This is a genomic window from Enterovibrio gelatinilyticus (assembly GCF_028683095.1).
Classification (GTDB): domain Bacteria; phylum Pseudomonadota; class Gammaproteobacteria; order Enterobacterales; family Vibrionaceae; genus Enterovibrio; species Enterovibrio gelatinilyticus.
In genome coordinates this window covers 1-230,686 of the sequence record NZ_JAJUBC010000003.1, presented here as the reverse complement: position 1 = coordinate 230,686, position 230,686 = coordinate 1, and the positions used below count along the sequence as shown (strand labels likewise).

The following is a 230,686-nucleotide window of genomic DNA, read 5'->3' as shown; positions in this document are numbered from 1 at the left end:
GCAAGAGGAGAAGTTGTCTTCAATCTATGTTGAGTACGGTAGCGAAGATCAGTTCACATGGATTCCGGAAGGAAGTCAGTTTCTTGTTGAAACGCTAAGGGCAAAAGGAATTGAAGTTGGAGAGCATGACCATGGTAGTGGACATGTCGTCACTTTTGTTCAGGCCGAACACATCATCGACTTTTTCGGCAATGCGTTTTAATTATCAAAGACAATGAAAGAGAGATGTTTGTTACTCATTTCTCTTTCATTTGTCGGCCCTACGATTTAGGTTGTCTGGATAATTTCAGGCTTCTCCATTCTTCATACTCAATTAATTAAATTTGCTATCAATAAACCGAAGCCCTCGAACCGTTTGCTCGCCGACTTTATCGATATGACCACCTTCAAAAATATGGCTAGATACAGGAACACCTAAGGCAGTAAACGTCGCTATCATTGCTTTGAAGTTCTCTAGAATCGGTTCGCCAACAGACTCGCCCTCGTCAGTGCCGATTTCGGTGTAGATGGGCAATGTTTCTTTACGTTGGCTATTGAGGAATTGCGCTCTGTCTCTTGCTGTGGCTGACAGGTTGAATTGCTCAAGCGCTAACATGGCTTCGTTTATGTTTCGAGTGATGTAAGTAGGAGGGTTATCGCTATCTGGTGCGATAACACGAAGAATGGTGAGGTAGGCATGAATAAACCATTCACATTCTTCACCTTTGGCAAATAAATCGAATTGATGTCTGAAGAAATCAGCATGCTCTTGATAGCCATGATCTCGCATCATCATCCCGCCCGGGCTTAATGCTGCACATGCCTGATACAGATCTGGGCGCATCATGATTGTATTGAGTGCGCCAAATCCTCCCATGGAATGTCCGCAAATGGCGCGTTTTCCTTTTATCGCTCGGTAGCGGTTTTCTGTTATATCGATTACCTCTTGCGTCAGGTAGTCAAAGAAATTGCCTGAAATCGGAGAGTTAAGGTACCACGATCCCAATATCGAAGATGTGCCATCCACAGCGACAATGATCATCTCTCCCATTTCTCCCGCTCCTACCAAGCGGTTCATGGTCTGCTCAATGCCGGGATTATTTGCGCTAGGGGCAAACCAAGCTTCAGGATTGCTATCCATGCCATGAAGCAGATAGACGATAGGATATTCACGCTGCGGGCTGTCTGCATATGACTGCGGGAGGTAGACGATGATATTACGTAACACGTTTTCGTTTGAAGTATTACCGACTAGCGTTACGGCTTCAAAGGAGAATCGTTCCACAACACCTTGATACGTGTTTTCGCGTTTTTGCTTAAGGGTGGAGTCGCTGGTCATTGTCTCGGTCTTAATGAGGAAATTACCTCATTTGAGCACAGCGCCTGCAGATATCGAGCATTAGATAATATTGATGCGACTCAGGTAGCACCGAGTTGAATGTTTGTGTCTACGCCATTATGAATAAACATAACCATGGGTGTTTCGTTTACTTTGTGTTCAGAAAGCACAGGTAGTCTGAAGGTAGACAAAATAATGAAAGGAAATGCTAATGATCAATTCACTGGGAGCCGTTGCAGCGGGAACGATGTTGTTTGCTGGAGCAACAACAGAATGGATAAATACGGAAAGTACCTCTGTGTTTAGCTCGAAGGTGGCATATGAGGCGATATCTCCATCCTCCTATCCTTCGCGTCTTTCGAATTTTCAGGCAGATACCGAAAGCTGGATTGGCCTGTCATGCAAGGGGGAGAGCACGCGTGTGTATTTTGGTTTAACCAATATGCCAAAAATGTTAAAGCATAATGATCCCTTGATCGCGAAGGTAAGATTTAACGATGAAGTTAGAGATATCTCTATTCGTCAGCCTTCAAGCCAACTCTATTTGAACCCGACAGCGAGCGACCAGGCTTATCTGTTGGAAGGCATTCAATCTTCCGATACCTTGTCTCTTGAACTTACTTGGTCAAATATCGGCAGTGTTCAGTTTGACTATAGTTTGGATGGTGCAAAATCATCGATATCGACGATGAAAGCGCAGTGTAAAGAGGCGTAAAAACATGATGCTGAGGAAGGGCGGCTATCTCAATATATGAGGTTGTTAGCGGTCAAAAAATCCCCTTTCGGGGATTTTTCGCTTGTTCTCGAAGTCTCTAAGCACACGCTAATGATTTTAGGTTCATCGAGTTGATGAACAATCTTGGGTCGGCAAGCTTGTTCAGCATAGCGGGGGTAGGTAGACAGTCATCATCAATGTAATCGATATAATCTGCCGCTGAATCAAAAATCAAGATATCCCACGCTAAACGATCTAGCCCGTATAGGCCGCGATGGATCATATCGGCGGAGAAGACCAACAGATCACCCGCAGCCAGTGGAATTTTGATCCCGCCCGAGATCTCGTCATTGCTTACCTTACCGTTTTCTTCTTGGCGAACATTGTGTTCTTCTTCGTTGTCCCAACGTTTGTGTGTACCGGGAATGATCTCCATGCCGGGTTCGTCAAACAGTGGTACCCGCAGGTGCGTGACTTGAGTGTCCTTTATGATTCGTTTTTGGTCTTCAAGGTCATAGTCATACTGACAGTCGCGGTGCCAGAAGTCTTTTTGTTCCGGATTCACTGGGTTGAAGAACAATTGCGTGTTCATGAATACAGGGTTTTCCGGTATAACCGCATTGACCACATTCATGATTTTCTTGGAACTGATGAACTCAAAAAGTTGGGCTCTGTCTTCATCGGGCAGATATTCACTGCCAGTGATCAACGATGAATTGAACGCTTCTTCTCGATAAAATCTTCTGTTGTCGTCTTTCCACAGTTCGTGGAATTTGAGAATGACTTTTCTTAGTGAAGCAATTTGAGCTTCATCGAAATAATTTCTGAGAACAAAGTAACCGTGTTCGTTGTAACGGTTACTTAATTGTTGGCTGTTTTCTGACACTGACTACCTTCACACGTACTTTGCCGTAACTGACCACGGCGATCTTGGGCGCATGATGCCAGAGAGCCGTGGTTCTACCAAGTGAAATGCAGCACGTGGTGGCATATTACGGCTAGAGTATGTGTTGCACCTCCAGCTCATAATAGAGTCAGATATGCTGGGCAACTTTTTGCCAATCGAGCAACTTATTGCCTAGTGTCGAGTAATTATTTGCTACGCGTATCGAATTAAGTATCTAACTTACTGTTTTTATAGAAATCATTTATTGGCATTTCTTTTGCTTTTTTTCTGGCGAAATAGGTACAGTTAATACCTATGGGATTTTCGTGATTACAAGGCAAAAGCTCATGGCTCCCTCCGGTTTTTTCTGAATTGAAAATATTGATTTGAATCGCACCGATTAGATGATTTTGACTCGCGAAATTAATATTTTGCGTCTCAACAAGCACAACTGTTGAGTTGTGTTAAAGCAGCAATCAATGTGGTGTTATTTTCTTATGTAAAACAAAGCTGCGCTGTCTAGTTTCTTTGATGGTGTTGGTTATTAACTCAGTTTGCGAGAATAGAAGTGCAAAGGAATCAACACACAATAAGTAATGGAAAACTAGATATTGTTGTAAAATGCTCTCAATATCCTATTGATGAGCTTCTCTCGTTTGCTTCTCGTGAGAACCCTAAAAGAGGCTATCTGTTTGTCTCAAAAGTACTAGGGAAGCACTGGGCGGTAAAACCAAGCAGGATGAGAAAAACATACGATTCATTGTCGACACTTATTGGCAGTGATGTGTCTACATTTGTGGTTGGTATGTCGGAAACTGCCACTGGATTAGGTGCTGGTGTTGCGGATAGTCTAGCAAGAAGTCAAACCAATGATGTGTATTATCAACATACTACACGGCATCAGCTAAACGACACAGTTTGGTTGAAAGTGGAAGAATCGCATAGTCATGCCACGAGTCACCTTTTATATCAGCCGGAAAAGTCATTACTCGATAAGGTAAAACAGTGCCAAAGACTATTGCTTGTTGATGATGAAATTTCAACGGGTAAAACGCTGAAAAGACTTGGCGACGCACTTTTAGACAAGGGCTGCTGCATTGAAGAAGTCGTGATTGTATCTTTAGTAAATTGGCTGGATGTTGAACATAAAGAGCAATTCACCGAATGGCCTGTCAACGTAAGATTTGTTTCCTTACTGGAAGGAAGCTTTGCTTTCGAAGAAAGACCCAATTTGGACTTATCACTTCCAAGGAATACCGATAAAGATTTTTCGTTAATGAACTCTCGAAGAGATCTTGGAAGACTACCCATCAAAATGCCATATGCGGGAGAGATACCTTCATTAAACGTTGAGGGCCCAATAACCATCATTGGAGATGGTGAGCATTTGTATTTCCCATTCTTAGTTGCAGAGAAAGCGGAAAGTGATGGTAGGGATGTTGTTTTTCAATCTACTTCACGATCTCCCATCATGCTTGGCGACGCAATAAAGTCAAAATTATCGTTTAGAGTTGATCATAGAGAAGTAGAGCACTATATCTACAACCTTGAGAGTGAAGGGCGAACATCCTTACATTTTATTGAAGATGAACGTCTCAGGCAACAGCATCAACTTGCTCGTCACTATCCTGTAAGCCAATATTGTGAAAGTGAATGATGAATATTGTTGTATTTACAGATCTTGATGATTGTTTTCTTTCTACAAAAAGAAAGTTCCATAAGGACACGCCACTCACTACAGCTGCCTTTGATGCAAATGGGAACCCGCGCTCTTTCGCTTCCAATAAGCAATTGCAGATGCTGAATATATTGAGTGCGTCAGGTGCTGAGATTATCCCTGTTACAGGTAGAAGCCATGATGTGTTTAATCGAGTCTCCTTAGATATACTGAGTAAATCTTGGAAAGTTGTGTCCCACGGAGCATATATTTTAGATGCGAATGGAAATGCAGATAAGCATTGGTTGGAGCATCAGTCTGCATGTTACGACCTTGATGGTACGGCATTAGAGATAAAACACCTTAATGACGTTATATCTACATTGATATACGAATCATCATTTCCAGCCAGAAGTTATATTGTTTCTGAAGAGGGTATTCTCTGTTATCTATGCGTTAAATGTGAGGAGGATACGAACTATAGTGAGATATTTAGTCATATAATTAAGCTTGTATCATCGAGTGCGGTTGACTTCAGGCTTCATGTCAACGGGAGAAATCTCGCACTTCTACCGCCATATACGGATAAGGCCGCCGCTGTGAAGTTTATCAAAGAGCGCTATTTTGATGAAGAGAGCCTCTTTATTAGTGTTGGTGATAGCCTTACTGATCTTCCTTTTATGCAAACCGCAGACTTTTCAATATCTCCAACAAACAGCCAAATTTTCGACTATTTTGCTGGAGAGAAATTGATATGAAGACCTTACCAATTGTTGGGAGTTACCAAAGAGAAGATTGTCAGTTTCTTCTAGAGCTGGTTGAAGCAAAGTATCTGTCTATTGAGGAAAAAGAGAAAGCTATTCAGTCAGGCACTGTCCACTATTCGGATGTTCTCAATAAAGAGGCAGCCCCATCAGAGGACTATCAGGCTTTGTTTTACCAATTTGTAGAGGACTACAAATATAAGTTTTCAAAGCATGTAATGGAGTTAGCCTCAACGCTGGATAAAAATCGTCGCGGTGACATAACGTTGCTTTCTTTGGCGAGAGCAGGTACGCCTATTGGCGTTTTATTAAAAAGAGCGCTTGAGGAGCATTATAATAGGAAGGTTCAACACTTCAGTGTAAGTATCATTCGGGACCGAGGTCTGGATCTAAACGCACTGGATTATTTAGTCGAAGACCTAAACGTTAACCAAGAGTCTATTGCATTTATTGATGGTTGGACAGCTAAAGGCGTGATTACTCGTGAACTGTATCAGTCTATAAACACCTACAATGCGGAAAATAATACTCGAATACCTAATGAATTGTACGTGATATCTGATTGTGGAGGGTGGGCTGACTACTCAGCAACAGCTGAAGACTATCCCATTCCATCATCCATGCTTAATTCTACCGTATCAGGACTGATATCCAGAAGCATATGGCAGCCGCGTGAATCCAATAAGTTTCATGGGTGTTCAAAATATAAAGAGCTTAGCGAAGTTGATTGCTCTAACTGGTTTGTCGATCAGATTTCATCATTATTTCCATATGTCAAAATTAAAGAGGTCGGGGAAATATTTCAACCGACAAGTCAACAGCTGCGTTCTTCCCAGCAATCGTCAATGAAGCGTTTCATTGATGACATCATGTGCCGATATGGAATTAGTGATGTCAATCACATAAAACCTGGTGTCGCAGAGGCGACGAGAGTGATGCTTCGGCGAGTGCCTGAACTGCTTATCATACGCTCTATGAAAAGTGAAAAAGTCCAACATTTGATCACTCTTGCGAAAGAAAAAAATGTGAATATATCTGTAGAGACTTCATTATTATTTGAAGCTTGCGCTCTCATTAAGCAGTTGAAGAAGTAAGAAATAACGATGAAAAAAATAAACTATTTTTCGCTCGGAGCTACGTTGTATACCCCTTGTACACATGCTCGACTGAGTGAAATTATGCAACATGGGCTAGGCTCGAAAAGCATGGTGTTTTGTACTGAGGACGCGGTAGCTGAATATGATTTGCAAGAAAGTCTGGCTAATCTTAGACTTGCGCTGTCGAATACTGATGATGTGAGTTTTTATAGATTTGTTAGGCCGCGAAACTCAGATATTTTTTCCGAGATTTTGAGCTTTGAGGGTATAGACAAAATAGAAGGATTTGTTCTTCCGAAGTATGACCTCAAAACTGCTGATGATTATCACCAAGTCATTACTTCTCACCCTGGTGTGATGGTCATGCCAACCCTAGAGTCCAGTGATATACTGGATCCTTCAAATTTGTCAAAGATTAGAAAGAAACTCGATAAAATAAAGGAGAATGTCATTTGCCTAAGGATAGGCGGTAATGATTTATTTAACCTGCTTGGTTTAAAGCGTATGCAGTATCAAACGATTTATGAATCCCCGCTTCGTGCTGTTATTGAACAAATTGTCATTGCTTTTAGGCCTTATGGATACGAGATTTCGGCACCAGTTTTTGACTTCATTAATGACATCGAAACACTAAAATCTGAGCTTTATATGGATTTGAATTTTGGTTTGTTTTGCAAAACGGCAATCCATCCGCGCCAGGTCGAAATTATCGAGAGTTTTTACCAAGAATATTCGTCTGTGTATATTAAACAGGCTGAATCAATATTGTCTGAGCAATCATCCGCTGTTTATCAATTGAATGGACAGATGATGGAGAAATCCTGTCATTTTAATTGGGCTCAGCGCACCAAAAATTTGGCCAGCTCATTTTGAGTCTAATTATCTGAAATATTTATTGCTAGAGAACGTTGGCAGAACTTAATAATGATAAAAAAATTTCATACTGAAAATGATAGTCGCACGCAGCCTACTCCTTCTGAATTGGATGAATCTTCAACTCGAGACCAGAGCACAGCTAAAGTGAAACGATTTTGTGATGTGGCCCCAACAAAGGATATGGGGACAGTCCAAAAAAATGACGAAGCCAAAGAATCGATTTCTAAACGTTCTCCTTCCGTCATATTTAGCAATCGAGTTAAGTCAATACAAAGTGATGTTCTTAGTGCAACAGATGATTTCCAACGACAGGTTGATGAAATCTGTGCAAGAGACTTCATCGAACTTACTTTGAAAAATAAAGACTACTTACTTGTTCAAAATGTATACAGCCAAATTAACTTCAGTGATGCTGCATATCAAATTGAGTATGGAAATGATATTTCAAAAGGGTTTCAAACCATTCAAGGGCATCTATCTGACTATGCAAAAATAGGTAAGGTTGATCGCATTTTAGAGCTTGGGACAGTGATAATAGATTTAGCGAAAAGCATCGATATTAACATATTTAATCCCAATAAAATCGGTACTAAAATATCCAATATGTTTGGGAGTCGACACCAGAAAACAACTAAGATAAAGCATGATTTCGACCATGCTAGCGATTTGATAGATGCTCGGGTTAACCGCGTATTTGATAATCTTAGTGAAGCAAGGAAGTTGCTAAGGGATTTTGATGCTTGGTCTAACCAACTCCGCTCACTCCATCAAGATCTACAAATAAATTTGATAGCCTTGAAGCTAAGAATTAATGATGTTGAAGTTGGCAGTAGTCAAGAACACGTTGATATGAATGGGCTTCCTGATAGTTTTCAAAGTAATAACGGTGTGTTTTTGGAAAGGTGGCATAGAAAAGTGAACACCTTGTTAGCCTTGAATCAATCAATATTGTTGACTTTCCCTCAGATAGACCTCTATCGATCAAACTTGCTCTCCAGTTTCGAGCGACTCGAAGAAATTAAAGTCAATGTTATCCAAGTATGGAAGCAACAGTTTTTAACTGTTATTGCTGTCGATGAATCGAACGATGCCATCATGTATTACGAACTAAGTGACATACAAAATCAGCTGGTTAGAAATATTCAGGAGTTAAAGTAAATGACATTCAAGCCAAAGACGTTCACACCAAAAAGCGCTGTTCAGCCTCAGGTTGTAACGAGTACACCTGTCACCATCGATGCCGATTCATCGCTAGTAGTAGATACGTCTCTTACTTCTTCTGATTTACCCTCTATAGATAGTCGTGCGCAATTGGCCGTCGAAAACTATAAACAAGAGATCTCTGAAGCTAAACTTGACAGCGATACGATTTGTAGAGACATAGTGAGTCAGCTGAATAAAATAGATGTTTATTCTTCGGACAACATTTCTGACTTGGGTCAGTCTTCTGCTGTAAAAATTAATGAATATTCTGACTCCATGCTTTCACATGTCAGAACCAATGATCTGGAGGACATGGGTAATAACCTGAACCAAGTCATTGGGCTAGCGAAAAATGTAGATGTCTCGGCGCTGATTGGCAAAAAAGGGATGTTTGGCAAAATCGTTTCAAAAATTCGAAATACTAAAGAATCTATCCTGGCTCAATTTAACTCCGTCACCACGCAACTCGACCGTGTTGTAAATGAAATAAACGCTCAACAGTCAAAATTGAAAGAACGCTCTTCTCAACTTGACACTGTATATAACCACAATGTTGATCAATTTCGATCTCTGACACTGTCCATTGTGTACGGTGAAGCCCGTTCAATGTTAATGCAAGACAAAATTGAGAGTTTAGCCAAAAATCAACAAGAGGCATCTTCTGCTCTTCTTGCGCAAGAGTTGAGTGATTTACAAACCACAAAAGGTCGGTTAGAAAAGCGAGTTCATGACTTAAAATCTTTACAGTTATTGTCTTTGCAAACTGCGCCAATGATTCGAATGGTACAGAATAACAATCTAACACTTGTTGAGAAATTCGATAATATCAAGATGTTGACGATCCCGTCATGGAAAAAGCAATTTACACTTGCTATTTCGTTGTTGGAGCAAAAGAAATCAGTAGAATTGGCAAATAAAATTGATGATGCTACCAATGATCTCATTAAAAAGAATGCAGATCTTCTTAAGCAAAACACACTTCAAACCGCCCAAGCGAATCAACGCTCTACGATTGATATTGAAACGTTAGAACACGTTCAAAATACATTGATTACGACACTTGAAGATGTTGTATCCATTGAACAGGAAGGTGCTCGTAACCGTCTTGAAGCGGATGCAAAAATGGTCAACATGAAGAGTGAGCTCACTAATTTTCTGAAACAAGGACGAGGTAATAACTAATGGCAATTAATTTGGAAAAAGGAAATACAATCAATCTAAATAAATCCGAGCCCACGTTAAAAAACTTACGTTTGGGATTAGGTTGGGATCTTATTGCCAATGATCCACCTGTAGATATTGATTGCAGTGTGTTCATTTGTAAACACGATGCTCAACAACAGCCAAAGCTTATTTCAGATCAGCACTTTGTTTTTTATAACAACCTCCAATGCCCTGAAGGTGCCATTGTTCATTTGGGAGACAATCGCACAGGTGCTGGTGATGGTGATGATGAAACGATCAAGATAGACCTTTCTAAGGTTAATCCAAGTGCAACTGAGTTGTCAGTGTTTGTCACAATGCATAATGACAGTCGTGGTTTCTCACATGTGCAAACGAGCTATATCCGTTTATACAACGAAGCGAGTGGTAACCTCATCGCTGAATATAAACTGGGTAAAGAATTCTCTAACGAAACTTCCGTACAGGTTGGATCACTAGTTAAAAATGGCAATGAATGGACATTTCACGCAGTAGGTGCAGGCTATCAACTGGGTCTTGGTGATATCGTTGCAGGTTACCAATAAGGAGATATAAGGTGTCTATTAATCTTTCAAAAAACTCAACTATATCATTGACTAAAGAAGTCCCTTCGCTTTCTCAAATTACTGTAGGCCTCGGTTGGGATGTTGCCAAACCGAAAGGCTTCTTTGGTTCGATTTTTGGTTCTGGTTCAATTGATCTCGACGCATCATGTATTCTTATGGACGAGAATCAAAAAGTGATTGATGAAGTTTGGTTCAGCAAACTTAAATCATCATGTAAAGGGGTTCATCACCAAGGGGACAATCGAACTGGCGAAGGCGATGGTGATGATGAGCAAATTCGAATTTCTTTATCGAAGCTTAATAAATCAGTGAAGTATATCGCGATCACTGTAAATAGCTTTACGGGTCAATCTTTCGAGAAAGTAGACAATTCATTTTGTCGCATTATTGACCAGTCTTCTAAAGAAGTTTGTCGATTTACGCTTTCAGAACAAGGTAATCATACCGGTATATTTATCGGTTTGCTCAGTTTGAAAAACAAGGAATGGAGTTTTAGCTCTAAAGGAATACCAATGAGCGGCAAGACAGTTAAAGATATGGCTAATCTTTTGCCTGCACATATCTAACGATTCATTCTTATGACGATTAAGCGCAGTGTATGTCGCTGCGCAATCGCTAAAGATAAGAATCAATTCTCTAGCACTAGAGATGTTTGACCCTCAAGACTAAATACCGTTTAGCTTGGGGGTTGAACAACACATTTCTTGGTACACGTGTCTACGCTCGTTTTTTGCTTATTTCAAATAGAGGTCGTATCCCTAACAATCAGTTGTGATACACAGAGCACATGATAATCAATCTCTTTATAGCTCTGCCTTGTTCGCCAACCTCCTAGCTGCCGCGCGATGCTTCACCATCAACTCTTGTGTATCGACACCAATGAGTTCTCCGTCTTTCACTCGCCATTCTCCATTCACCATGACTCTGTCTGCGCGGTTTGCGCCGCACAAAACAAGTGCTGCTAATGGGTCATGGCTACCTGAAAATTGGATCTCATCGAGTTTGAACATGGCGATGTCTGCCAGCATGCCTTTGGACAGAGTACCTATATCACTGCGCCCGATGTTTTTAGCAGAGCCTTGGGTTGCCCAACGGAAAGCATCGAGATGACTTACGCTAGAGGAACCGTATCGTAGGCGCTGAATATAAGTCGCCATGCGAAGTTCATTAACAAGGTTTGAACCGTCATTGGAGGCGGAGCCATCCACACCAAGCCCAACCGATGATCCCGCTGCTTCGAGTTCCAAGTTCCGACAAATACCCGAAGCCAGCATCATGTTTGAACTTGGGCAATGGCAAATGCCAATACCTGCCTTACCCAATCGTTCGATCTCTTCATCATTAAAGTGAATACCATGTGCGAGCCATGTTCGGTTGTGAAGCCAGCCGACATCTTCGAGGTAATCAACAGGTCGGAGACCGAATTTCTCTAAGCAAAAGTCCTCTTCGTCGATGGTTTCACAAAGGTGGGTGTGAAGCATGACATCGTGTTGTTTAGCGACACGTGCGGTTTCTTTCATCAAGTCAGTGGTGACTGAAAATGGTGAACAAGGGGCGAGGGCAATTTGCGTCATACCGCCGAATTCGGGCTGGTGGTATTCGCGAATTAGGCGAAGGCTGTCATCAATAATAGTTTGCTCGGTTTGAATGGTGTGTCGAGGTGGCAGGCCACCTTGATCTTCGCCTAAACTCATCGATCCGCGGGTTAGCACCGTTCTTAGGCCTAGAGCTCGGGTCGCTTCCACTTGAATGTCGATGGCATGCTCCAGCCCAACGGGAATCAAATAGTGATGATCAGAGGCTGTTGTACAGCCGGAAAGTAATAATTCCGCGCTCGCGAGTTGCGTGCCCAAACGCATCATCTCTTCATCAAGCCCCGCCCACACTGGGTACAAAGCTTTGAGCCAATGAAACAGCTCTTTGTCCAGTGCATCAGGATAGGCGCGGGTAAGGGTCTGGTAGAAGTGGTGATGCGCATTGATCAATCCGGGTAACACGACATGTTCTGAGGCATCCACAATCTGATCGACTTTGACGGATGGTAGGGCGTTCTTAGCGACCAGTTCAACGATGGTATTACCTTCAATAACCACACCACCAGAAGCGTCTTCGTTTGTGCCTGTCCAAATTGCGAGGGGAGATTTAAGCCAGATTGTCGCCATGTGTGAATATCCTTTGTCGGTGAAGTCAGTGTGATTGAAAACAGAGTCTTTGACGAAAATCGCCCCGAATGAACGGGGCGATAACGTGCTAGGTGAGGGTTATTGTGTCGGTTTGGAATCCTCATCGAGCGGCGCGTCTTTTGGCGCGGTAGCGCTAACCATTACTGGCTCGGCAGTGTCTTCGTTCAATGGCTGAGTGTGTTCGCTGTTCATTTCTTCCTCTTCGGCTTCACGCTCAGCGGTCACATCTTCTCTTGATTTAGGAAGAACGAGATTCAGCATTACAGCGACAATCGTCCCTGTGGTGATACCTGAATGAAGAAGTTGCGCGATATCGTGGTGAAGGTGCTGAAGCAACGAAGGTTTGATGGTGACGGCTAAACCTGCAGCGAGTGAGACACAAATCACCAAGGCGTTGCGACGCGTATCGGCTGCTTTCACTAGCATGCGGATACCCGCATAAGCGATCATCCCGAACATAACAAAACCAACGCCACCCAATACAGGTTTCGGCACAGACACAGCCAACGCGCCGAATTTAGGGAATAAGCCAGCAAGGATGAGCAATGCGCCAGTGGTGCCAACCACAAACCGACTTGCTACCCCAGTAATGCCCACGATGCCGACGTTCTGGCTGAACGATGCCAATGGCATGGCGCCAAATAAAGAGCCGACGGCACTGCCGATACCATCACCTAACAGTCCACGCTTTAGATCTTTACCGGAAATGGTGCGATGACAGTTACTGGCAAGGGCAAGGAAATCTCCCGTCGCTTCTGCAATCACGACGATGTACGCAAGGCACATGCCTATGATGGCGGGCCAAGAGAAACTGAGACCAAACTTAAAGGGCTCTGGAGCGGCAAACCAGCTTGAATTGTGGAGCTGATCGAGGTTGACCATACCCATACTGAGTGCGACAAGGTAACCACCCGCCAAACCAATCACGATGGCTGATGCTGCCACTCCGCCTTTGGCATAGGTCGAAACTAAAAGGACTACCAATAGCGAAATTGCAGCAAGAAATAGCTTCGGTAGTGTGGCGAATTGATCGCTGCCTGAGGGGGCATCACCGATCCAGTTCATGGCGACGGGTAATATCGTCAAGCCAATCAAGGTAACCACAACGCCACTGACAACAGGAGGGAAGAGTTTTCGGATCTGCTCCATGAAGAAAGCTGAAACAATGACTAGGCAGGCACCCACGAGGGCTGCGCCCATTATACCGGAGACCCCATCCGCTTTGCCTATCCCGATAGCTATCCCCAAAAAGGCGAAACTTGACCCCATAACTACGGGCAAACGAATACCCACTGGGCCTACTCCAAGGCATTGAACAATAGTAAAGGCACCAGAAACGAATAGTGCTGCGTTAATCAGTGTAACGACATCACCGGCAGGCAATCCGATGGCGCTGCCGACGATGAGAGGGACAGCAATAATGCCCCCAATGGAAGCAAGCATATGTTGTAGTGCCAGCAAGAATGTTGAGCCTGCTGGTGGCCTGTCGTTTAACTCGTAAAGCAATTTCATAGTATTTTCCTCTTACTGTCTCGTTCCCTTCGACAGCGATGATAGTGAAATTCCGTTTACCCTTGATACTGATTGAAAGGTTGTCCAATCCTAAAATAGAAAGAAGGGACCTCTGCGGGTCCCTATATTTTGTTATCCAAGAATGATGAGTTTGAACACAAAGAGAATGCTCAATGCATACATGGCGATGGAAATATCTGAGAATTTTCCGGTGCCTGCTTTGAGTACGGTGTAAGTGATGAAACCTAATGCGATGCCATTTGAGATTGAAAAAGTCAGTGGCATCATGAGCGCGGTGACGGCAGCAGGGACGGAATCAGTAAAGTCATCCCAGTTGACGTTCTTGATGCTGCTCATCATGAGAAATGCGACATAAATCAGTGCGCCAGCCGTGGCGTATGCAGGGATCATCCCCGCCAATGGCGCGAGGAAAATAGCGGCCAGAAACAGCAAGCTCACCACAACCGCAGACAACCCCGTTCGTGCGCCAGCAGACACACCCGATGCACTTTCAACATAACTGGTGACAGGTGGGCAACCAAAGCAAGCGCCGATGACACTCGACAGACTATCTGCCTTTAGCGCTTTTGGTAGCCCATCTATTTTTCCGGTTTCTTTGTTGACTAAGTTTGCGCGTTCAGCCACGCCCATTAATGTGCCCGCGGTATCGAACATGTTCACGAAAAGGAAAGCGAGAATGATACTGATCATGCCGACATTGAACGCGCCAGCGATGTCCATGGCCATAAAGGTGGGGGCAATACTCGGCGGTGCGGAAAAGATACCATTGTATTCGAAAAGACCGAGAGCAAGGCCAATGAGCGTCACGCTGAATATGCCAATGAGCACGGAGCCAAAGACTTTCTTTACAGACAACACGGAAATAATGAAGAAGCAGACTGCGGCAAGAATGGCAGGGGGCTGCGTGAAATCACCCAATGTCACCAGTGTGGCATTACTACCCACAACGATGCCGGCACTTTTCAGCCCAATGATGCCAAGAAATAGTCCGACCCCCGCAGTCATGCCATAACGCAAACTGGTGGGAATACTTTCGATGACCCATTCACGGACACGTGACACGCTGAGACCCACAAAGATCACACCGGAAATAAACACGGCACCGAGTGCGACTTGCCAGCTATAGCCCATTTCGCCAACGACAGTGAAAGCAAAAAATGCGTTCAACCCCATCCCTGGCGCAAGACCAACAGGCCAGTTCGCAAATAGTCCCATCATCAAAGTACCGATGGCTGCGCCTATGCAGGTAGCGACAAAGAGCGCGCCGGGATCCATACCTGACGCGGACATGATGTTTGGGTTCACGAAAATGATATATGCCATGGTGGCAAAGGTGGTGATCCCGCCAATAAACTCGTTCTTTACTGATGTGCCGTGTTGGCTGAGTTTGAAGAACCGCTCCAGAAAGCCACTCTTTACTGATGTTTGTTCAACAGTGCTATTCTTGTCCATCGTTTCCATCCTGTTGTTTCCATCCAATTGCACTAGGCATTACGGCGAGGTTTCTATGTCGCTGAAGTCCTATTCGTATTTACGTTCTTGCGGCAGTCGCAACTGACGCTTTTATTGCGTTGTTTTCCTTTGTTGGTGGAGTGTCAGCTTCCTCGGTAAGTCGAAAAACTGTAGGGAGAGACCAATAAAGGAACATGAAAGTGGGCACTTGGGTCGTTAATACCGAATCGAATAACGATGTCATCAAGAAAAGGGATTTCACTAAGGGTGACCCCCATGCTGTGAAAGTAATTGGCTGTATTGAATTGAAGTTGATACTTGCCTTTCAACAACTCATCGCCCTCAAGCAGAGGCTCATTGGTTCTACCATCTTGATTCGTGATGGTGGTGATGACATGTTCGAGGCCGTGACCCGATACTCTATAGAGTGTGACCTCAATTTCTGATCCTGGTTTTCCGTTGCTCGTGTCGAGTACGTGTGTTGTCAGCTTTCCCATATTGGTTTTGTCCCTTTATGAACCATAATTCCTTTATGTGTTGATTTGGTTTGAATGAGATGTCTCCAACTTTTTTGCCAATTGATCTGCCAATTGATTGGAAGCGTTAACGACATCTCTAACAACTCTTTTACTAAAATGTGCACATCTATAAATTGAAATGTACACAATAGTTAAGTCTTGTAAAGGTCAAAAATTACGCAGTGTTAATTGTGAGAAATACAGAAGAAAGCGCTTATAGCATGGGTTTGGCGAGAAAAATTGACGATAAATCGCACTGTTCTCAATTTGCAGAAACATGATGGCGGCAACATTTTGTTAACTTGTTCTTGTAAATTGTATACAAAATGTAATACTAAAAATGTGCTTATGCCAAGTAAGGCATCACGTATAGGTTATACAAAATAATTTCTAATTGACTTCGCGCTAAGGTCTTTCGTTCGATCAGCATCATTTTTCGATGCTCTTTCTAACTGCAAACAGCAGTGAGTGAGGGGTATAGGTTGTTGATTGATAGTTGATATTGGCTTGAAGTTGGTATGTTGATAGGAAAGGCGATGAGTAGTGACTACCCTCGGGATCTAAAAGGTTATGGCGCTTACCCACCTCACCCTCGATGGCCGGGAGAGGCTCGGATTGCAGTGTCATTTGTACTCAACTACGAAGAAGGCGGTGAGCGCTGTGTTTTGCATGGCGACAGAGAGTCGGAAGCCTTTCTATCTGAAATACCCTCAGCTCAACCTCTAGCGGGCGTTCGCCACATCAGTATGGAATCGATGTATGAATATGGTTCGAGGGCGGGCGTGTGGCGTGTACTGCGGTTGTTTAGACAGCATGAAATTCCATTGACCGTTTTTGCAGTTGGTATGGCCGCAGAGCGACATCCTGATGTGATTAGAACGATGGCTGATGAAGGCCACGAAATATGCAGCCACGGTTATCGCTGGATTGATTATCAATATGTACGCGAAGAAGATGAACGCGCAGACATGACTAAAGCCATTGACGCGATTGAGAACATTGTTGGCGAACGGCCGGTAGGTTGGTACACAGGAAGAACCAGTCCAAATACACGTCGACTGGTGGCAGAAGAGGGTGGTTTTCTTTATGACTCTGACGCTTATGACGATGATCTTCCGTATTGGCATGAAGACGGCACACCGCCTGGCAAGCCGCAACTTGTTATCCCGTATTCACTGGACGCGAACGATATGCGTTTTTCAACCGTTCAAGGTTTTAATTCGGGCGAACAGTTTTTCCAATACCTGAAAGACAGTTTTGATGTGTTGTATGAAGAAGGACAAGACGCCCCAAAAATGATGTCTATCGGGTTACATTGCCGTTTGATTGGTCGACCAGGAAGATTGGCGGCATTGAAGCGTTTTGTTGAGTACGTGAAGCAACACGATAGTGTATGGATTACGCGTCGTGTTGATATTGCAGAGCATTGGCACAAACATCATCCACACCCATCGATGACCAAGGAGTAGGTAGCGCAATGGCATTATTTTCTACGTGTCGCCCAAGCGAGCAAACCCAAGAACAATTTGTTGATACGTTCGGTGGTGTTTTCGAACACAGCTCTTGGGTTGCTGAACAGGCTTACGGTGACGGGCTAGATAGCACATTTGATGAAGTAGATACCCTTCATACAAGAATGGCAGGAGTGCTAAACAACGCAGATGATGCATCAAAAATGCAGGTGATTTTGGCTCACCCAGATTTGGCAGGACGCGCCGCACAAGCAGGAGAACTGACTGCTGAATCTACTAATGAGCAGGCAAGTGCGGGTATTAGCCAATGCTCCGCCGAAGAGTTTGCACGGTTTACAGATTTTAACCAACGTTACAAAGAGAAGTTTGCGTTCCCTTTCATCATGGCGGTAAAGGGTGCTAATCGATACGCAATCTTGGAAGCATTTGAGCGTCGTTTAGATAACGACCTCACGACGGAATTCGACACGGCGATTGCTGAAATTAACAAAATCGCCTTGTTCAGGCTACGTGATTTGTAGCTCTCTGGTCGCCGTTTTCTTTCACTAGAATTAACGGCGTTTACAGCGTCTCGCAAATTGAAGCTCGCCGGAAACCTGTTCTTGGTTTCTCGCCACAGTGAAAGGGAAAAAGACGCGACCTTTTGTATTCAAGGACGTTTGTTTGATGCAACGCTTTGGATATATACGATAAAGGAAGCAATGAAATGGATAATCGTCCTGATTTCACCAAGCTCGTCAATCTCGCTAGTCACCGACTAGGCGCACAGGCAATCTTTGCCACAGACGACTTTTTTGCCGATAAGCAACGTCTTTTGGATGATGGCCCTGCGCAATGGAAAGAAGATGTCTATGACGACAATGGGAAGTGGATGGATGGCTGGGAATCGCGACGCAAGCGCGAAGAAGGTCATGACTACTGTGTTGTTAGACTCGGCTTAACAGGTAAGATCCTTGGGGTCGATATTGATACTTCTCATTTTACTGGTAACTATCCGCCCTCTGCTTCGTTAGAGGCTTGTTACTGTCCTGATGGTGATCCTGAACGCGATCAGCAGTGGACTGAAGTTTTGCCGTCATTGAGCCTCAATGGCGATAGCCATCATTTTGCTGAAATTTCTTCTTCAAATGTATTCACACATGTTCGTTTCCACATTTATCCCGATGGTGGTGTCGCACGCTTACGTGTATACGGGTATCCCGAGATCGATTGGGAGCGAGTGCATCCCGAAACTGAGTTGGATTTAGTTGCTGTTGAGAATGGCGGAAGGGCGCTAGCGTGTAACGATCAACACTTTGGTCATATGAGCAACCTCATCATGCCGGGACGTGGTGTGAACATGGGTGATGGCTGGGAAACCGCCCGTCGCCGTGTGCCTGGAAATGATTGGGTCATCTTGTCCCTTGGTCATGCTGGTATCATTGATCGCATCGAGATCGATACAGCTCACTTCAAAGGTAATTACCCAGACAGTATTTCCATTCAAGCGGCGGTCGTGAATGGAGGAACCGATGAACAAATCGCCACCCAAAGCTTGTTCTGGCGCGAATTGCTGCCAAGCCAGAAGTTATCGGCCGACAACATTCACGAATTCATTGATCAGCTCAATGCACTTGGTGCTGTTTCTCATGTCAGAGTGAATATTTTCCCAGACGGCGGTATTAGTCGTGTGCGCTTAATTGGTCGTAAATCGGGTTGATAAGAATACTTGTTGCAGATTGTCATAGGGATTGAGAAGGGATAAGAAGGGAATGAATAAAGAGACTGCTGCTGAAAATGCCATCAAGTTAATACCTGAACCGCTAACTAGAGAAGCGTTTGCACCTTTTGGTGATGTTATTGAAGCAGAGGATCGCGAATTCTTCATGATCAACAATGGTTCAACACGCCGCTTCCATAAACTCGCCACTACGCAAGTTGATGAAGGGAGTGGTGTGATCATCAATATTTTCGAAGCAACACCTCTTTCCTTTCCACTCTCAATCAAGATGCTCGAACGCCATCCTAAAGGTTCGCAAGCCTTTATGCCGTTGCTCGGAAACGATTATCTCGTCGTTGTCGCACCGGTAGAAGAAAAGCCGGATCCTCTTAAAATTAAAGCGTTCTATGCAAAAGGTACGCAAGGGGTGAATTATCACTCTGGCGTATGGCATCACCCCGTATTGGCGCTAACACCAAAAGATCAATTCTTGGTGGTCGACCGTGAAGGTGAGGGGTGTAACTGTGACGAGTTTTTCTTTTCAGGACAAACACATGTGATATTGGCACCTGATTTGTAATATGAACTGACCAGAGCAATGAAAACCTGCTTTGTTTAAGGTGAGCACCAATATCAGAGAAAGAAATAGGATGACGTCGGCGAACACATACTCTTAACGTGATTTGTTCACAAGGCAGAAAATGTGGCGTTCACTGAGGCGAGCGACGTTGTTCAGAAAGGAGGAAATAATGGATCCTTATATCACGGAATGGCTGAATCTGGCGGTGCGCTGGATGCATATGATCACTGGCGTTGCATGGATTGGCGCGTCGTTTTATTTTGTGTGGCTTGAGAACAACCTGAATAGACAAAACCCACGTGATGGATTGTCGGGAGATCTGTGGGCGATTCATGGCGGGGGCATTTATCACCTCGAGAAATACAAACTCGCCCCAGAAAAGATGCCAGAAACCTTACACTGGTTTAAATGGGAAGCGTATTTCACGTGGATCACTGGCATGACGCTGCTCTTCATCGTGTTTTATGCAAATGCTGATATCTACTTGGTGAAACCCGGATCGGAGTTTGGCGCCAGCACGACAGTAATGATTGGCATTGCGTCACTGGTGGCTGGGTGGTTTATCTATGACCTTTTGTGTGATTCGCCATTAGGCAAAAAGCCGATGCTATTAGGCATGGCACTTTTTGCTGGCTTAGTGTTTGCGGCGTGGGCGTTAAGTTTGGTGTTCAGTGGTCGTGGCGCTTACATTCATGTTGGTGCAATTATTGGTACTATCATGGTGGGCAATGTATTTAGGGTGATCATGCCGGGGCAACGTGCGCTGGTGAAGGCGATCGAAGAAAACAGAGAACCGGATGCAAGTCTGCCTGCTAAGGCGTTATTGCGTTCACGTCACAACAATTATCTTACCCTTCCTGTGCTGTTTATCATGATCAGCAATCATTTCCCAAGCACCTATGGTCACGAATTTAACTGGGCAGTGTTAGCCGGCGTTTCGTTACTCAGTGTTTTGGTTCGGCATTATTTTAACACCCGCCATGGTAGCCAAAAATATGCATGGACATTACCGGCTGCGGCGCTAGGTATGATCTGTTTAGCTTATGTGTCTGCACCATCGAATTCGACACCATCGGCAGATTTGCATGCACATACCGAGAGCATGCCTGCAGATCCAGCGACGTTGTCACCCACGATGCAGGTGTTCGTGCAGGTGGATACCATTATCAAAGCACGCTGTACGGCTTGTCATTCTCAATCACCCTCTCATCCGGCGTTTGCTGTCGCTCCCGCAGGCGTTATGCTCGATACACCTGAACAGATACAACGTGAGGCAATGAGAATAGTGGCTCAGTCTGTTGATACAACGATTATGCCGCTAGGGAATTTGACTCAAATGACACAAGAAGAACGTGATGTGTTAGGGCAATGGGCGAAGGCTGGCGCTGCAATACAATAATGTAAAAAAACATTTTTGTAGAACCTCGGAGTTATTGCCTGAATAGGTGTTCTTCGGGGTTTTATCTTTTGTAAATCATGCACTTTTGGTAATTATTCTCGATGTGTGTCTGGTTGCACTTTTGAGGTGTCTCACGAAATCATATTTGAGACGAATATCAGTGGAATTTATTTAACATTTGGCAAGATTTGGTAACGATTTTTGGTTATACTCGCAGCCGAAAAAACAGCCAATGGTTGTTGACCTTATATAAATAACATTATTTTGCGCTAACCCCTTAAGGAGCATCTTGTGGAAACCATTCTTGTCGTCGCATTCGTCTTTGCTGCATTCTTGATCGTAAAGAAAGAACGCGCTTCACGTGCATAAATAGAAAGCCTGCTGTTAAACACACTTTTTGAGCCTATTTTATCAGCATCTTTTTATCTGCTTGCAAAGCAGCAGTGATATTTCAATGACATAAGCATGAATTTACAGCTGCTAGTGTCTCCGAGATGCCACTCACGAACACAGTAAGAGATATACCGAATTGAAATAAAAAAGCAGAGCCGTCAGGTTCTGCTTTTTTATTTGGGGTTGCCCCTTAGGTTTTCAGGTTGCTTGGGTATAACCCGTACCTATTCGCAGACTAATATTTCGCTGTCTGTCTGATTTTCCAAGTAAGCACGCATAGCCGCAGCGACCTCATCGTTCATACCAAATATGTCGTACAAACCGACCACCGATTCGCCTTCTTCTAGGCTGCTAAAAATCATCCCTGTTGCAACAGGTTTTCCCGATTGCATTGCGACATGCAGTGAGACATTAATACCATCAGGTGTTGGAATATCGGTGAGTGACAACTGGGATAAAAACTCAAGCAATGATCCGCTTTCTGATTCCGGCCATTTCTGGGCTAATGTTCGCGCATATCTCACCATCAGAGGGTGGCAATCTACTGTGTAGAAAGTGTAATCATTGCTGTTACCCATATTGGTGCGTTGTTCAATAATGGTGGGAGTTTTCTCTGACGCTTTGTAGAGACTTAAGCCCTGAATGCTTTCTGGTGTGGGGAACTGAGCGTTTTTGACGTGGCTCGCCATCCAAAATTGTTTTTTGTGAAAATGGGAAAGAATAGCAGCGTCGCTCATGTTTGCTCCTGTGCCAGATTGGCCTCTTGCAGTTGAGCCTCGATAATAGCTTTATAGCGCTAAATAACAATCCTCAATAGGGAAAATGAGGAAACAAACTTGGGGTTTGGTCGTTTTTTGCGCGAGTATAACAGTAGGCATTCCCAGAATATTCAGTAAAATAGGAAGTTACGGCGTCCAATTTGGTTGAAATTAGGTTCCCCTTTTATGTCAGGACAGCGTCTTCAAACACAGTTTTCTAAGGTCTATGCGCATTTCGGTGGCAAAGACAGTGATACGAACCTCCAAGATATGGCTGAAATCTTCAGTTGTACTCGTCGCAATGCCCGCATGGTTCTGAGCAAAATGGCGGAGCATGGATGGTTAAGCTGGGAGCCAGCAGTAGGGCGTGGCAAGCAGAGCCAACTCATTTTCCATCGCAGTGATTCCGACTTGCAAATGAAGCGTGTTCGGCAGTGGGTGAAAGATGGAAAGCTTGATGCTGCACTCGAGGATCTAGGCAACGATGCGTCCAAATTGGCGCAATTGATACAAGAGCAATTAGGGGTGTCGACACAAGAAGGGAAGCAAATCATTCGTCTTCCTTATTACCGCGCTTTTCCTTGCTTGAATCCTGCCAAACCACTAAGACGCTCTGAACAGCATTTGATCACCCAGATATTTAATGGATTAACACGTTTTAATGAATCAACGGAGCAAGTCGAAGCGGATCTCGCTCATCATTGGGAGGCGCTATCTGATACCCATTGGCGCTTTTATCTTAGACCGGCGGTGCGATTCCATGATGGGAATCTGCTACATACCGATGATGTCATTTGGTCGCTACAAGTACTTAGCAGTAATGTGTTTTTTTCTCACATTGATTCGATTCAAGCTCCTGCTGAAAACGTCATTGATTTCCAATTAAAACGCCCTGATAGGCGCTTGCCAGACACACTTGCGGTACCTATGGCTTCCATACAGTCGAGAAAGGCGGCGGAGGCAAAGAACGGTGAGTTATTTCCTGTTGGCACTGGGCCATATCGCGTGGTGGAAAACAATAGTCATCAGTTGGTGTTAAAAGCCAATGATCATTACTTTGGTTTTCGCGCATTAACAGATGAAATTGAAATTTGGGTGCTAGATAGTGCCGCCATGTGTTACTTACAGCCTACAGCCAAACTTGATCCCACGGCGTTAGATTCACGACAAGGTATTTTACAAAGTGGAACTAAAGAGCGCTTGGCGTTGGATGAAGGGTGTAATTACCTTCTATTAAATCGCAACAATGGTATTGCCAAGGATCCGCGTTGGGCGGCATATCTCAGTGATCGTCTTTCTTCATTACGACTATTGCCGCACTTGGCAGAAAGTGGCATTGGTGAGTATCGTTTGACTAATGCTTACGGATTACTGCCGGGTTGGATTCATACTAATGTTTCTCATTTGGACGTATCTGCGCCAGAGAAAAAGGGACTCAGGCTTGCTCATCAATCCGACAATCCATTATTTCCTTTGATGGCGAAAGCACTTAAATCACTTCTCGCAATAGATGGGATTACGTTGGAAATTGATGTCGTTCCATACGAAGATATCATGTCCCCTAAACATGCAAAGAAAGTCGATATTTGGCTATGTGGCATGAGTTTAGGTAACAAACGGAGCGATGCCATTTTGCCTTGGTTATTGAGTTTCTCCCATCTTTCCACCGCGATGCCCTCGGCTGAATTTAGCGAAATCACTAACAAAATGACCGAATGGCGATCTGGTGATGCAACGCATTTCGATGCAGAAGTCATCGGAAAAATGCTGGTGGAATCAGCGCAAATCATCCCTTTATTTCATATTTGGCTAGGCGTCGTTGATGGGCGTGAACTCGAAGATGTGTCATCTAACAAAGTGGGCTGGTTTGATTTTAAATCCGTTTGGAAGAAGCCTGCACTTTAGTATATTTCCTAGTATCAGTATCAGTATCAGTATCAGTATCAGTATCAGTGCTAGATATTCGTGCTCATGAGGTGACTAGCAAGCTTAAGCCGCGTGCGATTCAGAACATCGCGAAAGCGGCATACAGCAGCGCGGGTAGCGTAATAACGGTGAGGAAGTTTCCAAACAATACCATTGAAGCCACTTTGTCTGGACCCACGTGAAAGCGTTCTGCAAACAAGAAATTCATCACCGCGGGTGGCAGCATAGCAAACAGTAGCATCATACGAAGATGTTCAGGTGGGAGTGGCACGAAAAAGTAAATAACCGCAAAACTGGCGGCGCCTGTCGCCAGGCTTAACGCTGTGCTCAGTAAACCAACGCCCAATCCTGACCATTGAATCGCCGTTAATTGCACTCCCAATGAAATCAACATGACCGGGACGGCCGCGCTTCCAATTAGCACCATTCCGTCGTTTAGCGGCTTCCAGACCTCGATGCCACTAAAATTAAAAATCAACGCGAGTAGGGCGGCAATTAATATGGGCATTTTGAAAATCTGATAGAATCGGTACTCACTGTTGCTAAGCAGTGCCAATCCCACAGTAATGTGGAGCATCATAGAGACAACAAACAGTAAGATTGCTGGCGCCTCTGCACTGGCACCAAAGGCATAACCAAACAAAGGGATCGCCAGGTTACCGCTGTTACGGAACATTTGCGGTGGTGCCCAGGTTTTATAGGATATATTAAGGAGTTTGCTCACAGGTATCATCAAGATCCCGGGCAGCAGTACAGCAATAACCGCGGCAATAAACAGCGCATTTTGTTCACCGCCCATCGGCATGACGGAAAGTGTTGTAAAGACTAAACAGGGCACCATTAAATCGATATTGATTCGGTTGATATGACGCATATCTGGTCGAAAGCCTTTCCCCACGAAAAAACCTGCCACGACTACGGCAAAAACTGGAAACAAAATACTGACAACTTTTTCGAGCATCCATGCCCCTTAGAGAAGAGAAATAGTGAGAAATTAGCGCGTCGAAGGCGGCGCAGATAGCCTTGTTTGGTAAAGTTTCCACATCATCCAGACAAAAAGCAATGTGCTGGTACATGCCAGAGAAATCCAAACGCCCGTGGTACCAACCAGTTTTGTCATGACAAATAGCATTGCCGCCATTATCACCAGTTTACCCCCGGTTAACCAGTTAGCAATCGTCGCTTGGTTGATGGACTGAAAATAAATAGCCCCAACGAGCAGTAAGGCTTCCGTTGGCAAGCCCCAGAAGTATAGATACATCCCTTCTTTAGTTACTTCAGCGAGATCTGGGCTATCACCAGCAAATGCATAGATCACGGCCTCTGGGAATACATAAACGAGTAATAATCCTGCCACGGACACCAGTAACGCAGCGCCAAACGCGATATTCCTACTTTCAATGACCCTGTCCATTCTTCGCGCACCAAGATTGAAACTCGTAATTGGCTGCATACCCAATGCGATTCCTTCAAACGCGAGGTAGAAGAAAGCTTCTGTGTAACTGACGACGGCATAAGCGGCGACGTGGATAGTGCTCCCCAACGACAGGAAAGCCATGTTGTGTAGTGTTAGAACAACAGAAAGATATAGGTACATGAGTAAACCAGGAATACCTAGCTGCAAGATGTCGGAGACGGTTTTTGTTTTAATAACAATGGATTGCCACGTAATGCGAAGGCGAGTAGACGGTTGGAAAAAATGAAAAAGACAAAGTGACGCCGTCACTAACTGGGAAAGCATAGTCGCAATGGCTGCGCCTTTTAATTCCCAAGGAATAAGAACAATGAACACCCAATCTAAAAAGATGTTGAGTACACCGCCCAAAATCATAATCGCCGTGACGCGATTGGGCTGCCCATCATTTCTTAGCAAAATTGAAAATGCCATAGACACGAGCGCAAAGGTTCCCATGCCGAAATACCATTTCAGATAGGTGATGGCCATCTCGGCCACATGCCCTTGAGCACCGAGTGCATACACAATGTCCGTTGAAAACAGAAGGCCGAGAAAAGAAACAACCACACTGACAAGCAGCGACAGTGAAAAAGCGTTGCCAACGACTTGTTGTGCTAATTTGGCATTTCCGCTTCCTAGGTGAATAGAAACCAAAGATGCAGCGCCCATCCCTATCATGTTGCCCAGCGCATAGAGAATAGAACCAATCGGGTAGGCTAACATGATTGCTGCCAGTCCACTTTCACCCACAAAATGACCAATGAACATACCATCAACGGCGACATAAATGCCGGTGACCATCATGGCGGCAATCGTGGGAAGCGAATAACGAAGAAACAGATTGATAACTGGCGCATCGCGCAGGAGAGTATCGTTGGCGTTTACATCGGTGGTCATGGCGTTTCCGGCGTGAAAAGATGAAAGCAATTAATGGAGAATGCGTTAACAACGGGTGGGTAGAATACCTAAATAACTTCTACAACGGATATGTCGCCGTTAACAAAAGGTATTTATGAAGTGGCAACCCATCTCGCTGCCGATGAAGCGGATGATAAATTCGATGTCGTCCACCCGTGATTGAACACACTACCTCAATATCGCCGGCAAGAGAGTGCTCTGCGTCGACAAGTTTAACGCCCTGGGCGGCAAAATCGGCTTGATGAATAGGTTGATGACCCAACCACCAGTGGGGTACTGCTTTACTCGCAACAGAACGGTCAATCCAGTGGTCTGCGATGACAATGATACGCCTTTCTTTGTCATTGGGTGCTTCAAGGTGATCAAGCGTCCATTTCATATCGTTAACAATTGCTCTACGGCAGGCTAGATTTGCGCTGATGAGACGATGCGCGACGATATAGATTTGGTGCTCTGGTGTATCGACGAGAAACACTAATTGTTTAATTGTATTAGATTCTTCGACTGATCGACAGGTGGTGTCAATGTCTAGCTTGTCGTAAGAGTGCATAATACGACGCGCCAATGCCTTGCCGAGATGGCTCTCTTTCATCCCGCGATTATGAATCGTTGGATAATGGTGTTCACAGAAACTGAGACAGTCTAATTGAAAGTCTCTCAAGCTTTGTGAAATAAGTTCATCCAGCAAAAAAGCCTACTCCAAAAACAAGCTTCACGACAAAGGGTTACCTAAAGTATGGCAAAAAATAAAAATTTGCACTAATTCGGGTGTCTAAATGTGGTGAAGCGTTCAAAAGTGAGGCTATCTGCGCTTGAGAGCAGGTCGAAATACAATTCTTTTAAGGGTTTTCCAGCGAACGGCGAGTAATGAAATCGCCAACAAAAAATAGATAGTTGGCTCAATTAACTCTGACTTTGATGACCAGTAAAAATGGATTGGTGCTAGGACAAGCGCCAAATAGACGTAATGGTGCAGTTTTTGCCATTTTGCCCCCATTTTGCGTTGTATGTGAGCTGTCGACGTGACCGTTAGGGCAAAGAGAATAACCCAGCAAACCGCCCCTACGGCGAGGTAAGGTCGACTAAGTATTTCACTTCCTAAAAGTGCAAAGCTGAAGGTTAAATCGAGGGCGAGATACGTAAACAGGTGTAGCGTCGCCCAAAAGAAACTATACAGCCCGACAACGCGTCGGCAGCGGACCAAGAGACCTTGCTTGGCATATCTGGCAATAGGACTCACGAACATGGTGACGATCAAAGTATTGAGCGCAGCGATACCGGTGTAATGCGTAATGCCATCAACAGGATCTGCACCAAACTTATTGTTTAACACCAGCCAAATCAGGTTGGCGAAAAATAACAAACTGACAATATGAATGAGCGCTTTAACCCAAACTATGTGCTTTACTGCCAGAGGCTTCAATAGTTTGACCTCAAATCCATCCCTTTATAAAGGCTTGCGACTTCGTCTTGGTATCCGTTGAACATGGTGCTAGGTTGACGACGAGAGCTAAAGATCGAACCTTCGCCTATAAATCGCTCAGAACCTTGGCTCCAACGCGGGTGATCAACTTGAGGGTTCACGTTGGCGTAGAATCCGTATTCATGACGTGCTAACAAATTCCAAGTTGTAGCAGGTTGCGACTCAAGTAGATGAATCTTCACAATCGATTTGATGCTTTTAAATCCGTATTTCCAAGGTACGACTAGCCGAACTGGGGCACCATTTTGAGGTGCAAGCGTTTGCCCGTAGAGACCGACACTAAGCAGTGTTAGGTCGTTCATGGCTTCATCTAGCCGCAAACCTTCAACGTAAGGGTAATCAATGCCGCCGCCAACAAACTGTGATGCTTGACCGGGCATTTGTTTGGGGTCATAGAGAGTTTCGAACGCCACGTATTTTGCGCTACCGAGTGGGTCTGCTGCCCTAATTAGATCACCCAAGGAAAAGCCAATCCAAGGGATATTCATTGACCATGCTTCAACACAGCGCATGCGGTATAGGCGCTCTTCAAGAGTAAAACGTTTGAGGAGGTCGTCATAGGTCAACGAGATTGGATTATTGACTAGCCCCGTGACTTCTAATTTCCAAGGGTCAACGCTAAAAGATTGGCTGTTTTCGACAGGATCGTTTTTGCCCGTACCAAACTCATAGAAGTTGTTATAGGTAAGCACTTTCTTTTCTGGTGTGAGAGGCAGATCTGCTCCATAAATACTCGGTTTTGCCGTCAATGCAGAACGTTCGAAAATCACATCAGCTTTCTTTTCGTCATCACCACCAAAAATATCAAAGATGTTGGCTTGGCTTTGCGCTGCAAAGGGCAATGTCGCCGTCACGATACCGAGCTTCTTCAATATGTCTCTACGAGAGTGGTAAACGGACTCTGGAGTCAGTTCATGCTCTTTAATTTCGGATTTCTTGGGCACTCGAATCAGCATTGTTGATCTCCATTGGTCAGCATTAATTTGGTGCTATATAACGAACGATAAAATTATCACTTGCTACAAAGACCTATATAACGACATTTTTCTTTCATAAGTTTACGTACTACGAAGAAAAAGGTGGCGCGGATGATAGCAGTTGTGACGGAAGGCAAAGGGTGTGAAGGTTGTCGGCGGTTTCACGGTTGAAGTGTTTGTTTTATAACCAGTAAAGCATTTTTCTCAATAGCCGCTGATAATATGCTGATAAGTGTTAATATCCCACGAGCGTTATGAATTTAGTTGCCTTTTGGTTTGAGTAAGGCACATGAAATGGACATTTAAAATGAAACGTTATCTCTTTGGGCTTGCACTATTGTTGCCAGCAATGTCAGCGTCGTCACAGGGGTTTTCTGCTGGGGTATTTTTAGGTACACCAATGTCTGGTGTGACAGTGTCACAAGATGCTATGCGCATTTCTTTGGGGATTGAAGAGAAAGGCGCTGCTGTTGATGGAATGTGGGATATTGGCCCTTGGTTGGCTCGGCCTGAATATTTGCCGCTTTCTTTGTATGGCTTTGGTGGATTTCAATGGATTGATGATTCTACGCATAAATGGGGGCCAAGAGTGGGTGTTGGCGCCGCGACACCTATGGGGCGAGGGAATATTGAACTTTACGGAGAAGCGGGTACTACATGGTATTGGCAGGACGATTCAGCGTTGAAACTTGAAGGCTCGCTAGGTTTGCGTATCTATTTCTAACTGGGATACCGCCACTTTTTTCAAACTGTGCCTTACATTATGCCTCAAAGTGCCTAGAAACTGCTTTTTACTTGATGTTTCAGTGTCGAGATAAAATCGACATTTGTTTGGCTTTTAAGCGAGGTCAGTTGCAAGTGCAGTGGGGATGACGTGATATGTTACTGCCGTTCTCATTCAACACTGCAGGTTAGTAAAAGGGTGACTTAGCAACTGATTGTTCGGTGTGGGTATATAATTGATATATCTATCGTTGAGCGATGAGCACTCATCCTTTCCAGCTATATAGCTGCACAGACTTAGAGATTTTTGTTTCATGAATTCGATGCTTCGACCCTTTTTGTATTTATGTGCAGCCATCCTACCGATGACGCTTCATGCGAACCAGTATGATTGGCCAGAGGAAAACACCCGCCTAATTGGCGAGAATACGATTCACGTTATTAAACAGGGCGAGCATCTAGAGTTAATCGCAAAGCAATATAACGTCGGTTTTTTAGCGTTACTTTCCGCTAACCCTGGCATTGACCCTTATCTTCCTGATGCTGGTACTTTTGTCACTATCCCTCAAAAGCTCATTTTGCCAGATGTGGACTACGAAGGCGTGGTGATTAACCTTGCGGAATTACGCTTGTATTACTTTGAGCCAGAGATAGGGAAAGTGAATGTTTTTCCTATTGGCATTGGTCGGATAGGGCGTGACACGCCGATCATGAAAACCAAGATCAGCCAGAAACGTGAAAACCCTACATGGACACCACCAGAAAGTATTCGCAAAGAGTACCTTGAGACAAAGAACATTGTTTTACCAGAGGTTGTCCTTGCTGGGCCAGAAAACCCTTTAGGCACGCATGCTTTAAGGTTGGCTTATGGAACTGGCACGTATTTAATTCATGGAACCAATAAGGATTTTGGTATCGGGCTACGTGTCAGTTCAGGTTGTATTCGAATGAGACCAGAAGATATTGTTTGGCTATTCGATGAAGTGAAGGTGGGAGATAAAGTTCGCGTGATCAATGAACCCGTCAAAACAAGCTACGAGCCTGATGGTGCCGTTTACGTAGAAGCGCATCGACCATTATCACTAGACGAAACGCAAGCGGGAACGCGAATGTTAACGCTGCCTGATACGCGAACGTCGCTCTGGCTCAAAAGTAATCAAATGAATGAGAGTCGATATAGAGCCGCACTCGCCGTGCAGTCAGGAATGCCAATTGAGTTAGGAAGCGAAGCGGCATCCGAAGATGCCGCTGAATTATAGAGAGACTTATAAAGCGGCTTACTTGGTGTAAGACTGCGCCATGTTGTCAATACGTTCATTCGCACGTGCTGCTTCGTCATAAGACAGAGCGGTTGCAGCAGCTACATCAGCGACGTCACCTTGTAGAGAAGAAACTTGGTTTGAAAGAGAATCTACTTTAGATGACAGATCTGCAACACTTTGCTCAAGCGCTGAGTTGTTTGAACAACCAGCTAGAACTGCGCTGGATGCAATCGCTGCTAACGCTAGAAGACGAATTTTCATAGTTAAAACCTCATTGTTTTTGTTGGGTTGCCTTTTTTACTGCTTTTTACCTGTTGAATAACTGGTTGCAGTATAAACATAGACTGCGATTCACTATTCTGCCGCCAGATGACATTTGATGTACGCCTCAATGTTGATACTGCCTAAAAATCTAAGTCACACGTCAGCATAAATACTTAGAATTTTAGCAATTTCTAATGGCTATCGTGGCCGTGTTTCATTTTTGATTCAACCATTGCCTTCGTAATAGGAATAAATTGTGTGACCTCTGTACCATTCGAGAAGTGCAATGTTAACGGAAGACGTTCGCCATCTTTTAATGGGGTAGAGAGATCGAACAACATGATATGAAAACCGCCGGGCTCTAGAGTTGCTTTATCGTGGCTGGGCACTTCAATGCTATCAACTTGTCGCATTTTCATCATGCCTCCATCCATGACATGGTTATGAAGTTCGACGGTTCTTGCCGCGGGTGTTTCTGCGCGGATCAAACTGACTGTTTCGGAGCCTGTGTTCTTGATGACCATAAATGCAGCGCTGTTCGGGGCTCTTGGCGGTGTCGCTCGCGCATAAGGATCTGTGAGTTCAATAGCAGCATTGACTGAGAACGAGAATACTCCAGCGAGTAATGAACATATCAGGGGGGCAGGTCTCATCGACACTCCTTTTTCAAACATTCGGTTTTCGGAAAAATACACATCAGGCACACGGGCTCAGCGAGTCACTCATAAAGAGCACGGAAAATGTGTTTGATACTAACGCTTAGCACTCGGGCCTAAACGTTCGATAGCATCAGACACCATGTTGGGGTTTAGCGTGTGTGGCACCTTTTCAATGAGCTCACCATCTGGTTTTAGGAAATAGAAATAGGAACTGTGGTCAACGGCATACTCCATTGCAGAGTCTTCTAACTCTGTAATTTGGTAAAGCACGCCATATTTCTTAGCGAGTGCATCAATGGCTTCCACACTCCCACTGGTGCCTTCAAGCATTGGGTGGAAATAGCCTGCATATTCTTTCGCTACATCTGCGTCATCCCTTTTCGGGTCGAGAGTAACGAAAATTGGGCGCACGCCTGCTAATGTTTCTTCGGGCAATGACTTTAAAGCAGCCGAAAGAATAGCGAGCGACGTTGGGCAAACGTCTGGACAATGTGCATAGCCAAAATAGAGAACGCGTAGCCTTTCATCTGTGGTGTCAAAAAGTTGAACGGTTTGGTCACCACTTTGTAATTTGCCAAGCTCCACGACAATGTCAGGTGTTTGGTTTTGTTCGAGCATATACCGAGCGCCCAATCCCGCAATCAATGCTAGCGCCAGTATGATGATTTTGGTTTTCATCGCTTCATCCTTATTTCTACGGGCAAAATGGTGTCGTTGTCCGGACTACTGATTGTGCCTCGCCATGTCATTTCTTCGTCCATGCAAATAGGCAGCATCACGTTGCCGGTGAATTGATTATTCTTAGACCGCATCAATTTGAGCTTATATACACCCATGTTCATTTCTACACCTTCTAAGGCAAGAAGCAGATGCGCAGCGTTGCTATCTGAAAAAGTCACATCCAATTGTGATGGCACTAAGGGTTTAACGCTATCAGTAGATAAGATCGCGTTGGCAGATTGAAAGTTACACGCCGTGGTGCCAAGCGTGCAATGGTCCTCGTTAATTATGGTTTTGCTCGACGTTGAAAAAATAAAAAGGTCAGCAAAAACGTAGCCGATAGCGAGAAAAACGATGACAAAAATAATATCGACGAATCGACGACCGATAACAAAGCTGGTTTTCATGATGAGCATTTTTGAGGAATAGACATGAAAAAGTGTATCACTTTATCCTGTCGGGCTATGTGAGTAAGGTCTTGAAATCAGTGATAAGAAAAGGGGTTGCCTGCGCAACCCCTTAACGTTGAATTGTGCTTGCTGCGTTGATAGCAAACCGTAACTCTATGATAATTAGTCTTCGAGTTTTTGAGATATTTTCTCTAAGCCAAGAACCAGACCAAAACCTACAACCATCATGACTAGAGCGATGGGTAGTAGCGACGGTTGACCTGTCACAGACTCAAATGCCATTGGTGATAACGCTTTCTCGATCAGTGGTACTTGCTCACCTGAAGAGTTAGTTCTGAAGCTGATGACTTCTTTCCAAGGCCAAACTTTTCCTAAGGCACCAATCAGCAAACCCGTCAGAAAGGCGATAGTGAAACCGCGATAACAGCGCAACAACCATGACAATACATGAGAGAAGCTAAGAAGGCCGACTAAGCAGCCTAGCGCAAATAAAGCAAGAATAGGAATCTGCAGACTCTTTACGGCATCCAATACGGGGCCGTACATCCCAAGAAGAAGCAAAATAAAGCTGCCGGAGATACCTGGCAAGATCATCGCACAGATAGCGATGGAACCGGCAATGAAAACCGTCAGCATATTGAATTCCATTGATACCGGATTCGCAACGGTGATGCTGTAGGCAAATACCGCGCCGACAATTGCAAAGAGGATCTCTTTGACTGACCAACGCTCGACTTGCTTAATCATATGAATTGCGGATGCTACGATTAGGCCAAAAAAGAATGACCAGATAACGATTGGGTGCTCTGTTAGCGCGTACGAAACTGCTTTTGCTAAGGTCAAGATTGCGGTAAGAATACCGGCTAGCAATGAAGAAAGAAATGTACCGTTTACGTGCTTCCAAACAGCGGCAAAGCCTTCTTTACGCCATAGGGAGAACAGGGAGGGGTTGACGCGACGAATGCTCTCCAAAAGAGTGTCATAAATACCAGTAATGAACGCGATTGTACCGCCTGAAACGCCGGGAACGACGTCTGCAGCTCCCATCGCCATTCCTTTGAAAAAGGTTAGTATATTCTGTTTCATGAATTGCTTCTGTTGATGCGGGTGAAAAATTATGCCCAATTATAGCGACTTGAATATAAAGGGCTATGAATTACTTTGTTGTGATTTCATTGATGTTAATGGTTAATGGTTAATGGTTAATGGTTAATGGTTAAGGACCCAGCTATATGCCGCCGCTAACTTTTTCTTTCCGTCACCTTGAATAGGGTCTCCATGAATAGGAAGGATATGATCAAATGGCCATGTCAGAATTTCTTGAAGTGAGCGCCTGAGGAGCTTGATGTCGGTGACACGATACTTTTCGTAAAAAGGAACGCGAACATGGGTGTGGCACCCACTTGATTTGCCCACGAGTTGGCGCAAAACAGAACCTCCGCTTAAAAGTATTATGCTTTCCCCAATGACAAGTGTTTGGCTTTCGGGGTCACAAAACACGACGTCCTCTCGCTGATTGTTACCGCGTAACACTGTTTGATAGAGTTGGTTTCGCCAAAGAGGTGAAGACTTAGACGTTAGCTCTCCATCAAATCCAATATCTGAACGTTTTGCGGCAAGATCTGGGGCGGAATAGAAATACGCATCAGAATACGTTAGCCACCAATCTGATAAAGGCTGATGCATGGTGTGGTTAGCAGTTGTCACACAGCGCACAATGCCAAGCGCATCAATTTGGGATTTGAGTGATTCCGTTAATTCGCAGGGATTATGCACCAATAGCCCACCATCGGCTAGGCGAATAACCGTCATACGTTGTCCAATATCAACGCCGAAACAACGGAAGCTATCGTCGTAATACCATAGGTGGTTGGCTTTCCATTCGATCATTGAATTCATCCTTGAATATTACTTTTTGCGTTGGCTAACTAATCGCTTCCATGTAGTGCGCTCTGGCTTGTTCGATAACTTTGGGGCGTAGAGTTCATACCCAAGCATCTTGATGTTACTTGGGTATAGGTATCAAAGATGCTCTTGTGGGAACAGCAAATAATTTAAGTGTTGAGAAGCAATATTCTTTGTTTATCTTGATTGGCGCAAAATGATTGTTCGAAGAATCAGAACAACTTGTTCCTCCTAGCCTAGTTTTTCTTAGCGTAACTCCACACTAGAATAACGCTAACTAAGGAGAAAGTTATGAATATCAGAACAGTACTGCGCGTTATTCGATCTCACGCATCAAAAGATGGAGACGGCGTTAAAATTAGTCGTGTGCATGGGTTTAACGACGCTAAGTTCAGCCCTTTCTTGATGATCGATGAATTGAAAAGCGACAATCCGGATGATTACATCGGTGGTTTCCCTCCACATCCTCATCGTGGTATTGAAACGCTGACCTACATGTTGAAAGGGCATTTTCAGCATAAAGACCATATGGGTAATGTAGGGGAACTGAGTAGCGGCGGCGCTCAGTGGATGTCTGCAGGCAAAGGCGTTATTCATAGTGAAATGCCTATCATGAATGATGGGGAGCTGCATGGCTTCCAAATTTGGATCAACTTACCAGCGGCTAAGAAGATGAATCCAGCGCAATATCATGATTTTCAAGCACCCGAAATCAATGAGTACGGAACGAAGAAGAATCTGCTTCGTGTAATTTCTGGTCGAGCAACTGAGGACGGTGCTGAGATAGTTGGGCCTTTGCAATCGACGGGTGTCGAAACATTTATTGCAGATTGGCGAGCGGATGCAGGTGAAGCACGCAACCTCACGGTGCCAACAGACTATCAGGTCAACATGTATGTCTATAAAGGAACGGTTGATATTGCAAATCAACTGGTCAATCAAGGGCACATGGTTCAGCTTTCGCCGGGCGACTTACTTGGCTTAACGGCTTCAGAAGATGCTGGTGTGTTGATTCTGTCAGGTCTACCTATTGATGAGCCTGTTGTGCACTATGGACCGTTTGTCATGAACTCAATGGATGAGATTAATCAAGCGGTTCGTGACTATCAGAATGGCGTATTAACAGACTAAGCATGAGATTGACGAAGCCGGAGAAGGGGCAGCAGTGTTGCCCCTTTTATCATTGTAACGTTTGTCGCGTCCTGAGATAAGTTGAAAAATTATTGGTGCGCACCTTCGTGTATATAATTGGATTATTCATCTGACTTCACGAACTCTGGTATCAATGTGAATAAAACGTTGAATATTCGCTGACCTTTTGTACTATTTTCTTTGGTTAAAGAAAACGTTTAGGTACATGGTTTGCTCCCAGTAATTGCACACGCGATTGAAACAGTTCTGTTAGTCACAGGATTAGTGATGCTGGTGCGTTGTGCTTTTCAATATGCTTATCGAACGCATAAGTGGCATCGCCTAAATGTTGTTCTCTTTAATATTCAAAGCCTTTCCAGTGAAGAAATGAAGTGGTGGTATGCTGCAATGATCAGCCTGTTGCTGGGTGGGTCCCTAAAATTCTTCTCATTTATTGCTTTTAGTTACCCTCAATTCCCTTAAAAACGTCGCTCACGCTAACTTAAATTGACCGCAATGGAAGGCTTGGAACTCTGCATCGTCAGCATGCTGGATAGATACGGTCTTTTGGCAGTACCTGCGCAGTGCCAAGCGATTGCAACAAAACTGTGATGTGTGTTCTCTAGACTCAGAGTTTGTTACACTCTTGTTTTGTGAAATGCATAAAGGAAATCATGCCTAACTTCACGCCCATAACGCTTGCTATCGCGCACATCAATGATACTCACTCCCATTTCGAACCGACGCCTATGTCACTGGCAATACCCGGTCTCGATGAGCGTATCTACGCGAATGTTGGCGGATTCGCTCGTATTTCTTCAGTTGTTAAAGCATTTAAAGAAGAAGCTAAGTCAACAACCGATGGTTTCTTGTTTCTTCATGCCGGGGATTGTTTTCAAGGCACCTTGTATTACAGCCTATTTAAAGGCGAAGCCAATGCCACAATGCTCAATTTACTTCGCCCGGATGCAATGGCTTTAGGCAACCACGAGCTAGATCTTGGCAATGCTTCCGTGTCGCGCTTTCTCGACCAAATCAATTTCCCGTTACTTGCCGGAAATTGGGATGTCAGCAATGAATGTGATCAAAAGCTTTGTCCTGTGAAGGGAAAGCGCCAGTTGCTTCCTTTTGATCCATTACACAAAATTGCTAGCGTGATGTTGAAGCAATTTGGTGACCAACACGTTGCCCTGTTCAGTGTTGCTCTCGACAAGATGGCCGATATCGCCATGCCTGATGCGGATACGCCATTTGTGAATGCGAAACAGACCATTCTCGATACCGTCGCACATATCAAGGAACATCTTGGGACGAATCACATCATATTACTGAGTCATCTTGGATATGAACAAGACCTAAAAATGGCCGAAGAAGTTGACGGGCTTTCTGTTATTGTCGGCGGGCATAGTCATGTGCTGCAAGGGGATTTTAGTAACCTTGGCTTAGGAGACATGGGGCCATACGGGCGGTTAATTCAGAATACGCTGGTGGTTCAAGCGGGCTGTCATGCATTTGCTCTGGGCAAGTTGCACGTCACGTTAGATGCGCAAGGCAAAGTGTCAGAATACAGTGGCAGTAACTATCTGATGCTTGGTCGCAGTTTATCGATGGATGCGTCTTGGGATCAGAGTCTACCTGCCGAAGCTTTTACACAAGCGAAAGAGTATTTAGCCCAGCAAGCGAATGTACTTCATTGCCGTGGTGATGAAACTATCAAATCCGTACTGAATGAGCGCTATAAGCCGGCGGTAGAAAAACTAAAGAGTGACGTTGTCACTAAATTGCCTGCGCGTTTGCGCCATATTCGGGTTCCTGATGAGAAAGGCGGGAGCGAAATTGCACCTCTAGTGTGTGAAGGCTTTCTGCATGCGGCTCGAAACCGGGGGCATCAGGTGGATTTTGCCATTCACAATGCTGGTGGAGTACGTGTTAGTTTAGAGCAAGGTAAACTTACGGCTGCGGAGGTGGCAGGGCGGCTATTACCATTTGCTATTGATCTTATGTTGTATAAGCCGACTGGACTTCAAGTGATGCAAGCACTCGAAGGTGCCATCGATAATGCAACAAATAACAATGTTGAAGGCACTGGTGATGGAAGTTTTCCTTACACGGCGGGACTCAAGTATCGCTATGAGTGCGAGAAACCGAAAGGTTCGCGAATGACACTTCTTCAATATCGCGATGAAAAAGGCACGTGGCTGCCTATTGAACCTGGAAGCATCTATACCGTCGTTTCATCCGCTTATACCTCACAAGGCAAAGAGGGTTATGATTCGTTGAAACATCTCGCAGAACCTCCGTATTCAATTGACGTCACCTTGTCAGAAAGTTTTATAGAGTACGCGAGAACGCAAGAATCCCTTGTGATTATGCCTACCACTTGCGCGAGCTATGTTCCCTGTCCGGCTTGTACATCAGAATAACCTACCATCTATTCAGTTGACTTAGCGGCTATCCACGCCGCTATGTTCTGCTCGCATCCATTTGAATCCCGCATCTTCAGGTTGTTTTGATATAAATCACAAATGTGCCTAAAAATTGCATAGTTTGGGAAACATGGCGAGTTTTTGCCGTCTATGAAATGAAGGCGCAGAAACTTAATGCGAAGGACTCAATACTTATGCTCACAATTCATTCAAGTAAATCACTGAGTTGTCGATATAAGGACTAAGGCAGAGATACAACAAAAAGGAATGACATCATGATAGAGAAACGTGATTGGCTAGACTTTGGATTGATCGCTTTTTGGATAAGTGCATGGCTATCGTTAGTCTATTTTGTGCCAGTAGTCAGTGGTTGATGGCGCCTTGCTCTCACCACGCTAGACATCGCGTTATCGCAGGATATATCACGTAATATCTGGCTAGTATCAACCGTGCATGGTCACTGAAGCGGATAACAGTCATTCACTGTTAGCCTGAGCTACTTTCCTTCTAAATTGCACGTTTTGGATGTTGTTTGCTTAAGTAAAAACTTGACCACTATGGGTTGTAAATATATGGGAAGTTGTAGTGCGCCAATAAGGGGTAAATACAGCGGCCCCAGAAAAGCACCAGCGACAGAGTAGGTCAGCAACACATTTCTATTCCCCGACGTAATCGCAGCCACATAAGCCTGCTCTTTCCCCTTACGCCAGTAAAACGCCAAACCAATAATAAAAAACAAGACACAAATGCCCAATGCCAAAAGTAACATGCTGATGGCAAAATCCCGGTCATTGTTCCAAAGAAAGCGAAATTGTCCAGATAGACCAAATGGAAAACTAAACACCAATATGATGGTGAACTGAGCGAGTTTGCCGTGGATACGAGTTAGGTGGCTTCGTGAAACGTTCTTGTGAATGAAGTACGCCATTGCCATTGGACCAAAGATGAAAATAACCATCCTCAAACAGTAGCTTTGTAAATCAAGCGAGAATTCGTCTCCACTGAATATAGCAAGATTAACGTAGAGGATGACGGGCATCATCAAGGTACTGGTTATCGTGAAAGCCATGGCAGTTAATGGTTCGAATCCCATTGAGCGAACAATCGCTGGTGTCGCAAACAGACTACCCGTGGCACAAACGGCCGTCACGGCCAAGAGCAGTTCGGTGCTAGCGCCAAATGCTATCGCAGCACTAGAGACGACCAGCGTGGTAACGCCCCCGTGAATCAGTGAATACCCCCACCCAGAGAGATTGAAAAACGCTTTAACCAGAGAGCGTTGGTCGATACCTATTAGTGTAAATAGCATCAAAGTAAACAATACATAAGGAAGGTAGGGCAATGACGCCGCAGAGTAGGTGGGTAGCGCAAAACCAACGAGTGCCGCCGTCAAAAGCAGAAGTGATGAGTGTTTACTAAGGAATGTGAGCACAATAGTCTCGGAGTTGTTGTTAAAGAGGGATGTTATCAGAATGAAAATGCAATGATAAATAAAATTAGTTAATCCGTAGCTGGATGGTTTCATTAGCACTAGAAAGCCTAATCCCTTTATATAGCGCGATCTGTACAGGTGTAAGTAATCGTATTCATTAGTAAAACTAATTCGAGTTAGCAAATAATGTCATTTCATAAATGACCAATTCCTGATTACTATTTGTTTCGAAAAGACAATCACATAGTGAGGCAATAATGACGCAGTTTGTAGATTTTGGCCCGGCCATGACTTCTGTTGAAAAAGTGCAAAAAAACTATGCGGTTACTTTCAAAGGATTGATTGCCCATGCGAAGGACGTACTGCGCAAACACGATGTTAACAAAGCGATTAGTTCAACTAATGAATTGCCAGAGCACATTAAGCGCGATATCGGGCTAATCCGTTAATTTTCACTGCAACTTTTTAAGATATTCAGTTCGGTTGATAAAACGCTGGTGATGAACCGGCGTTTTTTGTTTATAGATACAGTGATTTTCATAGCCAACGGTTATTCTGTCTTGGCTAAATCACTGGTGCAATCCCCGCCTTATACTCCTCCATAGACACCGTCATTTCACATCCATCTTATGTCCTGAAATCATTAGACAAGATTGCCTCACTTCGTCAGTATGTTTGTCATACCGTAAATAATAAGAGAAGTACTAAATGGGATTATTTAGCTGGCTGTTTGGTGACAATGAAAAAACAAGTAAGCAAGTTGAACCGACTGAGTATAAGGGATTTTTAATCTATCCAGAGCCTAGGTCTGAAGGTGGTCAGTTCAGAATCTGTGGTCGTATTAGCAAAGAACTCGACGGTGAGATCAAAACACACAATTTTATTCGATCTGACCTGCTACCAAGCGAAGCGGGTGCAACTGACCTTATGATCAAAAAGTCTCAACTATTTATCGATCAAATGGGCGAAAGAATGTTTAGCTAAGTGACCGAGATCAACGCAAATTGCGTCACTTCAGGTAAAAAAGTACACCAAGTGTTCGTATTCAGGCCGAATGGTTCATTTGATCATGAGAGTTCGTAGCCAAATTTACATTTAATCAGTAGTTTAACATTAGCGTTACTGCGGAGGTATGACCTCTGTCCACAAATAAATAACGTTATTTTATTACTAAAAGTCATTAAGATTTAATCTGTTTTACGCTTGCTAATGATTTATTTTGTATTTTTACTACAAATCGCTTGATTAAGCCTTTTCAGTTCGTTACAAACAAATCACTTACATTGCCAATAGTCAGGGACTTACTATGCAAATTGGTGTTCCAAAAGAAATACTTGCGCACGAAACGCGAGTGGCTGCCACCCCAAAAACGGTTGAGCAGTTGATTAAAATGGGCTTCGAGGTTGTTGTAGAAAACAATGCTGGTTTACTAGCAAGTTTTGACAACGCTGCTTTCGAGCAGGCAGGAGCAACAGTGACTGATGCCGATACAGTTTGGCAATCAGACATCATCTTTAAAGTTAACGCGCCTGTGAAAAATGCAGATGACAGTGTTGACGAAATAGCACGTATCAAAGAAGGGGCCACCCTTGTTAGCTTCATCTGGCCAGCCCAGAATGAAGAACTGATGCAGCAACTCACCTCTAAGAAAATCAACGTTCTTGCAATGGATGCAGTGCCACGTATCTCTCGGGCACAAGCTTTAGATGCGTTGAGTTCAATGGCTAACATCGCTGGTTATCGTGCTGTTGTAGAGGCCGCCCATGAGTTTGGTCGTTTCTTTACGGGGCAAATTACCGCTGCAGGTAAAGTACCACCAGCAAAAGTATTTGTTGCAGGTGCTGGTGTTGCGGGTCTAGCTGCTATTGGCGCAGCAGGTAGCCTTGGCGCTATCGTTCGTGCTTTCGATGTTCGCCCTGAAGTGAAAGAACAAGTGGAAAGTATGGGTGCCCAGTTCCTTGAAGTTGCTTTCGAAGAACAAGCTGGCAGCGGCGATGGTTATGCGAAGGAAATGTCAGATGACTTCAATCGTAAAGCCGCCGAACTATATGCAGAACAAGCGAAAGATGTAGACATCATCATTACTACAGCGCTTATTCCTGGCCGACCAGCACCGAAACTGATCACTAAAGAAATGGTGGATTCAATGAGTGCTGGTAGCGTGATTGTCGATCTCGCTGCAGCAAACGGTGGTAACTGTGAATATACCGAAGCAGATAAAGTTGTTGTCACTGAAAACGGCGTGAAAATCGTCGGTTATACCGATATGGTCAGCCGTCTACCCACTCAGTCTTCCCAACTTTACGGCACAAACCTTGTCAACCTGATGAAGCTTCTGTGCAAAGAGAAAGACGGTAACATTGATATTGATTTCGAAGACGTCGTGCTTCGCGGTGTAACCGTTGTTAAGGAAGGCGAAATTACTTGGCCTGCACCACCGATTCAAGTATCTGCTCAACCTCAGGCGAAAGTTGAAGCTGCACCAGCGGAAAAAGCAGTGAAAGTGGAAGAGCCGACATCTCCAGTCAAAAAACTGGTTGGTTTAGTGGCTGCACTCGGTGCATTTGGTTGGGTTGCATCTGTCGCGCCACCAGCATTTTTGTCGCATTTCACCGTGTTTGTACTTGCTTGTGTTGTTGGCTACTACGTTGTTTGGAATGTCACCCATGCTCTGCATACACCACTGATGTCTGTGACCAACGCAATCTCCGGCATCATTGTTGTGGGTGCGTTACTTCAAATCGGTCAAGGCAATGGTGTGGTTTCTTTCCTCGCATTTATTGCGGTTCTCATTGCAAGCATCAACATTTTTGGCGGATTCACCGTCACCAAGCGCATGCTTGAAATGTTCCGTAAAGATTAATAGGAGTAGCAAGGAATGTCTGCAGGACTAGCACAAGCGGCATATATTGTTGCTGCACTATTTTTTATCTTGAGTTTGGCTGGATTGTCCAAGCAAGAGTCAGCGAGAGCCGGTAACTATTACGGTATCGCGGGTATGACGATTGCTTTGATCGCAACCATCTTTGGCCCATACTCACAAGGCATAACTTGGATTATCATTGCGATGATCATTGGTGGTGCCATCGGTATTTACTACGCCAAGAAAGTTGAAATGACTGAAATGCCAGAACTCGTTGCTGTGCTTCACAGCTTCGTAGGTATGGCAGCGGTTCTCGTTGGTTTCAATAGCTTTCTGGCACCGCCAGAATACAGCGGCGAATTTGCGCACACTGAGCACGTTATCCATATGGTGGAAGTGTTCCTTGGCGTCTTCATTGGTGCGGTAACCTTCACGGGTTCTATTGTTGCCTTTGGTAAGCTTCGCGGAATTATTTCTTCTTCGGCACTAAACCTTCCGCACAAACATAAATTGAATCTAGCCGCGATCGTGGTATCGACGCTGTTGATGTTCTATTTTGTGAAGTCTGATGGCAGTCTGTTTGCTCTGATTATCATGACCTTAATCGCGTTCGCGTTCGGCTACCACTTGGTTGCGTCGATTGGCGGTGCGGATATGCCGGTTGTGGTTTCAATGCTGAACTCTTACTCAGGTTGGGCAGCGGCAGCAGCAGGTTTCATGTTGGCAAACGACCTTCTGATCGTCACGGGCGCATTGGTTGGTTCTTCGGGTGCGATTCTTTCTTATATCATGTGTAAAGCCATGAACCGTTCTTTCATCAGCGTTATCGCTGGTGGCTTCGGTCAGACAGTTTCTACTGCGACCGACGTTGAATATGGCGAGCACAGAGAGATTTCGGCAGAAGAAGTCGCGGAAATGTTGAAAGACTCTCGTTCAGTGATTATCACACCGGGATACGGTATGGCGGTAGCTCAAGCTCAATACCCTGTACATGACATCACTGCCAAGCTTCGCGCGAAGGGTATCAATGTTCGTTTTGGTATTCACCCTGTCGCAGGACGTCTTCCAGGCCATATGAACGTGTTATTGGCGGAAGCGAAAGTACCTTATGACATCGTGTTGGAGATGGATGAAATCAATGAGGATTTCCCTGAAACAGATACGGTATTGGTCATCGGTGCGAACGACACAGTGAACCCTGCGGCAATGGAAGATCCTAATAGCCCAATCGCAGGTATGCCGGTTCTTGAAGTGTGGAATGCGAAAAACGTAATCGTATTCAAACGCTCAATGAACACAGGTTATGCGGGTGTTCAAAACCCATTGTTCTTTAAAGAGAACACAGCGATGCTGTTTGGTGATGCGAAAGAAAGCGTTGAGGCTATCGCCAAAGCGATTTGATTTTGACACTCAAACTTTGTTGTTGAATCCTTATTAAGGCCAGCTTTGCTGGCCTTTTCTTATTTTGTAACACTCTGACAAAGTACTGACAATTAGTCATATTTTGATGATATTCTCTCGCCATGCGTACGTTTTTTCTTATCATTTTAGCCTTAGTCAGTCCTCAGGCATTGGCGAATGGCTCATTCTCTGAACAGCTCAGTGCTTTTAGGTTGTCACTCTTATCTGAGCCGCCTATGGCGACGTATGCGCTAAATTCCATACACAGTGAATATCCGAAACCACTGCTTGTCCCAGATAGCTTGCTACCGCAATCAGCTCACTATCCGTTGAAAGACCTAAAAAGGCTTTATCAGTCGTCCGAGAAGTGTAAAGGTGCATGGCCTGTCAGCCCCTTGGTAACCGATCCTTTAGTGTTCACTCGTGCGCTATGTTTCAACACCCGATTGCCGCCTGTATGGTTTTCTCGCTCAAATCTCATCCATCCTGGTGGAGGGAGCTACGCAAACAAATATGTCGATAAATTCCCAGAGCGTAGAGATGAGTTGCTGAGGTTTTTCCATATTCAAGAGCGCTTATTAGCGCCGCCAGATAGGTTACTCGGTAGACTTCAACGAATGCCAGAGTCAGGTATCATGGCGCTTAATGGTGGTGCGGAATCAATATTGTCTGGAGAAGAACTCTGGGTGAGAACGGGTGGGCAGTATCAGGTCTATGGTTCAGAAGTATGGCTTCCGCTTCTTGAGCAACACGATCTAGTCGCCTCACCGACGAGCGACAACGGTTACTGCTTATCCCGAATTGGCAATGTTTGTTGGAACCAAGAGCAGGCCCCGTCTTATTGGTCGCAATTGGTATTTGCGCTGGCAGTCATTAACCTATTTTGGATTGCCGTTTGGGTATTTAACCGATGGACGGTTCAGCGTCGGTTGATGCAAGAACGCATGTTGGTGCTTCAAATCCTCACGCATGAACTGCGTACACCTATTGCTAGCTTATCGATGACAGTGGAAGGTTTCCGCCGTAAATTCGATAGCCTTCCAGAACCTTTGTATGACGAATTCCGCCGTTTGTGTGAAGACTCAATGCGCTTGAAGCAATTGGCCGAGGCGAGCAAGGATTACTTGCAATCAAACCAACAGCAGTTGGTGAGAGAGGAAATACCATCGCTTGCAGAGTGGCTTGGCTACCTTTGTGAAGAACGTGACGTTGAATTGCTTGTCAAAGAAGATGGTGCAATTGCGGTTAACATTTATTGGTTGACGACGTCGCTAGACAACCTTATAAGCAACGCAAAGAAATATGGTATTGCACCTGTTAAGGTGGTTGCCGAAATTAACAACGGTTTACTAAAGATCCAAGTTCAAGATCAGGGAAAGTTGACCGGAAAAGATTGGAAGACGATTCGTAAACCGTTTGTCAGTGCTCAAGGCTTAGGGCTTGGTCTGACAATCGTTGAATCAATGATTGAAAGGATGGGGGGCAAGTTGATACTTGTTGGTCCTCCAACCACATTTATTTTGGAGATACCTTGTGACCCAAACGACTCTATTGCTCGTTGAGGATGACGCAAACTTGGCAGATGGCCTTTTAGCCAGCCTAGAGCAAAACGGATACAAATGCTTATACGCCGATAGAGCGAGTAAAGTAGAAGCATTGTGGGCTGATGCAGATCTAGTGGTGTTAGACAGACAGTTACCAGACGGGGACTCGATGACGTGGCTTCCTAACTGGAAGAAGATCAAAGATGTACCAGTTATCATGCTGACAGCGATGGTGTCTGTTCGTGATCGTGTTGGTGGTCTTGATTCTGGCGCGACAGATTATATGACTAAACCATTCGCCGAAGCGGAATTGCTCGCGCGCGTTCGCGTTCACTTGCGTAAGCCTGCGTCTGAGGAAGAGCAGGACGCCGATGACATTGTGGTGAGTTCTCTACGAATTAACTTGGCCACTCGTGGCGTTATTTACTGTGAAAGCGAAGTCATACTGACACGTACGGAGTTTGATCTTCTCGCCTTTTTAGCGAGAAACGCAGGTCGCGTGTTTACCCGCGACGAACTGTTGGATCAAGTCTGGGGTTACAACCACTACCCAACTACGCGCACGGTGGATACCCATGTCCTTCAACTACGTCAAAAGCTCCCTGAGATTGAAATTGAAACACTGAGAGGCGTTGGTTACAGGATGAAAAGCCACTGATGACTCGAGCGGTGCTTCAATCCATAACCTTGACGATAGCTATGTTACTGCCAACATATACGTTGGCGGCTTGGTTCAATGGCACTGATGCGTTGACATCGGCTCACCAACGTTTATTGGAAGGAAACACCGCTCAGAGTTTTGATGCAATGGTTGAAGCTTGGCAACAAGACAAGACAAAAACTGAGCATGATCATCTCACTGAGCTATTGTCTTTGGCCATCAGCGAGGATTGCGGAAGAAGCTTAAGCAGCCTTTCGCTGCCAAACTGGTTGCAAAGCATTGTCATACGACGAGAAACCGTGCAAACGCCAAACCGAGTTTATTACCAATTCTCTGTTTATGGCAGTTCCCAAACGGGTATATCCAAATTGTCTTTTGCTGAGTGGCCTGACAAGTCGCTGATTCTTTCCGAATTGAGGGGAGACGATGGAAATCAATTCAAACTCGATTTTGATACGGTTTCGGGCATCGTTCATGCTGGACTTTACAAGCTTGAGTTAACCTCAAACGAAGGTGAAAGTTGGTCCTCTTGGGTATTGATTGGTGAGCCCGATGCGACACAAAAAATCAGTTGGATGGACAGCCGAAGCTGGCGTATAGCTCCAACTACCGACTTGAAAAGCACTTGTCCTCGACCTTTTCTATCAATGAACTTGTATCAGCAATCTGATGTGGATGAAGCGCCAATATGGTCTGAAGAAAAAGACAAAAACCTTCCAACATCGTTACCTATTATCGATGTACCAAATGGGCAGTATTGGTTTTCCATCGCGCTGATCGAAAGAAGGTGGCAAGGTGCGATTTTATTTGAAGATGTACAACGCATCGCTAGAGCCATTGATTTGCCAGACGTTGATCTAAATGATTTATCAATAGAGAACCCAGAAAAATAAGTAAACAGACCCCAATAGTGCTGCTTTCCTTCTAAAACCTCCTCCAATCTCTCTCATGCTAATGAGTAGTGTCACATCTTTACTACTTGTCTTCATTACGAGTCATTCAGTCGTCTATCATTATTTTAGTAAGTAAACAGAGAGATAACGTGTGAAAGCGCGGATGTGAGTCTCCATTTCATTGGCACTTAGACATGGAATTCAGGGTTATGAAGAAAAGCTTAGTCGCGGCAAGTTTGGCTTTGGTGTCTGCATCGTCCTTTGCAGCAAACTACAGCATTGATACACGAATAGATGCAATGGGAGGAGCGGGCACCGCTGCTTCTAGTTATTTAACTGCGGGTTTTCATAACCCAGCATTGGTGGCATTGGAGCCTGATGCAGCATTTGGCATATTGCTACCGGTGATAGGTATTCAGTACCGAGATCCTGATGAATTGGTTGATGGGCTTGAAGACTTTGGCGGTGTGTTTGATCAGTTTGAAAATGACCCCGCTAACTCTGATAATCGAACCGCAGCGGCTAATGCTCTCGGCAACTTGGAAAATAAGCTGGCGTATTTAAGTGGTGGTTTTGGTGGGGCAATTGCCGTTCCTACTTCAACTATTTCGGGTAACTTCTTTGTGAAAGGTTATACCGAAGCAATAGTAATGCCGGAGGTTGACGCTGCCGACGTTGCAAATATTAATGATACTTCACTAATTCCAGGCACTAACTATACGCTTGGCTCGAAAGGGCGAGTACTTGCTTTTGGTGTGGTCGATGTAGGTTTGGCGCTGGCGGGTAACATTGAATTTGCTGGGCAACGAATAGCACTCGGCGTGACGCCTAAATCACAGAAATATTACACCTATCATTATGAAGTGGCAGTCGACAATTTTGACGTGGATGATTGGGACTCTGACGCCAACCGCACAGAAGAAAGTGCATTTAATATCGATCTGGGTGCAGCGTGGCAAAGTGGACCATTTCGTTTAGGCTTCGCCGCTAAGAATCTGATTGAAAAAGATATTAAGACTGTTGTTTACACTCGAGATTACACGTATACCATTGGTCCTCTGTATACAGTCGGTGGGGCATTTGTGACTCATCTTCTTACGGTAGCTGTTGATATCGATTTGAACGAGCAGAAACGATTTTCTGCAACCAGTGGGCCTGCGATAAAAGACAATACCCAACTTATTCGATTAGGCGCAGAGTTTGATGCTTGGGGATGGGCGCAAGTTCGAGGTGGCTACATTGAAGACCTTGAAGATACACTGGACGGAACGTTGACGATGGGGTTGGGCTTATCACCATTCAATACCGTTCACTTCGATTTGGCCGCCCAGTTTAGTGATAACAACAGTTACGGTGGCTCCGCTCAGTTATCTTTCACCTTCTAAGGTGACATTGACGAGAGTGGGCAGTAGAATACGCGACTTCTTAACGTAAGAATTTGGGGTCGCGTATGAGTAGTATGCCAACATTGACGCATGCAGAGCAGCAAGTCGCAGCAGATCGAATTCACGCACTGATGGCGCAAGGCATGAGTAGCGGTGAAGCCATTATGAAAGTGGCAAATGAAATTCGTGAACGCGAAGCATCAAAAAAAGATGATTAATGTGAAAGCGGCCTATAATTGGCCGTTTTCTTTTTTGTTCCTAGCGTTAATCTATGAAGGTTAAAATCACTTAGATATTATCAGGTGATTAACTGCTCATAATTAACGTTTTAGGTATCGCTTTGAACAACCGTTTGTTGCTAGCTAAATCTTTCGCAAGAGCCCGCCATGAAGGACAAAGATATGGCGAATTCCCCTATTATGTTCATCTTGATGATGTTGAGCGATTGGCACAGCCCTTTGGCATAGATGCGATGATCGTTGCTCAACTGCATGATGTACTCGAAGACACAACAACCAGTGTTGATGAGCTGGTGCATGACTTCGGAGAATCCATTGCTTTATCGGTCAGTTACGTTACCGATCCATTGCAGGGCGATCGGAAAACCAAGAAAAAGCAGCTTCACCAGAGATTGATTCAGCTGGATGAAACTGAAGGTTCAGCCCGTTTGGCACTCATAGTAAAGGCCTGTGATAGGTTAGCTAACGTGAAAGCTTGTCGCCTTTTTCATCGAGGTAAATATGCGATGTATCAATCTGAACATGCCGACTTTCGTAAAGCGACATATCGATATGGGTTATGTGAAATGATTTGGTGGGAACTCGATATGTTAATCGAAGTGGGTGATAAGATTGGTCGTTATTGAGCAATAAGAACGTAAGAAGCTCGAATGAATAAACGCGCCATCAGGGCGCGTTTATTGTTTATAGCCATAACACTTATAGTGTCTACGATGACTTACTCGTCATCATAAATAGTGGGGATTGGCTGGCGTTTATGCTGAGTGACCGTGTAGATGTGTACCAATCTATTTGTTACGCGATCAGGTACAGGTTTACCCTCTAAGAAATCGTCGATTTCATCATATGTCAGTTCCAAAGCATCCTCGTCCGCTTTCTGAGGATCAAGCTCTTCTAAGTCTGCGGTCGGTGTTTTAACAACAAGTATTTCAGGAGCGCCTAAGTGATCCGCGAGTTGACGAACTTGGCGTTTGCTCAAACCAAAGAGTGGGGCAAGATCGCAGGCACCATCGCCAAACTTTGTATAAAACCCAGTAATATTTTCTGCCGAGTGGTCAGTACCTAATACCAGTCCACCGACCAATCCAGCGATCTCATATTGAGCGACCATACGAGCACGCGCTTTGACATTGCCTTTGACGAAATCAAGTTTAGCGCTATCTGTCGGCGTTAGTCCTGTGCCTTCTAATGCGCTTAAGGTAGCGGAATGGATGCCATCAACGCCGTCTTTGATGTTTACACTAACGGAATGTGATGGAGCGATAAAACTCAACGCGAGTTGTGCTTCATCTTCGTCTTTTTGAACACCATAAGGTAGGCGAACTGCAATGAATTGGTAATCTTCGGTGCCTGTTTCTTGGTTTAATTGATCTACCGCCAACTGTGCAAGACGACCACAAGTCGAAGAATCAACACCACCACTAATCCCCAGCACCAATGAACGCGTTCTTGAATCAATAAGACGCTTCTTTATGAAGTTGATACGGCGTTGTGCTTCAAAAGCAGGGTCGATTGTTGGTAGTACTCGCATCTCTGCGCGGATCGCTTGTTCCATGTCGTGGGGTTCCTCGTAAACACGTTTCTTCTATTCTGCAATATCTTGTGAGCAAAATCATGAACATTCAGCGAGATAAAGCGCCATTGAATGAAAATTAGCCTCAGAATAGGGTATTTAGTCAGATTTATCCGGGGAGAGGCGGCAATAGTGTGAGTCTGTAGATAAATTGCTCATTTAAGTTGGCTGAGTAGAGAAAATGATTGAACCTTAAGGCTCGATTAAGTATCAATAGATAACCCCTTGTCTAAACAGAATAATACTGAGAAACATGGATAGACCTCAACGAATCGCCATTTTTGGCAGTGCGTTTAATCCGCCCAGCCTAGGGCATCTAAGCGTCCTGCAGCGCCTCTCTCATTTTGACCTTGTTCTTCTTGTCCCCAGTTTCTCGCACGCTTGGGGAAAGAAAATGGCTGATTTCACTAAACGTTGCCAATGGGTTGAAGGATTTATTGCCGATGTTGACTGTCGCAATCTTGTACTTTGTAAAGATGAAGAAAAACTTGGGCAAAGCGGTGCGGTGACTACATGGGCGCTGATGGAGCATATTCAGAACCAATATCCCACTTCAGAACTCACGTTTGTACTGGGGCCAGATAATTTTTTAAGCTTTAGTAAGTTTCACCGTTCTGAAGATATTGTGAGCCGTTGGAGCGTGCTTGCTTGCCCTGAAGTTGTTCCTGTCAGGAGTACCGATATTCGAAATAAGCTAGAAAGTGGCTTAAGTATAGATAGTTTAACAACGACATCAGTCGCGGCAACGATTGAATATAAAGACTTTTTTGATTGATAGTTGTTTCGAGGTAGGCAATTGGCCTCGATTCAATAAGTATGTAAAACGACAATAATAAATCGTCTCGATTTGGAGGTGCACCTTGTGTCTCCGTTATCATCAATTGATAGGGTAATGTGTTCCCATTGATTACAAAAATTAAAATAATAAGCGTCGTGCTAGGAAGTTTAGTGACAGTGTCACTATCTTATGCTGCCATAGATGAATCGCGTTTGAATTTACGAACGCCTTACACGATTCAAGATGGCGGGGCATATCAAATCAACTTTTCACAATCCCATGAAGCCAGCGTTATTGAATGGTCCATTGAAGATACGGTATTACCTTCAATTTGGGATGGGTGGAAATACGGATTTGATGTTCCGCAGTATTTAACAACTACCAGTGGAAACTCGTACTACGGATTTGGTGTTTGGAAGCCAGACGAGTATCAAGGTTTTTCACTGGAAGAAAGCTCAACAGAGGATTGGATTCTTAACCATGGTTTAAACTTCAGTTTTAGTACGGATTCCAATATCAGTGATGCTCGGTATCGGTTAGACATGCGCTGGCATGAAGATACTAATACCGAGATTTTATTGCAGATGCAGGTACCTATTCAGTAGTAAATCTCAGCAGCAAATCTCAGTAGTTACCCGTCCAGCACAAGGTTCAATTCAATGGTTAGGGCAATTTGCCCTAACTCACACCTGCGACGTGCTCAAGCAACTGTCCCACCTCTGATTCTGACAAACCGACGTCGGCGGCAATCTTAGCAAAGGAGCGTCCTGATTTATGAAGGCGAACCCATTCACGAACACGAAGCTGAATCGCGATGTCGTCATCTGAAATTCCGAGCGCTCGTTTTAATTCATCACGCTGTGTGTCGTTCAATGCATGGCCATTATTCAATGCATCAAGTGAGCCCAGCAATTGGCGGAACACATTTGACTTGTTGTCTGTTGGTGTCACGATAGATAAGTAGTCTCGTGCACAACGAAGTAATCTGCCGTGAGGGCTATCCCACTGTTGTTGATCGCGCTTTTGATATTGGACTAACTGTTCAACAATGCCTTTCATTAAAGACGATGACTCAACAAAACCTGCTTGAGTAGGTAAAGAGGCAATAGAACGGACTGAGAAATTTAAGGTTGATACTTCCGAGCCTTTAAGAACGGTCATGGCATTGAGGCATTCCATTGGCAACCAAAAACCTTGGTTAGTGCAGAGAGGAAGCTCATGCTTTCCAAGTCGGATTAGCGCTGAACCTTTATGCACAAAAACGTAACTTGCAAAAGGCTGCTTTTTACGAGCACCAATGATCATGGTTTTTGCGTGGTAGTGATTAAACTCGATGGCTTGCTTCATTGTGTATTTCTCTTGAACTGACGCGCACATAGTCTTTTGTTTTGTTATCTAGATCAAGCAGTGCGAATCTTATCGGGCGATTAACGTACAATTTGATACGATTTGATGAATAGTAAGGGAGGTAAGACCTCCAACCTGTGCTGAATGACGACCTAAACAATGTTCGTAAACTCATATCAGCGTAGAATGTCGCGGTTTTTCAACGGAGAAAGTAGAGTCTCGTGCCTCAAACAAATGATCCATTCTTAGAAATTCGCCCTTATCGTGACGATGAAGTCCCTGGTGCTATTGAGCGCTTGGTTAATGATGAAGAATTTATTTCGGCGATCTTAAAGTATCGTTTCCCTAAACTATCTGGAGTCGTGGGCTGGTTGGTCAAACCGTTACTGAAACACTACCTCCGTTCTAAGTGGAATAAAGTCAAAACCGTACGTGATGTACAAATGAACGTTGCTAGCTACATGCAGTCGATGGTCAAAAATACATCTGAAGGGTTTACAATAAGTGGCTTGGAAAAATTAGATCCGAAACAGAGCTACTTGTTTGTATCAAACCATCGTGACATAGCTATGGATCCGGCGATGGTAAACTGGTGTTTGCACGTTAATGGCTTTGATACCCTAAGAATCGCGATTGGTGACAATCTCCTCAAAAAGCCTTGCGCAACAGAACTGATGAAGCTGAACAAGAGTTTTATCGTGAAACGTTCTGCGAAAGGTCCAAGAGAAATGATGAAAGCATTAGGCCAACTTTCTGCGTACATTAAACATTCAATTGATGAGAATCAGTCGGTGTGGATTGCACAAAAAGAAGGGCGAGCCAAAGATGGCAACGACAAAACCGATCCTGCGATTCTAAAAATGTTTCATGTAGAAGGCCGTCGTCAAAAAATCGCTTTTGCTGACTACATTGCTTCGTTGCGTATCGTTCCTATTACCATCTCTTATGAGAATGATCCCTGTGACGCGGCAAAAGCTAACGAGCTTTACCGTAAGCAAGAAGATGGTGGATATGAGAAGGGCGAATTCGAAGATATCGAGAGCATAGTGCAGGGTATCGTTGGCCAAAAAAGACGTATTCACGTCGCCTTTGGGGATGTGATTGGCAACGATTTCGAAACGCCAGACGCATTAGCCGCTGAAATCGACCGTCAAATCTATCAAAATTATCATCTGTTCCCGTCTAATTATATTGCGGCAGGAAAAGATCATTCGTCGATCACTGATAGTGATCGTCAATTGTTTGATAGCAAAATATCGGCGCTACCGGACGGTGTCGCGAAAATCGTGAGATCCATGTATGCAATGCCAACAGACAAAAAAGCGGGCATATAACAGGAACGCAGTCTTTGCACGTTATTGCCGTATTTGTTCGGTGACACGTGAAGATAATGAGTAAATGAAATATAAAAAGGAGTGACAGTGTCACTCCTTTTTTGATCTCTATCTACCAAATCACAGAATCATGCGGGTTAAAGAAAGCGTGATACTAAATGTTCGATAAATACTTAATAGCGATTGTCCTTACCTATATTGATATTTTCAGAGAGAAAATCAACGAAGTGCCTGACCTTCGGTGCCAAAAACTCTCTTCTTGGATAAACCACATATACGGGTAAATTCATGGTCGGCTTCCACGTTGGCATGAGTACTTTCAACTGACCACTCTCGATTTCATCCCCGAGCAAATACGTGGCGATATAGGCAATTCCAACCCCAGACTTTGCCGCTTCCAATACCGCAGGCGCATTATTGATTCGATAAGAACCACGGATCGTTACGGACTGTTCGCTGCCATCTCGTTGAAATGGCCATTGGTCATAGGTGCGTTGAACACTTTGATAAGTAATGCAGTTATGCTCTCGCAGATCGGCGGGGTGCGATGGCTCGCCATGTGCTTCGAGATAAGAAGGCGATGCAACGATGTGAAACTGACAATCCCCGAGCTTCCTTGCCACCATACCTTCCGGTGGGTGTTCATGAATCGCTAGCCAACAGTCAAACCCATCTTCAACCAAATTTGGGCGGTGATCAAAAAGATGCACCTCTAACTCAAGTGCAGGGTAAATCTCCTGAAACGAAGAGAGTAGACGAGTGATCTGCTGGTTGCCAAAAGACTGAGCAATGCCAACTTTTAGTCTCCCCGATATTTCGTTTCGATAGCCAGCGACCATGGCTTCTGCATCTTGCATGGTTTCTACAATTTGTCGTCCAAACGCGGCATATTGTTTGCCAGCTTCAGTCAAAGATACTGAACGCGTATTGCGCTGCACGAGTTGAACGCCGAGTCGCTCTTCAAGATACCGAATTTGCTTACTCACCTGAGATTTGGATATACCCAAAAACTCAGCTGCGCGAGTGAAGTGCTGTTCGTGCGCTACGGTAGCAAGGACAACCATTTGTTGAAGATGATCTAACATGCATATTTTCTTCATTGATGAGAAGAGGATAGCGTATCACAACTATGTGCTTATGGTTGAGTGACGTTGTCACAATTTGTTTTTCATCAATCGTATCGATAGCTTGCCTACAAAAAAACAGTGAATGCTGCCGTTGTTAGTATTCAACAGTCAAAACCCCATAAAGCAGTGGGGCAGTTGTATGCACACACTGCTGCAAGCTGTCTGCTTGTGTACATCTCTACTCACCACACATCAAACGCCGTAAACAGGCTACGAGATCATCTCACTGGCAGAGACCCACATAAAATCACCATGAGATCATGATTTGGAAGTAAATTACGTTTTTATTTCTTTGTATTTTTATTGCGCCATTTAATTATAACTCGTTGATAATAAACGGATGATTTTTGTTTGTTTTTCATGGGAAACAATAATCAAGCATGTTAGTGTGTGCTCACATACATTTGTAACAAAAGCACGGATCATCGTGATCTTATTAACCAAAATACTGAAGACAGAGAATGGTTCTCACGACATATCGATTTGGTTAATAGTTTTGATTGATACGAATTGTTTCTATCAATGGGGATAAGTTCGTTAGAATTAAGCAAAATAATTAGGGTGTAATTGCAATGCTTGATGTTTTCATTCGTTTTTTGGTTTTAGGTTGTATGAGCTTTGGCGGGCCTGTTGCGCATATTGGTTACTTTCAGCGAGAGTTTGTTGATAAGCGTAAATGGATTGAAGAAGAGAAGTTCACCATGGCATTGAGCTTGTGCCAATTTCTACCAGGGCCGGCGAGTAGCCAATTGGGTATGTTCATCGGTTACCATCGAGCAGGGTACTTGGGCGCGATTGCAGCGTTTGTCGGTTTTACTTTCCCTTCTTTTCTTTTATTGACGCTTGCAGCGATATATAGCGCGAAACTTGGTGATTCCACTTGGTTGTCGATATTGATTTCGGCAGCCAAACTGCTTGCTGTTGTTGTGGTTGCCGATGCGATTTGGACAATGGCGAAGAAATTTATCACTAACGCATCAACGCTAGCGGTATGTGTGTGTTCATCTGGTTGGATTCTCTGGCAAGCAGGTTTACTTGCACAGTTGTTGCCTATCGTTGTTGCTGGTGTGTTGGGTTGGATATTTATTCGCAAACCACATTCTCAAGAGACCAGTGTGAACAAAGACCAAAGCCTGACTCAGACTTTCGTTCTATTCGGTGTGTTCGTTGCCTTGTTGGTTTTGCCGTCTCTCACCAGCACACCTCTGATTAGTATGTTTAATCACTTTTACCAAGCAGGCAGCTTTGTATTTGGCGGGGGTCACGTGGTTCTACCATTGCTTCAGCCTCTGATTGGAGATGCGGTTTCTGGTGATGCTCTGGTTGAGGGTTATGCAGCTGCACAGCTAGTACCTGGCCCTATGTTTACCATTGCAAGTTATATTGGCGCGTCAATGGACGGTATTCATCCTGTTGTGGGAAGTCTCATCGCCACGTTAGCGATCTTCTTACCAGGCGCGTTGCTACTGTTTGCTGCATTGCCTGTATGGCAAAACGTCATGAACCATAATAAATTCGCAGGTTCAGTGGTACTTATTAATGCTGCAGTAGTTGGTTTATTGGTGGCAGCGTTCTATCAGCCGGTATGGATGTCCGCGGTACATGGTATTTCAGATATTATTGCTGTGGTCGTTGGATTTGTTGTGCTGCGTAAGTTCAACCTTTCTGTATTCTGGTTACTTGCAGGTATGTTGGCTTATGTTGTCCTAAATAACATGCTTTGAGCGTAAGGACGTCTTCGAAAAAACCTGCCATGTGCAGGTTTTTTTGGTTTTTAACTATCGTGACCATAGTTGTTATGTTTGAAGGTATAAAGACGAGCTTTGGTTATCGGAGAGGGTAAATTGAGTATTGGAAATCAGTGTAGACCAGCGAGGAAACCAAGCGCCTGTTTCACTCTGATACAAAGCAAACAATCTAACTTAAACGCACTATAACTTTAAATGCTTGCCTCAAATTACGCTCAGTTAGGGAGTAAACATCCAACGTGTTTCTCCAGACATTTAAGTATCACCCACTCAATGACGTGTGAATGAGTGATACCTATAGGAAGGTTTTATAGTGGGCTTTCTGGGCGCGTTTAGAATTGCCAGCGTTCAGTTTTACCCGCTTCAGATGAGTGTTGGGCGAGTTCTAGCGCGTAGATGACTTTGACGGCGTCATAGGTATCAACTGGCGGTGGTGTACCATTAAGAATAGCGCTGGCTAACCCTGCAAAGAGTTCGGAATAGCAGCCATATTCTAATTCAATGTCCTTTTCGGTGACGTTGTCACCAATTTCTAGCTTGCCTTGGTGTTGCTGGCGGCCAAATTCTGAATAAGTGGCTGTGACACCGTCACGCAATTGCTGTTCTTGAACATCTAAGCCAGCACAAGTGAACGTCGCTTTATCACCTTGCACGACAAACCTTGCTCCATTGCCAGAACGAAATGGGCTGGAACTTAAGATGATTTCCTTGTCTGGGTAATGGAATGTTATTCGGAAGTAATCGGTGGTTTGAGATTGGTCTCTCATTGATTTGCAGCAAGCTGTAATGGATATAGGTTCGCCAAACAAGAAGAGGGCTTGATCAACGAGGTGAGACCCTAAGTCATACAGAATTCCCGACCCTTCGCCGGGTTGTTCGCGCCAACGTTGTCTGACTTCTGGGCGAAACCGATCGAAATTTGATTCAAAGACTCGTACGTTGCCGAGTTTTCCTGATTCGATGAGTTCTTTTGCGGTAAGAAAATCGCCGTCCCATCGTCGGTTTTGATAAGGGCACAGTACTTTTCCGCGATGATTCGCAATGCGAAGGAGATCGAGTCCCTGGCCACTATTCACCACAAACGGCTTTTCTAGTAGTACATGACAGTCAGCTTCTAGCGCTTGTTTGGCGAATTCATAGTGGGTGTGATTGGGGCTGGTTATCACAACGAGGTCAAGTTCAGCATCTCTAAGCATTTCTTCAATGTTTGAGTAGTAACTTGCGTTAGGCAGTTTCTCTTTCACTAACGTTTGGTTTGAAGATACCACCGCGACTGGCTCAAAATCAGGCAGCACAGAGAGAAATGGTAGGTGGAAAGTTTGTGCAGAAAAGCCAAAGCCAACAATACCCGTACGAATCATTATGTGATCCTTGTAGTTCGTAAATACGCATAGACAAGTAAAGTCTAACCGAAATCGTGCTGCAACAAAGCACCGCGAGCGCGAGATTGGTTTTTTATAGCGTAGTATTGTTAAGCCGCGAAGTCGTTGCAAAAATGCGCCTAGCATCAACTAAGAACTGTTTTATTCGGACGAACGCGTTGATTATTATGATGACGAATCCATGCAAACAATGACGCCCCTTAATTGGGGCGTCAGCTAAGCGTCGTGATAACAAAAGGCATTAAGCCAAAATAACCGGGTAGTGATGTTGTGGATGCGGCATGACGTCCACTGGCCAACCGTATACAGATTCGATATTGTCGGCATTGAGCACCGAATCAGGCGTGCCATCAGCCTCAATGTTACCCTTGTTTAGCATGATGATGCGGTCACCGTACTGTGCAGCCAGATTAAGATCGTGGATCACGGCGATCACGGTTGATCCCTCTTTTGCCATGCGTTTAGCAAGCCGTAACGTTTTGTGCTGGTGGCCAATGTCTAACGCTGAAGTCGGTTCGTCCAACATGAGCACGGTGTTTCTTTCTGCCTTAGATATTTGTGTTAGCACGCGTGCGAGGTGAACACGCTGCTTCTCACCACCAGATAAACTCGGATATAAACGTTCTGAAAGGTGCAAAACATCGGTTTGTGTCATGTTGTAGGTGGCTATCTCTTGAATCTCATGGTTAGACGCACTTAACGCGAGACCACCTAGTTCCACAACTTCTCTCACGGTAAAACCAAACGTTAGGCTGCTCGATTGAGGAAGTATGCCAACAGATTGTGCTAACAATTCTGGTTTCCACTCATGTGCTCGTTTTCCATAGAGGGAAAGTTCCCCATCACATTTCCATTCGCGACTCAGCAATTTGAGAAGGCTACTTTTGCCTGTGCCGTTTGGTCCGAGAATGATCGTGAGTTCGCTGGGGTTAAAACTAAGATTCACCTTATCTAAGAGAACCTTGTTGCCCATTGTGAGTGATGCACCGCGGATATCGATACTCATTAGGCTAATCGTCCTCGTTGTTTCAGCAGTAAGGCTAGAAAGAATGGAGCGCCAATCGCCGCCGTGACGATGCCCACGGGAATTTCCAGCGGGGCAACGATGGTTCGCGCTATCATGTCTGACACGAGCAAGATAAGGCCACCCAACACAAGTGAAACTGGCAATAGCGAGCGGTGGTCAGGGCCAGTAAGCATGCGTGCAATATGGGGAACAACCAATCCAATAAAGCCAATCATCCCTGAAAGTGCAACGGTAACGCCAACCCCAGCCGCTGTGAGCAAGATCAACTGACGTTTGAGTGACTGAACATCAATGCCTAAGTGGCGAGCTTCCGCTTCACCTAGAAGCAGAGCATTGAGTTTTTTGGCATTTCTTTGGTAGAAAAATGCCAGCAAGAAAAGGGAGATGTAGGCGAATGAAATGGAGTCCCATGAAGCACCAGCCAAAGAGCCCATTGTCCACAATGAAAGATCACGTAATGCTTGATCGTCTGCAAAGTAGTTAAGCAGACCCATGCCAGCGCCAGCAATTGCACCAAGGGCAACCCCGGCTAAAAGCATAATTGTGACTGACGTGCCATTACTGTTTGTACCCATATAGTAAATGGCAAAGGTCGCAAGGGCACCGCCAAGAAACGCGAAAAGGGGAACGGTTCCGAGGGTAAGAAGAGCCGTGTGACCAATCATCCCGCCAAACAACACAATCGCAATAGCCGCACCTAATGACGCACCGGCGGATACGCCGATAATGCCAGGGTCAGCAAGCGGGTTTCTGAATAGCCCTTGCATGACAGCACCACAAATGGCAAGAATGCCACCGACTGCGATAGCCAGCAACGTTCTAGGCAACCTGACTTGTTGGATAATGACGCCGACGTAATCGGGAAGGTCACTTTGTATTATTGCATTTGGGATCAAGGCTTTTAAGCTGTCTGAGAAACTGATATCCATCGGGCCTAAGGTGATGGAACTGACCATTGCAACGTAAAGCAGTGTAGATGCGATGAGTAGCATCCATTTCATTGGTACACGACGTGTGTTTATCTCGTTCATTTTTTCTAGTTACTTCGCTGCGGGTTCGATATCGTCGTTAAAACGGGTATTGATAGAGGTCGCAAGATCTAAGCTCGCCAACCCGAAACCACCAAGGATTGCGTGACCTTGAATCGGAATCACTTTGTTATTTTGGAAAGCGGGGGTTGCTGCCAACAAAGGTTGTTGCTTTAACATGCCTTTTAAACCGCCAATTTGGCTCAACGTGCGATCTGATACCAGAATATAGTCGGGCTGCATTGTGACGATTGCTTCTGCTGACAGTTGTTTGTAACTCGTGCTTTCTTTGGCTGCAGGGTTAACGCCACCGGCTAATTCGATGACGGTGTTTACAGTCGTTTCATCGCCAGCGACTGTCATTGGACGACCATCAGAAAGCATCATGAAAAGCACTGAAGGGGCGGTGTCTGGCTGTTGTGATTCTAGTGTTTTGATTTGCTGACTCACGTTGGCTTTGATGGTTTCACCTTGATCCAACGTGTTGGTTAGCTCAGCAATGGTATCAACGCGCTCGTTGAAGGCTTCGACCGAATTGCCGGTTGGCAGAGTTTCAACGTTAACACCCGCTTGTTTAAGCAGTTGCAATGTCGTGTCTGGACCCATATCAGGAGAGCCAAGCAGATGGGTAGGGCTTAATGCCAACAAACCTTCTGCAGCAAGCTGTCTGTGGTATCCCAACACGGGAATCTCTCTGTCATTGAGGTAATGGCGACTGGTCAGATCGATAGCGATAACTTGTTTATCCGCACCTAGGGCAAAAAGGAGCTCGGTGACGGTTGAGCCCGCACTGATAATGCGAGTTTCATCAGCATTAGCGAAAGGACTCAGTAGTAACGACAAGGTAAGAGAGAGCGCTTTTATTGATTTAGTCGTGTTCATTCTTCTTCCATCACAATGTTAGTAGCAGTAATTTGGTTTTGTTGCATGAAGGCGAGGACTTTTAACATGTCTTCCACTGCTGCGGATTTGTCAGCAGCAATGACAACCGTCTTGTTAGGGTTGGCTTCAATGGTTTCTAAAAGGGTTTGCGTAAAAGAAGGCCAATTGTCGATTGGCTGTCCTTGAATCGCCCATGCAGGGGAATCTGCAAGGATATTGATGGCAATCATCTGCTGTTCTGGTGACGCCAGTACCCCTGAGTCTTGTGTTTGGGGAATCGCGATTTCCATGCTTTTGAATTCGACATTTGCCGTGAGCAGAAGAAACACCATCACAATAAAAATGATATCCAGCAGCGGGGTAAGATCAGGCGTAAATGTGCTGATTTCGCTGTCTGAACGAGAACGGATCATGCCGCACCGTCCTGGACGTTTGGACATGAAACAACTGGATTTGCACAAGGTGCGCATTGGGTTGTTTTCGCTCTGCACATTTCACTTTCGTCGAAAGACACGCCAGCAAGGTGCAAGTTGAAGTGATTCAACACGTACTCGATCTTTGTGAGTGTGCGATCCGCCCAAAGCGTGAAGACTTGAGACGAAGCAATAGCGGGTAGAGCGATCAACAAACCAGCGGCTGTGGTAGACATCGCTAGTCCCAATCCATCGGCTAACTCAGCGGGAGAGATCCCACCTTGTGTGGCAGACAAACCTTTGAACATCTCAATCAAACCTAGAACTGTACCCAATAAACCGATAAGTGGGCTAAGAACACCAATGATGTTGAGTAACTTAAGTCCCGATGTGAATTGGCGACGTTTCTTTTGCAGCCAGATGCTTACTGCTTCTTCACGAAGTGTTTTGGTAAACTGACGATGGCTGATCAACATACAAAGCCCTTGAGATAAGGTGCTTTTTTCATGTTGATGAATCTCCACGTAGTGGTCGAGTTCTTCATCGTTAGTCAGCGATAAGGTATAGATCTGCTTCTGAAGGCTTTTACTGTGAGTTTTCGTATTTAAAGCCATGAACAACAGGCGCTCAACGATCAACATAAGCGTGAGCGCTGAAAGCAGCGTTAAAGGCCAAGTCATGATGCCAAGTTGAGCGTGAATGGATGAGAAAAATTGTAGATCCAACATAATTAATCCAGATTAAAACGAACAGGAATTCTGACGCGGTGCGCGAGAGCCACACCATCTTGTTTGTAGCCGTTAAAGCGCCACTTTTTGACAGCGTCTAAGGCGGCGGTATCAAGTTCCTTGAAGCCGGAACTCTTCAAAATATTTTGAACAGTTTGATTGCCATCTTTATCTAACCAAACTTCAATTAAAACATTGCCTTCCATACCTCTGCGTTTAGCGATACGTGGATACTTAGGCTGGCTTGGACGCACTTTAAAAGCAGGGCGTTCAACGAGTACTGGCGCACTGTCTTTGGCTTGATTCATTTGCGCATCCGCCACGTTATCTTGTGGATCGCTGTCTGCGTTTTCTTCAGGCTTTATGGGGGTTGGCAGTATTTTGTCTACCGGCTTTTTCTTAAACGGTTCTATTTCAGTTTTCTTCTTTTCAACGGGTTTTGGCTTTGGCTCTTCAACATGCTTAGGCTTTTCTTTTTTAGGCTGAGGCTGCTCAACCTTCTTAGGTTTTGGTAATGGTTTTTCGGCCTTGGCTTCTACGATGGGTTTCTTTTCGGGAGGCAAGGGCTTAGGAGTCGGTTCGACCAAAGGTGGCGTCTCCTGAATCTCAGGAGCGAGCGGTTCTTTATCTTCGACTATCTCTTCCGACAGGGCCTTTGGCTGAGGCGTCGCCGCGGCCACAAGCTGAATAGCTACACGATGACCGGTTTGGACATCACTCATCGAAAATTCGGGTGTGGGTGGCTGTTGTGCATACAAAGCCAAACTGTGTAATGCAACTGAAACGACACCACAAACAACGTACCGTCGAGCGTTCACACTTTTCTCCTACAACGTGAAAACGGCTGAAACTGAGTGCATTATGCATGAAATAAAAATGAGATCAATTATCAGTTGCATTATCGTTTGATATGCATAAGATAGAAAACGAATTGAAAACAGGCCGTTGTGTGGCGCTGTTGTCTGTAGAAGGTCGTTTCAGGCGATGAAGTTTGATTTACACAATGTAGAACTCGTGGGACAGCAAACGCCTGACCCATTACGTTTTGCATTTCAGCGAAAAAAAGGCCCACATGCTGGTGGCATGATGCACGCCGTTAAAGGGGAGGAAATTCAGACCTCTCTTGAAAACGCACACTCATTAAAACCACAGAGTGCGCTCGCACCACGTTGTCTGTACATCCATATTCCTTTTTGTCGCGTTCGTTGCACTTACTGCAATTTTTTCCAATACGCGTCAAGCAAGTCTTTGATTGAAAGCTACGTTGAAGCACTCCGTGAAGAGATCCGTTGGAAGGCATCTCAAATTTGGACGCAAGCCGCACCATTCCAAGCGGTGTATATCGGCGGCGGAACGCCAACGGATTTGTCGGCAGAGCAAATTCGTACCATCGTGTCTGACATTCGCAGCCAATTTCCGCTCACACCAGATTGCGAAATCACGCTAGAAGGGCGTATTAACCGATTTGGCCCTGAGAAGTTTGAAGCTGCGTTAGAGGGCGGTGTTAATCGTTTCTCATTTGGTGTTCAAAGCTTTAACACTGCAGTGCGTAAGAGTGCAAAACGTTTTGATGAGCGTGAAGAAGTGCTCAAAACCATCCAGAACTTGGTTTCCTATAATGCAGCACCGATCGTTCTTGATCTGCTTTACGGATTGCCTCATCAGACACTTGATATATGGCAGCAAGATCTTGAGGACTACCTAGAGTCAGGCGCGCATGGTGTGGACTTGTATCAGCTTATTGAGATGCAAGGCTTACCAATGGCGAAGATGGTTGAGCAGGGCAAACTGCCACATCCCGCTGACACGCAGATGAAAGCGACCATGTTTGAAATGGGCGTGAAATTCATGGCCAAACATCATCAAAAGCGTCTGAGTGTCAATCACTGGGCGTCTGATAATCGTGAACGCAGCATCTATAACTCGTTGGCAAAGACCACTGCAGAAATCATGCCTTTAGGTGCGGGTGCGGGCGGTAATGTTAATGGCTGTCAGATGATGCAAACCCGAGATATGGACACTTATATCTCTGCGATCACAGATAGGCGTTACCCTGTCACTATGATGACGATGGCGCCTGCTAACCGCGCTGTTTCTGCGGAAGTAAAATGTGGCTTTGATGCGGGTGTGCTAGCGCAGCATAAGCTGGATCGGGTGGCTGGTGCAGGGACCTTTGCAGCCCTTACGCCTTTGTTTGAAACCTGGGAGAGCAACGGCCTGGTCTATCTTGAAAGAAGCGGAAGCGATATTGAAGGTCGTGGTTATTTGACATTGACTGTCGCGGGGCAATTCTGGGGGGTGACATTGGCTCAAAACCTTATTGAAGTGCTTCAAGGAACATCCGGTCAAACACCACCTAAGACTGAGGGCGGTATGCCGTCAGCAATGCCTTCTGGCATGGTGCCAGGCAAGAAAATGCCCGTATCTATGGCATCGTGATATGGCATCGTAATTTGCATTATCGCGCATGATGTTAAGTGCAAGATGTACTGAACAAAGAATTGAATAGTAAAGCGGCCTCTGCCGCTTCATAGGAGTAGTACCACAATGCAACAAGCGATTATCGTCACGTCAGAGACCAAGCAACGCGTCGCTGACTACCTTTCTCAAGATGTTCACACGCCAGTATCCAATATGGTGGAAAGTTTGAACCTGACGGAAGGCGAAATCACTCTGGCATTGCCAGAAGAGATGATTGCACGCGCAGAAGGTTCATTGGCTCAAAGCATTTTGGAAGTGATGCCTAGCTGGGGAAAAGTGACGACCATCGTTCACTCTGGCGGTTCGGTGTTTGAGTTCAAAGCCGCGTTTCCTAAAGGAAAGTTCGCCCACGGTTACTACAACCTAATGGGGCGCGAAGGTCAGTTACACGGTCACCTTCGCCTTGAGCTAGTGTCTGACATCGTATTCGTGAGCAAACCATTCCGCGGCACAGAAAGTCACTACATCGGTTTCTTCGACTGCACTGGTCACTGTGTATTTAAGATTTACTTGGGTCGAGACAAAAAGCGTCAACTATTCCCTGAGCAAATCGAACTGTTTAATGCCATGAAACAGGAGTTGGCAAAATGATTGATAAGGCAGAGCGTCTACAAAATCGCCTTGGTCCGGAAATTCAAGAATTTCGTGATGCGCGTAAAACCCTTCAGCTAGGTACCGTTGATAAAGACGGCAAGCCGCACACAAGTTATGCGCCATTCGCATTTTCTGAGCAGGGTTACTACATCCTTGTCAGTGATTTAGCGACTCACGGTCAAAACCTGAAAGTGAGTAAAGCGGTTTCCATCATGATGATTGAAGACGAGAGCGAAGCGCGTTCTATTTTTGCCCGCCGTCGTTTGTCGTTTGATACCAATGCGGAGCTGATTGAGCGTGAATCTGCGGTTTGGCAGCAGGGCATCGAGGTGATGCAAGCGCGACTAGGCGAGATGATCGACAACCTAAGTCAATTGGGTGATTTCCGCTTATACCGCCTTAACCCAGTTATCGGCCGTTACGTGAAAGGCTTCGGACAAGCATTTGATGTGACAGGCGAAGATATGCTTTCTGTCGTGCACCTAAACGAAGGCCATGTTCAGAAAATGAAAGAGAAAATGTAATTTTCTCGATAAAGGCTCTGTGTCTGCAGAGCCTTCAAACACCAGCGTAACCCATAAAAATAATAATTCTATCGTGCTGAATTCAGCGTGAGCGGCCTTTTATTGCCTAAAAAAGAGTGAAGATCATGACAATCAAGAAGAACAAGCTGGCGCTTCTCGTGGGACTACTATGCGCCGGAAGTGCAGCCGCACAGGATGTGTACACTTTTGATGAAGTCGTTGTATCCGCAACACGTAGCGAACAGAGCATCAGTGATGTTGCTGTTTCAGTAGATGTTGTTGATAGCAAAAAAATTGAAGAAAACCTCGCCCAAGATTTGGAGCAGGCCGTTGCTAACGAACCCGGCGTCTCAATGCCAGGAACAGGGCGTTTCGGTAATTCAGGATTCAATATCCGTGGTTTGAGTGAAAATTACGTAAAAACCATGGTTGATGGCGTTGAACAACCAGTGTCGTTCGACCCAGGCGCAGATGTTATGCGCAAATACAATAACAACGTTGAAACGGATACGTTGCAGCGTATCGAAATCAACAAAGGGCCGTCTTCAAGCCTTTATGGTAGTGATGCGTTAGCGGGCGCAGTGATTATTCGCACCAAGAACCCCGAAGACCTATTGGTACCAGAAGGTGATGATACCTATGCCAGTGTTAAAACAGGTTACTACAGTGCTGACGAGAGCTATAAGGCGACGGCAACCATTGCGAACCGCACAGGCGACCTTGATACGCTATTGATCTTTACGCATCGTGATGGTCATGAAACCAAGACACACAGCAGCGGTTCAGATATTGAAGGCCGTGAGCGTGGCCAAGCAGACCCGTTTGACATCAATTCTGATAACCTTCTATTGAAAGCTTTTTATCAGATCAATGATGATCATCGCGTCGGTTTGACTGGCGAAATTTTCAATCGTGAGGCCGATGGCCTGATCAGTTCGAACGAAGGCTATGAAATCATGCCGGGTTTTGTATATACGCGTAACAGCGCGAACGATGAAGATAAGCGTAGACGTGTGACGTTTGAGCATGATTGGCAAGCAAACACCACGGCTTTCGACAGATTGAAGTGGCAAGTTACCGCACTGGAAAGTGAAAGCCTACACAACACTTTTGATGAAACACCCGAGCCGCCAACATCGTTTGGTCACGGTTACCGCCAGCGAGTGCGCAATGGCGAAGACAAGAGCACACAATTTGATGCGCAGTTCGATAAAGCATTCGACTTAGCAACGAGCTACCACGAGATCAGCTACGGCGTTAACTATATTACTAATGAGTTTAACCTCGACTATCGTGATATGTATTTAGAAGGCTCGAAAGCGGGTACACAAGCCGACAAGGCGGGTGATGTACCGAATGCTGAATCCGTTAAGTGGGGTATTTTTGTTCAAGACCAAGCGTTTCTGCTTGAAGAGCGTTTAGTACTGAATGCAGGCCTTCGTTATGACAGTTTTTCTGCAGAGCCGAAAGGCACTACCGAATATGCCAACTCAGAAAGTGACGCTGTCACTGCTAAGTTGGGGGCGGTATATCATTGGACAGAACGTCTAAGCAGCTATGCGAATGTGAGCCAAGGCTTCAAATCACCGACGTTACAAGATCTGTACTACTTCTATGAAACCGATGCGGCCTATGGTGCGGTTTATGAAGCAAACCCAGACTTGAAGCCAGAAGAGAGTGTTGGCTATGAAACGGGTCTGCGTATAACTCAAGATTTCGGCCGATTTGATTTCGCGGTGTACTACAACGATTACAAGAACTTCATCGAAAGCACCAAACTGGCTGATAACAACGGTGAAGGTAAAGAACTGTGGTCTAAGCAAAACATCAGCAAAGCCGAAATTTACGGTGCTGAGTTCAAAGCGCAATTGGCGTTGGATGTACTCTTGAACGCGCCAACTGGCATGTATTCCGACTTCAGTGTTGCGTACACCAAGGGTAAGGACAAAGAAAACGGTGAAGCGCTGGATACTGTCTCTCCGTTATCTGCATACTTTGCGCTGGGTTATGCCAATGTAGAAGGCACGTATGGCGGTAAAGTCGCGGTGAAGGCCGTTGCTGGTAAGTCTGATTCCGATTGGAGCAACGCGAACATTGATACCGATAATGTGTCAGCGCCGGGTTACGCTGTCACGGATATCACGGCTTATTACCGTCCAGTCTCTGATTTGACCGTTAGAGCAGGTCTTTTCAATGCCTTTGACAAAAAGTATTGGGAATACACGGATTTGATTGGCGCAGAGTCTGATACAGAAGGACTTGATCGTCGTACTCAATCTGGACGTAATTGGGGTATAGAAGCCGAATACGTTTTCTAACGAAACACGTAGAGTAATACGATAAAACACCCCGGCATTGCTGGGGTGTTTTCGGTTACACTTACACGTAAATCACAAAACAATAACGAAAATGAAAAGTTTGGAGACACAGTGAGTAATGCAGTTTTAACAACGCTTTCAACGCGGTGGTTAATCGATCAGGCAAAGAAGCATAAAAAGCAGCTGATATTTGCCAATTTTATTGCGGTGTGTGCCACATTGATCAGTGTGCCAATCCCGCTATTTATGCCTCTAATGGTCGATGAAGTACTGCTGAACAAGCCAGCTCATGGTGTTGAATTCTTCAACCACTTGTTGCCTGAGTCGCTACAGCAACCGGCGAGCTATATTGTGATGGTATTGTTGTTCGTGGTTGTCATGCGTATTGCAAGCCAAGCGCTAAACATCTGGCAGAGCCGTCAATTTACCTTGGTGTCTAAATCAATTACCTGCTTTATCCGTCAGCAGTTGCTGGATAAGCTCGGCCGCGTCAGCATGAAAGAGTTTGAAGAGCGCGGCAGTGGCGGTGTGAGCTCTCATCTTGTCACAGACATAGAGACGATCGATTCGTTTATCGGGAACAGTTTGAGCCGATTTGTGGTTGGCGTGCTTACCGTGTTCGGCACGGCTGTGATTCTTTTGTGGCTCGATTGGGCACTTGGCCTGTTCATTCTTTTGGTTAACCCGCTAGTTATTTTCCTGTCACGAAAAATGGGACAGCGCGTTAAACACCTAAAAAAAGCAGAGAACCAATCATTTGAACGTTTTCAGCAGCGTTTGGTAGAAACGTTAGATGGTATTTATCAACTGCGTGCCGCTAACCGTGAACGCGCTTATCTTGATGTTCTGAAGGGTGACGCCGAATCTATTCGTCATGATGCCGATAAATACGCTTGGCAATCGGAAGCGGCAAGCCGTGTGTCGTTCTTAATGTTCTTGATTGGCTTTGAGCTATTCCGCGCCGCTGCAATGCTTATGGTGCTATTTAGCGACTTAACGATTGGTCAAATTTTTGCGGTATTCGGTTACCTCTGGTTCATGCTTGGCCCAATTCAAGAGCTATTGGGCATTCAGTACGCATGGTTTAGTGCATCCGCTGCGATGAAGCGACTCAACGGTTTACTCGCCTTAGATGAAGAACCGAAAAGTGTATCTAAGCAAGATCCTTTGCTTGAACTTGATACCTTTGGTGTCGAATGTCGCGATCTCACGTTTGGCTACAACAGCGAAAAAACCGTATTGAACGGGCTTTCTCTGACGATACCTGCAGGTAAGCGTGTGGCGCTAGTTGGTGCTTCTGGCGGCGGCAAGTCGACCTTGATTCAACTTCTTTTGGGTCTTTACCGTAAAAACGATGGTGACATCATCGTTAATGGGCAGAGTGTTGAAGACATCGGCTATGAGACACTTCGTCAGCATACCGCTGTGGTGTTGCAGCAACCCGTCATTTTCAATGATACCTTGCGTGAAAATTTGACGTTAGGGCGTACCGATTTTTCCGATGAACAACTCTGGAAATCGTTGGAAATCGCTCAGCTGAGTGACGTGGTTGAACGCTTAGATGATGGACTGTCATCTCAACTTGGTCGCCAGGGTCTTAAGTTGTCGGGAGGACAACGTCAGCGCCTCGCGATTGCACGCATGATTTTGACTAATCCTAAGCTTGTCATATTGGATGAGGCGACGTCTGCATTGGATACAGCAACAGAAGCAGCATTGCATGATGCCTTGAACAACTTCTTACAAGGACGAACAACTCTCATTGTTGCTCACCGTTTGTCGGCAGTGAAGCAAGCGGACCTCATCTACGTACTTGAAGATGGCAAGGTGGCTCAATGTGGTAATCACCAAGACCTTGTTAATGAAGATGGTGTGTATCAAACCTTATATGGCAACTTACAAGTGGGTTGAGTTACTTCTGTATATACAATTAATAGCCCCGCGAAAGCGGGGTTTTTTATGTACTGTACAAAGAAATCATCACATTCGTAGCAAGAAAACGGAACAAAGATTCTGATTCATTTGCGCATCTGCTGCCAAGGCGATTCCGTGTGGTTCTTAAATCTAAAGTGGAAAGAGCGTGAGGTATGTTCCACGCTTAGAGGAGAGAGTTCAAAACGATCCCTTCATTACACGCAGTGAGAATCAATGAAAGTTATCTTGAAGTCAGATGTGACCTGCCCAAATTGCGGTCACGTGAAAACAGAGCTTATGCCCATAGGTGAATCAAAACAGCACTATGAATGCGAGAACTGTCATGAAGTATTGTTGGTGGCAGAGGGGGGCTGTTGCGTATTTTGCTCATATGGAAGTGTGAGCTGTCCGCCCGTTCAGGTAAATGGTACCTGCACGGACAAATTACATTGATTGGTGAGCGCTAGATTATTTACCTGCATCCTCTACAACCGTCTTTGTATTTATGGTTTAAATGCACCGAGTTTCATCTGCTTAACTTACGTATACCGTGCTAATCTTTCTCACTCTGGCATTCGTCATTGTGTATCATCAAGCGACACTTATCTCCCTAATCGGACAAACGTACGTTTGAATTATAATCACAAAAACCTTGGGTAATAGGCTCTGCAAGGCTTATCGCTCATAAGCTTTTGTTTGAATTCTTGAATAAGTGCAGGTACACACAACCATCTGATAGCAATAAGTATTCATCTCACTTGTAGACATTGCACTGACAAATTAAGTCGTCCTATAAGGGAAACTTATGGATGGAAAAGTTTGTGTGATGCAGTCAGCGCGACAATTTCGTCATTGTCTTAAAAATGATTCAGAAATAGACCCCGGTATGAAATTACACTCACGGCGAGAAAGGAGTTTATACCCAAGGAGAAAGTCATGAGTGTACACACATGGTATTGCCGTAGTTGCGAAGCTGAAACTGGCCACGAGGTGCGTGAAAAAGCACACCACGATCCAGCTATTCGTGCTTTAACGGCACCACCGCAAGATGAGCGTTTTGCAGAAGCATCAGAATGTACTTGTACTGTATGTGGTCAAGTGGAGTGGGTAGATGCGTCTGATATATTGAAGTTAGGTGTTCATGACTTTGGTGATTAAGGATGTACAAAAAAAGAGTGATAGATAGCTCTTTTTTATACCTCTTAACGCACTATAACTTATAATTTGTGTACCACTAAATATACCTACAATGATAAATCTAACACATGCAAATCATTTGGTTCAGCAATCAAAGAAGTATCTTTAGAGACAGATATGCTGGTGGCGATTGTGCTCATCAATTATCTCGATAAGGTGCTTTTTCTATGTAACAACATAGTGACTTCAGTTCATCTAAGGTTAAACGACTCAGGATTTTACTCAAAAGCACTAGAGCCAAATGGCGTGACGTAATACCATTGCGGAAAACAAAATAAAGATCAAAGGAAGAGATTTACCATGCCATTAATTGCTTGCCCTGTATGTGAAAAACAAGTTTCCAAGCGTGCGCTTTCATGCCCAGGATGCGGAGAACCGGATCCTGCGCGTTATCACTCTCGTAACACATGGCTAGGCCGCTTATTTTGGTTAGCGGTGTGGGTAGGAATTGGTGCGTTGGTTTGGATTAAGGTCGTACCTTTAGTCATGGACCTGTTCAAGCAATAGTCACTTATTGGGTGGGCAGGGCGACGCTCTGTCCACCTCAAAATCACAAGTATATTGCGTTATGGGTATCAGTGTTTCCTTCGTTCTTGTTGAAGGTGCTCCAATTAGAGAGTCGAAGGTGGGATAGCAATACGCCTGGTGAGCTTTCCCCAATCGCGATATTAAAAAACAAAGAGGCCGTCTCTTCGTCTCCTCCAAAGCACTGCTGAATGGCTGAAACAACAGTGTTCCTATCTGTACCTTCCGCAACTTGCTGTCTTACCCAACTGTATTCCAATGAACATTCGTTGATGATTGTTTTTCTGCCAAGCGTAAATGGTGTCATGATGCCTCCTATGCCAAGCATCTTGAGATTGTTTAGGTGAAGACCCAATTTTCACTTATGTTTCAGAAATATGACTCGTTCAATTACGCCATTAAATAGCAAACACAATACTCTGTACCTGACAAACGTCGCAAATGTAAGCAATCATCATCCTGTTTGTTTGGCGTTTTGATATCCGTATCAATGTATGTCACGCAATAACTGCACAGGATGCAGCCACGTTCCAAACGGGATCAAAAAAGTGCTGAGTAAAACGCAATTTTTCGCATTAGATCGATATCATCTCGCATAATGGTGGTACTTTTCGAATGTTTATAACTGTGCTGATATGACTATGAAATGGATTCTGACGAACTGGGTTCAGAAAAAGAAATACGAAAAGTTCTTTGACCGTGTAGAAGCTGATTTTTTTGGCAACGACAAGTACCAAGCCTACCTAGAAGAGAAGATACTAGGGACTTTACGCGACAGTGGTGATATCAAACCTAAACGGGCGGCAAAGATTATACTATCTTGTATTCGCCAAGCGTTGCTCGACAAGTATCTGACTGAGAACAGATATATCCGCTTCTTGATCGATAATAAAGCCGAATTCTTTGTTCAAAATGCCGACAGCACGGATGTAGTTGAAGGGTACGAGCAGATCATCAATAACTTCATCCATAACAAACAGCAAGAATGCTCAGATTACATACTGTCACATCTTCCCAAGTACTATCGAAAGTTTGCCGATCATATCGATGTCAACACCGACTATCCAGTGACGAAACAAGGTGAAAAGGACATGCTGGACGACATCATCATGCTGCTTAGTCACCACGAGCGCCTCAATTAGACCCCCGCCAATACTGTGTTAAAACACGCCAGTGTATATCATCAAACATACCCAAAGACGAACATCACACTATCTGCATCTAAAGTGACTTGTTAAGCACGTTGTCAGTCCTACCAATGTTTTAGCAAACGAACGTAGCCTTGTGTCTTTTTACTTTCATTCATGGCGCAGTGTGTCCTAGTAAAAGGCGACCATAAGCAAATGAGCAGGAGATTGACAGAATGACTTGTCGTCTTCCTAATAATGACTAAAATAACTGTATGTATAACCAGTAGTAACCATTATGCCTGCAATTCGATACCAACTTAATCGTCAATACGTTGTACTCGAGAGTAACAACCTGCCTACTGATCCCATGTTAATCCCAGCTTTTCTCAAAGACGGCAGCCTGATTTACTATCCATTTGGTGGATTTATGACTCGCCAAACACTGAATCATGAGCAAACCGTTCATCTAACTGACATCAACGGCTTTTTATCAGGCACCAATATCACATCGTCTTGGCGAGATGTAAGCAAGGAAACTTTGCTAGGCGCATTCATAAAAGGGGCTTACTTTGTTGTACTTAATCATGGACAGCCGATCATCACATCTAAACGCCCTCATTAACCTCCATAAGAATGCATCCAACGTTTTTGTGCTGCTAAAATCCATGTCATGATGAGGGTTTGGAGAGGCCAAAAACAAAGACCTTAAAGCAATGGCGCTTCTGAATTTTAGAGTGTGGTGCAATGACTTCGTCTTCGAGAAACGGTAGACCTATCGACACTAACCATTCATTCGACTATCTTTATATGCCTAATTTAATGGTCAAAGACTTCGGCATTAAACTAAAAATGAAATGGCTAAAATGGCCAAATACCTGATTGATGTTCAACCATCAATGCATGTTCTATATGCGACCACCAAAAGAAATGTTGCCTTCATCCGGTTTCTAAGCCTTAACCTTTTCATCAAAACTGTTTAAATATACAGTTCGCAATAGAGTACTTGAGGGAAACAGCAGTCATGAGAGATTCATTACGCAAAAAAGTCATCGACGTGTGCAACAAGAAAATCAACGCAAAAGGTGAGGGCGTCGGTGTGTCGTTCTATGCTTTCTTTGCGAATAAGAATGATGACCCTGAACTCTTAATGGAAGCTGCAACTTGGTGGATTCAAACCCATAGACTCGATCATTTTGTCAAAGCCAAACACATTATTGACCTTGTACAGAACGAGGCTTAACGCATTTTGAACAACAGGAAGGCAAACTAATGTCTGTAATTAGCCACATCACATTGGGAACCAATGATTATGAAAGGGCATCGGCGTTCTATGACGCGGTTTTACAGCCCCTGGGGTTAACACGCGTTCCAAAGCCGCCAGGAAAACCACCTCTTTATGCTAAAGATGATCAAATGCCGTTTCTCTATATCTATAAACCCATAGATGGAAGACCTGCCACTTGGGGAAACGGTACACACGTGGCGTTTAAAGCTGAAACACGAGAAGCCGTTGATGAGTTTTACGTGGAAGCACTAGCGAATGGCGGCGCCGATGAAGGTGCACCTGGTCTGCGCGATCATTTTGGGCCTAACTACTACGCAGCGTACGTCAGAGACCCTGATGGCAATAAGCTACAAGCCGTTTGTTATGGTGAATCAGACAGCTAGCTGCCGCCATGATATCTAAAGCTCATGACATAGAAGCTAAGAAAAGCAAAACAATCAAATAGGGCGCTAATACAATTTCGCGCCCTATATCTATCTATACCCAATCAAACTGGAGATGCTCGATTTCAGAGGTCATCAGTGCTTTCAGTTCAAGGCAAATTCTTGCAGGAATAGTCATTCTATTTCACAGGAATTTAACGATGAAGTGGACGCACTGAGGGCCTCCCTTCGGGCGAGTTTACTGACGCCATGCTCGGTGTTATCCCTTTTTGATGGAGACCACTACATCGGCAAAGGGATGCCTAGATCATAACGTCAGTAAACCTCGCTGAATCCTGCATCTTCAGGTTGTTTGGGTATATACCTATTGTTAGTTGGAGATAACAGAGAGGAGCTCTTTGTTCACGACGAGATTTCGTACACCATGAGCGTGATCTTCATCAAACGCATTCCCTTCACACCATTCAGCAACAGACGTTGCGTTCACTTTGGCAACCTTAGGTCTTACGCTCCAAGTCACTTGGAATGGCGACCCTTCTTCATTGTAACTTGGGCCCGTTGTTGAACCCGCATACTGAATAGGCTTACCCGTATTTTTCGGAATGTTGATAGCCTGATGTACGCCGTCTTTCTTCTCGTGTTCGTTTAGCTCTTCAAAATCCAACGCTGCGCTATCATTTACCACCACGTAAACTTGAGTTTCTACGCGAAGCTGTGGGTTTTTATTCGCATCGTTAAAGCATGAGCCCAAGGTTGCACCTGGTTCTACTTGTGCGGTGGTATGAACATAGTGCACTTCAATCGTATCACCAGGTTTAACATCACCGTGTTTGCTCGGGCAGATTTCACCTTTTACTGGTGCCAATTCAGCCGCACTCAACTTACCTGCATATTGGAAGCCACTCTGATAACCGTGGCCATCGCCGTTACCCGCATACTTGGTAAATTCGCCACCTTTATGTTCGGCATTTTTGTGGAAATGGATATTGCATAGATTCATCTGTGTATATGCCGGCGCAGCATTAAACGATAACGTGTTGCTACCTGCAGTTGAATCAATGTCACGTGGAGATTGAGGACCAAAGCCTTCGCCTTCAGTATTCTCTGCCAGCTCTTGACGCTGTTCCGCAATCACCTTGTCAGATACGGTCTCATGGCCGCTTTTTGCCATCGCACCAAAAGAGGCGGAGACGGCGAATGCGATGATGCACAATTTGGTAGTTTTCACTGGTTCATTCCCTTGGTTGTTGAGGTTTCATGGTACATCGCATCATGTCGCTAAGTTGAACGCGAATACCATCACTAGAGGGTATCTAATTTCTCGTACAACTTTCGCCAATTCACCAAGCAAATCCCGGATTCTAAGGCGGTGTCTCTGAATTGCGTCACATTGATGTATTGCTTCTTATTCGACTGTGATGCGCGCAGAAGATACGGTGTGATGAAAGAGAGCGTTAATGTAGGGATATGAGTTTGCCTGTGCTTATTGATTGCTCTGTCAATCAGAACAGTGACTTCAACAATTAGTTAATGGAAACCATCCACAAAAGACGAAAAGTGCGCTGATATAGAATTGCTACCTATGGAGAATCAACCGCAAGCCTCTATCCCAACGCCAAATTCTGCTCAAGCCTCAGCTCTGATCCTCCAACTTTCCAATGGGGATTTGAGGGGGTTGTTTGCTCGAAAAGCAAAGATTTGTATGTAAAGACAAAGTGAACGATTATCAGCACTGAATTCGAAAAAACAAAGCAAGTGAATATCTAAAGAAAGTTGCCACATAAAATGCCCGCTATTGCGGGCTTTTTATTCATCCTGAAACCTAGTTGAGACGTGCGATTTAGGAGACATTTTAACTTTGCTAAAAAGTGACATTACTACTTTGCCCTTACACCATCAGTGCGCATTATCTATCTTATGTTAAATAAGATATGCAGTAGATTGAAATGTACGCCACTCAGCTCTCTAACTACCCTTATTCTTCATTAATATCAGTCTATTGAACGTAATTGGCTATTTACCATAGGGACTACCTGGATAAATGCAACTGGGGGTTGTCGTACTTTCAGGGATAAGATTGCAGAGTACTTCATTAGTCTTTTATGAGCCGAATTCTCTTCACCCAAAGATTCAAAGGGTTATTTCATTGAAGCTACGTTTAACAATTTTTATGAATAAACGGTTCAATACCAAGCTCTACGTAAAACACTAAGGATCTTCTCTTTGGCATCATTTAACCTCTACCTGTAAGATAGAGGTTAAATAACTAATAGTTAATTTGCTCTAACCTTTCCGTGAGCCTCTAGCTCGATAAATTTAGATATGTTCTTCGGAGCTTTAGCTTTGAATAATTTATAAAATCGTTCATCATGCGTTGATATAATTATTTGCTTATTAAACATAATTGCTAAGTTTCTAAAAAGATCAATCGTAGATAAAACATTTATAGAATCCATTGATTGGACAGGATCATCAATCAAAATGCAGTCCACATCCTTCCCTTTATAAACCTCAGCGTTTAATGCCCTTGCCAAAAATATACTTAAGCTTAGTACACTAATTTGTGCTGAACTAAGATAGATATTGGGAGAAATTAGTGAATCACTACCATCATTAGTAAGGTAAACGTTCAATTTTGGCTTATTAATATCACTAAAAGTACATTCAAAAACTACTTTTTTGAATCCTGGATGAGGATCAATCTTCGAATAGATCTGATTAACTAGGTCAGAATAAAAGTAAGAATCTATTCTTTTCTTTAATAAGTGGTGGATTGAAGCTATATCTTCATTTAAAACTGATGCAATGTGATCTATTTTTTCTAATTTTTCCTGTTTTTTGTCTATCTTTTTTTCTATATTAACAGATTTTAAGTAGGTACAGTAAGAATCTAATAGTTCGAGTATGCCAGTTAGTTTAGAAGATATTGATTTGAATTTTTTGCTTTCATTCTCGATTTTTTCGTATTTTATGGATAATAAATCGTCCCATTCTTTTTCATCTAATGTATAAAGTTTTTTCACCTCACCATCTGACAATATCGAATTAATACCCTGAACCGACGCCTCTTCTTTCTGAACTGACGAGTTAATCATACTTAAATTGTCTTCAAATGTTCTTAAAGCTTCATCACTAGACATTCTTAAGTAAGATACAATTGATTGGGAAAGCTTCGTAAGTTCGGATTCCATCGCTTCAATATGAATTCTTATTTTATTTAAAGATACATTAAGATAATTTATTTTTTCTTCAAATTTTAACACGATAGAATTTTTATCAAGAGTGTTTATTTCACTCTCATTAACTTGAATAATATTAATTAGGAATTTTTCAAACTCCTCCACTTGGTCAAGATCTTTTAAAGTAGCACTATTATTGGTAATGTTAGCTTTTATACTAGCTGAGTCTTCATTATTTTTTATAATAGAGTGATTTGATTCATTAATGATTTTTTCTAATTTTACTTGAGATTTAAGTAAGAGAGAAACCTCATTTTCAATGTCTTTTAAAAGATCTTGTTTAGACTTTCCTTTAGTGTCAGAAATTTTGACATTAATTTGAGTCTCAATCTCATCTAATTTTTTTGAAATATCAGAAATTAAAGAGTTTAAGTTACTTGATTTTAGTTCAAGCTCTTCTAATCCAGGTTGGAGTAATGATATGCGCTCTAATGTCAAAAGGACATAACGATTTTTTATTTCATTAATCCAAGAGTTAGTGGATTCTTTCTTGGTTTTTAATTCCAATCTTTTTCTATATATAGGATCGATATAGTCTTTTAAATATTCGTTGTTCTCTATTTTCTCACAAAGATCTTCGTGATTATCAAAAGGAGTAAAACATAAAGGACAATTTAATACTTGTGCATTGGATGCCTTGCTAAGATATGTCAATCCATATGCTTGTAGTCTTTTCAACTCACTTTCATTTTCTCTAACATTAACTACTTCATGCTTGTATTTATTCTCCTCTAATTCAATTAGTCTTAATGTATTCTTCAGTTCAGATACTTCCCTGTAATCTTCTCTACTAATTAAATTTAGACTCTCCAGTTCTAATTCCCATGCACCATTATCAAATGGAACATTTCTAAGTTTTGAAATACTAACTTTAAGCTTGTCAATATCATTTTTCAACAATGAAGATTCTTGTTTCTTCATTTCTAAATCATTGATAATGACCGTTCTTTCAGTTTTTATTTTACTGAATTCATGAAATAGCTTATCTAAGTTATTTTTCTTGTTATTTAAAGCGTCAGTATAGGAAAAAATACTTCCCAGTTGTTCTTTCGAGTTTTCTATCAGTATATTTAAATTACTAGTGGACGAAGCAATTTCTAAAAGTTTTTGCTTTTGAGTACTGTTTTCATTAAACAGTGATGTGATTTTTTCTTTTGATTCTATATATGAACTGATTTTTTCATTAAAATTCTTTGTTATGTGGAGAGATTGTGTTTTTCCTTCTAGATTACGTTTTTCATTGGTTAAATTTTTATTTTTTACTTGAAATAGATTGTAATGTTGTTTTAGTTCAACTGTGTTCTCTTTCTCTTTAATTAGTTTCTTTATATTATTGAGTGATTCCTTATAAGTGAGAGCAAATTTTGCGATTTCTCGCTTGAGATGCTCTTGTTCTTGAGACTTTACTTCTATTTCATTTTCAAGTAGATACAACTTGTTTCTCAGTAAGAGTTCAACCTGATCTTTAATATTGTCATGCTCTATTCCATCAAAGCTTGGCAGATCAATGCCTAGATTAACAAGTTGACTTTTGTAACTTTCGAATTTAATTTTTACAATCGAATCGGTTTCCGTTTCGATTGATATATTAATAAGCGAATCCAAGCTCTTTTTTAGTTCTTTCCTTGTTGCATCAAGGTCTGTGATCGCATGATAAAGTTCAATTCGGCTAAGTTCTAAATTTTTAATTTCATCAGACTGGTATTCAATAAACTCCACATATCTTTGTTCTGGTCTCGACTCTCTAATATAACTATCTATTGCTTCTTGTGATAAAATAATTTTCTCAAAGAACTTTCGATCATCAGGCGTTTTACTTGGGTCGAAAGTGTAATCTCTAGCAACTTTATCTGAACTAATAGAGGTGCTAAATTTCTCAATCGTTGTATCTACTGTTATTTTTGTATCGAGAGCTAGAGGGTTATTGGTACTTCTCAGTATCATCTTACTACTAAAATCGTTACCTGAGTCATGAACTTGGTCAGTTGATAGCTTATTATTCATGGTTTTTACTGAAGGAACTCTAATAAATCTATGAATGTTATTCGTTATTGCGTAATCAACAGCATCATAAAAGGTCGTTTTACCATAACCATTTGGTGCATGAATAGCAACTAACTTTGCTGGCTCTTCGCCTATCATAAAATCGAACGTACTATCTTCTTTGTTCAGATATCCTTTAAAAGCTTGCATTTCAACCTTTTTAATTTTCATTATTATTTCCTAATAATATAGTTGAAATAAAGTGATTTCGTTCATTCTTTGTAAAGCTTGAATAAGATTTAGATATTATTTTTTCTGAAATATCGCTAAGAGATAAATGTTCGTCATCATCAACCTTTTTTGTTCTGTCGATATCAAAACCAAGCAGCTTAGTGTTGAGTGATTTTATAATATCAATATTGTCATTAACTTTTTCAATTATCATTTTTCGAACAAATATCTTATTACCTTCTATGGTACTCTTAAGTTCTTGACTAACATTTTCTTTAACGACATAAATTAGATATGTATTCCACCTTGAAAACTCACTAGGTAAATCACACAGAAAATCTGTACCTACTATCTGAGTTAAGTCAAACCAACCAGAAGCCAATTCGTTATTTGTTGAAATAAACTTAACAAATGCATATATTATATTATCTTTATCCAGTTCAAATCCATATAGACACAACCCATTGTCATCTTTAAGTATCGATGGAAACTCCTGTACACTATAAAAACTATTTTCTTTCATATTAGTTCTCATTTTTTAAGTAGTAACTATAGTTATCTTTAATTTTCGCTTTAATCTCTTGTCTATGAGTAACTATGTTATAAATTTCCAAGCTATCTTGATCATCGTAAATGCATTTGCTATTAAGTGCGTGTAAGTCGATTAGTGTTTTTTTCAAATTTTCGTTATCTTGCACTTCATCAATCTCAAAATATGAACCAACACTATTTACCTCATCAATATATAAAGTAGATATTTTTTCTGGTTGGAATATTACCCTTTGCGATGGTGAGTTTGTTTTTACTATAAAAAAACCATTTTCATTATGATCGACATACTTATTATTAATTATGCTTAAAATGTGTTTTTGCCATGTCTTATCACTATCTATATAAATAACTCTTCTATGTCGCAAAATGTTAACTAAATATTCTCGGTCAAATTTTTCAGGCTCATCTATTAGAATGGACACTATTATTAATTCAAAGAAAGTTGCCCAGTATTTGGGGTCATTCATTTCAAAATTAACGTAAAAGTCACATTTTAATAAAGATTCAAGCTCTTCTTTAACTTTTACAGGACTAATATCGACTGAGGTTACCCCATCCTTACCTATTTTTATAAGTAACTTTCGAATATTATTTAAAAGATTTGGGTTATCCCAGCCGTCGCCAAAACTGAACGTGAATTTTTCTAATGATTCAAAAGAATTTAATTCAACAGATAGCACAACCGATACATTTTTACTTTTATCGGTGTTATTGTATTCAATAATGTCATCAAAATTATGTATGCTGATGGCATTTACACAGCCATCGTACTGGTCTGAAGACCCTGAGTATCTAGTTTCTATAGCTCTTAGGTGAATTTCTTCTGAGTCACTAAAGACTCCTCCTCCAGACATTCCAACAATTTTTTTATAATCAATGTTAATTGATGGTCTTAATTTAACATGATGCGTATATTTAGCATCGTATTTATATGAATGGTTCATATAACCATCTAGCTCAAAGCCATTATTTCTGGTCAAATTAGGATAACCACAAAACCTAACCATTTCACCTTGAGTAATTTCTTTTCTAGATATATGTACTTTAGAATCATGTCTTTCTACTGTTTGTAGTATCACTATATCTAGATTCTTATCCTTATGAAGTAAGATATCCTTAATTTTAATTTCTTTTTCATCATAAGTACTTACGACTATCTTATCTAAAGAAAGTAAATTACTATTTGGGTCTTCGGCATCTTCAGCTATTACATGTTTGGCTGTGTATACATAAGAATACTCATCAGTTAACGGATTTACAATAATACCAGTTCCACCGTTAACCTTGACTGTATTCTGAACAAATTGATCTTTACTCATAGTGTTACACTATTAATCCCTTTAGCAACAAAATCATATTCAGCATAATCTTCATCAACAAAAATTTGTTTTATTAAATGTGGATGATTGAATAGGAAATGAGGTATATGGTCTGTACACTCAATGATTCTTGCGAATACTTCTTTATCTGGATGACCATGCCTACTACCATCAGTAGTAATAATGTAAGAGTTGCAATCAATGAGATTTAGCATTTTTTTGCTAGTGTTATTTTTACTGCCATGATGAGATAGTTTCACATAGTCGACTTTGACCTTGTTATTTTTTGAGTATCCGTGTGATTTCAAGCCTCTAACTACTTCAGCAGCATGGGCGTCCCCAAGAAACATAATAGTTTTATCTTTATATTTAAAGTTAAAAGCTATTGAAGCACCATTACTGGGAGAGGGATCAGAAGTTGTAGACTTTCCATTCATTAATAAGCTAAGATTAGTGTTATTACGACTAGATGATGTTAGATTGCTTGGATACTTCTCTTCCCACTTTCTATTTCTACTTTTTAATTTTTTTATTGAAGGAGACAGTATTTCAAAATCACAACCGAACCTGGTAAGTTTATTGCCTAGTTTTTGGCTGGAATGGACAATTTGTTCATGTTTAATATTTTTTAGTTTTAGAAATCTTTCTAATGTTATCCCATCCAATATACTTGTGACTGATGATAACGAGGTCGCCACTCTATGTTTATCATCCTGTTCAGCGATTGATAGCTTTTCTGTTAATAGGTTACCTGAGTTAAACCATACTTCGCTAGTCAGCTCAGAGAGGTAACCTTCCTCTTCGAAAGCAGAAATAATACCACAGATATGATCTTGATCTTCATGGGTTATTATTAAGAGATCTACTTTCTCACCACGAGATTTTATCATCTCGAGATGCTCTTTCAGTTCTCCAGGTCGAATCCCTTGCTGGAATGTCTCTTCAGGTCCACCGTCGATCAGAATGTTTCGATTGCTTCCGTCAAAGAACCCTGAAATCACTATAGAATCACCGAAAGATGCTTTTAAAACAGTAAGTTGTACAGACATATGGCTAAACCCATCTACATATCATTTACTATGGTTGACATTCGGCAACCACTTATAATTTTCCAGTAAAGCACCTTATATTCATATACTTACATTAAATGATGCCAGTTTGTCAATCGGGTTACAACTAGTTTTATACAATTGATACTGAAACTGATAAGCATGAGGAATATATTTCGTTTAATTTGGAAGTTTCCAGCCACGAATGTAATCAAATTATATAACATAAAATTATACGATAGGTTCATGAAGTGGAAATGTTAAAAGTGGTCTTATTATTGTTAATAACAATGCCTTTTTGAGTGTTTTGAGTAACTTCATGAAGTGAAATTGGGCTTGTCATAGCGTTACGCTATAATTGGTGGTGCTTTTAGCCTTCACCAAACACATGAAGTAGTTCTCACCGCATAGAAGTTAAATAAGATATGCAGTAGATTGAAATGTACGCCACTCAGCTCTCTAACTACCCTTATTCTTCATTAATATCAGTCTATTGAACGTAATTGGCTATTTACCATAAAGTACATAATTCCCAGTCCAACAAGATACCTGCCACGAAACATGGTTTCCTGTGGCTTCCTTATTGGTCTGGGAATTATTTTAAGAGCGGAAGATTCAAAGAGCCCCGGAGACTGATCTTGTTTGAGCAACTAACGTCAATCTCCAATGTTCTAACAACATACTCATTCTTTGCGACACTTTATTTTGAAATCTAAAAGATTTTACCTTCACTCAGGTTCACTGACTCTATTGAATCAACCTGTCTTCATGCGAGTACAGAGACTATGTTTTCCTGTTTTTGATACACCCTAATAGCCCATAAATGATGATGCTTAGTGTGTATCAAATAACTAAAGGAGAAAAAGTAGTGAATAGAATCGCACATATCATTTTGTGTTCCGCTATGTTCGCTTTGCCTAATGTTGTTTCGGCTCAAAGCTATGATCCATACTTGCCATCAAACAGCGTTGTCGTAGACGCTTACATAGGTGGCGATGAGCTAACTGAAGCAAATAACGGAGCGATAAAGGTTGTAGAATACAACGAAACCGTCATTAATTTTAATTATGCTTTTGATACCAACTCTCACATATTCACCGCACCAGTCGCTGGCCTCTATAGCATTGATGCACAATATGCACAGCGAACCTGTGGCTTTAAGTACTTGCTTCGTATAGGTATTTCTTTACCAAACGCTCAACCTCCGGGTAGTAATGCCTCTATCGGCCCGGTGACGTTTGCCAACAATGATACGGGTTGTGCGATTCCTGGCATTGCAGCTGTTGATGCCATCATGACACTAGAAAAAGGTGAGACGATTTTTATTCAAGGCCGCTATCAACGCGCACCCTATGATGTATCACCTTGGAACTACCAAAATCGATATCAAAATCGCCTTGTGATCACGTACCTAGGATGCAACTTCTGTAGCTCGCCTCCCGCTAGTTAACGATTTTGTGGCTAATAATACGCTTGAACAGGGACGCCATTGCGTCCCTTTTTACATGTGGCTCGACATTAACCGATTTTCAACGCCCTACTCGCTAAAGATCAAACCGAGAATGTTGGAAAGTTTGAGCTTCAAACAAAGAAGCAGCCAGAAACCGATTCTATCCAACACAACGTTGATTTGAATTGTGGAAACTCTCAGCCTGTTTGATATATTTAGCGAATACTAATAACGGATAGCAAGATACCAGTATGTCATCAGATTATTACGGCACCAGTGCCAGCTACGCTCGCCAAGAAAGCGGATACCGTGAAAAAGCGTTGAAGCTTTACCCTTGGGTTTGTGGACGTTGTGCACGCGAGTTTGTTTACTCGAATTTGCGTGAACTCACTGTTCACCACATTGACCACGACCACACAAACAATCCACCGGATGGTAGCAACTGGGAGTTGTTGTGCCTATTTTGTCATGACCACGAGCATTCAAAGTACACAGACCATGACCAATATGGTACTGAGATTAAAGCGGGTGATGATGATCATCAAGCGGCGACACATAACCCGTTCGCCAACTTGAAAGACTTGATGAAGAAGTAACAAAAGAGTGTAACGTCCTGCGAAGTGTCGGAGGGCGTTTGTTTTGCAGGGTTTATTTGTCATTGGCTCTTCAGGTTCTTCGCAAAAAAGACCCGTTGAATAACGGGCCAATAGCAGGGATTTCAAAGGATCAATGTCAAAAAAGGCTTACCACATTAAACGAACGCCGGCTGTTACGTAGTCGGTTTCTGTGGCTTGCAAAAATACCGGGTTCAAATCGAACTCCGAACGACCTATCTCACTGTATAACGCGATGTGATCACCATAATCATGGTAAATACCTAAAACAGTGCCTTTCGCGGTATGTCCTTTGGTCGCTGCGGTGTCATCAATCGTTGTTTCTCCGTAGCTTAAACGCAGCTTTGTATTAGGTGTTACTTTGGCTGTCGTTTGTAACCAATAGCCGCTGCTTTCACGTTCACGACCCGCATCATCCAAAGAATCAAAGTCTAACTGCAAGGCAGAGCCTAGCCCTTCACCTTGAAAACCTGATGCAAAAAAGCCAAACGCCCCTAGTTTTAAATCAATGCCCGCGGAATACCCTGAGGCTTCAACATCGCTGCCAGCTGAACACTTGGACCCGCCAATCTGACAATTTTCAGCCTTCTGATAGATCGAATCTGCGTAGAGTGTATAACTCCCCCCATTAAAAGTGTCGCTGTATGACAACTCGCCCTCAATACGGGGAGATGTCGTTTTAGAAGCAACAGGTTTATTCGCAACGCTTGCTAGTACCGATTGAATTTTACTTGGGTCATAGAGCGCGAGTGAGACTTTAAATGGGGAGTCAAAGGGCGAGTTGTAGCGAATACCGCTATTAAAGTTGGCGTATAGGTATCCGGAATGCAGAGACCCTGCGCCAAGTGCCCCGCCGTCATTCGCGATGTCGTAAGCGAAAAAGCCGCCCGCTAAAACCGAAGCATCGGCAAGCACTGGGCGTCCATTGAATATGCTGTATTGCTTACCTATAACGACTTGACCAAAGTCTCCATCAAACGAGGCGTAAATCTCACGAGGATCGATTGATTGAGATGCAGTCGAACCGATATTACCGAGGTTTTTTTGGTTTCCTTGACCAGAGTGAGGGTTTATCCGTAGACCTAACCTGGCATTGGCTTTGATGCCTTCAAATTCTGGAACCCCAAAATTGAAACCGATCATGTTTGGTGAGTCACCAGACGTTATTCTAAATGCATCATTCCCTTCGGCATCACCGCGTGTTGAACTTGCATTGAGAATGACCCAACCATCAACACCAAATGTATATCCGTTGTCCTCCAACACCATTATTTCAGCCTGAGCACAGGACGAAATGAAAATTCCGGCCGCTATGAAATATTGACAATTTTTCAAAAAACACTCCTTGGTTTTATGTGTATGTACCTCCTTGCTCATTGCAACCTACATACCATTTTGTATATTCTCTCCAATATTATTTATCTCTATAAATATCATGAAGATAACGGGAGTGTTTTTTATTTAGAGAATCCAATAAATATAAAATAAAACAGTGTGTGCATTTACATGCGATATATTGTCTCGCGCCGACACATAATGTCTCAGATTTTATCGTATAGTTTTTCGCATTGTTTTTATATAAAAAACGCCCTTTCGGGCGTTAGAGTCACTCAGGGTTTATATTTCCTTTCGCTTCATGGATTCGGATATATATTCAGCTTGCCTGATGGCGAGAGCCACAATGGTTAATGTAGGATTCTCTGTTCCGCTTGTTGTAAACTGGCTTCCATCTGAGATGAATAAATTATCAATATCATGAGTTTGACCCCATAAATTAACAACGCCATCTTGCGGCCTTTCGCTCATTCGGTTGGTGCCCATATTATGGCTGGCAGGATAAGCGGGTAAATTCGAGACTTTTATTGCCCCAACAGATTCGAATAGTTCCTTGGACGTTTTATATGCATGATTTCGCATGCGCGTATCATTAATATGATCGACTTTATGAACAACCGGAATTGGAAGCCCGTATTGATCTTTCTCTGTTGGGTGTAATGTGATGTTATTGGATTCAACAGGCATGTCTTCACCACATATCCAGAACCCGGCCATTTTCTCGTAGTTTCGCAATGAGTCAGCCACTTCTCTACCCCAACCACTGACACCCGGATTTAAAAATGCCGACATGAAAGGAAGACCTAGATGCAGAATTTCTAACTCGTAACCTGCATAGTGTCCGCGAGAAGGATCATTGTCTTCCCACTCTTTAACAATGCCAGGAACAACCGTACTTTTGTACATGTGTACGGGCTTTTCAAATTCAGCATAAACACCGCCTGTGGTATGCGTCATATAGTTTTGCCCAACTTGACCCGATGAGTTGGCCAAGCCATCAGGGAACAGGTCTGACGCTGAATTGAGCAACATCCTTGGTGACTCAATAGAGTTTGCAGCAACCGCAACAACCCGGGCTTTTTGAAATTGTTGATTGCCATCTTTATCAACATAAAGAACGCCTGTGACTTTTCCATGTTTATCATGTTCAATCTTCATGACCATAGATTCAGCACGAACTTCACAATGTCCTGTTGCTTCAGCTTGCGGGATCTCGGTATACATGGTGGACCATTTAGCCCCGATTTTGCAGCCCTGCATACAGAACCCATTCACCTGACATGAAGGTCTTCCATCACGTGCTTCGGTATTGATTGCAAGGGTCGCTTGTTCACAATGCGCCCCGATCTTATTTGCTCCCGCTTCAACGACTTTGTAGTGGCTACTCTTTCCATGGAATGGCATTCCCGTAGATTCGGTTCCGCAAACACCCATTTTCTTTTCAGCAAGAACATAGTAAGGCTCAAGCTCTTTAAGCGTAATCGGCCAATCAAGCACGTTTGCGCCGGGCACAACGCCGTTAGTCGTTTTCATTTTGAACTCATGTTCTTGAAAACGCATCGCAACGCCAGCCCAGTGCATGGTTGATCCACCCACGCCTTTCACTATCCATGCAGGGAGGTTAGGGAAATCTTTAGCGAGGCGAGAAGGCCCCTCAGAGTTGCGTTTATCCAACCAGGAAATCTTGCCAAACATTCCCCATTCGTCATTGTCGATGTCAGCGAATGTAAAACGTTTACCCGCTTCAAGAACGACGGAGCGTACGCCTTTTTTCGCCAATTCGTTTGCTAGCGTTCCGCCACCTGCGCCTGAACCTATAATAACGACTAAACTATCATCATTTAAATCGAATTTATTAGTCATTTCTACATCCTTATATATATTTGTATTAAATCCAATCTATATCGGCATATCCACGGTTTATATAACCACCGTGCTCCCACGCAGATCCGCCATACCCAAACCAAGGCCAAAGATCAGGGCTATTATAGAGCCCCATCATTAATATGCCTTTTATCTTCTGGAAAAACGCAGAGTTTTCATAATTACGAAGAACAGTCACCCTATCCTTCTCATTATCTATATTGATGTAATTTGAATTAAAAGCTTGATTGGATCTTTTATCTAACTCTGCCACACCTTCAATGAGTAATTTTTTCAAATCAGCATCGGTGTTTGCGCTTTCACCTAAAGGAAGAAGTAATCTCGTGTAGTATTTATCTTCTAAGTCGTCGTGAGGGTAGATGTCACGAGACATGACCATTAATGTTTTACTTGCATGATTACCAATAACAGTGCTCGCCCAGGCTGACGGAGACACTAATACGCCTCCAACGCCCATGGCAAGTACGCTGACACTAGCGAGTGCAGCTGTGCTATTGGTAATAAATTTCCTTCGACTCATTGCGGTATTATCTAAATGCTCGCTCTTTTTGGATGGTTTTTTATTACTCATAGAGCCTCCTTGTTTACCTAATAATTATATTGAGTTCCTGCGATATCGTTGTTGCTAATTGCTTCAGTCGCTCCTCATCACTGATTGACGCACTTGGTTTTAGCTGTGCCACAGAGGTATGTTTGGTAAGTTCGATTTTTTTATCGATGCCACAATGTGCGTAGAATGCGTTTGTCACTTGCCAACGCTCCTGCAAATTCCCACTGCACAAAATCACGGCATGAACCAGTACGGCAAATTCGTTTTTGTTTTCTGCAGATTTCACCCGACGCCAACGTTGTGCCGTGCCCGCTAACTTCTGGTCTCCGACAACGAGGTTATAGTCTCCATCGCAGAATGAACCCGGAATTGGTGCGCAATGGGCACTTATCCCCATTTTGGCCAACGCGTTGATGATCGGTAAACACAAGGCCAGATAGGTATCCTTAATACTTCCTTTATCTTTGTGACGTTTGAATACCAAGGTCACGTTCAACGAACCTGGCGATTGTGGGACAAGGTCACCGCCAGTTTGACGAACAAAAACAGGCCAACCCATACCGGACATGGCATCGACTGCGTGACGAAACCCTTCCTTTTGGCTGAGTGACCTCGGCACCACGATGGACGGCTGACACCGCCATATTTTGTAGCCCGATGTCAGTTCATTGTTCGCCACTTTCTCAAACAGCAGCGACTCCTCATGAAGTCCTCGCTCTGGTGAGATAACGCTCAGTGATACGTCTGATGAGAAAGACATCCCGACCCCTGCTCGATATGCTCACACAGCGACGTTAGAAATTCCGCTGCAGGCCCACCATCCACCGCACGATGATCAAACGTCAGTGATAACCCTAGAATTGAACGTGTTTCAACGTCACCTTGTTCGTTGATCTCATTTCGTTTCACCGTCTGACCAATGCCCAATATCGCGATTTGCGGAATGTTGATAATCGGAGTGAAATACTGGACGCGAGATAAGCCAAGGTTGCTCACCGTGAATGTCCCTTTCGTCATTTCTGCTATTGAGAGTTTTCCCTTTCTCGCTTTTGTGATTAACGCTTTGCGTGCTTCCCTTTTTTCCTGAAGCGACAGGGTTTGTGCGTCAAAGATGGTTGGCGCGACCAGCAAGTTGCCTGGAAGCGCTATGGCAACGCTCAAATGAATCGCACTGCTCAATACAATCTCTTGCCCCTCAACCCGGCCATTCATTTCTGGGTGTTTTTTCAACACACCCACAACGCAATCACACAGCAAGTCTTCAACAGAGACGTTTATCCCTTCGTCGCTCAATAACGCCTTGTAAGCAAGTAGGTCAGTAACGTCACAACTAGCATGGTGAGTAAGCTGCGCTGCCTCATCTAAGCTACGGCGCATGTTGTCCGCAATCATGCCGCGCATCCCTTTTAGGGCGATAACGTTATCACTCATATCATCAAACCCCTGATATCAAACCAATCTTGTCGCCCTTGCTGACCGTTTCATCGGCCAATTTGAGGATCTCTAGCACCCCAGAAGACGGCGAGTGGATTTCATGTTGGATTTTCTGAACCATCACTTCCGCTATAACATCGTCCTTTTCTACGTTTGCTCCATTGCTCACAAACCATGTAGTCATGACGCCTTCATCTTCTTCTTCCCATAAATCTGCTGCGATAATGATTTCCGTATTCATTATTTATCCCTCATCTTTTTGTATGCGCTAATGATCTTGTCTGCGTTTGGCAAAGCCCACTGCTCCATGGGTCTCGAGAAAGGAATAGGAATATCTGGGTAGGCGACACGCTGTGGGCTCGCCTTCATTTGAACGCCACTTTCCGCCACAGAAGCGATGATCTCACCGGACATGCCGTAGCTGTGATAGTCCTCATCGACCACGATAAGTCGTCCGGTTTTTGCTACCGATGCAAGAACAGTATCTCTGTCCAGTGGTACCAGAGAGCGCAGGTCAACGACTTCCGCGCTCACCCCTTCCGCTGCAAGCAGTTCAGCGGCTTTTAAGCCGTGATGAACACCAGAGGTAATACCAACGATGGTGAGATCCGTGCCCTCTTTGACGACATTGGCTTTGCCTATCTCGACGACGTAATCCTCTTCTGGCACATGGACGATGGCTGCTGGCTCAGTGCCTAACCAACCCATCCCCTGTAAAGATTTATGGAACATAAATACAACCGGATTTTGATCTCGAATCGCCGCAATCATGAGCCCTTTTGCGTCATAAGCATTCGACGGTGCAACTACTTTCATTCCCGGTAAGTGGGCGAATGTTCCGTGTAAGCATTGCGAGTGTTGACCGCCATCGCTATAACCACCCCCAGTCGATGTCATCAACACCATAGGCACTGGAATGTTACCGCCCGAGAAATAGGTATTCTTTGCCATCAAGTTGTAGATCGCATCCATGCACACACCGAAGAAATCAACGAACATCAATTCGACAATCGGGCGCATGCCATCAGATGCAGCACCCACACCCGCACCAACAAATGCCGTTTCTGAAATCGGCGTATCACGGATACGCGTTGACCCAAACTCGTCAAACAAGCCACGTGTATTGCCAAACACCCCGCCTAAGCGACCAATGTCTTCGCCCATCACAAACACACGTTCATCAATGCGCATCTCTTGCGCAATACCTTCTGCCATTGCGCGTGCGATCGTCAGCTTCCGTTCTTTCTGTTTTACTTCGCTCATTTAAAGCTCCTTTATTTTTTCGTTGTCGCGAATACGGCAAACACCTTGTGTTGATTAGACAAATACCTTATCCATCGCCTCTGCTGGGTTTGGATATTCGCTGTCACGGGCAAACTGAATGGCTTTATCCACACGCGCCTGTGTTTTCGCAATCAGTGCATCGTCTTCACTGCGCGTCCAATTGAATGCACCCACTAATTGGGTTTTCATCTTAGGAATTGGATCTTTGGCGATCAGTGCTTCTTTCTCTCCACTAGGACGATAGTCCTCAGCATCGCCCATGAAGTGACCAGCAAGTCGATAGGTTTCAATTTCGATTAATGAAGGTCCTCCTCCGTTACGCGCATTTTCAATGGCTGCGCCAGCGGCAGAGAAAATTGCATTAGGATCATTGTCCGAAACGCGATAGCCAGGCATGCCGTAGGCGGCAGCTCTTACGTCGTTATGCGTGACGGCAGTTGAATCGCTTTTCGAGACAGAAATACCCCAAGCGTTGTCTTCAATGATGAAGATGACGGGCAATCGCCAAACGGAGGCAAGGTTCAGCGCTTCATGAAATGCGCCTTGATTCACCGCACCTTCGCCAAGATAGGAAACGGCAACACCAGCCTTATTTTGTAACTGACGGGAAAGCGCCGCCCCTACTGCTGGCCCCATGCCTTCCGCTATGATGCCGGAGCACGAAAAATTGACTGCCTCATCGAAGATGTGCATGTGCCCACCTCTGCCGCCACTGAGGCCTGTTTTCTTACCAAAAATCTCAGCGGTCATTTTGTCCAAGTCCACACCCTTGGCTATCGCAACGTGATGAGGCCTGTGTGTTGATGTGACGATATCTTCTTTTTGAAGATGGGCGCAGACACCGACAGCGCAAGGCTCTTGCCCATTAGAAAGATGCATTTCCCCAGGAATGGGGCCATTTGCCATATTGAACGCAGGGGATTTTCCTTCCATGTATATCGCTTCAATGCGTTCTTCAAAATAGCGGCTAACAAGCATGTGTTCATACATCCAGATTTGTTGCTCTTTGCTTGGTGTCATAAAACTTCTCCGTTAGTGATAACAGCATTCACGTTGCGATCGATGAGATCGTGTGATTTGGTCATGGCTAGATATGGCAAGTTTTAGGCCAGTTTTTATTTCGTTGATTTATATGATTTTTTATTTTCTGACAGGGGGATTTAAGAAGATTTGAAACAGTGTGATTCAACAGATGTGACAGTGTGTAGCATCAGTTACGTGGGCGATATTAATGTTGCGAAATCTTGAAAAAAGTATTGTCTGTCACTTGATATATCCGTTGAGATCGCTATTAAATGTAGTAGCGATACGGGTCAATTTATATACGTAAAGGACGGGTATATGAGTAGTTATCCTCAACAAAACAAAGAGATATCCCAACATGTGCCGACGATAATCTCCCCGATCAGCAGCTCTTGGCAGCGATGTAAACAACTCTACAAACTTGACCCTTCCCATATCCCAAGCGTTGAAAGGCTAAGCAAACCTGAAATTAAAGAAGACAAAGAACGGTTTGATGAAATGCTGGTTGATTCGATTCCACTGTTAAATAACCTTCGCCATACTGCGCTAGATTCGGGTTACTGCATTCTCGTCACTAATGCTCAAGGCGTGGTAATCGATCGATATATTGATTCTGATGTCTCGCGAGAATTATCAACGGAGTGCCTCCAACATGGTTCGGTGTGGAGTGAGTCACTGGTCGGTACAAATGGTGTCGGCACGTGTTTAGAAACCCAAAAATCGTTAACGGTATTTGCTGAAGAGCACTTTGGGCATCCACTGAAACATTTGACGTGCTCAGCAGCCCCTTTGATAGCCCCTGACGGCAGCATTTTCGGTGTTCTTGATGTGTCCTCTTTCGCTCGGGGGAACAAAGAGGTTCAGGGGTTTGCCCTTAATTTGGTGTGTGAAACAGCCAATAAAATAGAAGCGCTTCTTTTCAGGAAGCAGTATGACCAACACTACTTAGTTGCACTCTCTTCAAGCGCCATTTCAAACGATCTAGACACCACCTGTTTCGTCGCGATTAATACATCGGGTATTATATTGGCGGCGACAACACCGTCGCTCACAATGATGGGGGTAAGAAAACGAGAAGAAGTGATTGGCCAGTCGTTTGAGCACCTATTCGGTATCAGTCTTGATAGCGTTTCATCCGCACGCGGTGCGTCCATACCGGCACCTTCGACGCACCATCAAGCCCCCCTTTGGGTGGCACGCGTTGTTTCCCCCGCGGTTGAACGTTTATTTTCTGCTAAGCGAGCACCGTCAAGGTTAAAACCTACCGACGCTAACTCACCCATCATGAACATTGCCGGGCCTGATCAAACGCTGATCCAGCAGGCTGCGATCTGTTTAAGAACCGTTAACCGCAGTATCAACATTTTACTTCAAGGAGAGACGGGCACAGGCAAGGAGGTATGGGCTCAAGCGATTCATGAAAGCAGTGATCGCAAGAACAAACCCTTTGTTACTTTAAACTGCGCCTCTATTCCTGAATCCCTGATAGAAAGTGAACTCTTTGGATATTCTTCGGGCACATTCACTGGTGGGCTGAAAGGCGGAAAAATGGGCAAGATTCTCGCCAGTGATGGAGGAACAATTTTCCTTGATGAGATCGGGGATATGCCATTGGCGCTTCAGGCACGATTACTCAGAGTGATTGCTGAAAATGAAATCACGCCACTGGGCCAAATTGAACCAATCAAGGTTAACCTTCATGTTATATGTGCAACACACAGAAACCTCAAAGAGCTTGTAAAAAACGGCGAGTTCAGAGAAGACTTATATTACCGCATCAGTGGTGTGAATATTAAGCTTCCAGCGCTACGCAACAGGATGGATCAAAGCGATATCATTGACCGAATCCTCAAAAAGTTGTGTGACGATGAAGGTATTGAATCGCCATATACGGTCAGTAAAAGAGCCCTTGCTAGACTTGAATCTTACCGTTGGCCTGGAAACATTAGACAGTTAAAGAACGTGCTACAGTTTGCGATTTGTATGTGTGATGGAAAAGAAATTGATTTGGGCGATCTCCCAGAAGAGGTTATGCCATCAGCACCCTCAAGTAACGAAAATACTACAGCGCCCAACAATCATGTGCTTTCTGTTGATCCTGCTTTGTCCGCGGATGAATCTCTTGAAAAAGAGCACATAATGAAGATCCTTGAAGAAAACCGATGGATAGTGACGCGAGCGGCGAAAGCAATGAATGTCAGCCGTTCCACGTTGCACAGAAAGCTAAAGAAATATGATTTATTACTCGCTGAAGATGAATAGCAGATGTCGCCGTCTCATGTCAGACACTTCAACATGCGAATGACGACCCTTCCCCCACAATCCCGCGTAACAATGTGCAATGACGCGTAACGATCATGGTGAGAAGAATCTTTATCCCTCTTCTATTGCGAACCTAATCTACTGCGAATCTTAATTGCTGTCTCGTGCTAGCTGCTCATTGCCCATATTTCGCCAACAGCTTGTCTAGCGTCCCATCCTTTTTCATAGATACGATTAACGCGTTGAACCGTTGCAGGGTTAACTCATCTGCGCGCCGAAGTCCCAATGCATAACCATGGTTGAGTTCTACATTAAGCACATTTTCAGCATCTACCGTCGCCAGTTTTATACCCTTCCTTTTCTGAAACCAAGATGCCGATAAATTAGAGACAACCGCGGCATCCACTTCACCTAGAACCAAAGCCTCTAGACGCGATTGTTCATCGACAAACCGTGTCGCAATACCAATCGAATGCTGTCTCAGTGCATGGGATGCGACACTTCCACTCGATACGGCAACCGTTCGGTTAGTTAGGTCTTCAAGGGTTGAAATAGCGCTGTCAGAAGGGTTTGATACGATGAAGTACTCCATGTGATAAAAAGGTTCAGTCACTCTCATGTATTTGGAGCGCTCAGCGACCTTCTTAACCACACCCGCGTAAAGATCGCAGGTGGTCTTTTTGGCGTGCCTTTTCGATATAATCCAAGCGATGGAAGTTGAAACATCTAATTGGTCAGCGAGAGCGTTGGAAATATCAATCTGGAATCCTTTAGGTTGGTTTCCTTTGAGTGAAAACGGTGGCATTTCAGGGTGTGCACACACCTCCAATTCCTTTGAATCCACAATGTGTGCGATATCCCCAGCCAATAATTCCGTATTGAATATCGAGAAGAACAAGAAAGGCAACACGTTACCCACTGAAAAAAATCGCATTTCTTCCTCCTATTTTTTTAACGATGACAACGAGGAGATGTACACAACCAGCTCCCAACGCTGCTCAACGGATAACGATTTCTTCCATGGCGGCATCACCAATGCCCCCTTTCGTTTACCATTACTGATAGTCTTGAATAAGTAGTCTGCATCAAGATCTCGCCCCTGAAGTGGCCTTGCTTTCCCGCCACTCCCTTCATACCCATGACAATAAACACAGGATTGATTAAAGCGTTTCTCCCCGTTCTGTTTTGATAGGTTTTCTGTTCCAAAAACGCGTTTTTTTACTGCATTGATGTCTTCAGAAGAACTGCTCTTTACTTCGGGCTTTTCGGCCGTATTTGCCGGGGGTGCTACCGCATACGATTCACCCGCAATCAACAAAAGAAATATAACGTAGTGTTTCTTTATCAATGGCATTTCAAGTTCCTAGTTTTGGGTTAAAACGAACAACATTCACTGGCGTTCAATAAAACGAGAGCAATAGGGTTGCTTCATATGCTTTATTAATCACCGAGTGTGAAGGCCACTAAAACCGCTCCGCCAGGTAAACCCGAAACATCAGGAAACGCACTGGCCATAAACCCAGGGGCGTGAGAACCAAAGCCAGTGGATGCCAAAATATATTGCTTACCATTTACTGCATAGCTAACGATGCCGCCTCGCAGCCCTGAACCTGAATTAAAGTTCCAAACTTCGTCGCCATTTTCCGCATTGTATGCGTGTATCACGCCTTTCGGATCGCCATTAAAAACAAGATCACCGCCCGTGGTAAGTACGCTCGCCAGTCCCGGTAAGGGATAATCGACACTCCACTTAAGTTTGCCTGTGATGGGATCTCTTGCATCTAAGCGTGCTGACGCCACTCCACCTGGGGGAGGAACCGCGACCAACTTGCTCACACCAAGATACAACCCCGCCATTCCGACGTTTTCATGTTCTTGAGGGGCAGGAACAACAATGTTGCACACCTCCATCGCATTGGTGTACCAGAGGCCTGTTTTTGGGTTGTAAGCGCCATGGTTCCAACTCCTTGCCCCGAGCAGGTAAGGACAAATCGTGGTTTCTTCCCCTTCAGGCATATCGATTCGCCCAATCAATTCACCCGTTTTTGGATTAATGCCTTCAGCGAAGTTAATGTTCCTCGCGAGTGGCCATACGTTGTCGAGTTCGCCCGTTTTCTTATCGATAACAAAAACAAAGCCACTTTTATTTAGGTGTACGAGAACGTCCTTGCCGTTATGTTTTAAGCTGACGGCTTCATATGTGGCGTCGTAATCCCAAACATCATGAGGGATCTCTTGCAAAGCCCATTTTATCTCACCCGTTTTCGGATCAAGCGAGAGTAAACTGGCGCTATGCTTGTTGTCCCCTTGACGCTCTGCGCCATAGAAATCAGGAGCAGCATTGGCTGTGCCGATAAAAATTGAATCTGATTTTTCATCGTAGGTACCCGGTAACCATGCACCGCTTCCACCAACTTCTCCTGAATCTCCGGGCCAACTCTCTGGGTTATCTTTATCAAGGATTTCAAAGGTCCATGCTTTCTCTCCCGTTAGGGCATTAACCGCAAATATCTTTCCTTGTGTTGGTTGATCCCCTCCCGTGGTACCGCCATATAAGATGTCACCAGCAAGTTGTGGTGGCGATGAGAATAAGCAGCCGTAGCAACTTCTAAGATCCGTTATTTGTGTTGACCATTTTTCCTTACCGGTTTCTTGGTCGAGCGCGATAAAACGACCATCAAGTGTTCCGATATAGACATTGCCATGCCCGACGGTCACCCCTCGACTCGCAGCCACATAAAACACTTCGTTCACCACATCATCAAGTTCAGGTTGATAATGCCAACGCGTTTTTCCCGTATCCGCGTCTAATGCAAACACGTTGTTGTTTGGTCCAATGTAGTAAGCCACACCATCAATAACGATTGGGGTTGCTTGCAATCCATGTTCGATATCGCCAGGTTGATGCATCCAAGCAACTTTTAGTTTGTGGATGTTATCGACATTAATTTGCTTTAACGGACTGTATCTCCAAGCATTAGATGTTCGGTGGTATTGCGGCCAATCATTGGGGTTTTCTGCTCCGTCGCCAGTCTCGGCATAAACAAACGAGATGAATAGAGTTAGTGAGAGGATCTGTATCACCAATATTGAAATAATGTTCTTTATTGAAATCACGTTTCTGCCTCCATTGCATAGTCAATTAACTAATTGCAATAAGTGCGCCAAAGGCCATTAAAGGCTTAATCTATTGTTATTTAATGTATAAATATTAAGTATTAAAATATTCGCAAGAAACAATGTGTATCAATAACTGGCACACTATGTATCACAAAATGAGCACGTCATTCTGAAAGCAATGAGGTGTTTTCACGACAAACCGTGACATACCGGAAGAGATTAGAAGGCAGAGAGTGGAGATGAACGCCGTATAGGGTTTAAATAAATTAACGTTAACGCATCATTCGTTTTAAGCGACTGTCGTAATAAAAATCACGCTCATCGATAATTTTGATAGTACGGCTTTCAGGGTGCATGGGGTTGATGAGGAAGTTGTATTCACTAGCAATAATAGCGGAAGGAAGCTGGAGCACTGGCGTACTCATGCCTTGTAACCATTCGGTACCGTAACGTCGCGAAACATCTGCGTCAGGCACTGCATCCCAGCCCACTGGAAGCTCTTTCTCGCTAACACGTACCAACGCTATATCATCAGGAATGTAGATGGTCATCATGACCAGCTGTGGCATTTGCACTGGGCTTTCATGCACAAAACGTTCAAGTGCTGATAGTGAACGAGAGCCCGCGGTATAGACAATCGGCTGCCCTTTCTGGTGCCAACGACCCGAACCAAACATGCCACCTGTGCCTGTCAAATCTGCATAGCGTTTTACGGAAAGGCGGAACACTTCCATTATGCGGTCATGCCATGCATGAGACGGTTCAAAATGGTTTCAACATATTGAATGCCGGTGTTGGTATCCAGGTAATCAACGGCGGCTTTCCCACCAAACGCCACTTGGGGTGTTTTCAGCCAATCTAATGCCACAGGACGGCTCCCATAATAATCGACGGCCAAGTCTACTACACGACGGATTGCTAAGGTTTTCTCTGATTGAGAGGGCGTGAGTAAGTCAGTATCACTTTTACGCTGCAAACTGCGAGGACTTAAACCAATCAGCCCCACCCACTCGCCACTGCTCATGGCCATGTCTTTCATCACTTTGCGCGCATGCTTCACTGACAAACCGTGTCGGATGATATCTAACTCGGTATCTTGGTTTATCACTTGCCCTTTTTTTACTAGGCCAAGCGAAACTAGCTGTTCTGCATACATACACACCTCCACATACCAATGGTTAAATTATGAGCGCCATTTGTCGTATTGTAAAGCGTCATTTGTCGCACTAGACTCTATCAGCGATTCAATATTCTCGCCACATGCGCCTATGTGGGACAGCATCTATATATCACATCAATATATCCCGCATCATAAGGCGTGCCTTACAGTGGCAGACGGGATCGTTTCTTCACTTGCCCAAATGCAAAACTGGACTCAATAGCTGCAATGTTCGGTAAAGGCGTTAACTCTCGTCGTATAAATCGCTCATAGGTTTTGAGTGACTCGCTGACCACGTGCAGCAAATAATCATGGGTGCCCGTCATAAGGTAACACTCCAACACCTCATCCATATGATTGATCAAAGATTCAAACTGTCGCATGTTCTCTTCGGTCGGCTTTTCAAGCTTCACAGACACAAACACATTAATGGCGAGGCCACACATGTCTTGATCTACATGCGCGTGATATCCCGTGATGATCCCTTTTTTTTCCAATGCGCGAACGCGACGTAAACAAGGCGATGGAGAGAGTGAAATGCGGTCAGACAACTCTTGGTTGGTTAACCTCCCTTCAATTTGCAGTTCATCGAGGATCTTCTTATCGATGTTGTCGAGTGCGTTTTGGTGATGTGCCATATCATGCCTTTTATCGGTCGAGCTGTTCAGGGTCCTTTCTATAAAAGTAGTGGAAATAGCGTGGATTGTTTTGATATTGGCAATATCTGTCAATAATGGCTGTATATAAAGCAGATTTAGCAAGTTTGTGCCCCTTTCCCTTTGCTAACTTCAAAGTAATCCATTAAGTATTGCTTTAACGTTAAGGGAATTTGCCATGAACAAAGCCACACAATTGAGTCCGCTTCGTAAAACAACACGCCATGAAGATGCAGTTTCGTTGGCGACCGAACAAGCTGAACATTTTGGGATTGATACACACTCTGAGTTTGGGCAGTCACTTATCGCACTGGCGACAACACTATATACCGCTAACCATCACACACACGATTTATGGGCGATCACCTTGGATGGTTTATCTGACCTTGATAAAAACGACCGCATCGCTTGGTTCAATGCAAAACGCTTTTTGTCTTTCCAATTAGCGAAGATCCTCGATAACCTTCAAAATCCAATGCGCGCGACCTATAAAACCATCGCGACAAAGAACGGGCACTTTGCCTCCAAAGGCGCTTACCCCATCTTCGACAATGTCGCTGCCATTTTCTCAGCAAGCCCAGTAATAACGAGAACTGCAACTTATCTCTTCGCTTGTACCGAATGGGTGGAAGATGCCTTCAATGGACGCGAACCTTTGCATGATATTTACTCGCGCTTGCTAAACCCCACGTCAATCAGTTTGGCAAACCATATCGTGGATATTGAAGCGGGCGACATGGCAGATCAGTATTTGGCGTGGAACTTCAATTCAGGCATGGCCGCAATTGATGGGTTACTGAGTCACTTGCTGGGACGCGAAGACATTGTGTTGGCATCACGTAATATCTATGGCGGATCTTATCAACTGCTCCAAGATTGGTATCGTAAATCCTCAAACTTGGATATTGCTGTGGAATGGGTCGATGGCTATGAAGCGGAGGATTTTGCAAAAGCGATGGATGCCGCCGCCAATACATATGCAGACCGCATTAAAGCGGGAAGAAAAATCTATGTCTACCTAGAAAGCCCCTGTAACCCGCACGGTTTCGTGTTAGACGTTGCTGGCATTAGCCGAGCAACCCATGAACGAGATTGGACACTCATCGCAGATACCACGGTTGGCACCCCTTTCTTACACCCAGTACTAAAAAGAACAGATCCCATGGAACGCCCTGACTTTGTGATTCACTCTTACACCAAAGAACTCGCGGGCTCTGGCACTACAACGGCGGGGGTTGTTATCGGTCGCAACGAAGACATGTTTATGCCAAAAGGTGACGCGGTAACTACAATCTCTCCCAATGGTAATGCGCGCACCGTTAATTGGGATGAAACGCTATTCTGGAATGTGTATTACATCAAAGGCGCATTTCTAGATGCCGATAAAGCTTTTGAAGTACTCAACGGCATGAAGACATACGAATTACGCGTGATGCAAAAAACGATCAACACTCTCGCATTGGCGCGTATTCTTAACTTACATCCTGATATCAATGTGTCATGTCCAGCACTTCCAACTAGCCCAAATTACGCATTGATGAAGAACAATATGCGACTTGGTCTGCCTGCGGCTTTGTTCACCATTGATATGGAAGGGTCGACAAACCGCACGCCGATTGATCCGGATGTATTTAAGCAGTTCTTCGACATGCTCGAGCCCGCTATTGGAATGCAAGTGAGTTTGGGGCAAACCAATACCGTGGCATTGTGTCCTGCTATGACGACGCATTCTGAACTATCAAAAGACGCACTAAACCGTGCGGGGATAAAGCCGACTACTTTGCGTATTGCGGTTGGATTAGAAGACCCACGTATGTTTATTGCTCACATGCAGCGGACAGCAGAAATAACCATCGACCTAAAACACCATGACTTTTCTTCTCAGTTTCCATCTCCTGAAGAAATCGATGACATATACAGGAAAACCTATCTGGATGTGCAACAGCAATTTGTCGAGGATCTTCCTTCATATCGCACGTTGATGCAGTAAGCTAAGAAGCTAAGAAGCTAAGAAGCTAAGAACAGCGAGAGCCAAGCAGAAACATCAAGTAAATCATCACTTGTCGAGTGATGATTTACTTGAGCGAAAAATGGTGCCATCGCGATCTAGATAGCACAACGTCGCTTGATACTGAGGATAAAATTCCAGTCTTTCTGGGGTTGAAGTACGCAATGTGGCGACTTGGGCGCTCAATTGTTCATTCGGCTCACAATTGAAAACACCAAAACGATGAACCTCTCGAACACCACCTTCAAGTTGAGAACTTCTTAAAATCTCAATCTTCATCGCTAATCTTTGTTGGTTAAAGCCCGAAGATTGATTCGCTAACAGCTTACCAAATGACGTTTGTAACAACTTAATTTGGCTAGCGATGAGGACTTGTCCATCCGACGCTTCCAATGAGTTCTGCGCTTTGACCATCTCCAAGGCTACAGATGGCAACGCTTGAAGATAGCTATACAGATCAGATTCATTAGATAGCGTGTGATGACGAACTGAGAGCGCAACCACAACACATGCAATAGCGATTGCCATCATGGATATCAGCGACCCAGAGTTGAATTTGTCTCGTAAAGCCATGATCTGAACACACTACCTATCGACTAATTATGCTTGAAACCATAAAGAAACTGGATTTATATCCTGAGACAAGTGAATGCTTATACAACAGCAAAACCCGAAGTTTAAAATATAAAAATACGCACATCAGTTTATATGCAATTAACAAAGATCGGACCACTTCGCCTGTCTCATTAATTGGAATAACTAAACTAATCTGTCATTAATACTTTTCTAGTTTCAGTGCTAATTTTACATTATTTATATAGTGTCTCTTTTATAATACAGGCTGCACAATTTTGGTGATAAAAAATTCCCTTTTAATTTCAGGCATAAAGTCTAACTAACCCCGCAAAACTTTACACATCTTGACATTCAAGCCCGAAGGCCAGTAATGACGGGCTATAGAGAGAACGTGGGAAATATAAAATATGTTAACGAGTACATGTTGGTGCATATTCTGCCCAATACCGTGCACACAAACAAAATTCGCGTTAATAATTAAATCATTAATTGGAAAGTAGAAAAGTGTGAGCGCTATATAGGCTTGGGAAAAAGCCAAAAATCGAGAATCAAAATATATTGCAAATATGTTTATACGTGAAATAATCCGCACCGTATTACTTTTTAACAAGTATGCAACACACTTGCTGGCGGATAAAACCAGATAGCAATATAAAATAAGAAAAGGACTCGGTAATGAAACGTATAATGACGACGGCTGGACTTTCGTTGTTTGCGAGCTCAGCCTCTGCGGCAGGGATCGACGACGCAATCAACGAAATCGTAGCACCAATTGTAAACCCATTCGTGGGTATGATTTTCTCAACCATCCCCCTCCCATTCACTGATACTCAAGCACCTTGGATCGTTCTTTGGCTTGTTGTCGCTGCAATCATCTTCACCCTCTACCTCGGCTTTATCAACTTTCGTGGCTTTGCACACGCCATTCGCCTTGTAAAAGGTGATTACACAGACCCTAACGAACCCGGTGAAGTATCCCACTTTCAGGCTCTTGCCACCGCTCTTTCCGGTACCGTTGGTCTTGGTAATATCGCAGGTGTTGCTGTTGCTATCTCTATCGGTGGTGCAGGCGCAACATTCTGGATGATCCTTGCTGGCTTGCTTGGTATGTCAACCAAGTTTGTAGAGTGTGCTCTCGGTGTAAAATATCGTACAACTCACCCAGATGGCTCTGTGTCAGGTGGCCCGATGTACTACCTAAGCAAAGGACTTACCAACCGTGGTAACCCAGCGCTTGGTCGTACACTTGCTGTTCTGTTCTCAGTATGTGCTGTCGGCGGTGCTTTGGGTGGCGGTAACATGTTCCAAGCAAACCAAGCATTTAAGCAAGTGGTTGGTGTGACTGGCGGCGACATGTCTTTCTTCGCTGATAAAGGCTGGTTGTTTGGTTTGATCATGGCCGTTATCGTTGGTGTGGTTATCATCGGTGGTATCAAGTCAATCGCGAAAGTAACCGAAAAAGTGGTTCCTTTGATGGCGGTTGTCTATGTGGGTGCTGCTTTGATCATCATCCTTCTGAACCTGAACCATGTTGGTGATGCATTTGCTGCTATCTTCAACGGTGCGTTTACAGGTGAAGGTGTTGCCGGTGGTATCATTGGCGCAATGATTCAAGGTTTCAAACGAGCGGCATTCTCGAATGAAGCAGGTGTTGGTTCGGCGGCAATTGCTCACGCAGCAGTAAAAACCAAAGAGCACATGTCTGAAGGTTTCGTATCTCTGCTTGAACCATTCATCGATACCGTTGTTATCTGTACGATGACTGCACTGGTTATCATCATTACAGGTCAATTACACGAAGGTCAGACACTAACGGGTGTTGAACTGACTTCTGCAGCATTTGGTAGCGCTATCTCTTGGTTCCCGCTTATCCTAGCAATTGCAGTTGTTCTCTTTGCTTTCTCAACCATGATCTCTTGGTCTTACTACGGTTTGAAAGCTTGGACTTATCTGTTCGGTGAAAGCAAGCGTGCTGAAATGATTTTCAAAATCATGTTCTGCTGCTTTGTGGTTATCGGTGCTTCTATGAACCTCGGTCCAGTTATCGACTTCTCTGATGCAATGATCTTCGCAATGGCACTGATCAACATCATCGGTCTTTACCGTTTGGTTCCAGAAATCAAAGTTGACATGCAAGACTACCTTGCGCGTTTGGATAGCGGTGCGATTGCACGCTACAACGGTTAATTTATCATTGAGTCATCAATGTATGATGTCTAAGTGAAAAAGAGATGCCAAATGGCATCTCTTTTTTTATGTCTGTTTCGAACATCGAAAAATCCAAACGAAGCGAATTAGCCACCTGCCAGCTTAACGGTATGACCTTTCTTCTCAAGGTACGCTTTAATCTGATCGCGCTTATCACCTTGGATTTCAACAACGCCATCTTTCACTGAGCCACCACAGCCACATACTTTCTTTAGATCTGCCGCTACCAGCTTCAGCTCGGTGTCTGTCATATCTAATCCAGTAACCAGACATACGCCTTTGCCCTTTCGGCCTTTAGTTTGACGCTGTATACGTACAATACCGTCGCCCTTTTCGCGTTGAGGCGCAGCTGCTTCTTCTTTAATTCGTCCGGTTTCTGTTGAATACACCAAACGGCTGTTATCGTTTTTCATAATCCACTCTTTGACGCGTCACAATGATGCGTATGGTATCAAATGTCGTTGGCGTGAACACGCATGTCGTTTATCAATCAACGAGATAATGAATGATAATCAATGTATTGCTTAATTTTTGGCAAAGGTCCCTTGAGAAGTTGACCACGAACGAAGATATACCAAAGCCCTGGTTGCTTCTCGTCGCTCATGATTTGGATGCCTTTGTAATTCTCGGAGGCGCGAGATTGCGTCGTATTGAAGGACTGACGTTCGAACTCGGCGGGTGAACGAAAAATGCGCGTATCACACCACCAATCAATACACTGCCTAACGCCAAGCATGCTGCCTGAAACCGTTCGCCCACCAACTAAGGATGTGTAGATATCGTCTGCACATTCGATTGAATGTCCACGATGCGAGTATCGCTTTTTCATTCGCTTCCTGTATCTAGTAGCGTTTGCTGTGATGGCAAAGATTCTAATAAATACAGATGAATTTGACGACTCTAATTGCCCATAACATCAAAAAATAGTTACTGGCAAACGTAACCATAACGCTTTCGTAATGAACAGGCTAAGATTTGGTTACGACTTTTTTATCAACAAACTGTTTGAGGGCAGGAAGCGAGCCTTTCAGAAGGTTACCTTTGATGATCATATACCACGCTTTATCATCATCGTCAGAATCGTTCATGATCTGAATACCTTTGTACTCTTCTATTTTCTTGTCGGTTGAATCAACAAAATCCTGTTTATCAAATTCATCTGGCATGCGAAGAATGTTGGTGTCACACCACCAATCGATCGATTGCTTTACACCCAACAATGTACCGAGCACTTGTTTCCCGCCGATGCGAGCACTGTACTCTTCCTTTTTTTCATCATTCAATTCGACGTTATAACCACGATGGTATAGGCGCTTTCTCACCAACAACCCCCTGCGTATTATTAAAATAACAAATGTAATATTTTTGAGTTTCATTATGTAAATTAGACCAGGTTAACAGTTACTGCCAAATCTAATAGATTGGTTTGGCTAGAAAATCAGACGGCTGATGAATGATTTATGTGATGACAAGCTGTATTTAGGGATGCGATTAATGGAATAATAGGGACAACACATACAAGTTATAGTGCATTAAAATGAAGAAAATAGAACCAATTTCAGATCCAATCTCTATTAAGCAGAGCTTATCCACCTTCAAACAAGGTGATATTGATTTGGAACGTTGGAAATTGCTGACTATGGGTCAGTACAGCCATAATTCGTTGCTGAGTTTTCAAAATGATTGGCAAACGTTCTTAGCCTATTGCAAAGAAGTCAACGTATCGCCATTGCCTGCGGCGGTAACAGCAGTGAGGCGCTTCATTGAACATTCAGCAAAAACAAGAAAGGCGTCTAGCATTAAGCGCTATGTCATTACCATTTCACTGTTGCATCGCGTACATAGCCTGCCTGATCCAACGCGACATAGAGAAGTTCGCTTTACACTCAATCGCCTTTACTCTGAAAAAGCGGATGATGCAGCTCAAGCAAATGCATTCCACCTTTCTCACCTCAATGCACTGCAACGTCAACTTGGAAATAGCGACCGATTGAAAGACATTCGTGATCTGCTTATTTGGACACTCTGCTTTGAAGGTATGCTTAAACGCAGTGAACTAGCAGCGCTGTCTTTCCATTCTGCCATCAAAGAACAGGAAGTTTATCTGCTTGTGGTCGACGATCAACGTATCGAGCTCAGTCCTGAAGCCAGTGAACTTATTGACCGTTGGCTACTGGTATCCGGAATTATTGATGGTCCTCTTCTGCGCCGCATCAATAAGCATCAACAGTTGGGCGATGCCCCAATGGATCACTCTTCTATTTACCGCGTATTTCGACGTGCCGCGACAGAACTGGGCATGGATGGAACATTAACCTTTTCAGGCCAGTCGCCTAGAGTGGGTGCGAGCGTCGATTTATCTGAGTCAGGAAAATCAATCAAAGAGATACAGCAACAAGGCCGATGGAAGAGCCCCGCGATGCCTGCTCAGTATGTAGGTAATAAGCAGGCCAAAGACGAGGCGATGGATAAGTTCAAACGCAAGATAGACAAAGATTAAGCTTGGGAAACACCGGCTTGAATGCAACTTGCTAGGTAGTCAGAAAAGGTATGGCCGTTGTGTTCTACCAATTTCGGAAACATCGAAATTGGTGTCATACCCGGGAAGGTATTGATTTCATTAAGTAATACCTCTCCTTCTGGCGTGAGGAAGAAGTCAATGCGTGACAGATCCTTCAGTTTCAGATGCACAAAGGCTTTTTCAGCGTATTCACGCATCTTAGCGATTTGCTCTTCCGTCAGATCACCAGGTTCTAACGTGGTTAAACTGTGGCTCGTCGTGCTGTACTTTTCATCGTAGGTATAGAAAGTGTCAGTTGGGCATTGAATTTCACCCGGTGTCGTCACCATAACGTCACCATTATAGTGATAGGCTGCGATTTCAAGCTCTCGAGGTCGAACCGCTTTTTCTATCAACACTTGGTTTGAGAAGGTAAACGCCTCCGTCACTACGTTTTTGATTTCGCTTTTTTCTGTCACTTTGAAGCAACCTACAGAAGAGCCCTGACACGCAGCCTTAACAAAGATAGATCCCCACAGGTCAAAGGCTTCTTCAGCCTTAGTAATACTGTCAGCATTGTTATCAGTTAGGAACACATAAGGCGTATTGGGAATGCCAATCGCATCAAACCAAAGCTTTGACGTGATTTTATTAAAGCACACCATGCTCGCTGATGGGTCACACCCCATATAAGGAAGACCAGCAAGTTCCAGTAACGACTGAACGTCACCGGTTTCACCAGGATAACCGTGAATACAAGGCACGACGTAATCAATCGCAATCAGATCATTACCCATGGTAAGGGTTTTATCCAAATTCAGTCGACAAGCTTGCCCTTCGCTTCCCTTCCAACCTTCATCTTTAGTCATTTCGACGCGAACAACGGATACTGAAGGCAGTAATTTAAGTTGTGATTCTAAATAATTCGCTGAAACCAGAGACACTTCGTGCTCGGCACTTCCGCCGCCACACAGCAACAATACTTGAGTTGGGTTCATGACCATTCCTACTTCGCCCTGATATACGTTTCAGGGATAACATAATAAATTGCACAATCCGGTGCATCGCATGGAAGGTGAGACGCCTATAGTAGACAATCACATGCCCCCTTTCATCCAATCAAAATCAAATTTCTGTGTATTTATGTGTGATCGCGCAAAAACTCATCGTCCATGCATGCATTGCGTACAGTTTGATATGGGTCTTGCTCTGCTACATAAGAAAAAAGAGAGCCTATGCTCTCTTTTCTTCACTATTCAACAGCCTAATTCAACGGTTTCATCTCGGGGTTAGCCGATGATTTTATCGACGCCACTGAGCGAATGAATGGTCCAAATTGCTTGATATCTTTGGGTAATGCCTTCAGCGCCTTTTGCGCTTCGGTCTTAGAATCAAAGTCACCGTACAGCAATGTATACCATGGCAAGCCATCAACCATTTTCTTGTTTGACCAAACAGGCTTATCCGATGGCAGTTTGTTCATGTATTCGTTGAAGCCTTTGTTGTGACTCAACGCAATCACTTGAATGGTGTACTTCTGTCCAGCCACTGCAGTTTTCTTGGTAGGCAGCGGTTTCGCTGGCTTTTTAGCTGCGGGTTTTGACGCTTTATGCGCCATGACGGGTTTATCAGCCATCGTCTTTTTAGCCGCAGGCTTAGGCATCGGCTTGGTTGCGTTCATCTCAGAACTGCTTGCAGGAGCAGACTGCGCAGAGGGAAAAACGGCTTCCTCGGTAGACTGAGTTAAAATTTGAGTCGTACTCGTTCCACCAGCACAGCCGGCAAGCGCAAAGGTAAATGCAACAGAAAGGATTTTCTTCATGAATATTCTACTTTTAGGAGCCACTGACTTCTATTCTGAACGCTGCTCCCCATTCATTCAACTTAAACGATGCGGACTCTAATAAGTATCTGCCACGCGTCACACATCATTTTGTAGAAATGATCGATAAATCAGAAAATTGCCATTTCATGAATGTCTTTTCGCTGCGGATCACAAGGACAATCATGAGACGGGATGCTAAAAAAGAAACACGATAAGATATGCCATCACTGCTTGATGCCTCGGGAGATATAAATGTCCGGTCTAGATATGCTTTTCAAACCAAAATCAATTGCTGTTATTGGGGCGTCAGACACGCCAGGCCGAGCGGGTAATGTGATCATTCGTAATCTTCAGTCTGGTGGTTTTAATGGCCCCATCATGCCAGTCACGCCAAAATATCAAGCCGTTGCGGGGATTCTTGCCTATCCAACCATTGATTCTCTTCCTCTTGTTCCGGATATGGCCGTGCTATGTACACAAGCAAACCGTAACAGTGAACTGATTCGTCAATTGGGTGAGAAAGGCGTTAAAGTCGCCATCATTCTCGCAGCAGGCATGAAGAAATATGAAGGAACTGACGGACGCACAGAGTTCGATATCATGCGCGACATCGCATCACAGTACGACATGCGGGTTATTGGCCCAAATAGCCTTGGATTAATTCTGCCTTGGCTTAATCTCAATGCTTCATTCTCTCCTATCCCAGCCAACCGCGGAAATATCGCCTTCGTTTCGCAATCTGCCGCCGTCTGTACCACCATTTTGGATTGGGCCAGAAACCGTCGTATCGGTTTCTCAACCTTCATCTCACTGGGTGAAGCCAGTGACATTGATTTCCCTGAATTACTTGATTACCTCAGTCGTGAAAGCAAAACCGATGCGATTTTGCTTTATATCGATAATATCCAAGATGCGCGTGCATTCATTTCTGCCGCACGAGCAGCATCTCGTAACCGCCGAGTGCTTGTATTAAAGAGTGGTAGAACGCCGGAAGGTGCTGCTGCCCTGCCGCATTTGTCAGAAAGCTTACCAGGGCTTGATGGGGCTTATGATGCTGCCATTCGTCGTTCCGGTATGCTTCGTGTAAACACGACTCACGAATTATTTGCCGCCGTAGAAACGCTTTCTCACTCTGTACCGCTACGTGGTGAGCGTCTCGCGATTATCTCCAATGGAGGAGGCCCTGCTGTTATGGCCGTTGATACCTTAATGGAAATGGGCGGGAAACTCGCTGTCTTGAGCGAAGAAACCATCGAAAAGCTAAGTAAGATATTGCCGGTGAGTTGGTCACAAGGAAACCCGCTCGATATTGTTGGAGATGCCGATATCGAGCGCTACAAAAAGGCCACTGAAATTTTATTAGAAAGCGATGAGGCTGACGCGCTCTTAATCTTGCACTCTCCTTCAGTCACTGCGCCTGGATTAAAAACCGCGAAGGCATTAGCGGATATGCTAAAAAACAACCCTCGCGCAAAACGCTTCAATATTTTAACTAACTGGCAAGGTGAAAGTGATGACGCCACCGTTGCGCGCTTAGCTTTTGCCCATGCCGGCTTCCCTGCTTATCGCACCCCAGAGAGTGCAGTCACTGCCTTCATGCACTTGGTTGAATACCGCCGAAACCAAAAACAATTAATGGAAACCCCAACCTCAATCGGTCAGATAGATTATGACGTTGAAGCGGGTCGCGCTTTCATTCAACAGGCATTAGACAGCCAAATTACATCATTAACCACTCACGAAGCACGCCCGTTTCTGTCGAAGTACGGTATCAATGTGATGTCGACATGGTTGGCGGCTGATGCAGCGGAAGCGGCACAAATCACGGAGCAAGTCGGCTACCCTGTTGCGGTTAAGCTCCGCTCTCCCGACATTCCACATAAATCTGATGTGAATGGCGTGATGCTAGACCTCAACAACGCCACAGAAGTCGCCAATGCCGCGCAGCTTATGCTTAATCGCGTATCTTTGTCTTACCCAACTGCGCGTATCGAGGGGTTACAAATTCAAGCCATGGCAAACCGTGCAGGGTCGCAAGAACTGCGAGTGTGTGTTCGCCATGATCCAGTGTTTGGCCCTGTGATATTGCTGGGTGAAGGTGGCAGTGAATGGAACGTCAACCGAGATGCGGCAGTGGCCATCCCCCCATTGAACATGGCGCTGGCACGGTATCTAGTGATTGGTGCATTAAAAACGGGCAAGTTAAGACAAAGAGGACACCCGTATAACATCGATATCAATGCACTTTGCCATTTTTTAGTGACACTGTCACAGGTGGTCATTGATTACCCAGAGATAACGGGGCTCGATATTCATCCGTTACTTGTCACTGGCGATAGCTTCACCGTGTTGGATGCGTCTATCACCCTTTGTGCCTACGAGGGTGACGCCAATTCTCGCCTCGCCATACGCCCCTATCCAAAAGAGTTAGAGCAAAAAGCCACGCTAAAAGACGGACGTGAAATATTACTGCGCCCAATCCTTCCTGAAGATGAACCCAATCATAAGTCCTTTGTGGAACGTGTCTCTGTTGAAGATCTCTACAAACGTTTCTTTTCGGACGTGGGTGAGTTAAATCATGAAGCGCTCGCCAATTTAACCCAAATTGACTACGACCGAGAGATGGCCTTCGTGGCAGTTTATCGTGAAGCAGAAGGCACTGAAGACATTCTTGGTGTCGTGCGTGCGTTAGCAAACCCTGACCATAGCGACGCGGAATTTGCCGTTCTGGTGCGGTCCGATCTGAAAGGCATGGGCTTAGGTCGAATTCTCATGGATAAAGTCATTGAATACGGTCGTCAAAGTGGCCTGAAACGCCTGAATGGTATGACGATGCCTTCTAATTCAGGAATGATTGCGCTAGCACAGAAAGTTGGGTTTAGTATTGATGTCCAAATTCAAGATGGCATTGTTGATATGGATATGACGCTATAAATTCTACGTGAATCGCTCGTTCAAGTTGAGGTTCACGAACAGGTAAAAACCGCAAAAAGAGGCTAATTCAGGCTCTTTTTGCGGTTTTTGTACTAACAAATGCTTTTCGAGGATTAAGACACCCCGTCTTTTTCCTACACTGTGTCCGCCACCAAGGTGTAATCAACAACAATAATATCTTCAATGTGCGGGCCAAAGACTTCTTTCAATGCGTCATGCTCTGGATCGACCAAATAGCGTTGACGTGCCGCTTCGTCTTGCAACGTCATCAATATAATGTGCGTAAAACCTTGGTGCTTGCCTTCAGGGCTATCATTCTCACCCCATTCGACCGAGACGACCCCTTCAACACGCTCAGTCATTGATTTGAATTCTTCTCGTATCTCGCCAAAATCAGCTTCATTCGATTCAGGCTTAAACTTCACTAGCAGTATATGTCTGATCATCGCGCGTCCCACTTCACAATCGTTATCCAGTCTGTCTAATCTACGTTTTGCTTGGAAACAGGTTGAATCATTTTTAGTACTTTTGGACAATGCCTGATCAGCCAGCTTTTCGCATTCCCCATTCGATTTCGTTTCCACGCCATCACCCAATCAAGCTTATAGGGTTCGCTGCCTTCAATCACTCTCAATCGGCCTTTGGCTATGTCCTCTTCAACCCACCATGAAGGCATGGTACCAATGCCATAACCATCAAGAATAGCGTGGTATTTCTCCGTCATAGAGGTGACGGTCAGCCTAGGCTGCTCATCCAAGATATTGTAGGTAATGGATTTTGCGCTTCTTGCAGTGTCTGCAACCGAGATACTGCGATATAAGCGACGAGTTTCTACATCATAAGGACGAGCATGATTGTGGATTGGGTGATCAGGTGAAGCCACCCAATATCCATCTGAAACCCCTAATTCCATCATCTTGACATCCAGTGGAATAGATTGAGGTTTCGGGCTGATCAGAATATCTACGCGATCTTCACTCAGCGCTTCCCATGCGCCCGCCAATATTTCCTCTTGGAGACGCACACGAGTATTGGATTCACGCCCTATTTGCTCCACCAGCGGAAAAAATGCCCGTGCGGTGAGTAATCCATCAAACGCGATAGTGATGTCTAACTCCCAACCATGGGCAAGAGATTTGGCATCCGACACCATTTCATCCGCGGCATTCATGAGAATTCGACCGCGCTCTAGAAGCAGCCTCCCTGCATCGGTAAATGAGGCTTTATGACCCGAGCGATCGAAAATTACCAAATCCAAATCTTGTTCAAGTTTTTGAACCTGATAGCTCAATGACGAAGGAGCTCGGTTAAGAGAGTCGGCTGCTGCTGCAAAACTCCCTTTACGCTCTATCGCATCAAGTATTTGCAACGCTTCGAAAGATAACATGCCGATAATCGTTCCTTTTATGTAATCACGTCCAGTTTTACGCGTGGAGCATGTGTGTGTGGGATTCTTGGCAGCGGGGCTTTCACTGCGTTTCCATGGCTTATCAATCGACCATGCCCAAACAGCGCCACTTATGTCTACCCTAACAGTAGAAGACCCGACGAATCGGTTTAATTGTTCTTTATATCTAAGCAACCTGATATGTAGGATTCAGCAACTAGATTCGAGTGACTTAGGTATACGTCATGCGATTATCGATTCGCATTGCCTAAATCTGGCACAATCAATTGATAGAGAACAGAAATTTCTTTCCAATCGTAAAATTCGTGATGAATACATCGTCAATGCGCCTTCATCTGTCTTAACCTTAGGAATGAGGTGGCTATGAAGTTAGATCGTATAGAAATATCTGGTTTTCGCGGTATCCGACGCCTTTCGCTCAGTCTTGATGAGGTGTCAGTACTGATTGGTGAAAATGCATGGGGTAAAAGCTCTTTGCTGGATGCCTTATCCCATGCTTTACCTTCATCGGGGCAACCCTATACCTTCACACGTACAGATTTCCATATCGACCATACGCTTGGCAACGCGCAAACCAACCAGATTCAAATCATTCTGCGGTGGACTGAGAGCTTTTCCGGTGAACATAGAGCACGGCGATATCGACAATTTAGTCAGGTTTGGAATAAAACCAACGACGAAGGCATGCGCCAACTCGATTATCACATTAACGCCATACACGATGATGGAAAAATCACGGTTTCTCGAAACTTCCTTGATGAAACCGGCGGGATTATCGTTGTCGCTAATCATGAGTATCTAGCCCTTCAATTAGCGCAACTTCACCCCGTTATTCGTGTACAGGATGCGAGGCGATTACGCGATCAGGAATTAGATCTCAATGGCAGTAAGACGCGTCTTGAAAAGCGACTAGAAAATACCGTTAAACGTTTACAACAGCGCCCAGGGCACGTGAACAAAGGAGAAGTTCGCAGTGGCATCAAAGCCATGCGCACCTTGCTTGATCACTATTTTGCCTTCGACAATCACAACCGCTCACCCGCTGACATAGAACCCGCAAGGCATCTCAATATGCGCGCCAACTACATTCATCCGCTTGAGTTGGTGGCGCGTAATACCTCGAACCAAAGCCGATTGATCCTTATGGGTTTACTCAGTGCCTTTGTTCGTGCCAGAGGGCCAAAACAGCTTAGGCCTAACGCTCGTCCCATTATCATTTTTGAAGATCCAGAAAGCCGGCTTCACCCTACGCTACTCAACCAAGCATGGCGTTTGATCGCTTTAATGCCAATGCAGAAGATCATCACCACCAACAGCGGTGATTTGCTGTCTGCCGTCCCGCTCACCAGCATTCGAAGACTGGAACGAGGCTCGACGCAAACGGAGGCATTTCAAGTACCCAAAGACCGACTAAGCAAAGATGAGGAGCGACGCGTTTCTTTTCATGTTCGCTTTCATCGACCCAGTGCATTGTTTGCGCGTTGCTGGCTATTGGTTGAGGGCGAAACGGAGGTTTGGCTGTTTAGCGAACTGGCGAGAATCCAAGGCTACGATCTTTCCGCGGAAGGTGTTCAGCTCATTGAGTTTGCGCAAAGTGGGCTTAAGCCGCTGATCAAGCTCGCTCAGGTTCTGGGCATTGAGTGGCATCTTATTGCTGATGGCGACATGGCAGGTCAAAAATACGCTTATGCTGCCCGCAAAATGCTTAATGGTGACCAAGAAAAACATCGTCTAACCGTGCTACCAGACCGCGATATAGAGCACTACCTCTTCCATCATGGCTACGAACCTTTGTTTCGTGAAATGGCAAACATCGAAGGAAACACCCATATTGCCCCGAAGAAGGTCATTACCAAAGCCTTAAAGAAATACGCCAAGCCTGACGCGGCATTGGCGATCATTGCCTATACCGAAGAGCATTTGGATGAAGACATTCCGCTCTTGCTGCGCTGGACATTGCAGCGAGTCATCAGCATGGCACGAGGTGCAGGTTAACAAGATTAGATTATCGGAAGATAAGAGGAAAAAAGCAGGTTCACTCCTGCTTTTCAAAGAAGATGGAAAGTCTGCCTACTTCCACACCAAACTTCTTCATGGACGTTAAGTTAAAGGCACGCTTCTCATCTTGTCGGAATAACCAATCATCAAGCGTCAATACATACGTGCTGTCACCCACCTCAACGTTTAAGTCATACACCCAATTCAATGCATTGCCTTCTTCGCTCCCCGTCGCTATACCCACAACATCACCTGCAGTGCCTTGATAGCTACCATCGTCGAGACGAGTGATAGTCCATACGCGATTTTGAACTTCTCCATCATCGAACACGAAATCTTCATCCAGCGTGATCACGTTACCTTCAACGGTTCCTACAATAACGACTTCAAAGCGGCGTGTTTGTTGTCCGGTATAATCTTGAACCATACCCCATGCTTTTACATCACCCTCGAAGTACTCGAACAAATTGAATGAGGGAGTTGTCGATTTGTAATCATCAATTGAGCTTGAACAGCCAACAAGGACCCAGATAAACACCCCAATGGTCATGAGTTTTTTCACGCTTACTCTCTCCCTATCAATGCCAAACGAAGTGATGGATACGCAGTCTGAGGCGAAAGCCAGATATCAGAAAACGCACGAGCCAATGACATATCCTCTAACGTGGCGAATGGTTCTATATTTCCTTGTAACGGCTGATACAAAAATTGGCCGCCCTTGCCGTTCAACATATAAATAAGGCGATCACCCTCTTTCACATTAGGCCAAGCCCTTTCCATTTTCGGCAACCATTCATCAATTTGAGCCGTGCTAAACCCAAGGTGCTCCCATTGCTCTACTGTTGCATCCAGCAAGTCGTCCGCATCAATGTCTCTGCTGTAAGTGATGACCAAAGCAAGAGGAAGAGAATCATCTTCAGTGAATTTACCTGACGGTGTGCGAAGCTCACTGTCATAAACTTTCCAAAACCCCCACGTTAACGTAGCGGAGCCGACAGTCTTCCACCATGCCCAATCGTCTAACGACGCAATGGTTAATATGGCAGGTGCCGTCCCTTTATTTGTCACAGGAGATATCGCCGTTGACACCAAAGCGCTTGTGGCATTCTCAACGCTGGGTTGTGCTGAGATTTGTGCGCTGACAGAAAAAGACATCGCAGCACATGCACCGAACAGGATGTACTTCAGATATGCGCTCGACAGAAACGAAAAGGCTATTTTTTGATTGTTGCTGTATTTGAATGCCACCATGTTTTCCCCTTCAGATGGAAGAACTTAAGCAAGGACAAGAACACCATGCTGTAGATAGCCCACGCCGCAGCAATGACCATCGCATTGCTCCAGTAAGGAAGACCAAACTGCACAGCATCAAAGCGTTCGCCAGCAAGATAACTCGCAGCCCCTCCAAGTGAACCGACAGCAATCAACAGTCCAACGTTCTTATCCAACAGCCAATCCCTAAGTAACCAAACATATGCCCCAAAACCTGCCCACAGCAAACACAACCATAGAGGAAGAAATGCTGTATCAAAATTCAATATTTGGTTACGCATCAATACGGTATCGCCCGCAATACCGATCAATGCAAAAAGAGGGATCGCGATGATCACACCGCGATCAATAAACATAGCGCCGATCAATGCCAACACAAGAAAGGGAAGAAGGCTGTTTTGCCCAACCACGGCTGCAAACCAAAACAGGTTGAAAGCCAGTGAAACCAAAATGACTCGCATTGCCTTCCCCTTCTTAACGTTTTAGTGATAAATACATGGCCACGTTTATTGGCAGTTCTCAGCTAGTCACGCCATTCTGGTCGGCTAAGAACCAGTTGCACGGTGCTGATGGTTCTCTCACGAAATCCGCCTTCGCAATAGCAGAAGTAATAACGCCACAAACGCGAGAAACGTTCGTCATAACCCAACTCTGCTAATTCAGCCTGCTTTTCGTTAAAGCGTTCATGCCAGTCTTGTAACGTACGCGCATAATCCAAGCCAATGTCTTTTAAATCACGGACAACCAAGTCGCTTTCACGCGTGAAGTGATCAAGCAACACATTCACAGAAGGCAAAAAGCCGCCGGGGAAAATGTGTTTTTGAATGAAATCGACATTGCTGCTGTAATAGTCATAGCGTTGGTCAGCAATGGTAATCGCCTGAATCGCCATCAAGCCATTGGGTTTGAGCAGTGACTGGCATTTTTTGATGTAGGTAGTCAGGAATTCCTTACCCACTGCTTCAATCATTTCAATAGAAACAAGCTTGTCGTATTGCCCGTCAAGGTCGCGATAATCTTCTTTCAGCAAGGTGATCCTGTCTGACAGCCCTTCTTGCTCAACACGGCTTTTCGCCCACTCGTATTGTTCGTTTGAAATCGTGGTCGTCGTGACTTTGCACCCGTAGTGTTTCGCTGCGTGTATTGCCATCCCTCCCCAGCCTGTACCAATCTCGACAAGGTGGTCAGAAGGTTGCAAGTTAAGCTGACGGCAAAGCCTATCCATTTTCTCAAATTGTGCGGTTTCTAACGTGTCGGTTTCATTTTCATAAATCGCCGCCGAGTAGAGCATTTCCTGATCGAGGAAGCGCTCATACAAGTCGTTGCCCAAATCGTAGTGCGCAGAAATATTAGTACGCGAATTTTCCTTGGTATTGCGGTTCTTCCAATGCGCGACTTTCTGAGCGACTGTCGCAATCCATCCCACTTTGCTTTCCAATCGATCCAATGCTGGGAGGTTTCGGCACACTGCACGAATCACGTTGGTCAAGTCTGGAGAATCCCACCAGCCATCGACATAGGCCTCGGATGCCGCAATGCTCCCGCCGCTCAATACACGGCGATAAAAGCCTGGGTGACGAACAATAATTTCTGCATGCAATTCGGCGTTCATGTCGCCCAGTTGCTGAGTTTGACCGTCATAATCTACCAACGTCAGTGCGACACCTTCTATGTGCCCAAATGTTTTAAGCAACATACTGCGTGCAAATGTGTCTTTTCGGGTAATGGGCCACGTGGTTGCATTGATTTCATTAGAATACATAGTCACTCCTTTGCCTGAGCAGGATGAGAATAAAATGGCGCACCTTTGATCCAAAGCTTGAGCGCTTGCCAATAGATTGAGGCGACGACTTTTACTGTCATCAAGGGCGTTTTAACGATGAGCTTGGAAAGTTCCGATGAGGAAAACGGCTTCTTCGACATGGCCAATGTGGCGTCAAATTCACGATCATCTCGATGCGTTTCAAGATGAATGAACGCCGTTTTTGTCAACGGACGCAACTTCCAAACATACTTCTGTTCCACAGGGTTAAAGGGAGATACGTGAAACGCTTTTTCGTTCTCCCACCTTTTGCCAGCGGGAATCGCGTAGTAGTGACGCTGATTCCAAGGTGTATTGCTCACTTCAGCGAGCATGTAGCGCCACTGACCGTGTTCGTCATACACGTAGTAAAAATTGACTGGGCTAAAATACATGCCGAAATATCGCAAATGGCACAGGGCCAGCACTTTCCCGCAGTATCGCTCTCCCGTAAGTTCAAAGACTTTATCTTGAACCGCTTGCTTCGTATCGTGACGCCCTTGCATGTAGTCAGGGCGGTGAAACGTCGCAACGCCCCACTTTCTTAGTGAAAAACCTCTCACAGTTTGAGCAAGCTTTTCCACTTCATCTAAATCAATCAATGGCATGAACATCGGGTACGTAAACCGATGGTCTACTGGCGTAAAGCGTCGATGGCGCACGCTGCCAACATACAAGCCACTGAGGGACTCCGTGCTCATGAAGCACTCCTAAGCGGGATAGGCATTGAATGAATACTCTTGACTACATCCAGTGCACTTCTCACACCATCTTCATGGAAGCCGTTGTACCAGTAAGCACCACAGAACCAACTGTTGTTATTTCCAGAGATCAGCGAGCGTCTTTGTTGCGCATCGATGCACTTCTGGTCAAACACAGGGTGAGCGTAAACAAACTGACGCAGAATCTTTTTTGGGTCGATGCTGTCTGACTGATTCAAGGTGACACAAAACGTTTCAGGCGAATTGATCCCCTGCAAAATGTTCATGTTGTAAGTCAAAGCAGCAGGTCGGTCTTCGCGGCCAGTCCCCTCACCAAGGTGGTAGTTCCAACTTGCCCATGCGGCTTTGCGACGCGGAAGCAATCGCGTATCAGTGTGCAAAACAACGTCGTTGTCTTGATAATCAATGCTTCCCAATATGAGCTGTTCATCTTGCGTGGGCCGTTTCAACAACGCTAAGGCTTGGTCGCTGTGACATGCAAAGATCACATGGTCAAACACCTCTTCGCTATGCTCAGTCGCTACCACAACATGATGCGCGAAACGTTCAACATGTTTGATACGGGCATTTAGAGTAATGCGGTCTTCAAAAGCCGGGACCATTTTGCGGACATACTCTCTAGAACCGCCAGGGATCACATACCATTGTGGACGGTTAGTGACGTCCAACAAGCCATGATTTTGAAAGAAGCGAAGGAAAAATTTGAGTGGGAAAGCCCGCATGTCTGACAAGGTTGATGACCAAATCGCCGCGCCCATTGGCAGAATATAATTCTGGCAGAAATACTCGCTGAACTGTCGACGGGTTAGAAAGTCTCCGAGCGTCTGTTCAACCAATGGATCACCATGTGTCGCGATGCTATACGCTTCGCGAGCTTCTTTATTAAAGCGCAGAATTTCAGAGATGAACTTATAGAACTTTGGGTTCAGAAAATTACGTTTTTGTGCAAACAAAGAACCGACACTATGACCGTTGTATTCCAAGCCGTTATCTTCATTTCGAACGCTAAAACTCATCTCTGATTCTTGTGCGTCCATACCAATGTCTTTCATGAGGTTTTGAAAGTTAGGATAGGTACGGTCGTTGAAAACAATAAAACCTGTATCGATGGCATATTTACCACTCTCGACTTCAACATCCACTGTCGCAGTGTGTCCACCGATGTAATCATTAGCTTCAAACAACGTAATGTCGTGCTCTTTGTGTAAGTAGTGCGCACACGTTAAGCCTGAAATGCCAGAACCGATAATTGCAATTTTCATAGTGCATTCCTTGTCATTTTTCTTACTAGCGCTAATTGAAATGCCATTGGCAAAGAGGAAATCAGTTTGAGCAAAAAACTAAACTTTTTCGGGAAGTGAACTTCTACCTTCTTTTTCTCTAGTCCTTCACGAATCGCCAACGACGCTTCTTCTGGGGTAATAAGCATGGGCATCGGGAAGTCGTTTTTGTCGGTGAGCGGCGTTTTAACAAAACCCGGAGAAACAAGTGACACTGTCACTCCTTTTGATTCTAAATCAACAGAAAGAGAACGCGCCAGATACGACACCGCCGCCTTTGATGCGCCATAGGCTTCGGCTCGTGGTAAACCGACATAGGCCGCCGTTGAACCCATTAACGCCAAATGCGTTTGCCCCGTAAAAGTAGACTGCAGCGCTTGAATGCAGTTGAGCAATCCAAAAAAATTTATATTGAAAACGCGCTTAAACATGCTGACATCAATCTCGCCATGATCGACATATTCACACGTGCCAGCATTGAGGATAATTAGGTCACAAGGTGCGTCTATTGCCCCCAAGACACGCTGCGTTTCTTCTTCGTTGGTGGCGTCGAAGCTCAAAATGGTGACAGTGTCACGATTATCAGCCCAACGAGAGAGCTGGTCGATGTTTCGTCCACAGGCAACAACGTGCCAGCCTGAGCTTTCATAGTCTTTTGCCAGTTGTAAGCCAATGCCTGACGTTGCACCGGTAATCAATACACGTTTCATTGACCTAGCCTTTTCTTGATCATTTTCACCGCAGAACCAAGTACTGGTAATGCTTCGTACAACATTTCGCCCAGATCAAAATAATCTCGATGAATGACGACGCGACCTTCTTTGAGCACTAAACGTGTACAACCATTGACGACACGCTCTGCCCCTCCAGACAATTTCGGGTGAGAAAGACTCATGGTCCAGCTTATGAAAGCAACGTCTCCATTAATTGCCTGTTCATGAATATCAAAACGACAATCATTAACGTTGCTGTACATCACTTCAAAGTATCGAGACAAATTGTCATAGCCCTCGATACGATGAGCGGGATCTTCAAAGACTACATCTTCGCTATAAATCGTATTCAATGACGATAGGTTGTCTTTACTGAGCGATGTATAGATCGATATAAATCGCTCTAACGTGTCATGTTGTGGCGTGGCACCCGTTTGCATCATGATTCAGCCCTTTTCGTATTCTGTTGGGACTTAGCAATTTCAAACATTGAAATTGCCGTCTCGCGCGCGGCCTTGTGATCAACAATTGGACGCGGATAAGCTAAATCAATTCCTTGCTTCTCTGCCCACCGATGAGGTTCGTGTAGTGCACTGTCAGGAACTGATTCTAATTCTTTCAACCATCTACGGATAAAACGCACATTAGGATCAAACCGTTTGCTCTGTGCTGTGGGATTAAATACGCGAAAATAAGGCTGTGCATCGGTGCCTACAGATGCAGACCATTGCCAGCCACCGTTGTTGGCGCCAAAGTCACCATCAATGAGTTTGCTCATGAAGTACTTTTCACCCCAACGCCAATCAAGGTGCAAATCTTTTACGAGGAAGCTGGCCACAATCATTCTCAATCGATTGTGCATCCAGCCAGTTTCATTTAACTGACGCATCGCAGCATCGACAATTGGAAAGCCTGTTCGGCCTTGCTTCCAGCGTTCAAACTGCAATTCATCTTGATTCCATGTAATCGAATCAGTCCATGTTTGAAAGCTACGGCCTTTACTTATTTCGGGATAGGAGGCCACGATGTGCTGATAAAACTCCCGCCATATCAGCTCAGATAGCCACACACTCGCTCCGCTACTATTCATGTCTAAGCAGTCAGGGCATTCAGTAAGTAACCGTGCTAAACATTGTCGAGGCGAAATCGCGCCAATCGCTAAATACGGTGATAACTGGCTGGTGGCAGGAACAGCCGGGAAATCACGCGAGTTCTCATACTGGTCAACGCGATAACGGCAAAAATCTCTGAGTCGCTGAATAATAGCGTTATCGTCAGCAGGCCAACCCACAGAATCTCTTTGAGGGTATGCGAATTCAATGTTACCCATCTGCTTAAACAAGGCGTTAACTAACGCATTCGTCGCGACAGGTGATGGTGTACTCACCGGCGTAATGTTTCCTCGGCGATAATGCTCAAGCCACGCTTTTTTAAAAGGCGTAAACACGCGGTAAATCGTCCCTGCACCCGTCATGATGCTGCCCGGTGCAAATACGCATTTATAGTCATACATGTTCATTATGGTGCTGGTTAGGCTGAGCAAGCCCGCAATGGCGTTATCACGGTTCACTTCATCGACTTCGTAATCACGAATACAGTAAATTTCAGATATTTGATATTGCTGACACAGTTCAGCCAGCGACGGATTAATATCACTAAACGTCGGCACGCGTTTAAACAAAAGGGGAATATTGAGCTTCTGAAGATCCTGCCTTAACACCTGCAAACGACGACGAATGAGATCTGCTTGCATCGGTGACATACCGTGGGATTCCCACTGCAATGGCGTTTCATAATATACCGCTATCACAGGCTCTCCGCTTTCACACGCCTTTGAAAGTGCAATATTGTCTTTCACCCGCAAATCACGTCTAAACCAAACTAACTTCATCGTCTACGCTCCCACGTTGTCAGTTGATGGCACAGCAACTGATCCAATCAGATCAGGATGAATGAGACGGCATTGCCCCACCAATTCAGTAATATGCGGCCCATTCTCAAGCACACCTTCGATTTCTCGACGAAGCGGCGCAGAGAAAGATTGATCGGAATAAATCACTAATTTTTCAACCGCTTGCTCTGACAATGTCCTAGACAACAGCAACAATCCCGACTCCATGCCATCAATAATTGTGACGTTGTAACCCTCACCTTGTAATTTCAATGCTTCTACATACACAAGACATGTGTTGTCGCCAAGCAAAGAGACCAACCAACAAGCCTTCTTAGTGTTAACTTTGTGGTTGTTGTGAAAGCGGTGAACGAGCACATTGCCCAACTGCGTTAGCCAAAAGTCCCTACATAGCTTTGACACGTCACTATTTTGATTTTCAAACGCTTCACTCAATGGTTTCAGAACTGTCGCACTGAGCGTTTTGATCGGGTAGTTTCTCGTCAGGTCTGCTAATAGGCGATGTACGGCTTTTGAATCAAAGCGAGTTATGGCATCTTTAAGCGCAACCAACTCGGGAACGCGCTGCGAGAAACTTGCTTTAGCAATCTCTTCTTTCCCTAATAATGCTTTCACTTGACTCACTGCGACGCCCTTCTCCAACCAAGAAAGAATTTCTTTGATCAGCGAGACATCCTGTTCCGTATACAGTCGATGCCCTTTTGGCGTGCGCTGAGGATTCAATAACCCATAACGTCTTTGCCATGCTCTCAACGTCACAGTGTTAACACCTGTACGCTCAGAAACATCACCAATCGACAGGTTTGCCTGACTAGAGTCCATAACGTAGCCTCAACGTTTCAGGGTATGGATTGAGGTAGCTTTGTTGACGTAAATAGTCGTCTGGATGCTGCTGAAGGTGGTGGTTGATCAGTGTCAATGGCACAAGCAACGGCATGATTCCCTTGCGGTAAGAGTGAATAAGCTCCGCCAATTCTTCCTTCTGTATTTTGTCCAAATCGCGTTTAAAATATCCCTGCAAATGCATCAATACGTTTGTGTTGTTCTTTCGGCTGGCACGATTTGCAATGGCTTGCATAAATCTAGTGCGATATTCGAAGTAGAACTCTTCAATGTCATATTCAGCGATGCGAGCAACGAATTTACCCAGCGACTTATAGTCTGTCGGGCTGTGGGCCATCAACACTAACTTGTAACGGGAATGAAATTCGACAATCGCACGACGAGTGATACCGTCAGCCATACAATCGTAGAAGTCTCTAAGAGTGAAAATGCGAAATACGAAGTTTTCACGAAGCACGGGGTCATGCAGTCTGCCATCTTCTTCAATAGGCAGCCAAGGCATGCGAGATATCAACTGTTGGGTGTACAAACCTACGCCGTTCTTTTCTGCCGCAACGTATCCATTTTCTTGATATACCTTGACGCGCTCCATGCCACAGGTTGGAGATTTCGCGCAAACCACGTACCCACACAGATCCATACTGGCAAGATGATCAACTTTCTTTCGGCTGAACGCCTCCATTTTATCGGTATAGTCGGCATCAGGGTTTTTCGTTTCTACAAGACGAACACCTATTTCATCACCTCGATCAAGGAGTCGGATGGTCGGGCGCGGCACAGACATCCCAATACCAACTTCGGGGCAAACAGGAACAAACTCGAGATAAGGAGATAGCTCTTCACATATGAAGTGATTGCGTTTATGGCCGCTATCAAATCGAACCTTGTCTCCGATGACGCATGCGCTAACACCTAATTTGATTTTCATGAATCCGTCCTTGTTGTACACGTTTTATTATTTGTACAACAGCGGCAGAAAAAAGGATCACGAATTGTACAAAAATATTTTTTTGTACAACAAAAACAAAAGGTGCATCACATTATCAATGCAATGCACCTTGAGTACGGAGTACGGTAAATTATTGATTAGGCGTGGCTTCTTGCTCTTGCGTGATGGCAATATCGATCTGTACTTCAAACGCTTTCAAGCGCTTGTAGATGGACATAAGCTCAACAATCGTGCTCCACGAATGCACAAGAAATTGGAAAGAATCTTCAACTTTACCGAACGCTCGAAGGATTTGCTGCAACACACCAAGGGTAATAGCACCTGAAACAATGGTCGGCCCCATAAAAATATACGGCATGATGACCGTGTACTGAATGTATGACCACTTAGCAACATCGAAATACAGATAGTGACGATAAAGGTTGAAGTAATTTCGACGGACATTTAGAAAGAGTTCTTTAACCGTTTCTGGTTCAGCACGAGATTCGTGGTCTTCCCCTAATACCAACTCTTTTCGATAAGCGGCTTCTACTTTCTGGTTTTTAAACTCCAAACCTGGCAGTTTAATCCCCACCACAGCAAGCAGCACAGTACCCAGTATGGCGGACAAAATCGCCAAATAAACCAACGAGTGTTCTACTGGTCCAATCCAAGGCAGCTCTGTGACGTTTTCACTTAATGTCCAAAGGATTGGCAAGAAAGCCACCAGCGTCATTATCGAGCGCATAAAAGACACGCCCAACCCTTCCATAATGCGTGCAAAACGCATTGTATCTTCCTGAACACGTTGAGATGCGCCTTCGATGTGATGAATTTTACTCCAATTGGACATGTAGTAATCATTCATTGCTGTACGCCAGCGAAAGACATAGTGACGAACAAAAAACTCTAAAATAACAGCGATAATAATGTACAGAGATACAATATTGAAAAACTCAAGACAGGCCGCGAGAAACTCATCAAATTGAACTGCGTTTGGCGTTGTCAGTGCTTTCTGTACGAGGTTGTAGAAAGAACCAAACCATTCATTAACTTCAACATCAATTTCGACTTTATACCAAGTGACATACAGGATTAGCGCGGTGCCAAGAATAGACCAATGAAACCAACGTCTATCGAGAAAAAAAGATTTAAACATGAACACACATCCTTAATTTTTTGTGCTTTTGGCTCTGAGAGCCTAATCGCCTAGCAAGCTCAAACTCGGTGTACGGCTCTAAATAATGTTTCTGGCCTGACAGAGCAAAACGGAAAGCAGGAATTCAACATTAAATAGACCCTGTTTCCTTTCCGATATTTCAAGTCTAGTCTCATAAACCTGCTTTCACTCAAAGATAACAACATGAATTTATTGACTAATCTATCAAAAGAAAGGTGAATTTCAATAGGATTTCTGTTTCGCAGGGTGTTAACTGTGACAATTCAACGGAGAAAGAGGCCAATTTAGTCGTGAACAACTCTCTTAGTTAGCCTCTAAATCTCGTTTAACGTGATGTAATTGGCCTCACCGCAATGGGTAACTCACCATCTAGCGCGTCATTGTCGAGGTCATTTTTGAACACATGAAATGGCGCTGGGTCACCAAAATAGGAACCTTGAAGCATTTCGACTCCAGAACGAATCAAATACTCCGCTTGTACTTTAGTTTCAATTCCCTCTGCAACCACATGCAACTTAGACTCTCGAGCAAATGCGAGTATCGAGTCCAAAATAGTATTTTTGAAATCTTCTAATCCGATTCCATCAACAAACATTCGGTCAATTTTTATGGTGTCAATATTGAGGATATGTAGGTATGAAAATGCGCCATAACCCGTACCACAGTCATCTAATTTTATTGAAATACCATGCTCTGTGAGCGCTTCAATACAAACAGCAGCTTTATTGAGATCACTGAATTTCGTCCGCTCTGTAATCTCAAGCGACAGCAGGTGGGGATCGAGTTCATGCAGTGACATTTTATCGAGTAACTTAGTTGCAGTATCTGATTTTTCTAAGTAACTGGGAGAAACATTAACACTCACAAAAAAGTGCTTCGGCAATGACAGCTTTTTCATGTCATCCAGAACATTATCGATTAATTGATCCGTAATTTTATCGATTGAACCGTTCTGCTCAGCAAGAGGAATAAATGTATCTGGAGGAATGTATTCACCATTGCTCGCCAACCATCGAACAAGAACTTCCGCGCCAACAATACGATACCCTCCCTCAACCGGTTGAACGATCGGCTGATAAAATGGTATCAGAGCATTGGATTCGATCGCTTCATTGAGCAGGCCGCTCAATCCTTTTCTATCGGACTGGTTAAGCTCTACACCAACTGCAATCAGCGCACCGATCAACACCACCAAAATTGAGAACAAGTTTACGAGGTCGCCAACTAAATACTCTACGCCTTCTTCATTAATGAACAATCTCACGCCGATATTTTGCCCTAAATTACCATCGTAAACTTCATGGTATGGCTGTTCATTACGCTGATAGAGTGTGATGTCTTTGTCGTTAACATGAACGACCATGAAAAGGCACTTTTCGCAGTTGGAAAGGAAGTTTTTCGGCTGTTGAAACACAAATCGTAGAATGCCATTTTTGCCATGAAGCCGCATTTCTTCAAATTGACTTTCACTCAATATCAACGAGACATGAGCAAAATTAATTATACTTTCAGGCTCTGACGCCATTAATGCTCGGCCCGCTTTTTCATTATTATATATTGAACAAGACCTGCCATCGTTAAGATGAAGATCGACATATTCAATAAAGATATTATTACTCCTTACCTGACTCATCAGTTCAATATCATCATTATCACAACGATAAAGTAACGTGTCTGATAAAGAATGCATTTGATCGAAGCTCTGTCGATAAAGCTCGGTGTATAGCTGAGAGAGAACTGCAACGTCTTCATGTATTTTTTTCTGTACAAGCCAGTTTGAAACCACGACCTGCGAAAAATAAGAAAAGAGGACCGATATAAAAATGATAATTAGCGCTTTTGCGTGCTTCTTAAGCCATTCCACTGAGGCTTCCGTTTTATCCCTGAACGATGAGTCTAATAATAGGACATTTACGATAAAGAAATATGCAAAAATACCGAGACGAAGCATCAATTTTTGTATCGAGGCACCCATAACGCTTAGATAGTCATCGTACTTACTTGTGTTAGAATCACCAATAATCAGCTTTTCGCAATCAAATGACTTAGTTCGAAAACACAATGACTTCTATCCCAACTTCTCCTCCCGTCATTCTCACCATTGCGGGTTCAGACAGCTCCGCTGGTGCGGGCATTCAAGCTGATCTAAAAACTATCTCGGCCAATAATGGCTATGCATGTACCGTGATTACTGCTGTGACATCTCAAAACACGCAGGGCGTATATGATGTGTTTTCTCTGCCCCCACCACTTGTTGCGTCACAAATAAATGCCATTTTCTCTGATTTTAACGTTGCGGCAGTCAAAGTAGGCATGCTCGCGAACATCGAGATTACTCGCGTTGTAGTGGAACAACTATTGGCTCATAAGGCCAAAAACATTGTCGTTGACCCTGTGATGCTGTCAACCAGTGGGCGTGAACTTCTAAGTCATGAGGCGGTTTCCTATTGTAAGGAGCACCTCTACCCTATTAGCACTGTACTCACCCCCAACTTACCTGAATTGGAAGCATTAACTGAGTTAACAGGGACTAAGAGTTTAACAAAGACAACACAAAAGGCGCGACAGCAACTAGGTTGTGAATGGTTGCTGATTAAAGGTGGGCATAGTGACGATCCAACCCACTCAACCGATTATCTTATTGGTGCTGATAGTGCGAGAAGCTTTTCCTCTCCACGCATTCAGTCTCGCAATACGCACGGTACTGGCTGCACCTTGTCGTCAGCGATCGCGACTTTTCTCGCCCAAGGGCATTCAGTGGAAGCGTCCGTAGATAAAGCAAAACAATATTTGTCTAACGCGATTGTTAACGCACGTCATCAAAAATTGGGCAAAGGGCACGGCCCATTAGGGCACTTTTACTGTCTCAAATCACGTTGAAGATGCTGGATTTTAGAGACTTTCTCTCCTCCTCACATTGCGAATTGCAGGTTATGACTTAAACTTGTTTTAGAGACATTTGACGCACAAGTGAGGTTATCCTTTGTCATCAGAAATCAGTCAATCTGACCGCACTTCCGAACAGTCCACTTCTTCCCCTCGATTGACTTCTTTGGCAGCAATAGCTCTCATCTGTACCTTTATTCTGATTTCAACATTCACCCTTTATCACAGCGCGCAATCGCGTCAACTTGAATTGCAAAATCACATGTTGAACATTGAGACAAACCGTGTTCAACGAGCCATTGAGGTAAACTTACAAAAAGAAGCGTATTTCCTTGTATGGCTCGCCAATAGTTTGCAAAACAAAGGCGAAATTAGCGAGAGTACTTGGCGTCGGAGTACCATCGGTATTAGTTCATCTTTTCCCTTTTTTGCCGGTGTCTATTGGCTGGATCTCGAGCATACCCCCCAGTGGTCTGCGCCTGACAACTTCACGCCCTACCCTGAAAATGCTGATTGGAATATTTCACCGTCTGTTCCTCTCAACACTATTCCGGTTCTCTCGAAGCTCTCTACGTCGAACATACAACCTGGAGTGAATGGCAAGCTCACGATAGAAATGCTACATCCGGTATCATTTGATTCGAGAGTGTCTGGCTATCTCGGCGCAAGCTATAACATCAAGTTGATGCTCGAAGCTATCTCTCAAGAGTTTCTTCGACCCGAACAACATTTGATTCTGAGTAGTGACTCATCGACATTCTTTGGCCAACTCCCAGAAGAACATGGTGCGCTGATCAACAGTGTGGATATCAATGCCCTAAACGGCCAATGGCAACTGACCATTTGGCAACGCTCCAGTTCGGACCAGGCCTATTTTTCTCTACCTATGTTAATTTTTATTTCTGGCATTGTGGTGACCGTACTCGTGGCGATGTCATTGTATTTATTAGAAGTGAACATTATCGGGCGTCGCGCCGAGTCCAACATGGTGAGTAAGTTAAAAGAAGAAATAACCCAGCGAAGAGAAGCGGAAGACCAACTCAAGTTCACAGCAAACCACGACCCTCAAACGCACCTTCCCAACCGCTTTGCGATGGAACAATATCTAGAGAGAAACCTTCGCTCAGACCAAGAAATGGTATTGATGTGTATCGCGCTCGACAAGTTTCAAGAAGTGAATGATATGTATGGGCACCTCGTTGCGGACCAGTTGCTGTTTGAAGCGGCTAAACGCTTTAAAACCGTACTTCCCCCCCATGCAATCTTGGCAAGAATTACCAATGATCACTTCATGATAGCGTGTGCAGGAACGTCACAGTTAGAAGCTGAAATGCAAGCCAATCAATTGCGTATGTGCTTTGAAGAAGAGTTTTATATTGAAGACAACGACATTCTCACGACCTGCGCCATTGGTATCGCTTACCGTTATGACAATCAACTTCGCGCAGAAGATATGTTACGCCATGCAGATACCGCAGCGAACAAGGCGAAAGCTCTAGGGAATCGCAAAGTGGTTGCCTACAACCAAACCATGCAAGAACAACTCAATCAGAAAAAAGATCTAGAGCGCGCAATACGCCAAGCTATCAATAACGACGAGTTGAAGCTGCACTTCCAACCACAAGTCGACCTAAGAACGCGACAAATTGTCGGTGTGGAAGCACTGGTTCGTTGGGAGTCACAAAATGGTGCCGCCATCAGCACTGACATCATCATTAAAACAGCAGAGGAAACCGGCTTGATGCAGCGTTTAGGGCATTGGGTTGTCGACACTGCTTTGAAAGAATTTTCTCGCATGCTAGATGAGCGATGCGCGCCAAAATGTATCGCCATCAATGTATCAGGCCATGAATTCCAAGATGGTTACTTAGCTGACTATGTGATTCGATCGGTGAACCGCTATGACATTCCAGCGTCACGTGTACAAATTGAATTGACCGAACAGGTGTTCATTGAAAACCTTGAGCGTAACCAACATATTCTAAACCGGCTTACCGCTTCCGGTATCAGCCTCGCCATTGATGATTTTGGTACCGGCTATTCGTCACTGGCTTATCTTAAACACTTCCCCGTCAATACAGTGAAAATAGACCGCGGTTTCATCAAAGATTTACCACAATCTAAAGATGATCTCGTGATTTGCCAAGCGGTTGTGAGCATGGCGAACCTGCTTCAATTGAAAGTGGTTGCTGAGGGCGTGGAGACAATCGATCAACAAGAGCTACTGCGCAATATTGGCTGTAACTTTGCACAAGGCCACTATTATTATCCGCCAATGTCATCAGATGCGTTGATGGTGGTACTCAAAGAACAAAGAGCCGGGCGTCTCTACCCGGCGTCTTAATCAATGCATAATGCAAAGCATTCTGGTTAGTGAGTTGCGGTTTTCCAGACATCAGGCTGGATTGACACAACCGCATCGCCAATCGAAAACCACACTTGGCCGTCTTCAATCGTTGCTTGAATCGTCATGGTACGAGATGACGCAGCGGCGGCGGCATCCAACACTTCATCCATGATATTAATGACAGTCAAGTTTTTGAATGGGTGTAACTTATTAAGCTGCTGCGATTTCCACACGTTAGCCGCATGGTCGTCATAGGTAAACAGCACGACTTCTTTTGCCAATGAGCACGCTTTCTTCAAACGTTTTTCGTCTGGTAACCCAAGCTCAACCCAAAGTTCGATTTCATCACTATAGTTTTTGATCCACAACTCTGGCTCTGATTCGTCACACAGCCCTTTTGTAAACTGCAAACGCTCATCCGCATATAAAGTCCACGCAAGAAGGCGAAGCATCATACGTTTTTCGGTTTCGGATGGGTGCTGCGCCAACGTCACGGAGTGATCGAGGTAAACACCTCTTGTCATGTCCGCGACATTGATTGACGCTTTATACACCGTTGCTTTAAGTGCCATGGTATTTCCTAGATTATTGTCTGTCGTTAAATAAGACCAAGATAAGGTCGCTTTCTTTGCAAAGACGCTCCTTGTCTCTTTTGGCAAGCCGCTTTATTTTCCACTCAAGCGACATAGCCTTTTGCTTTGCTCCCACCTCATGAGACCAAGCAAGCGTGAGAGGCTGTTTGCCTCTCAAATATTTTGCAGTTTTCGTGCCATTTTGTTGATGTTCATCAAACCGACGCTGAACATCAGTCGTCACACCGCAATACAACGCATTTTCGCGTGTACGAATGAGATAGACATACCATGACGTTTGGGTCTGGGGTTGTGTATCCTCATGGCCTGTTTGAATATCAACAGGTGTTGATGAACATTTAGCACTAGACACCAAAGCTACTCTGCGTCAGCGTTAAGCAACTCATTAACCAAGGCTTTAAGTTCTTCTACTTCGCGCTCTAACGCTTCAACACGAGTCGCAAGAGAAGACGTTTCACCTGGTGTTTGGTCAAAAACAGGCTGCGCTTCCGTCTCCGGTGTGTCAGAGCCAAATAAATGCACATAGCGGCTCTCTCGTTTACCCGGCTCTCGAGGAAGCTGTGCCACATAGCCCTTTTCAACCAAGGCGATCAGTGCAGATTCCACATCCTTCACATCAGAAAATTCACAAAGACGGTTTGTACGTGTGCGAAGTTCACCCGGCGTTTGAGGGCCTCGAAGCAACAGGACGCAAATAATGCCCTTTTGCTGCGTAGTAAACTGCAAGCTACCGAATTCCGTGTTGCAAAACCGATGTTGGTATTTGGTTACTCGGCTTCCGAAGCCTTCCACATCACTCACCATGCGTTTGGTTTTCAGTTGCTCAATGGTATCTAGCACCTCAGCCTCAGTCAGTGAATAAACAGGATCGCGATTACTCTTCTGATTAGATGCAGTAGTTAAACTGTTCAGCGTTAGCGGATAAAGCTCTGGTGTTGTCACTTCTTTCTCAAGCAAACAACCGATAACACGCGCTTCGTGGGGAGTAAGTTCAATCGCCATGGTAATGCCTCTGAATAATCCTTATTGCCCGAGGTTATAGCAATCAACTGTGGTGGCATCAATCACTTATATTGATAAACGCGTAAAAGACACAAACGACTGATAGATCTTTAGCCTAAATGGTGTTTTCGCGAGATAATTAGCACTTATTTATTCGTCTTGGCATATCCAGGAAGCGGGCCTTCCGTACCGAAAACACCGCACACTAACACACTCAACCACGATTCACTGAAACGCCTTCGCCGTTAACTTCTCATCATGAATTGGGGGCTCATTCACCATCATTTACAGAATGAATCGCTGTAAATTTGTCGCAGCCATGTGATTTCGCCTGAATCGCAAAAATTTTTGTCGCACCATGAGTCAATATTCAGATAAGATCCTTTCAACGATCTCGTTAAGTAGTATTTGTCTCTTTCACTCGCGAAGGTCGAGAAGAGACTAAAGGAGTAGTAAATGGGTCTGTTTGGTAAAAGTGCTGCGTCTATGCCAGCAATGTCGTTAGTGGCAAAACAGTGCCGCGTCGTCGGCGAGTTTGATTTGGAAGGTGACATTCAATTTGATGGGCAGGGTGAAGGTACCATTATTCGTGCTCGCAATGTTGTTATCTCTTCTACAGGTCACTTTAAAGGCGACATTTACGCAGAGCACGTTACGATCAATGGATTTGTCGAAGGAACTTGTGCTGCGCGCGAAGTGAACATTCTAGGTAATGGCAAAATGAAAGGCCAGATCCAGAGCGAGCAACTCACCATCGCAAAAGGTGGCGTGTTATTGGGTGAAAATAAGCTCAAAGAAGAACCGTCACTAAAGGTTGTGACTGAAGAAAAGGCCGCAACAACTAAAGCGACTTCAGAGTCGAAAAAATCACACGCATCTGCTTAGTCGACGCTCAGAAGGTAGATATTGCTTTATTCGTCAACACTCGGCGAACATAGTGGCTATCTTCTGTTGACTTCATGCTTCAGCAAGCTAGGATGCGCAATAATATGCGTTATCAGGAATTAATGAGATGTCTGAACAAGCTAACCAAGCTGTAGAAACCGTGAAGCTTGAAGATCTGTCTGCAGAACTTCAACAAGTGATTAAATTTGAGCAAGTACCTGTAGAACTGTACACCATGCTGGCGTCTGTTCACGAAGCCTCTGAAGACGTGGTTCGTGAATCATGGGACACACTACCTGCGAGTGCTCAAAACATTCTGGATAACTTCGAACAGTTCCATGCTCTTGTTAGCCTTAGCCAAAGCTATGCCGGCATTGATTTCATGACCGAAACTCAGGACATGAAATTTGATGATATGACTGACGAGCAAACACAAGATTACAAAGCAGGTCTATTGGACAAACTGCTTCATAACTGTGTAAAAGACCTCGCTAAGCAACTTAAGCAAGCTCGTTTGAAGCCTGCGATGAAGCGCGAATTCCGCGAAATCTTCGCTAAGTAATATCACGTTTAGTGCGAGATATAGCAACAAAAAAGGAGGTGACACTGTCACCTCCTTTTTATTTTCTATTTACCAGCTTTGCTTGGTACTTTCGACGCTCAAGTCCGGTATAGAACCTTCACCACGTGATATCCAAATTTAGTTTTCACTAAGTGCGGTGTCAGCAACTCACCTGTAAAACAAATCTTGTCAAACTGCGGCACCATTTGACCCTTTCTAAACTCACCAAGATCTCCACCTTTCTTACCTGACGGGCAAGTACTGTGCTTCTTTGCAAGGTCAGAAAATTTCTTGCCTTTCTCTAGTTGCTGAATAATATCTTCAGCTTGTTCTTTGTGCTTCACCAAAATGTGAAGTGCATGTGCAGTGCTGGCCATAACGCACCCCTATTCTACTGCTGTTTCGATATGGGCGCTGATTATACCCATATCACACTCAGTGTCACACGTCGCGTTTCGGTGGCAGGTCAGCTAATGGCAACCAATTCACCTCAACACCCGCTTGCGAAAACATATCAGCGCTGACTTTGATTTTTTCACCCCAACGAGAAAGGAAGTCTTCACTTTGCTCAGGACAAAATACTTTGGTGATACCCGTTTGGATGATTTTGGCAGCACAGTTAGGACAAGGGAAATGTGTTACCCAGATTTCACATTCAGCCAGATCTCGTTTAGCGAAAAGAATGGCATTCTCTTCCGCATGAAGCGTTTTTAATAACTTCATTTCGCGATCGTCGGTATCAGCACTGTCTGAAATGCCATGAGGGTAACCATTGAAACCCACAGAAACGATACGATTACCCTTGGTAATCACCGCTCCCACCTGTGTTGAAGGGTCTTTACTCCAAGAGCCTACAAGCTCTGCCATTTGATAGAAACGTACTGCCCACTTAGAGATCATCGTATTTCCAATATGTTACCCATGTTGATGGGGCTATTTTGCAAAACTGCCGCCAATAGCTCAATACAAAAAAGCGACCCAAGTGGGTCGCTCTATCGTTTTTTCGTGATTTATACTAAAACGCTGCGCTGTTAATGAATAAATGGGTGAAAATAGAAGCTATATAACCCAGCATGATAACAGGGGCCCATTTTAAGTGACCAAAAAATGTATACATGCCTCTCGCCTGCCCCATCAATGCAACACCCGCAGCTGACCCTAATGATAACAAACTGCCGCCCACACCCGCTGTCAGTGTTACCAACAACCAATTGCCCAAAGACATGTCGGGTTGCATGGTAAGTACTGCAAACATCACCGGTATATTATCGACCACCGCGGAGAGCAGCCCTACTATCGTATTGGCCCAGATGGGATCCCACTGCAAATACATCACATTGGATACCAAGCTTAAATAACCAATCAAGCTCAAGCCACCAACACACATAACAACGCCGTAGAAAAACAGTAATGTGTCCCACTCAGCGTGTGATACACGTCTGAACACATCAAAAGGTACAACTGACCCCAAGCGTTTAAGTGCAGCTTCATCTTGTTTGGCCTGAGCCACAGCGCGTTTCCTTGCCAATGAACGAGGAAGCGTTTTGCGAAGATAGAAACCAAAGAACTGCAAATAGGCCAAGCCCATCATCATGCCGATCACTGGTGGGAAATGAATCAAACCATGGAAACCAACCGCCGTAATAATAGTTAACAAAAACAGTACGACGATGCGTCGAGCACCGCGTTTAATCTCAACAAATTCCTGCACAACGTTCGGTTGCTCTTTCGGAACGAACATCGACATGATAACGGCAGGCACAATATAGTTGACCACAGAGGGAACAAATAAGGCGCCAAATTCAGAAAACGAAACAATGCCCGCCTGCCATACCATTAAGGTTGTAATATCACCAAATGGGCTAAATGCCCCACCAGCGTTGGCTGCGACGACGATGTTTACACACGCCAGGTTAATAAACCGAGGATTGTCCGCACCAATTTTCATCACAACCGTACACATCAAGAGCGCGGTAGTGAGATTGTCTGCAATCGGGGATATGAAAAACGACAAAATACCGGTGATCCAAAAGAGTTGTCGAAGATCGTATCCCTTACCTAAAATCCAAGCCTTAAGCCCGTCAAAGAGCCGGCGCTCTTCCATCGCAGCAATGTAGGTCATGGCCACGAGCAAGAACAACATAAGTTCAGCATATTCGAGTAGATTGTGTTCAATAGCCGTTTTAGCAATCTCGATGTTGCCGGCATTTGAATACGCGAAACCCAGTAGTAACCAAATCAAACCAGCCGCTAACAAGACAGGTTTGGATTTTCGAAGATGCAGTTGTTCTTCCAGCATCACGAGAGTGTATGCAGCTGCAAATATAATGAGGGAAATATAGCCAACGGCCGAGTTTGTTAAGTCGATAAAACCAGCATCACTGCCAGATGCGAGCGCATTGCTAGAGAATAGCAACATGAGCCCTAGAAAAAGCTTCATCCTTGTGCCTCCGAGCGAACCAAAAAATTCTAATGCAGGGGCATTCAAATGCGCTGAGTCCGTATCTCAGTATCGTTAGCGCAAAGCCCCAATATGCCAATCTCTTTATAGTTATATGGGTTACCCATCATTCGTAACGTGGGCTCAGAGATTGGTGAATGACGGGGATCATATATGCAGAGAGAGAATATTTCAGGGTAAATTACGTGCTTTTTGGCTTGCCCCACAAACATGCTTATATTTTCGCCAATACCGGAAGGGGTATTTGTAAATGAGAGCGGGATCGTCCATTTGAAAGCGAAAAAGTGATATTGGCCTAACTATGATGCTCATGAAAAGAAACGAAGTCGTCAGTTTACAGTGTAAAATTCTTATTGTTCGTCATACGGAGATCAAAGTTTCTCACAAAAAGCAGACTGAACCAGTAGAATTGGATTGTGACATATCTTTCACTAGCATATAACTTAAAGGCGGCATATTTATTAACATATAAGTCCGTGAATATTGATAAATTCTGCCAACCAAATTACTGGGTGAAATTTAGGCGATTCACATTTTTGTTATCTTATTCATATAGTTAACAGTAAATGTGCAAATAAATGCATTACGCGCAATATCACAAGTCATCTCATGCCGTATTTTAGTGCCTGATTTGACATGAAATTTTCTATATAACAATGGATTAACACGTGACGGAAAAATTGGTGCATTTTACCAATGGTCACTCATCAAGGAGAACGTGATGGATATTTCAAAACTATTTGTATCGGCGTGCTGTGCCGCGACACTTTTTTCTGCCCCCTTTGCCGTATCTGCGGAAACAGCGAAAGTTGCGGTTTCGCAGATCGTTGAACACCCAGCACTTGATGCAACACGCCAAGGTTTACTCGATGGACTAAAAGAGAAAGGCTATATCGATGGTGAAAACCTCGAATTCTCTTACCAAACGGCACAAGGCAATCCTGCCATCGCAGTTCAGATCGCTCGCCAATATGTTGGTGAAAGTCCTGACGTACTTGTCGGTATCGCGACGCCTTCCGCACAAGCACTCGTTGCAGCAACGAAATCCATTCCTGTGGTATTCACTGCGGTAACCGATCCTGTTGGCGCAAAACTTATTAAAGACATGAGCAAGCCAAGTGCAAACGTCACAGGCCTTTCTGACTTGTCTCCTGTTGCTCAACACGTTGCTTTGGCGAAAGAACTACTGCCGAACATGAAAACGATTGGGGTTGTTTACAACCCAGGCGAATCTAATGCCGTTGCGCTGGTCGAACTGCTTCAAGAAGCCGCGAAAAATGAAGGTTTAACTGTCATCGAAGGTACCGCGCTAAGAAGTGCCGACGTTCAATCTGCTGCACAAATTGTCGCGTCAAAAGCGGATGTCATCTACGCCCCAACAGACAATACGGTTGCAAGTGCGATTGACGGCCTTATCGGCGCAGCAAACCAAGCGAAGAAACCCGTTATTGGTGGTGCAACATCGTACATTCCAAATGGCGCAATTGCCGCACTGGGTTTTGACTACTACCAAATTGGCGTGCAAACCGCCGACTACGTAGCAGCTCTGCTTGATGGCAAAGAAGTGTCAGCACTACCTGCAAAAGTTGCTGTTGGTTCTGATCTGGTGATTAACCAGAAAGCGGCACAAAAGCTTGGCATTACTGTGCCTCAGGCTCTGCTTGATCGTGCAACATCTGTAGAAAAGTAATCGGTAGGAGTCGTACAACATGACCTCAATTGCCTTTTTTGGCACGCTGGAAGTAGGTCTGGTTTATGGCCTAGTTGCACTAGGCGTATATCTTACCTTTCGGGTTCTCGATTTTCCTGACCTGACTGTAGATGGCAGCTTCCCTATGGGAGCTGCTGTTGCAGCCACTCTCATCATCGCGGGTGTTAACCCTTGGATTGCCACGTTTGCTGCCATATTAGCAGGAGCGTCAACCGGGCTAATCACCGCATTTTTGACAGTGAAATGCGGCATTCTGAACCTGCTTGCCAGTATCCTCACCATGATTGCTGCGTTTTCGATCAACATTCGCATTATGGGTCGTCCCAATATTGCGCTGCTGGGCGTTGATACTATCTTAACGCCATTTGAAAACATGGGAATTGACCCCGTTTACGCTCGTCCACTCGTTGTATTTGTTCTGGTGGTATTAAGCGCTCTCTTTATCATCCGCTTGCTCGCGAGTGATTTTGGTTTAGGTTTACGGGCAACAGGTGTCAACGCTCGCATGGTAAAAGCACAAGGCGGCAGCACCGCCTTTTACACCTACGTGGGCCTTGCCCTTTCCAATGGCTTTGTTGGCTTTTCTGGTGCGCTGTTTGCGCAAACAAACAGTTTCGCTGACGTTACCTCTGGTGTGGGTACCATCGTTGTTGGTCTTGCCTCGGTGATCTTAGGTCAAACCTTAATTCCTGGCCGCAAAGTATGGGTTGCCGTTGTCGCTGTTATTTTGGGTTCTGTTCTCTATCGTCTAGCAGTCGCCTTTGCTCTAAGCTCCGGCATGTTTGGCTTGAAAGCATCAGATCTAAACCTTGTTACCGCACTTCTCGTTGCATTGGCATTGATAGCTCCTAAGGTGCGTCAACAGTACCAAAAGAACAAGAAGGTCAAAGAAGCAGGGGTAGCACGATGATTGAGTTAAAAGACATTCAGGTCACCTTCAACCCAGGTACAGTGCTAGAAAACCGAGCCCTTCGCCGTGTTTCGCTGACCGTACCCAAAAATCAGTTTCTGACGATCATCGGTTCAAATGGTGCAGGCAAATCAACACTACTTGGCGCTGTCAGCGGCGAGACGCCAATGGTTGGCGGGAGTGTGATTATTGATGGTATTGATGTCACGAAACAACAAGTCCACCAGCGTGCCAGTTTGGCTGCACGGGTGTTTCAAGACCCACTCGCTGGCACGTGTGCATCACTGACTATTGAAGAGAATTTGGCGTTGGCCTTCAAGCGAGGTTCACATCGTGGATGGAGTATGGCGCTGACCAGAAAGCGCAGAGACATCTTTAAAGATCGTATCTCAATTTTGGGGTTAGGTTTGGAAGACCGTCTTGGCGATAGCATTGGTTTGCTATCTGGCGGCCAACGCCAAGCAGTAAGTCTGGTCATGGCAACGCTATCTGACAGTAAGTTGCTGTTGCTGGATGAACACACTGCGGCGCTCGACCCGCGAATGGCTGCTTTTGTCATCGATTTGACGAAAAAAGTCATCACCGAGTTCGGCTTAACGGCGCTCATGGTGACGCACTCGATGAAAGATGCGCTGGCCTGCGGTGACCGTTCGGTCATGCTTCATCAGGGTGAAATTGTTTTGGATGTTGCAGGCGAAGAACGCGCCAATATGGGTGTGCCAGATTTGCTTGAAATGTTCAGTAAAGTGCGCGGTGAAGAGCTGGCTGATGACAGTTTGCTACTCAGTTAGCCATGTTCACCGACTCTGTTAAAACCAAAGCGGCCTTGGCCGCTTTCTTCTTTCTTCTTTCTTCTTTCTTCTTTCTTCTTTCTTCTTTCTTCTTTCTTCTTAGTATATACAAATCATTTATTGGTAAAACACTAGGCCGAACTGGGCTAATTTAACTCTGCTTCAACACTGATACTCTTCGATAACAGTTTAAAATTCACTGACATCCAGTAAACGAAATAGATAGACTTACTCCAATAAACTAACGAACAAAAGGAGTGATCATGGTTAGCATCGAGTTTTTAGTCACATCAATTGTCGTGGTTCTAATCCCTGGTACGGGTGTGCTCTATACCATTTCAACGGGACTATTAATGGGGTTTCGAGCGAGTATTTGGGCTTCCGTTGGCTGCACATTTGGCATTATCCCCTCTCTCATTGCCAGCATCACAGGGCTCGCGATTATTCTTCATACCAGCGCGTTGGCGTTTCAAGTCGTTAAGTATGCAGGCGTGGCTTACTTGATGTACCTTGCAGTGTCTATGTGGCGATCTAGCGGTGCGTTATCACTTAACGATAAAGCCAAGAACACAAGCATGTATGACATAGCGATCAAGGGCTGTTTGATGAATATTCTCAACCCCAAACTCACGGTATTTTTCATGGCTTTCTTGCCCCAATTTGTTCCCGCTAGCATTGTTGAACCGGCTGCCTATATGCTACTTCTTGGCAGCATTTTCATGACAATGACGTTTGTTGTGTTCATTTTTTATGGTGCGCTTGCCGTTAGCGTAAGAGATTTCATTATTCACTCCGAACGTGCTTCGATTGTACTGCAACGTGTGTTTGCAGGGAGTTTTGCAGCTCTTGGCCTAAAATTGGCTTTCTCAGATAAGCAGTAGTTATCTGCAAGTCATCAAGGTATTTCCAACAAAAACGCCCCGTTTTATAACGGGGCGTTTTTGTTCGTAAACCAATTCAGATCAGAAACGTTTCAGCAAACGCCCCATCAATGAAGGGTGATAATCCCACACATGATCAAACATGCTCATGAGTTTTGGGTTGCCATATTTGGACAAGTTAACCGCATGAAAGCGGTTGTGCTGACGCTTAAGGTCATCAACTTGCGCTTGCACTTCTTTCGGTTGCTCAGGCGCAATGAAATCTGAAATCACAACGAGATCCGCATTCCTATACTTATCGGTTCCCATCAGATCAATGGAATGTGTCAACACTGGAGAGAGATCGGTTCCACCATGAAATGTGTATGACAAGAAATTAAGCGCCTCTTTCAACCCGCCCTCACCTGTTAGTTCATAACAAATATGATCGGTTGAAAAGATCATCACCGTACAGTCCCGATCTTCTTTCACTGCGATTTGCATCAATGCATAAGCCATTGCTTTCGCGCATTGTTCAGGAAACCCGCTCATTGAGCCAGACGCATCCACGCAAATCAAAAATGGTCCTTTTTCAATATCAACCTGTTTACTTTCAGGTTTAAAAGCTTTGACCTTACGGAGGGACCGTTGCATGCCCTGCATACGGTAAGTTAACAAGCGTTTATCTGCAAAATGCTTATAGAACAGTATTTCCAGTGCAGGTTCAGCAAGGTAGATAATCTCATTAGGGACAATCTTTTCAAGATTATCACTCTGGTGAACACCCACAATATCGTCAGCAACATTGTCTGCGGGCTCTTCTACCATTTGTAACTCTTCAGCAGGAGAGCGATGCAGTGAAGGATCATCTACATCACTGGCCATTCGACCTAAGGTTTGGGCAATATCTTGTAAATCCTGATTATCTTTTAAAAACGCCACGAATCGCTTAAGCAAATCCACGTCAGACTGAGTCACTTTGGACGAAGCCAAATCCCAAAGACGGCCGACTTTTTCAAGCGTGCCTCGCTCCTCAACGTTTTCTAGCGTCTTGTAAGTCTCTATTCGCTGATAAAGCTCATTGAGTAGTTTGTCTTTGTGCGCCTCCAACTCTTTTTGTTGGGCACCTTTTATCGACGCAGCTAAATGCTCATACCATTTATTGCAGAAATACGATTGGAACATGGGTGTTTCTTGAGACATGTTTTTTTCAAGCATACGTCTCGCAGCAAGATAGAATTCAGACTTCCCTTCAAGTTGCTTAATCATGCCTTTGGCATGTTGAGAAAAGCCATGTTGTGTCAATTGCACCGCTTCTTGATACAAAGCAATCTCTTGCTTGAGTTCTTCAGTAATGCAGTCGTTACTTAAACGACGTTTTACCGAATGCCGCCACTTGCGGATATGCCTTCTCACGGCAGATTTTGCCGTAGGGCTGGTTTCCGTCATCAACAGCAATTGCGGCTTCGCCATCACTTCCGTGACAGCATGTTCTAACATGCCCGTTTCGGCGAGCATCATGCCCAAATGGAGACTTTCTGGACTAATCATTGTGCCTCCCCTTACGCGAAGTAATCAGTCAGCATGCGCACTCTAAACGCGCTTTTTTCGAACTTCATCGTCTGCCGTTGCAGCGACTCTTCTGCATCAGTAATGCTGCTTGCGATCACCTCAAGCAGTTCCGAGTTTGCAAAGTGGTGTGGCAACGCCGCATTAAGCTGAACGCGTGCGATACGAATAAGATGTTTCGCTTCTTCAATCTTTGCGATGGCAGCTTCATTCTTCGTTTGCCACTCAGTAAACGCGTGTGAGTCACTATCATCAACGCCTGCTATCGCAACAGATACCGGACGATTGGCGATGTCTTTAATCACTAAACAGTGCTCACCGTCTACATCAAATTTTAGCATACAGAGATTAGTGTTCTTGTTGACGTATCCATAAACATCACAAGCACCGCTCTTTATCTTCTTCTCAAATTCAGTGGCATCAACGTAAACCCAACGACTGTCGCCTTTTTCTTTCTCCGAGACGGACGGATTTGAATCAAGCATTACCAACTTAATCAAATCATTCGACATATTGACGGAGTAGCGACGCGCTTGGCTGAGGTCGACTTTGACTTTCTCTTTTCGCATCGACAGCTCGGTATCAACAGTGTGCCCAAGCACATCAATGATGTCGTCAGATAGCACTTTGATATCTTCACCCGCTTCAAGCGCAAGTGCTAAAGCTTCTTGTTGATTGAAACAGATATTCGATGCAAATTTTCGCATGGTGTCGCTAACGACTACGCGTGATTCAGGGCTATGCCATAAACACTCTTGCAGTAATAGCAAATCCACAGGATTGACGTCCTTGCGACCATTGAAGAACGCACTGGCCTTCAACAGACGAACCGCTTTTTTCCAGCGTCGGTCAGAGATATAGAGCTCCTCGACGGGGAATGCGTGACTCGGATCGTCCGCTTCTCGCTCAAGCAACATTTTTAATGCGTAGATTTTCTCGAACACATCGTCTGACAAAGAGACCTGATCAATCTGACTTTGCCATTGCTGATACTCCTGGGCTTTGATCGAAATTTCAGGACCAATCTCAACGCGTGTTTCACCACTTTCTCCAGTCAGAAGACGTTTAAAATTACCCTTCTCTTGAATTCGATTAACGAAAATACGCACCAACATACGATCATAGAGTGCGTCTAGGCCGCTATCAGGCTCAGGCAGTTCATTGGACGCAGTCACCAACAAACGCATGGGGACAGGCAGCACTTCACTACCATTGCGATAGACGCGTTCATTCACCACGGTGAGAAGGGTATTGAGAATAGCAGGGCCTGCCTTCCATATTTCATCAAGAAAAACAACGTCTGCAGAAGGTAAGTATCCTTCGGTTAAACGAACGTACTTTCCGTTGTCTTTTAACTCTTGAATTGATAGCGGACCAAAAACTTCTTCTGGCGTTGAAAAGCGTGTCATCAAGTACTCAAAGAACTGACTATCGTCGAACGCTTCAATTAGCCGTTTAGCTATGTAACTTTTCGCGATACCCGGCGGGCCGAGCAAGAAAACACTTTCACCGCTTAACGCGGCGAGCAGGCATAGACGAATAGTGTCTTCTCGTTCATAAACGCCACTTGATAACGCTTGAACAAGCTTTTGAATTCGCTCAGGAAGTAAAACATTATTTGTCGTCATCGCAATTTGATTCGTCACGTTGCTGCTCCATATTGATTAATCAACAACATGAAACCAGTCATAACACATTGTTAACACTTTGTAACCATTAATACTTGGTTACATTCTGTATAACACTTCAAGTTTGATCTAATCCACCCTTAAAACTTAGTTTCCATTTATGAGAACATCAAAAATCGCTGACTGATCATAGTTTTGCAGACTGTAACCTTCATAAAAAAAGCCTCCATCAAGGAGGCTTCTAAGTGCTAGTCAGACACGATAGGGAGTGTCGAATCACTCCCCCACTCACTCCACGAGCCGTCATAGACCGTGATGGGTTTGCCTAGGGTTATTTCACTCGCCAGAGAAAGAATACACGCAGTGACACCTGACCCACATGACGACACATTCAGCATGTCAGCAGAAACAACAGGTGTAATCAGGCGCTCTAGTTCTGATTTGTCTTTAAACTTCCCGTTAACAAGAAGCTTCCCGAACGGTAAATTTTTTGCGTTTGGCATATGTCCACTGCGAACGCCAGCGCGAGGCTCTGGCACGGACCCAGCAAAACGATCCGCAGGTCTTACATCGATGACATTAAGGGATGCGGATGAAATACCTGCTAGCAAGGTGTCCTTGTCTATTACACGTTCGAAGACTAATTCCGCAACATATTGTGTCTTAGCGGGAATTCTAGGGAGTTCAGAATCTATCTCTCCTCCAGCAGATATCCAAGCAGGAAAGCCACCATCAAGAACCGCTACCGATTGATGACCCATTGCCTTAAACATCCACCAAACCCGTGGCGCAGAAAAAATACCGGAACTGTCGTACGCCACTACGATATCTTCGTTATCAATGCCCAATGCACTGACGGCCTGCTCAAACTGCGCAGGTGACGGGAGCATGTGTGGTAGTGATGATGACTTATCGACAATCTCCGCATCAAAATCAAAATACACAGCACCAGGGATTCGTTGACTCATCCATTCAGACTTTGCATTTCTCTCGCTGCCAGGCATAAACCAGCTCGCATCAATCATCTTAAGATTTGGGATGTTTAGGTTATCCCTTAACCATTCGGCACTGACAAGTGCACTTATAACCTGTTGCAAATCACTCTCCTTGGAAGCCAGCATCGTCAACGTACAATGAATGGTATAGCATATCCGTCAAAGCATACATTGGTCGCATTATTGGTGGTATTGCCGCCTTTACGTCGAATATTAGGATTTTATGTTATCACGCAGCATTTTCGGGGCATCTCTCTTCGTCGTCCCTTTTCTTAGCTTGTCTGTCCACGCCGCGTCAATTTCGTTAACAGTAGACAATGATGGCGCACTTGGAACCGACAGAGACTATACCAGCGGGCTAGGTTTGCGCTGGTCTTCCGACCCCGGGACCATCGGTTACAGCATAGAACTTGCTTCGCAAATGTGGACGCCGACTGACATTGAGTTTGAAACGCCACAACCCAATGAGCGCCCTTATGCGGGTCTGCTCTATCTGCAAGGGCGTGCTTACCACCAAACAGATACTGTGGCCTATCGCGGTAGCTTAATGCTTGGCACTGTTGGGCCCAGTTCGGCGGCTGATTCAGCGCAATCTATCGTGCACGAAATTGTAGGTTCGACAGATCCAAAAGGTTGGGATTATCAAATTTACGACGAGTTTATCTATCAAGCAGGTTTCCAAGCTCATCAACTAATTTCTCGGACCCCGATCGGTGAATTTAGTGTTTTTGGTCGTGGTCAAGGCGGTAACTTTCAAAGTGAAGTTGCGTTAGGTGGCACCTACCGTATCGGTATCGATCTCGGGAATACGTTTGGCGCAACATCCGTTATCGCACAAAACTCGGTCGACGTAGGCATGTTAAGCCATAGCGATGATGGTTTCTTCTTTTTCACCACACTTGAAGCGCGCCATCGATTCAGTGACATCACCATTGAAGGCGATAAGCCATCAGAGAATGATGATCTCGATATCCAACGCAATCAAGCCGCCATTTCAGGTGGTTTTTCTTGGTATTCTCGTCATTGGGGGGCAATCGCATCGGTGACGGCTTACAGCAAACAGTTCAAAACGTCAGATCTTGACCAACATGGATATGGGAGTTTCACACTCTTTTATCGCTACTAAGATCGTCAAGAACTTAAAGATCGCTTGAAAAACAAAACTGAAAGAGGCTGGAAGTTCCAGCCTCTTCTCTATGCGTCGTTAAAGTGATTGCTTATTGGGTTATTTCACTCGCAATAAGTTCTAGCAAATAGGTTTCACGGACAATAGACAAACCCTGCTTATCGCTTTCAGCCATCGTTTTTTTATTGTGTTCAATAGCTTCGTGGATATTCATCCATACTGGGCGCATGCCGTTTTTCACTTCATAGTCTTCCAGTGACACTTCACCTAACTGATCGTCAATATCGCACCAAAAGCAGTAAGAAATCATATGAACAACATCGAAATCTGGTTTATGCCACGGACGAAACTCTTCGTAGGAACCAAAAGGTCGAATATTGCGGATATTATTCGCGCCCGTTTCTTCTTTTAGTTCACGGACCAATCCATCAATTTGATTCTCGTTTACATCAATCCCACCACCCGGTAAGGAGTAGTCATGGTAACGCTCCGTAAACAGCAGCAAAATATCGTTCTCACGGACAACAATCGCTCGCGATGCTAATCGTTGAAAGAGCGATTTACCTTTAAGTGGAAGGACATCAGGATGAGTAGAGGTTTTCAGTATTCGCATTCTGTACGCCTAAATAATCAACAACAGGCGGTCATTTCGCCAAATCAGTCGCGCACTCTAACCAGAGATTAGACATTGGGCAAATAGAAAACGTGAATCCACGCGCATTAGTTGCTGTTACAAGTACATTCATTTCTTTGATTTATCCACACTCCACCATTAAAATACATCGGACTTTAAAAGGCCAAATAGTATAACGCTCGGTAAAGGTCAAAAGTCACACAAGACCACGATTAACCTTCAATTATTCATGGTTATATGTTCTATATTTTATATAGAAGCTTTGAGGCTAATCAGTATGACGTACTGAGAATCCATATATTTATAGAGTGTACTGGGTGAAAATAGGCCAAATGGTTGAATTTTGTATATAGTTAAAGTTATCAACTGCTATCAGTCATATTGAACTGAACCTAATGATTTAATGTTCACCAATATCCAATTCGTAACAACCCGACCCAGATACGGAGCCCACATCAATGCTGCAAAAAATCGCCATTGATAACGTAGAGATTGGAATGTATGTCGAGCAAATCGAATCTCAACGTGCGCGAACCAAGATGAAAAAGCCTGGGTTTATCCGTCGTCAAGAAACCATCGATAACCTGCGCAGTAAGGGCGTCCTCTTTGTTTATGTCGACGGGGATCAAATTACTTCGGACGAAGATCTCCGTTACACGGAAACCAAAGTGGGTAAGTATTCTTCGATCAGTGGGAATGACGAATACTGCGCAGCAAAACAGTTAGTCGATACCTCAAAAAAACAACTCAGCAAACTCCTACGCGATGTTTATGAAAACAAACCAGTAGATATCGAGCCAGTAAAAGAAATTAGCGCCAACATTGTTGAGAGCATCTTTGAAAAACGTGAAGCTGTGCTGTGGATTAGTGGTATTCGAGAAAAGAGCGCGTATCTTCTTGAGCACTCGATGAATGTCGCGTTCCACCTTGTAAACTTTGGACGTTTTTTGGAGTTGGATAGAAATACACTAGAAGAACTCGCCGTCGGAGGTTTGGTGCATGACATCGGTAAAATACTGGTGCGAGACGAAGTTCTAAATAAGCCCGGTAAGCTCACTGACGATGAGTTTATCCATATGAAAGAACACCAAACCCTGTCTCAACCCGTCCTTGAAAATATGGTCGACTTACCGTCCACCAGCAAAGACGTCAGCTTAATGCACCACGAAAAAATTGATGGCAATGGGTACCCTAAGGGGCTAAAAGGCGACGAACTTCCACTCATTGGCAGAATGTCTTGCATCGTCGATATATACGACGCCTTAACGGCAGAGCGTTGCTATAAACCAGCACTCTCGCCTTCAGAGGCATTCAAAATCATGATTGGGCTAACGCCATTCCATCTTGATGCGGATCTGCTTAAAAAGTTCATCCGATGTATAGGCTTCTACCCTGTTGGATCTGTTGTTGAACTCAGCAATGGTCGAGTGGGTTTAGTATGCAAAGAAAACCCCGATGATCTCATGACACCGACCGTGAAACTCTTCTACTCAGCGAGAACAGATTCATTCCGTGAAGTTGAATACATCAACCTTAGTAAGCGTCCTGATCTCAAAATCGTCCGTGGCCTGACTGAAGCAAAACTCAAAACCAGTTTCAGCGAGTTCCGTTGATTAGGCCATTCGTTACCAAACCACGTCCCACCTCACCACTTTTTTTGCATTAAACTGCATCGATCAGCCTGTGTTCCCATCTTTATCCATGACCCGCGCCACACTTTTGCCTATAATGCGTGGTTCATTAACTCGTGGAATAAGAAAAATGCGAATTTGTGCTGTCGATTTTAAAAGCAACGAAGCGAACATCTGTCTATTAGAACTAAAAGAAGGGTTGTTCGACGTGCCAGATTGTCGCGCTCGTAAATTTACCATCATTGATGGGTCTAGCACCGAGCAAATCCGTCACTTCCAAAAGCAATTCGCGCAACTGATGACTGACTACAAAGTAGACAAAATCGTTATTCGCGAGCGCCCAATGAAAGGCAAATTTGCAGGAAGTGCTATTGGCTTCAAACTGGAATCTGCACTTCAACTTATCCAAGATATGGAATGTGAAGTATTTACTGCATCTGCAATGAAAGAATCTTTAAAGCGTAACCCTGTGATGGTCTCACTAAAAGAAGTGGGTCTGAAGCAGTTCCAAGAGCACGCTTTCACTACTGCGTGTGCTTACCTGAATAAGTAAACACACGGTCAGGCTGCCCTCGCGCAGCCTGATTTTATCATTACTATCCGTCACCCATTTCCAGCGCGTTTCTTTCTTCCCCTATACGCCTTTCTCATCACACCTTTCTCATCGCGTTGAATTAATCCACTTCACTGTGTGAAGCTCACTATTAAGTTCCGATTCTGGCGACACCTATCATTATCCAGTGATATTGTGACTACACATTTACTCAAACAAGAATGATGCGATGGATACCACCACACATTTTCAACAAGCTCGCCTATCTCGCGATGCTCGTTTCGACGGGCTGTTTTACACGGCCGTGGTGTCCACGGGAATCTACTGTCGTCCCGTTTGTCCGGCACCACCGCCAAAAGAAGAGAATGTTCGCTACTACACAACAGCCTATGAAGCAGCATCACAAGGGTTTCGACCCTGCTTACGTTGCCGACCTGACAGTGCACCAGGCTCCCCAGCTTGGCTTGGTAAACAAACGACATTTCGACGGGCCTTACGACTCATTGATGATGGCTATTTGCAGGACAATAGTATCCCGACACTTGCAGAGAAATTGGGGGTATCAGACCGCTACTTGAGAAAGTTGTTCACCGAATCACTCGGGTGTTCTCCCAAGCAATATGCGCTCTATCAGCAAATCCTTTTTGCAAAAAAGCTCCTTCATGAAACCACTATTCCCATCGCTGATATTGCTTTTGCGTCGGGTTTCAACAGTATTCGTCGTTTTAATGACTGCTTCCAACAACAACTCTCGTTATCACCAACACAGGTGAGAGGAAAACAGTCGACACCGTCAGATTCGATAGTGGTCACACTGAGTTTTCGTCCCCCTTATCACTGGCAGCACTTTCACTCAGCCATAAGCAAGACCATGATTTCAAATGTCGAGTGGTTGGATCATAACTCGTACGGAAGAACATTCATGTTGGGAACGCTATGTGGGCAATTTACGGCGACCTTGGAACCGAAGAAGCATCGCTTTGTGGTGGAACTCAAGCTGTCAGAGCCCAAATATTTGTTTGCGGCACTCAATCATATACGACGACTACTGGATCTCGATGCAAACCCGGATGCAATCACATTGGCGCTACGAACAGTGTTACCTTCGCACCAGCCTCTAGTCACACGAATACCCGGTGTATGGGATACGTTTGAAGCCGGTGTTCGTGCCATCTTTGGTGAATCTCTCAACAATGATCAAGACCAAGACCAAGTAATCCACACATCGATTGAACCACTATTAATTGAGAATCCTGAAAAAGGGATCGCTTATTTTCCGAGTGCTGAGAAGGTGTTAACAGATCTAGATTCTTACCCTCTATCTGCGCAAGAGAAACATCGCCTTTCGTCTTGGGCAAAATACTGTCTCTCCAAGCAGGCTAGTAGTGACTTTGTCAACGCCCAAGGACAACCACTGACTGAAGCTCAGTACGCGTATGCCTGTCTTCGTGGTGCGGGTTTACCTGATATAGCCGCTTTATCCAACCCAGCATCACTGGTACACGATGCACAACCTTGGCGTAGCTACTTCGCATTGAGCACACACTATAAGGACATATCATGAAGCAATATCGTTATCTCTACACATCCCCCTTAGGCGCAATCACACTAACTGCTTCTGAGCATGGTCTAACGTCACTGTCTTTGCCTGAGTACAAGTACGATATTCCAGTATCAGACGATGAAGTCATCACAAGAGAGCCTTTCCAAACGGTGATTGAGCAATTAGACCAATATTTTGCGGGGGAGCCCGTGGAGTTTTCTGTGGCCTTAGATTTGCTTGGCACCGAATTTCAGCAACAAGTGTGGGCGGAGCTCCAAAAAATCCCCGCGGGAGAAACCCGTTGTTACGGCGACCTAGCGGCATTGATTGGCAAGCCTTCAGCATCTCGCGCCGTTGGAGCAGCTAATGGTCAAAATCCAATCGCTATTATCGTGCCTTGTCATCGTGTGATTGGTAAAAGTGGGAAACTAACAGGCTATGCGGGTGGGCTTGATGCGAAGGCATGGCTACTCAAACACGAGCAAGCCATGTCTTCTAACGCATTTAACTTGCAGCCACCAGCACACGTTGAGCCAACAGCTTAATAAATCGAAGCGGCGTAATCCGATAACCAAGGTGCAGATAAAAGCCATGGGCTTCCTCACGGCTGATATGACTGGTCACTTCAATACGCATACAGTTCTGTTGTTTGAGATATATCTCTGCATGATCAAGAAGCTGCTTACCGATAGTCATGTCGCGAAAATTTTCATCGACGACCAGCGAAGAGATTCTCCCCCATGGCTGAACATCATGCACAACATCGACCGTGTGTAAGGTGATGAACCCCACGACCAAATCACACACTTCTGCCACAAATAAGGCGTCTCGTTGTTGTTTCATTACACGCGACAGTTGCTCTTCCGTTTGTTCCAGTGTCGGCGAGTATCCTAAGGTTTGGCAGAGCGCATTAATGCGCTCCGCATCTTCCAAGGTGGCTGGACGAATATTCATCATCCACTCCTTATTGATTAGCTGCAGTTTGACCACCTGATACTGAACGCAAACTCACGCGACGGTCGAAGAAATATCCTTCACGGTCACCTTCAGTTTCAATGGCTAATTGATTCCCATACGCGGTTTGCACAAGTTGCTCGGTCGCGACGCCCTGCTCAACCAAATATTCATAGACGGCTTGAGCACGTAGTTGCGAAAGCTGCAAATTGTATTCCTGATTACCGCGTACATCGGCATGCCCTTCAAGATCCCAGCGCACCTCAGGCTGTTGACGCATTAGTTCGGCAACTTCATCAAGCTGACGCTGAAAGTGAGGTTCGATCTCGGACGAGTTAGTGCGGAATTGAATGTCCATGGCCAACTCAAGATGAATGTCTTTTTCTTTCATTGAAGCTTTAAGATTGGCAAGTTCTAATTCATTGTTCGCGTAGAGATCTCGGTAAGTGGCTAGCTGAACGTTTTCCTCGTGCATGTCGGCGATGATTTGTTCTTGTGCGATGTTTTGTTTATCTGAGCTCGCAAGCTGACCAATTAACCCGCCTACCAATGCACCAGCCACTGCGCCAACCGGGCCACCGATAACAGCACCAAACGCAGCCCCACCACCAAAGCCAACCATTTCAACCGTGCTGTCACGCTCAGTGTGTGCTAATTGCTCACTAGCAAATGCCGTAGACACTGACATTGGAACAACCAAAGAAATCGCTAGCATTGTTTTGTTGAATTTTTTCATTGTGCTTTCCTCATCCTAAGTAGGGATTGGGTATGTACCCAGTTGTTGTTTCGATGAGGTTATTAAAACAAGTCAAAGTGGCGGGTAACGGGAGCAAAAATGGCAATGTGCCGAGCAAATGTGGCAAAAAAATGGCTTTTGCCTTTAAACGCTTTTCAGCCCTTTTACCGCTTTCATTTTCAGGTATAGTCAAATCATCTTGTGGTTGATTATCTGAGTAAAAATGAAACGTATTGCCATCGTAGAAGATGAACCCGCTATCCGTGAGAACTACGCGGACGTATTAAGAAAGCAAGGTTATGTCGTCTCCACTTATGCCAATCGGCATGATGCTGAGGACTGTTTTAAACAACGTTTGCCTGATCTGGCGATCATCGACATTGGCCTAGCCGATGAAATCGACGGCGGGTTTCAGCTTTGCCAAACAGTTCGCGCAATGTCAGCCACCCTGCCAATCATTTTTCTAACCGCCAGAGACAGCGACATTGATACTGTCGTTGGGCTACGCATGGGTGCTGACGATTACCTCACCAAAGACATTAGCTTGCCGCATTTGATGGCCCGCATCGCTGCGCTTTTTCGACGTAGCGAACTGTTAAAGCAATCCGCGACTGACAGCGAATCTTTGCTCGAACGCGGTAACCTCACGCTCGACCTGAACCGAATGCAAGTCAACTGGAATCAGCATACTGTTGATCTTACGGTCACCGAATTCTGGCTTGTTCATGCCATGGCAAAACGCCCCGGCCATGTTCGTAGCCGTCAAGATCTCATGCAAGAAGCCCATGTGGTTGTTGATGACAGTACGATCACATCGCACATTAAGCGTATTCGTAAAAAGTTCATCGCCCTAGATGCCGATTTTGACTTTATCGACACGGTTTATGGCATGGGATATCGCTGGGACAGTAGCAAATGAGAAGCCTGATAGAACAGGTTTGGCGTTGGGTGTCCGGCATTCGAACCAAAGTCGTCCTGCTCTCTGGCCTGCTTCTATTGTTGCCGTTCATTGGCTACAACTATGTGTGGGAATTGGAGAATGTGCTTCGCCAAGGGCAAGAACAGACGCTAATGGGGTCGGCGCGTGCATTTTCCATGTCACTCAATCAACAACCCGAGCTATTTGAACGTCAATTAGCGACAAAACCCCGCATAGAAAAAGGTAAAGATCTCTATGCCGTTGCGCTTGAGTCGCACATAGATATTGACGGCTCTACGTTAGATTGGGATCGTTATCAGGCATACAAACACAATTATGGGCAAGACAACGTCATATTCAGTCGCGTTCCTTATCGCTTTTCTGACTTGAATTTTGACCTCACGCTTACAAGTGATGGGGACGAGATTTTTGCACTCGTCGATGTTGTTGACCGCTCGCCTGTACTCAAACGAAATGGTTCACTTCGCATCGATCGCAACGACCATCTCGTGGTTACACTCACTACCTTAGAAGGCGAATTCAAGCGCTACGCCATTTCAGCTACGCGCAGTGGCCCTGCCAACGTTTCTCTGATTGAAACGACGATTTCAGATATTGAGCACAACTTCCCATCGGAGGCAATTCGCGCTTGGTGGCAAGAAACGGCGAATGGCTACGCCATTGAATTGGCAATCCCTGATTGGCTGGTGGGCGAAAAGCTCAGCTTTGCCTATTACAACGTGGTCGACCCCTTTAACAGAGATGTTGAAACCATCTTAGCAACGTCTAACCCGCGTAGCGTGGAAACGCTCGGCACATTGCTTGTACCCTCTCCAGATCTAGAGCAGGTTCTGACAAACATCAACGATGGAAACTCGCGTGTTTGGGCCGTGGACAAACATGGTCGCGTGCTCGCGAAAACCGGAGATTTACAGTCTGCCAATGGGGTTTGGGAAACAACAATTAAGTATCAAGATCCGCCTTCAGGCGTGATGGGATGGATACAAACCGAGATCCTAAACCCGCTTTACTATCAAATTCTAAAACGTCCTCCCGAGCACATCGTTGATGCGATGCAACATGCGGCGGTGTTTAGAGGCGTGGAAGTGCAACAAGCACTTATAGGACGTCCCTATGCGAATTGGCGAGTAACCGATGATGAAAGTGCGATGATCCTGTCTGCTGCATATCCAATCAAGGTTAACAATGACATCGTTGGCGCAGTCGTTGTGGAAGAAACCACCAATGGCATCACGACGCTTCGCAATAAAGCGCTTGAGCAATTATTCAACGTACTGTTAGCTGTCATTTGTACTGGCGTGGTGGTTTTGCTTTTATTTGGTTCACATATTTCCAAGCGTGTCAGAAAACTACGCGACGACGCTGAGAGTGCCATTGATCCGCAAGGGCGTGTTCGCCATCAACTCGATCCCATTGAAAGCAAAGATGAGATCGGCGATCTCTCACGCACTCTGTCCACCATGGTTACACGACTTTCTGATTACAACAGTTACCTTGAGAAAATGTCTTCTAGTCTTTCTCACGAGCTGCGTACTCCCGTCGCTGTCGTCCGGTCATCACTAGAAAACCTCGCCTTCGTTAATACGGATGACGACCAACGTCGCTACATAGATCGTGCTCAAGAAGGTGTTGCAAGGTTGGCAACGATACTGACAAGTATGACGGAAGCAACGAGGCTTGAACAAAGTTTCGAACATGCTGAACAAACGTCATTCCCCCTTGATAAAGTCATAACTGGTTGTGTGCAAGGCTATGAGTACGCCTACCCTCAACAAGCGTTCACCCTACAAATCAAGGAAGGACACTATGGCATGCAAGGCGTTCCAGAATACGTCGCACAACTGCTTGATAAGTTAATCGCTAACGCGGTGGAGTTTAGAACACCCAATACATCGATTGATATTCAGTTGGTTCAACACGAACACCGTGCATGTATCACTGTTTCTAACTTTGGTCCAAATTTACCCGAAAATATGGGAAATCAATTGCTGGCATCTATGGTCTCAGTGAGGGATGAAAACCAAAAATCCGATAAACCCCATTTAGGGCTCGGGTTGTATATCGCGCGTTTAGTCGCGGAATTCCATCACGGTGACCTGACTATTGCCAATCGCGTGACTTGTGACGGGGTGATAGCGACTGTGTGGCTTCCGGTGACGAGCCCTTAGTTCAGCCCCCAACAATCACAACGTTGACCCTAAATAGCGCTACAAGGAGTGTTTATGAAGCTGTACGAGAAAGCCCCTGCACCCAGTGCACGTCGTGTTAGTCTTTTCATAGCCGAGAAAGGGATTGTTATTCCAAGGATCGATGTGGATATACGTGGCGGCGAAAACACAACTGACGCATTCAAAGCCAAAAGCCCCAACGGCAAGATTCCATGCCTCGAACTCGATGATGGAACAACGATATGTGAATCTGTCGCTATCTGCCGTTATATAGATGCTGCCTTTCCGACGAACCATCATCTTTTTGGTGAAGGTGCACTGGCTATCGGGCAAGTCGAAATGTGGAATCGCATTGTCGAATTTCAAGGGCTCTATGCTGGATTTCAAGCATTTAGAAACATAACAGGCGTTTACAAAGACAGAGAACGTTGCGTTGAAGCATGGGGAAATGAATCCAAGCAACGTGTGGAGGAGTTTTTACCTGAATTGGATAAGCGATTGGCAACGTCTCCCTACGTCGCGGGCGACAAGTTCTCGATCGCAGATATTTCGACGTATATCCTGTGTGATTTCTTGAAAAATCTCGATCTGCAGCTTGATGAATCACTGCCCGCTTTGTTGGCATGGCAACGCAAGATCAACGAGCGGCCTGCCTTTATTGAAGCATCTAAACAATCGTAATGTGTTACTGCTGTATCGCGAAACAGCCATCATCAGATGGCTGTTTTTATAACTGCTTCACGTATTCAATGAACACTTGATTGTCAGAATACTCAACCTTGGTGACTTTGCCGTCCACAGTCAATGATGTGTTAACTGAGATATCCCCAGTCATCACCGACACCTTGCTACTTTTAAAACTTGGCAAAGAGTGATTAGGGTCTAAACCCATCTCTTTACAAAACCGAAGAACAAAACCCCGGTCGAGAGGCACATCACCACGCAGCGTTTTTGAAAAATCCAACTGACTTACGCCTAAACGCTTTGCCATTTCAATCTGAGTAATACGAAGTTTCGCTTTGTAAGACATCCAAGCATCATAAAGTGTTTGTCTGTCATGATAGGTAAATTCCATTGTTTTCCCTCTTTCGACCTATCAATAGATGAGCCTCATATTAAAGAAAACCCCAGTTTTTGTGTCAGTTAACCGTAAGCCCTATGTAAGCACTTGTCTCACCCTGCACTCTTCGCTATGGTAGCGCCGTTAATCAATCAACGAGATTTACCATGAACAACAATCTAGCGCTGCTTCCTGCGGATGAAAAACAGAAAATTGAATTGGATAAACAGGCTGCCTATGCCGTATGGCAAGTAAAAAATGCGCTGGCCGAAAGAAGCACTTTCGCACAACAAGCTCAAGCTCTCACCGACGAAGATGAGAGAGCACATTTCGTTGATTGTGTAGAAAAATATTCCAAAAAAATGGGGCTGTAATCAGCCCCATTTCATATTCGCAGACCCGCAGAGCAAGCTAAGTGGCTTTACCTTGGCTGATCAATTAAGTGACAACGTCACGAATTAACTCACTACTAATGCCTTACAGTGATATGTGTCCTGCTACTATCGTTTCGTCAAAAGCGCCACGTACTTATTACTGTCATCGCAGTAAACAATACGGCAATTGAAGTTATGACTATCAGCAACTTGTCTTAGTGTGGACATGCCAATGTCAAACCATGGGATCTCTTCACTGACACGTCCATCAAATTCAAACGTTAAGTGCCGTGTCCGATAACCTTCATACTTGAGATTTTCCGAGCTCAAAATAAGTCGACCACCGGGATACAAGTTGCGATGCGCAAGATTAAGAAAATGGAAAAAGTGACGAATATTTCCTAATTTCCCCACCACACCTCTCAAAGCTAACCAAGAGAAGGAACGATCAAACATGGTGTGCTGGTCAAACAGATCACCACAGATCACTGAAGGGACACCACGTTGATGCATGATCGCACACGCAATCGGAGAATTGTCGATAGAGGTGACTTTCATGCCTTTGGCAACGAGGAACAGAGAATGTTCACCACCGCTCGCTCCAATGTTAAGCACACTGCGACGACAATAAGAAAGCGCTATTCTGTCTGTAGCTACATCCTCTGGACGTCGGAAAAATTCAGACGTCGGAATGACTGAGGTTCCATTGTTTTCTCTCACAATGAGCTTTCCAGACTTGTTGCCGTTGAAATAACTCGCCAGTGCTGTACCAAACACTTCTACAACGCTCTGCATGATGTCCAATCCCCTTTGCATATTCAAATGAGAGAATACGCCGAAGCAATACAGAGATGTGTCTCATTTTAAAAACAACTGCACTGTATCAGCTTAAAGTGCTAGTACTTTTCTTATCACATTGGAGTCGTTGTTCGGGTATATGATGCTTTCTTCCTACGTTTATTTTGATACATAGCCTTGTCAGCAACACTAAGCCATTGTTCTGCAGACTGAATATCTGAAGTCAGCTCTTTTTCACCCAAGGTCAAAGATACGGTGATGCCGTTAGGTAACCCTTCAGAACGAATGTCTTGACAGAGCCTTTCCATTATTTGAGGAACTTCTGATTGAGCGGTATGACGTAAAAGCACCACAAATTCATCTCCCCCTATACGACCAGCCACATCTGAGTCACGTATATTGCGGGTAAGATGCTCGGCAATTTTTACCAATACTTCATCACCAATTTTATGACCATAGGTATCATTGATGCCTTTAAAGCCATCAGCATCGATATATACGAGAATGGAGGGGGCGCCCGTCAAAGCGTGTTGCTGATAGGTCTCTCGAATATCATTCATGATCGCATGGCGCGACTTAATCCCTGTGAGAGAGTCATATTCCACCAATTTACGCAAATGGTGCGCCATGGTCACCACCGTATCCCGCTGATCAATCTCGGAAGTAATATCTGTCATGGTGCCCACGCGATAAATGAGTTCATTGCTTCCATCAAAAACACAGTGACCGCTATCTCTGACGTGTTTAATGCGACCATCTGGGAATAGCAAACGATAGTTGACACTCCAAGAGTCAGACGAAGAGGAAAATCGCGTAGTGGCTGCCATTTCCCTGTCGGAGGGATGCACTCTATTTAGAAAAACACGAGGATCACCATATAACGACTCTACGGGTTCTTCCCAAATATCGTTGAAGCAGCGGTTAGCGTAATAAAGCCGCATAGGATCGGGAGCAGAGATCCAGACAACTGAACTAACATTTTCTGCAATGATTCGAAAACGTCGTTCTGAAGTAGAAATGACATCTTGAAGCTGTTTTTCTTCATGAATATCAAATACTGACACAACAAATTTATCGGCTCTCATTTTGTCCGAAGACACTGCTGAAACCAGAGATCTAACCCAAATATGATGGCCATTTTTATGAACATAGCGTTTATCAACTTGATAATGCTCGCGACATTCTGTCACCAGTTGTCGTCGTAGAGGCTTTTCGCTGTTGGCATCAGGTTCATAGGTCAACTCAAAATCACTGATCCCTTTTAATTCATATTCGCTGTATCCAAGAAGCATATAAAACGCTTTATTGATGTTGACGAATTGACCTTCAGCGTCGACCACCGCCATTCCATAAGGCAACCCATCAATATCAAGCTCATCTGCACCTTTCTCTGGTGTAGCACAATCAGAAATAGCGACGATATAGATCTTGCTGGAGGCGCTCGTATCCACACTGACTTTTAACAAGCAGGGTTTATTGGATTGAGAGAGGGTCGCCACTTTATGGAAGGGTTCAAAGTGCGATAAGGAGGCTGAAGACGCAAAGTAGCGCTTGATGTCATACCAAACACCAGCAGAAAAACAGCCATCTAAGTTATGACTGCCTTGTTCTAATCGCAGTGTACTTTGGCACTCACGATTGCTATGGACGATTTCTCCCAGCTCGTTAACAATAAGCATGGGAACAGGTGCAATATCGAAATACAGCATCTGAGAATGGTTTTGAATCTGAAACATCCGAGTTCGTTTTTTCCTAGTGTTAACGAGACACATTCAAGAAAGCGCTCAAATTATCAAGCGAAGCACTCAGGCAATATACTAGCGATATAGCTGAAAGACGTTTGATTCAGTTTTGATACAGAAAGCCAGAAAGCGTTTTCTCGTGCTCTGCTTACGCCAGATTCGGATAAGGGAGATGCCCCACTTTTACCCAAAGTAAGGTGTCTTCTTCAGCAAATGGGTTGTATTCGAACATATGAGGAGTTCGCATCCACACTCCTGCAGGGTACTTGCCGAATTCATCGCGGTACTCACCGCTTATGACAAATACTTCTTCACCACAGAAATGAGAAATAGAAAAAAAGTGCTGTCCTGCTGGCCACTGAATCATGGCAACTTGCTCACCATTAAACTCATGGAGTGGCAATATCCTCAGCCGACCCTGTCCATCAATCCACTGCGTTTCGTCACGAGTGTTAATTCGAATTTGATGGAAATCGTGGCTTGAAAACTGATGCAACTTTACCAATAACGTGCACCCAACAAGGCTAAAAGGCGCATGGGAACTTCCAGGAGGGTTTCGAATATAAGTGCCAGCTGGGTAATCGCCGTTTTCATCAGAGAAAACACCATCCAGAACCAATATCTCTTCGCCAAGAGGGTGTTCATGACGACGGAACTCACTCTTAGGTGCATATTTTACAATGCTTGTTGCGTGACCCCGCTCATCTTCCTCACGGGCGAGAGGTTTTCTAAGTACGCCCTCGATTGGCGATGGTTGCCAGTCTTGTGCATTGGTGTCAATGATCACCCGTTGGTCAAACTGCATATTCAGCATAAGACAATCCTCAAACAGGAAAACACGGGACTTACCTGATTTCTCTGACGATACCCGTAATATAGTCATGGATGACCTGAACTGCCGTCGCATTCGTTGGAAGTAACAGACGAAATAAGGCAAAAATCACGCAGCCCTATCTCGCTATATTTCTCGCATACCTCCTCGAGTTATCGGACGTTACGCTCAATCTAACGTTTTAACTCAAGACTCCTAATCCTAGATAAAAATCAAAACTAGCAGGCACAAAAAAGCCGACTTTCGTCGGCTTTTTAAGGTCATTTCAGTGCTGATTATGCGTCAGCAGGACGACGGTCAGGACGAGCACCTGAAGGACGACGGTCGTTGCCGCGGTCACGGTTGAAGCGACGCTCACCACCGCGATCTGAACGATTGCCACCGTTACCACCGCGAGGACCACGCTCTTCAAAGCGACGACCACCGTTACCGCCTGGCGCACCAGAACGCTCACCGCCGTTACGACGACGTGGTGGCTCCATGTTAACGTGACCTTCAACTAGCTGTGCGTCAGTTGCTTTCTGGCGAATACGCAGTTGCTTCAGTTGTGCCATGATTTCATTAGGCATTTTCTTAGGCAATTGAACATAAGTGTGGCCAGTTGCTAGTTTGATAGAACCAATAAATTGCTTCTCTAGACCTAGTTCGTTTGCGATTGCGCCAACGATGTCTTTAACTTGAACGCCTTGATCACGACCAACTTGCAATTGGTAAGTATCCCAATCAGCAGCGTTGTAGCTACGACGCTCACCGCGCTCTGGACGGCTGCCGTCACGTGGACCGCGCTCGTCACGACGAGACTCACGGCGTTTGTTCTCACGCTCGATTGCCGAGATCATTGGATCTGGACCAGTGTAGAACAATGGACGTTTACCTTGTTGACGCTGAAGAAGCATCGCTGCCAAAGTAGCTGCATCTACATCGATTTGCTCTTGAAGCTTCTCGATAAGACCAACAAACGCTTCTAGACTTTCAGCTTCTTTCTGCTCAAGCAGGTCAGCAGCAAGTGCAGCAAGACGCGCTTCAGCAACTTTGTCACGCATAGGAAGTTGAATTTCTTCCATACGAGTCGACGTTACGCGCTCAATGGTACGAAGCATACGGATCTGGTTGGTGCGTACCAACAAGATTGCTTTACCAGCGCGACCAGCACGACCAGTACGGCCAATACGGTGGATGTATGACTCAACATCGAATGGGATGTCGTAGTTGAATACGTGTGTGATACGTGGAACATCAAGGCCACGAGCAACAACGTCAGTCGCAACAAGAATGTCGATAACGCCACGCTTGATGTGATCAACAGTACGCTCACGTAGTGACTGAGGAATATCACCGTGCAAAGCAGCAGCTTTAAAGCCACGAGCTTGCAACCAATCAGCCAAACGCTCAGTGTCCTGACGGGTACGTACGAATACGATAGACGCATCAGTCTCTTCAGTTTCAAGAAGACGAGACATTGCTTCGTCTTTCTCTACGCCTTTCACTACCCAGTATTGTTGTTCTACTTTCTCAACAGTACGGTTGCTACCAGCTACGTCAATGCGCGAAGGTTCACGAAGGAAGCGGTCAACGATTTCTTTAACGATAGGAGGCATGGTTGCAGAGAACAATACACGTTGTGCAGTTTCTGGCGCTTGCTCCATGATCCAAGTAACGTCGTCAACGAAGCCCATTTTCAGCATTTCGTCAGCTTCATCTAGTACGAAAGTTTTCACTTCGTCCAGCTGAAGACGTTCGCGGTTGATAAGGTCTTTAACACGACCAGGCGTACCAACAACAATGTGAGCACCTGAACGTAGAGCACGCATTTGCTCAACGATTGAAGCACCACCGTAGATCTCAAGTACTTTCAAACCAGAGATTTTTTGGCCCAGAAGTTTAACTTCTGCTGCAACCTGAATAGCTAGCTCACGAGTAGGCGCCATAACAATAGCTTGTGGCTTGTGCTGGTTCAGATCGATTTTGTTTAGGATTGGTAGAGAAAACGCAGCGGTTTTACCAGTACCAGTTTGTGCCTTACCTAGTGCATCAACACCAGTAAGAAGCAAAGGAATCGAAGCCGCTTGGATTGGCGTAGGTGATACAAAGCCAATTGAATCTAAAGCGGAAAGAAGGTTTTCAGCTAGGTCTAGCTGACGAAATTCAGTAACGATATCTTGCATTGGGATCCCAATATATAGACTAAAGTAACGGGGCCCCTGCTAGCGGTTTCGCACTGTTATATTTTACTGATGCAGGTTCACTTTGATTAAAACAGTGATTTCCTACTCTCTGCAACAGCAACTAACGCTACGGGCCTCGACAAATAAGGGTCAGAATTCTGCGCTAATAAACCAAAAAAAGCCAGAAAAAATTGAAGGAGTTCACAATTTTTTCTACAGTTGATGACTTTTTAACTGCAATAGCCTAATTCGCTAGCAAATTGTCGTTAAATTGGGCAGTCACTTCACGCTTTGCCTATATTTCCTAATCAATACAAATCCGATTTCGACCTAACTTCCGAGCCATCAAACGTTGTTTTTCTGCATTTTTGAGTAATCGACTTGTTCGATTGAACAACGTTCCTCCTCCCAAAACAGCCCCCACACTCAAAGTGACACGCTGATAAATGGCGGATGCACGATTACGAATATTACGGTGGTACATTGAATTTACCAAGGCTTCCGTCATTTCACGTAGGTGAACTTCATTTTCATATTGCACCAGAATCATAAACTCACCCGGTGCTGTCGCGGCACACACGTGAAACGAATAACATTCGGTGTTTTCTTCAATCAATATTGATATCGAACGTAGTAAATTAGACGCCTCATTTTCGCCATATAGCTTTTGGTAACCACGAAAAAAATCCACTTCTATGGATATGACGGCCAACACACCATTTTGCCGGCGAGAATCAGACACAATCTGAGGGAGACTCAATGCCAAGTATTTTTCATTGGGTAATTCAGTCACGGGATCAATCATTTTCGACCAAGCGCCCAACTGGTTACCCATTTCAAGCTTACGCCTCAGAAGCACAAGCTCATGCTCTTGATGCGTGTTCATCTTTTCGAGATCACCTAAACGCTGATTATTGAGTTCGGTTTCTCGTAATTTGTTAATTTTCTGACAGACAGACGCCGCCAGCAGTTTTATTGCCTCTTTTTTGGGCTCATCTAATACTGAACGATAAATCAAATTGTCGGCGGCTAACCAGCCTATGCATTCGTCGCCATTCCACATCACCATCATGACATTCCAACCGATACCGACTTGCTCTCGGCCAAAATACAGAGGGACGTTCTCTTTTACGATGAGCTCGTTCTTTGTTGTAAATGCCTCTTCCATAAATAGTGTGTTTGGCATTTCTTGACAAAAATCGCTTCGGTCCACCACATTGCCATGAGGATCAGTACCCCATGTCCCCCACATTTTGTCTTTTTCCAAATCACAAAGAAAAATCCCCATGCGGTCTATTTGAAGACGATCTCGCCCTAACTCGATTGCAATTCGACATAGCGAATGAATAGAAGTTGCTTTCGTGAACCGAAGAGAGATCTCGTGGAGACTTTTCAAGTACGTCAGTTGAGAAGACAGAGTTCGGTTATTTAGCGCTAAATCCAATTCATTTTGATGTTTTGACAATCGGACTTGTGCAAGCTGATGTGCCAATAGCTTACATTTCAACTGAAAAGCAGCATCTCGACGAAGCCAATCAAAACTCTCAGAGCGTAGCCTTTTCTTTTTGTCAGGCGTTGCAACCTCGACTAAGACATAGCCAAGTAATGAATCACTTTTTCTCAGCGGAATGACCGCATGTTCCCACATGACGTTGTCTTGTTGCCAGCCAGCGTTGAATGGCAATTCAGAAACAAACGAAAAATCGTCAAGGTGCCTACTTGCGAGAAAGGCCCAATCAATGGCATAACCGCTGTATTCTTCACTGGGTTTAAAGTGCGAATAAAAATTGAAAACATGCTGAGTTTGGCTCGCAGCAAGCACCAATTCACCATTAACCCACAAAAACAACGCCGAATTCTTGGCATTATTTTCGTCAATCAAGCGATTAAACACTCCTTCGCACCACGCTTCTAACGTGTCATCAATGATCAGGGCTGCAATCGGACTCTCTAACTCAGCACTTTCCATGCGCTTACTCGTTTGCTTCATTCCTTGAGAGTCATTCTGTCATCAGCATTCAATTTAGCATTCCCGTTACATCAACTTTGGGAGTAGACACGAAGATTTAGCCCGTCTTTATCAACAAATTGTTAGATTACACACCTTGGATTTAGTGGCTCGAATACGTATAGTGTTGCGGTTCACATTTTGAGATCAGGCTAATGTTTCAAGACAACCCGTTACTTGCACAACTTAAACAACAGATTAAAGAAACCATTCCTAAAAAAGAAGGCACGATCAAAGCGACTGAAAAAGGCTTTGGCTTTCTTGAAGTAGACAACAAAACTAGCTACTTCATCCCCCCTATCTACATGAAAAAAGTCATGCATGGTGACAAGGTCGTAGCTCTGATCCGCACCGAAAAAGAAAAAGAACTGGCTGAGCCGGATGAGCTAGTAGAGCAATCTATCACGCGATTCATTGGCCGCGTTAAAATGATTCGCGACAAATTGAATGTTGTGCCGGACAGCCCACAGCTTAAAGATGCAATTCGTGCCAAGACTCGCAAAGGGTTAAGCCATGACGCATTGTCAGAAGGCGATTGGGTCGTCGCTTCATTGATCCGTCACCCACTAAACGGCGAAAACGGTTTCTTCTGTGAAATCAGTGAGAAAATTACCGACGCAAATGACAAAATTGCGCCTTGGTGGGTAACGCTCGCGAAACACTCTCTCCCAAACCAAGAACCAGCACCTCAAGACAATTGGGAGATGTTGGATGAATCTTTGGTACGCGAAGATCTCACTCATTTGCCGTTCATTACGATTGATAATGCGTCAACCAAAGACATGGATGATGCGCTTTATACCGTTGCGAATGCCGATGGCACGTTTACCCTCACCATCGCGATTGCGGATCCAACTGCTTATGTTGCTGAGAATACTCAATTAGACAAACAAGCACGCGATCGTGGCTACACGATTTACTTGCCAGGTCGCAATATTCCAATGCTACCGCGTGAGTTAAGCGATGACCTGTGTTCTTTACGTGAAGAAGAAATTCGTCCTGCACTTTGCTGCCGTGTCACCGTTCAAGCAGACGGCACCATCACCGACAATGCGAGCTTCTTTTCTGCAACGATTAAGTCTCAAGCTCGTTTGGCTTATGACAACGTATCCGATTGGTTGGAAAACGGGCACTGCGAGAATTGGCAGCCTAACGACATCATTGCAGAACAAGTAAATGCCCTTCACGGCCTTGCAAAAGTGCGTGTTAACTGGCGTGAAACCCATGCCGTCACCTTCCCAGATCGTCCGGATTACCGCTTCGAACTCAGTGAAGATAACGATGTTGTTGCGATTCATGTTGATGCTCGCCGTATCGCGAACCGCATGGTCGAAGAAGCGATGATCACAGCAAACATTTGTGCTGGTCGCGCCCTTCGTGAGCATTTCGGTTTTGGTGTGTTTAATACGCACGCAGGTTTTTCACCTGAAAAAATGGCCGACGTTGTTGAGCTTATCAATCAACACGGTGGTGACGTTTCAGCTGATAATCTCGCAACTATCGAAGGCTTCAGTGCCCTACGTCGTTGGTTGAACACTCAAGAAACCAGTTATCTTGATAACCGCATTCGTAAGTTCCAGTCATACAGTGAAGTAGGAAATGCACCGTTGCCGCATTTCGCGATGGGTCTAGATGTTTACGCAACATGGACATCACCTATCCGTAAGTATGGCGACATGATTAACCATCGCTTACTCAAAGCCATCGTTCGTGGCGAAACAGCTGCACAGACTCCTGACGACATGATCGGAGAAGAGCTTGCGTTACATCGCAAACACCACCGCATGGCGGAACGTGATGTTTCTGATTGGCTGTATGTGCGCTTGTTGAAAGACAGCGTCCGTGAGAAGAAAACCTTCCTTGCGGAAATTTTCGATATCAACCGTGCAGGTATGCGAGTTCGCTTACTGGAGAACGGTGCGATGACTTTCATTCCTGGTTCGCTGATTTGTGAAAACAAAAAACGCGTCGAATGCAATGCAGAGGCGGGAACTCTTTCTGTAGATGGCAATAAAGAATTCCAACTCGGCGATCAAATTGAAGTGATTATCACCGATATCAAAGAACCGACGCGTTCGATTGTTGGCAAACCGACAAGAGAATTTGCGGTCGTCGCTGAAAAAAATGAGGCTGACGTAACAACGGTTGACGCTAAAAGCGAATAATCACTCATCGTCATTCACAATCAGAAAAGCCAGACATCGTCTGGCTTTTTTGTGCCTTTCGCTTTCTTGACCATCTCGATAATTTTTGTATGTTTGAGCAATACTTGAATTTCAGGCAATAAAAAACCCGGTCCATGGAGCCGGGTCAGGTTACTATTTGACTTTTCATTGCTTGCGCAAAGTAAAGTTCAGCTATGCAGTAACGCCAAAATTGGACCAATCATTAGGTTGTCGGCGGCCAAACCAAATCCTGACAATTGTTTAGTGTCCAAGCCAGTTTGCTCTTTGCAAACCTCGTTTTTATTCAAATATTCTAAAGAAGCAACACAGCGAAATGCCTAAATCGTGTTGTTGCTCATCAAGTTACCTAAAGCTTAGACGTTGAAATTAGGATTATCCAATTCAATGTCTAATTAATTCTACGATTTATCTGTGTAAATTCGTCGCTGTGACAAACAGTATTACGCCACAGTAGGATGACGAACATATTAAAGATACAAATCCTCCCATGCCGCCTCATTAGTGAGACAAATACTAATCTTGCTATCACATGACCTGGTGCAAAAAAAACCGCATCTTCATACAAAGATACGGTTGGATATGCGATGCATATTGCCAAAGGACTCGATTCATTAAATTCGGTTTTTACAAAGGTTTTTGACGCCTCAACTGCCTAAGTTTTTCGTCAACTTGAGCGCGCGTTAGACCAACATCACACAAAAAGTGCTCATCGTTTCGTTTGTGTTCAAGCTCTTGGATCAACTGATACCGACGCCACTCAGACCACACACGATGAATCACATTCGCAATGAAGCCGCCATTTAGGTTTTTCTTTGCGAGAGACATGCTTATGGGTTGCTGCACGCACTCTGTTCTTGCCGCTTTACTCTTCATGATGATGACTCCTCGTGATCTTGTTCTATTTGGCCCCCAGACTTGACAGTTCAATAATTAAACAATTTAATTGTTAAGAAAAGCCAATATTTCTAACTAAAAACTTCAAAGGAGCTGAAGTATGACTAACTTTGATATCGACCAGCTCAGAACCCTCGTTGCCATCGTAGACTGTGGCAACTTCGCGGCTGCAGCAAACAGTGTTCACCGGACACAATCTGCCGTCAGTATGCAAATGAAAAAACTAGAAGAAGTCGCCGGTGTGGCTTTGTTTCAAAAGCAAGGTCGCCGCCATGTACTTACCTCGCATGGTATGACGCTGGTAAGTTTTGCTAGACAAATGCTTGTACTAAATGATGAAGCGATGGCCCATTTCCATAGCCCTGAGATGAATGGGACCGTAAAACTTGGGGTTTGCGATGATTACGTCAATCTTGTTTTTCGACGCATTCTGACTGGATTTTCAGAGCGATACCCTAACTTGCAGCTATCCGTTCAAAGTAACAGCAGTCAACGCTTACTCAAACAAGTACGCGATGGACGCCTAGATCTCGCACTCATCAATATTCATGATCAAAGCTACCCCGCCACCCAGTTATTTACTGAAAAGTTGGTTTGGGCCAAAGCCAAGCATATTACGTTTTGTAAGGATCGACCTTTACCACTGGCTGTCGAAGTTGATTGTCGCTGGGGACGACTTGCTATGGATATTCTGGACCGAGCTGGCGTGCCTTATCAGGTAACATTGTCTGCGGCAGATTTTCATGGTTTGAATGCCGCTATTGAGTCGGGTATGGCCGTGTCGCTTATCGCCGCATGTTCAGTTACCGAAAGTATGGATTTACTTGAGTCGCTAAACGGGCATTCCTTGGAGACGTCAATTGCCAGTGGGCTCAGCCTTAAGCCTGGGGCAAGTGAACCAGCCGTACTTGCTCTGGCTGATTACATTACTGAATGGTATATCCGACGCAATCAAAATGCCGCTTAATCGACAGTATTCTGATAGCTTATACCCAATCAACCTGAAGATGCTCGATTTCAGAGGCCTTCAGATTGTTTGGGTATATTGCCTTATTCGTGAGAAACGGCAAACACTGCTGAGCAATGACTATTGCTCAGCACGATATGCATATTTAGACTCAGAACATTGACCAATAGCAGGTGTTTTACCTAGAAATGCGCACACTGATTACCTGTAACGCAATTGCTCTCGCCTGCATGTCCCTCATTGGTTGTGAATCTACACAATCAGACCATGCTTCTTCGTCAACAGGTTCGTTTTACAACACCAATAGGCCTAACTCATTGGCACCTGTGGCTAACCCAGAACAACCATTTAATCTCGCTCTCATTCAATATTTTGAAGAGTGGCAAGGGACACCTTATCGCTGGGGGGGCGCTTCCAAAAGAGGGATAGATTGCTCCGCATTTACTCAGCAAGCGTATCAAGCTGTTTTTCAACATTCATTACCACGAACCACAAGACAACAGGTGACAAAAGGAAGTAAAACATCTCTCAAGTCAGCCTCATTTGGTGATCTTATCTTTTTCAAAACCGGCTCTCAGCGTTATCACGTTGGCATCTATATTGGTGACAGACAATTCATGCATGCTTCGTCATCAAAAGGCGTCATGATTTCAACGCTTGACAACCCTTATTGGTCCGCCCGAATTTGGCAAATCAGAAACTATTTGCCTTAGACTGAATGATAAACATGGTTTCTCCCATCAGATTACTTAGGTTTACCACGGAATAATCGAACCATCGTGATGGTACAAATGCCCAGAGCTATTTGCGTCCATTCGCTCGAATTGCGTAATGATTCTGTTGGCGGTAATCGTCGGGGAATACAACTTTTCCTTTGGCCAATTTCTCGTGAATGGTTCAGAAAGCGTACTTTGAGTTGTGCCAGGGTGCATGGCTATCACTGAACTCTTGCTAGCACGACGCTGCCATTCAATAGACAGTGTTTTGAGGAACATGTTGAGGGCTGCTTTGGTCATTCGATAGCTATACCACCCCCCTAATAAGTTGTCTTCGATGCTCCCGACTTTCGCACTCAAAGAAATCCATTTAAGGCTCGATTGAGACGTGATCATAGTGCCTACTGCTTGCGCAAGATGTAAATGCGATAACACATTGACCTTCATAGATTCCTCTAGCCATTCACCTGTCACTTGATTCAGATTTTTTTCTGGCTTGTGTTGGGCGTCATGTAAAATGCCCGCACAGTTAACAATGCCTATCAATTCAGACATATAAGGTGCTATCCAATCTCGTATAACATCGATGCTACTCGATTCGCTCATATCAATACGCAAGTGCTTTTCGCTATCATTCATTTGCGTTCGGCTAATCGTTATAACCTCATAACCATTTTCGATAAATCCATCAACTAAGGCTGTTCCAACCCCGCCATGTGAGCCAGCCACCAATACCGTCTTCTGCATCATATTCCTTAAGTGTATTCTGCTAAAATCATGTAATCATTGATTAACAAATTGTTCACTGATCTTTTTGTTGGCTAATTCGTATGGAATACGGCAAACAAAATTTCGCTTATCTTGGATTAGTTATATATGAGCCAAAGCACCATAGTGATCACTGGCGCGGGTCAAAGAATTGGCTATGCCCTTGCCAAACACTTTGCTGAAGATGGAAACAAAGTCATTGTCTCTTATCGCACCGAAAAACCTGGCGTTGAAACACTAAGAGAATGTGGTGTTGACTGCATTCAAGCAGATTTTGGCTCTGATGCAGGTATTCATCAATTTGCCCGTACTTTGGCCGAAAAAAATATTTCCATTCGAGCGCTAATACACAATGCATCGGATTGGAATGCTGAAAAGAACACGGATGATTATGCCGCCCTGCTAGACCAAATGATGCAAGTACATGTTAAAGCGCCTTATTTGCTCAATCAGGCCCTCGCCCCCTTTATGTGCTCAAATAATCAGGCAGGCAGTGACATCATTCACTTTACTGATTATGTTGTAAGAAAAGGTAGCGCAAAACACATCGCCTACGCGGCAAGTAAAGCAGCATTGGAGAATTTAACGCTCTCTTTTGCACAAAAGCTTGCCCCACAAATCAAAGTGAACAGCATCGCTCCCGCGTTGATTATGTTTAATGCGAATGACGATGAAGAATACAAACAGAAAGCGCTGTCGAAGTCTTTGATGAAATTGGCGCCTGGAGAGATCGAGGTGGTCAACGCGGTAGACTTCATTTTGAACAGCAATTATATGACTGGCCAAAGCGTCAACCTTGACGGTGGTCGAGCACTAAAATAACAAGATGGAATGACAGCTATGCAAAATGCGATTATCACCATTACCAATCTTCGCCTACGCACTTACATCGGCTTTAATCCTGATGAACAAGAAAAGAAGCAAGATGTCGTGCTCAATCTTGAAATTCATTACCCCGGTGACAAAGCATGCTCTAGTGATGTGGTAGATGAAGCACTCAATTACAAAGTCATTACGAAAGCGATTATCGATCACGTTGAAAATGGGCGCTTCTTGTTACTCGAGAAACTGGTTTCCAGCGTACTAGACATCGCAAAGAGCCATCATTGGGTGACGTTTGCACGCGTCACCATCGATAAACCACATGCTTTAAGGTTTGCAGACTCAGTATCGCTCAGCCTAAGTTGGCAGCAAGAAGAGTGACATTCATCATTACACCAATAGTTTCTTCTAATTTTTCGAACAAGTCGTTCAGGGTTGGCAGCTTAACCTTTCCGATTAGTTGATTATAATTCTCATTAACACTAATCACATGGACACGTTTCGGAAATGGAAAGAACTGAGCAATACAGCCTTACTTTACGCTTAATACACTGGCTAAGTGCTCTGGTTGTCATTGGGCTGTTTGCAGCAGGTTGGTGGATGGTCGATTTGACCTACTACAGTACATGGTACAAAACGGCTCCCCATTGGCATAAATCTGTTGGTATTTGTCTTGCCGCTCTAACGATTTTTCGTCTTATTTGGCGTACTGCTAAAGGGACACCAAATATTGAAGGCAACCAATTCGAAAAGATCGCTGCACATGCTGCGCACAACATTATCTACGTGCTTTTGCTCGTGATCTTCACTTCAGGTTATTTAATTTCCACTTCTGATGGACGTCCAATTGAGGTTTTTGATTGGTTCTCAGTGCCATCATTCGGGGAGCTATTCCCTGATCAATCCGATATCGCTGGAAACATTCATTACTATGCCGCTTATGGGCTGATTGGCTTGGTGATTTTGCATGCCGCCGCTGCACTTAAGCACCACTTTATTGATAAAGATAATACGTTACGGAAAATGATTGGAGGCAAATCAAAATGAAAAAGACGCTTATTGCTCTAGGGCTTGGTGTAGCAACAGTATTCTCTACCACTGCATTAGCTGATGATTATGTCATCGATACCAATGGCGCTCACGCATCTATCAACTTCAAAGTGCCGCACCTAGGTTATAGCTTTATCAAAGGTCGCTTCAATGATTTCAGTGGTAACTTTTCTTATGACCCAAGCAATATTACGGCTTCCAACATCACCGTGAACATCGATACCACTAGCCTTGATTCTAATCACGCAGAGCGTGACAAACACTTGCGCAGTGACGACTTTATCAATGCATCGAAATATTCGACTGCTACATTTAAGAGTACAACGATAGAAGAAAATAGCGATGGAACTCTGACTGTCAATGGTGACCTGACCTTGCATGGCAAAACAAATCCAATTGCGATTCAAGCCAACTTCATTGGCGCTGGCAGTGACCCATGGGGTGGCTACCGTGCTGGCTTTGAAGGTTCGACACGCTTGGAACTAAAAGACTACGACATTGCCGTCATGGGCGCATCTAGTTATGTTGACTTAGAACTTCATGTTGAAGGTGTTCGTCAATAATACGGCTGCCGTTAAGCAATTCCCCCTTTTAGATTGAGGGCAGGTGAAAGCCTGCCCTCTTTTTCCTTCCCAATACCCCTTATCGGTAGACTCAGATTTGCGGAAAGACAACTCTGATCTGATCCATTTACATAGTCGATCTAGATCACATAAATAGCCTATATCAGCGCGTAGAGTGTGGGGCTGATTTCAGCAAGCTTGGTGGAGCAATGTTCAACCCAATTCTGTTTCGACACCATTTGCACAAAATGCCAGAACTCTCTGGAAATGAAAAAGAAACTCAAAAAGTGATTGCAGAAACGTTGCGTACGTTTGGTTATGCCCCCCTTGAAGGGATTGGAGGGCACGGCGTTATTGTAAAAATTGAAAGCGATCAAGCAGGTCCTCAGCTTCTATTTCGTGCTGATATGGACGCACTTCCCATCAACGAACGCGCAAACCATGAACACGGTTCACAACGCTTCGGGGTTATGCATGCCTGTGGTCACGATGGCCACTCAGCAAGCCTAATGGGGTTAGCACATAGACTCTCTGAGCAACACCTACAGCGAGGTTCTGTGACGCTACTCTTTCAACCGTCTGAGGAGAATGGTGAAGGCGCAAGATCTATGCTCGCTGATGACAAGTGGTCGCAAGGACATATTGATTATGCGTTCGGCTATCACAACGTGCCCGGCTTCCCTCTAGGCCAAATACTTTGCAGAGATAACACATTTTCATGTGCATCAACGGGTGTTTCTGTCAAATTTACTGGCACTACCGCGCATGCCGCTTATCCGGAAACGGCAATCAACCCTTCACGTGCCATTAGGCAACTCATGATTGATATTGAAGGCTTCCCTTCTACCATAAAAAACGGTCTAACTATGTCGACTATCGTCCACATCAACTTAGGAAAGCCTGCATTTGGGACGACACCAGAGAGCGGTGAGTTGATGGCCACCTTAAGAAGTGACAGCAACAAAAGCTTTGCGTCACTCTGTGATCATGTCAAAGAGCGAGCACAGTACTATGCGGATCGTGATGGACTAACACTCGACATAAACTGGGTCGATTCATTCAGCGCGACCATTAACCATAGCGAAGCCAACATGCTGCTCAAACAAGCATGCAAAGATCTAGGCTTTGACTTTGTCAATCTTGAAGAGCCTATGCGATGGTCTGAGGATTTTTCAGAGTATTCGAAGGCGTGGCCGTCGGCTTTTTTTGGAATAGGAAGTGGTGCAGAACACCCACCTCTTCATGACCCGCACTATGACTTCCCCGACACCTTGATCGATATCTCAAGCAAGCTCTTTGAACAAATCATTAAAGATATGAATGGGCTTAGAATCTAACTCTATGAGTCGAACCAGTAACAGCTAACATACTGCAAAAAAAGAAAGGATGAGCAAAGCTCATCCTTCAGACTATCTATACTCGTGCTCATGGGCACATTTATAAGATACTTATTGTAGATTTATAGCTCGCCACGTAACTCTACAAGCTTCGCTTTGATTGCACGTGCTTTCTCTTCAGACAAATCGTAATTCCACATCACGAGAACTGCCAATGCCGCCGTCGATGCTGGAATAAGAATATCAGCAAGACGTAACTGAACGAGCGTCTCTGCCGATTGACTCGCGGCACCTGGATCAAAACCAACCATCTTAATCACTAGGCCACCTAAGATAAGCGCCAAAGCCTGACCAAGTTTGACCATCAACCAATAAATAGCACCAAATGTACCTTCACGACGTGGCATACCGTTAGCAAGCTCATCCATATCACATACGTCTGCCGTCATGCTCATCATCAGAGTGAACAGCCCACCAATACCGAATGACATCAAAGGAATTGGCATAAAGATCAACCATGGGTTAGATGGGTCAAAGCTGAACCATTTTAGACCGTATCCAACGATTGAGATCATGGTTGAAATGATGAATGCATTACGCTTGCCAAGCTTACTCGCCATATAGCTGATGATTGGGATAACCAAAAATGCGGTGGTCATTGCACTGACAGTTGCAAACCAAGCTGGCCAACTACCTGTTGCGCCATAGTCACCATCAAACATATGAAAGACGATGATGAAGAAGCTAAACGAAGCCACTAATTGGAAACCATTGAACACCAAAAATGTCGCACCGCAAAGTTTTACAAACGGCTTATTTTTGAAGACCTTCTTGATACCCGAGAACACAGAAATCAAATTTGTCCAAAGTGTTGCAAAGGAGATTTCAGCACGGTTCTCCATTTTGCTATCGTCAATACCCTTACAGAACAGGCCTGGCAAAATACCCAGAACAATACACGCTCCAGCAACATAAAGGGACAACTCACGAACCCCTTCTGCCTGAGAAGGGAAAAGCTCAGGATCAGCAATTAATACCCAGAACCAAGGCACAATCATCCATGCGATTTGACCCATAGTCTGTGCAAATGCCATTAAGCGTGTGCGCTCGTTGTAATCTGACGTCATTTCATAACCGAGGGCTACAAATGGCGTTGCAAACATGGTGTTACCAATGGTGAAGATCAGCGAGAAAATGAGGAAATACCAAAAGTTGTACGCTTGAGATGCTTCAGGATCAAGTTGCCAGAGTAATGCGAAAAATACGCCACTAAGAATGGCACCGACAACAATGTAAGGTCTTCTTCGTCCCCAACGCGACTTGGTGTTGTCCGTTATAAAACCCATTATTGGGTCAGTAATTGCATCAAAGAGTCTTGGAAGGCCACCCAGCAGTCCTGCTAGAAATGGGTCAATTCCAAATGCAGTAATCAGGAAGAACGAGAACACACCTAATGCGCCAGGTAACAGGTTAAGTACTAACGTACCGGAACCGTATGCACCCTTTTGAGCCGTAGGCACGCTTTTTTTCGCTTCCATGTTGTGATTTTCTGTCGCTTCTATCTGTGACATCGCTCTTCTTGTTAACCGTTTGTGAATTTGGTATCGCAATACTAACTAGGTGTTGCGAGTCACTTCAAACTGACACCAAAGAAGAGTTGACCACATTACATCACTTTGAAAGCGCTTTCTTTTGCGGTGAGAAATGATAGTCACAATATTTACTGTATATAGCGTGGTTTAGCCCATCGTCACAGAACTATCAACTAAACTGTTATGGAATTACAGTATTTTACGCATAAGTGATAGAGCAAACAGTAAAATGGATGCTGATGTAACACATCGCAATATAGAGACACAAAGAAGAGCGATGTCGTGCACAATGCATAATTAATATAGTTCTTTACAATCAGATAGTTATAATTTGACTATAAATACACAACACACACGCATTGTTATTGAAATGTAACGAAAGCGCTTTCTCTATATAGCGTTAAAGCGCCGATTGCATACTCCTGTGCACCATATTGGTGAATACAATACGCTTGTAGCCAACGGATCTAAACGGGACTGATAGTTCGCAAAGATCAAAAAAGCCAGCAGGTATCATTTACCTACTGGCTTTAGGAGTTTGTGCTTTGCGAATTAGGCGCGTGAGTGACTAGCGCTTATTTAGCAGCACGTCGCTCGTTGACTGCATCTGCCAGGCGTTGAAGCACTTGCTCAGTGTCTTCCCAGCCAATACATGCATCGGTAATACTTTGACCATAGACGGGTGCTTTGCCATCAACTAAGTCCTGACGACCTTCAACCAAGTGGCTTTCAATCATCACACCGAAGATTGCATCATTTCCACCAGCAACTTGATTAGCAACGTCATCCGCAACAATCACCTGACGTTTGAAATCTTTACTGCTGTTTGCATGGCTGAAGTCAATCATCAGCTTATTACGTAGCTTCGCCGCATCTAGCTGAGCTGTAATAGCCGAAACATGTTCTGCGGAATAGTTTGGTTCTTTACCACCACGAAGAATGATGTGGCAATCTTCATTACCTGCGGTTTCTACAATGGCTGAATGACCATATTTAGTCACAGAGAGGAAATGGTGTGGGGATTCTGCAGAACGAATTGCATCTGTTGCAATCTTGATGTTCCCATCCGTACCATTTTTAAAACCTACAGGGCATGACAAACCAGAAGACAGCTCACGGTGAACCTGAGATTCAGTTGTGCGTGCGCCGATTGCTCCCCAACTAATCAGATCCCCCATATATTGAGGCGTGATCATATCAAGGAACTCTCCTGCCGTAGGAAGACCCATATCGGTGATATCCAGAAGCAGCTTGCGACCAATTCTTAAACCATCGTTAAGCTGGAAACTGTTATCCATGTACGGGTCGTTGATTAAGCCTTTCCAACCTACAGTAGTACGTGGTTTTTCAAAGTAAACGCGCATAACAATTTCAAGCTTATCAGCATGAAGATCACGCAGCGCTTTGAGTTTCTTTCCATATTCCACAGCAGCTTCTGGGTCATGGATTGAACATGGGCCAATGATAACCAGCAGTCGATCATCATTGTCATTGAGAATATTGTGGATTGCCTGACGAGCATTAAACACAGTCTCAGACGCTTTTTCAGTGGCCGGAAACTTCTCCAACACTGCCACAGGTGGCAAGAGTTCTTTGATGTTGCTAATGCGTACGTCGTCTGTTTGATAAATGCTCATTCTTTCACCTTGCTGCTCGCTAATCACTATTCATACCTAAGGTTGAACAATGTGTTTCCCTACATAATGATTGATAACTTATCGCCATTCCCAACAGAGTGCAAACCTATTTTTACAGATATTTAATAATTTTTATCGCATCAATATATTGACCAACGGAAATTATGTGCTATTGGGCTTTGTTTCTAGTTTAAAAATTGGACGCCCAGAGCTTACTCATATCCAACGACGCTTCCAATGCGTCAGCTAACGCATTGATACTACGCTCCCTTTCGGCTTCTAGGCTTATTTCCTTTACTTCTCCTAAACCTGCCCATGCTAACAATAGCGAACACGCTTCAGGTGAATCGAACACCCCATGCCAGTATGTACCTAGAACGTTTTGGTCCGTATTAATGAGGCCGTCTTGCCCATTTTCTGACGTAATAAGGGTCTGTCCCTTTGACGATGTCACCCCCATGTGGATTTCATAACCTGTCACTTTTGCTCGCTCACCACCGAGTGTCAGCGTGCCTACTGTTCGGGTGAGCACTTTTTCTCGTTCAATCACAGTATGCGTATCCAAATAGCCAAGACCATCAGTCTTAAGCATCGTTCCCTCAATCCCATGAGGATCCTCGATGCGATTGCCAAGCATTTGATAGCCGCCACAGATTCCCATGACTTTACCGCCATATCTTAGGTGCTTTGCAATTTGATGGTCCCAACCGTAATTACGAATTGACGTCAAATCCGAAATCACGCTTTTGCTACCAGGAAGAATAATGAGATCGCACGGAGGAAGCGGTTTACCTGGCGCAGCAAACTGTAAGTTCACTTGTGGATGAATTCGAAGGGCATCAAAGTCAGTATGGTTGCTAATTCGCGGGACGACAGGGACGACAATATTAAGCACATCGCCTTCTGTCGATTGAGTCTGAGACACATCAATGGCATCTTCGGCATCCAGCATGAGCCCCTGAAGATATGGCACAACTCCAATCACGGGTTTTCCGGTTTTCTCTTCGAGCCATTCAAGACCCGGCTCTAACAAAGAGATATCACCCCGAAAGCGATTGATGACAAAACCGATGACACGATCGCGTTCTGACTGAGACAAGCAGTCCAAAGTACCGATTAAGTGCGCAAACACACCGCCTCTATCAATATCGGCAACGATGATCACAGGAACGTCCGCCTCTTCGGCGAACCCCATATTGGCGATGTCATTCTCGCGTAGATTCACTTCCGCAGGGCTACCCGCCCCTTCTATCAACACACAGTCAAACTGCTTCTGAAGAATAGAAAAAGATTCCATTACGGGTGTCATTGCGAACTTTTTATACGACTGAAACCCTATCGCATTCATGGATTCCGCCGCTTTACCTTGCACGATTATTTGTGCACCGCAATCTGAGTTGGGCTTAAGCAAAATGGGGTTCATATGCACCGTTGGTTCAACACCGCAGGCGAATGCTTGAAATGCCTGTGCACGCCCTATCTCACCCCCGTCAGCGGTGACCGCACTGTTTAATGCCATGTTTTGAGATTTAAACGGAGCGACATGAATACCCCGGCGCGCGAGTAGGCGACCTAGCCCCGCCACAAGTACACTTTTTCCTGCGTCAGACGTCGTACCTTGCACCATGAGAGCGCGAGAAGTTGGAAGCATGAGAAGACCTCATTCTGTTTTTGAATCTAAACCACTGATGAAGCGTGCAAAGATACCACACTGTTTGCAAAAAAATGCCAACGCAACCCATTGCTAAGAAATTGTTTGCCGTTGTGGTCAAAGTTATAGACCTCGCCACTAAAGTTTTACGCCAGCAACTCATACACTTCATACATTGTTACAAGTTTGAAAAAGGCAGGGAATGCTGTGAAACGATTAATAAAACTACGCGTGATCCGATTGGTATTTGCTTTGGCAGCTGTTTTTTCTGCATCCACAATGGCGACCAATTTTAACTACAACAATTTAGAGATTGGCTTCACTGGTAACCCATCTGGTTTGGGTGCAACTGGCCAGTTAGCCTTTATGGACGGCGCTCATTTTGTAGTGAGCGGAAGCAGCCAATTTGAAGGAGACTGGATTGCTTCTGGCGGCGCGGGTTTTCATGCCCCCATCAATGGTTTTGTTGATGTTCATGGCGACGCAAGAATCTATTCAGTGAAGTTCCCAGAAGATGATAAACATGATTTTGGCGAACTCGCTTACGGGGTCAATGTGGGTGTGAGAGCTTGGATACTGCCACAGATTGAAGCAAATCTGCTTGTAGGTCAGGTGGCTTTTGACTCCGACGATACACGAAGTGTCGTAGAATTAGGCGGGCGATTTCATTCCACCGACTTGCTGTCCATCGGGTTAAATTACCGAGCCAATGGCCTGTATAAAGAACAATTTTACTTCAACGTTCGTTTCGAGTTTTGATACCAGCAGACTAACGAACAATACCCTTTTTCTATGCAAAAAACGGCAGGTTTCTACTTGCCGTTTTTTGGGTTAGTAGCACCAAACAAATATTCCAAACTAACCTAGCGAGCCTATCAAAGAACGGGCTTCGCTGGGTGTAAACCCAAAATAGCGTTTAAATTCCCGACTAAATTGGGATGGGCTGCTGTAGCCAACCCCATATGACACTTCCGCAACCTGAAGCCCCGATGAAAGCATCGAACGAGCTTTATGCAAACGTAATGACTTTACATACTGCATAGGTGATACCGAGGTGACCTTGCGAAAATGTTCATGCAAAGTGGATGAACTCATTCCGGCTACGCGTGTAATTTCTTCAATATCAATATTACGCTCGAAGTGCTGCTCAAGGTAATGAACAACACGAGCAATACGATTCGCCCCCGCGTGATTGCTCACACTGTTTCTTAACAATCCTCCACACGGGCCTTTCAAGACTTGGTAGTACAATTCTCGCTTCAACGATCCTGAAAGTATTTCCTGATCCATCGGGTTATCAAGCGTATCCACCAAACGCTGAATCACCTCTGCGATCGGTTCAGTCAAATTCGTCGAATGGGTCAGCGCCATTTGCTGCTCTTCCGTTGATTCTTGTTGCCAAGGTGCCATCTCCATCATTAACTGACCCACTAAGTGCTGGTCAATAGCGAGACTGACTCCTACATAAGGCCTATCTTTACTGACGTCAGATAAGGTCGCTTCAACAGGTCTTGTCACCGAATTAATGAGATAGCTGTTCGCATTGTAGATATACGAAGATTTCCCCGTGATAACACGTTTCTGCCCCCTAAGTACAAAGCAAATTGCAGGCTGCAACACGATGGGGATCACTGACACATTTGAAGAGCATAGAAACAGATTCATTCCTTCAATGGTTGAGGAGTGACACCCTTCCCCCTCAACGAGTCCTGCCACTTGATCAGCCAGAAATGACTCAAATTGCATATTTATGCTATCCCTACTTATTTTGCCGCTTCCGTAGAATTATGACACTGATTAAGCGACTTAAGTGATACCAAACTGATATTCCGTAGTTTTAGGCAAGGAATAGAGAAAATCTCGATAACCGACGGGTCATTTGTTAGCCATAGTTACTGCAAGCGATTTCTACGTGCAAAGGCGTTTGGAATGACTCGAATAGAAATATCACTATCGAGCTAATGTCATTACGGAACTCATCGCGTCATGAAGCTGATGTCGCAATAGAACTAAGGAAGGAGATAACCATGGCCTTTTCTGTCAATATCAACGGACAGGATTACCTCTTAGACGTACCCGCAGATACCCCGCTGTTGTGGGCTATTCGAGACAACCTCAAACTCACTGGCACTAAGTTTGGTTGTGGCCTTGCTCAGTGCGGTTCTTGCACCGTGCATTTAGCCGGCCAACCAATACGTTCATGTGTTACCCCTGTTTCTGCCGTCGTAGGTCAACAGATTACGACAATTGAAGGCATCGAATCTCAAGCAGCCACACTCATACAAACTGCGTGGGAAAAACTCGAAGTCCCCCAATGTGGTTATTGCCAATCTGGTCAGGTCATGGCGGCAAGTGCCCTCATCGCCACCAATAACTCCCCGACAGACGCCGATATTGATGCAGCCATGTCTGGCAACATTTGCCGCTGTGCGACCTACGTTCGTATTCGACAAGCCATCAAAGATGCCGCTAGTGAACTAAAAGAGGGCGTATAAATGAGAAATATATTTAATGGCTACGCCCCTAAGCAAAACGACAATCAAAAAGCCGTTCAGGGCGAACTTGGTACTAGCCGCAGGAGCTTTATCAAACTGCTTTCAACCACGAGCGCAGGACTCACGCTGGGCGTTCACTTGCCAACCTTCGCAGCGGAAAACAAAACAGACACAGACATCTCCAGTGCTGAATTTTCACCCAATGCATTCATTCGTGTTGGTGTAGATAACACCGTCACGATTATTATCAAGCATTTGGACATGGGGCAAGGTGTCACCACTGGCCTCGCGACCATTGCAGCAGATGAACTCGATGCGGATTGGGGAAAGGTATCAACCGAAGCCGCCCCTTCTAACGCACAGGAATATAACAATCTTCTCTTTGGTCCTGTTCAAGGGACTGGCGGCAGCACAGCCATCGCGAACTCCTTCATGCAAATGCGATACGCAGGAGCCAAAGCACGTGCCATGCTTGTTAGCGCAGCCTCTAAAGTATGGGAAGTGCCCGTTTCTGAAGTTCTCGTCAGCCAAGGTGTCATTTCCCATCAAGCATCGGGAAAGTCTGCCACCTTTGGTCAAATGGCAGAGCTTGCCGCTCTGCAATCCGTACCAACCGATGAGCAAATCACGCTCAAAAGCCCCGACCAATTCACACTCATTGGTAAAACAGGCACGCCGCGCAAAGACAAGGGCAAGAGTAATGGAACGGCCCTGTATACCCAAGATGTCCAATTGGAAGGCATGTTGACAGCCCTTGTTGCTCATCCACCCGCTTTTGGTGCCAAGGTTGTCTCTTTTGATGCGACCGAAGCAAAAGCATCCTCTGGGGTTGTTGATGTCGTGCAAATCCCAAATGGCGTTGCCGTTATTGCCAAGGACTTCTGGAGCGCAAAGATCGGAAGAGACAAGATCCAAATCAAATGGGATCGCTCAGCATTCAATAAAAACACCGCAGAAATGAAATCCGAGTACGTCGAACTCGCCCAAACCCGGGGCCTTCCAGCACGCAGCGATGGTAATGCGCCAGACATCCTTTCCAAGGCCAAAAACGTAGTGGAAGCCACCTACTACTTCCCCTACCTCGCTCATGCCCCCATGGAACCCATGAACTGCGTCGTTGTCGCTGATAGTGAAAAAGCGGAACTTTGGTATGGTGCACAACTGCAAACCGTCGACCAAATGTCAGTGGCGGCCGTGTTGGGATTGAAGCCGCAAAACGTAAGCATTAACACGTTGTTTGCTGGCGGGAGCTTTGGGCGTCGAGCGAATCCTCAGTCAGACTATGTGCTTGAAGCGGCACACATTGCCAAGAGCCAACCGGGTGTGCCAATTAAACTGGTTTGGACCCGTGAAGACGACATGAGAGCGGGCTACTACCGTCCTATGTACGTGCATAAAATCCGTGGTTCTCTCGATGAAAATGGCAATATTGAGGCGTGGGAGCAACGCATTGTTGGACAATCTATCGCAGCAGGCTCCCCCTTCGAGGGCTTCATGGTGAAAGATGGCGTTGATGCCTCATCCGTTGAAGGCGCTTCCACACTCCCTTATGCCATCCCAAATCTTTCGGTACAACTTCATACCGTCTCTCAACCCGTCCCTGTCGTATGGTGGCGTTCAGTCGGTCACACACACACGGCATTTTCGACAGAGACATTTTTCGACGAACTGGCACACCAAGCAGGTAAAGATCCGGTAGCGTTTCGCACAGCACTCCTTAAAAATCACCCACGGCATCTCGGCGTCTTGAAACTCGCTGCAGAAAAATCTGGTTGGGGAACACCATTACCTAAAGGTCGCGGACGAGGCGTCGCCGTGCATGAATCGTTCAACAGTTTTGTCGCACAAGTGGTCGAAGTCACAGTTGAAAACGGTCAGATTCAGGTTGATCGTGTCGTCTGTGCCGTCGACTGCGGCGTTGCCATTAACCCTGACATCATTGAAGCACAAATGCAGGGCGGCATCGGGTTTGGTTTGTCACCCGCTCTGTTGAGTGAAATCACGCTACAAGATGGCGCGGTGGTGCAATCAAACTTCCATGATTACCAGGTATTGAGAGGACCTCAAATGCCCGATATTGAAGTACACATTGTCCCTTCAGCGGAAGCCCCAACTGGTGTAGGCGAGCCCGGAACGCCGCCTATCGCGCCTGCTCTGGCAAACGCGGTATTTGCAGCGACTGGCAAACGTCTCTATGACTTACCCATGAAGCTGTCATAAAGGTAAAGCAAGCATATTGCTGTTGATCATTGTTCGAGAATGGATGCGTAAACTATGTCAAACCACCTTCTTCATCTATTGAGTCAGTGGTATCCGGAAAAAGACAATGCCGAGTGGGTACTCGGCACTGTTTTCAAAACAGAAGGTCCCTGCTATCGCAAAGCGGGAGCCATGATGTTGTTTAGCAGCTTTGGACAGCAACTAGGCATGCTAAGCGGTGGGTGCTTAGAATCAGACCTTCAACGTCACGCTAAAAAGGTCATGGCTACCGGAAAACCAATCACACAGGTTTACGACAGTCAGGATGAAGATGACCTCTCATTTCAACTCGGTATTGGGTGTGGAGGGACAGTGCACATCGTGCTTCATCCAATATCCCGAGACAACAACTATCTATCACTTAACACGGTTTACGAGCACTTATTGGCTCGCCAATCCGGCTACTACTATCAGCAAATTCCTATGACCTCTTTGCATGACGTCGTGAGCGAAAAATGCGCTGAATTTATGGTATCCCAAACACCGCATGAACATCATAGCGATCAAGAAACGATTGGCGAGCGATTCATGGAAGGTGAACAAACATGGCTGAAAACATATGTTCAGCCCCCTGTTCATTTATTGATTGCTGGTGGTGGGTTTGACGCCAGGCCGTTGGTTAATCTCGCTCATCATTTAGGTTGGAAGCTAACGTTGTGGGATCCTCGTCCTGCGAATGCGCGTCGTGATTATTTTGATTGTGTTGACGAGATCTTACGCGGCGATGCTGATTTGCTATCAGCGTACTGTAACGACTATAACGTTGATGCCGTGATAACCATGACGCACAGCGTGACACTCGATGCGGCAGTGCTTTCAGCATTAACAACAACCAGAATCCAATACCTTGCACTACTTGGACCCATCCATCGTAAGCAGGAAGTCCTTTCGGTGGCACAAGTGTCTTCATCGCAGTTCCCATGTAAATTGCATGGACCTGCCGGGTTGAAACTTGGCGCGGCATTGCCAGAAGGTATCGCAATCTCTATGCTTTCAGAATGTATTGCAACACTTAACAATGCGAACGCCTTGTCGTTCAGTGGTGCCCCATCAGAATGAAGAAAATCGCCGCCGTTATTCTCGCTGCCGGAAAAGCCTCAAGGTTTGGCAGCTGCAAAGCGCTTGCTCTAATCAACGATCGCCCTCTCATCGAATCAAGCATCACGGCTGCCAACGCGGTTACGCCTGATGTTTATATTGCAACTGGATACTGGCACAAAGCGTTGTCTCAAGCGGCAGCAGATAACCAGTGGAATGCGAAACTGCTCTATATCGACAACTGGCAACAAGGTATTGGGGACGTGATATCCCATGTCACTCACACTTTGTGTGATGATTATGATGGCTTGCTATTTTTGTTAGCCGATCAACCCGCTATTACTGGCGATAATGTCGCACTACTTTGTCAGGTCTATGAGCGTCACCAATCAGACGCAGCATGTTGCCAATACCCAGATACCATTGGTGTTCCAGCCATCATCAATGCACGTGTTTTTGATGAACTCAAAGCGCTCAAAGGTGACGAAGGGGCAAAGAAGCTGCTCATGGACAGAGCCCATCTTATCGATAAGCTCGCTTTGGACCAGTGCAATATTGATATCGATACGCCAGAAGACTTAGCGAACTATGTTCATTACCTTACCCATATGTCATCGCTCTGGTAGCACTGAACAAAATACAAACCATTTAATTAGGTAAATGATGGATTAATAACAAAAAGCCACCCCAAATCGGGATGGCTTTTCGTCGTTCTATTTGGACATGGCTACATCAGGCTGCCATCAAACTCTTTGTGATACTGGCACTAAATCAGCCGAGTTAACATGCGCATTCTGCCGCATCATTTCTCTAATGGTGATTGGTGCACAAATTAAGGTAACCGCAACCAATAGCGATACTGGGGCGGCGGTAATAACAATGAACGATTGCAAAGCACCTAAACCACCCTCACCCGCCATCAATAATACACCTGCGACGATACCCAGCATCAACGCCCAAAACAGACGATGATATTTTGATGGGGTTGTGTTTTGCGATGTCACAACGGCGATGGAATAAGCCATTGAGTCTCCCGTGGTTGCGACGAAGGTCGTGGTAAGCAATAAAAACGCAGGGACAAGAATGAACTGAAGCGGAAGCTGTTGCAGCATTGCAATCAGTACTGCCGGTAGTCCTGCGTCTGCCAAAGGCGCTGAAATGCTACCCGCTTGCGTGAGTTCGAAGAATATCCCCGTTCCACCAAGCGCGCTGAACCAAAAGTTAGTGGCAATCGGTGCACAAACGGCGACGGCAAAAACGAGATTTCGAATACTTCTTCCATCGGAGATCTTGGCAATGAAAATTGCCATCATTGGGGCAAAACCAATGAACCACCCCCAGAAAAACCATGTCCAGCCTGTCATCCATCCCGCGTCGTGCTCACCAAGGCTCATTGCAGGGAAATTAACCACATAATGACCGAAGGCATTGCCAAACTGCTCAAAAATAAACGCCGTTGGCCCAAGAATCAACACAGCAAGCAGAAGCAATACTGCGCCAATTACATTGAGTTTTGAAAGCCACTGCAAGCCTTTATCCATCCCAGAAAAGGCAGAAATGGAATAGGCAGCGACAACGGCGGAAAGGATACAAAGCTGAAGCGTTAAGCTGTTTTCCACACCGAACAATGATTCAACACTGTAGCCGAGTTGGCTAGCGAGAAATCCGATTGGTCCAATCGTACCTGCTGCGACACCGATAATTGATACCGTATCAACAACCGCACCAAACCAATGATTTTCTAAGCGCTTACCAAACAAAGGGTACAACAGCGCACGAGGCCTGAGTTTTAGGCCTTTTTGATGATGAGCGTGCATCAATATGATCGTCGACAATGTGCCAAGCACAGCCCAGGCAAGAAAACCCCAATGGAAGAAGCTTTGGCTGAGTGCGGCAGAAACCGCGGAGCTCGAGGCAGGTTGCGCGTCCGAAAACGTAGGAGGTACCGACATGAAGTGATAAACAGGCTCAGCCGCTGACCAAAACACGCCGCCTCCAGCGAGTAAGGTACACATGATCATAGACAACCAACGGAACGTACTAATTTCAGGCTTCGAGCGTTTTCCCAACGTCATTCGCCCCGCAGGCGACAGGGCAACAATCAGGGCAAGAATGAAATTACCCACCATCAGCCACTGCCAAAATGGTCCAAATAAATGTGCGACTTGGCCGAAAAGCGTATTGATGATGGTAGAGAAGTGCGAGATATCCATCGTCGCTGCGAATAGAAATGCGGAAAAGAATCCGACAGTCAGGATTGAAACGAGTTTATCGCTAGAAATTATAGATTTAAAAGTCATGCTGCTCTCACAATGGGCGTGAGGGAAAGCACTCTACCAGCACATCAATGAGAACTCCATCACTTTATTCGTGCACTAAGCATATTCCATTACATCAATAGTCATTCGTGACGCGAAAATAACAGTAAGTCATTGTTTATAAGAGCCATCAACCAACCATGTCATGGTAGATGCTTTTCTCTGACCCATTAATCTCAATGAGGTCTAAGTATTTGCGATAATAATCCTCGCTATTCGTTGGAATAATCGCGTATCCATACCCGGCCTCCTTCATGGCATTTAATGTCTTACGAAGCAATTGTTTACCCACCCCCTTCTCCCTAGCAAATTCACTGACGCCCAAGGGGCCGAAAAATCCTTTTGCGGTTCCGTCATAACATGCAAAACCCACAATTTCCTTGTCATGAACAGCAATGAAAAGGCTATTGTGACGAGAGTATGCAGTAGCAGCTTCACTTTGCCACCGTTGATTGAACTGCGCTCCGATCCAGTCCAACACCACGTGCTTCTCTGTTCCTATCGGCTTTCTGATCGTGATTGTTTCAGCCACACTCAGCGGTTCTAAAAACGCATTTTGATAAAGTTTAACCAGATAATCCATAACCCATCCTTGGCGATAAAATGAAACAATCAACGCCCTAAATTAATACAGCCACAGAGATAACATTAATACTAACTCGATACAATTTTCGTCATTGAAATCAACATATACTCAATTGCATCATCTTCAGTATTACTCGCTTGTAACACGTCAGAATGTGTATTTTTAATCACAAAAAAACTCGATAATTTTTGGTGTTTTATGATCGAATTATCAATACAATCGCGCCATTGTTGACATGTGCACTAATACACCAAGGAAATCACAATGGCTTTTTGGAACAACAAAGAGCGTGAAATGGCGCTTTCCGCGCAAATCAGAGATCTTGAAAGCAATTATCAAGACAAGCTGACAAATATGACTCAACAGTTAGAAGAAAAGGATGAGCAAATTTCCACTTTGCAGAATCATATCGATAACCTGCTGAAAACCAGTCAGTGCCAACAACAGGGTGCTGAAATGTTAGAAACCATCCGAGAGGGTCTTCTCAGCAATGCCGATATGCTTGTTGAAGAAAAGAATGAACTTGCTGCTCTTGATGATATGTTCGCGCATACCCTTTCTGCCGTCGCAAACCTTTCCACACGCGCAAACAGAATTAATCAAGAAGCACAAAGAAACCAACAAGCAGTCGCTGAGTTGACGCAGACAACAACATCGATAAATCGCTTTGTCGCTGCTGTGCAAGAGATTTCAGAACAAACTAACCTTCTTGCTCTGAACGCTGCAATTGAAGCAGCTAGAGCGGGTGCGGCAGGTCGAGGCTTTGCAGTCGTTGCAGACGAAGTTCGACAACTTGCCAGAAAAGCAGGTGAAGCAAGTAGCCAAATAGAAAATCTGGTTAAAAAAGTGATTGAGCAGAATCGCGATATTCAATCACTCGTTGAAGAAAGTAAGCATGGGGCCGAAGACGTTGCAACCTCTTCTTCCCAAATCGAAACCGTTGTTTATCAGGTAATCGATAAATCTAAGAACATGCAACGTGTTATACAAAACGCCGCAGTTTCATCTTTCCTAAACACAGTGAAGTTGGATCACGCAGTATGGAAAAGCGCCGTCTACAAACACATCAGTAATAATGAGTTCAATCAGCAAGTCAACAATCATTCAGCGTGTCGTTTGGGTAAGTGGTATTTCAACGGTGAGGGAGCTAAGCACTTCAAATCCTATCCATCATTCACTGCTATTGATTCGCCGCATAAACAAGTGCATGACTCAGGACGATTTGCCCTTGAAGCAGGAAGCCGTGGAGACCTCCTTTCGATGGTTGAGCATCTTCGTAAAATGGAAACCAGTAGCCTTCAGGTGACTACCTCGATTGAAAGGCTAATTAATGAGAGCGCCATCAAGTAACACCTAAACACGAGTGTTTCATCTCAACGACTCAGGGTTAGGGTCGACACTTGTCGTTCAAAAAGCATAAAAGCCTGATTAATCAGGCTTTTACTTTTCTTCTTTTCTTCGAGTTAGACTCAATTATCTGTTTATGCAACGCCAGCGCAGCTCGCAGTAATCTAGGGTGCAACTGAACCTTCTGATTCTCTACCAGGGTTTTGTTTAAATTGATTACGGAGGCAGTTAAACACGCCGCTACTTTAATCTGACCCAACTTGTGCGCGTACATCGCGGTTTTAATTGCCATGAAAGCACGTTGGTCATCTTTTTTGTAACTTTGAGTAGCAAACCGTTCAAATCTCAAAAAATCCTTATGATATGAATCGTGAATTCTAGAAACATGCTTGTCGTAATACTCTCTATATTTGCTGTAGCTACCCGTTCGGTTAGCTTGCATGAGCTTTTTAACCCACTCAGTCGACTTGATTGTTTCTTTCTTAAACAAGCCGGTTAGCCATGCAAACATTTACTTCTCCTACTTGCTCATACTCGATTGCAACTCTTCTAGAGTATCCAATCCGCATGAGATAACGCCCTTAATCTAAAGCCTACCTGCCCGATTTGCGGCACATCGCACACTATTCGGTATCGGCAGATTCTACTTAAAAACGGGCGAAAGTGCGCAAGTTAATTGTCACTAAATGCGATGGTTTTGTGCCAAATCTCCTCGCGCAATGCTCACACCTTTGAGTTGGGCAAATACCTTCTGCCCAACCGATAAGTTAAGCTCATCCAAGGCCCACTGAGTGATATTCGCCAGCAATGTCTCGTCACCAACTCGTAACACGAGCTGACAATATGCACTTTCTGACGATTGTGCGTCCGCCCGCTCTATAGCGTGAATGATTGACGGGATGACATTGCGAATGCTGGTGTCACTAGCTTGTGTTTTCACGATTGAAATATCATTCGCATAAACACGCAGTCGAAGTGATATGCCCTTCCCTTGTTCTACTTTTGGCACCCATAGAGGCTGACCTTGGAGATCAAGTTGCGTCATCGGATAAACGGGGTGATTCTTTACCACCGTTGCAGTCACCAATGCACTCTGTTCTTTTGCTGACAACCAAGGACGCATAGGTGGCGATCCCCAAATGTCATGCAAAGGGCCATTAGCGACGACTTCGCCCTGATTGAGCATCAGCATATGATCAGCGAGTTGTAAGATTTCATCCAAGCTGTGGCTAACGTATATCACGGGTATATGAAGAGATTTCGCCAAGCGTAAGAGATAACTAATGAGCTCTTGACGGCGAGGTGCATCTAACGAAGCTGTGGGCTCATCCATGATCAACAATTCAGGATCAGATAACAAAGCGCGACCAATTGCCACACGTTGTTTCTCTCCCCCAGATAAGTCATGCGGATAACGCCTCAACAACGAGCCTATCCCTAACAAGGTCACCACTTCATCAAATGTGTTTTGATTGTACGTTTTGCACCCGTATTTTAGGTTTTTAGACACTGACATATGTGGAAAGAGTCTGGCGTCTTGAAACACATATCCAATGCGTCGGCGTTCTGGTGGCAGGTTAATTCCCTTTTCACTGTCGAAAAGAACTTGGTCACCAATCTGAATTGAACCTGAGTCCGGTGTGACAAGCCCGCTGATCGCATTAATCAGCGACGTTTTACCAGCCCCTGAGCGACCAAAAATGGCGGTGATACCAGAAGACGGTATAGACGCGTTCAGTGACAAAGAAAAGTTGTCACGCTGCAGCATCATGTTCAAGCTAATCATTGAATACCCATCCTGCGCTTCATTCGGCGACTGAGCCATTCTGACCCAACAAGAGACAGTAGCGCGATAACAATGGATATTACACAAAGTCGAGCGACGCTCTGCTCTGCTCCAGGGGTTTCAATAAACGCAAACATCGCCAGTGGAATGGTTTGCGTCTCTCCAGGAATGTTTGAAACAAAGGTAATGGTCGCGCCAAATTCTCCCAAGCTACGCGCAAATGCCAGTACCAACCCCGATAGGATGCCCGGCATGATTAAAGGCAATGTGATCGTAAAGAATACGCGCCAAGAAGAAGCCCCTAGAGTGCGCGCCGCTTGCTCGAGTCTCTGATCAACAAGCTCTAATGACAAGCGAATCGCTCTCACCAACAAGGGAAATGCCACCACTGCGGAAGCTAGGGCAGCTCCCTTCCAGCTAAATGAAAACGAAACGCCAAATGTTTCATATAACCATTGACCCACAGCGCCTCTTCGGCCCATAACAATCAATAGCAAGTAGCCAATAACCACGGGTGGCAAAACAAGGGGTAGATGAATTATCCCATCCACGATTGCTTTTCCCGCGAACTGCTTTCTGGCTAGCACCCATGCCATCGCAATCCCCAAAGGTAAGCTCGCTGACACGGCCACCACGGAGATTTTCAAGCTAAGTAGCAGCGCTTCCCACTCTATGGGTGTAAGTAGCATATTTTACAGTTGCTCTTGTGATGAATGAATTACAACAAAGCCATTGCCCTGCAAAATCGATTTGGCTTTTGGTGAATCTAAATATGAAAAAAAGCGCTTAGCCTCGTCAGATGCATTTGGCGTCATCGCTTTTGGGAAAACGATCGGGGTATGTGTGTTACTAGGAATATCAGCCACCACTTTTACAGACGAAGACGCGAGAGCGTCAGAAAGATAAACCACACCGAGTGGCGCTTCTCCTCGCTCAACCAATGCGAGTGTTGCGCGAACACTATTAGATAAAGCGAGCTTATCTTCGACAACACGCCATAAATCTATCGATACCAGCGCCTGCTTCGCATAGATACCAGCTGGCACATGGTTTGGGTCAGAAATAGCTATTCGGCTATTTCCTATGGCTTTATTGATAGCTTCGACCGTTAACGTCACTTCACCAATAAGGTTGCGATCAGCAACAAGCACCAACTCATTCTCTACCCACGGAGAGACAGTTTCGGGTTCAATTGCTAACTCTGACACCGCATATTCCATCCATTTTTCATTCGCTGAAATGTAAATATCGGCGGGTGCACCGTAGGCCAGTTGACGGGCTAAAGCCGAAGAAGAAGCATATGAGATGGTGATAGCTTGTTCAGTCTCTTGCTCATATGTTTGTGCAATCTCATTCAATGCTGTTGTCATTGACGAGGCTGCAAACACGAGAACTCTTTCTTCAGCGGATACAACTCGGGGGAGAAAAGAGGCTGTGATGAACAAAAACAGAAAGATACGTTGCATGCAATCCCTAACTGGTACGCGGCAGAAAGGCAATATCATAACAAGTATTTTGGTGAGACACGTATTCAAACCATGAAGAATTACTCGGCCTGCTGATAAAGCAAACAATGCATTGCCGATCCTACGTGATCTTCACGACATGACCGACTCCGTAGCTTCATTATCGTATCACTATGCTTCTGTATTAATGACAATGGTATATCGATTGTCACTTGCCACCAGCATATATAGAATTTGCTGTCCCATAGAAGGATGAGAAATTAGATAGTTTCCTTGTGGGAATTCTGCGTCCTCTGGACCAACAAGCACCATAGTGTAATGCTCAACCAATCGACCATCGATTGTCGTTTGGTTTCCGGCTTCTTCCCGCACGGATTCTACCAAAACATCGTACTCGTTCTCTGCACCGTCGATCAGCTGAACCGAACTTCCAGCTAGCTTGGAAACATTTTCCCAAGACAATACATTCATTGTTATTCCCCCGACGTCCTTGTTGGCCACTTCATCGCGCTAAATTGAGAAAAGAGTTGGTTTCTAACCACCAAACTCCACAAGTAAGCTTTGATTAAAGTGTAGCCACAAGAGAACCAACAAACTGAATTTAAGTATGATTTTCTGACAGTTGCCCCAAAAATACTCGAAATATTTCGACACCAGTCTGATAGCAAATGGCAAGTTGCACAAAACTCAAAAACTTCAGGGATAACAGATACGCTTTAAACAGGCCAACAATAGGGCATATAGAGGATGAAAATAGAAAAGTGAAAAATAAAAGATGAATGGTGAATGGTGAATGGTGAATGGTGAAAAAGTGTATAACCAGAAACGTCACGATGACGTTTCTGGATCTTGCTGCGCTTAACGCATTTTCAAAGGACGCGAACCTTGCGATTTACTTTGATGGTAGAACCACAGGCGTCTGGTTTTATTAGTCATAATAAACACCTTTATTTATTGGCTCAGGCGGTAACGAGAAACACCCATACTGCTTTGACACAGTAAGCTTCATTAATTACCTGATAGATAGTAAAAATACTTCGTATAAACACAATGCCATTAACTGGCGTATCCCCCTCATGATTTTAGAGGAGCGCTTCTGTTAGAGTGGTGTATAAACTCATATGTGTTTAAAGAAGCTAATGATATGACAGGGGAAAATGAATAAAATTCCCTATATCGTCACGATATCTCTATATTTATTACAATAGTTTGCACTTTTCAAGTGAATCCACCCCAATTCATACTGTCGAAGTCACAGTTCAGTTTAATGTTCGTTAACTTACGAAGGATTCGCTCACTATTCGTACCTTGTCGGTGTAAAAACCGCATTTCGTACTGCTATCTTTCGCTGAGTTCGGCTACACTCCGCACATCAGCCATAAGAGAGTGACAATTATGTCGCATGAAGAAATTGAAGTAGAAGCCATTGGCATCGAAGTATCTGCCCAACCGGTCGAACTCTACAAGGTACTAAAAATCGCGAACGCGGTCAGCGGTGGCGGTGAAGCGAAGATGGCTATCGTAGAAGGCTATGTGGCTGTTAACGGTGAAATTGAAACGCGTAAACGTCGTAAAATACATGATGGTGACGTTATTCAATTCAATGAAGAATTCTACGTCTTGTTGTGTGACGCACCTCCGACACCCGTTGAACCTCGCCAAGCCAAGCCTGTAAAAGCGCAAAAAAACAATGTGTCTGCGTCCAAGAAAAAACCGGCATCTTGCGCACCTGCATCTAGCACGGTAGATAAAAAGCCTTCGTCACCAAAAGCGCCAGCCAAGCAAATCAAAAATGCTGACAAAAAACAGAATAAGACACCAAAGATTGAAAGACCTAAACAAGGCAAGTCATCCGCGGAAACATCTAAAAGTGATACGGCCACTGGCCGAAAGCTAATCTCTTTCTAAGCGACGTGATTTTCTTGCCAACAGAGCGCCCTCGCCCGCCAAGATAAATTGACGGGCACTCTGTGAATGAATGAAAATTCGTGTTTGAGCTGTGATGTTTTACAGAAAATGAAAAAGCCACCTAAGCGGTGGCTTTTTGTTTAGCTCTAAAAGTTGAAAATCGAATACTGTGTGGTGTTTCAAAGTTTACTCGCCCTACATTGCTCACTACGTTGAGCTTCCTTACCTCGTGCGTTTCATTGCATGGGTTCTTTGGAAAGTAAGGTCTTACGTTCACTTACGATGCGTATTTCCTACGCCGATGTAACAGTCCAAATTGTTTTGCAACCCAGTATCAGTACCAGAATCTAAGTTTCTTGGTGTCGCTTTCTGGTACGCCGAGCTTGGAGCTCATCCTCATTCGTCAGTCATGTTTGGTTGCAATTTGAGTATATGAAAAGCTCCCATACCTGCCATGTCACACTTCTATGATTGTGATCCGGTTTCAGAAATCAGTTTTTTGTCGGTTTGATCACCAATTCTCGGCAGGAATTATGCTTTGATTCCCAACATGGTCTACTTGAAACAGTCAGCCCCATCTATTCCTTTTACTGCACAAGTCCCTACCCATATAAAAACAAAAGAAATTATATTCACCCCAGCACAAGCTGGTTTTGTCTGCGTATAATACGCTCCTATTCAAACGTGCTAACTCGACACCATGGATGACAGTTTGACAGCATTTCATTCCCCATTTCGATTCATCCCAACCGCTCAAGCATCTCTGGCAATGGCGTACTTTGGGCTAGGCGTTGCGTGGTCACTCTATCACCCCTTCACGGGCGACATCTCTCGACCGTTACTATCGACTGTCGGCATACTTCTCATCGGTGGAGTGTGGCTGAAGTACGTCTTTGAACCTAAACGCTTCTTCCAAGATCTTCGTGATCCGCTGTATGGCAGTTTGATGGCACCAATGACCATGTCATTACTGCTCATGGCTGACTTTCTCAGTGAAGTTAGCGTTCGTGCTGCAATCTTCATTTGGTATCCCGCAGTGGTGATGCACATCTTCATGATGTGTTATTTCTTCTTTCACCAATTTAAGTCCTTTGATAAATCCCATATCTACCCCAGTTGGTTTCTGTACCCTGTGGGATTAATTAGCAGCACACTTGCTGGGCCAAAACTCGGGTTCGGAGACGAATCAGAACTGGTCGCGCACATTTGCATCGCTGCCTACTTCTGCATGTTGCCATTTGTGCTGTATCGTCTGTGTTTCTTAGACAGTTTGCCAAGAAACTCTCGCCCTGTTCTGGCGATCATGGCAGCGCCCGTCAATCTGGCACTCACTGCGTATTTAGTGAACATGACAAACCCAGACCCAGTGTTAGCGGGTGCGCTTGCTGGGGTTGGAATTATGATGACTCTCTTCGTCTATCTGTGCTATTTCGATTTATTGCGTGAGCCTTTTCAGCCCACATTGGCAGCATTAACATTTCCCTCTGTTATTAGCGCCGTTGCTATGGAGCGACTCACTCTCTGGCTAGGTACTGATTTCCCGCATTGGTCGTGGTTAGAGCGCTTGGGCTTAATTGAATTGACGGTTGCCACCTTGCTCGTCAGTTGGGTCAGTTTTGGCTACATTCGGCATTACGGCTTCGGCAAATAACAAAATACGAAAGCCCCACGCAGGGGCTTTTTTCACTGTCGGGCGTTGTGCAAGGACGCTTACTCCACTTTCATGGCCTCGATAAGAAAATCGATAAAACAACGAACCTTTGATGACATGTGCTTACGGCTTGGATAGACAATAAACACATCAATATTGGTTCGCGGAAAATCACGGAACAGTTCAATCAGTTCGCCAGATTCTAACTCACCATTCAAATTAAACAGTGGCATCCGCGTGATCCCTTCTCCCGAAAGACACAACAACAACTCCAACTGCGAACTGTTACTCACCACGAAACTCTCTAGCTCAACGTCAATCGCACTGCCGTCATGGTTTTTATAGCGCCACGTATTGTAAGACGGGATATTGCTGTAACTGATGACTTTATGGTTGACCAAATCTTGCGGATGCGTCGGTAAGCCGTGTTTTTCAACATATGCAGGGGATGCAATAGTGACCGCGTGCGAAGAATGAATTTTTCGGCTAATCAAACTTGAGTCATCGAGCGCTTGTGAAGCGCGAATCGCGATATCAAACCCCTCAGCAACCAAATCTATCTTTCGGTCATTGAGTTCAATGTTCAGAGAGATATCTGGATACGCTTCGGAGAACCCCCGTAAAAATGGTGCTAAACGCGTTAAACCAAAACTGGTTGGGCAACTTATTTTAAGGTTTCCTTTCGGCGTCACCTGACGACCCAACATGGCATTTTCAAGCTCTTCAGCATCCTGAACTATTTGCCGACACTGCTCATAATACAGCTCACCTTCTGGCGTTAAGCTTAGTGATCGCGTTGTTCTATGCAACAAGCGTACACCTAGCCGCTCTTCCAGCTTGTTGATTTCTTTGCTGATATAGGATGTTGAGTGCCCTGTGCGATCCGCTGCTTTGGTAAAACTGCCAGCCTTCATCACCTCTCGAAATATCACCATTCCATCTAGCAGTTGTGTGTTCATTTTCCCATATCTCATGCCTTTCCGAACCACTGAGCATAATTAATTACATGTCATATGGAAACAATCATTATTCATATAGGACATTAATCTTTGTATGGAACAGATTTATAGTGACTTCAAGACATAAGACGTCAACCAAACTTACAGGCTTACAACCTGACGCCACACGGCGAAAACAACACGAATTCTTAGAGGAAACACCATGAAAGTATTAGCATTTGGCGCAACCAACAGCTCTCAGTCAATCAACAAGCAATTAGCCGTCTATGCGGCAAGCCTTATTGAAGATGCGGAAGTAGAAACACTGGATTTGAACGACTTTGAAATGCCCATTTACAGCTCAGACCGTGAAGCAGAATTAGGGCAGCCAGAACAAGCGAAGGCATTCTTTTCAAAAATTGGCGAAGCAGATGCCATCATCATCTCTTTCGCTGAGCACAATGGTTCTTATACTGCGGCCTACAAAAACGTATTCGACTGGACGTCACGTATCGACATGAAAGTGTTCCAAGGCAAGCCTGTGGTATTTCTTGCTACATCACCTGGCCCAGGCGGTGCAGGTTCTGTACTTCAAGGTGCTGTTGGTTCTGCTCCTTACTTCGCAGCCGATGTAAAAGCCTCGCTTTCCGTGCCAAGTTTCTACGATAACTTCGACATGGAAACGCAAACGCTACGCAATGAAGAAATCAAAGCGCAGCTTCAAGATGCAGTTAACACACTGGCGAAGTAATCAACTCACACTAAAAATACATTTGAATGCGGGCGATTAGCCCGTTTTTTTCAGCATGCCAGCAGTCTCGATAAAATCGATGATATCGCTTAACCCTTGTTTCTCTTTTAGATTGGTAAATACATAGGGTTTGTCTTTGCGCATTCGTTTTGTGTCGGCTTCCATCACATTGAGATCGGCGCCCACATACGGTGCTAAGTCAATTTTATTGATAACCAGTAAATCGGAACGGGTAATACCGGGCCCGCCTTTACGCGGGATCTTTTCCCCTTCCGCTACATCAATCACATAGATAGTCAGGTCCGCGAGTTCGGGGCTGAAGGTCGCACTTAAGTTGTCGCCGCCACTTTCAACAAACACCACGTCCAAATCTTTATGATGACGCGCCAAGCTGTCCACGGCTTCAAGGTTCATTGAAGCATCTTCCCTGATGGCAGTATGTGGGCACCCGCCTGTTTCAACGCCTACAATTCGGTCTGCATCCAAGGCTTGGGCTTCCGTCAAAATACGCTGATCTTCACGGGTATAAATGTCATTCGTGACCACAGCAATGCTATAAGTGGTTCGAATCGCTTTGCACAATACTTCAAGCAATGCGGTCTTTCCTGACCCAACAGGACCACCCACACCGACACGTAAAGGCTGTTTGTAGCTCATAGTCATTCTCCTTAACTCCTAACCGAAAAGATTAAGAGCGAAATAGTCGCGAATATTGCGTTTCATGTTGGCTTGAAGCGATCGCCTGAGCAGGTGCAAACCCGCCGATTTGCTCATCCATTACGTCGTGTGAGGCTGCCACCACATCATCAAGCACTGACGTCAATGCCAATAGCACCTCTTGCCCTGCGGTTTGTCCTAAAGGAATCAGCTTTACGCCTGCCATCACAGTGTTTTCCAACCAACTCCAGATATAGCCTTCACACAGTGTTTCTTCGTCAATGCCCCAACGAACCCCAGCAAGTGCAAATCCAGCGATCTGGCTTTTTTGAGCAATGCCGGCCCAAACGTTGCCGTCGTCCACCACGTTAAGTTGCTTAAGCAAGGTCAACATGGTTCTGCCACGCTGGATTTCTTCTTTCCTGAATTCCGCTGTTTCGCGGCTGGCATATAACCATTGGCACCAATACTCCGCTGCTTCAACATCGCCTGATTGAAATGCACGATATATACGACGCAACACAGGCAATTCGAGGTAGAGCATTGAGTCAAAGGCCATGCCATTGAGCCAGTCTGTTAAATCAGATTGGCTCCCCACCCATCCACATTCAATCGCCCACTCAAGACCTTGGGAGTAGCTGAATGCGCCAACGGGCAGTGACGGACTAATGAGTTGAAACAGGCGATACTGTGCAGTCATTCGACGATGTCTCTTTTTCACCCTTTTTACTCATACAGGTGCTGGTTGAGCTCACACCGCCAGCATGATCATGCGTGACAGTATTTACAATGGTGTCGCCACTGGCTGATTCTTTATGTGGGTGTGCAGCGACTGGCATCGCCATCGATGCAATCAACACTAAACATGCCGCAGCAAACAACGGTTTCTTTTCCATGTTCTTTCTTCCTCTGTTATTACTCTCTTTGTTAAAGCGTTCTCAATATCGACGTGCATTTAGTGATGATGATTGTGACCTGATGAGTGACCGCCATAAGCACCGGACTCAGGTTCAAATGGTGCCATTTCGACAACCACGTTTCCGCCAAGTAACCTCACCATTTCATCAAGGACATGATCATGCTGATAGCGTACCCAACCGTCACCAACTTGAAGCGGCACGTGACGATTACCAAGGTGATAGCTCAATCGTGCCAAGAGGTGTGACGAGCTGGCGTACACTGTCGACACATTTTCTTCCGCCGCTACAACACGCACGCGAATCCCATCAGCGGAAATAAGCACATCCCCGCCACGCAGGGTCAGACCTCTAGGCAAAAACAACCCTGCTTCACTGCCATCATCAAGCGTTACCTTAATACGACTTTTGATTCGTGCTTCTATTCCTAAGTGCACCGTCGGAAGGTGTTCAGAATCTTCCGGTGCATTACTGACTTGTGTAAATTCGATCATCCAAGATCCTCAAGAAAAGTGACTGAAAACCTAACGCGTTAAAACAGAAAGTAACGCTGCGCCATTGGCAATACATCTGCAGGCTGACAAACCAAGAGCTGCCCATCAGCTCTCACTTCATAGGTCTGCGAATCAACCTCAATATTTGGCTGCCAGTCGTTTAATTTCATGTCGCTTTTGCGAATATTTCGGCAATTTTTGACCGCGCTGACACCGCTTTTTAAACCCAACATATCTGGCACGCCACTGTCGATAGATGCTTGAGACATAAACAGCAGCGAACTCTGCTGTGGCCCCGCGCCATACGCGCCAAACATAGGTCGATAATGCACTGGCTGTGGCGTTGGAATAGATCCATTGGGGTCGCCCATTGGCGCTGTCACAATCAAACCGCCTTTGATTACCAATGAAGGCTTAACACCAAAGAAAGCGGGCTTCCAAAGCACCAAGTCAGCCAATTTTCCTTCTTCTATCGAACCCACTTCGTGCGAGATACCGTGAGTAATGGCGGGGTTGATGGTGTATTTCGCGATATAGCGTTTAATGCGACAGTTATCGCTGTGGCTTGGGTCGCCTTCTAACGCGCCAAACTGCACTTTCATTTTGTGCGCGGTTTGCCACGTACGCAGTATTACTTCGCCGATTCGCCCCATGGCTTGGGAGTCTGACGAAATCATGGAAAACGCCCCCATGTCATGCAACATATCTTCTGCGGCAATGGTTTCACGACGAATACGTGACTCCGCAAAGGCGATGTCTTCGGCAATAGACGGCGATAAATGATGACACACCATCAGCATGTCGAGGTGTTCATCCACCGTGTTCACGGTATAAGGTCGCGTTGGGTTGGTAGAGGATGGCAGAACGTTCGGCAAACCTGCCGCTTTAATGATGTCCGGCGCATGACCGCCACCCGCACCTTCCGTATGGTAGGTATGGATAACGCGATCTCCAATCGCGCCGAGCGTTGCTTCCACAAAGCCACATTCGTTGAGCGTATCGGTATGAATGGCCACCTGTACGTCGGTCACTTCAGCAACACTCAAGCAGTTATCAATCGCCGCCGGCGTAGAACCCCAATCTTCGTGTAGCTTAAGACCGCACGCACCCGCAACGATTTGTTCATCAAGTGCATCAGGCAAACTCGCATTACCTTTGCCCAGCAAACCGAAGTTCATGGGAAATGCATCAAGCGATTCCAGCATTCGATGAATGTTCCAAGGCCCTGGTGTACACGTGGTGGCATTCGTCCCTGTCGCTGGGCCTGTGCCTCCGCCAATCATTGTGGTCACTCCAGAAGTGAGCGCCTCATCAATTTGCTGTGGGCAGATATAGTGAATATGTGTATCGATGCCTCCCGCAGTGACGATTTGCCCTTCACCAGCAATGACCTCTGTTCCTGGGCCGATGATAATATCGACATTGTCTTGCACATCAGGGTTACCCGCTTTGCCGATACCTGTAATCCGTCCGCCTTTTACCGCTAAATCGGCTTTTACAATGCCCCAATAATCCAACACAACAACATTGGTGATCACTAAGTCTGGCGTTTCAAAACTCGGTCGTTGGCTTTGTCCCATTCCATCACGAATAGTCTTACCGCCGCCAAACTTCACCTCATCGCCATATTCGGTATAGTCTTTCTCCACTTCCAACCAAAGATCCGTATCAGCCAATCGGACACAATCTCCCGTGGTTGGCCCAAACATCTCGGCATAGGCTTTGCGCGAAATACGTGCCATATCAATCGTCCTTCTTCGGGGTTCCGGTGCCATCTAATGGCCCCATCACTTTGCCTTGGAAACCATAAACGGTGCGAGATCCCGCGTAAGCAACCAATTCGACGGTTCTGCTTTGACCCGGTTCAAAACGAACAGCGGTGCCGGAAGGTATGTTTAGGCGAAATCCACGCGCAGTGATTCGGTCGAACACCAACGCATCATTCACTTCGAAAAAGTGATAGTGCGACCCTACCTGAATCGGACGATCACCCGTATTCGCGACATCAATTGACACTTTCGTTTTACCCGCGTTAATTTCGATATCGCCGTCTTTGGTTCTCATTTCTCCCGGCACAATGCCTGAATTTGAACCCGAAGAGCGAGAGAGACTGGTCTGAGACATAAGGGATTCCTCACACAATGGGGTCATGGACGGTGACCAATTTGGTCCCATCAGGAAACGTCGCTTCCACTTGCACGTCGTGGATCATGCTCGGCACACCGTCCATCACATCATCCACCGTCAAGATGGTGCGCCCAAAGTCCATTAACTCAGCAACGGTTTTTCCGTCCCGAGCACCTTCCATGATTGCCGCGCTAATTAGAGCGACTGACTCAGGGTAATTCAGCTTTAATCCCCGCTCTTTTCGTCTTTCTGCCACTAGTGCTGCGGTGAACAACAATAGCTTGTCCTTCTCTCTGGGTGTCAACTCCATGGTATTCACTCCTTACCGTGTCGCTGCTTCTATTGCACAACGACATCGTCGTTTTATGTTCGCCAAATTCTTGGAATATCAGGTATTTCTCCGGTCCAATGCAGTCGAACCTGTTGCCAGCACAAAGCCATGACGTTGAACAGAACGTCAGTTTTAAGCGCCAACGCACGCACAATCACCAAACCATCAACCTCTGTGATACCCAATTCAATCCCCGTCAGATTCGTCATGTCTGCGCGGGTCAATTTTTGCTCTTGTTGCTCACTCCACCAGAGCTTGAGCCTCTCCACGATGGCTTCCGCATCGCCGTGCACAATCAATGTGCCACATACCGAATGCCCTCTTAGCCCCGTTGCAGAAAAACGCATTTGCTCAGGATTCACACGAAGGCGTTCACAAAGAATCAATCGCTCATCGACATGCACTGTGGTTAACCCATCAATTTCGCCGTTTTCAAATGTGGTTTCTGTCGCGGGCTGTCCTAGTGTCCACACATCCCAGCCAATAAACTGAGCGCTAGCCGTTAGAGAGATCGCCGTGCGCGTGCGCAAACGCGCATTGGGAAAGGCGATATTTTCTAGCGGTAGCCATTCAAGTCTTGCGCTATCGGCAACCGTAAGGGTCTGTGTAAGCTGGCCAATACGACCATCCGATCGATAAAATCGCGTTGCACCAGGAGTGGTAATCAGTGCTTTCGAACCGACAGCGAGATCGACATGCACATCCAATGAATCACCGCCTACAACCCCGCCAGGCGGGTGCAAAAGATGGGTATGGCACACGCCGCCTTCTGGGTATAGCGAACGCTGAACCGCAAGAGGACCTTTATGGGTGCGATGCTTAAGCACGGTTTTATCGCCCCGCGCCACATAGCCAAGGGTTAGCTCAGCTTCCCAACTTCGGGATGGCATTTCATCCAAGGTGTGAATGGGCCAATCAATCACAGTTTGGGCCATGTGCGCTCCTCTACACCGTCAGATACTGTCGAATCAGGTCATCAGACAAATGACTCATCTCGCCACTCGCAACATCACGTCCCCGATCAAGTAGGCAAAATCGGTCACCAACCTTTCGTGCAAATGGGAGCTTTTGTTCAACCAAAATAACCGTTAGCCCCATTTCTTGATTGAGTTTGCAGATAATGTCACCTATCTCTTGAACAATGTTCGGTTGAATGCCTTCTGTCGGCTCATCTAGCAACAAGAGTTTTGGGTCAATCACCAATGCACGTGCAATGGCTAACTGCTGTTGCTGTCCACCAGACAAATCACCGCCAAAACGCTTTTTCATTTCTGCCAAAACAGGGAACAACTCATAGATATATGGCGGTATTTTCCTGTCACTCTTGGGGCGGATCGGTAACCCTATTTCCAAGTTTTCTTCCACGGTCAATCGCGGAAAGATCTGCCGCCCTTGAGGCACATACCCCACGCCCAAGCGCGGGCGCATTTCTGCGCGATGTTTAACGAGATCCTCTTCTTCCAGTATCATCTCGCCACTATCAACAGCCAGTAATCCCATAATGCTTTCAAGCAGCGTCGTTTTGCCGACACCGTTTCTCCCCATCACCACAGTGCATTTCCCTTTTGGCGCGTTTAGGGACAAATCCCAAAGCGTTTGGCTTTCCCCGTATCGCTGATTTAATCCATTTACACTCAGCATGGCGTTTCCTGTCTTATATCCATATGCGCTCGCTGCGCGTTCAAAGTGTTATTGCCTCAAGTTCAATGTGCTATTGCCCCAAGTAGACTTCGCGAACCCGCGGATCATCTTGGATCTCTTTCATCTTGCCTTCAGCCAATACATGTCCTTGATGCAATACGGTCACGGTAGACGCGATACTTCTGACGAAGTCCATGTCATGCTCCACCACCATGATCGAATGGTTGCCCGCCAGTGATAGCAAAAGCTCCGAGGTTCTATCCATCTCTTGGTGAGTCATTCCAGCAACAGGCTCATCCACCAGCAACAGTCGCGGCTTTTGCATCAATAACATGCCAATTTCTAGCCATTGCTTCTGGCCGTGTGACAACCTTCCTGCTTGCATTCTGTAGTGCGTTTCTAAGCCTATAAGCTCCAATACACGCATGATGTCGCATTTTTGCTCACTCGATAGAACTGCCCGAAACAGTGCCCAAGTGTCTTTCTTTCCAGACATGGAAAGCTCAAGATTCTCCCAAACCGACAGCGCTTCAAATACCGTCGGTTTTTGAAATTTCCGCCCGATCCCTGCGTTCGCAATTTGCGCTTCATCCATGTTGAGAAGATTGAGTTGCTGCCCTAACCATACTTCACCCGTATCGGGCCGTGTCTTACCCGTGATGATGTCCATCATGGTGGTTTTACCCGCCCCATTTGGGCCGATAATGCAGCGCAATTCGCCTTCCTTGATGTAGAGGTTTAAATCGTTAATCGCTTTGAACCCATCAAAGGAAACAGACACACCTTCGACATAAAGCAACATGCCGCTTTTTACATCGACCTTGGGGTTGAATGGTGGTTTCAAAAAGCTGAACACCTGGTCACGACGCGTGAGATCAGCAAAGAACTCTGCGCTTCCCGTTTGTTCTGGTAGATGTTCCGCTTGGTAACGAACACCTTCGTTCCACAGTGCTTTCGACATCATGAATTTGTCTCCTGTTTCCGCAAGAATCCGCTCACCCCATTTGGCAAATACAAGGTAGCCAGCACAAACAATGCACCCAACGCGAATAACCAAACTTCGGGGAACTCCACGGTGAACCAACTCTTGGCATAGTTAACAAGGAGTGCGCCAATAATCGCGCCATATAGCGTTGCCCTGCCGCCAAGAGCCACCCACACCACCACTTCAATCGAATTCAACGGCGCAAACTCGCCAGGGTTAATAATACCGACCTGTGGGACATACAATGCTCCAGCAACGCCTGCAATGGCGGCAGATAACACGAATAACCAAAGCTTGCTTTTCTCTACCGTGTATCCCACGAAACGGGTACGCGATTCCGCGTCTCGAATCGCGATAGTCAGCGCTCCTAATCGGCTAACCACGATTGCACGACACAACAGGTAAGCCAGCATCAATGCGATGACTGTGGCAACAAATAAGGACACACGCGTGGCATCACTTTGAAGGCTAAAGCCGAGAATATCTTTGAAATCGGTCAGGCCATTATTTCCACCAAACCCCATTTCATTGCGAAAGAAAGCGAGCATCAGCGCAAAGGTCATGGCTTGTGTCATAATCGACAAATAGACGCCTGATACGCGTGAGCGAAATGCCAACCACCCAAACACAAACGCCAACGCACCGGGTATTACCACGGCCATAATGCAGGCGAACCAAAATTGGTCAAAACCCATCCAAAACCAAGGTAATTCCTGCCAATTGAGAAAAACCATAAAGTCGGGAATTTCCGGGTTGCCGTACACACCGCGGTCGCCAATCTGACGCATCAGATACATGCCCATGGCGTAACCACCCAATCCAAAGAAAGCGGCATGACCCAAACTCAATATGCCAAGGTAGCCCCACACCAGATCGACCGCCAAAGCAAGAATGGCAAAGCTAAGGTATTTACCCAGTAACGAAACGGTGTACGTTTCTAAATGAAAAGGGCTGCTTTCTGGCACCCATAAATTCAATACAGGCACCAAAACCACCGTCAGGCTCAGCAACGCCATTAACGTGACGCTTGGTGCATCGAAGAGCGGCTTGTAAACGCCACTAATCGTTAGTGATTGGCTTTCTGTTTGTTGGTTTTCAGACAATTTTTTTTCCATGATGCGTTAATCCTCCGCCATACGGCCGCGCTGAGGAAAGAGTCCTTTCGGGCGTTTTTGAATAAACAAGATGATAAAAACCAGCACCAGAATTTTGGCGAGCACTGCTCCAGCCCAAGGCTCTAAAATTTTGTTAAACACACCGAGGCTTAAACCCGCTGCGAGTGTCCCCCATAGGTTTCCAACGCCGCCAAAAACCACCACCATGAAAGAATCAATGATGTAAGCCTGACCCATATTTGGGCCAACATTGGTTAATTGCGACAACGCAACACCCGCTACGCCAGCGATGCCAGACCCTAAACCAAAGGTCGCCATATCCACCCATTGCGAGCGCACTCCCATGGCACGTGCCATAGGACGGTTTTGCGATACCGCGCGAACCTGCAGGCCAAGAGACGTACGCTTGAGAACAAACAGCAACGCGAAGAACACCATTAAGCAGAAGATAATGATGTACATGCGACTGGTGGTGAGTTGCAGCATGGGGGTGACTTCAATCATGCCACTCATGAATTCTGGCGTACTGACAGAGCGGTTTAGCGGAGAGAAAATTGAACGTACTGCCTGCTGCAAAATGAGGCTGATACCGAAGGTGGCTAGCAAGGTTTCAAGTGGTCGTCCGTATAGGTGGCGGATCACAGAGCGCTCAATCGCCACTCCCACCAAGCCTGATACGATAAACGCTGCAGGGATTGAGAGAATTAAGGCAATGCCCGTATATTCGGGTAGGAGTAGCTGCATGACATACGTGGTATAAGCACCGATCATGATCAGTTCGCCGTGGGCCATGTTAATCACACCCATCACACCAAAGGTGATCGCAAGGCCAATCCCCGCCAATACCAATACTGACCCCAAACTCAGTCCAAAGTAGAGTGTCTGGGTGATGTCTACGACCCGCTGCGTTTCTTCATAGTTGGCTATCGCACTATCAAAAGCACGCTGAATAGTTTCCGGCGTGGCATCCGTCGTCTGTGCTTTTTCTGCTTTTAGCGCTTCATAAGCTTCGGCGAGTCCCGATGTTTCAAGTTGATCAATTGCGGATAACCGCGTTTCTACAGAGGTCTGCTCATCAAGCTGAGTGATGGCTACTGCGGCTGCCAGATAGGATTTGGTGACAGCGTCACTTTCAGTGACTAACAATTCAGAGATGACGGGAACGAGATCATGATCAACTTGCCCAAGCAAACGTTTTGCGCCAGCACGTTTGGCATCCAAGTCAACACTGGTTAGCGCTAAAGTTGCCAGTGCTGTTTTAATTTGAGTGCGCATGCGGTTGTTCAATGTTACAGCGCGATATTGACGTTTCTTCTTAACCGTGACCGTGTCCCCTGAGCCAAGGTTGGTCAACACACTGCCCTTTTTCAAAGGAGGTTTCGCTAAGAACCACATTGATTTGTCTTTCTTGTGATAGACCACTTGCTTGTTCATCAACCCATTCAACAATGTCGTTGTTACGGGGAGATCAGAAGCAACAAGTTGTTTCACACCGGCTTCTTTGTCAGAAAAGGATTTGCTGGTGAGTAGCACTTCGATTTCTTCCATCGTCATCTCTGACGGTGAAGCGTCTGCCGAAACACTAAAAGACGTTATGAACACAACAAAAAGAGCACTCAAAAACCGACAGACGTTATTCCATCGTCTTGTCTGTTTACACATAAACGCGTTCCTTTGAAAAAGTCCTGCCAGTGCGGGAAGAGTGTGGAAACAAAACCGCATGGCAGGCAAATACAAGGCGTACAAGTTGTCGGGCGATATCCGTATCCACCCGCCATCTTGTTTTCTAATCGATTATTCAGCTACACCTGAACATTGTCCTGTTTCAACATTGAAGCTGCCGCAAGACATTGGCTTCAGCCAACTTGCGAACAAGTCTTTAGACCCAGTGAGAAAATCAGACCATGCGTCACCAGCGACCACATCAGGGGTTTCCCACACGGTGACAAACTGGCCATCATCTTGGATTTCGCCAATCAGCACAGGTTTAGTGATGTGGTGGTTTGGCATCATGGTGGCATAGCCGCCAGAGAGGTTCGGCACGGTGACACCGATAATTGATTCTTGAACCGCCTCAGAATCAGTCGTTCCCGCTTTTTCGACGGCCTTCGCCCACATGTTGAAGCCCAAGTAGGTGGCTTCCATTGGGTCGTTAGTCACGCGCTCATCATCTTTGATGTAGGCATGCCACTTTTCGACAAACTCATCATTCTGATCCGTTTCCACACTCATGAAATAATTCCATGCAGCAAGGTGTCCAACCAAGGCCGAAGTATCCATACCAGAGAGTTCTTCTTCACCCACTGAGAACGCAACAACAGGAATGTCTTCTGCTTCTACACCTTGTGCTGATAGTTCTTTGTAAAAGGGCACATTGGCATCACCGTTAATGGTGGATACCACCGCGGTTTTCTTGCCTTGAGAACCGAACTTTTTAACGTCAGATACAATCGACTGCCAATCGGAATGGCCAAATGGGGTGTAGTTGATCATGATGTCTTCTTTCGCGACACCTTGGTCAATCAGGTAGGCTTCGAGGATTTTGTTGGTTGTGCGAGGGTAAACATAGTCTGTGCCCGCTAAAACCCAACGTTCAACATCCAGTTCATCTTTCAGATAATCAACGGCTGGGATCGCCTGTTGGTTGGGTGCCGCGCCAGTGTAGAAAACGTTCTTCGACGACTCTTCACCCTCATACTGAACGGGGTAAAACAGCAAACTATTGAGCTCTTCAAACACAGGAAGTACAGATTTGCGAGAAACAGATGTCCAGCAGCCAAAAACCACATCGACGTCTTCTTTCTCGATTAACTCTCTGGCCTTCTCTGCAAACAAAGGCCAATTAGATGCAGGGTCAACCACTACGGCTTCGAGTTTCTTACCAAGCAGGCCACCATTTTTGTTCTGCTCGTCAATCATCATCAGCACGGTGTCTTTCAATGTGGTTTCACTGATTGCCATCGTCCCTGACAACGAATGAAGCACACCCACCTTGATCGTGTCTTCCGCCGCCACAGCCTGTAACGACAGTCCACCCAGTGCAATCGCACTTACCCAATTTAATGCAACCTTATTTCCTTTCATTGCAACAGCTCCTTAATGAGTACCTGTGAAGCAAGAGAGCAAAAGGCTTGCCAAGCAAGTGACTTGACTCGAAAAAATATCGTAACGGTATGAAATAGCAGCACAGTTTCACCGAACGATATACCCTTCCTCCCGTCAGAGTGAAATTGCGATGCTTATATTTGGTGCAGAACAAGCAGTTCTGCGCACCGTCATTGAACGTGCACAAATACAGTGCGACATACGTTAACCGTGCGGATTGAAACTATTCGGACTAGGCTTTCGTATTGGTACTGAAATCCTTAATTGAATAAGGGGGCCAGCATGCGTGTACTGAATCGACTTAGCGTTTTATTGCTGCTGCTAGCGTCATCACCAAGCGTCTCGTACCCTTTTTACGGGCTTATCGAGCCCCATAGGACGTTGATTTTCTTTGCCCCAAGTTTCGACGATAAAGTACGCGCCTTCGAACGCCTCATGCTCGTACATAGTTGCCAAATCGATGATCGCGACCTTCACCCTGTCATTCTCAATATGCAGGATCTGTCTGACTCACAAGGGCTCTTTTCTTCGCAAGAAATCCTCAAGCTCGGCCAGAAATATGCCGTGGACACCAATGAACACATTGCGGTGTTAATTGGTAAAGATGGCACTGAGAAATTTCGCTGGCGACAAACCGTCAATATCAACGAACTGGTTGACGTGATTGATGAGATGCCAATGAGAAAGGCGGAATTGAAACTTAGGGGAAACCGCTGCAGCATTTAGGTTCTACCAACTTGACTCATCTCGAAGTTCTTTAAGAAACACAAATGAATACTATTGCATAGCATTGTGCGATCTAAACCGTTCGCTTAGCGTAGTAACACGCCTAAGCATGCAATCAGTGCATGTGAGATGACTCTATATGGCGACATTTGAGGAGACAAAATGCCCAAGTACCAGTTTTTCTGTAAGCCTGATTCCAACCGCAAAGAATTCACTTATGCCGACATGGGTTCAGAGACATTTTTAGCCGAGAAGAATCAACTCATCGACCTCGGCTTTGAAGTCGAAGATGATGTGATCTATGCAGAAACCACTGAAGAAGCCGTGCAGAAATTCAAATCAAACTTCCTTGCGCCACTCGAAGACTATGCCAATTCAACGCCGAGCGGTGGTGCAGCGACGTTCGTCTTTGAGTTATACAAATCTGCATTTGGTAAGAATAAACAGTCCTAACTTACACTGTTAAAAAGTATTGCGGAGTAAAGCTAGCACTGCGAAGCTAACAAGCTGATCGTTATTTCATAGAAACAAGTGCCCCAATACACAAACACATGCGTGGCTGGAAAGCCCAATATTCAGTTCACGCATCTTCCTACTTTTCCTAATCACTATGTGAAATCTTCTTAATCATGTAGTTGTCACAGCGATTGAATGCAGCAAAAGATTGAAGTTCATCTTCAAACGCTGGCATAAACGCTTCACTTCGCCTCACCGATGGCTCTAAGTAAAGATGATTAACAACTAGCATCGATTTCGTTTTGTCCGCCTTACAGTCTGCTCGCGCCACCAACTCTCCATTCCAAAGAATGGGCAACGAAAAGTATCCAAATTTCCTTTTGGGCTCCGGCACATAACATTCGATGAGGTAGTCAAAATCAAAAAGTACACTTGCTCGTTTTCTTTGAATCACTAAGCTATCGAAGGGGGAAAGGATTTTTGCTTGTTTACGATTGAGCCGCCGACTAAGCAATGATAACGAGGCGGTTGCAGCAAAGTATGGTGACCCATCAATCTTAATTTTCTGAACACTCCCCTCATCACACAGTTCATTAAGTGTTGAGGCCACCAAGGTCTTCACGCCTTTTAACAGATACGTCATTTCTTGCACTGTCCCAACCCCATGCGCATTGAGATAATTGAGCACCAAATAGCGACCGTATTCTTGCTCTGAAGGCGGTGTCATATTGATTTTCTCAGGCAGAACCCGTTCAGTGAGATCATACACCTTGTGAAAACTCTCTCGCCTCGGCACCATGAGTTCACCTTGCATATAGAGGTTCTCTAACGCTTGTTTCGCAGGTTTTGTACCCCACCCTTGGCGTTTTCGACTTGGGGAGTCGAAATCTTTCGCCATTAAAGGGCCTTCATCTTCAATTCGCTTGAGAATAGCGTCCATCATAGTGTGATCTTTCGAATACCAGTGCTTATGTTCACCGGATTTGATCGCCGCTTTACGCGGAAGTGTGAATCGAAAATCTTTCATTGGAAGGAATGACGCAGCATGAGCCCAATATTCGAACACCTTTTTGCGCGCTAACAATTGAGGAATATGATTAAAACAATAGTCTGCATTTCGGCTCCACAACACATGATGATGAGCGCGCTGAACCACTGAAATCGTATCAATCTGCACGTAGCCTAATCGCTCTATAACAGACAGCGTCTTATCACAGTCACTGAGATGGGTTTTACTCGGCGAGAAACCTTGCGAAAGCAAGATAAGCTTCCTTGCTTCCGCTTTTGTTATTGATTGCATAGCACTTATCTGGAGGGGAATTCATCTTACTACCCACGGTACAGGATGTTAGTACCGCAACTCTACCATTCATTAACAATACTGACGGTTTACCCGTCAGTTCACTCTTGCTATTCCGATAGCAGTGCATCCGTTTTCGCGGCACAGATAAAGTCGTTTTTGTGTAATCCTTTGATTTTGTGCGTCCACCAAGTCACAGTACAACGCCCCCATTCAAGCAAAATGGCTGGGTGATGGCCTTCTTGTTCAGCGAGTTCAGCAACAAGGTTCGAAAACGCCCACGCTTGCTTAAACGTTCTGAATGTAAACACGCGTTGAAGTTGGTCAATACCATCAACGTTCATGACGGTCCACTCTGGAATGCTCGGCATCAAGGATGTCGCTTCCGTTTCAGTCACGGCGGGCGCATCTGCGCGGCATGCTTCACATTGTAATTCTGATAATTCAGCCATTAAGCTTACTCTCCTTTTAAGACTGTCTTTTAGGCGATTTTTTCTGGATAACAAGGTGGATGAAGCCCCAATGACATGGCGCGATGTACACAAGTCATTAGGTCTATGTGTTGAAGATCGTATAAGTCATCTAGCGAATCTAAATGGAAGTACACAGGTTGAAGAATATCGATGCGATAAGGCGTTCGCATCACATCAATAACATCCAGCTTCTTCCGCAAAGGTGCGTCACTGCTGTAGGCGAATTCCGTTTCCGCTGGCGATGATAAGATCCCTCCGCCATAAAGCGATCTATCGCCCGATGATTCAATCAATCCAAACTCAACAGTAAACCAATATAGACGCGCCAGATAAACGCGCTCAGCTTTTGTCGCATTAACACCCAATTGCCCATACAGCTGCGTGAAATCCGCAAAGGCTTTGTGAGTTAACATGGCACAGTGGCCAAATATTTCGTGGAAGTAGTCAGGTTCTTTCAGGTAATCAAGATCCGAAGCCGACCTTAGAAACGTAGCGACAGGAAAACGTTTTGATGCCAATAACGCGAAGAATCGGTCAAAGTTAATTAAGGCAGGAACAGGCTCTAGTTGCCAACCCGAGGTTTTCTTAAGCACTCGGTTAACGTCAACCAATTGAGGGACATGATTTTCGGCAAGGTTTAACATGGTGAGCCCTTCTAAATACTCTTCGCACGCCTTACCCTCGATGCACGCCAACTGCCGCGTGATCAGATGATGCCATATTTCATTTTCTTCCATGCTCCACGCAATCTTTCCATTCGCATTTAATGGCTTCGATTCGTAGTGACCCTGTTTCGTCATGACAAGCTCTCGATTACGTTCCTCTTAAAACGATAGTCTCTCCCTTCTTAAACTGGCACCAGATACACTGGGTTACGGTATGAAAGAATGTAAAAATAAATTTACGCGACACTTTTACAGTCGCATTAATATGCAAGCTGCTGTTTATAAAATTTGTCACTAGAACAATCCTCATGTGCCGTTGTTGCGACAGACTACTGGCACAGATCACATAAATAGTTTGGTCTCAATAAGCATTTATTCTCTACAACCCCCGTTTGCCGTACTATTCGGTCAATCAACAGGAACAAACTCCCAGCGTGCGGTAAGAGGAGAAACAACTCGTGGATAACCACTTAAGAACCAGAGGTTCATTTGAACAATGCTTGAGCACCAATGAAAACGGTGAACTTATAGCGTTGTATGATGATTTGGTACTCAGAAGTGTCTATCAACCTATATTTCGCGCTGATGGTTCCACTCTAGGCTTTGAAGCATTGGTTCGTGCAAATACGGTAAACGATGAACCTGTTTGCCCTGCTCATTTGTTTCGAGAGCTGGACATCGACCACCCACACTATCGCTCCCAAATAGATATCGACAGACTAGCCCGCGTTATCCATCTGCGGAATTTTGCGCCCTATGCAGGAGAACACGCCATATTTCTCAATATGCTCCCTTCCTCTGCGGTAGTCGCAATTGCAAAGTTTTCAAGCCAAAACCTCATGGTAAAACGTCTTGCTGAACTTGGTATTTCTCGGCAGCACGTCGTTTTAGAAGTTGTCGAGCATCTTCATGAAGATGTTCAGGCACTGGCGGTCGCATCTGCTCACTCTGTCCAAAATGGATTCCGCATTGCTATCGACGATTATGGTGTAAGTGGTTCACAAGAAACTCGTGTGCGCTCACTGAAACCCAGCATCCTAAAAATCGATCGTTCGCTTCTGCAAACCTACATGCAAGGAGAGACTCAACCTCTGCTAGATGGTATTGCTTTGGCAAAAGAGGTCTACGCGGAAGTCTTGGTCGAAGGGATTGAAAATGAAGCAGAATACGCCGCGATGAAAATGCTAGCTGTTGATTACTTTCAAGGATTCCATTTGGGTATGCCTCAACGCCTCTCAGATTATTTTCAACCTTCAAAGAAATCAGCGGTCACCACAGTCGCCCTCAGCTGATCGTTTTACCACTAGTAGATAATTACCTCTGGCAGGTCATTACCCCAAGTTGATAGATACCCTCAATCGAGGGTTTTAATACAAGAGTGGTTATATCTTGTTCGTTCGTTTTCTAATCCTCACAACCTTTTCCGTTGTCATCCGTAAAGTGCTAAAATCCCCGCCATATTAACGCCCAAGAGACGTCTATCAGTCACTTAAGTCATTTGACGCGGCGATAACACCGATTTATTAAGGCAATCATTTTTATGATTAACAACTCTATTCAGTGGTTCCCTGGCCACATGCACAAAGCCCGTAAAGAGATTGAAGAAGTCGTTCCTAAAATCGACGTCATCATTGAAGTTCTCGATGCACGGATTCCGTTCAGTAGTGAAAACCCGCTGATTCGACGCATTCGTAAAGACAAGCCCGTCATCAAAGTCTTGAATAAGCGTGATTTGGCAGACCCTGAAATGACCGCCATCTGGCTCGAGCACCTCGAGAAAGAACAAGGTGTGAAAGCGATGGCAATCACCACGGACAACGTAGGTGAAGTCAATAAAATCATGGATCTTTGTCGAAAGTTAGCACCTCACCGTGAAGACATGGGAAAAAGTATTCGCACCATGATCATGGGTATTCCGAATGTCGGCAAATCCACCATTATTAATACGCTAGCGGGCCGAGTTATCGCAAAAACTGGTAACCAACCTGCGGTCACTCGTCAGCAGCAACGCATTAACCTGCAAAATGGTGTGATACTTTCAGATACGCCGGGGATTTTATGGCCGAAAGTAGAAAACCCACACAGTGGTTTTCGTTTAGCTGCGACAGGTGCGGTAAAAGACACGGCAATGGAATACGATGAAGTCGCATTTTACACTGTTGAGTACCTTGCAAAAGCTTACCCTCAGCTACTGAAGAACCGTTACAACATCGAAGACTTACCAGATAGTGAAGTCGAGTTGATGGAAGCCATTGGCGAAAAGCGCGGTTGTTTACGAGCCGGTGGAAGAATTGACCTCCATAAAGCATCTGAAATTCTGATCAATGATCTCCGTAATGGCACGCTCGGTTTGATCACTCTTGAACACCCAGACATGATTGATAAAGAATTGGTCGAAGTAGAAGAAGCCGCTACGCTAAAAGCAGAGCAGAAAGCTAAAGTCAAAGAAGAACGCCGTAAGCGTTATTTGAAGAACAAACGCTAATTGCTGACGCCCTCGTACGCGAGGGCGATTGCACACCCCGCAAGACCATCGTCAAACCTCTCACCTTGTCATCGGTTATTCACCGTAAAACACCGTTATCCATTGTCGTCACGTCTCATTCCTACCCCACTTTACGCATAAAAGCTGTTCTATTCTGAGTTCAAACAAGAAATTACCCGATCAGATGACAGGACGACCTATGAACGAGCTTGCTTCAATTGCACAAATTGGTGTGCTAACTGACCCAACAACTCACGCAGAATTTTTAACCTTTGTGCTGAAAGACCAATGGCTTAATGTTGATGAAGTAGGTGATGCTTTATCTCAACTTCCGGGAATTGAAAAGTCCATCCGACAAAAAGATCCCACCGCAAATGTATCTGTCACCATCGGATTTTCAGCGAATGCTTGGCCACTGCTATTTCCTGACCTTCCCCTACCCACAGAACTTCATGTGTTTCCAGAAATGAAAGATGGACCAAGACATTTCCCTTCGACAGCCGGTGACATTTTCTTGATGGTGAAATCTGAACGCAAAGATCTTAATTTTCAAATCGCCAAATACACAGCAAAAGCCATCTCTGGCATCGCCGATTTGTCCGAAGATATTCAAGGCTATAAGTACCTTGATAATCGAGACATGATTGATTTTGTAGACGGGACTGAAAATCCGATTGATGAAGAACGTGTCGAGTCCGTTCTGATTGATGATGAAAACGATACCTATCTCGGTGGGAGCTATTTGGTGGTTCAACGTTACATTGACCGACAATCTTTATGGGATGACCAATCTACCGAGCACCAAGAGAAAGTCGTTGGTCGTACTAAAATGGATGACATTGAACTGAGTGACAATGAGAAACCTGCATGGGCACACAACAACAAAAGCAAAGTTGAAGTCGATGGCCAGGAAGTGAAAATGTTTCGACAGAATCGCCCCTATGGGAATGCCATTGAGCACGGCACTATGTTTGTGGGCTTTGCGAAAACCCCCACTATCATCGAAACGTCATTGACCCAAATGATCAATGCTGATGTAAACGGTGACTACGATCGCTTACTTGATTTTGTAGAAGCCAAAACAGGATCAAGTTACTTTGTTCCATCCCAGTCATTCATCGACGCACGTTTTGACGATTAACGAATACATGCAGTATCCACGTCTGCAAGAAGAAACGAAAAAGGCTGACGATATGTCAGCCTTTTAAATCACTATAGCGCAATTTGAACATGCAATTACATCACACACTCTTTCGCAGCTTTTGCTTTCTCAACGCCTTTATCAATAATAGATAACGCGTCTTCGCTACCAATAGAAGAAAGTACAGTATTTAGCAGTTTCTCTGCAGTGCTTTCTGAGGTTGCATCAACCAAACAACTGTATGCATTAGCGACTTGCTCTCTCACTTCAACAAGGGCTTGTGGGTCCGCAAAATCTGCATTCACCACTTCCTCAACGGACATCGCCAGCGCTTTCGCAGAATCAGCTGCATCACCAAATTGATCTAGGTTTAATTCGCCTAGATCTACGGATTCAATCTTCTGCTGAAGGCCATCTACCGCCTTGTTCGCTGCTTCTTGAGCCTGATCAATTGCCTTCGTCGCGTCTTCACAACCGGTCAACGTAAAAAGAAGCATCATGGCTGCTAGGGATTTTTTCATCATATTTGACCTCGAAAAGGCTATTCTTGTTCGCGAATCTTAATTCAATACCTGATGGCAAGGAACTGGAATAGCGTAACGAGGTATTATCTGTTGGTTTGTTAACCACAAATAGAACAAATAAATATCACATTAACTCTGTGACGCTTCGCTGACACATTTTCCTTTCACGTCGGTCAACGCCCATACACACACATCTTCATCAGTCAGCCTTTCAATCTTAGCGACAGAGAGTTGATAATTATTAGCATGGGACAAGAAACTAGGAAGGTAAGAAGCGATGGTTTCATTGCATGATAAATATAATCGTTTTTTCGTCTCTACCGCGATGTCCACAAGCTTAAGAAGATCTAACGGCTTCAATAGATGCGCATCGTCTACCGTAATGAATGCGCAATCACGGGCGATGATTTGACTCCATTCTTCCTCTGTAATACTGGTATCTCCACCACAATAGGCGATCTTAGCCTTGGAAACATCAATGAGAAAAGAAAGTCCTTCGTATTGCTCACACAAGAACCTCGTTTTATCAGTTCGGTTTGGGCCTACGATAAGGCTAATGTCGTGAAGTTTAAGTTGATGGCCTACCTTGTACCAGAGCATGCTTTCCCTATATGCAACTATGCGTGAATAATAAAAAGGTATCGTAGTTGTGCTTATCGTTCATGTCTATTTATATGAACTTTTTTCTACCGAAAGACAGACCTCACCACCGAGATACGTTCATTTCACTTATGAAGCAACACAACCCCGTGTTACTACCACACTCTAGTGTTTGATACCAACCGACAAGCGACATAATAAATATATATTTTTCAATGAATTAAAATATATACAAATAGAATGACCTAGCTCAAATTCTAGTAACACACATCTCATACCAGACGCGCCGATTGATTTAGATCAAAGAGCGGCTCACTCGAAAAGTGCTAAAAAACTAGGCATGGGCAAGATGAGCGATAGGGTCGCTCACCTATGTCTAACTAATAATTATTAACGTGAGTACCACGGAGAAACGAAATGACAAGTGCATTTTACATCCCTACAGTTAACCTAATGGGCGCAGGTTGCCTTACCGACGCTGCTGATGCGATTCAATCTCATGGTTTCAAGAACGGCTTAGTTGTAACCGACAAAATATTGAATGAAATTGGTGTCGTCGAAAAGGTCACCGCTTTACTTGCAGAACGTGGTGTAATGACTGCCATTTTTGATGGCACTCAACCAAACCCAACCATTGGGAACGTTGAGGCGGGTCTTGCAATACTAGAAGCGCATAACTGTGATTTTGTTATTTCACTAGGTGGTGGTTCGCCACATGATTGTGCGAAAGGTATCGCATTGGTGGCTGCAAATGGTGGGAAAATTGGCGACTATGAAGGTGTTGACCAATCGGCTAAAGCGCAACTTCCGCTAATTGCTATCAATACCACAGCCGGTACAGCGTCTGAAATGACCCGTTTCTGTATCATTACCGATGAAGAGCGACACATTAAAATGGCGATCGTGGATAAAAACACCACGCCATTGATTTCGGTGAATGACCCAGAACTCATGCTGGCTAAACCAAAATCTCTGACAGCAGCAACCGGTATGGATGCCTTAACGCACGCCGTTGAAGCTTACGTCTCAATTGCAGCTTCACCCATTACTGACGCTGTAGCAATTAAGGCAATTGAACTGATTCAAGCGCACCTGCGAACAGCAGTGAATGACGGACAAAACTTAGAAGCACGTGAGCAAATGGCTTACGCCCAATTCATGGCTGGCATGGCATTCAACAATGCTTCTTTGGGTTACGTCCATGCAATGGCTCACCAGCTCGGCGGGTTCTACGACTTACCACACGGCGTGTGCAATGCAGTCATTCTGCCACACGTTCAAAAATATAACGTGCAGGTATCAGCAAGCCGTTTACGTGATGTCGCTAAAGCAATGGGTGTTAACGTTGACAACTTATCCGCAGAACAAGGCGCTGAAGCTGCGATTGAAGCGATTCAAGTTCTGTCTAAGGACGTAGGTATTCCTGCAGGATTAGAAGCATTGGGCGTCAAAGCAGATGACTTCCCTGTACTGGCAGAAAATGCGCTAAAAGATGCTTGTGGTTTTACTAACCCTAAACAGGCAACCCACGAAGAAATCTGTGAGATTTTCCGTAGCGCAATGTAATACCAATTGGATTAAGTAGGTGGTCATAAATTTGCGCCGGGAAAATCGTCAAGAGCAAGGAAGATATTGCAGTAAGTAGTTATTCTACCTACAAAATATCTGACGCCGCTATTGTCGATTTTAACCAGCAAGAATGACCGAATATTTAATCAGATTGGTATAATACTCATTAGTGGTGTATTGCATGAACTAAAAAGGGCAGCGTTTATCGCTGCCCTTTCGTTATTATCATTTCAGCTGTTAATTACGACTGAAATTCTTCACCCGCCGCCGCAACGAATGCCATTTCAACCAAGTACTCTGGATCGGCAAGTTCCACTTTCACACACGCACGGCTTGGTGCTGTACCCGCTTCAAACCAGGCATCCCAAACTTCATTGAGCGCTGGAAGGTTTGCAAAATCGGTGATGTAGATGGTCACAGACAAGATGCGCGTCTTATCGCTTCCAACTGAAGCCAACATTTCTTCTGCTTGCTGCAGTACCTGCTCGGTTTGGCCTTTGATATCGGCACTTAAATCACTTTCTGGCACTTCAACAAAGTGTGCAATGCCGTTGAACACGGTAACATCTGACCAACGCTGGGTCGGGTTAATACGTTGAATTTTCATGATTCTCTATCTACGTAGTCTATTGAATGTAAGGAAAAACAAAGCCAGCACAATGCTGGCTTAATCAAAAACAGTATGTCGGTCTATCTATTTGGAGACGGCAACCAAAGCATCCGCTAAGTAATCAATACGTGATTCAGTCAAACCCGCAACATTGATTCGGCTATCACCAACCGCATAGATACCAAAGTCTTCTCTCAATTGGATCATCTGTTCTGGCGACATCGCCAACATTGAGAACATGCCTTTGTGCTCTTTGATGAAGTCAAAGCGGTTATCGCCAGTTCGAGTAGCAAGTGCTGCGCTCAAACCTTCCCTTAGAGATACAATTCGATGACGCATGCTATCTAACTCTTCACGCCACTGCTTAGTGAGTGCATCGCTAGTTAAAATGGTTTCAACAATCGCTGCACCATGATCAGGTGGCATAGTGTAGGTCGAGCGAGCCAACTGCAGAATACGGCCTTTAGCATTAGTCGCTTCTTTTGCATTTTTGCCTATAACAATTGCCGCGCCAGTGCGCTCGCGATAAAGGCCAAAGTTCTTTGAACAAGATGTCGCAATCAGCATCTCTTCTACAGAATCAGCCAAAAGACGAAGTCCATAACCGTCTTCTTCTAACCCTTCACCAAAACCTTGGTAAGCAATATCAACAAAAGGGGTAAAACCGTTCTTCTGCGCCAATTCATTGATGGCTTGCCAATGCTCCGCACGAATATCCGCACCCGTTGGGTTGTGGCAACAACCGTGCAGAAGCACGACATCATCTGGGCCCGCAGCGCTGAGCGCTTCCAACATAGCTTCAGGATTAACCTGTTTTGTAACAGCATCAAAATACGGGTAAAACTTAACGTGTAAGCCCGCAGCTTCCATCACCGGTTTATGGTTCACATAACTCGGGTCAGTGATCCACACCGTTGTAACAGGCTTTGCGAGATACATAAGATCGCCCAGCATACGAAGCGCACCGCTCGCACCTGGTGTTTGAACCGTTGCACAACGAGAATACCCGTCAGTCCCCTTTAGAAGGAGGTCTGTCATAACTTGATTAAACGTTTCGTTGCCGGCAAGTCCCACATAGCTTTTTGTGGTCTGAGAATCGGCCAGTTGCTGCTGTGCAGTTTTAACTGCCTGCATAATAGGCGTGTTACCTTGGCTGTCTTTATATACGCCGATGCCAAGGTCCATTTTATCCGCACGAGTATCTCCGCGAAATGCAATGGAAAGAGACAAAATGGGGTCTTGTTGCGCCGGAGAAAGCAGATCTAACATGGAATAACATCCTTATTTAACGGCAATAATTACGTACCTTACCCAAAGACAGACATGGTGAAAACAAAAAAACGCGATGATAGGCCATGCCCTTGTCATTATTGGTTTACGGCGGTTTACGGTTTAGGTTGAACGTATTTTCGACTCACATCTACGAGCGCGGTATTTTTTAAATATGTTCGCCCAAGGAGCACGGGGAAATTGAGGTGTTAACGATCGCGCAGTGTAAATTCTGTTTCCATGGTGACGTCGCCAATCGTGATCGGCATACTCACGACATATCGACGCTCATAGCCTTCAGAACTGGATTGAATAATTTTTACTGTTCGTACTACTGCCCTTTCAATCAGCGCACTTTGACCTTGCTGATGAGCTAAACGAAACTTCACCCATTTTTTTCCATCACGCTCGAATGGTTCAATATCAACCGCACTGATTGATGATGTTGTCGCACCCGTATCAACACGAGCCTTAGCAACAACCCCAAGATCGTCGATTCTAACCCACTCCTTTTCACCCATTATCATTTTGCCATTTGGCGCATGTTCAAAAACAGGAGACGCGATATCCGTTGCTGCATGACACAAAGGAAGAAAAACAAGACCAAAGAGCAAGGCGGCAATTTGATACTTCAAGGCTGCACTCCTTAAAAAATGAACAAAAAGTGATGTACCCGAATGATAATTTCGATTGATACCTTCACGAAGGTGAAGACGACGCTTTACGGTACGTGAATCATACCTATCGCTCAACAAAAAACGCCGCTAAGCGGCGTTTTTTGTTGATAGTAAACGTGATCGAATGATCGATCCAAAGTCAGCATCTAACTCTATGAATAACTTGATTACTGCTGCCTCGCCAAGGTAACGACGGGTCGGCAAGATCTTTTTCGAACTTGCCATCGACTAAAACGTCAACCAAGGCAACAATCGTTTTTTGTTCTTCAGATAAATTGGCTAATTCGTAACCCGTCCACAGCCAAATATCTTTACCTTCACATTCGGAACGAACACGCTTCACTAACGCCAATACCGCTTGAACGTTTGCAGGGTGAAGCGGATCACCTCCGCTCAACGACAAACCTCGACGTTTGATACGTGTGTCGTTGAGATCTGAGATAACACGATCTTCCATCTGCTTATCGAACACTTGACCCGAACTTAATGACCAAGTGCTTTGGTTGTAACAACCACGGCATTGATGCTCACAGCCAGCAACAAATAAGGTGCAGCGCGTCCCTTCGCCATTAACAACATCAACTGGATAATACTGATGGAAGTTCATTTTCAAACCTTACATGTGCTTAACACGACGTTGCACTTCTTCCTGTTTACCATCATTGAATGGACGCGCATCTGGGCTGCCAAGGTATCCGCAGACACGGCGAGTCACAGACACTTTGGTTGAGTCGTGGTTACCACAACTTGGGCAAACAAAGCCTTTGCTTGAGCAATCAAATTCACCGGTAAAACCACATTCGTAGCATTCATCAATCGGCGTATTGGTACCGTAGTAAGGTACGCGTTCGTAGCTGTAGTCCCACACATTTTCTAACGCTTCAACGTTATGCTGAATGTTGGGGTACTCGCCGTAACAAATGAACCCACCATTGGCAACTTCAGGGTAAGGCATTTCAAAATCAATTTTATCGTACGGATTGACCGCTTTTTCCACATCAAGGTGGAAACTGTTGGTGTAGTAACCTTTGTCCGTTACACCATCCACCACACCAAACTCTTTCGCATCAATCTTACAGAAGCGACTACATAGGTTCTCGCTCGGTGTACTGTACAGGCTGAAACCGTAACCTGTTTCTTCTTTCCAACTATCGGTTTTGGCTTTGAGGTACTTAACCACATCTAAAGCTTTCTGACGCAATACTTCAGAGTCGTAAACATGCTCTTCGGTGCCATACAAAGCGTTGATCGTTTCGTGAATACCGATATAACCCAATGAAATCGAAGCGCGACCATTTTTGAAGATCTCACTAACATCATCGTCTGGGTTCAAGCGAACACCGCACGCTCCTTCCATATAAAGGATGGGGGCAACACGTGCTTTCACGCCTCGCAGTCGGTCGATACGAGAATCCAACCCTTCGCGGGCGATATCCAACACTTCGTCCAACAGAGAGTAGAAGCTCTCTTCACTTCCGTTTGCACGAAGAGCGATACGAGGCAGGTTAATACTCACCACACCAATGTTGTTGCGGCCTTCATGCACTAACTTGCCATTCTCTTCATAGTCAGACAAGAAGCTACGACAACCCATTGGGGTTTTAAACGACCCTGTCACTTCAACCACGCGATCATAGTTTAGAATGTCTGGATACATGCGCTTTGACGCACATTCAAGCGCTAGCTGCTTAATGTCGTAGTTTGGCTCGCCATTCTTGAGGTTTAGGCCCGCTTTAACGCTGAATACCAGCTTAGGGAATACTGCGGTTTTACGGTTTTTACCCAAACCTTCAATACGATTACGCAAAATCGATTGTTGAATCAAACGTGCTGACCACGACTCACCTAAGCCAAAACCGAAGGTCACGAATGGTGTCTGTCCGTTTGCCGTATGCAAGGTATTCACTTCATACTCGAGCGATTGGAATGCGTCGTGACATTCTTTTTCTGTACGGGCAGCCGCATAGCTTTCCGCATCAGCGATGTTCCACTCACGTGCAACCATCAGGTGTTTTTCGTAGCTGATCTCAACGTAAGGAGCGAGCACTTCATCGATACGATTTATCGTTGTGCCACCATAAATGTGAGAGGCGACTTGGGCGATGATCTGAGCAGTCACAGCTGTCGCTGTCTGGATAGATTTCGGCGTATCAATTTCCGCATTACCCATTTTGAAACCATGGGTCAGCATGTTTTCAAGATCGACAAGCATGCAGTTGAACATGGGGAAGAATGGCGCATAGTCCAAATCGTGATAGTGGATATCCCCTTGGTCATGTGCTCGAACAACGTCTTTCGGCAGCATGTACTGCTTGGCGTAGTGCTTGGCAACAATACCGGCCAGCAAGTCACGCTGCGTTGGGATAACTTTACTGTCTTTGTTCGCATTCTCGTTGAGGATGTCAGAGTTCGTCTGTTCCACCAATCCGCGAATTTCATGACTCAGGCGACTTTTCTTTTCACGCGCACTATCACGATCATGACGGTACTCAATGTAAGCGCGTGCAACTGCCTTATACGGCCCCGCCATAAGATGGTTTTCTACCGCATCTTGTATTTGATGGATATCCACTTCATCGTTACGCATGACTTGCGCAAGAACACCATCTGCTACTGCTGCTGCATAAGCTTGATCCATGTCTTCTACTGCTTGCGCGGCTCGAATCACTGCATCTTCGATACGTTGGCGCTGAAAAGGTACGCGGGCTCCATCGCGTTTGATGACAACAGGTTTCACAAATAGCTCCTCAAGGAATCACCCTTCAATTCAAGGGACAAATGCTGCTCTCACTTAATATAAAGAAGAGCATCACATCGGAAAAACGGCGTTAACCTGACCATGTACAAAACACGTCATTCACAACATTTGGGTGGTATCGAACAAAGCTTCTTCGCTAAAACAATCGACTACACACAATTGTGAAGGACGTCAAGAAATACCAAATATGGACAGAAATCTAACGAGCACTACAATATGTGGTGCATTAGACCGTCGAGGCGCGATCGATACATTGATTTAGATCATGGCACGAGGGGATGCGATTTTTATCTATTCGATTAATGGGGCAAAACGTCAAGAAATGAAAAAAGGCTGTAAAAAAGTGCAACAGGGGGCGCAAAAATGCTAAGCACAAAAAACATCGCATACTGTATGCTCTACTATCCAACTGATAGCCAATTTCTTCAACAGTTCCAGTCTGGATGACTTGGAGGTTATTACTAGTTCGTTGATTGGAACAATACGAGAATATAACTCTGGATATGTCTTCGCTTCACTCACCATCACTCGCGGTTAACAGCATCACTCAAACTTATAGAGTGTTTCAGCACCTTTTCTTTTTGTGCCTACTATTTTTCGCTTTTATGCCGCTTCCTTCGTATGCGAGTTTGACGCTAGCTACATGGAACATGGAGTGGCTATCTGACAAAGGTGATCGAGTTCAAGGCAAGAGAGCGGCTGAAGATTACCTCATGATGCAAACCGTCGCTTCTGTCATTGATGCTGACCTTATTGCATTTCAAGAAGTGGACGGTCCAGAGCCCTTATCCAAAGTCCTCGATCCTCTCAAATATGACTTTTACTTCTCCGACCGAGTGAAGCGCTATAAACGTAGTCGAGGTAGTAATCAGTTTACTGGTTGGGCAGTAAAAAAGGGTGTTGAAGTCATCGACCACAAAGACTACCAACCACTCGGTTTACCGACTTTTCTTTCTGGTGGCGATCTTCGCTACGGCGCCTATATTGAAGTGCTGAGAGAAAATGAGCCTTCACTGCATCTACTTTCGATTCATCTCAAATCTGGCTGTTTCGAGAAAGCTGTACGCCGAAACAATAGCTGTAAAAAGCTGGACCGACAGATTGAGGCACTGGCGATATGGATCAATGCCAAACACAAACTTGGCCAAGAATTTATCATTGCAGGTGACTTTAACCATTATTTAAACGAGCGTAACGAATGGGCTTGGAAGCAACTGCTAGACCAAACAGAGCCAAACTCATTGATTAACCTGTCTGCGTCAACACCAGCAAAATGCAAAGCGAGAAAATTCAATTATCGCACTAAACGCTGGGAGCATGTTGTATATCAGAAACTGATCGATCATATCATTGCCAGTCCAGGCGCTATCGACAAGCAATTCCCTCCCGAGGCGAAACAATATAAGTATTCGTATCACGCTGTGGCGACCTACCGACTTTCAGACCATTGCCCAGTCATTGTAGATTTATAACCAATTGCATTGAACTGGCGTCAAATGCTCAGAAACTCTCTTTATTACGCAAAGCTCATTCGCCTTTGACGCTTTACTGACAAAACCGCTAATACCCTGTGCCATCCTGCAGAAACTTTACCAAGATGGACTTTTTCATGCGCTTTCTAACCATCCCTTTTGTTGCTTCCACCCTATTCTTTTCAGTTCAAGCTCTTGCCAAGCCAGAGCTTGCCCCTGCGGCTCTACTCGACTTCGGTCATTACGAAAAAGTAGATGAACGTGTGATTTATGGCGACATACAGCAAAACATTCTTGTGTTGGCTGAAAGAAACACTTCTGAGTCAGACGCTGACTTATTTGTGATTGATGAAATCAACGAGGATATTGAACTCAACCTGCTCATAGTGACGGTGTCACTTTATAACGAACTCGATAATGGATTTGTCATGCGCTAAAAGGCTGTTGTGCATCTAAGCGACAAACCATCATCTTCAGTTAGTTTGAGCACTCAGTTCTGGTACACTTCAAACACGAAAAGGACAACGTTAAAGAAGCAATGATTACTGGTACTTTGAGCAAAATGAAAAGTTCGCTAGAAAGCGGCGTACAATACTCTCTGCCTATAGGGGAAGACGACGTTGCGTTGAACGCATTGATCGGAAAATCACTCACCCTAACTTACACTGGCAAGATCTACTGCGATGCTTGCGGTAACAAAACCAATAAGAGCTTTAGCCAAGGGCACTGTTTTCCATGTACACGTAAGCTTGCTCGCTGCGATATGTGTATTTTGAAACCTGAGACTTGCCACTTTGCTGAAGGCACATGCCGTGAACCCGAATGGGGTGAGCAATTTTGCATGACAGACCATGTGGTTTACCTGTCCAACACCTCTGGTCTAAAGGTAGGAATTACCCGAGCGAGTCAAATACCAACCCGCTGGGTCGACCAAGGTGCAACCCAAGCCTTACCTATATTGAAGGTAAAAACCCGACAACTTTCTGGTTTGGTTGAAATCGCTATTGCCGAATTCCTTGCTGACAAGACGAATTGGCGAGCCATGCTGAAAGGCGATAACGACGATATAGACTTAAAAGAAGAAGCGCGTCGTTTACTGCCAAAAATCGATGCAAAGATCTTTAGCCTACGCCTGCAATATGGCTTTGATGCTGTTGAGCCTGTTCAACATGACATTATCGACATTCGTTATCCCGTGGAAGAGCATCCAACGAAGATTACCTCGCTCAATTTTGATAAAGAGCCCGTCGTTTCAGGTGTCTTAAAAGGTATTAAAGGCCAATACCTGATTTTTGATACTGGCGTGATCAATGTTCGTAAATTTACTGGTTACGAGATAACCGCAACCTATTAGCGCTTGACCTGCTTTCAGCCTGAATACAAAAGCGCCGCAACGACAATGTTGCGGCGCTTTTTGTTATTTATCTTTGCTCGGCTGTTATACCCAAACTACACCCAAGTCTCCTGAATAGAGATCGTCGATGCTAACGCTTATTCTAGGCCAATCTCAAACGTCTTACCGCCCCAGCCATGAACACTATCTCGGGCTTCCACAATCACTTCGGTCACGCCTTCAGGCACTGAAACACCAGATAAGCTTCTCGTAAAGGGTTGCTCGTTTTCATGGGGATGAAGAAGCTCCCTGACACCCAACACATCACCTTCTTTCGTCACCACTCGCCAAGCGTTCGCATAGTGATCCCACCCTTCGTCAGCGTGGGCTACGGTGGCAGAAAATCTGTAAAATTCACCCGATTTGGTTGCCGTGGCGTTTACGACATCTGCTTCGCCAGCAACCGAGTACGATGACATGATGGTCAACATCAGTGCCAATTTCATTGTCCAGATCGTTGATTTGATCACCGAACTCTCCTATCCATGATTGCCAGTATATTTTGTAAAAACAGCGCCTATCGCTTCAACGCAATGCCTGTCGCGTGACTCACAGCTTCCATATTTTCTTCATTGCCCAATGAAATGCTCCAATTGACTGAACCACCATTGGCGATAAGCATACAAGGCACAGCGAGTAAGCTAATGTCATCGGTCTGAGCCTGCAGCGTTATTCTATTTTGTTCCAGTTTCACCATCACTTCGTGCATCGTCGCGACAACTCGGGCACCCGGAATCGTAATGACCATTATCTATTTCCCTTTGTGCTGCAACACAGCCATGGTTAAACGGCTAGTGCAAACGAGACGATCACGATCGTCAACTATTTCAATCTGCCACACTTGAGTGGTTGCACCTAGGTGAATGGGGGTTGCCTTGCCAACTACCTGCCCCGAGCGCATCGCCCGAATATGGTTGGCATTAATATCTAGACCGACGCAGTACTTATTTTCTTCCACACACATGTTCGCAGCTAACGATCCAAGCGTTTCCGCCAATACCACCGAAGCACCACCATGTAACATGCCGAGAGGTTGATGAGTTCGAGAGTCCACAGGCATAGTGCCTGTTAAGCTGTGTTCATCAAATGCCGTGTATTGAATGCCCAGGTGTTCAACCAAGGTATTGGCAGAGGTCGCGTTGAGACCCTCAAGGGAAATGTTTTTTTTCCAAATAGCCACAAGCGCTCCTTAATGTGTTTAACAATGCTTTCCTCACCCATTATCGTCAGTTACTAAGGTGAGAGCTACGCTTTACTGTATAAATCTGAAAGACCGATTCGTGACTTTTTCCTATAAAGGTTGAGTCCGATCGGTAAATACGTTTAGCAAATTCACTCCACACCTTGCCTCGGTTGACAGTCATATTACAATGTCGCTCGATTAGCCTAACAAAGTGAATAATCTAGGTCAGAAATGAACTTGAAGCCCAATGCACTTAAACCCCAATGCACTTTGGGGGTTCGAGTAATTGATACGTTTAGGTTGAAGGAATTGGCTTCGCGATAAGGACATAACCGTGAAATTTAACACAGTAAAAACTACTCTTGCCACAGCCCTACTCAGCATTGTCATGGGTTGCACCACTTCACCAACGGGACGCAGCCAGCTGATCTTGGTTTCGGGCAGCGAAATGGCAACCTTGGGCAGCCAATCATTTTCTGATCTCAAAGGGACAGAAAAGATCAGTACCGATAAACAAACCAATCAGTATGTGCAGTGTGTCACTGATGCCATATTAGAAGTCACCCCACCACAACCAGATTTTGAACAATGGGAAGTTGTGGTATTTGATAGCGATCAAGTCAATGCTTTCGCGCTTCCTGGCGGAAAAATTGGTGTGTATACCGGGCTGTTGAAGGTCGCTGAAAACCAAGACCAACTCGCGTCGGTTATCGGACATGAAATTGGTCACGTGATGGCAAATCATGGCAGCGAGCGCGTTTCAAGTTCAGTCGCAACCAACAGCGCACTACAAATTACCAGCATCGCGCTTGGCGTATCGGGCACAGCCAATTCGGATTTGATTCTGGCAGGCTTAGGACTTGGCGTAAATGTGGGTGTTTTGCTTCCGTTTAGCCGTGCCCATGAATCTGAATCAGATCTTATCGGTGTTCAACTCATGAATGAAGCGGGTTTTGACCCACAGGGCAGCGTAGACCTCTGGAAGAACATGGCTGCAGCTTCAGAAGGAGCACCACCAGAACTGCTGTCCACTCACCCTGGACATGACACCCGCATTGATGATTTGAATGCAGCAATTCTTCAACTTCCAGCGCAATCTCGCAACGCGCCCAACTGTGGAAAACCTAACCTCTAAGCGTTGTAAGGCGAATCGCTCAGAGCCAGTCACACAAGTCTCCCCCCCCCCCCAATAATAAAAGAAAAAGCCAGCACTTCGAGGTGCTGGCTTTTTCTTTATATATCAAACTTATCTAAGGATATTTTCTATTTAAGGGCAAAGGCCGCTTGTCTATTTAGAGAGACGTCTATTTAGAGAGACGTCTACCGATTTGCTAACGCCTCTCCGGTCACATCCGCCACCGATATAAACATATGCTGCACTTCACCACGCAGGTTCACCATCGGGTTCAAGGTGACATTTTGATACATGAAGTTTGCTTGCCCTGTGATCGGGCGAACATTACGACAATGAAACAGATATGGTCTCTGTTTCCATACCACAAAGCTTCGACACTTCAGTTCAAATACTGGGCGGCACTTTGCACGAAACCAGTCTTCCGAAATTTCAGGGAATACCTCAAACAGCGACTTGCCCTGAACCTTATTTGGATGTTTGCCAGTGTGGTGAACCATGAAACCATTCCACATATGAATGGTATAGTCACGATCAACAACAATCAGTCCCATGTCGATATTCTGCACCATATCGACCATCCAGTTGAACTGTTCAAATTCTGGTGAGTCAATCATGGCTAGTCCTCATCATCCATCAGATAAGCAAGTTTGGCATCCAACAATGGCAGAGAGTCGTCAACCAACAGCAGCAACAGGTCGCACTTAATATTCGTGCCATCGATGGCATAACTCACTTCAATCGTCACGGTTCGCTTCCAAGTACCGTGCATACCTTCCATCAATTTATCAACGGCAAGGTGCTGACCAATAATTGCGGGGTAGCTTTGCGCAAAAACCAAACCTGCTTGTTCACCCATACCGGATAGAAACGCGCTAATCAGTACGTTGCTCACGTCCACCAGCAGTTCTAGCTCGTTGTCGACGCTACCGTCATCAGGGTAATTTAATGTAGTCAGCAGATCTTTCATCGAAGAATCGGAGATAAGCATCAATGCTTCACCAGCGATCCCTTCGCCACTAAAGCCTTGGCAGATACCTGATATATTGTCATTAGCTGCAAGGTGCTTGATTGTCATGACCAGTTCGCTGACCTCAAACACATTCACGTGTGGCAGAGGCATGTGCACGAAAACATCAAAGTAACGCGCAAGCGAATCGGCGGCTCGGCCCATCGCAACATTCACCACTTCCATGTACATTTCGCGCCGACCTATCTTTAGATCTTGCAGCGGTTTGGCAGCAGCGGCCGCTTCAGCCGCAGTGTCAGATTTGAATGGTGCGAGGATCTCATTTAGTACAGCAGGGCTGGTAGGCTTTTGAACGAACGCGCGCGCACCTAGAGCCATCACTTTTTCTTGTGCTTTCGGTTGTATATCTCCCGAAACAACAAAAACGGGGACAGTGATGTTGGCTTCGCGCATTGCTTCTAACGTCTCATACCCGTCCAAAACTGGCATGGTCAGGTCAAGAAACATGACGTCAAAGGTGTTAGCGCTCAGCTGTTCGATGGCGATTTGCCCATTCTCGGCAAATGTCACCTCAGCATTGATAAACGAAGGCAGTGAACGCGCCAATTGTTTTCGCGCTAAAGCAGAGTCATCAGTGATCAATACTCGGGTTGTCAATGTATCTACCCCTACGGTCCGATTATTGTTGATGCTGAACACATCTAAGAAAACAAGGTTGCAGAATATAACGCAATTTTAAAGCCCTTGTCTTAGGTTTGTTACGATACATTGATAAGCATAGTGCCAGTTGAATGTTTTATC

The 230,686-nt window shown here is 44.9% G+C and carries 228 protein-coding genes and 1 pseudogene (1 of these 229 cut by a window edge); 99 read left to right on the top strand and 130 right to left on the bottom strand.

The genetic code is table 11. The annotated features are described in order from the left end of the window. Positions 1–202, top strand: the end of a protein-coding gene (locus tag LRP50_RS04165; protein ID WP_337992899.1) for an alpha/beta hydrolase. 617 nt of this gene lie to the left of the window's left edge; only the last 202 of its 819 coding nucleotides appear in the window; the start codon falls outside the window, past its left edge; its stop codon occupies positions 200–202. Positions 203–313: 111 nt separating this feature from the next. Here the strand turns inward: LRP50_RS04165 and LRP50_RS04160 are convergent, their stop codons facing one another. After that, the gene (locus LRP50_RS04160) at positions 314–1,318 is read right to left on the bottom strand and encodes an alpha/beta hydrolase (protein WP_274163229.1); all 1,005 of its coding nucleotides are present in this window, start codon (positions 1,316–1,318) and stop codon (positions 314–316) included. A 211-nt stretch (positions 1,319–1,529) separates the two neighbouring features. Here LRP50_RS04160 and LRP50_RS04155 point away from each other — a divergent pair, with 211 nt between their 5' ends. Continuing rightward, a complete protein-coding gene (locus LRP50_RS04155; RefSeq protein WP_274163228.1) occupies positions 1,530–2,033 on the top strand; it encodes a hypothetical protein in 504 nt (167 codons plus the stop codon). Positions 2,034–2,130: 97 nt separating this feature from the next. Here the strand turns inward: LRP50_RS04155 and LRP50_RS04150 are convergent, their stop codons facing one another. Beyond that, complete coding sequence (locus LRP50_RS04150) at positions 2,131–2,919, bottom strand: phytanoyl-CoA dioxygenase family protein (RefSeq protein WP_274163227.1); 789 nt, start codon at positions 2,917–2,919, stop codon at positions 2,131–2,133. Positions 2,920–3,487: 568 nt separating this feature from the next. On the opposite strand from LRP50_RS04150, the gene LRP50_RS04145 reads away from it, so the two are divergent. Genes LRP50_RS04145 through LRP50_RS04110 form a run of 8 tightly spaced genes read left to right on the top strand, consistent with a single transcriptional unit; the run spans position 3,488 to position 10,851 of the window. After that, on the top strand, positions 3,488–4,576 hold the full coding sequence (locus LRP50_RS04145; protein WP_274163226.1) for a phosphoribosyltransferase domain-containing protein: 1,089 nt from the start codon (positions 3,488–3,490) through the stop codon (positions 4,574–4,576). Next, positions 4,573–5,334 carry an HAD family hydrolase gene (locus tag LRP50_RS04140; RefSeq protein WP_274163225.1) on the top strand — a complete coding sequence of 254 codons (762 nt, stop codon included), beginning with the start codon at positions 4,573–4,575 and terminating at the stop codon, positions 5,332–5,334. Before LRP50_RS04145 ends, LRP50_RS04140 begins: the two co-directional genes overlap by 4 nt. After that, on the top strand, positions 5,331–6,434 hold the full coding sequence (locus tag LRP50_RS04135; protein ID WP_274163224.1) for a cysteine protease StiP family protein: 1,104 nt from the start codon (positions 5,331–5,333) through the stop codon (positions 6,432–6,434). Before LRP50_RS04140 ends, LRP50_RS04135 begins: the two co-directional genes overlap by 4 nt. Positions 6,435–6,443: 9 nt before the next feature. Further along, the gene (locus LRP50_RS04130) at positions 6,444–7,310 is read left to right on the top strand and encodes an HpcH/HpaI aldolase/citrate lyase family protein (protein WP_274163223.1); all 867 of its coding nucleotides are present in this window, start codon (positions 6,444–6,446) and stop codon (positions 7,308–7,310) included. 51 nt (positions 7,311–7,361) lie between these two features. Next, the gene (locus LRP50_RS04125) at positions 7,362–8,471 is read left to right on the top strand and encodes a toxic anion resistance protein (protein ID WP_274163222.1); all 1,110 of its coding nucleotides are present in this window, start codon (positions 7,362–7,364) and stop codon (positions 8,469–8,471) included. Then, a complete protein-coding gene (locus tag LRP50_RS04120; RefSeq protein WP_274163221.1) occupies positions 8,472–9,698 on the top strand; it encodes a toxic anion resistance protein in 1,227 nt (408 codons plus the stop codon). Then, the gene (locus tag LRP50_RS04115) at positions 9,698–10,264 is read left to right on the top strand and encodes a TerD family protein (protein WP_274163220.1); all 567 of its coding nucleotides are present in this window, start codon (positions 9,698–9,700) and stop codon (positions 10,262–10,264) included. Before LRP50_RS04120 ends, LRP50_RS04115 begins: the two co-directional genes overlap by 1 nt. Positions 10,265–10,275: 11 nt before the next feature. Beyond that, positions 10,276–10,851, top strand: coding sequence for a TerD family protein (locus LRP50_RS04110; RefSeq protein ID WP_274163219.1), 576 nt, complete (start codon positions 10,276–10,278; stop codon positions 10,849–10,851). A 237-nt stretch (positions 10,852–11,088) separates the two neighbouring features. Here the strand turns inward: LRP50_RS04110 and LRP50_RS04105 are convergent, their stop codons facing one another. From LRP50_RS04105 to uraH, 4 genes are all read right to left on the bottom strand, one after another. Continuing rightward, a complete protein-coding gene (locus LRP50_RS04105; protein ID WP_274163218.1) occupies positions 11,089–12,447 on the bottom strand; it encodes an 8-oxoguanine deaminase in 1,359 nt (452 codons plus the stop codon). 99 nt (positions 12,448–12,546) lie between these two features. Beyond that, positions 12,547–13,980, bottom strand: coding sequence for a nucleobase:cation symporter-2 family protein (locus tag LRP50_RS04100; RefSeq protein WP_274163217.1), 1,434 nt, complete (start codon positions 13,978–13,980; stop codon positions 12,547–12,549). 132 nt (positions 13,981–14,112) lie between these two features. Beyond that, the gene (locus LRP50_RS04095; protein WP_274163216.1) at positions 14,113–15,453 is read right to left on the bottom strand and encodes an NCS2 family permease; all 1,341 of its coding nucleotides are present in this window, start codon (positions 15,451–15,453) and stop codon (positions 14,113–14,115) included. 143 nt (positions 15,454–15,596) lie between these two features. Further along, positions 15,597–15,950 (bottom strand): hydroxyisourate hydrolase, encoded by a 354-nt coding sequence (uraH, locus tag LRP50_RS04090; protein ID WP_274163215.1) that lies wholly within the window; start codon positions 15,948–15,950, stop codon positions 15,597–15,599. Positions 15,951–16,507: 557 nt separating this feature from the next. Here uraH and puuE point away from each other — a divergent pair. The 5 genes from puuE to LRP50_RS04065 all read left to right on the top strand — a co-directional run bounded on the left by puuE (position 16,508) and on the right by LRP50_RS04065 (position 21,121). Then, the gene (gene puuE / locus LRP50_RS04085; protein ID WP_274163214.1) at positions 16,508–17,440 is read left to right on the top strand and encodes an allantoinase PuuE; all 933 of its coding nucleotides are present in this window, start codon (positions 16,508–16,510) and stop codon (positions 17,438–17,440) included. A gap of 8 nt (positions 17,441–17,448) precedes the next feature. Continuing rightward, positions 17,449–17,964 (top strand): 2-oxo-4-hydroxy-4-carboxy-5-ureidoimidazoline decarboxylase, encoded by a 516-nt coding sequence (gene uraD, locus LRP50_RS04080; protein WP_274163213.1) that lies wholly within the window; start codon positions 17,449–17,451, stop codon positions 17,962–17,964. Positions 17,965–18,149: 185 nt separating this feature from the next. Beyond that, positions 18,150–19,142, top strand: a complete 993-nt coding sequence (alc, locus tag LRP50_RS04075; protein ID WP_274163212.1) for an allantoicase — start codon at positions 18,150–18,152, stop codon at positions 19,140–19,142. Between the two features lie 52 nt (positions 19,143–19,194). Further along, positions 19,195–19,722, top strand: coding sequence for an ureidoglycolate lyase (locus LRP50_RS04070; protein ID WP_274163211.1), 528 nt, complete (start codon positions 19,195–19,197; stop codon positions 19,720–19,722). Between the two features lie 169 nt (positions 19,723–19,891). Further along, positions 19,892–21,121, top strand: coding sequence for a urate hydroxylase PuuD (locus LRP50_RS04065; protein ID WP_274163210.1), 1,230 nt, complete (start codon positions 19,892–19,894; stop codon positions 21,119–21,121). A 617-nt stretch (positions 21,122–21,738) separates the two neighbouring features. Here LRP50_RS04065 and LRP50_RS04060 read toward each other — a convergent pair. Continuing rightward, entirely contained in the window at positions 21,739–22,251 is a 513-nt protein-coding gene (locus LRP50_RS04060) for a hypothetical protein (RefSeq protein WP_274163209.1), read from the bottom strand. Positions 22,252–22,458: 207 nt separating this feature from the next. Between LRP50_RS04060 and LRP50_RS04055 the strand changes: the two genes are divergently transcribed. Beyond that, positions 22,459–24,177: an SgrR family transcriptional regulator gene (locus LRP50_RS04055; RefSeq protein WP_274163208.1), complete on the top strand. Its 1,719-nt coding sequence runs from the start codon at positions 22,459–22,461 to the stop codon at positions 24,175–24,177. A 100-nt stretch (positions 24,178–24,277) separates the two neighbouring features. On the opposite strand, the gene LRP50_RS04050 is transcribed toward LRP50_RS04055, so the two are convergent. From LRP50_RS04050 to msrP, 5 genes are all read right to left on the bottom strand, one after another. Then, positions 24,278–25,159 (bottom strand): AEC family transporter, encoded by an 882-nt coding sequence (locus LRP50_RS04050; RefSeq protein WP_274163207.1) that lies wholly within the window; start codon positions 25,157–25,159, stop codon positions 24,278–24,280. A gap of 33 nt (positions 25,160–25,192) precedes the next feature. Then, positions 25,193–26,551, bottom strand: a complete 1,359-nt coding sequence (locus LRP50_RS04045) for an MATE family efflux transporter (RefSeq protein ID WP_274163206.1) — start codon at positions 26,549–26,551, stop codon at positions 25,193–25,195. Between the two features lie 79 nt (positions 26,552–26,630). Further along, positions 26,631–27,260, bottom strand: coding sequence for a hypothetical protein (locus tag LRP50_RS04040; RefSeq protein WP_274163205.1), 630 nt, complete (start codon positions 27,258–27,260; stop codon positions 26,631–26,633). A 114-nt stretch (positions 27,261–27,374) separates the two neighbouring features. After that, complete coding sequence (msrQ, locus tag LRP50_RS04035) at positions 27,375–27,995, bottom strand: protein-methionine-sulfoxide reductase heme-binding subunit MsrQ (protein ID WP_274163204.1); 621 nt, start codon at positions 27,993–27,995, stop codon at positions 27,375–27,377. Beyond that, complete coding sequence (gene msrP, locus LRP50_RS04030; RefSeq protein WP_274163203.1) at positions 27,992–29,011, bottom strand: protein-methionine-sulfoxide reductase catalytic subunit MsrP; 1,020 nt, start codon at positions 29,009–29,011, stop codon at positions 27,992–27,994. Before msrP ends, msrQ begins: the two co-directional genes overlap by 4 nt. Before the next feature lie 328 nt (positions 29,012–29,339). On the opposite strand from msrP, the gene LRP50_RS04025 reads away from it, so the two are divergent. Both LRP50_RS04025 and LRP50_RS04020 read left to right on the top strand, forming a co-directional pair. Further along, the gene (locus LRP50_RS04025; RefSeq protein WP_274163202.1) at positions 29,340–29,756 is read left to right on the top strand and encodes a hypothetical protein; all 417 of its coding nucleotides are present in this window, start codon (positions 29,340–29,342) and stop codon (positions 29,754–29,756) included. 322 nt (positions 29,757–30,078) lie between these two features. Further along, positions 30,079–31,014, top strand: a complete 936-nt coding sequence (locus LRP50_RS04020; protein ID WP_274163281.1) for a L,D-transpeptidase family protein — start codon at positions 30,079–30,081, stop codon at positions 31,012–31,014. A gap of 18 nt (positions 31,015–31,032) precedes the next feature. Here the strand turns inward: LRP50_RS04020 and LRP50_RS04015 are convergent, their stop codons facing one another. From LRP50_RS04015 to LRP50_RS03990, 6 genes are all read right to left on the bottom strand, one after another. Then, entirely contained in the window at positions 31,033–31,278 is a 246-nt protein-coding gene (locus tag LRP50_RS04015) for an LPP leucine zipper domain-containing protein (RefSeq protein ID WP_028022635.1), read from the bottom strand. A gap of 194 nt (positions 31,279–31,472) precedes the next feature. Next, positions 31,473–31,934, bottom strand: coding sequence for a copper chaperone PCu(A)C (locus LRP50_RS04010; protein ID WP_274163201.1), 462 nt, complete (start codon positions 31,932–31,934; stop codon positions 31,473–31,475). A gap of 99 nt (positions 31,935–32,033) precedes the next feature. Then, entirely contained in the window at positions 32,034–32,618 is a 585-nt protein-coding gene (locus LRP50_RS04005; RefSeq protein WP_274163200.1) for an SCO family protein, read from the bottom strand. Then, on the bottom strand, positions 32,615–33,067 hold the full coding sequence (locus LRP50_RS04000) for a hypothetical protein (RefSeq protein ID WP_274163199.1): 453 nt from the start codon (positions 33,065–33,067) through the stop codon (positions 32,615–32,617). Before LRP50_RS04000 ends, LRP50_RS04005 begins: the two co-directional genes overlap by 4 nt. 165 nt (positions 33,068–33,232) lie before the next feature. Beyond that, positions 33,233–34,156, bottom strand: coding sequence for a polyprenyl-phosphate transporter (locus LRP50_RS03995; RefSeq protein ID WP_274163198.1), 924 nt, complete (start codon positions 34,154–34,156; stop codon positions 33,233–33,235). 123 nt (positions 34,157–34,279) lie between these two features. Then, entirely contained in the window at positions 34,280–34,960 is a 681-nt protein-coding gene (locus tag LRP50_RS03990; RefSeq protein WP_274163197.1) for a DUF4336 domain-containing protein, read from the bottom strand. 306 nt (positions 34,961–35,266) lie between these two features. Here LRP50_RS03990 and LRP50_RS03985 point away from each other — a divergent pair, with 306 nt between their 5' ends. Together LRP50_RS03985 and LRP50_RS03980 are read left to right on the top strand one after the other, a co-directional pair. Beyond that, a complete protein-coding gene (locus LRP50_RS03985) occupies positions 35,267–36,106 on the top strand; it encodes a pirin family protein (protein ID WP_274163196.1) in 840 nt (279 codons plus the stop codon). A gap of 674 nt (positions 36,107–36,780) precedes the next feature. Beyond that, entirely contained in the window at positions 36,781–38,529 is a 1,749-nt protein-coding gene (locus LRP50_RS03980) for a bifunctional metallophosphatase/5'-nucleotidase (RefSeq protein WP_274163195.1), read from the top strand. Positions 38,530–39,028: 499 nt separating this feature from the next. On the opposite strand, the gene LRP50_RS03975 is transcribed toward LRP50_RS03980, so the two are convergent. After that, on the bottom strand, positions 39,029–39,964 hold the full coding sequence (locus tag LRP50_RS03975) for a hypothetical protein (RefSeq protein ID WP_420791180.1): 936 nt from the start codon (positions 39,962–39,964) through the stop codon (positions 39,029–39,031). Between the two features lie 257 nt (positions 39,965–40,221). Here LRP50_RS03975 and LRP50_RS03970 point away from each other — a divergent pair, with 257 nt between their 5' ends. The 10 genes from LRP50_RS03970 to LRP50_RS03925 all read left to right on the top strand — a co-directional run bounded on the left by LRP50_RS03970 (position 40,222) and on the right by LRP50_RS03925 (position 49,576). After that, a complete protein-coding gene (locus LRP50_RS03970; protein ID WP_274163194.1) occupies positions 40,222–40,413 on the top strand; it encodes a hypothetical protein in 192 nt (63 codons plus the stop codon). Positions 40,414–40,672: 259 nt separating this feature from the next. Then, positions 40,673–40,948, top strand: coding sequence for an HlyU family transcriptional regulator (locus LRP50_RS03965; protein WP_274163193.1), 276 nt, complete (start codon positions 40,673–40,675; stop codon positions 40,946–40,948). Between the two features lie 322 nt (positions 40,949–41,270). Further along, positions 41,271–42,827 carry a Re/Si-specific NAD(P)(+) transhydrogenase subunit alpha gene (gene pntA / locus LRP50_RS03960; protein WP_274163192.1) on the top strand — a complete coding sequence of 519 codons (1,557 nt, stop codon included), beginning with the start codon at positions 41,271–41,273 and terminating at the stop codon, positions 42,825–42,827. A gap of 15 nt (positions 42,828–42,842) precedes the next feature. Further along, complete coding sequence (pntB, locus tag LRP50_RS03955) at positions 42,843–44,228, top strand: Re/Si-specific NAD(P)(+) transhydrogenase subunit beta (RefSeq protein ID WP_274163191.1); 1,386 nt, start codon at positions 42,843–42,845, stop codon at positions 44,226–44,228. A gap of 122 nt (positions 44,229–44,350) precedes the next feature. Further along, positions 44,351–45,790: an ATP-binding protein gene (locus LRP50_RS03950; protein WP_274163190.1), complete on the top strand. Its 1,440-nt coding sequence runs from the start codon at positions 44,351–44,353 to the stop codon at positions 45,788–45,790. Further along, entirely contained in the window at positions 45,762–46,430 is a 669-nt protein-coding gene (locus LRP50_RS03945) for a response regulator transcription factor (RefSeq protein ID WP_274163189.1), read from the top strand. The genes LRP50_RS03950 and LRP50_RS03945 overlap by 29 nt, the downstream gene beginning before the upstream one ends. Positions 46,431–46,471: 41 nt before the next feature. Further along, a complete protein-coding gene (locus LRP50_RS03940; RefSeq protein WP_274163188.1) occupies positions 46,472–47,326 on the top strand; it encodes a DUF2861 family protein in 855 nt (284 codons plus the stop codon). A gap of 209 nt (positions 47,327–47,535) precedes the next feature. After that, positions 47,536–48,711 (top strand): conjugal transfer protein TraF, encoded by a 1,176-nt coding sequence (locus LRP50_RS03935; RefSeq protein WP_274163187.1) that lies wholly within the window; start codon positions 47,536–47,538, stop codon positions 48,709–48,711. A 65-nt stretch (positions 48,712–48,776) separates the two neighbouring features. After that, entirely contained in the window at positions 48,777–48,929 is a 153-nt protein-coding gene (locus tag LRP50_RS03930) for a YoaH family protein (RefSeq protein WP_274163186.1), read from the top strand. A 122-nt stretch (positions 48,930–49,051) separates the two neighbouring features. After that, the gene (locus tag LRP50_RS03925; RefSeq protein WP_274163185.1) at positions 49,052–49,576 is read left to right on the top strand and encodes a phosphohydrolase; all 525 of its coding nucleotides are present in this window, start codon (positions 49,052–49,054) and stop codon (positions 49,574–49,576) included. Between the two features lie 92 nt (positions 49,577–49,668). On the opposite strand, the gene nadE is transcribed toward LRP50_RS03925, so the two are convergent. Beyond that, positions 49,669–50,505, bottom strand: a complete 837-nt coding sequence (nadE, locus tag LRP50_RS03920) for an ammonia-dependent NAD(+) synthetase (protein ID WP_274163184.1) — start codon at positions 50,503–50,505, stop codon at positions 49,669–49,671. A gap of 271 nt (positions 50,506–50,776) precedes the next feature. Here nadE and LRP50_RS03915 point away from each other — a divergent pair, with 271 nt between their 5' ends. Both LRP50_RS03915 and LRP50_RS03910 read left to right on the top strand, forming a co-directional pair. Further along, positions 50,777–51,298, top strand: coding sequence for a nicotinate-nicotinamide nucleotide adenylyltransferase (locus LRP50_RS03915; protein ID WP_274163183.1), 522 nt, complete (start codon positions 50,777–50,779; stop codon positions 51,296–51,298). Between the two features lie 173 nt (positions 51,299–51,471). Further along, positions 51,472–51,906, top strand: coding sequence for a hypothetical protein (locus LRP50_RS03910; RefSeq protein ID WP_274163182.1), 435 nt, complete (start codon positions 51,472–51,474; stop codon positions 51,904–51,906). Positions 51,907–51,979: 73 nt separating this feature from the next. Here LRP50_RS03910 and LRP50_RS03905 read toward each other — a convergent pair whose 3' ends face one another. Next, entirely contained in the window at positions 51,980–52,648 is a 669-nt protein-coding gene (locus tag LRP50_RS03905; protein WP_274163181.1) for a hypothetical protein, read from the bottom strand. A 221-nt stretch (positions 52,649–52,869) separates the two neighbouring features. Between LRP50_RS03905 and LRP50_RS03900 the strand changes: the two genes are divergently transcribed. Next, positions 52,870–53,982: a 1-acyl-sn-glycerol-3-phosphate acyltransferase gene (locus LRP50_RS03900; protein WP_274163180.1), complete on the top strand. Its 1,113-nt coding sequence runs from the start codon at positions 52,870–52,872 to the stop codon at positions 53,980–53,982. Between the two features lie 173 nt (positions 53,983–54,155). Here LRP50_RS03900 and LRP50_RS03895 read toward each other — a convergent pair whose 3' ends face one another. Continuing rightward, positions 54,156–55,067 carry a LysR family transcriptional regulator gene (locus LRP50_RS03895; RefSeq protein ID WP_274163179.1) on the bottom strand — a complete coding sequence of 304 codons (912 nt, stop codon included), beginning with the start codon at positions 55,065–55,067 and terminating at the stop codon, positions 54,156–54,158. A 614-nt stretch (positions 55,068–55,681) separates the two neighbouring features. Here LRP50_RS03895 and chrA point away from each other — a divergent pair. Then, positions 55,682–56,833 carry a chromate efflux transporter gene (gene chrA / locus LRP50_RS03890; RefSeq protein WP_274163178.1) on the top strand — a complete coding sequence of 384 codons (1,152 nt, stop codon included), beginning with the start codon at positions 55,682–55,684 and terminating at the stop codon, positions 56,831–56,833. Between the two features lie 356 nt (positions 56,834–57,189). On the opposite strand, the gene LRP50_RS03885 is transcribed toward chrA, so the two are convergent. From LRP50_RS03885 to LRP50_RS03855, 7 genes are all read right to left on the bottom strand, one after another. Next, on the bottom strand, positions 57,190–58,218 hold the full coding sequence (locus tag LRP50_RS03885) for a Gfo/Idh/MocA family oxidoreductase (RefSeq protein ID WP_274163177.1): 1,029 nt from the start codon (positions 58,216–58,218) through the stop codon (positions 57,190–57,192). Between the two features lie 262 nt (positions 58,219–58,480). After that, positions 58,481–59,245 (bottom strand): heme ABC transporter ATP-binding protein, encoded by a 765-nt coding sequence (locus tag LRP50_RS03880; protein ID WP_274163176.1) that lies wholly within the window; start codon positions 59,243–59,245, stop codon positions 58,481–58,483. Further along, positions 59,245–60,297: a FecCD family ABC transporter permease gene (locus LRP50_RS03875; protein ID WP_274163175.1), complete on the bottom strand. Its 1,053-nt coding sequence runs from the start codon at positions 60,295–60,297 to the stop codon at positions 59,245–59,247. The genes LRP50_RS03880 and LRP50_RS03875 overlap by 1 nt, the downstream gene beginning before the upstream one ends. Positions 60,298–60,306: 9 nt before the next feature. Beyond that, a complete protein-coding gene (locus LRP50_RS03870) occupies positions 60,307–61,176 on the bottom strand; it encodes a heme/hemin ABC transporter substrate-binding protein (RefSeq protein ID WP_274163174.1) in 870 nt (289 codons plus the stop codon). After that, entirely contained in the window at positions 61,173–61,589 is a 417-nt protein-coding gene (locus LRP50_RS03865) for an ExbD/TolR family protein (protein ID WP_274163173.1), read from the bottom strand. Before LRP50_RS03865 ends, LRP50_RS03870 begins: the two co-directional genes overlap by 4 nt. Continuing rightward, positions 61,586–62,317, bottom strand: coding sequence for a MotA/TolQ/ExbB proton channel family protein (locus LRP50_RS03860; protein WP_274163172.1), 732 nt, complete (start codon positions 62,315–62,317; stop codon positions 61,586–61,588). Before LRP50_RS03860 ends, LRP50_RS03865 begins: the two co-directional genes overlap by 4 nt. A 2-nt stretch (positions 62,318–62,319) precedes the next feature. Further along, complete coding sequence (locus LRP50_RS03855) at positions 62,320–63,135, bottom strand: energy transducer TonB (RefSeq protein ID WP_274163171.1); 816 nt, start codon at positions 63,133–63,135, stop codon at positions 62,320–62,322. 166 nt (positions 63,136–63,301) lie between these two features. Between LRP50_RS03855 and hutW the strand changes: the two genes are divergently transcribed. From hutW to LRP50_RS03815, 8 genes are all read left to right on the top strand, one after another. Continuing rightward, complete coding sequence (gene hutW / locus LRP50_RS03850; protein ID WP_274163170.1) at positions 63,302–64,756, top strand: heme anaerobic degradation radical SAM methyltransferase ChuW/HutW; 1,455 nt, start codon at positions 63,302–63,304, stop codon at positions 64,754–64,756. Between the two features lie 108 nt (positions 64,757–64,864). Beyond that, on the top strand, positions 64,865–65,389 hold the full coding sequence (gene hutX, locus LRP50_RS03845; protein WP_274163169.1) for a heme utilization cystosolic carrier protein HutX: 525 nt from the start codon (positions 64,865–64,867) through the stop codon (positions 65,387–65,389). Further along, a complete protein-coding gene (gene hutZ / locus LRP50_RS03840) occupies positions 65,386–65,916 on the top strand; it encodes a heme utilization protein HutZ (RefSeq protein WP_028022601.1) in 531 nt (176 codons plus the stop codon). Before hutX ends, hutZ begins: the two co-directional genes overlap by 4 nt. Before the next feature lie 125 nt (positions 65,917–66,041). Further along, entirely contained in the window at positions 66,042–68,234 is a 2,193-nt protein-coding gene (locus LRP50_RS03835) for a TonB-dependent hemoglobin/transferrin/lactoferrin family receptor (RefSeq protein WP_274163168.1), read from the top strand. A gap of 111 nt (positions 68,235–68,345) precedes the next feature. Then, positions 68,346–70,145: an ABC transporter ATP-binding protein gene (locus tag LRP50_RS03830; RefSeq protein ID WP_274163167.1), complete on the top strand. Its 1,800-nt coding sequence runs from the start codon at positions 68,346–68,348 to the stop codon at positions 70,143–70,145. Between the two features lie 237 nt (positions 70,146–70,382). Next, complete coding sequence (locus tag LRP50_RS03825; RefSeq protein ID WP_274163166.1) at positions 70,383–70,601, top strand: GDCCVxC domain-containing (seleno)protein; 219 nt, start codon at positions 70,383–70,385, stop codon at positions 70,599–70,601. A 483-nt stretch (positions 70,602–71,084) separates the two neighbouring features. Beyond that, a complete protein-coding gene (locus LRP50_RS03820; protein WP_274163165.1) occupies positions 71,085–71,306 on the top strand; it encodes a hypothetical protein in 222 nt (73 codons plus the stop codon). 339 nt (positions 71,307–71,645) lie between these two features. Beyond that, entirely contained in the window at positions 71,646–71,852 is a 207-nt protein-coding gene (locus tag LRP50_RS03815; RefSeq protein ID WP_274163164.1) for a hypothetical protein, read from the top strand. A 43-nt stretch (positions 71,853–71,895) separates the two neighbouring features. Here LRP50_RS03815 and LRP50_RS03810 read toward each other — a convergent pair whose 3' ends face one another. After that, entirely contained in the window at positions 71,896–72,177 is a 282-nt protein-coding gene (locus tag LRP50_RS03810; RefSeq protein WP_274163163.1) for a hypothetical protein, read from the bottom strand. A 328-nt stretch (positions 72,178–72,505) separates the two neighbouring features. Between LRP50_RS03810 and LRP50_RS03805 the strand changes: the two genes are divergently transcribed. From LRP50_RS03805 to LRP50_RS03790, 4 genes are all read left to right on the top strand, one after another. Continuing rightward, positions 72,506–73,012, top strand: a complete 507-nt coding sequence (locus LRP50_RS03805; protein ID WP_274163162.1) for a DUF6985 domain-containing protein — start codon at positions 72,506–72,508, stop codon at positions 73,010–73,012. 283 nt (positions 73,013–73,295) lie between these two features. Further along, on the top strand, positions 73,296–73,622 hold the full coding sequence (locus tag LRP50_RS03800; protein WP_274163161.1) for a hypothetical protein: 327 nt from the start codon (positions 73,296–73,298) through the stop codon (positions 73,620–73,622). Between the two features lie 399 nt (positions 73,623–74,021). After that, the gene (locus LRP50_RS03795) at positions 74,022–74,240 is read left to right on the top strand and encodes a DUF6500 family protein (RefSeq protein WP_274163160.1); all 219 of its coding nucleotides are present in this window, start codon (positions 74,022–74,024) and stop codon (positions 74,238–74,240) included. 29 nt (positions 74,241–74,269) lie between these two features. Continuing rightward, positions 74,270–74,668, top strand: coding sequence for a VOC family protein (locus LRP50_RS03790; RefSeq protein WP_274163159.1), 399 nt, complete (start codon positions 74,270–74,272; stop codon positions 74,666–74,668). A gap of 370 nt (positions 74,669–75,038) precedes the next feature. Here the strand turns inward: LRP50_RS03790 and LRP50_RS03785 are convergent, their stop codons facing one another. From LRP50_RS03785 to LRP50_RS03765, 5 genes are all read right to left on the bottom strand, one after another. After that, positions 75,039–75,839: a delta-class carbonic anhydrase gene (locus tag LRP50_RS03785; protein WP_420791186.1), complete on the bottom strand. Its 801-nt coding sequence runs from the start codon at positions 75,837–75,839 to the stop codon at positions 75,039–75,041. A 1,102-nt stretch (positions 75,840–76,941) separates the two neighbouring features. Further along, entirely contained in the window at positions 76,942–80,121 is a 3,180-nt protein-coding gene (locus LRP50_RS03780) for a hypothetical protein (RefSeq protein ID WP_274163157.1), read from the bottom strand. Beyond that, positions 80,111–80,644 carry an ABC-three component system middle component 1 gene (locus LRP50_RS03775; protein ID WP_274163156.1) on the bottom strand — a complete coding sequence of 178 codons (534 nt, stop codon included), beginning with the start codon at positions 80,642–80,644 and terminating at the stop codon, positions 80,111–80,113. The genes LRP50_RS03780 and LRP50_RS03775 overlap by 11 nt, the downstream gene beginning before the upstream one ends. A 1-nt stretch (position 80,645) precedes the next feature. Continuing rightward, positions 80,646–81,992 (bottom strand): ABC-three component system protein, encoded by a 1,347-nt coding sequence (locus tag LRP50_RS03770; RefSeq protein ID WP_274163155.1) that lies wholly within the window; start codon positions 81,990–81,992, stop codon positions 80,646–80,648. Then, positions 81,989–83,041, bottom strand: coding sequence for a ComEC/Rec2 family competence protein (locus LRP50_RS03765; RefSeq protein ID WP_274163154.1), 1,053 nt, complete (start codon positions 83,039–83,041; stop codon positions 81,989–81,991). Before LRP50_RS03765 ends, LRP50_RS03770 begins: the two co-directional genes overlap by 4 nt. Before the next feature lie 868 nt (positions 83,042–83,909). Between LRP50_RS03765 and LRP50_RS03760 the strand changes: the two genes are divergently transcribed. Then, a complete protein-coding gene (locus LRP50_RS03760) occupies positions 83,910–84,491 on the top strand; it encodes a hypothetical protein (RefSeq protein WP_274163153.1) in 582 nt (193 codons plus the stop codon). Positions 84,492–84,742: 251 nt separating this feature from the next. Then, complete coding sequence (locus LRP50_RS03755; protein ID WP_028022589.1) at positions 84,743–85,087, top strand: YajD family HNH nuclease; 345 nt, start codon at positions 84,743–84,745, stop codon at positions 85,085–85,087. A gap of 147 nt (positions 85,088–85,234) precedes the next feature. On the opposite strand, the gene LRP50_RS03750 is transcribed toward LRP50_RS03755, so the two are convergent. From LRP50_RS03750 to LRP50_RS03715, 8 genes are all read right to left on the bottom strand, one after another. Continuing rightward, positions 85,235–86,440: a porin gene (locus LRP50_RS03750; RefSeq protein WP_274163152.1), complete on the bottom strand. Its 1,206-nt coding sequence runs from the start codon at positions 86,438–86,440 to the stop codon at positions 85,235–85,237. 282 nt (positions 86,441–86,722) lie between these two features. After that, positions 86,723–88,303 carry a GMC family oxidoreductase gene (locus LRP50_RS03745; protein WP_274163151.1) on the bottom strand — a complete coding sequence of 527 codons (1,581 nt, stop codon included), beginning with the start codon at positions 88,301–88,303 and terminating at the stop codon, positions 86,723–86,725. Positions 88,304–88,328: 25 nt separating this feature from the next. Further along, positions 88,329–88,895, bottom strand: a complete 567-nt coding sequence (locus LRP50_RS03740; RefSeq protein WP_274163150.1) for a hypothetical protein — start codon at positions 88,893–88,895, stop codon at positions 88,329–88,331. 13 nt (positions 88,896–88,908) lie between these two features. Continuing rightward, positions 88,909–89,634: a lipoate--protein ligase family protein gene (locus tag LRP50_RS03735; RefSeq protein ID WP_274163149.1), complete on the bottom strand. Its 726-nt coding sequence runs from the start codon at positions 89,632–89,634 to the stop codon at positions 88,909–88,911. Further along, on the bottom strand, positions 89,607–90,305 hold the full coding sequence (locus LRP50_RS03730) for a 2-oxo acid dehydrogenase subunit E2 (RefSeq protein ID WP_274163148.1): 699 nt from the start codon (positions 90,303–90,305) through the stop codon (positions 89,607–89,609). Before LRP50_RS03730 ends, LRP50_RS03735 begins: the two co-directional genes overlap by 28 nt. Positions 90,306–90,309: 4 nt before the next feature. Next, entirely contained in the window at positions 90,310–90,549 is a 240-nt protein-coding gene (locus tag LRP50_RS03725; protein WP_274163147.1) for a lipoyl domain-containing protein, read from the bottom strand. After that, positions 90,549–91,571 (bottom strand): alpha-ketoacid dehydrogenase subunit beta, encoded by a 1,023-nt coding sequence (locus tag LRP50_RS03720; protein WP_274163146.1) that lies wholly within the window; start codon positions 91,569–91,571, stop codon positions 90,549–90,551. Before LRP50_RS03720 ends, LRP50_RS03725 begins: the two co-directional genes overlap by 1 nt. Before the next feature lie 54 nt (positions 91,572–91,625). Next, positions 91,626–92,612 (bottom strand): thiamine pyrophosphate-dependent dehydrogenase E1 component subunit alpha, encoded by a 987-nt coding sequence (locus LRP50_RS03715; protein ID WP_274163145.1) that lies wholly within the window; start codon positions 92,610–92,612, stop codon positions 91,626–91,628. A gap of 321 nt (positions 92,613–92,933) precedes the next feature. Between LRP50_RS03715 and LRP50_RS03710 the strand changes: the two genes are divergently transcribed. Next, a complete protein-coding gene (locus LRP50_RS03710; protein WP_274163144.1) occupies positions 92,934–94,877 on the top strand; it encodes a sigma-54-dependent Fis family transcriptional regulator in 1,944 nt (647 codons plus the stop codon). Positions 94,878–95,052: 175 nt separating this feature from the next. Here LRP50_RS03710 and LRP50_RS03705 read toward each other — a convergent pair whose 3' ends face one another. The 6 genes from LRP50_RS03705 to LRP50_RS03680 form a co-directional block, all read right to left on the bottom strand. Then, complete coding sequence (locus LRP50_RS03705; RefSeq protein WP_274163143.1) at positions 95,053–95,811, bottom strand: substrate-binding periplasmic protein; 759 nt, start codon at positions 95,809–95,811, stop codon at positions 95,053–95,055. Positions 95,812–95,820: 9 nt separating this feature from the next. Continuing rightward, positions 95,821–96,231: a c-type cytochrome gene (locus LRP50_RS03700; protein ID WP_274163142.1), complete on the bottom strand. Its 411-nt coding sequence runs from the start codon at positions 96,229–96,231 to the stop codon at positions 95,821–95,823. Positions 96,232–96,317: 86 nt separating this feature from the next. Then, the gene (locus tag LRP50_RS03695; protein ID WP_274163141.1) at positions 96,318–97,994 is read right to left on the bottom strand and encodes a pyrroloquinoline quinone-dependent dehydrogenase; all 1,677 of its coding nucleotides are present in this window, start codon (positions 97,992–97,994) and stop codon (positions 96,318–96,320) included. A gap of 275 nt (positions 97,995–98,269) precedes the next feature. Next, positions 98,270–98,731, bottom strand: coding sequence for an RES family NAD+ phosphorylase (locus tag LRP50_RS03690; RefSeq protein WP_274163140.1), 462 nt, complete (start codon positions 98,729–98,731; stop codon positions 98,270–98,272). After that, positions 98,731–99,153, bottom strand: coding sequence for a type II RES/Xre toxin-antitoxin system antitoxin (gene parS / locus LRP50_RS03685; protein WP_017011067.1), 423 nt, complete (start codon positions 99,151–99,153; stop codon positions 98,731–98,733). The genes LRP50_RS03690 and parS overlap by 1 nt, the downstream gene beginning before the upstream one ends. Positions 99,154–99,320: 167 nt before the next feature. Continuing rightward, positions 99,321–99,794 carry an Lrp/AsnC family transcriptional regulator gene (locus LRP50_RS03680; RefSeq protein ID WP_274163139.1) on the bottom strand — a complete coding sequence of 158 codons (474 nt, stop codon included), beginning with the start codon at positions 99,792–99,794 and terminating at the stop codon, positions 99,321–99,323. A 196-nt stretch (positions 99,795–99,990) separates the two neighbouring features. Between LRP50_RS03680 and LRP50_RS03675 the strand changes: the two genes are divergently transcribed. Further along, complete coding sequence (locus tag LRP50_RS03675) at positions 99,991–101,802, top strand: trans-sulfuration enzyme family protein (protein ID WP_274163138.1); 1,812 nt, start codon at positions 99,991–99,993, stop codon at positions 101,800–101,802. A 66-nt stretch (positions 101,803–101,868) separates the two neighbouring features. Here LRP50_RS03675 and LRP50_RS03670 read toward each other — a convergent pair whose 3' ends face one another. Further along, the gene (locus LRP50_RS03670) at positions 101,869–102,393 is read right to left on the bottom strand and encodes a hypothetical protein (protein ID WP_274163137.1); all 525 of its coding nucleotides are present in this window, start codon (positions 102,391–102,393) and stop codon (positions 101,869–101,871) included. A gap of 678 nt (positions 102,394–103,071) precedes the next feature. Between LRP50_RS03670 and LRP50_RS03665 the strand changes: the two genes are divergently transcribed. Continuing rightward, on the top strand, positions 103,072–104,583 hold the full coding sequence (locus tag LRP50_RS03665; RefSeq protein WP_274163136.1) for an alanine/glycine:cation symporter family protein: 1,512 nt from the start codon (positions 103,072–103,074) through the stop codon (positions 104,581–104,583). A 107-nt stretch (positions 104,584–104,690) separates the two neighbouring features. Here LRP50_RS03665 and yciH read toward each other — a convergent pair whose 3' ends face one another. From yciH to LRP50_RS03650, 3 genes are all read right to left on the bottom strand, one after another. Then, complete coding sequence (yciH, locus tag LRP50_RS03660) at positions 104,691–105,017, bottom strand: stress response translation initiation inhibitor YciH (RefSeq protein WP_274163135.1); 327 nt, start codon at positions 105,015–105,017, stop codon at positions 104,691–104,693. Positions 105,018–105,094: 77 nt separating this feature from the next. After that, positions 105,095–105,433, bottom strand: a complete 339-nt coding sequence (locus LRP50_RS03655) for a DUF3319 domain-containing protein (RefSeq protein ID WP_274163134.1) — start codon at positions 105,431–105,433, stop codon at positions 105,095–105,097. Between the two features lie 139 nt (positions 105,434–105,572). After that, positions 105,573–105,926, bottom strand: coding sequence for a DUF3319 domain-containing protein (locus LRP50_RS03650; RefSeq protein ID WP_274163133.1), 354 nt, complete (start codon positions 105,924–105,926; stop codon positions 105,573–105,575). A gap of 215 nt (positions 105,927–106,141) precedes the next feature. On the opposite strand from LRP50_RS03650, the gene LRP50_RS03645 reads away from it, so the two are divergent. Continuing rightward, entirely contained in the window at positions 106,142–107,104 is a 963-nt protein-coding gene (locus LRP50_RS03645; RefSeq protein WP_274163132.1) for a tyrosine-type recombinase/integrase, read from the top strand. Here the strand turns inward: LRP50_RS03645 and LRP50_RS03640 are convergent. Together LRP50_RS03640 and LRP50_RS03635 are read right to left on the bottom strand one after the other, a co-directional pair. Beyond that, on the bottom strand, positions 107,101–108,102 hold the full coding sequence (locus LRP50_RS03640) for a D-alanine--D-alanine ligase (protein WP_274163131.1): 1,002 nt from the start codon (positions 108,100–108,102) through the stop codon (positions 107,101–107,103). The two genes, LRP50_RS03645 and LRP50_RS03640, sit on opposite strands and share 4 nt — an antisense overlap. Before the next feature lie 266 nt (positions 108,103–108,368). After that, positions 108,369–108,926 (bottom strand): SPOR domain-containing protein, encoded by a 558-nt coding sequence (locus LRP50_RS03635; protein ID WP_274163130.1) that lies wholly within the window; start codon positions 108,924–108,926, stop codon positions 108,369–108,371. 255 nt (positions 108,927–109,181) lie between these two features. On the opposite strand from LRP50_RS03635, the gene LRP50_RS03630 reads away from it, so the two are divergent. Then, positions 109,182–111,863, top strand: a complete 2,682-nt coding sequence (locus LRP50_RS03630) for a bifunctional acetate--CoA ligase family protein/GNAT family N-acetyltransferase (RefSeq protein ID WP_274163129.1) — start codon at positions 109,182–109,184, stop codon at positions 111,861–111,863. A gap of 134 nt (positions 111,864–111,997) precedes the next feature. Here LRP50_RS03630 and LRP50_RS03625 read toward each other — a convergent pair whose 3' ends face one another. Together LRP50_RS03625 and LRP50_RS03620 are read right to left on the bottom strand one after the other, a co-directional pair. After that, complete coding sequence (locus LRP50_RS03625) at positions 111,998–112,309, bottom strand: Dabb family protein (protein WP_274163128.1); 312 nt, start codon at positions 112,307–112,309, stop codon at positions 111,998–112,000. A gap of 35 nt (positions 112,310–112,344) precedes the next feature. Further along, entirely contained in the window at positions 112,345–113,250 is a 906-nt protein-coding gene (locus LRP50_RS03620; protein ID WP_274163127.1) for a LysR family transcriptional regulator, read from the bottom strand. 384 nt (positions 113,251–113,634) lie between these two features. Between LRP50_RS03620 and LRP50_RS03615 the strand changes: the two genes are divergently transcribed. Beyond that, complete coding sequence (locus LRP50_RS03615) at positions 113,635–115,266, top strand: DUF2813 domain-containing protein (protein WP_274163126.1); 1,632 nt, start codon at positions 113,635–113,637, stop codon at positions 115,264–115,266. A 40-nt stretch (positions 115,267–115,306) separates the two neighbouring features. Here LRP50_RS03615 and LRP50_RS03610 read toward each other — a convergent pair whose 3' ends face one another. From LRP50_RS03610 to LRP50_RS03550, 13 genes are all read right to left on the bottom strand, one after another. Next, positions 115,307–115,819, bottom strand: a complete 513-nt coding sequence (locus LRP50_RS03610) for a DUF3833 domain-containing protein (protein ID WP_274163279.1) — start codon at positions 115,817–115,819, stop codon at positions 115,307–115,309. 14 nt (positions 115,820–115,833) lie between these two features. After that, positions 115,834–116,520: a chalcone isomerase family protein gene (locus tag LRP50_RS03605; RefSeq protein ID WP_274163125.1), complete on the bottom strand. Its 687-nt coding sequence runs from the start codon at positions 116,518–116,520 to the stop codon at positions 115,834–115,836. Beyond that, positions 116,484–117,002, bottom strand: a complete 519-nt coding sequence (locus LRP50_RS03600) for a DUF2878 domain-containing protein (RefSeq protein ID WP_274163124.1) — start codon at positions 117,000–117,002, stop codon at positions 116,484–116,486. The genes LRP50_RS03605 and LRP50_RS03600 overlap by 37 nt, the downstream gene beginning before the upstream one ends. Before the next feature lie 62 nt (positions 117,003–117,064). Next, positions 117,065–118,303 (bottom strand): SAM-dependent methyltransferase, encoded by a 1,239-nt coding sequence (locus tag LRP50_RS03595; protein ID WP_274163123.1) that lies wholly within the window; start codon positions 118,301–118,303, stop codon positions 117,065–117,067. Between the two features lie 2 nt (positions 118,304–118,305). Continuing rightward, a complete protein-coding gene (locus tag LRP50_RS03590) occupies positions 118,306–119,043 on the bottom strand; it encodes a DUF1365 domain-containing protein (protein ID WP_274163122.1) in 738 nt (245 codons plus the stop codon). Continuing rightward, positions 119,040–120,326: an NAD(P)/FAD-dependent oxidoreductase gene (locus tag LRP50_RS03585; protein ID WP_274163121.1), complete on the bottom strand. Its 1,287-nt coding sequence runs from the start codon at positions 120,324–120,326 to the stop codon at positions 119,040–119,042. The genes LRP50_RS03590 and LRP50_RS03585 overlap by 4 nt, the downstream gene beginning before the upstream one ends. Then, the gene (locus tag LRP50_RS03580; RefSeq protein WP_274163120.1) at positions 120,323–121,054 is read right to left on the bottom strand and encodes an SDR family NAD(P)-dependent oxidoreductase; all 732 of its coding nucleotides are present in this window, start codon (positions 121,052–121,054) and stop codon (positions 120,323–120,325) included. Before LRP50_RS03580 ends, LRP50_RS03585 begins: the two co-directional genes overlap by 4 nt. After that, positions 121,051–121,500 carry a nuclear transport factor 2 family protein gene (locus tag LRP50_RS03575; protein WP_274163119.1) on the bottom strand — a complete coding sequence of 150 codons (450 nt, stop codon included), beginning with the start codon at positions 121,498–121,500 and terminating at the stop codon, positions 121,051–121,053. The genes LRP50_RS03580 and LRP50_RS03575 overlap by 4 nt, the downstream gene beginning before the upstream one ends. Then, complete coding sequence (phrB, locus tag LRP50_RS03570; protein WP_274163118.1) at positions 121,497–122,948, bottom strand: deoxyribodipyrimidine photo-lyase; 1,452 nt, start codon at positions 122,946–122,948, stop codon at positions 121,497–121,499. Before phrB ends, LRP50_RS03575 begins: the two co-directional genes overlap by 4 nt. 3 nt (positions 122,949–122,951) lie before the next feature. Beyond that, positions 122,952–123,791, bottom strand: a complete 840-nt coding sequence (locus LRP50_RS03565) for a MerR family transcriptional regulator (protein WP_274163117.1) — start codon at positions 123,789–123,791, stop codon at positions 122,952–122,954. Then, positions 123,781–124,740 carry a YbgA family protein gene (locus LRP50_RS03560; protein ID WP_274163116.1) on the bottom strand — a complete coding sequence of 320 codons (960 nt, stop codon included), beginning with the start codon at positions 124,738–124,740 and terminating at the stop codon, positions 123,781–123,783. Before LRP50_RS03560 ends, LRP50_RS03565 begins: the two co-directional genes overlap by 11 nt. A gap of 151 nt (positions 124,741–124,891) precedes the next feature. After that, positions 124,892–125,899, bottom strand: a complete 1,008-nt coding sequence (gene sbmA / locus LRP50_RS03555; RefSeq protein WP_274163115.1) for a peptide antibiotic transporter SbmA — start codon at positions 125,897–125,899, stop codon at positions 124,892–124,894. Positions 125,900–126,245: 346 nt separating this feature from the next. Beyond that, a complete protein-coding gene (locus LRP50_RS03550; protein ID WP_274163114.1) occupies positions 126,246–127,784 on the bottom strand; it encodes an EAL domain-containing protein in 1,539 nt (512 codons plus the stop codon). A 197-nt stretch (positions 127,785–127,981) separates the two neighbouring features. Between LRP50_RS03550 and thiD the strand changes: the two genes are divergently transcribed. Further along, positions 127,982–128,800, top strand: a complete 819-nt coding sequence (gene thiD / locus LRP50_RS03545) for a bifunctional hydroxymethylpyrimidine kinase/phosphomethylpyrimidine kinase (protein ID WP_274163113.1) — start codon at positions 127,982–127,984, stop codon at positions 128,798–128,800. A 172-nt stretch (positions 128,801–128,972) separates the two neighbouring features. Further along, positions 128,973–131,150 carry a putative bifunctional diguanylate cyclase/phosphodiesterase gene (locus LRP50_RS03540; RefSeq protein WP_337992898.1) on the top strand — a complete coding sequence of 726 codons (2,178 nt, stop codon included), beginning with the start codon at positions 128,973–128,975 and terminating at the stop codon, positions 131,148–131,150. Between the two features lie 26 nt (positions 131,151–131,176). Here the strand turns inward: LRP50_RS03540 and LRP50_RS03535 are convergent, their stop codons facing one another. Genes LRP50_RS03535 through LRP50_RS03525 form a run of 3 tightly spaced genes read right to left on the bottom strand, consistent with a single transcriptional unit; the run spans position 131,177 to position 132,748 of the window. Further along, positions 131,177–131,725: a YaeQ family protein gene (locus tag LRP50_RS03535; RefSeq protein WP_274163111.1), complete on the bottom strand. Its 549-nt coding sequence runs from the start codon at positions 131,723–131,725 to the stop codon at positions 131,177–131,179. Positions 131,726–131,738: 13 nt separating this feature from the next. After that, positions 131,739–132,062 carry a GIY-YIG nuclease family protein gene (locus LRP50_RS03530; RefSeq protein ID WP_274163278.1) on the bottom strand — a complete coding sequence of 108 codons (324 nt, stop codon included), beginning with the start codon at positions 132,060–132,062 and terminating at the stop codon, positions 131,739–131,741. A 41-nt stretch (positions 132,063–132,103) separates the two neighbouring features. Next, positions 132,104–132,748 (bottom strand): YceH family protein, encoded by a 645-nt coding sequence (locus tag LRP50_RS03525; protein ID WP_274163110.1) that lies wholly within the window; start codon positions 132,746–132,748, stop codon positions 132,104–132,106. A 456-nt stretch (positions 132,749–133,204) separates the two neighbouring features. Here LRP50_RS03525 and LRP50_RS03520 point away from each other — a divergent pair, with 456 nt between their 5' ends. Together LRP50_RS03520 and LRP50_RS03515 are read left to right on the top strand one after the other, a co-directional pair. Then, entirely contained in the window at positions 133,205–133,633 is a 429-nt protein-coding gene (locus LRP50_RS03520; protein ID WP_274163109.1) for a bactofilin family protein, read from the top strand. 127 nt (positions 133,634–133,760) lie between these two features. Next, positions 133,761–134,195: a DUF3069 domain-containing protein gene (locus LRP50_RS03515; protein WP_274163108.1), complete on the top strand. Its 435-nt coding sequence runs from the start codon at positions 133,761–133,763 to the stop codon at positions 134,193–134,195. Positions 134,196–134,293: 98 nt separating this feature from the next. Here the strand turns inward: LRP50_RS03515 and LRP50_RS03510 are convergent, their stop codons facing one another. From LRP50_RS03510 to nhaD, 3 genes are all read right to left on the bottom strand, one after another. Continuing rightward, positions 134,294–134,572, bottom strand: coding sequence for a peptidylprolyl isomerase (locus tag LRP50_RS03510; protein ID WP_274163107.1), 279 nt, complete (start codon positions 134,570–134,572; stop codon positions 134,294–134,296). A 64-nt stretch (positions 134,573–134,636) separates the two neighbouring features. Beyond that, complete coding sequence (locus LRP50_RS03505; protein WP_028022552.1) at positions 134,637–135,095, bottom strand: dCMP deaminase family protein; 459 nt, start codon at positions 135,093–135,095, stop codon at positions 134,637–134,639. A gap of 115 nt (positions 135,096–135,210) precedes the next feature. After that, positions 135,211–136,635, bottom strand: coding sequence for a sodium:proton antiporter NhaD (gene nhaD / locus LRP50_RS03500; RefSeq protein WP_274163106.1), 1,425 nt, complete (start codon positions 136,633–136,635; stop codon positions 135,211–135,213). 742 nt (positions 136,636–137,377) lie between these two features. On the opposite strand from nhaD, the gene LRP50_RS03495 reads away from it, so the two are divergent. The 4 genes from LRP50_RS03495 to LRP50_RS03480 all read left to right on the top strand — a co-directional run bounded on the left by LRP50_RS03495 (position 137,378) and on the right by LRP50_RS03480 (position 140,949). Further along, positions 137,378–138,346 (top strand): ABC transporter substrate binding protein, encoded by a 969-nt coding sequence (locus tag LRP50_RS03495; protein WP_274163105.1) that lies wholly within the window; start codon positions 137,378–137,380, stop codon positions 138,344–138,346. 19 nt (positions 138,347–138,365) lie between these two features. Next, positions 138,366–139,277: an ABC transporter permease gene (locus LRP50_RS03490; protein ID WP_274163104.1), complete on the top strand. Its 912-nt coding sequence runs from the start codon at positions 138,366–138,368 to the stop codon at positions 139,275–139,277. Next, the gene (locus tag LRP50_RS03485; RefSeq protein WP_028022548.1) at positions 139,274–140,068 is read left to right on the top strand and encodes an ABC transporter ATP-binding protein; all 795 of its coding nucleotides are present in this window, start codon (positions 139,274–139,276) and stop codon (positions 140,066–140,068) included. The genes LRP50_RS03490 and LRP50_RS03485 overlap by 4 nt, the downstream gene beginning before the upstream one ends. Before the next feature lie 263 nt (positions 140,069–140,331). Then, complete coding sequence (locus LRP50_RS03480) at positions 140,332–140,949, top strand: LysE family translocator (protein ID WP_274163103.1); 618 nt, start codon at positions 140,332–140,334, stop codon at positions 140,947–140,949. Between the two features lie 81 nt (positions 140,950–141,030). Here LRP50_RS03480 and viaA read toward each other — a convergent pair whose 3' ends face one another. From viaA to LRP50_RS03465, 3 genes are all read right to left on the bottom strand, one after another. After that, positions 141,031–142,479: an ATPase RavA stimulator ViaA gene (gene viaA / locus LRP50_RS03475; protein ID WP_274163102.1), complete on the bottom strand. Its 1,449-nt coding sequence runs from the start codon at positions 142,477–142,479 to the stop codon at positions 141,031–141,033. Between the two features lie 11 nt (positions 142,480–142,490). After that, complete coding sequence (locus LRP50_RS03470; RefSeq protein ID WP_274163277.1) at positions 142,491–144,125, bottom strand: AAA family ATPase; 1,635 nt, start codon at positions 144,123–144,125, stop codon at positions 142,491–142,493. A 248-nt stretch (positions 144,126–144,373) separates the two neighbouring features. Continuing rightward, complete coding sequence (locus LRP50_RS03465) at positions 144,374–145,246, bottom strand: sulfurtransferase (protein ID WP_274163101.1); 873 nt, start codon at positions 145,244–145,246, stop codon at positions 144,374–144,376. 97 nt (positions 145,247–145,343) lie between these two features. Between LRP50_RS03465 and LRP50_RS03460 the strand changes: the two genes are divergently transcribed. Further along, entirely contained in the window at positions 145,344–146,246 is a 903-nt protein-coding gene (locus LRP50_RS03460; RefSeq protein WP_274163100.1) for a lipid A deacylase LpxR family protein, read from the top strand. A gap of 91 nt (positions 146,247–146,337) precedes the next feature. Here the strand turns inward: LRP50_RS03460 and LRP50_RS03455 are convergent, their stop codons facing one another. Further along, positions 146,338–146,859: an NUDIX domain-containing protein gene (locus LRP50_RS03455; protein ID WP_274163099.1), complete on the bottom strand. Its 522-nt coding sequence runs from the start codon at positions 146,857–146,859 to the stop codon at positions 146,338–146,340. 479 nt (positions 146,860–147,338) lie between these two features. Here LRP50_RS03455 and LRP50_RS03450 point away from each other — a divergent pair, with 479 nt between their 5' ends. The 4 genes from LRP50_RS03450 (at position 147,339) to LRP50_RS03435 (ending at position 151,152) form a co-directional block, all read left to right on the top strand. Further along, complete coding sequence (locus LRP50_RS03450; protein ID WP_274163098.1) at positions 147,339–148,493, top strand: cyclic di-GMP phosphodiesterase; 1,155 nt, start codon at positions 147,339–147,341, stop codon at positions 148,491–148,493. A gap of 148 nt (positions 148,494–148,641) precedes the next feature. Further along, entirely contained in the window at positions 148,642–149,064 is a 423-nt protein-coding gene (locus LRP50_RS03445; protein WP_274163097.1) for a DUF3010 family protein, read from the top strand. 229 nt (positions 149,065–149,293) lie between these two features. Further along, positions 149,294–150,628, top strand: a complete 1,335-nt coding sequence (locus LRP50_RS03440) for a bifunctional transcriptional activator/DNA repair enzyme AdaA (RefSeq protein WP_274163096.1) — start codon at positions 149,294–149,296, stop codon at positions 150,626–150,628. Further along, the gene (locus LRP50_RS03435; protein WP_274163095.1) at positions 150,625–151,152 is read left to right on the top strand and encodes a methylated-DNA--[protein]-cysteine S-methyltransferase; all 528 of its coding nucleotides are present in this window, start codon (positions 150,625–150,627) and stop codon (positions 151,150–151,152) included. The genes LRP50_RS03440 and LRP50_RS03435 overlap by 4 nt, the downstream gene beginning before the upstream one ends. Here LRP50_RS03435 and LRP50_RS03430 read toward each other — a convergent pair. Both LRP50_RS03430 and pdsO read right to left on the bottom strand, forming a co-directional pair. Next, positions 151,112–151,561, bottom strand: coding sequence for a GNAT family N-acetyltransferase (locus tag LRP50_RS03430; protein WP_274163094.1), 450 nt, complete (start codon positions 151,559–151,561; stop codon positions 151,112–151,114). The two genes, LRP50_RS03435 and LRP50_RS03430, sit on opposite strands and share 41 nt — an antisense overlap. Positions 151,562–151,571: 10 nt before the next feature. Beyond that, positions 151,572–152,297 carry a sortase-associated OmpA-like protein PdsO gene (gene pdsO / locus LRP50_RS03425; RefSeq protein WP_274163093.1) on the bottom strand — a complete coding sequence of 242 codons (726 nt, stop codon included), beginning with the start codon at positions 152,295–152,297 and terminating at the stop codon, positions 151,572–151,574. Positions 152,298–152,329: 32 nt separating this feature from the next. On the opposite strand from pdsO, the gene LRP50_RS03420 reads away from it, so the two are divergent. The 4 genes from LRP50_RS03420 to LRP50_RS03405 are packed head-to-tail and all read left to right on the top strand — an operon-like array spanning position 152,330 to position 156,086. Then, on the top strand, positions 152,330–152,506 hold the full coding sequence (locus LRP50_RS03420; RefSeq protein WP_274163092.1) for a hypothetical protein: 177 nt from the start codon (positions 152,330–152,332) through the stop codon (positions 152,504–152,506). A gap of 14 nt (positions 152,507–152,520) precedes the next feature. After that, positions 152,521–153,216, top strand: coding sequence for a proteobacterial dedicated sortase system response regulator (pdsR, locus tag LRP50_RS03415; protein WP_274163091.1), 696 nt, complete (start codon positions 152,521–152,523; stop codon positions 153,214–153,216). After that, complete coding sequence (gene pdsS, locus LRP50_RS03410; RefSeq protein ID WP_274163090.1) at positions 153,213–155,405, top strand: proteobacterial dedicated sortase system histidine kinase; 2,193 nt, start codon at positions 153,213–153,215, stop codon at positions 155,403–155,405. Before pdsR ends, pdsS begins: the two co-directional genes overlap by 4 nt. Before the next feature lie 54 nt (positions 155,406–155,459). Continuing rightward, positions 155,460–156,086, top strand: coding sequence for a glutathione S-transferase family protein (locus LRP50_RS03405; RefSeq protein WP_274163089.1), 627 nt, complete (start codon positions 155,460–155,462; stop codon positions 156,084–156,086). Positions 156,087–156,132: 46 nt separating this feature from the next. Here LRP50_RS03405 and LRP50_RS03400 read toward each other — a convergent pair whose 3' ends face one another. Further along, the gene (locus tag LRP50_RS03400; RefSeq protein ID WP_274163088.1) at positions 156,133–156,480 is read right to left on the bottom strand and encodes a helix-turn-helix domain-containing protein; all 348 of its coding nucleotides are present in this window, start codon (positions 156,478–156,480) and stop codon (positions 156,133–156,135) included. Positions 156,481–156,632: 152 nt separating this feature from the next. Here LRP50_RS03400 and LRP50_RS03395 point away from each other — a divergent pair, with 152 nt between their 5' ends. Next, a complete protein-coding gene (locus LRP50_RS03395; RefSeq protein ID WP_274163087.1) occupies positions 156,633–156,839 on the top strand; it encodes a DUF3283 family protein in 207 nt (68 codons plus the stop codon). A 126-nt stretch (positions 156,840–156,965) separates the two neighbouring features. Here the strand turns inward: LRP50_RS03395 and LRP50_RS03390 are convergent, their stop codons facing one another. The 5 genes from LRP50_RS03390 to LRP50_RS03370 form a co-directional block, all read right to left on the bottom strand. After that, positions 156,966–157,634, bottom strand: coding sequence for a class I SAM-dependent methyltransferase (locus LRP50_RS03390; protein ID WP_274163086.1), 669 nt, complete (start codon positions 157,632–157,634; stop codon positions 156,966–156,968). A 116-nt stretch (positions 157,635–157,750) separates the two neighbouring features. Further along, on the bottom strand, positions 157,751–159,373 hold the full coding sequence (locus LRP50_RS03385) for a sensor domain-containing diguanylate cyclase (protein ID WP_274163085.1): 1,623 nt from the start codon (positions 159,371–159,373) through the stop codon (positions 157,751–157,753). A gap of 154 nt (positions 159,374–159,527) precedes the next feature. Beyond that, positions 159,528–160,193 (bottom strand): cupin domain-containing protein, encoded by a 666-nt coding sequence (locus LRP50_RS03380; RefSeq protein ID WP_274163084.1) that lies wholly within the window; start codon positions 160,191–160,193, stop codon positions 159,528–159,530. Positions 160,194–160,486: 293 nt separating this feature from the next. Then, positions 160,487–162,376: a DEAD/DEAH box helicase gene (locus LRP50_RS03375; protein WP_274163083.1), complete on the bottom strand. Its 1,890-nt coding sequence runs from the start codon at positions 162,374–162,376 to the stop codon at positions 160,487–160,489. Between the two features lie 304 nt (positions 162,377–162,680). After that, complete coding sequence (locus LRP50_RS03370) at positions 162,681–164,366, bottom strand: GGDEF domain-containing protein (RefSeq protein ID WP_274163082.1); 1,686 nt, start codon at positions 164,364–164,366, stop codon at positions 162,681–162,683. Positions 164,367–164,539: 173 nt separating this feature from the next. Between LRP50_RS03370 and LRP50_RS03365 the strand changes: the two genes are divergently transcribed. Continuing rightward, positions 164,540–166,549: an exoribonuclease II gene (locus LRP50_RS03365; RefSeq protein WP_274163081.1), complete on the top strand. Its 2,010-nt coding sequence runs from the start codon at positions 164,540–164,542 to the stop codon at positions 166,547–166,549. Between the two features lie 645 nt (positions 166,550–167,194). Here the strand turns inward: LRP50_RS03365 and LRP50_RS03360 are convergent. After that, entirely contained in the window at positions 167,195–167,443 is a 249-nt protein-coding gene (locus LRP50_RS03360; protein WP_274163080.1) for a DUF1127 domain-containing protein, read from the bottom strand. Positions 167,444–167,564: 121 nt separating this feature from the next. Between LRP50_RS03360 and LRP50_RS03355 the strand changes: the two genes are divergently transcribed. Both LRP50_RS03355 and LRP50_RS03350 read left to right on the top strand, forming a co-directional pair. Continuing rightward, complete coding sequence (locus LRP50_RS03355; RefSeq protein WP_274163079.1) at positions 167,565–168,431, top strand: LysR substrate-binding domain-containing protein; 867 nt, start codon at positions 167,565–167,567, stop codon at positions 168,429–168,431. 188 nt (positions 168,432–168,619) lie between these two features. Continuing rightward, the gene (locus tag LRP50_RS03350) at positions 168,620–169,144 is read left to right on the top strand and encodes a C40 family peptidase (protein WP_274163078.1); all 525 of its coding nucleotides are present in this window, start codon (positions 168,620–168,622) and stop codon (positions 169,142–169,144) included. Positions 169,145–169,186: 42 nt separating this feature from the next. Here LRP50_RS03350 and LRP50_RS03345 read toward each other — a convergent pair whose 3' ends face one another. Further along, on the bottom strand, positions 169,187–169,894 hold the full coding sequence (locus LRP50_RS03345) for an SDR family NAD(P)-dependent oxidoreductase (protein ID WP_274163077.1): 708 nt from the start codon (positions 169,892–169,894) through the stop codon (positions 169,187–169,189). A gap of 129 nt (positions 169,895–170,023) precedes the next feature. Between LRP50_RS03345 and folM the strand changes: the two genes are divergently transcribed. The 5 genes from folM to LRP50_RS03320 all read left to right on the top strand — a co-directional run bounded on the left by folM (position 170,024) and on the right by LRP50_RS03320 (position 173,687). Beyond that, a complete protein-coding gene (gene folM / locus LRP50_RS03340) occupies positions 170,024–170,737 on the top strand; it encodes a dihydromonapterin reductase (protein ID WP_274163076.1) in 714 nt (237 codons plus the stop codon). Between the two features lie 18 nt (positions 170,738–170,755). Beyond that, entirely contained in the window at positions 170,756–171,118 is a 363-nt protein-coding gene (gene folX, locus LRP50_RS03335; protein ID WP_028022519.1) for a dihydroneopterin triphosphate 2'-epimerase, read from the top strand. 126 nt (positions 171,119–171,244) lie between these two features. Then, a complete protein-coding gene (locus LRP50_RS03330) occupies positions 171,245–171,784 on the top strand; it encodes a cytochrome b (protein WP_274163075.1) in 540 nt (179 codons plus the stop codon). Further along, positions 171,781–172,350, top strand: a complete 570-nt coding sequence (locus tag LRP50_RS03325) for a YceI family protein (protein ID WP_274163074.1) — start codon at positions 171,781–171,783, stop codon at positions 172,348–172,350. Before LRP50_RS03330 ends, LRP50_RS03325 begins: the two co-directional genes overlap by 4 nt. A 209-nt stretch (positions 172,351–172,559) precedes the next feature. Continuing rightward, positions 172,560–173,687 (top strand): amidohydrolase, encoded by a 1,128-nt coding sequence (locus LRP50_RS03320; RefSeq protein ID WP_274163073.1) that lies wholly within the window; start codon positions 172,560–172,562, stop codon positions 173,685–173,687. Between the two features lie 122 nt (positions 173,688–173,809). Here the strand turns inward: LRP50_RS03320 and LRP50_RS03315 are convergent, their stop codons facing one another. From LRP50_RS03315 to LRP50_RS03305, 3 genes are all read right to left on the bottom strand, one after another. After that, complete coding sequence (locus LRP50_RS03315; RefSeq protein ID WP_274163072.1) at positions 173,810–175,258, bottom strand: MFS transporter; 1,449 nt, start codon at positions 175,256–175,258, stop codon at positions 173,810–173,812. A gap of 596 nt (positions 175,259–175,854) precedes the next feature. Continuing rightward, positions 175,855–176,910: a 3-deoxy-7-phosphoheptulonate synthase AroG gene (gene aroG, locus LRP50_RS03310; protein ID WP_274163276.1), complete on the bottom strand. Its 1,056-nt coding sequence runs from the start codon at positions 176,908–176,910 to the stop codon at positions 175,855–175,857. 196 nt (positions 176,911–177,106) lie between these two features. After that, complete coding sequence (locus LRP50_RS03305) at positions 177,107–178,567, bottom strand: cobyric acid synthase (RefSeq protein ID WP_274163071.1); 1,461 nt, start codon at positions 178,565–178,567, stop codon at positions 177,107–177,109. A gap of 207 nt (positions 178,568–178,774) precedes the next feature. On the opposite strand from LRP50_RS03305, the gene LRP50_RS03300 reads away from it, so the two are divergent. Beyond that, positions 178,775–179,326, top strand: coding sequence for a hypothetical protein (locus LRP50_RS03300; RefSeq protein ID WP_274163070.1), 552 nt, complete (start codon positions 178,775–178,777; stop codon positions 179,324–179,326). 99 nt (positions 179,327–179,425) lie between these two features. Here the strand turns inward: LRP50_RS03300 and LRP50_RS03295 are convergent, their stop codons facing one another. Beyond that, positions 179,426–180,313, bottom strand: a complete 888-nt coding sequence (locus tag LRP50_RS03295; protein ID WP_274163069.1) for an AraC family transcriptional regulator — start codon at positions 180,311–180,313, stop codon at positions 179,426–179,428. Positions 180,314–180,594: 281 nt separating this feature from the next. Between LRP50_RS03295 and LRP50_RS03290 the strand changes: the two genes are divergently transcribed. From LRP50_RS03290 to LRP50_RS03275, 4 genes are read left to right on the top strand one after another with little or no spacing between them, the layout of a single operon-like run. Beyond that, on the top strand, positions 180,595–181,062 hold the full coding sequence (locus LRP50_RS03290; RefSeq protein ID WP_274163068.1) for a (2Fe-2S)-binding protein: 468 nt from the start codon (positions 180,595–180,597) through the stop codon (positions 181,060–181,062). Continuing rightward, positions 181,063–183,282, top strand: coding sequence for a xanthine dehydrogenase family protein molybdopterin-binding subunit (locus LRP50_RS03285; RefSeq protein ID WP_274163067.1), 2,220 nt, complete (start codon positions 181,063–181,065; stop codon positions 183,280–183,282). A 54-nt stretch (positions 183,283–183,336) separates the two neighbouring features. Then, a complete protein-coding gene (locus tag LRP50_RS03280; RefSeq protein WP_274163066.1) occupies positions 183,337–184,380 on the top strand; it encodes an XdhC family protein in 1,044 nt (347 codons plus the stop codon). Then, positions 184,377–184,985, top strand: coding sequence for a nucleotidyltransferase family protein (locus LRP50_RS03275; RefSeq protein WP_274163065.1), 609 nt, complete (start codon positions 184,377–184,379; stop codon positions 184,983–184,985). Before LRP50_RS03280 ends, LRP50_RS03275 begins: the two co-directional genes overlap by 4 nt. 117 nt (positions 184,986–185,102) lie before the next feature. On the opposite strand, the gene LRP50_RS03270 is transcribed toward LRP50_RS03275, so the two are convergent. Together LRP50_RS03270 and LRP50_RS03265 are read right to left on the bottom strand one after the other, a co-directional pair. Beyond that, complete coding sequence (locus tag LRP50_RS03270) at positions 185,103–186,659, bottom strand: BCCT family transporter (RefSeq protein ID WP_274163064.1); 1,557 nt, start codon at positions 186,657–186,659, stop codon at positions 185,103–185,105. 148 nt (positions 186,660–186,807) lie between these two features. Continuing rightward, the gene (locus LRP50_RS03265; RefSeq protein ID WP_274163063.1) at positions 186,808–187,260 is read right to left on the bottom strand and encodes a GNAT family N-acetyltransferase; all 453 of its coding nucleotides are present in this window, start codon (positions 187,258–187,260) and stop codon (positions 186,808–186,810) included. Positions 187,261–187,527: 267 nt separating this feature from the next. Here LRP50_RS03265 and LRP50_RS25785 point away from each other — a divergent pair, with 267 nt between their 5' ends. Then, positions 187,528–188,613, top strand: coding sequence for a methyl-accepting chemotaxis protein (locus LRP50_RS25785; RefSeq protein ID WP_274163062.1), 1,086 nt, complete (start codon positions 187,528–187,530; stop codon positions 188,611–188,613). Between the two features lie 82 nt (positions 188,614–188,695). Here the strand turns inward: LRP50_RS25785 and LRP50_RS03255 are convergent, their stop codons facing one another. From LRP50_RS03255 to LRP50_RS03235, 5 genes are all read right to left on the bottom strand, one after another. Then, positions 188,696–189,121: a hypothetical protein gene (locus tag LRP50_RS03255; RefSeq protein WP_274163061.1), complete on the bottom strand. Its 426-nt coding sequence runs from the start codon at positions 189,119–189,121 to the stop codon at positions 188,696–188,698. A gap of 171 nt (positions 189,122–189,292) precedes the next feature. Continuing rightward, on the bottom strand, positions 189,293–190,396 hold the full coding sequence (gene modC / locus LRP50_RS03250; protein ID WP_274163060.1) for a molybdenum ABC transporter ATP-binding protein ModC: 1,104 nt from the start codon (positions 190,394–190,396) through the stop codon (positions 189,293–189,295). Next, positions 190,393–191,085, bottom strand: coding sequence for a molybdate ABC transporter permease subunit (gene modB, locus LRP50_RS03245; RefSeq protein WP_274163059.1), 693 nt, complete (start codon positions 191,083–191,085; stop codon positions 190,393–190,395). Before modB ends, modC begins: the two co-directional genes overlap by 4 nt. A 3-nt stretch (positions 191,086–191,088) precedes the next feature. After that, a complete protein-coding gene (gene modA, locus LRP50_RS03240; RefSeq protein ID WP_274163058.1) occupies positions 191,089–191,862 on the bottom strand; it encodes a molybdate ABC transporter substrate-binding protein in 774 nt (257 codons plus the stop codon). A 171-nt stretch (positions 191,863–192,033) separates the two neighbouring features. Continuing rightward, the gene (locus tag LRP50_RS03235; protein ID WP_274163057.1) at positions 192,034–192,333 is read right to left on the bottom strand and encodes a DUF6916 family protein; all 300 of its coding nucleotides are present in this window, start codon (positions 192,331–192,333) and stop codon (positions 192,034–192,036) included. Positions 192,334–193,257: 924 nt separating this feature from the next. Here LRP50_RS03235 and LRP50_RS03230 point away from each other — a divergent pair. Together LRP50_RS03230 and LRP50_RS03225 are read left to right on the top strand one after the other, a co-directional pair. Next, on the top strand, positions 193,258–193,770 hold the full coding sequence (locus LRP50_RS03230; protein WP_274163056.1) for an RNA-binding S4 domain-containing protein: 513 nt from the start codon (positions 193,258–193,260) through the stop codon (positions 193,768–193,770). 712 nt (positions 193,771–194,482) lie between these two features. Then, positions 194,483–195,421, top strand: a complete 939-nt coding sequence (locus LRP50_RS03225; RefSeq protein ID WP_420791177.1) for a TDT family transporter — start codon at positions 194,483–194,485, stop codon at positions 195,419–195,421. A 59-nt stretch (positions 195,422–195,480) separates the two neighbouring features. On the opposite strand, the gene LRP50_RS03220 is transcribed toward LRP50_RS03225, so the two are convergent. After that, positions 195,481–196,380, bottom strand: a complete 900-nt coding sequence (locus tag LRP50_RS03220; RefSeq protein ID WP_274163054.1) for a LysR family transcriptional regulator — start codon at positions 196,378–196,380, stop codon at positions 195,481–195,483. A 202-nt stretch (positions 196,381–196,582) separates the two neighbouring features. On the opposite strand from LRP50_RS03220, the gene LRP50_RS03215 reads away from it, so the two are divergent. Continuing rightward, complete coding sequence (locus tag LRP50_RS03215) at positions 196,583–197,110, top strand: NADPH-dependent FMN reductase (protein ID WP_274163053.1); 528 nt, start codon at positions 196,583–196,585, stop codon at positions 197,108–197,110. Between the two features lie 36 nt (positions 197,111–197,146). On the opposite strand, the gene ureG is transcribed toward LRP50_RS03215, so the two are convergent. The 13 genes from ureG to urtA all read right to left on the bottom strand — a co-directional run bounded on the left by ureG (position 197,147) and on the right by urtA (position 208,461). Continuing rightward, entirely contained in the window at positions 197,147–197,767 is a 621-nt protein-coding gene (gene ureG, locus LRP50_RS03210; RefSeq protein ID WP_274163052.1) for an urease accessory protein UreG, read from the bottom strand. Positions 197,768–197,798: 31 nt separating this feature from the next. Continuing rightward, positions 197,799–198,467 (bottom strand): urease accessory protein UreF, encoded by a 669-nt coding sequence (locus tag LRP50_RS03205; protein WP_274163051.1) that lies wholly within the window; start codon positions 198,465–198,467, stop codon positions 197,799–197,801. Then, positions 198,433–198,663, bottom strand: a complete 231-nt coding sequence (locus LRP50_RS03200) for a hypothetical protein (protein ID WP_274163050.1) — start codon at positions 198,661–198,663, stop codon at positions 198,433–198,435. Before LRP50_RS03200 ends, LRP50_RS03205 begins: the two co-directional genes overlap by 35 nt. 59 nt (positions 198,664–198,722) lie before the next feature. Continuing rightward, positions 198,723–199,178, bottom strand: a complete 456-nt coding sequence (ureE, locus tag LRP50_RS03195; protein ID WP_274163049.1) for an urease accessory protein UreE — start codon at positions 199,176–199,178, stop codon at positions 198,723–198,725. Positions 199,179–199,216: 38 nt separating this feature from the next. After that, positions 199,217–200,920, bottom strand: coding sequence for an urease subunit alpha (gene ureC / locus LRP50_RS03190; RefSeq protein WP_274163048.1), 1,704 nt, complete (start codon positions 200,918–200,920; stop codon positions 199,217–199,219). A 1-nt stretch (position 200,921) separates the two neighbouring features. After that, complete coding sequence (locus LRP50_RS03185; protein WP_274163047.1) at positions 200,922–201,302, bottom strand: urease subunit beta; 381 nt, start codon at positions 201,300–201,302, stop codon at positions 200,922–200,924. Between the two features lie 10 nt (positions 201,303–201,312). Further along, positions 201,313–201,615, bottom strand: a complete 303-nt coding sequence (gene ureA / locus LRP50_RS03180; RefSeq protein ID WP_274163046.1) for an urease subunit gamma — start codon at positions 201,613–201,615, stop codon at positions 201,313–201,315. Between the two features lie 53 nt (positions 201,616–201,668). Then, a complete protein-coding gene (locus tag LRP50_RS03175; RefSeq protein WP_274163045.1) occupies positions 201,669–202,571 on the bottom strand; it encodes an urease accessory protein UreD in 903 nt (300 codons plus the stop codon). A 10-nt stretch (positions 202,572–202,581) separates the two neighbouring features. After that, entirely contained in the window at positions 202,582–203,277 is a 696-nt protein-coding gene (gene urtE / locus LRP50_RS03170; protein ID WP_274163044.1) for an urea ABC transporter ATP-binding subunit UrtE, read from the bottom strand. A gap of 70 nt (positions 203,278–203,347) precedes the next feature. Continuing rightward, positions 203,348–204,241: an urea ABC transporter ATP-binding protein UrtD gene (gene urtD / locus LRP50_RS03165; protein ID WP_274163043.1), complete on the bottom strand. Its 894-nt coding sequence runs from the start codon at positions 204,239–204,241 to the stop codon at positions 203,348–203,350. Then, positions 204,238–205,278, bottom strand: a complete 1,041-nt coding sequence (gene urtC, locus LRP50_RS03160; RefSeq protein ID WP_274163275.1) for an urea ABC transporter permease subunit UrtC — start codon at positions 205,276–205,278, stop codon at positions 204,238–204,240. Before urtC ends, urtD begins: the two co-directional genes overlap by 4 nt. A 105-nt stretch (positions 205,279–205,383) precedes the next feature. Then, the gene (gene urtB, locus LRP50_RS03155) at positions 205,384–207,039 is read right to left on the bottom strand and encodes an urea ABC transporter permease subunit UrtB (protein WP_274163042.1); all 1,656 of its coding nucleotides are present in this window, start codon (positions 207,037–207,039) and stop codon (positions 205,384–205,386) included. Between the two features lie 132 nt (positions 207,040–207,171). Next, on the bottom strand, positions 207,172–208,461 hold the full coding sequence (gene urtA / locus LRP50_RS03150) for an urea ABC transporter substrate-binding protein (RefSeq protein ID WP_274163041.1): 1,290 nt from the start codon (positions 208,459–208,461) through the stop codon (positions 207,172–207,174). A 303-nt stretch (positions 208,462–208,764) separates the two neighbouring features. On the opposite strand from urtA, the gene LRP50_RS03145 reads away from it, so the two are divergent. Together LRP50_RS03145 and LRP50_RS03140 are read left to right on the top strand one after the other, a co-directional pair. Beyond that, a complete protein-coding gene (locus tag LRP50_RS03145) occupies positions 208,765–209,208 on the top strand; it encodes a DUF4174 domain-containing protein (protein ID WP_274163040.1) in 444 nt (147 codons plus the stop codon). Between the two features lie 162 nt (positions 209,209–209,370). After that, positions 209,371–209,661, top strand: coding sequence for a hypothetical protein (locus tag LRP50_RS03140; RefSeq protein ID WP_274163039.1), 291 nt, complete (start codon positions 209,371–209,373; stop codon positions 209,659–209,661). Positions 209,662–209,809: 148 nt separating this feature from the next. Here LRP50_RS03140 and LRP50_RS03135 read toward each other — a convergent pair whose 3' ends face one another. The 3 genes from LRP50_RS03135 to phhA all read right to left on the bottom strand — a co-directional run bounded on the left by LRP50_RS03135 (position 209,810) and on the right by phhA (position 212,237). Next, a complete protein-coding gene (locus LRP50_RS03135) occupies positions 209,810–210,964 on the bottom strand; it encodes a winged helix-turn-helix domain-containing protein (RefSeq protein WP_274163038.1) in 1,155 nt (384 codons plus the stop codon). Between the two features lie 110 nt (positions 210,965–211,074). Further along, positions 211,075–211,416, bottom strand: a complete 342-nt coding sequence (locus LRP50_RS03130) for a 4a-hydroxytetrahydrobiopterin dehydratase (RefSeq protein ID WP_274163037.1) — start codon at positions 211,414–211,416, stop codon at positions 211,075–211,077. A gap of 29 nt (positions 211,417–211,445) precedes the next feature. Further along, positions 211,446–212,237 carry a phenylalanine 4-monooxygenase gene (gene phhA, locus LRP50_RS03125; RefSeq protein WP_274163036.1) on the bottom strand — a complete coding sequence of 264 codons (792 nt, stop codon included), beginning with the start codon at positions 212,235–212,237 and terminating at the stop codon, positions 211,446–211,448. 323 nt (positions 212,238–212,560) lie between these two features. Here phhA and LRP50_RS03120 point away from each other — a divergent pair, with 323 nt between their 5' ends. The 3 genes from LRP50_RS03120 to LRP50_RS03110 all read left to right on the top strand — a co-directional run bounded on the left by LRP50_RS03120 (position 212,561) and on the right by LRP50_RS03110 (position 215,728). Further along, positions 212,561–213,394 (top strand): EAL domain-containing protein, encoded by an 834-nt coding sequence (locus LRP50_RS03120; protein ID WP_274163035.1) that lies wholly within the window; start codon positions 212,561–212,563, stop codon positions 213,392–213,394. 248 nt (positions 213,395–213,642) lie between these two features. After that, positions 213,643–214,587, top strand: a complete 945-nt coding sequence (gene ylqF, locus LRP50_RS03115) for a ribosome biogenesis GTPase YlqF (protein ID WP_274163034.1) — start codon at positions 213,643–213,645, stop codon at positions 214,585–214,587. 199 nt (positions 214,588–214,786) lie between these two features. Then, positions 214,787–215,728: a Dyp-type peroxidase gene (locus tag LRP50_RS03110; RefSeq protein WP_274163033.1), complete on the top strand. Its 942-nt coding sequence runs from the start codon at positions 214,787–214,789 to the stop codon at positions 215,726–215,728. A gap of 95 nt (positions 215,729–215,823) precedes the next feature. On the opposite strand, the gene LRP50_RS03105 is transcribed toward LRP50_RS03110, so the two are convergent. Together LRP50_RS03105 and LRP50_RS03100 are read right to left on the bottom strand one after the other, a co-directional pair. Then, on the bottom strand, positions 215,824–216,249 hold the full coding sequence (locus LRP50_RS03105; protein ID WP_274163032.1) for a hypothetical protein: 426 nt from the start codon (positions 216,247–216,249) through the stop codon (positions 215,824–215,826). Positions 216,250–216,381: 132 nt separating this feature from the next. Next, positions 216,382–216,852 carry a hypothetical protein gene (locus tag LRP50_RS03100; RefSeq protein ID WP_274163031.1) on the bottom strand — a complete coding sequence of 157 codons (471 nt, stop codon included), beginning with the start codon at positions 216,850–216,852 and terminating at the stop codon, positions 216,382–216,384. 417 nt (positions 216,853–217,269) lie between these two features. Between LRP50_RS03100 and yiaY the strand changes: the two genes are divergently transcribed. Further along, entirely contained in the window at positions 217,270–218,418 is a 1,149-nt protein-coding gene (gene yiaY / locus LRP50_RS03095; protein ID WP_274163030.1) for an L-threonine dehydrogenase, read from the top strand. Positions 218,419–218,662: 244 nt separating this feature from the next. Here the strand turns inward: yiaY and LRP50_RS03090 are convergent, their stop codons facing one another. The 5 genes and pseudogenes from LRP50_RS03090 to nrdD all read right to left on the bottom strand — a co-directional run bounded on the left by LRP50_RS03090 (position 218,663) and on the right by nrdD (position 223,714). Then, positions 218,663–219,028, bottom strand: a complete 366-nt coding sequence (locus LRP50_RS03090) for a RidA family protein (RefSeq protein WP_274163029.1) — start codon at positions 219,026–219,028, stop codon at positions 218,663–218,665. An 87-nt stretch (positions 219,029–219,115) separates the two neighbouring features. After that, the gene (locus LRP50_RS03085; RefSeq protein ID WP_274163028.1) at positions 219,116–220,300 is read right to left on the bottom strand and encodes an amino acid aminotransferase; all 1,185 of its coding nucleotides are present in this window, start codon (positions 220,298–220,300) and stop codon (positions 219,116–219,118) included. A gap of 116 nt (positions 220,301–220,416) precedes the next feature. Continuing rightward, positions 220,417–220,887 (bottom strand): annotated as a pseudogene (locus tag LRP50_RS03080) (ATP-dependent zinc protease family protein). Between the two features lie 229 nt (positions 220,888–221,116). Beyond that, on the bottom strand, positions 221,117–221,584 hold the full coding sequence (nrdG, locus tag LRP50_RS03075) for an anaerobic ribonucleoside-triphosphate reductase-activating protein (RefSeq protein ID WP_274163027.1): 468 nt from the start codon (positions 221,582–221,584) through the stop codon (positions 221,117–221,119). 9 nt (positions 221,585–221,593) lie between these two features. Next, complete coding sequence (gene nrdD / locus LRP50_RS03070; RefSeq protein ID WP_274163026.1) at positions 221,594–223,714, bottom strand: anaerobic ribonucleoside-triphosphate reductase; 2,121 nt, start codon at positions 223,712–223,714, stop codon at positions 221,594–221,596. Positions 223,715–224,385: 671 nt separating this feature from the next. Here nrdD and LRP50_RS03065 point away from each other — a divergent pair. From LRP50_RS03065 to LRP50_RS03055, 3 genes are all read left to right on the top strand, one after another. Continuing rightward, a complete protein-coding gene (locus LRP50_RS03065) occupies positions 224,386–225,207 on the top strand; it encodes an endonuclease/exonuclease/phosphatase family protein (RefSeq protein ID WP_274163025.1) in 822 nt (273 codons plus the stop codon). A 137-nt stretch (positions 225,208–225,344) separates the two neighbouring features. Continuing rightward, entirely contained in the window at positions 225,345–225,644 is a 300-nt protein-coding gene (locus tag LRP50_RS03060) for a hypothetical protein (protein WP_274163024.1), read from the top strand. A gap of 101 nt (positions 225,645–225,745) precedes the next feature. Continuing rightward, positions 225,746–226,561 carry a DUF2797 domain-containing protein gene (locus LRP50_RS03055; protein ID WP_274163023.1) on the top strand — a complete coding sequence of 272 codons (816 nt, stop codon included), beginning with the start codon at positions 225,746–225,748 and terminating at the stop codon, positions 226,559–226,561. A 137-nt stretch (positions 226,562–226,698) separates the two neighbouring features. Here the strand turns inward: LRP50_RS03055 and LRP50_RS03050 are convergent, their stop codons facing one another. The 3 genes from LRP50_RS03050 to LRP50_RS03040 are packed head-to-tail and all read right to left on the bottom strand — an operon-like array spanning position 226,699 to position 227,780. Beyond that, the gene (locus LRP50_RS03050) at positions 226,699–227,070 is read right to left on the bottom strand and encodes a hypothetical protein (RefSeq protein WP_274163022.1); all 372 of its coding nucleotides are present in this window, start codon (positions 227,068–227,070) and stop codon (positions 226,699–226,701) included. A 47-nt stretch (positions 227,071–227,117) separates the two neighbouring features. Continuing rightward, entirely contained in the window at positions 227,118–227,348 is a 231-nt protein-coding gene (locus LRP50_RS03045; protein ID WP_274163021.1) for a DUF3389 family protein, read from the bottom strand. Positions 227,349–227,351: 3 nt separating this feature from the next. Next, positions 227,352–227,780 carry a hotdog fold thioesterase gene (locus LRP50_RS03040; protein ID WP_274163020.1) on the bottom strand — a complete coding sequence of 143 codons (429 nt, stop codon included), beginning with the start codon at positions 227,778–227,780 and terminating at the stop codon, positions 227,352–227,354. A 337-nt stretch (positions 227,781–228,117) separates the two neighbouring features. Here LRP50_RS03040 and LRP50_RS03035 point away from each other — a divergent pair, with 337 nt between their 5' ends. After that, entirely contained in the window at positions 228,118–228,918 is an 801-nt protein-coding gene (locus tag LRP50_RS03035) for a M48 family metallopeptidase (protein WP_274163019.1), read from the top strand. Positions 228,919–229,103: 185 nt separating this feature from the next. On the opposite strand, the gene LRP50_RS03030 is transcribed toward LRP50_RS03035, so the two are convergent. Then, positions 229,104–229,532 carry a PAS domain-containing protein gene (locus LRP50_RS03030; protein WP_274163018.1) on the bottom strand — a complete coding sequence of 143 codons (429 nt, stop codon included), beginning with the start codon at positions 229,530–229,532 and terminating at the stop codon, positions 229,104–229,106. A 2-nt stretch (positions 229,533–229,534) separates the two neighbouring features. Next, on the bottom strand, positions 229,535–230,542 hold the full coding sequence (locus LRP50_RS03025) for a response regulator (RefSeq protein WP_274163017.1): 1,008 nt from the start codon (positions 230,540–230,542) through the stop codon (positions 229,535–229,537). Positions 230,543–230,686: the final 144 nt, after the last annotated feature.

Coding starts and splice junctions, on each gene's coding strand:
- phrB (WP_274163118.1), bottom strand. CDS start 122,948: ATGAAGTTAGTTTGGTTTAGACGTGATTTGCGGGTGAAAGACAATATT.
- LRP50_RS03220 (WP_274163054.1), bottom strand. CDS start 196,380: ATGAACACACAACTGCTAGATGGAATGGTGATATTTCGAGAGGTGATG.
- LRP50_RS03720 (WP_274163146.1), bottom strand. CDS start 91,571: ATGAGCGAAGTAAAACAGAAAGAACGGAAGCTGACGATCGCACGCGCA.
- LRP50_RS03420 (WP_274163092.1), top strand. CDS start 152,330: ATGTACCCAGTTGTTGTTTCGATGAGGTTATTAAAACAAGTCAAAGTG.
- LRP50_RS04105 (WP_274163218.1), bottom strand. CDS start 12,447: ATGGCGACAATCTGGCTTAAATCTCCCCTCGCAATTTGGACAGGCACA.
- modC (WP_274163060.1), bottom strand. CDS start 190,396: ATGATTAGCTTGAACATGATGCTGCAGCGTGACAACTTTTCTTTGTCA.
- LRP50_RS03440 (WP_274163096.1), top strand. CDS start 149,294: ATGGATACCACCACACATTTTCAACAAGCTCGCCTATCTCGCGATGCT.
- puuE (WP_274163214.1), top strand. CDS start 16,508: ATGAGTAGTGACTACCCTCGGGATCTAAAAGGTTATGGCGCTTACCCA.
- folX (WP_028022519.1), top strand. CDS start 170,756: ATGCAAAATGCGATTATCACCATTACCAATCTTCGCCTACGCACTTAC.
- LRP50_RS03455 (WP_274163099.1), bottom strand. CDS start 146,859: ATGCGAATACTGAAAACCTCTACTCATCCTGATGTCCTTCCACTTAAA.
- modB (WP_274163059.1), bottom strand. CDS start 191,085: ATGCTACTTACACCCATAGAGTGGGAAGCGCTGCTACTTAGCTTGAAA.
- LRP50_RS03715 (WP_274163145.1), bottom strand. CDS start 92,612: ATGACACCAAGCAAAGAGCAACAAATCTGGATGTATGAACACATGCTT.
- LRP50_RS03110 (WP_274163033.1), top strand. CDS start 214,787: ATGAACGAGCTTGCTTCAATTGCACAAATTGGTGTGCTAACTGACCCA.
- ureC (WP_274163048.1), bottom strand. CDS start 200,920: ATGGCACGTATTTCGCGCAAAGCCTATGCCGAGATGTTTGGGCCAACC.
- LRP50_RS03950 (WP_274163190.1), top strand. CDS start 44,351: ATGCGTACGTTTTTTCTTATCATTTTAGCCTTAGTCAGTCCTCAGGCA.
- LRP50_RS03785 (WP_420791186.1), bottom strand. CDS start 75,839: ATGGCAAAAAGCGGCCATGAGACCGTATCTGACAAGGTGATTGCGGAA.
- LRP50_RS03860 (WP_274163172.1), bottom strand. CDS start 62,317: ATGTTGGATCTACAATTTTTCTCATCCATTCACGCTCAACTTGGCATC.
- parS (WP_017011067.1), bottom strand. CDS start 99,153: ATGTATGCAGAACAGCTAGTTTCGCTTGGCCTAGTAAAAAAAGGGCAA.
- LRP50_RS03205 (WP_274163051.1), bottom strand. CDS start 198,467: ATGACTGCACAGTATCGCCTGTTTCAACTCATTAGTCCGTCACTGCCC.
- LRP50_RS03030 (WP_274163018.1), bottom strand. CDS start 229,532: ATGATTGACTCACCAGAATTTGAACAGTTCAACTGGATGGTCGATATG.
- LRP50_RS03745 (WP_274163151.1), bottom strand. CDS start 88,303: ATGACTAATAAATTCGATTTAAATGATGATAGTTTAGTCGTTATTATA.
- phhA (WP_274163036.1), bottom strand. CDS start 212,237: ATGACGAAACAGGGTCACTACGAATCGAAGCCATTAAATGCGAATGGA.
- LRP50_RS03375 (WP_274163083.1), bottom strand. CDS start 162,376: ATGCAAGATATCGTTACTGAATTTCGTCAGCTAGACCTAGCTGAAAAC.
- LRP50_RS03435 (WP_274163095.1), top strand. CDS start 150,625: ATGAAGCAATATCGTTATCTCTACACATCCCCCTTAGGCGCAATCACA.
- LRP50_RS03265 (WP_274163063.1), bottom strand. CDS start 187,260: ATGGATTATCTGGTTAAACTTTATCAAAATGCGTTTTTAGAACCGCTG.
- LRP50_RS03395 (WP_274163087.1), top strand. CDS start 156,633: ATGAACAACAATCTAGCGCTGCTTCCTGCGGATGAAAAACAGAAAATT.
- LRP50_RS03495 (WP_274163105.1), top strand. CDS start 137,378: ATGGATATTTCAAAACTATTTGTATCGGCGTGCTGTGCCGCGACACTT.
- LRP50_RS03355 (WP_274163079.1), top strand. CDS start 167,565: ATGACTAACTTTGATATCGACCAGCTCAGAACCCTCGTTGCCATCGTA.
- LRP50_RS04055 (WP_274163208.1), top strand. CDS start 22,459: ATGTCAGGACAGCGTCTTCAAACACAGTTTTCTAAGGTCTATGCGCAT.
- LRP50_RS03610 (WP_274163279.1), bottom strand. CDS start 115,819: ATGACCATTGGGGTGTTTATCTGGGTCCTTGTTGGCTGTTCAAGCTCA.
- LRP50_RS03705 (WP_274163143.1), bottom strand. CDS start 95,811: ATGCGATTTTTTTCAGTGGGTAACGTGTTGCCTTTCTTGTTCTTCTCG.
- LRP50_RS03055 (WP_274163023.1), top strand. CDS start 225,746: ATGATTACTGGTACTTTGAGCAAAATGAAAAGTTCGCTAGAAAGCGGC.
- LRP50_RS03605 (WP_274163125.1), bottom strand. CDS start 116,520: ATGGTGGCATTCAAATACAGCAACAATCAAAAAATAGCCTTTTCGTTT.
- LRP50_RS03330 (WP_274163075.1), top strand. CDS start 171,245: ATGGAAAGAACTGAGCAATACAGCCTTACTTTACGCTTAATACACTGG.
- LRP50_RS03430 (WP_274163094.1), bottom strand. CDS start 151,561: ATGAATATTCGTCCAGCCACCTTGGAAGATGCGGAGCGCATTAATGCG.
- LRP50_RS03820 (WP_274163165.1), top strand. CDS start 71,085: ATGAGTGTACACACATGGTATTGCCGTAGTTGCGAAGCTGAAACTGGC.
- yiaY (WP_274163030.1), top strand. CDS start 217,270: ATGACAAGTGCATTTTACATCCCTACAGTTAACCTAATGGGCGCAGGT.
- LRP50_RS03400 (WP_274163088.1), bottom strand. CDS start 156,480: ATGGAATTTACCTATCATGACAGACAAACACTTTATGATGCTTGGATG.
- LRP50_RS03885 (WP_274163177.1), bottom strand. CDS start 58,218: ATGATTCGTACGGGTATTGTTGGCTTTGGCTTTTCTGCACAAACTTTC.
- LRP50_RS03755 (WP_028022589.1), top strand. CDS start 84,743: ATGTCATCAGATTATTACGGCACCAGTGCCAGCTACGCTCGCCAAGAA.
- LRP50_RS03065 (WP_274163025.1), top strand. CDS start 224,386: ATGGAGTGGCTATCTGACAAAGGTGATCGAGTTCAAGGCAAGAGAGCG.
- hutZ (WP_028022601.1), top strand. CDS start 65,386: ATGATTGATAAGGCAGAGCGTCTACAAAATCGCCTTGGTCCGGAAATT.
- LRP50_RS03740 (WP_274163150.1), bottom strand. CDS start 88,895: ATGAGTAATAAAAAACCATCCAAAAAGAGCGAGCATTTAGATAATACC.
- uraD (WP_274163213.1), top strand. CDS start 17,449: ATGGCATTATTTTCTACGTGTCGCCCAAGCGAGCAAACCCAAGAACAA.
- nadE (WP_274163184.1), bottom strand. CDS start 50,505: ATGGAACAAGCGATCCGCGCAGAGATGCGAGTACTACCAACAATCGAC.
- LRP50_RS03315 (WP_274163072.1), bottom strand. CDS start 175,258: ATGTCACAGATAGAAGCGACAGAAAATCACAACATGGAAGCGAAAAAA.
- LRP50_RS04140 (WP_274163225.1), top strand. CDS start 4,573: ATGATGAATATTGTTGTATTTACAGATCTTGATGATTGTTTTCTTTCT.
- LRP50_RS03835 (WP_274163168.1), top strand. CDS start 66,042: ATGACAATCAAGAAGAACAAGCTGGCGCTTCTCGTGGGACTACTATGC.
- LRP50_RS04135 (WP_274163224.1), top strand. CDS start 5,331: ATGAAGACCTTACCAATTGTTGGGAGTTACCAAAGAGAAGATTGTCAG.
- urtC (WP_274163275.1), bottom strand. CDS start 205,278: ATGGCGTTGCTGAGCCTGACGGTGGTTTTGGTGCCTGTATTGAATTTA.
- ureE (WP_274163049.1), bottom strand. CDS start 199,178: ATGATCGAATTTACACAAGTCAGTAATGCACCGGAAGATTCTGAACAC.
- LRP50_RS03645 (WP_274163132.1), top strand. CDS start 106,142: ATGAAGAAAATAGAACCAATTTCAGATCCAATCTCTATTAAGCAGAGC.
- LRP50_RS03930 (WP_274163186.1), top strand. CDS start 48,777: ATGAGTAGTATGCCAACATTGACGCATGCAGAGCAGCAAGTCGCAGCA.
- LRP50_RS03100 (WP_274163031.1), bottom strand. CDS start 216,852: ATGCTCTGGTACAAGGTAGGCCATCAACTTAAACTTCACGACATTAGC.
- LRP50_RS03615 (WP_274163126.1), top strand. CDS start 113,635: ATGAAGTTAGATCGTATAGAAATATCTGGTTTTCGCGGTATCCGACGC.
- LRP50_RS03505 (WP_028022552.1), bottom strand. CDS start 135,095: ATGATCTCTAAGTGGGCAGTACGTTTCTATCAAATGGCAGAGCTTGTA.
- LRP50_RS04010 (WP_274163201.1), bottom strand. CDS start 31,934: ATGAGACCTGCCCCCCTGATATGTTCATTACTCGCTGGAGTATTCTCG.
- LRP50_RS03620 (WP_274163127.1), bottom strand. CDS start 113,250: ATGTTATCTTTCGAAGCGTTGCAAATACTTGATGCGATAGAGCGTAAA.
- LRP50_RS03285 (WP_274163067.1), top strand. CDS start 181,063: ATGAGAAATATATTTAATGGCTACGCCCCTAAGCAAAACGACAATCAA.
- LRP50_RS03445 (WP_274163097.1), top strand. CDS start 148,642: ATGCGAATTTGTGCTGTCGATTTTAAAAGCAACGAAGCGAACATCTGT.
- LRP50_RS03090 (WP_274163029.1), bottom strand. CDS start 219,028: ATGAAAATTCAACGTATTAACCCGACCCAGCGTTGGTCAGATGTTACC.
- LRP50_RS03630 (WP_274163129.1), top strand. CDS start 109,182: ATGTCCGGTCTAGATATGCTTTTCAAACCAAAATCAATTGCTGTTATT.
- LRP50_RS04015 (WP_028022635.1), bottom strand. CDS start 31,278: ATGAAAATTCGTCTTCTAGCGTTAGCAGCGATTGCATCCAGCGCAGTT.
- urtB (WP_274163042.1), bottom strand. CDS start 207,039: ATGTGTAAACAGACAAGACGATGGAATAACGTCTGTCGGTTTTTGAGT.
- LRP50_RS03295 (WP_274163069.1), bottom strand. CDS start 180,313: ATGCAATTTGAGTCATTTCTGGCTGATCAAGTGGCAGGACTCGTTGAG.
- LRP50_RS03185 (WP_274163047.1), bottom strand. CDS start 201,302: ATGTCTCAGACCAGTCTCTCTCGCTCTTCGGGTTCAAATTCAGGCATT.
- LRP50_RS03810 (WP_274163163.1), bottom strand. CDS start 72,177: ATGACACCATTTACGCTTGGCAGAAAAACAATCATCAACGAATGTTCA.
- LRP50_RS03215 (WP_274163053.1), top strand. CDS start 196,583: ATGAAAGTATTAGCATTTGGCGCAACCAACAGCTCTCAGTCAATCAAC.
- LRP50_RS03915 (WP_274163183.1), top strand. CDS start 50,777: ATGGATAGACCTCAACGAATCGCCATTTTTGGCAGTGCGTTTAATCCG.
- ureA (WP_274163046.1), bottom strand. CDS start 201,615: ATGGAGTTGACACCCAGAGAGAAGGACAAGCTATTGTTGTTCACCGCA.
- LRP50_RS04070 (WP_274163211.1), top strand. CDS start 19,195: ATGAATAAAGAGACTGCTGCTGAAAATGCCATCAAGTTAATACCTGAA.
- LRP50_RS03255 (WP_274163061.1), bottom strand. CDS start 189,121: ATGTTTGCATGGCTAACCGGCTTGTTTAAGAAAGAAACAATCAAGTCG.
- LRP50_RS03875 (WP_274163175.1), bottom strand. CDS start 60,297: ATGAACGAGATAAACACACGTCGTGTACCAATGAAATGGATGCTACTC.
- LRP50_RS03980 (WP_274163195.1), top strand. CDS start 36,781: ATGCCTAACTTCACGCCCATAACGCTTGCTATCGCGCACATCAATGAT.
- LRP50_RS03725 (WP_274163147.1), bottom strand. CDS start 90,549: ATGAATACGGAAATCATTATCGCAGCAGATTTATGGGAAGAAGAAGAT.
- LRP50_RS04160 (WP_274163229.1), bottom strand. CDS start 1,318: ATGACCAGCGACTCCACCCTTAAGCAAAAACGCGAAAACACGTATCAA.
- LRP50_RS04020 (WP_274163281.1), top strand. CDS start 30,079: ATGCTTCGACCCTTTTTGTATTTATGTGCAGCCATCCTACCGATGACG.
- LRP50_RS03680 (WP_274163139.1), bottom strand. CDS start 99,794: ATGGCACATCACCAAAACGCACTCGACAACATCGATAAGAAGATCCTC.
- LRP50_RS03280 (WP_274163066.1), top strand. CDS start 183,337: ATGTCAAACCACCTTCTTCATCTATTGAGTCAGTGGTATCCGGAAAAA.
- LRP50_RS03085 (WP_274163028.1), bottom strand. CDS start 220,300: ATGTTAGATCTGCTTTCTCCGGCGCAACAAGACCCCATTTTGTCTCTT.
- LRP50_RS04155 (WP_274163228.1), top strand. CDS start 1,530: ATGATCAATTCACTGGGAGCCGTTGCAGCGGGAACGATGTTGTTTGCT.
- LRP50_RS03780 (WP_274163157.1), bottom strand. CDS start 80,121: ATGAAAATTAAAAAGGTTGAAATGCAAGCTTTTAAAGGATATCTGAAC.
- LRP50_RS03825 (WP_274163166.1), top strand. CDS start 70,383: ATGAAAGTTATCTTGAAGTCAGATGTGACCTGCCCAAATTGCGGTCAC.
- LRP50_RS03805 (WP_274163162.1), top strand. CDS start 72,506: ATGACTATGAAATGGATTCTGACGAACTGGGTTCAGAAAAAGAAATAC.
- LRP50_RS03565 (WP_274163117.1), bottom strand. CDS start 123,791: ATGGACTCTAGTCAGGCAAACCTGTCGATTGGTGATGTTTCTGAGCGT.
- LRP50_RS04005 (WP_274163200.1), bottom strand. CDS start 32,618: ATGAAAACCAAAATCATCATACTGGCGCTAGCATTGATTGCGGGATTG.
- LRP50_RS03140 (WP_274163039.1), top strand. CDS start 209,371: ATGCCCAAGTACCAGTTTTTCTGTAAGCCTGATTCCAACCGCAAAGAA.
- LRP50_RS03145 (WP_274163040.1), top strand. CDS start 208,765: ATGCGTGTACTGAATCGACTTAGCGTTTTATTGCTGCTGCTAGCGTCA.
- LRP50_RS03460 (WP_274163100.1), top strand. CDS start 145,344: ATGTTATCACGCAGCATTTTCGGGGCATCTCTCTTCGTCGTCCCTTTT.
- LRP50_RS03970 (WP_274163194.1), top strand. CDS start 40,222: ATGACGCAGTTTGTAGATTTTGGCCCGGCCATGACTTCTGTTGAAAAA.
- LRP50_RS03585 (WP_274163121.1), bottom strand. CDS start 120,326: ATGAAAATTGCAATTATCGGTTCTGGCATTTCAGGCTTAACGTGTGCG.
- LRP50_RS04120 (WP_274163221.1), top strand. CDS start 8,472: ATGACATTCAAGCCAAAGACGTTCACACCAAAAAGCGCTGTTCAGCCT.
- LRP50_RS03800 (WP_274163161.1), top strand. CDS start 73,296: ATGCCTGCAATTCGATACCAACTTAATCGTCAATACGTTGTACTCGAG.
- LRP50_RS03595 (WP_274163123.1), bottom strand. CDS start 118,303: ATGTATTCTAATGAAATCAATGCAACCACGTGGCCCATTACCCGAAAA.
- LRP50_RS03450 (WP_274163098.1), top strand. CDS start 147,339: ATGCTGCAAAAAATCGCCATTGATAACGTAGAGATTGGAATGTATGTC.
- LRP50_RS03130 (WP_274163037.1), bottom strand. CDS start 211,416: ATGGCTGAATTATCAGAATTACAATGTGAAGCATGCCGCGCAGATGCG.
- LRP50_RS03770 (WP_274163155.1), bottom strand. CDS start 81,992: ATGAGTAAAGATCAATTTGTTCAGAATACAGTCAAGGTTAACGGTGGA.
- LRP50_RS03905 (WP_274163181.1), bottom strand. CDS start 52,648: ATGAAGCAAGCCATCGAGTTTAATCACTACCACGCAAAAACCATGATC.
- thiD (WP_274163113.1), top strand. CDS start 127,982: ATGACTTCTATCCCAACTTCTCCTCCCGTCATTCTCACCATTGCGGGT.
- viaA (WP_274163102.1), bottom strand. CDS start 142,479: ATGATTAGTCCAGAAAGTCTCCATTTGGGCATGATGCTCGCCGAAACG.
- LRP50_RS03405 (WP_274163089.1), top strand. CDS start 155,460: ATGAAGCTGTACGAGAAAGCCCCTGCACCCAGTGCACGTCGTGTTAGT.
- ylqF (WP_274163034.1), top strand. CDS start 213,643: ATGATTAACAACTCTATTCAGTGGTTCCCTGGCCACATGCACAAAGCC.
- LRP50_RS03870 (WP_274163174.1), bottom strand. CDS start 61,176: ATGAACACGACTAAATCAATAAAAGCGCTCTCTCTTACCTTGTCGTTA.
- hutX (WP_274163169.1), top strand. CDS start 64,865: ATGCAACAAGCGATTATCGTCACGTCAGAGACCAAGCAACGCGTCGCT.
- LRP50_RS03730 (WP_274163148.1), bottom strand. CDS start 90,305: ATGAGTGATAACGTTATCGCCCTAAAAGGGATGCGCGGCATGATTGCG.
- LRP50_RS03305 (WP_274163071.1), bottom strand. CDS start 178,567: ATGCTTCCAACTTCTCGCGCTCTCATGGTGCAAGGTACGACGTCTGAC.
- LRP50_RS03365 (WP_274163081.1), top strand. CDS start 164,540: ATGTTTCAAGACAACCCGTTACTTGCACAACTTAAACAACAGATTAAA.
- alc (WP_274163212.1), top strand. CDS start 18,150: ATGGATAATCGTCCTGATTTCACCAAGCTCGTCAATCTCGCTAGTCAC.
- yciH (WP_274163135.1), bottom strand. CDS start 105,017: ATGAAAAACGATAACAGCCGTTTGGTGTATTCAACAGAAACCGGACGA.
- sbmA (WP_274163115.1), bottom strand. CDS start 125,899: ATGTTTAAATCTTTTTTTCTCGATAGACGTTGGTTTCATTGGTCTATT.
- LRP50_RS03385 (WP_274163085.1), bottom strand. CDS start 159,373: ATGTTTCAGATTCAAAACCATTCTCAGATGCTGTATTTCGATATTGCA.
- LRP50_RS03485 (WP_028022548.1), top strand. CDS start 139,274: ATGATTGAGTTAAAAGACATTCAGGTCACCTTCAACCCAGGTACAGTG.
- LRP50_RS03490 (WP_274163104.1), top strand. CDS start 138,366: ATGACCTCAATTGCCTTTTTTGGCACGCTGGAAGTAGGTCTGGTTTAT.
- LRP50_RS03520 (WP_274163109.1), top strand. CDS start 133,205: ATGGGTCTGTTTGGTAAAAGTGCTGCGTCTATGCCAGCAATGTCGTTA.
- LRP50_RS03935 (WP_274163187.1), top strand. CDS start 47,536: ATGAAGAAAAGCTTAGTCGCGGCAAGTTTGGCTTTGGTGTCTGCATCG.
- LRP50_RS25785 (WP_274163062.1), top strand. CDS start 187,528: ATGGCTTTTTGGAACAACAAAGAGCGTGAAATGGCGCTTTCCGCGCAA.
- LRP50_RS03965 (WP_274163193.1), top strand. CDS start 40,673: ATGGGATTATTTAGCTGGCTGTTTGGTGACAATGAAAAAACAAGTAAG.
- LRP50_RS04130 (WP_274163223.1), top strand. CDS start 6,444: ATGAAAAAAATAAACTATTTTTCGCTCGGAGCTACGTTGTATACCCCT.
- LRP50_RS03990 (WP_274163197.1), bottom strand. CDS start 34,960: ATGATCGAATGGAAAGCCAACCACCTATGGTATTACGACGATAGCTTC.
- pntB (WP_274163191.1), top strand. CDS start 42,843: ATGTCTGCAGGACTAGCACAAGCGGCATATATTGTTGCTGCACTATTT.
- LRP50_RS03985 (WP_274163196.1), top strand. CDS start 35,267: ATGAATATCAGAACAGTACTGCGCGTTATTCGATCTCACGCATCAAAA.
- LRP50_RS03230 (WP_274163056.1), top strand. CDS start 193,258: ATGTCGCATGAAGAAATTGAAGTAGAAGCCATTGGCATCGAAGTATCT.
- LRP50_RS03290 (WP_274163068.1), top strand. CDS start 180,595: ATGGCCTTTTCTGTCAATATCAACGGACAGGATTACCTCTTAGACGTA.
- LRP50_RS03655 (WP_274163134.1), bottom strand. CDS start 105,433: ATGAAAAAGCGATACTCGCATCGTGGACATTCAATCGAATGTGCAGAC.
- LRP50_RS03880 (WP_274163176.1), bottom strand. CDS start 59,245: ATGAGTATCGATATCCGCGGTGCATCACTCACAATGGGCAACAAGGTT.
- nhaD (WP_274163106.1), bottom strand. CDS start 136,635: ATGAAGCTTTTTCTAGGGCTCATGTTGCTATTCTCTAGCAATGCGCTC.
- LRP50_RS03360 (WP_274163080.1), bottom strand. CDS start 167,443: ATGAAGAGTAAAGCGGCAAGAACAGAGTGCGTGCAGCAACCCATAAGC.
- LRP50_RS04050 (WP_274163207.1), bottom strand. CDS start 25,159: ATGCTCGAAAAAGTTGTCAGTATTTTGTTTCCAGTTTTTGCCGTAGTC.
- pntA (WP_274163192.1), top strand. CDS start 41,271: ATGCAAATTGGTGTTCCAAAAGAAATACTTGCGCACGAAACGCGAGTG.
- pdsS (WP_274163090.1), top strand. CDS start 153,213: ATGAGAAGCCTGATAGAACAGGTTTGGCGTTGGGTGTCCGGCATTCGA.
- LRP50_RS03510 (WP_274163107.1), bottom strand. CDS start 134,572: ATGGCCAGCACTGCACATGCACTTCACATTTTGGTGAAGCACAAAGAA.
- msrP (WP_274163203.1), bottom strand. CDS start 29,011: ATGCTGATTCGAGTGCCCAAGAAATCCGAAATTAAAGAGCATGAACTG.
- LRP50_RS03815 (WP_274163164.1), top strand. CDS start 71,646: ATGCCATTAATTGCTTGCCCTGTATGTGAAAAACAAGTTTCCAAGCGT.
- LRP50_RS03735 (WP_274163149.1), bottom strand. CDS start 89,634: ATGTCTTTCTCATCAGACGTATCACTGAGCGTTATCTCACCAGAGCGA.
- hutW (WP_274163170.1), top strand. CDS start 63,302: ATGAAGTTTGATTTACACAATGTAGAACTCGTGGGACAGCAAACGCCT.
- modA (WP_274163058.1), bottom strand. CDS start 191,862: ATGCAACGTATCTTTCTGTTTTTGTTCATCACAGCCTCTTTTCTCCCC.
- nrdG (WP_274163027.1), bottom strand. CDS start 221,584: ATGAACTTCCATCAGTATTATCCAGTTGATGTTGTTAATGGCGAAGGG.
- folM (WP_274163076.1), top strand. CDS start 170,024: ATGAGCCAAAGCACCATAGTGATCACTGGCGCGGGTCAAAGAATTGGC.
- LRP50_RS03710 (WP_274163144.1), top strand. CDS start 92,934: ATGAGTAGTTATCCTCAACAAAACAAAGAGATATCCCAACATGTGCCG.
- uraH (WP_274163215.1), bottom strand. CDS start 15,950: ATGGGAAAGCTGACAACACACGTACTCGACACGAGCAACGGAAAACCA.
- LRP50_RS04045 (WP_274163206.1), bottom strand. CDS start 26,551: ATGACCACCGATGTAAACGCCAACGATACTCTCCTGCGCGATGCGCCA.
- LRP50_RS03590 (WP_274163122.1), bottom strand. CDS start 119,043: ATGAGCACGGAGTCCCTCAGTGGCTTGTATGTTGGCAGCGTGCGCCAT.
- urtA (WP_274163041.1), bottom strand. CDS start 208,461: ATGAAAGGAAATAAGGTTGCATTAAATTGGGTAAGTGCGATTGCACTG.
- LRP50_RS03480 (WP_274163103.1), top strand. CDS start 140,332: ATGGTTAGCATCGAGTTTTTAGTCACATCAATTGTCGTGGTTCTAATC.
- LRP50_RS03370 (WP_274163082.1), bottom strand. CDS start 164,366: ATGAAGCAAACGAGTAAGCGCATGGAAAGTGCTGAGTTAGAGAGTCCG.
- ureG (WP_274163052.1), bottom strand. CDS start 197,767: ATGAGCTACAAACAGCCTTTACGTGTCGGTGTGGGTGGTCCTGTTGGG.
- pdsR (WP_274163091.1), top strand. CDS start 152,521: ATGAAACGTATTGCCATCGTAGAAGATGAACCCGCTATCCGTGAGAAC.
- LRP50_RS03600 (WP_274163124.1), bottom strand. CDS start 117,002: ATGCGAGTCATTTTGGTTTCACTGGCTTTCAACCTGTTTTGGTTTGCA.
- LRP50_RS03270 (WP_274163064.1), bottom strand. CDS start 186,659: ATGACTTTTAAATCTATAATTTCTAGCGATAAACTCGTTTCAATCCTG.
- LRP50_RS03940 (WP_274163188.1), top strand. CDS start 46,472: ATGTTACTGCCAACATATACGTTGGCGGCTTGGTTCAATGGCACTGAT.
- pdsO (WP_274163093.1), bottom strand. CDS start 152,297: ATGAAAAAATTCAACAAAACAATGCTAGCGATTTCTTTGGTTGTTCCA.
- LRP50_RS03235 (WP_274163057.1), bottom strand. CDS start 192,333: ATGAATGTATTGTCTTGGGAAAATGTTTCCAAGCTAGCTGGAAGTTCG.
- LRP50_RS03470 (WP_274163277.1), bottom strand. CDS start 144,125: ATGACGACAAATAATGTTTTACTTCCTGAGCGAATTCAAAAGCTTGTT.
- LRP50_RS03580 (WP_274163120.1), bottom strand. CDS start 121,054: ATGAAACGTGTATTGATTACCGGTGCAACGTCAGGCATTGGCTTACAA.
- LRP50_RS04100 (WP_274163217.1), bottom strand. CDS start 13,980: ATGAAATTGCTTTACGAGTTAAACGACAGGCCACCAGCAGGCTCAACA.
- LRP50_RS03670 (WP_274163137.1), bottom strand. CDS start 102,393: ATGGCTTTACGAGACAAATTCAACTCTGGGTCGCTGATATCCATGATG.
- LRP50_RS03465 (WP_274163101.1), bottom strand. CDS start 145,246: ATGCTGGCTTCCAAGGAGAGTGATTTGCAACAGGTTATAAGTGCACTT.
- LRP50_RS03700 (WP_274163142.1), bottom strand. CDS start 96,231: ATGCCATTGATAAAGAAACACTACGTTATATTTCTTTTGTTGATTGCG.
- LRP50_RS04000 (WP_274163199.1), bottom strand. CDS start 33,067: ATGAAAACCAGCTTTGTTATCGGTCGTCGATTCGTCGATATTATTTTT.
- LRP50_RS03535 (WP_274163111.1), bottom strand. CDS start 131,725: ATGGCACTTAAAGCAACGGTGTATAAAGCGTCAATCAATGTCGCGGAC.
- LRP50_RS03775 (WP_274163156.1), bottom strand. CDS start 80,644: ATGAAAGAAAATAGTTTTTATAGTGTACAGGAGTTTCCATCGATACTT.
- LRP50_RS03675 (WP_274163138.1), top strand. CDS start 99,991: ATGAACAAAGCCACACAATTGAGTCCGCTTCGTAAAACAACACGCCAT.
- LRP50_RS03635 (WP_274163130.1), bottom strand. CDS start 108,926: ATGAAGAAAATCCTTTCTGTTGCATTTACCTTTGCGCTTGCCGGCTGT.
- LRP50_RS03690 (WP_274163140.1), bottom strand. CDS start 98,731: ATGGAAGTGTTCCGCCTTTCCGTAAAACGCTATGCAGATTTGACAGGC.
- LRP50_RS03665 (WP_274163136.1), top strand. CDS start 103,072: ATGAAACGTATAATGACGACGGCTGGACTTTCGTTGTTTGCGAGCTCA.
- LRP50_RS03345 (WP_274163077.1), bottom strand. CDS start 169,894: ATGCAGAAGACGGTATTGGTGGCTGGCTCACATGGCGGGGTTGGAACA.
- LRP50_RS03045 (WP_274163021.1), bottom strand. CDS start 227,348: ATGGTCATTACGATTCCGGGTGCCCGAGTTGTCGCGACGATGCACGAA.
- chrA (WP_274163178.1), top strand. CDS start 55,682: ATGCTTGATGTTTTCATTCGTTTTTTGGTTTTAGGTTGTATGAGCTTT.
- LRP50_RS03060 (WP_274163024.1), top strand. CDS start 225,345: ATGCGCTTTCTAACCATCCCTTTTGTTGCTTCCACCCTATTCTTTTCA.
- LRP50_RS03325 (WP_274163074.1), top strand. CDS start 171,781: ATGAAAAAGACGCTTATTGCTCTAGGGCTTGGTGTAGCAACAGTATTC.
- LRP50_RS03390 (WP_274163086.1), bottom strand. CDS start 157,634: ATGCAGAGCGTTGTAGAAGTGTTTGGTACAGCACTGGCGAGTTATTTC.
- urtD (WP_274163043.1), bottom strand. CDS start 204,241: ATGATGTCGAAAGCACTGTGGAACGAAGGTGTTCGTTACCAAGCGGAA.
- LRP50_RS03105 (WP_274163032.1), bottom strand. CDS start 216,249: ATGAAAAAATCCCTAGCAGCCATGATGCTTCTTTTTACGTTGACCGGT.
- LRP50_RS03135 (WP_274163038.1), bottom strand. CDS start 210,964: ATGCAATCAATAACAAAAGCGGAAGCAAGGAAGCTTATCTTGCTTTCG.
- LRP50_RS03275 (WP_274163065.1), top strand. CDS start 184,377: ATGAAGAAAATCGCCGCCGTTATTCTCGCTGCCGGAAAAGCCTCAAGG.
- urtE (WP_274163044.1), bottom strand. CDS start 203,277: ATGCTGAGTGTAAATGGATTAAATCAGCGATACGGGGAAAGCCAAACG.
- LRP50_RS03895 (WP_274163179.1), bottom strand. CDS start 55,067: ATGTTAGATCATCTTCAACAAATGGTTGTCCTTGCTACCGTAGCGCAC.
- LRP50_RS03625 (WP_274163128.1), bottom strand. CDS start 112,309: ATGATCAGACATATACTGCTAGTGAAGTTTAAGCCTGAATCGAATGAA.
- LRP50_RS03175 (WP_274163045.1), bottom strand. CDS start 202,571: ATGGCCCAAACTGTGATTGATTGGCCCATTCACACCTTGGATGAAATG.
- LRP50_RS03995 (WP_274163198.1), bottom strand. CDS start 34,156: ATGAAACAGAATATACTAACCTTTTTCAAAGGAATGGCGATGGGAGCT.
- LRP50_RS03200 (WP_274163050.1), bottom strand. CDS start 198,663: ATGGAAAAGAAACCGTTGTTTGCTGCGGCATGTTTAGTGTTGATTGCA.
- LRP50_RS03865 (WP_274163173.1), bottom strand. CDS start 61,589: ATGATCCGTTCTCGTTCAGACAGCGAAATCAGCACATTTACGCCTGAT.
- LRP50_RS04095 (WP_274163216.1), bottom strand. CDS start 15,453: ATGGACAAGAATAGCACTGTTGAACAAACATCAGTAAAGAGTGGCTTT.
- LRP50_RS03320 (WP_274163073.1), top strand. CDS start 172,560: ATGTTCAACCCAATTCTGTTTCGACACCATTTGCACAAAATGCCAGAA.
- LRP50_RS04115 (WP_274163220.1), top strand. CDS start 9,698: ATGGCAATTAATTTGGAAAAAGGAAATACAATCAATCTAAATAAATCC.
- LRP50_RS04065 (WP_274163210.1), top strand. CDS start 19,892: ATGGATCCTTATATCACGGAATGGCTGAATCTGGCGGTGCGCTGGATG.
- LRP50_RS03575 (WP_274163119.1), bottom strand. CDS start 121,500: ATGATGCAAACGGGTGCCACGCCACAACATGACACGTTAGAGCGATTT.
- LRP50_RS04060 (WP_274163209.1), bottom strand. CDS start 22,251: ATGAGCGACGCTGCTATTCTTTCCCATTTTCACAAAAAACAATTTTGG.
- LRP50_RS03350 (WP_274163078.1), top strand. CDS start 168,620: ATGCGCACACTGATTACCTGTAACGCAATTGCTCTCGCCTGCATGTCC.
- LRP50_RS03765 (WP_274163154.1), bottom strand. CDS start 83,041: ATGTCTGTACAACTTACTGTTTTAAAAGCATCTTTCGGTGATTCTATA.
- LRP50_RS03640 (WP_274163131.1), bottom strand. CDS start 108,102: ATGAACCCAACTCAAGTATTGTTGCTGTGTGGCGGCGGAAGTGCCGAG.
- LRP50_RS03790 (WP_274163159.1), top strand. CDS start 74,270: ATGTCTGTAATTAGCCACATCACATTGGGAACCAATGATTATGAAAGG.
- LRP50_RS03525 (WP_274163110.1), bottom strand. CDS start 132,748: ATGGCGATTGAACTTACTCCCCACGAAGCGCGTGTTATCGGTTGTTTG.
- LRP50_RS04125 (WP_274163222.1), top strand. CDS start 7,362: ATGATAAAAAAATTTCATACTGAAAATGATAGTCGCACGCAGCCTACT.
- LRP50_RS04025 (WP_274163202.1), top strand. CDS start 29,340: ATGAAACGTTATCTCTTTGGGCTTGCACTATTGTTGCCAGCAATGTCA.
- LRP50_RS03515 (WP_274163108.1), top strand. CDS start 133,761: ATGTCTGAACAAGCTAACCAAGCTGTAGAAACCGTGAAGCTTGAAGAT.
- LRP50_RS03380 (WP_274163084.1), bottom strand. CDS start 160,193: ATGCTGAATATGCAGTTTGACCAACGGGTGATCATTGACACCAATGCA.
- LRP50_RS03795 (WP_274163160.1), top strand. CDS start 74,022: ATGAGAGATTCATTACGCAAAAAAGTCATCGACGTGTGCAACAAGAAA.
- LRP50_RS03560 (WP_274163116.1), bottom strand. CDS start 124,740: ATGAAAATCAAATTAGGTGTTAGCGCATGCGTCATCGGAGACAAGGTT.